The following is a 230,686-nucleotide window of genomic DNA, read 5'->3' on the forward strand; positions in this document are numbered from 1 at the left end:
TATGCTCTTTTTTTCAGGTACACAGTGTAGAATTTTTGAAATAAAAGTAATGATTAAAAGAGTTGGACCTCTATGTTTAACTAAAGTTGTAATAGCTTATGGAATTGGAGTTTTAGTAAGTAAATATTTTAGAGCAGAAGGATTTTTAGGAATATCGATAGTAACAATAATTGCAGTTTTAACTAGCTGCAATCCAGGATTATATCTAGCGCTCATAAATAGTTATGGAGATGAAGTAGATGCATCAGCTTTTGGATTATTAAACCTAATAGTAGTACCAGCTGTTCCTATAACAATATTAAGCGCTACTGGTGGGCAAGGTATAGATATAAATACTATTATAGCCACTCTATTCCCATTCTTACTTGGAATTCTTCTTGGAAATTTAGATGAAAACTTTAAAAAATTATATAGTAATGGAACCTCAATGCTGCTTCCTTTTATGGGAATTAGTTTTGGAGCAAATATAAATATAATAGTGGCATTAGAAGCTGGAGTATCGGGTATAATAGTAACAATTTTGTTTTATCTATTTGGGCTACTGCCTTTATATATAATAGAGAGGGTTTTAATGAAAAGATCAGGGAATATCTCAATAGCTATGAGTTCAATAGCGGGGCTTTCTTTAGTAGTTCCCACTTTAGCTGCAGAACTTAATCCAACTTATGAAAAGTTTATCCAAGTATCAATAGCGCAAATTGCTTTTGGGGTTATATTAACAACTATAGTGACTCCTTTATTAATTAAAAATATATCAAAATCTTTATAGATAGAGTAGCAAGAGATTGGTCAATAAAATATTATAGTGGTATATATCGATGAAAGGAATAAAAATATGTATAGAAACTACATCAATCCATTTTATTATGATCCATATAACACTTATAGTATGTACCAATATTTTTATGAATTAAGAATGTCTAAAGGATTTAATAAAATCCACCATCCATTTCTTGATGATATGGATGATTTTCTAGAAAGAAGCGACAACCCAATTAACTTAATGGATTATGGACCAGAACCATTTGCGGGAAACATAGAAGAGATGACACTTGAAAATAATAATTATCGTACAGCTCTATGGACGGGAAATAATTTGCAAGTAACTTTAATGAGTATAAATGTTGGTGAAGATATAGGTTTAGAAGTTCACACAACTCATGATCAATTTCTTAGAATTGAAGAAGGTAGTGGAATTGTGCAGATGGGAAATAGTCGTGATAATTTAGACTTTCAAAGAAGAGTTAGAGATGGTTTTGCAGTAATGGTACCTGCAGGAAAATGGCATAACTTAATCAATACTGGGGATACACCAATTAAGTTGTATTCAATATATGCACCTCCTCAGCATCCACGTGGAACTGTTCACCAAACTAAAGCAATAGCTGAAGCTGCTGAAAAAGCTGGTAATTAATAAAATTATAAAAATAGGGAAGTCTTATTAAAAATATGATAGGATTTCCTTATTTTTATTTATAAAAAGTAACATTAAAAAATGGATAATAGAGTAATCATATGGAGATTTTATAGATTTTGACTTATAATGAAATTACTTGTTTAAGAGAATTTGCTTAAAAACCTTAGGAGAAAACCAGGAGAAAATAATCAATTGAATTTAGTGATATATATTCCGATTAATTATATGAAACACAATAATACTTTTAGAGGTCTTATTGTGTTTTTATGTATCAGATATTAAAAGAAAAATATGGTAAAATATACATATAACAAATATAAGAACTGGGAAGTGCAGAAGAATGAAAAAGCAGAGTTACAATATCTCTAAAATAGTCTTGGTATCTATAGTATTAAATTTTATACAGGTCATATTTATAACATTATTTATCTATTACAAGAATAAAAACTCATACATTGTAGATGGTAATTTTATTATTTATGTAATAGCAGTAAGTATAGGAATAAATAGTATTATTACTGGTATTATATTTTATAATCTTTTATTTAAAAAAGGTAGCACTAATTTAATAGATACAATAAAATATCTTGAAAATCTCAATAAGACTTTGAGATCTCAAAGACATGACTACTTAAACCATATTCAAGTTATATACTCACTTATGGAGTTAGAAGAGTATGACGAAGCAAGAAATTATATAGAGCCAGTATACAAGGATATAGTAAGAGTTAGTAAGGCATTAAAGACCTCAAAACCTGCTGTAAATGCACTGCTTCAGGCAAAACTTCAAATGGCAGAAAAAAATAAAATTGATATGGAATTAGAAATAAAAAGTGATTTAAAACATCTTAATGTTGAACCTTGGGAGTTCTGCAGAGTAATAGGAAACATAATAGATAATGGAATATTTGCATTAAAATTAAAACCAGATAATAGATATATGTTAGTTGAATTTATGGAAGATTTAGAAAATATAAAAATAAGTATATCAAATAATGGAGATGTAATATCTAAAGAGATTATAGATAAGATATTTGATGAGGGTTTTACTACTAAGGGAATTAAAGGTGAGGGTATTGGGTTATCAATTGTTAAGGAGATTGTTGAAAATTCAGCTGGAAAAGTAATTGTGAAATCAGATGAAAATAGGACATGTTTTGAAGTAACATTACCTAAAAAGAGTTAGTAATGACAGTTTGGATCAAAAAATGTATTGTTTAGAGAGTTTATATTAATCAGTAGTCCTAGTGATGGTATTGTATTTTTATAGTAAGGAGGGAGGTAAAACGGAATGAATGTATTTTTACCAGATATTACAGTTATAACAATTTTACTACTTATAGTTGGATTTGGACTTGTGCTTATAGAAATGCATATACCTGGTTTTGGAGTACCAGGAATAATAGGTGCAATATGCCTTATACTCGCAGTTATATTAACAGCCCAGAACTTTGCACAAGTTTTAGTAATGTCACTAGGTATACTAGCTGTATTAGGAATTATGCTTGGAGTGGTTATGACTTTTTTTGCTAAAGGAAAGTTGTTTAAACCGTTAATATTATCAGACGAGCAGAAGAAAGAACATGGATATATAAGTTCTTCAGATCTAGATTATTTACTTGGAAAAAGAGGGGTTGCAATTACTGACTTAAGACCTTCAGGTTCTGTAGATATAGATGGAGTTAAGTTTGATGTGATTTCAGATGGAGAATATATTTCTATTGGAACAAAGGTAGAAATATTTAAGGTTAGTGGAGTAAAGTTGTTAGTCAAAAAAGTAAGTATATAAATTAATATTTCAAAGGAGAGATTATTAATGATTGAGTCAATTATAATAGCAGTAGTGGTTGTCATTATTCTTGTTGTGTTTTTTGCACTTGTTCCATTAGGATTATGGGTGTCATCTTTGGCAGCTAATGTTAAGGTAAGTATATTTAATTTAATTGGTATGAGATTAAGAAGAGTTGTACCTTCTAAAATTGTTATTCCTCTTATAAAATCAACTAAAGCAGGTATGGGACTAACTGTAAATCAGTTAGAAGCTCACTATTTAGCTGGTGGAAATGTAGACAATGTAGTAAATGCATTAATTGCAGCACATAGAGCTGATATTGATCTACAGTTTGAAAAGGCAGCAGCTATTGATTTAGCTGGTAGAGATGTATTGGAAGCGGTAAAAATGAGTGTTAATCCTAAAGTAATTGAAACACCAAATGTTTCAGCTGTTGCAAAGGATGGTATAGAACTACTAGTTAAAGCTAGGGTTACAGTAAGAGCTAACCTTGAAAGATTGGTTGGTGGAGCTGGAGAAGCTACTATTTTAGCTAGAGTTGGAGAAGGTATAGTAACTACTGTTGGTTCTTCAAATAGCCATAAAATAGTATTAGAAAATCCAGATGCTATATCCAAAACTGTATTAAATAAAGGATTAGATGCGGGAACGGCTTTTGAGATTTTATCTATAGATATAGCTGACGTAGATGTAGGAAGAAATATAGGAGCTCAGCTTCAAACACTTCAAGCAGAAGCTGATAAAAATATAGCACAGGCTAAAGCAGAAGAGAGAAGAGCGATGGCGGTTGCTAAAGAACAAGAAATGAGAGCAGCTGTTGTAGAATCAGAGGCAGAAGTACCAAGAGCCATGGCATATGCACTTAGAGAAGGTAAACTTGGAATAATGGACTACTATGATATGCAAAATGTTATTGCAGATACAAGTATGAGAAGTTCTATATCTAGCGCAGGAAATAAATCTCAAAGTTTAACTAATACAGATAAAGAAAATAAGGATAAAAAATAAGTTTATAGGAGAGTGAGGTAACATGAAATTTAAAGAAGCTATGAGAATAGTAAATAACTACTCAATAGCACTAAATGATCCTATGAAGGTAGCAAATAGATTTAACAAACCAACCATAAGAGCAAAAGAAAATACTAATTTAGAATTCACGCAAGAGAGTTATGAGAAATTTGATGAAACTATTGAAGAAGACCTAGTGGATAATAGTCCAAAGTTTGTGAGTAAAAATCCACAAGGAGTAATAGATTCTATTGTTGAGGATTTGACTTCAGTGAGACTTCAGCAAGCAATTATACTTTCAGAAATAGTTGGGAAACCCAAAAGTAAAACTAGAAAAAGAAGAAGATTCTAAAGGGTAGGAGAATTTATTATGGATATAAAAGTGCTTATAGTTGATGATGAAAAAGGGATACGAACTATAATTAAAAAGATATTAGAAAAGTCTGGTGGGTTTGAAGTCGTTGGAGATATAGATAATGGAGAAGAGGCTATAGAGGTATTTAATGAATTACGCCCAGAGGTAGTATTTATAGATGTTGAAATACCAGGATGCAGCGGTATTGAATGCGCTAAAAGACTTGCTGACATAGAGCCTAAAACAATAATTATATTTGCAACTGCCCACCAAGAATATATGTCTGAGGCCTTTCAGCTATATGCATTTGATTATTTAGTTAAGCCCTTTAAAATAGATAGAGTTATGCAGACTTTAGATAGAATAAAGAGCTTGAATAAACCCAACTATGGAGATGGTATAGACAAAATTATAAAGTATGAAAAAGGCTTAGATAAGCTTATGATAAAAAACAAAGAAGGTATAAGTTTTGTTGATACCAATGAAATAATGCTTATACAAAGAGAAGAGAGCTCAACTGTTATATATACAAAAACAGATAGCTTTACCACATCTATTTCTCTATCAGACATAGAGGATAAATTAGATAAAAATCAATTTTTTAGAAGTCACAAATCTTATATAATAAATTTATCATTAATTACAAAAATATATCCATATGGAAGATGGACTTATGTTGTAAAACTTAAAAACACTGATAAAGATGCGTTGCTTACTCATGAAAAGTATGAGGAGATAAAGAGGCTTTTTAGCCTATAGCAAGTTTATTGAATAGATTTAAAACAATAAATCATAATAGAAATAGAGGTTGTCACAAATAAAGTGTGATAACCTCTATTTTTTGTTTAAGAATTGTTAAAAAACAAACAAAGTATTCTTTATGACCATAACTATTTCTTAAAGTTCATAATATTTCAATGGTTAAAACTTGATGTTATCATTTACACATAAATAACGATTACAAAGATTTAATTAAGAATTAGGGGGAAGTTATTAGCTATGAATTATTTTGAAGAAAGTTTAAAATTACATGAAAAGAATTCTGGAAAGATTGAGGTAACATCAAAAGTAAAGATTACAACAAGAGAGGATTTAAGTTTAGCGTATACTCCTGGAGTTGCAGAGCCATGTAGAAAAATTCATGAAAATGAAGAAGATGTTTATAAGTATACTTCAAAAGGAAATCTAGTAGCAGTAGTTACAGATGGAACAGCAGTATTAGGATTAGGAGATATAGGTCCTAAAGCTGGACTTCCTGTTATGGAGGGAAAAGCAATATTATTTAAGGAGTTTGCTAATGTTGATGCTGTACCAATATGTTTAGATACCAAAAATGTTGATGAAATAGTTAAGACAGTAAAACTTATATCACCAGGTTTTGGTGGAATTAACCTTGAAGACATTGGAGCTCCAAGATGTTTTGAAGTTGAAGAAATATTAAAAAAGGAATTAGACATACCAGTATTTCATGATGATCAACATGGTACAGCAATAGTTGTTCTTGCGGGGGTTATAAATGCATTGAAGGTAGTGAATAAAAAAATAGAAGATGTAAAAGTTGTAGTAAATGGAGCTGGAGCAGCAGGAACTGCTATAGCTAAGTTGTTACTTTCTACAGGTGTAAAAAATCTGATTGCTTGTGATAAGGTTGGAATACTTTATGACGGAATAGAAGAAGTAGATGATGCGAAAAAAGAACTTGGGAAAATAACTAATCCAAATAAATTAAAAGGAAGTTTAGCGGATGCTTTAGTAGGAGCAGATGTATTTATAGGAGTTTCAGCACCAGGAATAGTTAGCCAAGCTATGGTTAGATCAATGAATAATGATTCAATATTATTTGCAATGGCTAATCCAACACCAGAAATAATGCCAGATGAAGCTAAAGCCGCAGGAGCAAAGGTTATTGGTACTGGAAGATCAGATTTCCCAAATCAAGTTAATAATGTACTTGCTTTCCCAGGAATATTTAGAGGAGCTTTAGATGTTAGAGCAAAAGAAATTAATGAAGAGATGAAAATAGCTGCAGCTTATGCTATAGCTTCTATGATAAAGGATGAAGATTTAAATGAAAACAATGTAATTCCAGATGCTTTAGATAAAACTGTAGCAGCTAACATTGCTGAAGCAATTAAAAAGGCTGCAATAGAAACAGGCGTAGCAAGAATATAAAATATAGGGGGTATAGTAAATGCAAATTCCAATTAAAAAAACACTTGATAAAATACCAGGAGGAATGATGGTTGTTCCATTATTTCTAGGTGTACTAGTTAATACATTTTTCCCACAATTTCTAAAGATAGGTGGGTTTACAACGGCATTATTTGATGCAAAGGCATCATCTACAATTTTAGCTTGTTTTATGTTTTTAATAGGTTCCCAGATTAACTTTAAGTTAGCTCCAAAGGCTATAAAAAAAGGAGCATTACTTATAACAGGAAAGTTTATAGTTGGAGCAGGAATTGGTATATTTGTAGGTAAAGTTTTTGGTACAGCAGGTGTACTTGGATTGTCACCATTAGCTATTTTAGCAGCTTTAACAAACTGTAATGGAGGATTATATGCATCTTTAGCTTCACAATACGGAGATGAAACAGATGTAGGTGCATATGCTTTATTATCTTTAAAAGATGGTCCATTTTTTACACTAGTTGCATTAGGAGCATCTGGACTTGCTCAAGTTCCTTTTATGGCTTTAGTAGCTGTTATGGTTCCTATAGTAATAGGTATGATATTAGGTAATTTAGATCCTGATATGAGAAAATTTCTTGGAAGTAGCAAAATGTTATTAATTCCATTCTTCTCTTTTCCACTTGGAGCTGGTATGAATCTTCAAACAATTATAACAGCTGGAGGGCCAGGAATATTATTAGGAGTTGTAGCAGCTTTTACAGGAATAGGTGCTTATGTACTTCTTAAATTATTTAAAGAGGAACCTATAATAGGATTAGCAACGGGATCTACAGCAGGAAATGCAGTAGCTACACCAGCAGCAGTAGCAGCTGCAGATCCAAGTCTAGCAGTTATAGCTACAGTAGCGACAGCTCAAGTAGCAGCTGCTTGTGTAGTATCTGCAATAATTTGTCCATTTGTAGTTACCTATGCTTTTAAATTTTTAAAAAATAGAAAATTAAATAATAGTACAGTTGTATCATAAAGGCTTTTAATAGACACGGAAAATATAGAAGATAGTTAGTAAAGAAATGATATAATAGGAATGAAATAATTTCTATTATAGAATTTAATCTAAACTAACAAATTCTATTTCCGTGTTTTTATTTAAGTATAGACTTGAGGTAAAAGATATGAGAAAAAAAATTAAATTACAAACTAAACTTACTCTGCTAGTTATAATGGTGGTTATAGTTTCTATATCAATAATTATTTATTTTGTAGCTTCTTGGATGACAACAAATATAGAAAATAAAGCAAAAACCAATATTATGAATGTAGCAAATATGGTAGCACATTCTAAGGAAATAATAAATGCTCTAGAAAATAAAGATAGTGATGGAAAGATAGCTCCCTACATTAATATGCAACTTAAAAGTTTAGAGCAAATTGAATATATAATTGTGGTAGATATGAATGGAATTAGGCATTCGCACCCTAATCCAGACATGATAGGAAAAGCCTTTGTAGGTGGAGATGAGTATAAGGTTGCTAAAGAAGGGAAGGAATATATTTCTGAAGCTACAGGAACTCTAGGGAAAGCTCTTAGAGCATTTGTTCCTATATACGATGAATCTAATAAAGAAATCGGCTTTGTATCTGTAGGAACACTTACTAATAGCATTGAAGCCGCTAAACATACAGCTATTATATATATAATTTTAATTAGTATAGGTGGATTGGCTGTAGGAATATTAGGAGCTTTTTTATTATCAACTAATATAAAAAACACACTATTAGGACTTGAACCTGAGGAAATAACAAAACTTTATAATGAAAAGATGGGGATTATAGATGCTATTCATGAAGGCTTAGTAGCTGTAGATAATCTAGGGAGAATTACCCTTATAAATGATTCCGCATTAAATATATTACAATTTAAAGATAAGATTGATAAAGAGAAGATATTAGGACGTAATGTTGAAGAACTTATACCAAATACAGAAATGATTAATATACTAGAGACAGGAAAATCAGAATTTGAAAAAGAGCAGAGAATAAATGATACCATAATAGTAACTAATAGAATTCCAATAGTTAATAGAGGGAAAATAGTAGGTGTAATTGCAAGTTTTAGAGATAAAACAGAGGTAACAAGATTAGCTGAGGAGCTTACTGGAGTAAGAAAAATGGCATGGTCACTAAGGGCTCAAAATCATGAGTTTATGAATAAATTGCATACTATTTCTGGACTTATTCAACTTGAAGAATATGATCATGCACTTGATTTTATTTCAGATATAGCTAAAACGAGAAATAATATAAGTCAGGTTTTAACTCAAAATATAAAAAACACCTCAGTATCTGCTTTATTACTTGCAAAATATAGTAAGGCAGAAGAATGTAGAGTTAAGTTAGAAATAAATGAGGGTTCAAAGCTTAGTAGATTACCAGAACACATGACATCTGAAGAAATAGTATCTATTATAGGTAATTTAATAGAAAACTCATTAGATGAGGTTAAAAATGATGGAACAGGAATCATATATGTAAAGATATTAGAAAATGAGGATTTTCTAAACATAAACATAAAAGATAATGGAAATGGAATTCCAAAAGAGTATAGGGAAAAGATATATGTTCAAGGTTTTTCTACTAAAAAAGAGCAAAGAGGAAATGGTATGTACATTGTAAAGAAAATAATTGATGACTTTAATGGTACAATAAAGTTAGATAGTGATAAAGGAGTTAATTGGAATATAACAATACCCATAAAAAGGGGGAATAAGATTGATTGAGGTAATGATTATCGAGGATGACCCTATGGTTAGAGAAATAAATTCTAAATTTTTGAAAAGAGTAGAAGGATTTACTTTATATAAAGCAGTATCTAATCTTAATGATGCAGAAAAGTTTTTATCAGCAAGAAAACCAGATTTGATATTACTTGATGTTTATCTTCCAAAGGAAAATGGTATTGATTTTCTTAAATGGATAAGAGAAAAAGAAATAGATATAGACATTATTTTAATTACAGCAGATAAATCAATTGAAAGAATACAAGAAGCTTTTAGATATGGGGTTGTAGATTATCTTATAAAACCCTTTAATTTTGAAAGATTCAAAGAAGCTCTTTTTCAGTTTAAAAGCAGATATGATAAATTCAAGAAAAATGATGAAATGGAACAAAAGGAATTAGATATTTTAATATCTAGCTCAAGCACTCCACAATGCGAAGATGATTTTGCTAAAGGTTTAAATAAATACACTTATAGATCTATATGGGAAGAGATTGAGAAAATTGATTATGAAGACTTTACAGCGGAGAAGTTAGCTGAAAAGTTAGGTATTGCGAGAGTAACTGTAAGAAGATATTTAGATTATATGGAAAAGGAAAATATAGTTGAAAAATTAGTGGAATATGGTAAAGTGGGAAGACCTCAGTATAAGTATCGTAAAAATTAATATAATAAAGGCTTAAAAAAGTAATATAAGTGTAGGACCATGTTTAATAACATGGTTTTTCTTATTTCAAAAAAAGAAAAGAACTTAAGTGGATATTGATATATAATAGATGTGGTACAAAGGGTAAATAAGTACTGAAGACATTTTAAGATGAAGGGGGAACGAGTAATGAAAAATAGGTATAGTCTAAGTTTTAAGCTATTTTACTTTATATATTTAGGGGCAATTGGATCATTTATGCCGTACATAAATGTATATTTAGAAAAAAGTGCTGGTTTAAGTGGTTCTCAAATAGGTTTAATTACAGCATTGAGCTTGGTGTTTGGAGTCTGTGTTATTCCTGTTTGGGGAGTAGTTGGAGATAGAACCAAAAGATATAATGCATTACTAAAGTTTTCAATCGCTGGTTCATTAGTAATGGTAGCTATATATTGGAAAGCTGCTACTTATCCAATGATAATTTTATGTGCAATAGGATTGGAAATGATAAGATTAGGTACTATGCCTATGGCAGATACCTTAGCTACTAATTATTGTCATGAAAGTGGTGACAACTATGGTTCAATTAGAGCAATGGGATCACTAGGATATATGATTGTAAGTATGGCGGTAGGATTTTTAGCAGATAAGTTTGGGTTAGATGGAACAATATTTGCAAGTTATGCCTTCTTATTACTTATTACTATTCCAATTTGTTTTGGATTACCTAAGGATTCTACATCAGGAGAAGCTCAGGATAAAGAGAAATTACAAGAAGGAAGCTTTAAAGAGCTAATAACAAATAAAAAATATATATTTATTTTAATTATTACTATTTTAACTACAGTAATTGTAGATTCTTCTATGAGTTATGCAGGAAACCATCTTGTATCAACTTTAGGTGGATCTGAGTCTTCTATAAGTTGGCTTACGTTCACTATGGTGCTGCCGGAAGTTGTATTCTTAACGGTAGCTATTAAGTTTATTAATAAATTAGGATTTAAGAGATTTTATATTCTAGTTGTAGCTTCAATGATTTTAAGGTTTGGAGTTTATTCATTAATTGAAAATCAATATGCATTTTTGGCAGTTAGTGTTGTGCACTGTTTAGGAGTTTCTATTGTAACAGTTGGCAATTTAACTTTTATTAGAAGTTCAGTTAATCCATCAGTTTTAGGAACAGCAATTACATTATTAAATGCGGCAATTTCAATAGGAAGAGCTCTATTTGGATATATATTTGGGGTTGTATATCAATATGGTAATAGTTATATGATTTTCATGATAAGTACAGGTGCATTTATAGTTGCTATAATTATCTTGATTAGAACAAAAAATTTTGAAGGTATTGGAATAAATAAAGTATAGTAAATATCTAACATATAAAGAGGTGTCTCATAAATAGGGGACATCTTTTGTTTTTATAGTGAATTAGTAGGATGTAAATGGTAGTCTTTGTGGTATAATTTTCATAAATAGAGTTTAAGTAGAGGTATATAAATGGAGAAAAAGTCAGGGGATTTTCTACTGATAGTAAGATATATTATATATTTTGCTGTAATAGGGTCCATAGTTGTTTTAAATAAGTTAGATAATAATAATATAAAATCTCTTATAGTATTTTTATTGCTTTATATAATAAATACTCAAATAAGAATATATTTTTTTACAGACAAAACATATGCGATTATAACATCACTAATTGTAGAAATAGGAATAATATCACTTCTGTACTATAACTTTGGAGGATTTACTTTTGTTTATTATTTTGTAGCTATAATTGATGCATCACTTATGCTTAATAGAAGATATTCATATATAATAACTTCAATTTTATACTTGGCAGTTATATTTCAGAGTATGACACCTCTTTATAAAAATCTTCAGGAATTTCCTATAGCAAATATTATTTTTAATACTGTAATAGTTATGGGATTTGGAGGGCTTGGAAGATTTATTGCAGAGGAGAAAGTAAGAAAACAAGAAGCTCAACTTCTATATGATAAAATAAGAGTTTCAGAGCAAGAACTTAAAGAGGCTTATGATAGGTTAGAAGAATATTCAAATACAGTGGAAGAACTTTCTGTACTTAGAGAAAGAGATAGAATATCTAGGGAAATACATGATACAGTAGGACACACTTTATCTACTTTAAATATTCAGATTCAAGCTCTACCTTTTTTAGTTAAAAGTGATAAAGATAAGGCTATAGAAATGTTAAATGATATGTATACATATTCTAAAAATGGCCTAGAAGATGTAAGAAGAGCTGTTAGGGAATTAAGTCCTATAAGCTTTGAAAATAATAACAGCATATTTGTGCTTAAGGAGTTAATTAATAATTTTCAAAAGAATACAGGAATTAGAGTTGAATTTAATACCTCTAAAAGTGAGTATGTTTTTACAACAGATCAAAACCTTTCTGTGTATAGAATTATTCAGGAGGCTTTGAATAATTCACTAAGGCATGGAAAGGCAACTGTTATTGAAATTAACCTACACTTTACTGAAAAGGAGGTTGGGTTAAATATAAAGGATAATGGTGAAGGGGTAGAAAACTTAATACCTGACTTTGGGCTTAGAGGTATGCAAGAGAGAGTTAATAATTTAGATGGTAGGATAGAGTTTTTTAGTGAAAAGAATAGTGGATTTGAGATAAACATAATTTTTCCTAAGAAAAAAAAGATACTATAATTTTAAAAAGTAGGTGACTTAATGGCTTGTATAAAAATTGCAATAGCAGATGATGAGAATCTTATAAGAGAAGCATTGAAAATAATACTTAGCTCCTATAAGGAGATTGAGGTTGTTGGAGTATGTGATGATGGAGAAGCAGCTTACCAATTATGTAAGAATCAAAAAGTTGATGTAATACTTATGGATATAAGAATGCCTAACTGTGACGGGGTACAGGGAACAAAACTTGTAAAGAGTATTTCACCAGAAACTAAGGTTCTGATACTTACTACATTTAAAGATGATGAATATATCATAGGGGCTATGCGCTATGGTGCTAGCGGATATATGTTAAAAGATACTTCTCATGAAAGAATTTTTGAAGCGATAAAAGGTGTTTATGGAGGCAATATAATTATGCATCCTGAGGTTGCAAATAAGATGATAGAAAATAGAGATGAGCTTTCTCAAGAGGAGAGAATAAAAGAAATAAAAAGTAGAAATAAATTAACCTCAAGGGAAATTGATATTATTGAAGCAATAAGTTCAGGACTTTCTAATAAGGAGATAGGAGAAAAGTTATTTTTAACTGAAGGAACTGTTAAAAATAATATAACAGAAATACTAGGTAAATTAGAGTTAAGAGATAGAACTCAGATAGCTATATTTGCTTTTAAAAATAAGTTGGTAGATTAGATTCAACAAAACCATGACTTAAGTCATGGTTTTTATTTGTATAGGTGACTTAACTCAGTACTGTAATGACTGGTGATTTGTCTATAATGAATATATAAGGTTTGGAGGTAATAAATATGGGAATTATTCAATTAAAAAATGTTACTAAAAGGTATGACGATAAATTAGCTGTAGATAATATAAGCTTAGATATAGAAGAAGGAGAATTATTTGGTTTATTAGGACCAAATGGAGCTGGGAAGTCAACCCTTATATCTATGATATGTGGACTTACGAAATTAGATAAAGGGGATATTATAATAAATGGAAGCTCTATTAAAACTAACCCTATAGCGGCTAAGCAGAATATAGGTCTTGTTCCTCAAGAGATAGCTCTTTATGAAAATATTAGTGCTATAGATAATCTAAAGTTTTGGGGAAAGATGTATTCTCTAAAAGGAAATCTATTAAAAGAGAGGATAGAAGAAGTATTAGAAGCTACAGGATTAAAAGATAGAAGAAAAGAAAAAGTATCAAAATTCTCAGGCGGAATGAAAAGAAGGCTTAATATAGCTTGTGCAGTTATGCACTATCCAAAAATAATAATAATGGATGAACCTACAGTGGGAATAGACCCACAATCAAGAAATAATATATTAGAGTTTACTAAAGAATTAAATAAAAAACATGGTTCAACCTTGATATATACAAGTCATTATATGGAGGAGGTAGAAGCTCTTTGCAGTAAGGTATGTATTTTAGATGAAGGAAAGGTTATAGCAAAAGGAGATCAAGATCATATAAAGAGGATGATAATGAATGAAGAGAGAGTTGAAATAACCATAAGTGAATATAAACCAGAGATAGATTTAATACTCAAGAAGCTTACTAGTGTAAGAGAAGTAGTTTATAAGGATTCTAAGTTAACAGTAATAATGCAGGACACCCAAAGAAGTATACAGCAGATTATTGAAGTTTTAATTAAAAAAGAGATAGGAATAAAAGATATAAGTATAAAAAAACCTACTCTTGAAACAGTATTTTTAAGTCTTACTGGTAAAGCATTAAGGGATTAGGGGGATATGATGAGATTTTTATATGTTTTTATGAACGAGTTAAAAGAAATTTTATCAGGAATAAAATTTAATGTGTTTGTATATATAGTAATGCCTTTTGCCTTAGCTGCATTAAATGGAGTTATATATGAGCAGTATTTTAATCAAGAGCCTAAGTTACCTGAATTTAAAATATCTATCATAGATGAAGATAAGGGACAGATAGCTTTATCAATAAAAGAGATATTTAAAGGAAGTAATCTAAAAGACAGCATTACTTTAAGAGAAGATAGAGATTTTGAAAGCATAGAAGAAGATATAGAAAAAGGAGATATAAGTGCTGCGATAATAGTTCCAAAGGACTTTAGTAAAAAAACTCTTTTAGGAGAAGAAACATCACTTAAGGTAATACAATCTCCTGCACAAGAATTAAATGGTTCTATTGTTTCTGAAATAGTTGAAGCTTATACAAATAACTTAAATATGAGTATAGCAATAAATAAAACCTTAAATGAAGAGGCAATAAATATTGATTCAGTTGAGCTTCAAAATGAATTAAGCAAGATTATGAGGCAAAATTATATTAAGGAAGGTCTGTTTGAAAACCATAAGGTTATAAATTCAAAGCAATATTATGCAGTTAGTATGCTTATTATGGTTAGTTTGTTTTTAACAACTGTAGGGGCTTCAAATATTATAAAAGAAAGAGAAAGTGGAACTCTAAAAAGACTACAGTCTACGTCTATGAGCAAAATGAATTTTTTATTAGGAAAGACTATGGCAATATTTTTAATTGCAGTGATAGAAGTTGGAGTGTATATACTTTTAACCAGCGCTATATTAAAAACTAGCTGGGGAAGTAATATAAGTTCACTTAGTATAGTAATACTATCTCATGGAGCTGCCATAGCTGGAATATCAACATTAGCTGGTAGCATATTTAAGAGTCAAAAAAGCTTAAAGACAGTACTACCAATAGTAATTATGATTATGGCTGTTTTTGGTGGGACCTTTTATTCAATAGATTCAGTAACGGGTTTTATGAGGAATGTAATAAAGACTACTCTTAATTATTGGCTCACAAATAGCTATACCAATATAATGGTTGGGTCCAATATTTCTAATATAAGTACTAATATAGTAATTTTATTAACTATAGGGGTTATTGGGTTTGCTATTGGAACAATGAAATTTAAGTTTGATAATTAGAGAGGTGAATTAAATGAAGATAATACAGTATTCCTTTATGCATTTGCAGAGGATTCTTAAAGATAAAAAAATATTACTTTTAGGTATGCTTATGCCAACTTTAGTTGTAAGTCTAATAGTGTTTTTTACAAATAAAAGTGAAAATGTATCTTCCTCAAATATATATGTGGATGTGGTTAATCAAGATACTGGATTAAAAGGAGAAGAACTTATAAATGAACTAGAAGATACGGGAATTATAAACTTAACTAAAGTTACCCTTGAAGATGGGGAACGAAGAGTAAAAAGTGGAAATAGTTCCTTTGCTATAATAATCCCAGAAAAGTTCTCCAGTGCCTTAGAGCAAGCTGATAGTGAAGATACAGAAGTAAGTATATTAAAACTAAGTCAAGGAAACGTAGATAATATAGTAAGTAATAAAATTAATTCTTTTATAATGAATAATAAATTAGCAACTAAAGTAGCAAACAATATTAACAGCGATAATTCTGAGAAATTAAAAAATAAGTTAATTAATAATATTCAAGATTCAAAAATTAAGGTTGAGAAAAGTACATTTTCAACTGAGGAGAAAACAAAAACGGTTAACATAGCTTTTCTTGGTGTAATGATAAGTTTCATGATGTATACTATGATATATTTTGTTAATGAGATTATGGAGATTAAGAGGAACGGAACTTTAAGGAGAAGTATATCCACCCCAAATAGCAATATTACGATAGGGGGAGCTTTATTATTATCATTTTTGGTCACTGAGTGGATTCAAGTAGCTGTTATGGTAGGATTTACGAAGATAGTATTAAAAGTAAACTGGGGAAATTCATATGTAGCTTTATTTTTAGTATTTACAGCATTTATTCTTGTAATTTTAAGTTTAGGGTTATTAATATCAAGATGGATAAAAAATGAAACTCAAAGCGCGATAGTAGTTAATATGGTAGCAACACTAACTGGTGCCGTAAGTGGATGTTTTGTTTCTGTAGAGTACTTACCAGGAATTTTTCAGAAAATAGCTAATTTTACACCTCAAAACTGGGTATTAAAGGCTCTTATAGAAGTAATGTTTAATAATAAAGGTATATATTCAGTACTTCCTTCTATAGGAATACTATTACTTTTTGCAGCAGCATTTTTTACAGCGGCAGCTTCATCATTAAGAACTGTAGCACAAAATTAATTTATATATTTCTAAAATAAAACCTATAAATGCAAAAAGACCGCTATAGATTAATTTTAATAAATCTATAACGGTCTTCTTATATTTTGTTGTTAATAGGGCTCTATAGATTGCTGATATCTAAAAAAGTTGTCAGGATCATATTTGCTTTTTACTTCTCTAAGCTTACAATAATTTTTGCCCCAATATTCATAACCATAGTCTTTTAATTCTGAATAAGGAAAGTTGACATATGAGCCTCGAGTTAAAGGTTCTACATAGTTAAACACCTGATTAACCCAGTTTACGTAAAGGCCTTCTCTAATATCTTTTTCCCACTCAGCTGTAATTCCTAAAATATAGGATGAATTTCTGTAAAAATATGCAGTGGCATCTATAGGAACTTTTTTCACAGCTCCACCTAAACTATATAACCTAATATTACAAATAGCACCTTCAGGACTATTATCAATATAATTGATTAATCTATTTATATTTTCTTTAGATAGAGGCCTATATACAAACCTTCCAGTTGCCTTAAAACTATTAGGAGGGCCGTAAAAAGATCCGATATCTTTTACAGCATCAATGAAAGGTACATATTTAATTGATGATTCTTCTAATAAATTAGGAAGAATAAGAAAATCTTTTAAAATTTCTTCAGCCTCATATTCGTATCCATAAAAAAATGCATTTAGATAAATTCCTTCTTTATTAAGACCAGCAAAACAGCTAATTCTATCATCAGCAGTTTTTAACCACTTTTGCCATAGTTCCATAAATTCGCCTCTAGATGTGTTATCCCATCTAAGTTGAATAACAGTTACTTTGCTAACCTTATAAACTTTAAAAGTATAACTTGTAGCAACCCCAAAGTTACCAGCCCCAGCACCATTACAAGCCCAGAATAAATCAGAATTAATCTTTTTATCTGCTCTAATTGAATTTCCTTTACTATTTATTAAATCTAAAGATAATAAATTATCAGACGTTAATCCAAAAAGCCTTGAAGATAAACCGATACCTCCTCCTAAAACTAAACCAGAGATACCTACTGTTGGACAGGTACCTCCTGCAAATCCATAACCTTCCTTAGCAAGAGAGGAGTATACTTTCCAGAGTCTTGTACCAGACTCAATTTTTGCAATATCTTTTTTAGTATCTATATAAACATTATTCATATAGGTGGTATCTATTAATAACACACCATTAGCGGTACAATAACCTTCATAATTATGGCCCCCAGTACGGATTCGAGGCTCAACATTATTTTTTCTACACCACTTAATTGCATTAGAAACATCGAGGTTACTATAACAATATACAAGAGCAATGGGAAATTTATTAATAGCTCTATTATAAACAAGTCTCAAAAAAGGATACTCTTTATCATAAGGAGTTACAACTTTTCCCGTTAATTCACTAAAATCCATATTATCACCCTCTTAAAAAATAATTGGTAATATATTAATATGCCATTACTCCCAATAAATCTACACACTTCTACACTGTAGGAGCTTCTTCTTAAGCTCTATCAAATCATTTTTACCTTAATCCTGTAGAAACACGAAGAGTTTCATTAGATTCTTTTCACATTGTTAAAAAGAAAAGTAAAATTTATAAAAATCTTGACAATAAATCACGAAAAAAGCAAAATGCCTATTGAAGAATTGAAGAATTGAAGAATTGAAGAATTGAAGAATTGAAGAATTGAAGAATTGAAGAATTGAAGAATTGAAGAATTGAAGAATTGAAGAATTGAAGAATTGAAGAATTGCACCAATGATCGGTAGACACGCACTGCTTATCTGTAGAAGTTCGAAGAACTTCATCAAATTCAATCTCTTCCTCAGCGTCAGTCTAATACTTATTGGTAAAAAGGAATCTAACGAGACTAGGGAAGAAGTCTCTACAGAATAGAAGTGCAGCTTCAATCAAATCCTTTTAGAAATTTAAGAATACTTTTTTATAAAAGATGAATAATGAGTAGGAAGAAAAGTAGGCTACCCTATGTCAAAATGTCAAAATGTCAAAATGTCAAAATGTCAAAGTGTCAAAATTTCATTATGTTGTTGTGTCGTACTTAGAAGGAATCTAACGAGACTAGGGAAGAAGTCTCTACAGGATAGAAGTGCAGCACCAGTCTAATCTTTTTTTTATATTAAGAATAAAGTAAACTTTTTTATAAAAAGAGCTTGCAAATAAGTCACAGAAAAAGTAGACTGCGCTAAGAAAGCAAGAAAGCAAGAAAGCAAGAAAGCAAGAAAGCAAGAAAGCAAGAAAGCAAGAAAGCAAGAAAGCAAGAAAGCAAGAAAGCAAGAAAGCAAGAAAGCGAGAAAGCGAGAATTCTATTTTAGAGGATTAAGCTTAATTTCAATGATTCCTTTTTAGGCTCAGGAATATATATAGATATATATCTTTCTATATAACTATATATAGTGTTAATGCGGGTTTGAAGGTTAGAGCCTCTAAACTATAACCTAAAAGTTCTAAGATTTCTTTAAGTTCATCTTCAGAAGATGTTTCAAACTCAACAAGGGAAAATGACAATAAGTGAATGATCGTAAAGCGCTTAAGAAAAATACATTAGCTTGTTGCTAATTTAACTCCGAGGTTAAAGGCGTTTTCACAATCTATTGGGAACTGTTCATCTTTTATTTTAGCTTTATGCACTTCATTAAATTTAGTGGCTTCATATTTAGAATAATCGTCAAATTGATAGGTATCTGCAGAAACTAAATATTCTAACGCTCCATTAAGAATTTGAAGACTTCCCTTATATCTATTAAATAAAACATCATAATCTATTTTTTCTATAAAATCTTTTGGGACATTCATGGTATAAATAAATCCAGATGATATTGTTTTAGGGAATACTGAGCGTGAACCCTCATTATAGGAAAGGTTAGAAAATAATAAACGCTCTAAAAAGGACTGCATTTCTCCTGTAATATTGCCGAAGTATATAGGAGAACCTAAAATCAAGGCATCACATTGAGAAACTTTTTCTAAAACCTCAGTTAAATCATCTTTTACAGCACATCTAGCTATAAATTTTGTATTTTTTCTTTTACAAGCAAAGCAGCTAATACAACCTTTGAAATTTAAATCATATAAATGTATTAATTCTGTTTGGGCACCTACAGAACTTGCTCCTTCTAAGGCTTTGTTTAATAAAGTAGCTGTGTTTTTAGTTTTTCTTGGGCTACCATTAATAGCAAGAATTTTCATGTTTTAAATCAACTCCTCAAAAATATGGTTTAACTTTAACACAATTATATCAAAAGTAAGAAAAGGATGGTATTAAGTTTATATACCATCCTTAAAAACATCTATATTTCTTCTAGAGCAGTTTTAGCTATAAGAATATCTTCTTCAACACTTCCACCGCTAACACCTATAGCACCAACTATACGTCCACTTATAATAATAGGAATTCCTCCGCCTACAGCAGTGATATTTTTTATATTTTGTAAAGTATAGAGAGGTTTTCCAGGTAATATAAGTTTTGATAGATTTTCAGTTGACATTTTTGTTGCAACGGAAGTGTATGCTTTATTTAGAGATAAAGAAACACTTATTAAAAGGGCATCATCCATTTTATGTTGAGCAATTAAATTTCCACCCTCGTCAACTATAGCAATAACTACAGGAATATTTATTTCTTTAGCTTTATTTTCAGCTTTAACTAATAATTTTTTGGCTATATCTAAGGTAAGTTTATTTGGTTTTAATGAACTAACTAAGTCTGAGGTTATTTTTTTTACCATATCTTCATTAATCATTTAAATAACTCCTATATTAAATAAATTTTATCTACCATAAAGCTATTATATAATTTGCATTATTTTTATACAGGTAAATTAGAAATTTATAATTTGTAAAATTAAAACCAAGACTTAAATTTACCTAATTTTAGTTACAATAGTGTTATTAATGTTTTTAGTAGATGTGTTACCATATTAATTATCAGATATTGTAAACTAGGGGGATAATCATGAGATTAAAAGATATTGAATTAAATAAAGCTGATTTAATGAGAATAATACAAGAAACTGTTCCAGGCAAACAAATAACTATGGCTCATGTGATAGCAAGTCCTGATTCTATAATATACAAAAAGCTTGGATTAGATCCTAAGATTGATTATAATAGGGCAGCGATAGGTATATTAACAGTTACTCCAAGTGAAACTGCTATTATTGCAGCAGATATTGCAATTAAAACTTCTGCTATAGATATTGGCTTTATTGATAGATTTAGTGGAACTTTAATTATCACAGGAATGATATCGGATGTGTCTATTGCTTTAGAATCTATTTTAAGTTATACACAAAATACTTTAGGTTTTGATGTTTGCAATGTAACTAAAGCGTAGGTGGTAAAATGAAAAAAATTATGTTTGTAGGAAGAACTGGAGCTGGTAAAACTACATTAACTCAAGCTTTGAAGGGAAAAGAAATAAGCTATCACAAAACCCAGTATATTAATAATTTTGATGTTATTATAGATACCCCAGGAGAATATGCAGAAAATAGAACCTTAGCTAGGGCGTTAATATTATATTCATATGAGGCTGATATTGTAGGACTTCTTATGAGTTCTCTTGAAGAATATTCTTTATATAGTCCTAATATAGCTGCTGGTGCAACTAGAGAGATTATTGGAATTGTAACACAAATTGATAAAAAGGATTCTAGACCAGATTTAGCAGAGGAATGGTTAAGACTTGCAGGCTGTAAAAAGATTTTTCATATAAGTTCCTACACAGGAGATGGAATAGCTAATCTAATAGACTATTTAAAGGAAGAAGGAGATATACTTCCTTGGGATAAAAAGTTTTAAATTTACAATGAAAAGGTTTAAATTTTACAAACTTTGAATAAGGAGGGGAAAATGAGAAAAATTTTGATGTTGGCAGGTGATTATACAGAAGATTATGAGGTGATGGTACCTTTTCAAGCATTAGAGATGGTGGGATTTAAAGTAGATGTGGTATGTCCAGATAAAACCGAAGGAGAATATATTAAAACTGCGGTTCATGACTTTCAAGGGGATCAGACTTATAGTGAAAAGCTTGGTCATAACTTTTTACTTAACTGTTCTTTTAGTTATTTAAAACTTGAAGAGTACGATGGTCTTTATATAACAGGGGGACGGGCACCTGAGTACTTAAGGCTTAATAAAAGAGTTATAGATATAGTAAGATATTTTATGGAACTAAATAAGCCTGTAGCTGCTATTTGTCATGGAATTCAGATTTTAACAGCAGCTGATGTTGTAAAGGGAAGAAGATTAACTGCATATAATGCAATAAAACCAGAAGTTATAATGGCTGGTGGTGTGTTTATAGATAAAAATGCAGATGAAACAATTGTAGATGGGAACTTGGTAACAGCTCCAGCATGGCCTGGTAATACTACTATATTAAGAGATTTTCTTAAGCTTTTAGAGGTTAAAATAAAATTATAATTTTGATAGTTTTTAAGCATGAAAGTAATTTATATTAAGTTACTTTTGTGCTTTTTTTAATTTTTACATAGTTTTAATTTTACAATATTTAAGTTTGAAAAGTATTACATGGATTTTGAGCGTGTACTATATAATGAGGTTGCACGAAAAAAGTTTTTATAATTCTAAAGGAGGAATTAAATTGATATCTAAAGGATTTTCAAAACCAACTGAAAGAGTAGAAAGATTAAAAAGAATGATTGTTGATGCAACACCATATGTAGAATCAGAAAGAGCGGTGCTTGTAACAGAGTCATATAAAGAAACTGAAGGTTTATCTCCTATATTAAGACGTGCTAAAGCTGTAGAAAAAATATTCAACAATTTACCTGTTACTATTCGTCCAGATGAGTTAGTAGTAGGTGCTATTACTAAAAATCCACGTTCAACTGAAATATGCCCAGAATTCTCATATGAGTGGGTGGCTAAAGAATTTGATACAATGGCTACAAGAGTTGCAGACCCATTTGAGATTCCAAAGGAAACTGCTAGAGAGTTAGAAGAAGCATTTAGCTATTGGGAAGGAAAGACTACAAGTGCTCTTGCAGATTCTTATATGTCTCAAGAAGCTAAAGATTGTATGTCTAACGGAGTATTTACTGTAGGAAACTATTTCTATGGTGGAGTAGGTCATATATGTGTTGATTATGGCAAGATATTAAAGAAAGGTTTTAGAGGAATTATTGCTGAAGTAGTTGAAGCAATGAATAGAATGGATAAAAAAGATCCTGACTATATAAAGAAACAACAATTCTATAATGCAGTGATTATTTCTTATAATGCAGCAATTAACTTTGCTCATAGATATGCAAATAAAGCTAGAGAATTGGCAACAGTAGAATTAAACCCAACTAGAAAAGCTGAGCTTTTACAAATAGCTGCTAACTGTGATAAAGTTCCTGAAAACGGTTCAAGTAACTTCTATGAAGCGTGTCAATCTTTCTGGTTTATTCAAATAATGGTTCAAATAGAGTCTAACGGACATTCAATTTCACCAGGACGTTTTGACCAATACATGTATCCATACTTAAAAGCTGATAAAGGAATTTCAAAAGAGTTTGCTCAAGAACTAGTTGACTGTATTTGGATAAAACTTAATGACATAAATAAAACTCGTGATGAAATATCAGCTCAAGCATTTGCAGGATATGCAGTGTTCCAAAATCTTTGTGTTGGTGGACAAAATGAAGAAGGATTAGATGCTACAAATGAAGTTTCTTATATGTGTATGGAAGCAACTGCACATGTTAAGTTACCAGCACCATCTTTCTCTATCCGTGTATGGCAAGGTACTCCAGATGAGTTCTTATTAAGAGCTTGTGAAGTAGCTAGATTAGGTTTAGGGGTTCCAGCTATGTACAATGATGAAGTTATTATACCTTCATTAGTAAATAGAGGAGTTTCTCTTAGAGATGCACGTAACTACTGTATTATAGGTTGTGTTGAGCCTCAATGTCCAAATAAGACAGAAGGTTGGCATGATGCAGCATTCTTTAATGTAGCAAAAGTATTAGAAATTACATTGAATAACGGTAAGGTAGGAAATAAGCAATTAGGCCCTGCTACTGGAGAGATGACAAGCTTTAAGAGTATAGATGATTTCTATGTGGCATTTAAGAAACAAATGGAATATTTCGTTTATTACCTAGTTGAAGCAGATAACTGTGTTGATTATGCTCATGCAGAAAGAGCACCACTTCCATTCTTATCAGCTATGGTTGATGATTGTATAGGAAGAGGTAAATCAGTTCAAGAAGGTGGAGCAATCTACAACTTTACTGGTCCTCAAGCATTTGGAGTTGCTGATACTGGAGACTCTGTATATGCAATACAAAAACATGTATTTGAAGACAATACTATAACAATGGAACAACTTAAAACCGCATTAGATGCTAACTTTGGCGCTTGTGAAGAAACTGTTGCATGTACAAGTACTAGCACTATGGATGCTACTGAAATGCAAATATATGAAGCAGTTAAGAAGATTTTAAGTAATGCTGGGTCTATAGATTTAGCTGATATCCAAAATCAAGTTATTTCTGGATTTAAAGCATCTCAATCTCAAGTTTCAGGAGATTTTGAAAGTATAAGAAGACTTTTAGATAATACTCCTTCTTTCGGAAATGATATAGATGAAGTTGATATGGTTGCACGTAAATGTGCTCAATTATATTGCTTTGAAGTAGAAAAATACACAAATCCTCGTGGAGGTCAATTCCAAGCAGGAATCTACCCAGTATCTGCAAACGTATTGTTTGGTAAAGATGTTGCAGCATTACCTAATGGAAGACCAGCGAAGAAACCACTTGCAGATGGTGTATCACCAAGATCAGGAAAAGACCATTCAGGTCCAACAGCAGCAGCAAATTCAGTTGCTAAATTAGACCACTTCGTAGCTTCTAATGGTACTCTTTATAATCAAAAATTCTTACCATCAGCAGTTGCTGGAGATACAGGATTACAAAACTTCTCATCTGTAGTAAGAAGTTACTTTGATCATAAAGGTATGCATGTTCAATTTAATGTTATAGACAAGCAAACATTATTAGCAGCTCAAAAAGATCCACAAAAATATAAAGATCTAGTTGTTCGTGTTGCTGGATATAGTGCTCAATTCGTAGTACTAGCAAAAGAAGTGCAAGATGATATTATAAGCCGTACAGAACACACACTATAATCTTAAAAATCCCTTATAAGTTTTATAAGGTTAAGGGAGATGAGCATAATGAATACGATTAATTATAGAACTGAAGGAACTGTGTTTGATATACAAAGATTTTCAATACACGATGGACCAGGAGTTCGTACCATAGTATTTTTGAAAGGATGTCCTTTATCATGTTTATGGTGCAGCAATCCTGAATCGCAAAAATTAAAACCCGTTTTAATGTATCAATCAATGAATTGTATTCATTGTGGAAAATGCATTTCAGCATGTAAGTTAGGTGCTATAAATCCTAATAACAAGAACTTTATAGATAGAGATATTTGCACAGCATGCGGTGAATGTGTAAATGTGTGTCCAACAAGTGCTTTAACTTTAAAAGGTAAAAAAATGACTGTAGAGCAGGTTATAAAAGAGCTTAAGAAAGACGCTATAGTATATAGACGTTCAGGAGGCGGAATTACCTTATCTGGAGGAGAACCTTTAGTTCAGTCAGAATTTGCAAGAGAATTATTAAAAGCTTGTAAGGCGCAAGGATGGCATACAGCTATAGAAACTACAGCTTATGCAAATACAGAAACTATTGAAGAAGTATTTCCTTATATTGATTTAGCGCTAATGGATATAAAAAGTGTAGATAGCGAAATGCATAAAAAATATACAGGAGTTCCAAATGAAAAGATTCTAGAAAATGCTAAACTGGTTTCTAAAATAACCAAAATGGTAGTTAGAGTACCTTTAGTACCTGATTTTAACTCAAGTGAGAAGGATATTTTAGAACTTTGTGACTATGTTAAAACACTTAATGATATTAATACAGTTCATTTATTACCATATCACACTTATGGCGAAAATAAGTATGATTTGCTTGGAAGAGATTATCTTATGAAAAAGACAAGAGCTTTTGCTTTAGGTGAAGTTGAAAAACTTCAAAAAATCATAGAAGAGCAAGGAATTAAGTGTGTTATTGGTGGCTAATTATTATATTTTAAGGATGGAGGATTTAAAATGGATCAACAATTGATCGAAAAAGTAATGAAACAGGTTTCTAGTGAATTAGGAATTCCTCTAAAGGAAGAAAAAAGTGAGGTTAAAGAAAGCTGCAAAACTTCTGGAATAGGAGTTACAGAATTTGTAGGTACTGCAATTGGTGACACTATTGGATTAGTTATTGCTAGCGTAGACCCTTTACTTACAGATGTTATGAAATTAGGTAAATATCGTTCTATAGGAATTATAGGTGGTAGAACTGGCGCAGGTCCACAAATAATGGCAGTAGATGATGCTGTAAAGGCTACAAACACAGAAGTAATTTCTGTTGAACTGGCAAGAGATACTAAGGGCGGTGCAGGTCACGGAAGTTTAATTTATATAGGAGCTGATGATGTTTCAGATGCTAGAAGAGCAGTTGAAATAGCTCTTGCAAGTTTAGATAAGTATTTTGGAGATGTTTATGCTAATGATGCAGGACATTTAGAGTTCCAATATACAGCTAGAGCAAGTTACTGCTTAGAAAAAGCTTTTGGAACTCCACTTGGAAAAGCTTTTGGTATGGTTTGTGCAGGACCAGCTGCTATAGGAACTGTTTTAGCAGATGTTGCTGTTAAGGCTGCAAATGTTGATGTAGTTGGATATTGTTCACCAGGTGGTGGAACTAGTTACTCAAACGAAGTTATATTAACTTTCAGCGGTGATTCAGGAGCTGTTAGACAAGCTGTTAGAGCATCTATAGAAGTTGGTAAGAAACTATTAGGGGCTTTAGGAGATGAACCTAAGTCATCTACAACACCATATATCTAAGAAAATAAAAATAAGGATTACCTAAAATTTAAGGAGGCATATATATGAATTCAGATGCATTAGGAATGGTTGAGACAAAAGGATTAGTTGCAGCTATAGAGGCAGCAGATGCTATGGTTAAAGCAGCTAACGTTAATTTAATAGGATATGAAAAAATAGGTTCAGGGTTAGTAACAGTTATGGTTCGTGGAGATGTTGGAGCTGTTAAGGCAGCTACTGATGCAGGAGCAGCTTCTGCAAGATTAGTAGGAGAGGTAGTATCTATACACGTTATTCCTCGTCCACATACAGACACTGAAAAAATTCTTCCTAAATTTGTATAGAAGATAATAGAGCAGGAGGTATAGGATGGAAATAGATGAAAAAACACTCAAAGAATTAGTAAATAGAGTCATAGAATTATTTCAATCCGAAAGCTCTAGGCAAAATATTATTGTTCCTAAAAAGAAACTATATGTTATTTTTACGGAAGAATTTAATGAAAAGTATTCAACCTTTTTTGAAGATTTAGATAAACAAAATGAATATGAAGCTTATGCCATAGTTCCAGAAGAAGTATGTAATGAGTCTTTAATAAATACTCTAAAGCAGTTTAAGTTCTGTAAAGAGGTAATTTCTAGAGACAAAGTCAACGTAAATGACTTAGATGAATACCTCACAGTGTTTCCAACAATATCGAAAACCATTATAGCTAAAACCGCGCTATGTATTGGAGATACATTTGAAACGAATTGGATTTTTAATAGCATGGAAAAAGGGCAAAAAATAATTTTAATACAATCTGGTCTTGAAAAATTTAGCGGTAAAGAGCCTGTAGCATATAGAAATAAGATATTAGATTATTATAGAACCTTGTTGGAATTTGATGTAGAAATAACTAATGATATATTCCAAGTAAGTTCTAAAAATTTCTCAATTGTAAATGAAAAAGTCACACACACACACACTACACACGAATGCACAGGGAAGCAAATAATTACAGAATATGAAATTGAAACGCTTAAAGAGTATAACAAAATAGTATTAAAACCTGGGGATATTATTACAGAGATGGCTAAGGATAAAGCTCGTAGCTTAAATATTGAAATTGTAAGAAAAGGGCTATAAGAATCAATGATTTTCATAAAATGCGGATTTATCCGTGTTTTATGAAAATTAAATAAACTTAAAGTGAGGTGACAAGATGAAAGAAGCATTAGGTTTGGTTGAAACAAGAGGACTATCAACTGCAGTTTTGGTTGCTGATACAATGGTTAAAACATCCAATGTCAATATAATAGATATTGAAAATACAAAGGGACTTGGATACATGACTATTAAGATTTCAGGAAATGTAGGGGCAGTAAATGCAGCTGTAACAGCAGGAAGGCAAATTGCTCTTGAAAACAATGCTTTTGTTTCTGCTAAAGTGATTCCAAGACCTTCAAATTATATAGAAGGTACCTTTTGTCAGCCTAAGAAAGAAGAGACAAAGCCTAAAGAGGAAGACAATCCATTAGAAAATGAAGTTTCTGAAAAAACTTCAGATTTTAAGATAGTTGAAGTTGCTAGCTCTGAACCTAAAATAATGGAGCTAGAAAATAAGGTAGAGAAAAAATCTCAAGAAATAGAAGAGTTAAAGGAAGTTAAAGAAGAAAAATTTCTTCAAAAAGAAAGTGAAATAAAAGAAGAAGCTATTCAAACTTCTATAGATATATCAAAAGAAACGCCTAATACAGAAAATGCTCAGTCAGAAGAAAAGAAGATCAAAAAAAATAGTAGAAAAAAGAAAGAACCTAAAAAGGATAGTGATGATAAAGCTTAAAAACTACTAATTAGGAAAGGACTGTAATACCATGTATATGGCAAAAGTGGTTGGTAATGTTGTTGCCACAAGAAAAGATGAATCATTGGTTGGATATAAGTTAATGGTTGTTAAAAAAATAGATGCTAAAGGTGAATTTATTGATTCAGAAGAGGTTGCAGCTGACTATGTTGGGGCTGGAATCGGAGATTATGTGCTATTATGCAAAGGATCGGCTGTTCGTGTTAATGATCAAAAACATAAGGTTGCCATCGATATGGCTATCATTGGAATTATAGATACCATTGATGTGTAAAAATCAAGGTATTTTAATTTAATAGCTTAGAAAGGAGGCAGACATGGAATTAGGATATAATTTTTTTAATAGAAAAGAGCTAAAAAGTGGAGTTTTTCCTTCTGTAAATGATGCTGTTTTATCTGCTTTAGGTGCATATAACCAATATAATAAACTGACTTTAAATGAAAGACAGGAGATTATAGATGCTGTAAAGAAAAAACTATTAGATAAGGTAGAAGAAATTGCTTATATGACAGTTAAGGAAACTGACATGGGAAACGTGGGGGATAAGATTCAGAAACTAACTTTAGCAATAAACAAAACTCCAGGAGTAGAAGATTTAATCACAGAGGTAAAAACAGGGGATAACGGTATGACCTTGTATGAATTATCTTCGTATGGTGTAATTTGTGCAATTCATCCATGCACTAACCCATGTGCTACATTAATTAGTAATACTATTGGAATGCTTGCAGCAGGAAACTCAGTTGTTCATTGTCCTCATCCAAGAGCTGTTAATGTATCTAAATATGTTACTGAAATAATAAGTGTAGCAATAAGAGAAACATGTGGAATTGACAACTTAGTTGTAACATTAAATGAAATTTCTATAACTTGCACAGATGAAATTATGAGTCATCCTGATATAGCTATGATTGTTACAACAGGTGGTAATAATGTTCTAAGACAAGCTATGTCATCAGGAAAGAAGGTTATAGGAGCAGGGCCTGCAAATCCGACTACAATTGTAGATGAAACTGCGGATATTAAAAAGGCTGCAAGAGATATTGTAAAGGGAGCTTCTTTTGATAATAACATTATGTGTATATCTGAAAAGAGTATTGTTGTTGTGGACTGTATAGCTGATTCTCTAGTAGAAGAGCTTATAAGAAATGATGTATATTACGTTAATAATGATGAAGAAATGCTTAAGCTTACTCGTGCAACTTTAACAAACGATATAACCTTAAATAAAATATTAGAAGGTAAAAGTGCAAATGAGATTTTAGCTAAAGCAGACATAAAGTGCGAAAGATATATTAGGCTTATAGTTGTTAACACAATAAAGCAACATCCTTTTGCTACAGTGGAAATGCTTATGCCTCTAATTCCTTTAATAAGAGTTAAAAACTTTGAGGTAGCGCTAGAAACTGCTATAGAAATAGAACAAGGATTTAGACACACGGCTACTATACATTCTCAATCAATTGATAGGCTTAATATTGCTGCAAAAGAAATGCAAACCTCAGTGTTTGTGAAAAATGGTTCATCTTTAGTAGGTATAGGAGTTAACGGTGAGGGTGATACAAGTTTTACTATTGCCACAGCTACAGGAGAAGGGACTACAACAGCTAGACACTTTGCAAGAAGAAGACGTTGTTCTTTGACAAGTGGTTTTTCAATCCGTTAAAACAGGAGGGAAATCGTTGAAAAGTATATATATAAAAACAAAAATATATTCAGGAGAAAATTCGTTAAAACATTTAGAGCAATTTAAGGATACTAGTATTTGGATAATATGTGATGGATTCCTTGTTAAAAACGGAAGTTTAAATTCATTATTAAGTTTTATTCATAGTAGCAATAAAGTTTCAATTTTTGATGAGGTTGTTCCAGATCCACCTTTAAATGTCATAGGTAAGGGCGTTGCCATTAGTAAACAAGTTACCCCACAGGTTATAGTAGCTTATGGCGGAGGTTCTGCAATAGATACAGCTAAAGCAATAATATACTTTGCTAAAGAGAAGAACTTTATTGCTAAAGTTAATTTTATAGCAATACCTACAACAAGTGGAACTGGTTCTGAGGTAACTTCAGCAACGGTTATTACTGATACAGAAACAAAAACTAAACATATAATTTTTGATGATTGTATGTTACCAGATGAGGCAATTTTAGATGCAAATCTAACAGTTTCTGTACCCCCTGTTATTACAGCTAATACAGGAATAGATGTTTTAACCCACGCAATTGAGGCTTATGTTGCAAAAGGTGCTAATGTTTATTCAGATGCTTTAGCAGAGAAAGCTGTAGAGCTTGTTATGGACTCTTTAATAAAGTGCTATAGAGAAGGAGATAACCTTGAAGCTAGAGGAAAGATGCTTGAAGCATCAAATATAGCAGGGATGGCCTTTAATATATCTGGGCTTGGTATAAATCATAGTATTGCTCATCAAATAGGTGGTAGGTTTCATGTTCCTCATGGTCTTGCAAATGCCTTACTTTTAACAGCTGTAATAGATTATAACAGCAAAAAAACTGAGGTTTTAAGAAAATATGCTAAACTTGCCTATAAAGTGGGCATGGTTGAAAGAATTCAAACTGATGAATTTGCTGTAGAAGTTTTAAAAACCTATATTAAATCTATTAAAAGTATCATGAAGATGCCAGTTAACTTAAAAGAATGTGGTGTGGATAAAGACGAGTTTGAAAAAGCAAAAGCTCAAATGTCAAAAGCTGCATTTAAGGATGGATGTACTTCAGCAAATCCTAGAGAAGTGTCAGAATTTGAAATAGAGATGATATTGGAATCAGTATACTAACCTAACCTTAACATGATAGAATATATGTAGATGTATTCTTATGGTGTATAAAGGAGAGGATTAAATGAATGAATTCTACAACAGAGGAAAATTTGAAAACTTTGCTAATAACGAGGAAATAGATGAGGCGATAATCAATAAGTTTAATATTGCTAACTTGTTTGGGAAAGAAAAACTAGAAAACATTCAAGAAAAGATATCTAAAGCAACAGGCTTAGCTTTTGTTACGGTAGACTATAAGGGAGAACCTATCACAAAGATGACATCCTTTACAGATTTTTGCTGTGAGATAAGAAAAAATAAAGATGCTGCCTGTATATGTAAATCTTCAGATGCTTTTGGAGCCATTCAAGCTGCAGTTACACAAAAAAATAGTGTCTATTTCTGTCCTTGTGGGTTGTTAGAAATAGCAATACCAATAATAGTAAGAGGACATTATCTTGGTGGATTCATTGGAGGACAAGTAAGGTGTCTAGATGCTCCGCCAGAAGTAAGTGAACTTAGCAATGTTATAAAACACTCTCAAAATTATAAAGAAGATAAACATAAACAGGAACTGTTTAATAAAACACCTTTATATGAATATGAGAAATTTATGAGTGTTGCAGATTTAATATCATTAATTATAAATCAATTGGGAGAAAAAGAAGCATTTAGATTAGTGCAAAAAAGTTCTTTGAAAAAGCAAGTAGAGGAGTTAACTGTTTCTAACAAACAATTAGAAATAGAAAACGAATTAAAGAATATAGAATTAATAAATTCAAGGGCTCAATTAAACCCATATTTCTTAGTAAGTGTTTTAAACTCGATTTCAAATTTAGCTACCATAGAAGATTCACCTAAAACTAATGAGATGATAATAATGTTTTCTGAGTATTTAAAACAGAACTTAGCACATTCAAAAAGTTATGCTTATTTATCAGAGGAATTTGAAAATGTTGAAAAATATCTAAAGATCCAAAAAATAAAGTATGGAGATTTATTAGATTATTCAATAAACATCTCTGAAAGCATGAATATGCAAAGAATACCTTGTCATATCATTATACCTTTTGTTGAATATGCTGTCTATTTTGGTATAGCAACTAAAAATGAAGGTGGTAAGGTTGAAATTGAGGCTTATTATGAAAATGACGATGTTATTATAAGTATTTCTGATAACGGATCAGGGCTTAGTAGTGAGTTAATAGCTAAAAGATTTAAGTTATTTAAAGGTAATTATGAAGGGGAATCTATTCAGATTAGTATTGAGAATGCAAGAAAAAAACTCATAACCTTATTTAGTGAAAAGTACGATGCTTTTATAGAGAATATAGAAGGTAAGGGCACCAAAAGTATTATTAGATTTCCAATAAAGTTTAACGAAAGGAATGTCTAGATAAATGTATCGTGTATTGATTGCAGATGATGAGCCGTTAATGAGACAGGCTCTAAAAGTTATGATATCGAAGGTAGATGGTTTTGAGGTTGTATATTCTGTAGGTAATGGAGAGCAGGCTGTTCAAATATGTAAAAGTAATAGTATAGATATAGTGTTTATGGACATTATGATGCCTGGAGAATCAGGTATAGAATGCAGCAAAAAAATATACGAACACAATCCAAATACTATTATATTTATAGTTTCTTCATATAATAATTTTGATTTTGCTATTGAGGCTTTAAAATCAAAAGTAAAAGCATATATCTCAAAGCCAGTTTCTTTTGAGCAGATAGAAGCTTTACTAGAAAATCATAAATCTGAAAATGAAGTTAAAAATTCAAAGGGAATTGAAGGCAAGTCCGATGAGATATTCTCAATTATGAAAGAAAAGGATTTCAAAAGGATATACTATGAAATTCCTAAGATAGTAGACTCTATATATGATAATGAAAATACAGATTTAGAGTTATTAAAAGAAAATTTTATAAATATAGGGAAAGAACTTATGGATTCTATAGGTTTATCAAAAAATGAAATAGAAAAAATAGAAGAGCTTTTTCCTATTAATAATTTTCAACATAAGGAAAAAAGATATTTTGAATTTTGGCTTTTTAAAGTTATGAATTATGTTTTTCAACAAAATAGTATTAAAAAGTATAGTTTGCTTAAGACGGTTTTTGATTATATAGAAGATCATATTGAGGAAGATATTGGGTTAAATGAAATAATAAATAATTGTTCAGTAAGCCAAGGGTACCTAAGCAGAATTTTTAAAAGACAATTTAATGTAAGCGTAATGGAATACTTGCATATGAGAAAAATAAATATGGCGAAAAGCTACTTTTGCTTTACAGATTTAAGTATTACAGATGTGGCATTTAAACTTGGATATAACGAAAGTAGTTACTTTAGTAAAGTGTTTAAGAAGTATGAGAATATGACAGTTTATAGGTATAAGAAAATGTTATAGAATCTCAAAGGCAAGGTAGGTGATAGAAGTATGAATGGATATTTTATTACATCAGAATCTGTTACAGAAGGACATCCTGATAAAATTTGTGACCAAATATCAGATGGAATATTAGATGCGTATTTAGCTTATGATCCTAATTCTAGAGTGGCAGTAGAAACTATGGTTTCTAAAAATACTATTATGATTGCTGGAGAAGTAAGATCAAAAGCTAGAGTTAATGTAGTAGATATAGCGAGAGAAGTAGTTAAAAATATAGGTTATACAAAAGAGGATTTAGGTTTTGACTACAAATCATGTTTAATATTCACAAATATTAATACGCAATCCTCAGATATAGCTTTAGGTGTAGATAAAATAGAGGAAAATAATAGTTCATCTAATGAGATACTAGGGGCAGGAGATCAAGGGATTATGTATGGCTATGCCTTTGACGAGACTGATAGTTATATGCCATTAACTTGTGATTTAGCAAATAAGCTTACAATGAAGCTTGCAGAACTTAGAAAAACAGGCGGTGTTTCATGGTTAAGACCTGATGGAAAGTCTCAAGTTACAATGAAATATGATGTTGATGGTAAACCTCTAAGTATTTCAAGCATAGTTATTTCTACTCAGCATGATGATGGAATTGAATATGATTATATGAGAAATATAATTGAATATGATGTAATTAATAGTGTTATAGATAGTAATTTAATTAGATACGATACCAAAATACACATTAATCCAACTGGAAGGTTTGTTATAGGTGGACCAGCTGGTGATACTGGATTAACAGGTAGAAAAATAATGGTGGATACCTATGGTGGAGTGGGTAAACATGGTGGTGGAGCTTTCTCAGGAAAAGATCTTACTAAGGTAGATCGTTCAGGGGCATACATGGCAAGATACGTAGCTAAAAATATAGTTGCTGCAAAATTAGCTAAAAAGGTTGAGGTATCTTTAAGCTATGTAATAGGCTTACCGGAGCCAGAAGCAATAACTATCAATACCTTTGGAACTGAAACTATAAAAACTAATTATATTGATGAAATAGTAAAAGATACTTTTTCATTTTCAGTTTCTAATATACTAAAAGAATTAGATTTAAGAAAGCCACAATTTATAAAAACAGCTGCCTATGGACATTTTGGAAGGGGAGACCAAAACTTTAGGTGGGAGGAACTCGATAAAGTTCAAATCTTAAAAGAAAAAGCAAAAAAATGTATCTCAGATAGTTTTAAATAAGATTTAGGAGTTGTGGATAATATGGATATATATATGCTGATAGCAGCATTTGGGGGAGGAGCCTTTGGAGCTTTAGTTGGATCTATACCTGCTTTTATACTTACAGGTATATTGGCTGTAGTAGGGGGACTATTAGGACTTGCAGGTATAGCAGAACCTTCAATTGGAAATATTACTTTTGGTTCATTTTTAGGACCGCATATAGCCTTTACTGGTGGAGTTGCAGCAGCAGCTTTTGCAGGAAATAAAAGAAAGACATTGGAGAATCCAAATGATGTCTTGACTCCATTATATGGAATCAATGATTATACAGTAATAATCATGGGAGGGATATTTGGAGTTATAGGATTTCTATTTCATTACCTATATGGTACTCTTCTTAAATTCAACACAGACCTTCCAGCCATATCTGTTTTTAGTACCTTAATAGTTTCAAGATTAGTATTTGGAAAGACCGGACCTTTAGGAAAATATATAGGAGAAGGGTCTAGACAGTGGTTGCCTAGTGCAAAAACTTTAATTAATCACATAATACTTGGAGTAACAGTAGCTATAGTTGTAAGTGGAGTTGGGATATCTATGCTTAATTCAGGAGTTCCCAAAGCTGCTATGGCTATGTACCCCATAGTATGTTTTGGAATAAGTGCAACATCTTTAGTGTTTTTACAGATGGGATTTGGTGTGCCAGTAACCCATCATATTACATTGCCGGTTGCAGCTGTAACTATTATGACTGGTAATATCTTTTTAGGAGTTATTATTGGAGTAATTTGTGCAGTAGTTTGGTTAATAGCTGGAAATATATTTAATAGTCATTGTGACACATATATAGATCCACCAGCTACAACAATATTTATAATGATGTTTATAATAAATGCAGTATTCATTTAATCAAATAATAAGGAGGATTTTTTTATGAGTAATGAAGCTTTGGGAATGGTTGAAACAAAAGGATTAGTAGGTGCAATAGAAGCGGCTGATGCTATGACAAAAGCAGCAAATGTTGCGTTGATAGGATATGAAAAAATAGGATCAGGATTAGTAACTGTTATGGTTCGTGGAGATGTAGGAGCTGTTAAAGCAGCTGTTGATGCGGGAGTAGCTGCTGCTAGAAATGTTGGAGAGGTAGCATCACAACATGTTATTCCTAGACCTCATACTGACACAGAAAAAATTTTACCTAAAACAATATAAAGGTTAGGTAAAATAACTAGAGAGTGAGTTGATGAAAATGGAGACAGAAAAATTTGTAAAACTGATTACCCAAATAGTTGTAGATAAGATGAAAGATATAGAAAGTTATAAAATTCCTATTGGGGTATCAAATAGGCATATACATGTTAGCCAAAAGGATTTAGATAAACTCTTTGGTGAAGGATATAATTTAACAAAAAAAGGTGATTTAAAACAACCAGGACAATTTGCAGCTAATGAGACAGTTACTATAAGAGGACCTAAAGGAGAATTTGAAAATGTCCGTATATTAGGACCAGTAAGAGAAGAAAGCCAAGTTGAGATTTCTATTACAGATAGTTTTCGTTTGGGGGTAAGACCGCCTATAAAAGAGTCTGGGCAATTAGAAAATACCCCAGGACTAGAAATTATAGGACCTAAGGGGATAGTTGAAATTCCTCAAGGTACAATTATTGCTTTGAGACACATTCACATGACTCCAGAGCAGGCTGCGAAAATAGGTGTTAAAGATAAAGATGTAGTAGAAGTTGAAACCTTCGGAGATAGACAAGGTGTCCTTGGAAATGTTTTAATTCGTGTTTCAAATAAGTATTCTTTAGAAATGCATGTAGATGTAGATGAGGCTAATGCATGTTCTTTAAAAAATAATGATTTTGTTATCTTACGCAAAATTTAAGGAGAGATGGCAATGGTCATAAATGATGAAAAATTAACGATTTTTTCTGAGTTAGTTTCAGAAGATAGATGTAATAAATTTAGCGGAAAGCTTAAGACTGGAGTGGACTTAGGAACAGCTAATATAGTTGTCTCTGTAGTAGATGAAAATGATCTACCTATTGCAGGGGCAACATACCCTTCTACCGTAGTTAAGGATGGTATTGTGGTTGATTTTGTAGGAGCTATAAATATCTTAAGAAAATTAAAAGACAAGGTTGAGAAAATAATTGGTACAGAGTTATTAGAGGCGGCTACTGCTATACCACCTGGTATTATTCAAGGAAATATAAAATGTATATCTAATGTTGTAGAAGCAGCGGGATTTGAGGTTATAAATGTTGTGGATGAACCAACTGCAGCTGCTAGTGTTATAGACATTAAAAATGGAGCTGTTGTAGATGTTGGTGGAGGAACCACAGGTATAAGCATTTTAAAAGATGGTGAAGTAATATTTACTGCCGATGAAGCAACAGGTGGAACGCATATGACTTTAGTTATAGCTGGCTATTACGGTATCTCTATTGAAGAGGCAGAGAAGCTTAAGAAAGATCCTAAAAAGGATAGAGAAATTTTTCCGATAATCAAACCTGTGGTTGAGAAAATGGCATCCATAGTAAAAAGATATTTGGAAAATTATGATGTGTCTGAAATCTATATTGTAGGAGGGGCATCATCATTTGAAGAATTTAATGATGTTTTTGAGAAATTTATAGGAGTTAAGACTATAAAGTTTAATGAACCTCTACTTGTGACACCTTTAGGTATAGCAATGAATTGTAATAGAGTGTGAAAATTTTTAGAAAAGAGGAGTAGAATAAATGAGTATAGATGCAACTTTAGTTGAAAAACTAGTTAGACAAGCAATAGAAGAAGCAAAAAGTAAAAATTTAATATCATTTAATAAGGTTGAGACTTTAAATAATTATGGCATTTTTAATACAATGGATGAAGCTATAGAAGCTTCAGATGTTGCGCAAAAAGAGCTATTAAATACATCTATGGCAAATAGGCAAAAATATATAAACATTATAAAATCCACCGTATTAAAAAGAGAGAATTTAGAGCTTATTTCTAGAATGGCTGTTGAGGAAACCGAAATAGGAAGATATGAACATAAATTGATCAAAAATAGGGTTGCAGCTGAAAAAACTCCAGGTACGGAAGATCTTGTTACAGAAGCTATTACAGGAGACAATGGAATTACTTTAATTGAATATTGTCCATTTGGAGTTATAGGTTCAATAACGCCAACTACAAATCCAACAGAAACTATTATTTGTAACTCTATGTCAATGATAGCTGGAGGAAATACCGTGGTTTTTAGTCCACATCCTAGAGCTAAAAATGTTTCTATTAAATTGATTACTATGTTAAATAAGGCATTGGAGGAAGCAGGAGCACCAAAAAATTTAATTGTTACAGTTAAAGAACCTTCTATTGAAAATACCAATGCTATGATGGACCATCCTAAAGTTAGAGTATTAGTAGCAACTGGAGGACCTGCAATTGTTAAAAAAGTAATGTCTACAGGTAAAAAAGCTATAGGAGCTGGGGCTGGAAATCCTCCAGTAGTTGTAGATGAAACAGCTAATGTAGAAAAGGCAGCAATAGATATAGTAAATGGATGTAGCTTCGATAACAATGTCCCATGTGTAGCTGAAAAAGAAGTTTTTGCAGTGGATCAGATATGTGATTATTTAATTCATTATATGAAACTTAACGGAGCCTACGAAATAAAAGATAGAAACACCATACAGAAATTATTAGAGTTAGTTACTAATGAAAATGGTGGACCTAAGGTATCTTTTGTAGGAAAAAATGCCAGCTATATTTTAAGTAAATTAGGTATTAATGTTGATGATAACATCAAAATTATAATTATGGAAGTTGATAAAGATCATCATTTTGTAAAAGAGGAAATGATGATGCCTATATTACCTATAGTAAGAACAAGAGATGTTGATGAAGCTATAGAATATGCTTATGTAGCTGAAAATGGAAATAGGCATACTGCCATCATGCATTCAAAAAATGTTGATAAACTTACAAAAATGGCTAGGCTTCTTGAGACCACCATATTTGTAAAAAATGCTCCATCCTTTGCTGGACTTGGAGTAGGAGGCGAAGGAAATACAACATTTACTATAGCAGGACCTACTGGTGAAGGATTAACTACAGCAAAATCTTTCTGTAGAAAACGTAGATGTATAATGGTTGATGCTTTTAATATAAGATAAAGAAAAAGGTTGGAGTTTTATGCTTCAACCTTTTTCTTTATGAAATTTATCATAATATTTTAAATAAAATATTCCAAAATACTGTTGACAAATTATTAAATAATAATTATTATTAATAAGGAAGGCAAATGAAAATTAATATTAATTAGAAGATGGAGTGTGATTGAGAATGTCATTAATTAACAAAAAAGTTTCAGATTTTAAGGTGCAAGCATATCAAAACGGAGAATTTAAAGAAGTTACTTTAGATTCAGTAAAAGGAAGTTGGTCAGTATTCGTATTTTATCCAGCAGACTTTACTTTTGTATGTCCAACTGAATTAGGTGAATTAGCTGATAACTATGAAAAGTTTAAAGAAATAGGTTGTGAAGTTTATTCAGTATCTACTGATACACATTTTGTTCATAAGGCATGGGCTGATACTTCAGATACCATAGCAAAAATTAAGTATCCAATGTTAGCAGATCCAACAGGAAAACTAACTAGAGATTTTGAAGTAATGATTGAAGAAGAAGGATTAGCTTTGAGAGGATCATTTGTAGTTAATCCAGAAGGAGAAATAAAAGCTTACGAAGTTCATGATAATGGAATCGGAAGAAATGCAGAAGAATTATTAAGAAAAGTTCAAGCAGCTCAATTTGTAGCTGAAAATGGAGATCAAGTTTGTCCAGCTAAATGGCAACCAGGTGAAGATACTTTAGTGCCTAGCTTAGATTTAGTAGGAAAACTATAATAAATTAACATAAAGCTTGTACTTTAAATTAACATAAGAAGCTTTACTAGTAAGAGTGAATAGTGATTAAGAAAATTCTAATGATTAAGATTTTCTGATGTAACTTTTCACTCTTATTCATTAATACGGTAAAATAGGAGGTAAAAGGTATGGAGAATATTTATGATCTTGTGATAATCGGGGGAGGCCCAGCAGGACTTTCAACAGGAATATATTCAGGAAGAGCAAAGTTAAAAACATTAATAATAGAAAAAGAAGATATAGGCGGACAGGTTAATAAAACTTATGATATATATAATTATCCAGGAGCTAGAAACAGCAATGGACCTAAGCTTATGGAAGAGATGAAAGATCAAGCAACTGATTATGGGGTAGGTTTTATGTCTGCAGAAGTTACTGAGGCGAACTTTAAGGAAGATGTTAAAGTTTTAAAGACAGAAAGAGGGGACATTAAGGCTAGAGCTGTAGTTATAGCAACTGGTGCTTCTCCAAGAAAACTTGGATTTAAGGGAGAAGGAGAATTTACAGGAAGAGGAGTTGCATATTGTTCAACTTGCGATGGACAATTTTTTGAAGGGTTAGAGGTATTAGTAATAGGTGCAGGATTTGCTGCTGCTGAAGAAGCTATGTTTCTTACTAAATACGCAACTAAAGTTACAATAATAGCTAGAGAACCAGAGTTTACTTGTGCTAAATCTATAGCTGATAAAGTTTTAGCTCATCCTAAGGTTGAAGTTAAATTTAATACAGAACTTCTTGAAGTAACTGGAGAAGAGCTAGTAAATCATGCAAAACTTATTAATAATGTTACAAAAGAAGAATCAGAGTATAATGTAAAATCAGGAGATGCTGGTTTTGGAGTATTTGTCTTTGTAGGATATGAACCTCAAAGTAAACTTTTTAAAGGTATATTAGAATTAGATAGAGCAGGATATATAATAACTAATGAAAACATGGAAACAAATGTACCAGGAGTATATGTAGCAGGAGATTTAAGACCAAAACAATTAAGGCAGATAGTTACAGCTGTTTCAGACGGAGCTATTGCAGCTACTACAGCTGAAAGATATGTTATTGAATTAAAAGAGAGATTAGGAATAAAAGAAGAAGAACCTATAAAAGAGATTAATAATAATAAAAAAGAAGAAACTACTAAGGACTTAGGAAAAATAGAAAAGAGAAGTAAACTATTAAATGATGCTTTAAGAACTCAACTTAAGGGTGTGTTAGACAGGCTTACAGATGAAGTTACATTAGTATCAATTGTGGATGAAAGTCTTCCAAAATCTATTGAACTTAGAGATTTAGTTTTAGATATAGCCGATCTTGGAGATAAAGTAAAAGCAGAGATATATATTAAAGGTCAAAATTTAGATATCGAAAAGAAAATTAATTCAGATAAATATCCAATAGTTGCGCTTTTAGATAAAGATAATAACTATAGAGGGGTAAAATTTCATGGAGTTCCAGGAGGACATGAATTAAATTCCTTCATATTAGCTATATATAATCTTGGAGGCCCAGGTCAGCAGGTAGATAATGATATATTAAGTGATATGAAAAAAATAAGTAATAAAACAAATATTAAGGTTTGCGTAGCATTATCCTGCCATCTATGTCCTGATGTTGTAGTATCCTCTCAAAGAATAGCTATAGAAAATGAAAATGTAGAAGCAGAGATGATAGATGTATCAAACTTCAAAGAACTTAAAGATGAGTATAAGATAATGAGTGTTCCAGCTATTATAGTTAATGATGACAAGGTGTATTTTGGAGCTAAAAAGGTTAAAGAAATATTAGAGATAATTGCATAGAGTAAGTTGAAGGGCGATACAATACTATTAACTAGTATTTCATCGCTCTTTTCATAATTCACATAATTATGAAAAATTAACCTTTAGAAAAAATTGCTAGTTTATGATATAATTTATTAATGATTATTATTATGTTGTAATATTTGTTATTGAAATTATTTTTATACTATATTCCAACAATAAAAATCTAACTATATTTTCTCAATATTTTTATAAATAAGATTTTGAATACTGCCCCAAAAATGGCAAAGATAAAACTTAAATATATTGAAGAAATTTACGATTAATTTTAGTAGGATTTGTTTTAATTAAATATTTTTGTACATACAATGTTAGTGGTCATTTATTTTACAATAATTTTATTACAAATTTCTTAAAGTTTAAGTATGTGCAAAAAAATGTTAAAACTTTTTACAAATTCTGGTATAATTATACGGGGGGTAGTCACTATGGAAATAGAAAAAAGAAAATATAATAAAATTGCAATAGGAGTCATAGTTACGCACTGTATATTCCTTATGGCATATTTTTCTTTAGCACTACATTTTAGGAATCATTTTTATTTTGGGTCGACCATAAATCTAGTTGATGTATCAGGAAAAACCGTAGAAGAAGCTGAAAAGCAGATAGCGAATAAATTTAGTTCTTATTCATTAAAGCTACAGGATTCTGGAGGAACTGAAGAAATAAAGGCATCAGATATTGATTTGAAATACGAACCAAATGGACAAGTTTCCCAACTGAAAGAAGAACAAAATGCATTTAAATGGCTTCTTGCTCTTATAAACAGGGATAGTAGTGAAATGAAAGAGGATGTTTCTTATAATCATGAACTTTTAAAAAGTAAGGTTGATAAGTTAGATTTATTTAAACGAGAAAACATAACTGATTCAAAAGATGCAACTTTTAAGTATACAGATAATGGATACGAGATTGTAAATGAGGTTTATGGGAATAGAGTAGATAAAGATGTACTCTATAATAAAATAGTAGAAGCAATTAATAACGGAGAAGAAACCTTAAATATAGAAAAGGCAGACTGCTATATAAAACCTAAGTATACTGCTAAATCTAAAGAAATCATAGATACTAAAAATACTCTTAATAAGTATATTGCATCAACTATTACCTATTCTATACAAAACAGTGAAGAAGTTATAGATAAATCTTTAATAAACACTTGGATTAATGTTAATGAAAATTTAGAAATATCTTTTGATGAAGGAAAAATGAGAAAAGATTTAGATGGTATTTTTTATCCTTATGAAACTGTCGGAAAGTCTAGAGAATTTAAAACTTCATCGGGTGCTAATATAAGTGTTGGCGGTGGCGATTATGGGTGGTCAATTTATACTTCGGAAGAAATTAAGGATCTAATACCAAAAATAAAAGAAGGTAACCCTATAAGTAAGGAACCAACCTATAATAAAACAGCAGCAGCTTTTGGAAGTAACGATATAGGAAATACTTATGTAGAAATAAGCCTATCAGGACAACATATGTGGTTTTATAAAAATGGAGCTCTTATTGCAGACGGAAATGTGGTTACAGGGAATTTAAGCCTTAACCATGGTACACCAGCTGGTGTTTATAAATTAAAGTATAAACAAAAAGATACAAGTTTAGTAGGTCAAGATTATAATGCTCCAGTAAGTTTTTGGATGCCTTTTAATGAAGGTATAGGAATCCATGATGCGAGTTGGAGAAATGAATTTGGTGGAAATATATATAAAACAAATGGATCACATGGATGTGTAAATGCTCCATATGCTCTTGCTAGTGCCATATATAACAATATATCGGCTGGAGTACCAGTAGTTTTATATTACTAAAAATGTAGTGAAAATAGGTATAGAATTATAGATAGTTCTATACCTATTTTTTATTGCATAGGAAAGTGCATTCTTCCTATGCAATAAAAAATGCAAGGGGTGCAGGGGAGGTTGTGCTCCCTGCCTCTTAAGGAGGGTGCTCAGACACGCAGTGTCGTCGAAGGGTTAAAGACCTAAATGGTCTTTAACGGGCTTACCCAGGCCTGAAAGGCCATAGGGTTCCCTAGCGAAGTGGCGCAGCCACTTTTTTATTTAGATAAAAGCTCAACAGAAACTTGAGTTACGTAATTTTCATATCCCTTAACACTGGTTTCATCTAAAATAAACTCTTCAAAAGCATATCTTGATATTTCTAAATTTAGCTTTTTTAAAAATTTTAATATTTTTTTATAAGTAGAGTCTATTTCTCTATAATCTCCTTGATGAAAGGCTATGCAATAGATTCCTTTAGGTTTAGTGAAGAGATAAGGAAGATTTTCTTTAGAAGATAGTTTTGTATAAAGATATGAGTAGTTATCTTTAACTCCAGCTAGTATGTTTTCTTTATTTATCATAGCTCCAATAGAGTAACCAGAATTTAGATTACTTATATTGCAGTAATTCATATGTTCTGAAATAATTTTTAGATACTCTTTATGACTTACATTTTCAATAGATTTACTTAAAACCAAATACTCTTCATCCAAAGATTCTATGCTAATTTTTGAATAATCCATATTGTAAGCCTTTTTAGTTATAGAGAGCTTAGTTTCCATAAGTTTACGCATTCTTTTAAGAGCTTCTATATATTTATCAACCTGTAGAATTTTCTCTTCAAATAAATTAATTAAAGCTTCTGGAGTTCTATTATCTAAATAAGTTTTAATTTCTTTTAAAGGCATATTTATTTCCTTTAAAATAGTTATTACATTAAAGACATCAAACTGGGGATAAGAATAATATCTATAACCTTTTTCATCTTTGATCTCAGGAGAAAAGATACCTATATCATCATAATGAAAAAGAGTTTGTTTTTTTACATTGCACAGTTTAGCAAATTCTCCAGTATTAAAATATTTATTTAGATTTTCATTCATAATTTATTCACCTCTTGACTATACGGTAACCGGATACCTTATTATTATATAATAGCGATATAATAAGAGCATTTCAAGAAGGAGTATTTATAATGAAATTAATATTGAAATACATGAAGAAATATAAAGGGTTAGTGATTCTTAATATAATATCAGTTTTTGGTTTTGCACTTGTAGAATTAGGAATTCCAACTATAATGTCTAAGGTTATTGATAATGGGATAGCTAATAATGATATAGATTATGTAGTAAGGGTTGGAAGTATAATTGTTGTAATTTCAATCTTAGGAACAATGGGAACAATTTTATTAGGTTATTGTTCTTCCAAAATTTCAACTAGTATAACTAGAGATATAAGAAATGATATTTTTATAAAATCTCAGGAATTCTCCCATAGTGAATACGATAAATTTGGAATATCATCTATGATAACAAGAACTACTAATGATGCATTTCAAATACTACAGTTTACAAATGTAGTACTTAGGACAGCGCTACTTACGCCTGTTATGTTTATGGTAAGTTTAATAATGATAGTTAGAACAAGTTTAAGTTTATCTGTAATTTTAGCAGTAACAGTACCTTTTATAGTATTAGGAGTTGCTATTATAGCAAAGATATCTCATTCTATTTCAGAAGAGCAACAAAAAAACATGGATAAACTAAACAGAATTTCTAGAGAAAATTTAACGGGAGTAAGAGTTATAAGAGCTTTTGGAAATGATGAATACGAAAAAGAAAGATTTGAAGGAATAAATCATACCTACGCTGAAATATCTAAAAGATTGTTTAAACTTATGGCTATTTCTCAACCAGCTTTCTTTGGATTATTAAACATGGCAATTTTAGCTATATTTTGGATATCAAGTAATATGATAAGTTCACAAACATTACAAGTTGGACAACTAGTTGCCTTTATAGAATACTTATTCCATGCAATGTTTTCTATAATGTTATTTTCCATGGTGTTTATAATGTATCCAAAAGCACAGGTTTCTGCTAACAGAATTGAGGAGCTTTTAAATACAGAACCTATTATAAAAAGTCCTAAAAATGGTGTTTTGGAAACTGGAACTAGAGGATTAATTGAGTTTGATAATGTTACATTCACTTATCCAGAGGGAGAAGAGCCTGTGTTAAAAGATATATCATTTAAGGCTGAGAAAGGGCAGAAAATTGCTTTTATAGGCAGTACAGGCAGTGGTAAAAGTACACTTATAAACTTAATACCTAGATTTTATGATGTTACAAAAGGAAGTATCAAAATAGATGGAGTAGATGTTAGAGAATATGATTTAAAGGCATTACGTAACAAGATTGGTTTTATACCTCAGAAAACTTTGTTATTTACAGGTACTATAGGAAGCAATATAAGGTTTGGAAAAATAGATGCAGATAAAATTGAATTAGAACATTCAGCTAAAGTAGCTCAAGCTTATGACTTCATAAGTAAGAAACCTAGAAAATTCGAGGAAGCAATAAGTGAAGGTGGAAAAAATGTATCTGGAGGGCAGAAGCAGAGATTATCAATTGCTAGAGCCTTAGTTAGAAAGCCAGAGATTTATATTTTTGATGATAGTTTTTCAGCTTTAGATTTTAAAACAGATGCAGTTCTTAGGGAAAGATTAAAGGAAGAGGTAACAGATTCTGTGGTTCTAGTTGTTGCCCAAAGAATAGGATCAATACTTGATGCAGATAAAATCATAGTTTTAAATGAAGGCGAGATAGTTGGCACAGGAACCCATAGAGAACTTTTAGATAGTTGTGAAATTTATAAAGAGATAGCATTATCTCAGCTTACTGAGGAGGACTTAGAAGATGAAAAAGTTAATATTTATAGTAAAGAGAGTTTCTTTCTTTGTAAAACCATATAGGAAATCTTTTATAGGAGCTGTTTTGTTTATAATAATGGCAGCTGTATTTACTGCTGTATCACCTAGGGTAGAAGGACTTATTATAACAAGCCTATCAAAAGATGCTACTAACATAGTGAAGGGGGTAACAGGTGCCTCTATTAACTTTGAATATGTAATAAGGATATTATTAATATTAGCTGTTATATATGTTCTTGGACCTGTAACTACTTATTTGGCAAATGCACTTTTAACTGAAGCAATTCAAAATACTATGAGAGATTTAAGGGATGCAATTCAAAATAAGATTAGGAGATTACCAGTAAACTACTTTGATAAAAACACTTATGGTAATATATTAAGCCGAATTACAAATGATGTTGATAGCGTATCTAATGCCCTTCAACAAAGTTTTATTCAAGTGGTTAATTCAATATTATCAGTAATATTAGCTGTCAGCATGATGTTTTCACTTAATATAAAACTTTCACTTATAGCTATACTTATAATTCCTTTAAGTTATTTAGCATCTAAATTTATAGTTAATAAGTCACAGGGCTTGTTTAATAGTCAGCAAGAAGCTTTAGGTAAGCTAAATGGTAAAGTTCAAGAAACTTATACTGGTTTTAATGAGATAAAACTATATGGTAAACAAGAAGATTCAATAGAAGAGTTTAAAGAAATTAATGAAGAACTTTTTAATACTGGGTTTAAGGCACAGTTTATATCTAGTATAATGTCTCCTGTAGTTTCATTAATAGCTTATCTTACAATAGCTGTAGTTGGAATAGTTGGAGCTATGTTTACAATAGCAGGTGCTTTAACAGTAGGTAATCTTCAAGCTTTTATACGTTATATATGGCAGATAAATCAGCCTCTTTCTCAAGTAACTCAATTATCTTCTACAATACAAGCTGCATTTTCAGCTGCAAATCGTGTGTTTGAAATATTAGATGAAGAAGAAGAGGTTCAAGATAAGAAGGATTCAATTAAACTTGATAATCCTGTTGGAGATGTTACCTTTGAACATGTTAAGTTTGGGTATAGTGAAGAGAATATTTTAATAGAAGATTTAAGCGTAGCTATAAAGAGTGGACAAATGGTTGCTATAGTTGGGCCTACAGGAGCAGGGAAAACAACATTAGTAAATTTATTAATGAGGTTTTATGAAGTTTTAGATGGTTCAATAAAAATAGATGGTGTTGATACTAGAGATATGAAGCGTGAAGATTTGAGAAGCTTATTTGGAATGGTACTTCAAGATACCTGGTTATATAATGGTACAATTCATGAAAATATTGAGTACGGTAGATTAGGTACTAGTAAAGAAGATGTTATAGAGGCTGCAAAGATAGCAAATGTACATCATTTTATAAAGACGCTTCCAGATGGATATAATATGATATTAAATGAAGAGGCATCGAATATATCTCAAGGGGAGAAACAACTTCTTACTATAGCTAGAGCAGTAGTATCAGACCCTAAGATACTTATATTAGATGAAGCTACAAGTTCCGTAGATACAAGGCTTGAGCTACTACTTCAAAAAGCTATGAGAAATATAATGAAGGGAAGAACAAGCTTTGTTATAGCACACAGATTATCCACCATTAGAAGTGCAGATTTAATACTGGTTATGAATGAAGGAAATATTATAGAACAAGGAACCCATGAAGAACTTATGAAAAAAGGCGGCTTCTATGAGAAACTTTATAATAGTCAGTTTGGAAATCAAGATGAAGAAGATCAGATATTAAGTTTATAATTTAAAAAGGATTTTTCTAAAGTATTGAGACTTTTAGAAAAATCCTTTTATTTTACTTTAAAGTAGGTAATTCTTGAGCAAAGTTATAGAAATCCTTATAGCTTCCTTGATAGTCAGAAACAATATCTCCTTGAACTCTGTTTATCACATAATCATTTATTAGATATGTTTTGATACCAACTTTAGAAGCAACTAAATCTTCTTGAACATCATTTCCAACCATCAAACATTCTTCAGCATCTTTATTGATGTCTTTTAATATTTCTTCATAGAACTTAACTTGAGGTTTACAGTAATGATTTCTTTCATAGGAAGATATATAAGAGAAATCTTCAGGTTTAAATCCAGTCCAGCTTACTCTGTGATGAATAGCTTTTAGTGGGAATATAGGATTAGTAGCTATAACAAGATTGTATCCTTTTTCCTTAAGAAGACTTACGGCCTTTCTCATTTCTTGAGATTCATAACAAAACTTTTTTAGGTTTAAAAAGTTAGTATCATAAAATTCATCAAATTTCTTTTTATAAACTTCTATATCACCATTGATTTTATTTGCGAAATCCTCCATAAAAACTTCTTCATTTAATTTTTCATCAAGGTTTTTAATCATAACCATAGTAGAAGCCCACATGTTGTTTTCTAATTCTTTTGGGTCAGCAATGTCCTTAAAATGAAGAGCTATTTCTTCAAAATATATCTTAAAAAAATTCTCCGTATCTAATGGTAAAAGTGTTCCGTCTAAATCAAATATAATAGTATTTATCATGTTAATACCCCTTTCATAATTAAATGTCCTAATATTATAATATCCTAATGTCCTAATATCCTAATATTAGGACATATAAAAAACTAAATTTTTTTTATGTAGTTAATATTTTTAAACCTCTGCTTATTAAAGCTTGCAAATCTTCATTTATATCATAAGGCAAGTCAGAGTCAGATATTATAGTGTATTCAGGTTTTATTTTTCCAAACTCCATCAAGGATTTTTGACCAAACTTACTGCTATCTGCTAGGATATATACCTCTCTACCTGCATTTAACATTGCTTTTTTTACGTGAGCATCTTCAATTATTGGAGTTGTAAGTTCTCCTTTAAGAGAAATAGAGCAAGCAGATAGAAAAACTTTATCGACATACAATTTTTCTATATCTTTTAAGCTCTCTATACTTATGGAATTCCCAATATCGTTTCTAACTATTCCACCTATAATATGAAGATTTATATTAGGGCATTGATGTAGAATATCATAGGCTATAGTTATAGAATTAGTTATTACAGTTAGATTTTTATATCCAGAGAGTAACGGAACTATTTTAGCTACAGTTGTAGAACCATCTAAAAGCAGAGTATCTCTTTCTTGTATAAAAGATTGAGCTAAAGAGGCTATGGATTGCTTAACATCATTTTGAATATTTTCTCTAACAATGAAATTTTCATAGCTGTTTACTTTGTCAGGAAGAATGGCACCTCCATAAGTTCTATGGACCTTACCTTTCTGTTCCATTATTCTTAAATCTCTTCTGATTGTATCCTCAGAAACTTCAAAAAGCTCACTTAGTTCTTGAACTTCTACTCGTTTTTTATCTTTAAGCATTTGTAATATCTTTTCATGTCTTTCTTCTATAAACATAAATACCCCTCGATAGTCTTTATTTATTCACGATTATGCGTTTTTTTATATCTAATATATTATATTATTAATATATTAATTTGTAAATGTGCATTTTCATTAATGTTTATTCATATTTATACTTGAAGTTTAACAAAACATGTAGTAACATGTAATTATAGGTAAACAAAATATATAAAGAGGATGATGTATATGTTATATTTATTAGATACCGCTAATGTAGAAGAAATAAAAAGAGCTTTTGATTTATATCCAATGAGTGGTGTTACTACAAATCCGACTATAATATCAAAAGAAAAAAGAAGTTTTTTAGAAATATTAAAGGAAATAAGAGCAGCTATAGGTGAAGATAAAATGCTTCATGTACAATCTATTAGTACTAAGGCTGAAGAGATAGTTAAAGAAGCAGAATATTTAAAAGAAACTATAGGTGGGAACTTTTATATAAAGATACCTGTAATTCCAGAAGGAATAAAGGCTATGAAGATATTAAAAGCAAAAGAAATGAATATAACAGCTACAGCAATATTTACAGCAGATCAGGCTTTAATGGCAGCAAGGGCAGGAGCAGATTTTGTGGCCCCTTATGTAAATAGAATAGATAATATAAGTGGAAATGGTGTAGGAGTAGTTGAAGAGATAGTTCATCTATTTGATATATATGCTATAGACAGTAAAGTTTTAGCAGCTTCCTTTAAGAACGTACAGCAAGTTCACGATGTTTCACTAGCTGGAGCACAATCAATAACTGTTGGTAGTGAAATAATGGACGGTTTATTATCACATCCACTAACAGAGTGGAGCGTAGATCAGTTTACTAAAGACTGGTCAGGGGTATATGGTGAAGGAAAGGTAGCTTACAACTCAAAATAGACAATAGACTAAATCCTTAATATAATTGATATATAATAAATTAATGATTTAAGAGGTATATCTAATGATGAATGAAGATATTAAGGTAATTGATTTAGCTAAAGAATTAAGCTTACATGTTAAACTTGTTACTTCCATAAAGAGTTTTGATAACTTTAATAGTTATTTCAATATTTATAGTGAAGTTGAGGAACCTTGCAGGAGAATAGTTGTACTAACTCCCTATGAGGAACTGGAGGAAGTATATGACGAAAACCCAGATGAACCTATCAAATCAAATCTACTTATTGATGGGAATGTATGGATTGAAGAATATCCTCTAATAACAAGTCCTAAAGATATACACATTGATGCCCTAGTGGTTTCTAAAGAATTAGCCCATAATATTTCCATAATGTTTAAATAAAGAGGAGCACTCTAATATAGTTTAGGGTGCTCCTTTTCTTTTCTAAAGCAATAATCCTAAAAAATATAATAGTACTCCTAAATTCGTAATACCTTATTAAAGAAACCCTGTATTTACAATAATCTAAGGAATAAAATCAATCAACTAACATTATTTATTAATTGCAAGTGAGAATTGACTGCAAATAATATGGTTGTTATAATTAGATGACGTTAAGGGGGAAGTAAATCAAATATGGAAAACAGTAGAGACATATTAGTTGTTTCTAAATATCAAAAATAACATTAAGATGAAGGAGAACAATAACTCATGATACTTTTAAGAAAATTCTTTTCATACTACCTGCCGTATAAAAATTTATTTATTATAGATTTTTCTTGCGCTATCTTATCAGCACTTTTAGAGCTTATATTTCCACTTGCTATCAGCAATGTTTTGGATAATCAGCTTCCAAAAGGAGATTGGATGGTTATACTATATAGCTGTTTAGGGCTGTTAGCTATTTATACTTTTAGTGCTTTTTTAAACTATGTTGTAACTTACTGGGGACATAAACTAGGAATAAGCATTGAAGCAGATATGAGAAAGCAGCTTTTTGAGAAAATTCAAAAACTGTCTTTTAATTTTTTTGATAATAATAAAACTGGACATTTATTATCTAGAATGACTAATGAACTTATGGATATAGGGGAGATTGCCCATCATGGACCAGAAGATATATTTATAGCTATAATGACTCTTTTAGGTGCTTTTGGAATAATGGTACATACAAATTGGAAGTTAGCATTACTCACTTTTCTTATAATTCCAATAATGAGTTACTTATCTATATTCTTTAATCGTAAGATGGCCAAGGCTTTTGAGCAGATGTTTAAAGATATAGGAAATTATAATTCAGGTGTTGAAAATAACATTTTAGGAATGAAAGTAGTTCAAGCTTTTTCAAATGAAAACTACGAAATAGAAAAATTTAGTGAGCATAATCATCAATTCTTTTTAACTAAATGTGTGGCATATGGAATAATGGCTTGGAACTCTGCTATAAGTTTTATTCTTACAAAACTAGTACACATATTTGTTTTGGTTTGTGGAACTTGGTTTGTAATTAATGGCGAAATGAGTAATGGTGATTTTGTTGCTTTTGTTATGTTGTCTAATGTATTTCTTGGGCCTATAAAGCAGATAAGTGCAACTATTGAGTCTTATCCAAAGGGAATTACGAGTTTTAAACGTTACATTGAACTTTTAGAAACCGAACCAGATGTTAAGGAAATGCCAGGAGCTAAAGAAGTTGAAATAGCTTATGGTAATATAACCTATGATAATGTGACATTTACCTATGAAGGAAAAGAAGGAAAGGTCCTTGAGAATATAAGTTTAAAAATAAACCAAGGTGAAACAGTAGCTTTAGTTGGGCCATCAGGAACAGGAAAGTCAACCTTAACAAGTTTATTACCAAGGTTTTATGATATTAATGATGGTAAGATAACTATTGATGGAATAGATATCAAAGAAATGAAGTTAGACTCATTAAGAGGTGGTATTGGAATAGTTCAACAAGATGTTTTCTTGTTTGATGGAACAATAAGAGAAAATGTTGAGTATGGTAAGTTAGGTGCATCAGAAGACGAGATATGGGTTGCATTAAAGCAAGCACAACTTGATGAATATGTTTCTTCATTACCAGATGGGTTAGATACTCTTGTTGGGGAAAGAGGTGCAAAGTTATCTGGAGGACAAAAACAACGTATATCTATAGCAAGAATGTTCCTTAAGAATCCTAGAATTCTAATTCTTGATGAAGCTACTTCATCTTTAGATACACAAACAGAAGCAGCTATTCAAAAAGCATTAGTTGATCTATCAAAAGGAAGAACAACTATAATAATAGCTCATAGATTGTCTACAATAAAAAATGCAGATAAGATAGTTGTATTAGAAGGAAGCGGAATAGCTGAATTAGGTACTCATGAAGAGTTAATAAATAATCATGGAGTATATAAGAATCTTTACGAAGCTCAAAGTGCATAAAATAAATAGAAGAGAAGTTGTTGTAAATCATTTTGCAATAGCTTCTTTTTATTGTCATGATATAATATAGGCTGAATGTTATAAGTTAGGTGGTGAGAAGATGAATTTAAAAGCTTTAGAAGAAATGATTTTTAAGCACTCTTCAAGTTTAATGAAAAAACATGGAGAAGAGATATTTAGAAAAAACTTTGTTTCAAACTTAAAAGGTAAAAGAATAGAAAATATGTACCATGTTTATGGAGATGTTAAGGATCTCAATTTAACACATAGGGTACATATAAAACTAGATATTCAAGGTAATACATTAGAAGGTGCAAGCTGTAATTGTGAAGAATATAGAGAAATATCTAGATATAAGAAAATATTTATGTGCAAACATATAAATGCAGTCTCATATAAATTTTTAGATTCCTTATATAAAAAGAAACATGGAGAAAATAGTTATGTACAAGGGCATGAGAAAGATGCAATAGAACTTGATGTAAAAATTGAATATAAAAAGTGGGAAAAAGATGATAACTATATATTAGAGTTTAGAGCAGGCAGTAAAAATAAGGTTTTAGTAACAGATTTAAAAGCCTTTGTTAAAGAGTTTAATCATGAAAAGAAAGTGATAGCTAAAAAAGACATTTCTCTTTTTCTCTACTTAAAAGAAAAAGTTGATGGGCCTAAAAGTGTGGAAAATGGAAGTAGAAGTATAATAATCAAGGAAAATGAACTTAAAGCTTTCTTAAAGACTTTAGGAAACCGAAAAATCTTATTTAGATATAATGGAATAGAATATAAAGCTGATATTTTAAATAAAGATCTACCATTAACATTTACATTAAAGGGAAATGAGAGAAATTTAATACTAACTACTCATAAAAATATTCCCATGGCTTTAGATGAAAACAAGGAAGTTTATTTCTTTCTTGATAACATATATGTACCATCAAACCATCAATCTGAAAAATATAAGATGTTTCATGAAAGGTTCATGAAAAACAACACTATTCTTTATAAGAAAACACAAAAGAATTATAAACTTCTTTTAGAAATATTAAGTTCCATTTCTGATAACATCATGATATCAGAAAATATCAGAAACTTAGAATTAGGCCCATCAGAGGATGATGGACCTAGATTATATGATTCATCTTCTATAAATCTAGAGTTACATGAGAGAAATGGAAGTGTAGTATTAAGTTATAGCATAGATGATATAGAAGAAGATGAACTTAAAGAGGTTTTAAGAAGTTATAAAGCTGGTAGTAAGGCCTATAGAATAGGAACAAAAGGTTTTTTAGATTTTGAAGATGAAGAAGTAAAAAGTTTTTTTAACTTGTTAGATATATTGAATAGTGATAAAAACATCATTGAAATAGATAAAAATAAAGAAAGTTACTTAAATGTTATATTAGAAAATACATCAATGAACATCAATAAAGGTTTAGATGTTTTAGAAAACATAAAAGATAGATTTTCTAACTTAGAAAAAAAGGAAAGAAAAGTCGGTAAAAACTTCAAAGGAAAACTCAGAAACTATCAAAAAGATGGGTTTAAGTGGTTTAAAAACTTAAGTGAATTAGAGTTTGGTGGGATACTTGCAGATGAAATGGGACTTGGTAAAACAATTCAAACTATAGCCTTTCTTTCATCTGAAAAAAGCAAGAAAACCTTGATAGTTGCACCAACATCACTTATATATAATTGGGATAATGAATTTAAGAAGTTTTCACCTGATTTAAAGGTTGGGATATTTCACTCAAATGAAGTTTTGATAGATAATTTAAAAGAATGTGATATCATACTTACAACTTATGGATTAGTAAGAAATCACATAGAAAGTTTTAAAAAGATTGAGTTTGATTACTGCATCATAGATGAAGCTCAAAATATAAAAAATTCTCTTGGAAAAAATACAGCTGCGGTGAAGGAAATAAAAAGCAAAGTAGGATTTGCACTTACAGGAACTCCTATAGAAAACAATTTATTAGAGTTATGGTCTATATTCGACTTCATTATGCCAGGATATTTATTTCCTAGGAAATATTTTGAGGAGAAATTTATAGGAAAAGAAGATATGGAAACTCTTAGATTGTTAGTTAAACCCTTTATCTTAAGAAGGACTAAATCAGAAGTAGTTAAAGAGCTTCCAGACAAAATAGAAAAGAAAATGTTGATTTCAATGACATCAGAGCAAAGGAACATATACAAGAAATATGTTAATGATGTCAAGAGAAAAATCAAGGAGAATAAAGGCAATAAAATAGAGATTTTTTCTTATTTAACAAGGCTTAGGCAAGTTTGTTTAGATCCATCAATCTTAGTTGAAGAATATACTGGTGGAAGTGGAAAACTTAACGTTGCCTTAGAACTTATAGAACAACAAAGCAAAGAAGGTGGGAAAATATTATTATTTTCTCAATTTACTTCAGTGCTAAAGAAAATAGAGCCAATATTAAAAGAAAGAGATATAGAGTACTTGTATCTAGATGGTTCAATAAGTTCTAAAGAAAGAATTAATTTAGTTGATGATTTTAATAAAAAAGATAATATAAAGGTGTTTTTAATTTCCTTAAAAGCAGGAGGAACAGGACTTAACTTAACTTCAGCAAACTTTGTTATTCACTTTGACCCTTGGTGGAATCCGGCAGTAGAAGCTCAAGCTACAGATAGAGCCCACAGAATAGGGCAAAAAAACATTGTAGAGGTTATAAAACTTATAGCAAAAGGGACAATAGAAGAACAGATATTAAATTTACAGGAAGCTAAAAAACAACTAGTTAATGAAGTTATTACAGATGATTTCAGAGATATACACAATTTAGATAAGTTAACTATTGAAGAGATAATAGAGGTTATTAACAGAGAATGATAATCCAAATCTTAAGTATATGAACTTTTTCAAAATTTATGGATAATATATATAGATAACACTTTTAGAGGAAGAGTATGTATACAAAAGGAGATTTCCATATGCACACTACTAATTCAGATGGAGAGTATACTCCAACTGAGGTTGTGATTATGGGTAAAGAAAAAGGATTAGATATTATGGCTATAACTGACCATAACACCATGAATGGTGTAGAAGAAGCCATAGAAATAGGAAAAATGATAGATGTTAAAATAATTCCAGGTATGGAGTTATCCACAAGACATAAAGGCAAAAAAATTCATATATTAGGATACTTTATGAATGATGGTTATAAAGATGAGGTATTTCAAAATTCATTAAAATATATGAAGAGCCACGATATGAAGGGATTAAAAAATCTCATAGGGAATAAAGTCTCTATAGATTTTGATTGTATGAATAGCAGAGTGTGTACTCAAACAGGTATAGATTTTTTAAGACATTTTGGAGCAACGGTAGTGTTAGCTCATCCTGTAAAAATAAAGCCTTATATATTAGAAGAAATTTTAAATATGCGACTTGATGGTATAGAGGCTATTTACTGGAAAAATTCTCAGGATGAAACTGATTATTTTAAGAAAATAGCTAAAGAAAAAGGGTGGTTTTACACAGCAGGTTCAGATTTTCATACAGACAAAAGGTTAGATAAAAGACATGGAAGAGTTGGGGATGTATTTCTTAATAAAGAGGAAATTGAAAAGTTTTTGAATAGAAAGATTTAGTTATTAGAAACGTAAGAATTTAAATGTTGTTAAGTTCTTACGTTTTGTTTTGAGGAAAATTCCATAAAATGATATACCATTTCATGAATTTGAACCCTTGTTTATAAGAAACAAAGGGATTAAAATTGAAATGAAGTATGGAATTAAATGGAAGAAGGGGTTAAAATGTTAAAAAAATCTAAAACACTTTCAATTATGATTACTTTCTTAATACTTTTAGGAATGTTTTTAGTTCCTCCAATTACTACTAAAGCAGCTATTGGAACTAGTGGATTCTTAAAAACTAATGGAACATTAATAAAAGATAACTATGGAAATGGGCAAGTTGTGAATCTAAGAGGAACAAATCTTGGGGGATGGATGTTACAAGAAGGTTGGATGTCACCACTTGGAGTTAAGGATGAATGGACATTAAGAGAAACTCTTACAAATAGGTTTGGAGAAAGTACTAAAGAAAGCTTAATAAGTACCTATCAAAATGCATGGCTTACTACAGCAGATTTAGATAATATTAAGAATATGGGAATGAATTTTGTACGTGTTCCAATATTATATTTAGAACTTATGGACAAGTACGGGAATTGGAAAGCTGATCCTTGGAGTAAACTAGATTGGCTAGTTAGAGAATGTTCTAATAGGGGAATTTATGTTTTACTTGATCTTCATGGAACATTTGGTGGACAAAATACTTTTGATAATTGCGGAGAAGTTAATTCTGATCCACAGCTATGGAAAAATACAGAATATCAAGATAGAACAGTCAAGTTATGGGAAGGTATAGCTAATCATTATAAAGGAAATCCAGCTGTAGCAGGGTATGATTTATTAAATGAACCAGATAAAGTTGGAAAAGATCAATTAAATGCTTTCTATAATAGATTATATAAAGCTATACGTGTTATAGATCCAGATCATATGATATACATGGAAGCAGCTTGGGATTGGAATCAATTATATGCTCCATCAGTATATGGATGGACAAATGTAGTTTATGAAATGCATTATTATGCAATGGCTACAGGTGAATCAACTAACTGGAATGTGCAAAATAACTTGATAGATAATGCAATTAGAGGAATCAAAGAACATCAAAATATGTGGAATGTTCCAGTGTATGCAGGGGAATTTTGTGTATTCCAATTTAATGATCTTTGGGAGAAATTCCTAGGAAACTTAAACTCAGTAAATGCATCTTGGACAAATTGGACCTATAAAGTAACTTCAGATTATGGAAATTGGGGATATTTCAATAAAAATACTAATGCAGTACCTGACATTAATAATGATAGTTCAGCTACTATAGCATCAAAGTGGAAGAAATTTAATACCTCAAACTTTACACCAAATACAACGTTCCAAAATTTAGTGAAGAAATATACTGCTGGTACAACAATACCTCCAGTTACTACTGGATACTCATATTTAACATCAAGAGCAAATAATAATATAATAAGTGCAGATAATTATGGTGATAGTCCATTAGTAGCAGACAGACCATCAGTAGGAGATTGGGAGCTTTTTAAAGTTATAAATAATAGTGATGGTACAATATCACTACAATCTAAGGTTAATAATAAATATGTATGTGCAGATATAGATCAGGGTACAAAACTTATTGCAAGAAGTACATCTATTCAGCAGTGGGAAAAATTCAAGAAAGTACAACTTGCAGATGGTACAATAGCACTTCAAGCTATGGCAAACAATAAATATGTATGTACAGATATAAATAATGGTGCAGTTTTATATGCTAATAAAGATTCTGTTGGAGGAGCTTGGGAAGCATTTACTATCACAGCACAATAACAATGTTAATAGACCCTATGGAGAACTCCATGGGGTTTTTGTATTTTAAGTGTTTATAATGTTATAATATAACAAAAGTAATTGGGGGGGGAATTATGAAGAAGATATTATTGTTATTAGCAAAAGGATTTGAAACTTATGAGGCAAGCGTATTTATTGATGTTTTGGGGTGGAACTTATTAGATGGAGACAAAACAACTAAGATAGTTACTTGCGGAATAAATAGAGAGGTTGTTAGTACATTTGGACTTGTGGTACATACAGATATAACACTTGAAGAAGTTAATGTAGATGATTATGAGGCTTTAGCAATTCCAGGAGGTTTTGAAGAATATGGTTTTTATGAAGACTCCTATAGTGAAGAGTTTTTAAATCTTATAAGAGAGTTTTATAATAAGGACAAAATAATAGCCTCAATTTGTGTAGCTGCATTACCACTTGGAAAAAGTGGAATTCTGACAAATAAAAGAGCTACCACATATAATTTAAATAACGGGAATAGACAAAAACAATTAAAAGAATTTGGGGTAGATGTAATTAATGAACCAGTAGTAGTAGATGGGAAAATAATAACCTGTTGGAATCCTTCAACTGCAATAGATGTAGCATTTAAGCTTCTAGAACTTTTAACTTCTAAAAGTAATACTGATTATATAAAAGAGATAATGGGATTTAAAAAGAATGAAAACAATCAATAATATGAGATTATAGATTCTGTTAAAACTATTATTAAATTATCAAGTGGCCGTAAGATCCCTATATAGTTTAGCATAGATTAATAAAAATCAGCGACTTCTTAGAGTCGCTGATTTTTATGGTAGTGAAGGTCTATCAAATCATTAAAATTCGAGATTCATCAATTAAGTTACCGCATACATATCTATGAAGGATGTTTCTGTCATCACCAATATATATAAATCTTTCTAATCTTTCTTCTAAAGTATAGTTATCATGATTTAGGTCATTATCATCTATAACTAAAGCATCAAAATCATAACCTTTTTCAAAGCTACCAACATTTCCAAAGAAACTTCCGCCACCCTTAGTAGCTAGATAAAAAGCTTCTGAGTTAGATAAAAAGTCTATTTTTTTATCAGAGTTTGACCAAAATAGTTTTGAAACTTCAATAGCATATACCATGGTTTTAAAAATAGATGATGTATGGCCACCACTTATATCAGAACCAAGGGCTACAGAGATACCTTTATCTAGAAACTTTCTAATCGGCATCATACCACTTCCAACATTTAAATTAGAACTTGGACAGTGTACAGCCATTACATTATTATTTTTCATTAACTCAAGTTCTTCCTCAGTTGAAAAACTACAATGAGCCATTAATGTAGGTTTTTGTCCAAAGAGTTTAAAGTCATTGTAAACTTCTCCGTAGTAGGTTGAATTAGGATATAGATCTTGTACCCATCTTATTTCTCCTTTATTTTCAGAAAGGTGAGATTGTACAGGTGCATTGTACTTTTCACTTAAGTCTCCAAGTCCAGACATAAGTTCAGAACTGCAAGTTGGAACAAATCTTGGAGTTATTATTGGTTTTACAAGCTGTGATTTACTATATCTATCTAATAGTTCTTCTGTATCTTTAAGAGAATTTTCTAAACTTTCTATAAGAAAGTCTGGTGAGTTTCTATCCATGTTAACTTTGCCAACTAAAGCACCAAGTCCTGATTTTGTAAGCATGTCTATTAATAGAGCGGAAGCTTCTTTGTGAATAGTTGCGTATAGAGCTATTCTAGTAGTTCCTTGTCTCCATATTTCTTTTATAAATCTTCCATACATTTTTTTTGCATACTCTAAGTCTTTGTATTTAGATTCTTCAGGAAAAGTATAATCATTAAGCCAAGGTATTAATTCTTTATCTATAGCCATACCTAAGTTTCTGAATTGTGGCGCATGACAATGGAGGTCATTCATTCCTGGAATTATTAATTTGTCCCCATAGTCTAATACGTCATGGGATGAATATTTTTCAGGAAGATTTTCATAAACTCCCTCAACTTTTCCATCTATAACAACTATATAGCCCTTATTGTAAATTTTAAATTCTTTTGGTGCTTTAGTAAAAATAACATTGCCTCGATAAATTTTAATACTATTATTCATGTTTATCATCGCCCCCAAGTTATATATTATTTTTTTATTCTTTAAAAGGTTACACACTTTATTACTGTAGAAGCGTTCCTCAGCTTCATTAAGTTCATTTATTTTAAATTATACTAAAGAATAAAAAAAGAGAATTGAGCGCCTGCCAGTTTTTCCTCACATGCGTTTGGAAAGGCAGGTGCGCAAAAAAAATCGACGGCTCATAATCGCCTTGGCGATTTTTTTATTAAAAATATGATAACACTTATAGGAAAATAATTCTATTAAGAAAATAAAACAGCTCTTTAAGGATAAACTATATTCATCCTTAAAGAGCTATTTATAATTAGTATATCTAAGCAGTTTTATGAGATATTGATGAGAATACTATTTTAAACAAAATTACGAGTATAAGCATTCCAACAGAAACTAAAGATATAACCCCACCAGCTGCACAATTTGCATAATAAGAGATTATAAGTCCAGAAAGAATATCTACAACGCTTATAAGTACTGATAAAAACAAGGTTTTCTTAAAGCCCTGATTAAATTGAAGAGCTGTAGCAACAGGAAGAGCTATCATTGAAGTAAGTACTAAAACCCCAACAACTCTTATAGAGACTGATACTGTTGCAGCAACTAGTAGTGAAAAAATAAAATTAATAAACTTTACTTTAATTCCAGCTACTTGAGCACCTTCTTCGTCAAAAGTTGTATAAAGTAGCTTATCAAAGAAAAATATAAGTACTAATATTGTAATTAAGCTTAAAATTCCAACTGTTATTAAGTCTTGAGTTGAAACTGTTAAGATACTACCAAAAAGATAGGAGTTAACATTAGATTTAATTTTACCAGAACTCATTATAGTTATTGCTATACCTACACTTAGTGATAAAACTATAACTAATATTACTTCTGCATATTTTTTATAATAGTTTTTAAGTACTTCTATTAATACCGCACAAACTGAGGTAAAGGCAAAAGCGCTTAATAACGGATTGAATCCGAAAAGAACACCTATAGATACACCTGCCAAAGAACTATGAGCAAGGGTATCCCCTATCATTGAATGCCTTTTTAAGACTAAGAATATTCCTATACAAGGGCATAGTATTGATATTAATAATGAGATTATCATTGCATTTTGCATAAAACCGTATTGAAGCATTTGGTCCTCCTGAGACTAAAGTTATTACTAACAAAAAAATATATTAATGGAAATTACTTAAAAAAATCATATTGACAAGCAACTGTCCATAAGTATATTATAAGTGTAAATGCAAATGGATTGCAACAAATAATTTCTTAAGGAGTGTAAAAATGAATAAAAAATTTTTATCTGCCATGGTTTTGGCATTAAGTGTTTCTATATTAGGAGGATGTGCTACCAAAACTAATAAGGCTGATAGTAATAATAAAGAAGGTAAAGTTCAAGTTGTAGTTTCTTTTAATCCATTAAAGGAGTTTGTGGAAGCTGTAGGAAAAGATAAGGTTGATGTGCAAACAGTAATTCCAGAAGGGACAGAACCACATGATTTTGAACCAAAAGCAAAAGATATGGAAGCAATAAGTAAAGCAGATATCTTTGTATATAATGGACTTGGAATGGAAGAGTGGGTAGATAAAACTCTTGAGGCTGTAAAGAATAAGAATTTAAACATAGTAGTAGCATCTGATAACATAGATCCAATTAAGAATACTGATGAACATGAAGGTGAAGAAGAGCATGAAGAGGAAGGTCATGAACATGGCGAGTTTGATCCACATACATGGTTAAGCCTTCAAAGTGCTAAGATAGAAGCAGAAAACATAAAAAATGCTTTAGTTAAAGTTGATGAAACTAATAAAGACTTCTATGAAACTAACTATAAAGAATTTGCAGCTGAATTAGATACTCTTTATAATAACTATAAGACGAAGTTTGATTCAGTTTCTAACAAAGTGTTTGTAACTGGTCATGCTGCTTTTGGATACTTGTGTAGAGATTTTGGATTAGAGCAAAACAGTGTTGAAGATGTTTTTGCAGAAGGTGAACCAACTCCACAAAAATTAGAAAAACTTATAGAGTACTCAAAGACTCATAAAGTAAAAACTATATTTATGGAAGAGCTTGCAAGCCCTAAAGTTTCTGAAACCCTTGCAAAAGAGGTTGGAGCAACTGTAGAAAAGATATACACAATTGAGAGTAAAGAAGACAATAAAAATTATATTGAGAGTATGAGAGATAATTTAGAAAAGATTTATAAAAGTCTTAAATAGAGAAAATAAAGTGTCAGAAGTCTAATTAGTAGATTTCTGACACTAAGTTTTTTGTAAAATAATTTAAAACAAATTGTTGATAATAAATAGAGGCTAGTATAAAATAAACACATTAGCTCGGTAGAAGCGCTCCTCAGCTTCAGTCTAATCATTTACTTAAGGAATTTAATGAAACTCTTGAGAAGAAGAGTTTCTACAGAGCAGAAGTGTACATTAACAGGGAGAAGAAATTTTCTTCTAAGCTTCAGTTTAATCATTATTTAGTTATACTTGGAGGAAACATGGGGAATTATATAATTAAAAAGGTGTTAAACAACAATGTTGTAATTGCTGAAAAGGATAAAGAAGAGTTTGTTTTAGTAGGTAATGCAATAGGTTTTAATACTAATAAAGGTAAAAAGATTGAAGACAATAGAATAGAGAATATTTTTGTAAAGCAATCTGAAAAACATAAAGAAAACTTTAATAAGGTATTAGAGAATGTTAGTAGTGAAATCATAGGTATTTCTGAAGAAATAATATCCTTATGCGAAAAAGAATTAAATGTGAAATTAAGTGAAGCTATACATGTTTCGCTCCCAGATCATATTAACTTTGCTATTAGAAGAGTTTCAGAAGGTATAAATATCGAAAATCCTTTTTTAAGTGAGTTAGAAGCTTTATATCCGAAAGAGTATAGATTAGCAGAAACCTCATTAAATATGATTAATAGAGATATTAAAGTGAACCTACCTAAAGGAGAAATTGGTTTTATATGTATGCATATAAAAGCTGCTATGGGTAATCAGAATGTTAGTGATACTTTAGCTTACACTAGGAAAATTGGAGAAGTTATGGAGTTTTTATATAAACTTTTAAATAAACCGGTTGATAGAGGAACTTTAAGTTATGTAAGAACTATAACTCATCTGAATTTTATGATTGAAAGAGTAATTAAGAAAAAATATATTAAAAATGAACTGCTTGACAACATAAAAAAAGAATACTATAATCAATACGACATTGCAATTAAGGTTGCTATGAAAATTGAAAATATATTTTCTTTAAAGGTGCCAGAAGATGAAATTGGATATATGGCACTCCATATAAATAGGATTAAAGAAATGTAATTAGTGTTACTATTAAATTAGGCACGAATTAAGAAATATAACTACAAGTATAGTTATATTTCTTAGTTCGTGCTTTTTTGTTTTGGTATTAATTCTGTAAAAATAGGAATAATACAGAATTATATATAAATATTAATAATTTTTAGGAGGTATTATTTTGAAAAAACTTTTTTCAGTTCTTCAAAAAATAGGTAAATCACTGATGTTACCAGTATCAGTTTTACCAGCAGCTGGACTTTTATTAAGATTTGGACAGCCGGACTTATTAAACATTCCTTACATGGCTCAAGCAGGAGATGCTATATTTACTAATCTTCCAATGATATTTGCTGTTGGAGTTGCTATAGGATTTTCAGGTGGAGAAGCAGTAGCTGCATTAGCATCAGTTGTTGGTCAGCTTATACTTCAAGCAATTATAAAGGTTGCAAGTGCAGACGCAGCTTTAGCATTAGCTACAAAAACTGCTTCGGAGCAAGGTATATCTTTAGATGCATTGATGCAAACCTCCGCATATGCTGATATAGTTTCTAAGACAAATATCAACATGGGTGTTTTTGGTGGAATCATAATAGGTTTAATTGCAGGTGTTTTATACAACAAGTTCCATGATATTAAGTTACCACAAGTTTTAGGTTTCTTTGGTGGAAAGAGATTTGTTCCAATAATCACATCTCTTGCAGCTTTAATTTTTGCAGCTGTTGGTGTTCAAATATGGGCTCCTATACAAGATGGAATTAATGTATTCTCTCAATGGGCAAGTTCATCAGTATTTGGTCCTGCATTATATGCGGCAGGTAAAAGACTTCTTATTCCAGTTGGTTTACACCACATGTATTATCCAACATTCCTTTATCAAGTTGGAGAATATGTATCTAATGGAGTAACTTACTTTGGTGATACAGCTAGATACTTCCATGGAGATCCAACTGCCGGAATATTTATGGCATCTGAATATCCAGTTTTAATGTTTGGTCTTCCAGGTGCAGCAGTTGCTATGATAGCAGCAGCTAAGAAGGAAAACAGAAAAAAAGTATCTGGTATGATGATATCAGCAGCTTTAGTTGCTTTCCTAACAGGAATAACTGAACCAATAGAATTTTCATTTATATTTGTTGCACCAATACTTTTTGTATTCCATGTTGCAGCAGCATTTTTATCAGGTGTAATAACTAGTTTATTACAAATAAGACTTGGGTACACTTTCTCAGCATCATTTATTGACTATTTATTAGGCCTTAAGTTTGCTGGACACCCTGTGCTTATATGGCTTGTGGGTATAGCTTATTTTGCACTATACTTCTTCGTATTCTACTTTGTGATAAGAGCTACTAATGCTAAAACTCCAGGTAGAGAAGATGAAAGTAGTGAGGATATAGCACCTCTTAACTTCAAAGGAAGTGAAAGAGCAGCTAAGGTTTTAGAAGCTATAGGTGGAAAAGATAACATAGAAGTTTTAGATGCATGTATAACAAGACTAAGACTTACTTTAAAAAATCCAGCGGCAGTTGATCAAGGTACATTAAAAGCTTTAGGTGCTGCAGGTGTTTTAGTTGCTGGAAGCAATGTTCAAGCAATATTTGGAACAGAAGCAGAAAAGATTAAAGATGATATCAAAGCAATAATAGCAAATGGTGGATATGTTTCACAAAAAGCTGAAACTAAAGCTGAAAAAGTAGAAGAAGTTGAAGCAAAGCCAGCAGTTAGTGCAGTTGCTGAATTACTTAATCCGATTGATGGTAAAGCAGTTGAATTATCAGAAGTTCCAGATGAAGTTTTTGCAGGAAAAATGCTTGGTGATGGATATGCAGTTGTACCATCAGACAACAAAGTATATGCTCCAGCAGACGGAGAAATCAAGGTTCTTTTCCCAACTAAACATGCAATAGCAATAGAAACACCAGAAGCTTTAGAAGTATTAGTTCATGTAGGTATTGATACTGTAAGCTTAAATGGAGAAGGTTTCACTGCACATGTAAATCAAGGGGATAAAGTTAAAAAAGGAGATTTATTACTAACATTTGATAATGAGCTTATCAAAGAAAAAGCAAAAAGTAATATAACTCCAGTAATCATAACTAACATGAATCTAGTAACAGACATAAAATTAGATTTAGGAAATAAAAATCATGGGGATAAGGTAGCTACAGTACATATCAACTAGATTTGATAGAGGCCCATCAAAGTAAATTATGCTTTGATGGGCCTTTTTTGATGGAAATATTAGAAAACCTTATAAAATCTTTAAAAATTAGCTTTATTCTTATTTTAAAGAAAAAAATAAGAATAAAGGTGGTATTTATTTTGAGTAATACGAAGTTACGTGTAAAGAATCTTAATAAAAATATTGGGAGAAGAAAGATAATTCAAGATTTATCTTTTGAAGTAAACAAGGGAGATATCTGCGGATTTTTAGGTCCTAATGGAGCAGGAAAAACAACTACAATAAGGATGATAACAGGTCTTATAAAAGCAACTAGTGGAGAAATCACTATATCAGGAAAAAATATAGTAAGTAATAGGGGAGAAGCTTTAGAAAACTTAGGAGCAATAGTAGAGAGCCCTATATTTTTCCCTTATATGTCAGGAAGAAAAAATCTTCAAAATCTAGCTAGACTCAATAAAGGAATGGAAAGAAAAAAGCAATTAGACAAGGTAGAAGAGGTTTTGGAGATTGTAGGATTAAAAGATAGAGCTAAGGATAAGGTTAAAACATATTCATTGGGGATGAAGCAAAGACTTGGAATAGCCCAGGCTCTTTTAAATGATCCAGAGATAGTCATATTAGATGAGCCTGCAAATGGTTTAGACCCAATGGGAATGAAAGAACTTAGAGAACTTATTATTATGCTTAAGGAAACAAAAGGAATAACATTCTTTATATCTAGTCATTTATTAGATGAACTTCAACAAGTTTGTAATAAGTTAGTATTAATAAAGGAAGGTGTATTAATTTGGACAGGAACTACAGAAGAATTAATTAAGGAATCAAGTAATAGTGGAAGATTGGAAGATGCATTTATAAATATAATGACAAGAAATGAGAGGATTATTTAATGAAAAACTTATTTGTATGTGAATTTGAGAGGATATGGAGCAAAAAAAGCACTTGGTTTTTGTTTTTATTAATTCCTTTCGTAATTTTTGCTTCAGGAAAATACTATTTATCTCATAATATTGCAGTAGATATAGCTAGCGCAGAATTTACTTCCTTTGGTAACTTTCCAGCCGCTACAATACAAGAGCAACTTATTACTTTTTTTAATGCTTCAGCATTATTAATTATAGCTTTAGCTATAACAGAAGAGTATAGGACTGGAGAAATAAGAATGGTTTTAATTAGGTGTAAATCTTTTGGACATCTATTTGTTTGTAAGATATTTGCTATATTTACTACTATATTTATGATGCTTATTACTTATTTTATATGTAGTTTAATTATTGGATATTTTCTTATGCCATGGGTAGATAATATAAAGATATTCTACTATGATGGGTTTTTCACTATATCTCAAAGTTTTATATATGCACTTAAATATTATAGTTATTCCTTTATAACACTTTTAGCGTTTGCCTCGGTGGGAATTTTTATTGGAATTATTAGTAGAAGTATAACAACAGCAATTGGATCAGGAGTAGGGTTTTTGCTATTTTCGCTTATTTATCCACAGTTAGTATATATATTTAGTTCCACAAAGGGTGTGGGAACTATGAAGATTCAATTGTTATCTATTACTCATATTCAACATATGGGAATAGCAATGGCATTAGGTGAAAGGTCTCTGTTTTTGGACTGGAGCACTTTAATATTAGTGGTTTATATAGTTGTGTTTATAACAATATCTTATGTGATATTTACAAGAAGTGATAAGAATATTTAGGAGGAGAGAATTATGAAAAATTTAGTAATTAGCGAATTAGAGAGAGTTTGGATTAGAGGGAAAACTAAAGGGCTATTGATTTTATTTATAGGTATAACAATTTTGTGGGGAGTTTTTATGAAAGAATCTAATATGGGGTTTTATGATCCTGATACTATCATGAAACTTAATTCTCTAAATTTTGGAGTTTTTATTGTTAGAGATATTCATCCACTATTAGTTTTTGTTGTATTACCTATGCTTTATGTGGATTGTTTTAATGGGGAGCATAGTTTAGGATATTATAGAAATGTAATGATTAGACCCTATGAGAAGTGGCAGTTTATAGTTTCTAAAATAATTACCCAAATGATAGTTACATTTATAGTTGTTGTTATCATGTTTGTACTAACAACTATTTTAGGAAATTTATTTTTTGATAAAGTTGATAGTACAGAGTTCTTTAAAGTATCAGGAAACTTCAGTTTTCTTGGAGCTTTTATATACAGAGCAAAGTATTATTTTGTTGAATTTGTTATATTAATTTCTGTTCTTTCATTAAGTGCACTTATATGTACTATAATACCTAATGTAGTTTTGGCATTTATGAGCATAGTAGGATTTTTTATTGGAGGAATATATGTATTAGGAGATAATTTCTTTTTCTTCTTAAGTAGTGGGAAAGATATCTTTGATGTTTTAGGGAATGTACAATCTTATAATTTTTATATAATTATAGTATCATTTATAATAGTAGGTATAACTTCAACTTTAACTTTATGGAAGAGAAAAGACTTTTTATATTAAATTTAAGAAGGTGATTTTATGCATGGAAGAATTCTTATTTGTGATGATGAAAAAGAAATAGTTGATTTCATTGAAGATGCTTTAGCAGATGATGGGTATGAAGTAATAACAGCTTATGATGGAGATATGGCTGTTTCTATGATTAATAAACAACCAGATTTAATTCTTCTAGATATTATGATGCCTGGTAAAGATGGGTATGAGGTTTGTAATAAAATAAGAGATAAAGTAAACTGTCCAATAATATTCTTAAGCGCAAAACAAGATGAAATGGATAAGTTAAAAGCATTAGCTTTAGGTGGAGATGATTATATAACAAAACCTTTTAGCATAAGAGAGCTTAAGGCAAGAGTATCTGCTCATATAAGAAGAGATAGAAGGAACTATCAAGGGGAAAGAAGAAATATTATATATTTTGGAAGTTTGAGTATAGATATTTCAAGTAGAGAACTTTATTATGATAATGAGAAAACAGAGGTGCGTTTTACGAAAAAAGAGTTTGATATTATAGAACTTCTATGCTTGCATCCTATGCAAGTTTTCTCTAAAGAACAGATATATGAAAAGATTTGGGGATATGATGCTGAAGGCGACTCTTCATCTGTTGCTGAACATGTGAAAAATATAAGAAATAAACTACTTGTAATTAATGAGAACTTAGATTATATCTCTACAGTATGGGGAGTAGGATATAAGTGGGAGAAAAATAAATGATTAAATACCTATCAATTAAAAAGCAGTTTGTTTTATGTTTTATATTAATAATTTCTGTAAGCTTGATGTTGTCAATTATAACCTATGGTGGATACTTTATAGCTATGAATAATAATTTAATTCTTCCAAGTAATTATTATGAGAAAATGGTCCCTGGTATTATAGATTATATAGAGTCACAAGGAACATCAGTTTTAAATAAAGCTAATCAGCAGGAATTAGAGACTGTGATTCCTAAAAACGGTATTGAATATATAGTTTTAGATAACGAATATAAGTCTATATATGGAGATATAGAAAAGATATCACCGAATGAAAAGAAATCATTAGAGGAAAATGAAAGTAGATATATACACGGACAAAATATAAGTGTTTTTGAGTTTATAAAGAAAGATGGGGAGATAAAAGGAGTGGTTTTAATAAGATATTCTTTGAAGGCCACAGCAAAAAATGAAAAGTGGAATTTCTTAGTTCCATCAGATGGATTTCTTCTATTTTCCCCATTTATATATATAAGTATATGTACATGGATATTTGTAAGAAGGTTTAGCAGAAATATAAATAAACCTATTGATGATTTAATAAATGCAGCTAAGAAGATAAAAAACAAAGATTTAGATTTTCACATGGAATATGAAGCTGATAATGAATTAGGGGAGCTCACTAAAGCTTTTGAAGCTATGAGAGATGAACTTCAAATTTCATTAAATACCCAATGGTTAATAGAGCAGGAAAGAAGTGATATGATCGCTGCTATAGGACATGATTTAAGAACACCCCTTACAGTAATTAAAGGACATATAGAAGTGCTACAAGAAAGTAACCTTGATAATAAGGAAAGGTTACACAAATATATAGATACTATAGGTAATAATACTAATAGAGCTATAAAACTAATTGAGGATATGAATATTATATCTAAATTAGAGCGAATAGATTTCAAATTATCACCTAAAGAGGTACACTTAGAAAATTTTGTAGAAGAGATAAAAAGTAATTACGAAGTTATGTGTAAGAAAAAGAGTATAAAATTTTCAGTTGATTATATGGATTTTAATGAAGAGAAATCAAATGTCAAAATAGATGTTTATAGGATAGGTCAGGTTTTAGATAATATAATATCAAATAGTAATAGATTTACGCCAAAAGGTGGGTTTATTAAATTGAAAATTACTAATTATATTGATGAATTACATTTTAAAATAGAGGATAGCGGAATAGGATTTTCCTCGAAAGATAAAAAAAGAATTTTTGAAAAGTTTTATCAAGGAGATGAAAGCAGATCTAAGGAAAAAGGCCATTTTGGATTAGGTATGAATATAGCTAAAATTATAGTTGAAAAGCATGGTGGAGAGATTAAGGTGAAAAACAACGATGATGGTGGAGCTTGTGTTGAATTTTATATTAAAACTCAACTTTTGTGATTGTAGATAAATCAATCATATGTAGTATAAAACACATAATATATAATAACAAAGTGTGAAGATATGGATAATTAGGTTTTGTTATTTTACAAATATCTTAATAAAGAGGTATAATAAATACTAAAATATGAGATTTTAATAAAATGCTTAACTATAAAGAGGTAAAAGTAATATTATAAATTAAATACTAAAGACAATTGGAGTTGATTAAGTGGAATTATTCATATCAGATCTTGATGGTACATTGCTAAATAGTAATAAAGAGATATCAGTTTATTCTAAAAAAGTGTTAAATAATTTAATTAATGAAGGAATTAATTTTACAGTAGCTACAGCTAGAACACCTGCTACAGTAATAGATATTCTTGAAGATTTAAACATTAAATTACCTGTAATTCTTATGAATGGGGTTATAATATATGATATTAATGAAAAAAGATATATTAATATAGAATCAGTTGAAAGGTCCTTAGTTCAAGATATATTAAAGGTTTTTGAAAAAAATAATAAAAGTCCTTTAGTGTATGGAATTAATGATGATGAACTTTTGGTATATTATAAAGAATTTGTTTATGAAGTAGAAAAGGATTTTTATAAAGAAAGATGCAACAGTCCATATAAAACTTTTCTTAAGGTAGATGAGTATATTGAATCTACTAAGAATTCAAAAATAATAAATTTTATAGCTTATGATAAGCTTGAAGTTATAAAAAATATATATGATGAACTTTCAAAACTCGAAGGAATAACAGTTGATTATTATGAAGAGATATATAGAAAAGGCTGGTACTATTTAGATGCATATAGTTCTAAAGCATCCAAAGCTAATGGAATAAAATTTTTATCAAAGTATATAAAAACAGATAGAGTAATTTGTTTTGGAGATAACTTAAATGATATTCCTATGTTTAAGGTATCAGATGAAAGTTATGCAGTAAATAATGCTAATGATGTTTTAAAATATATGGCTACTGCAGTAATAGAAGGTAATAATGATGATGCGGTTGCAAAGTTTATTGAGAAAAGACTTAAAGAATCCCTTAAATAAAGGGATTTTTTTCTTGTAAAAAAACAATAGAAGAAAAGTTGCGTTTGCAACTAAAAACTAATATAATAGTAAAAGTGGCTAAATTTTTAAATAAAAGGAGGTATTTTATATGAAGAAAAACAACGAGTTAGAGACTGAGAGTATAATAAAACTTCTTTTTAAGTTTTCTATTCCATCTATAATTGGACTATTAGTTAATATTTTTTATAGCATAGTAGATAGAATATTTGTAGGAAGAGGAGTAGGCTCCATGGCCCTTTCTGGTGTTGCGGTTACTTTTCCAATAACAAATATAATAATGGCTTTTGCAATGCTTGGTGGTGTAGGTGCAGCAGCAGTAGTTTCTATTAAACTTGGACAACATAAAGGGGATGTAGCAGAGAAGGTTTTAGGGAATACATTTGCATTATTAATTATATTTTCATTATTTATAACTATAGCTGGACTTATATTTTTAAATCCTATTTTAGAGCTTTTTGGAGCAAGTTCTGAAACCTTACCATATGCTAAAGATTTTGCAACAATTATATTATTTGGAGTTATATTTCAAGTAATTAGTATGGGGTTAAATAACATTATACGTGCAGAAGGAAATCCAAGAGTTTCTATGATGACTATGTTAATAGGAGCCATAATTAATTTTATAGCTAATCCTATACTTATATTTGGTCTACATTTAGGAGTTAGAGGATCAGCTTTATCTACAGTACTTGCTCAAATAGTATCATCAACTTGGACTATAATGTATTTCACTAGAGGTAAAAGTTTATTAAAATTAAAGAAGGTAAATTTAAGGATTGAGTTTGATATAGTAAAGCAAATATTAGCAGTTGGGATGTCACCATTTGCCATGCAGCTTGCAGCAAGTTTGGTTACAATTACTTTTAACAAAAGCTTAGAAAGTTATGGTGGAGATACTGCAATAGGAGCTATGGCACTTATAAATAGTGTAAGTATGCTTATACTTATGCCGATATTCGGTATAAATCAAGGAGCTCAACCTATAATTGGCTATAATTATGGAGCAAAAAATTATAATAGAGTTAAAGAGACTCTTAAATATTCAGTAATAGCAGCAACTTGTATTACTATTTTAGGATTTATTGTTATTGAACTATTCTCTGTTCCAATAATAAAGGTCTTTAATAATACTGACGAAAACTTAATTCAAATGGGCTCACAAGGATTAAGAATTCTTCTGATAATGTTACCTATTATAGGATTTGCCATAGTGTGTACTAACTATTTCCAAGCAATAGCTAAGGCAAAGTTATCTATGATATTAAGTTTGTTAAGACAAGTTATACTATTAATACCACTTATAATTATTTTGCCTAATAAGTTTGAACTAAAGGGTGTTTGGATGGCGCAACCAATAGCTGATTTGATGTCTGCAATAGTTGTTGGAATATTTATATTTAAAGAAATAAGAGGAATGAAAGAGAATGAAGTAAAAGAAATTGATATTTTATCAGCTTAATAGCTGAAAAGTAATAAAATTATTAATTATTACACAAAACTATTGAAATATTTTGATATTTAAGTTTATAATATAAAAATATAGATATAGTTAAAGATGATGATGAGAAAGAGTACATATAGAAAACTTTTAAGAGAGCTAAAGAATGGTGGAACTTTAGTAAGGGGTCTTTATGGAAGCAGTCTTTGAATCTTACATTGAGAACTTAAGAATTATTCTTAAATTAGATGTCAACGTCGACCTCACGTTATAGAGGATGGAATATTAAAAGTATTCTAACTGAGTGAGCAATTTATTGCTTATTAGGGTGGTACCGCGGAGTAGAGTCTTCGTCCCTTTATTGGGATGAAGGCTTTTTTTTATCAAAAAATAGAGAAATAGGGGGTATTTTAAAATGGATGAAATTTTAGAAATTTTAGAAAAGAATAGTAGGTATACAGATGAGCAAATAGCTGTTATGGCGGGAAAAACTGTAGATGAAGTAAGAGATGCCATAAAAGATTATGAGGAAAGAAGTATAATAGCTGGATATACTACTTTAGTAAATTGGGAAAATACGGGAAAAGAAACTGTGACTGCATTAATTGAAGTAAAAGTAACTCCTCAAAGGGGGGAAGGTTTTGATAAAGTTGCAGAAAGAATATATAAGTTTTCTGAGGTTAAAGCTTGTTATTTAATGTCTGGAGGTTTTGATTTAACAGTAATAGTTGAAGGAAAAACAATGAAGGACGTAGCTATGTTTGTTTCTGAAAAACTTGCGGTTCAAGAATATGTGTTAAGTACAGCTACACACTTTGTTCTTAAAAAATATAAAGATCATGGAACAATATTTAAAGAAAAGCAAATAGATGATAGGGAGGCTATATTTATATGATTTTAGAAAATATGATATTGGATAACGTTAAAAATATGCCTCCATCAGGTATAAGAAAATACTTTGATATGATAAATGAGCTTAAGGATGTTATTTCACTTGGAGTAGGGGAACCTGACTTTGTAACTCCTTGGAATGTTAGAGAAGCTGGTATTTATTCCTTAGAGCAAGGACATACACATTATTCTTCTAATGCAGGATTTGTTGAACTTAGACATGAAATTTCAGGTTATTTAAATAGAAGATTTAATTTAAAATACAATCCTGAGGATGAGATAATAGTTACTGTAGGTGGAAGCGAAGGGATTGATATAGCATTAAGGGCTTTAGTTGGACCTGGAGATGAAGTTATTATTCCAGAACCTAGTTTTGTAGCTTATAAGGGCTGTACTGCTTTTACTGGAGCAACTCCTAAAGTTTTAAACTTAAGAGCAGAAGATGAATTTAAATTAACTCCTCAGATGTTAGAGGAAGCTATAACTCCAAAAACAAAGGTGGTTATAGTTCCATTTCCGAATAATCCTACAGGTGCAATAATGACAAGAGAAGAACTTGCAGGAATAGTTGAGGTTTTAAAAAATAAAGATGTAATAATAATATCAGATGAAATATATGCAGAGCTTTCTTATGGAGAGGAGCATGTCTCAATAGCATCTTTCCCAGAAATGAGAGACAAAACTCTAGTTATAAATGGGTTTTCAAAGGCTTATGCCATGACAGGCTGGAGACTTGGATATGTTTGTGGTCATCCTATATTAATTGAAGCTATGAAGAAGATACATCAGTATGCAATAATGTGTTCACCAACAGTTGCACAATATGCAGCTATCGAGGCATTAAAAAATTCTGATAGTAGTGTTAGTAATATGGTTAAAGAATACAACAGACGTAGAAGAGTTTTAGTAGATGGATTTAGAAAGATTGGATTAGATTGTTTTGAACCTTTAGGAGCTTTTTATGTATTTCCAAGTATAAAATCAACTGGAATGTCATCAGATGAATTCTGTGAAAAACTTCTTATTCAAGAAAAGGTATTAGTAGTTCCAGGAAATGCATTTGGGGATTGTGGCGAAGGTTTTATAAGAGCTTGCTATGCATCATCTATGGATAATATAATAGAGTCTTTAAAAAGAATTGAAAGATTCGTTAAAAATAATTAAGTATAGAATATTTAAACTGAGATTATTGAAGTTAATCTCAGTTTTTCTGTTTAGTAGTTGATATTTGAAACTGATTTGTTTTCCCCATTTTATAGGCTAATTCTATCATGGATTTTTCTTCATAAGTAAGCTCTCTTGAATACATCTTTTCAAATTGATTAAATAATCTATCTTTATCAAGTTTAGTTTTAGGCTCAGTATTTCTAGAGTTATTATAAGAATAAGGTGAAATAAGTTTATTTAAGCTTGAAGAAGAGCCTTCATCAGAATTAGATGAATTGATTTTTTTAAAGATTTCTGCTGTATATAAAGCATCATGAAAATTATCGCTAGTAGGAATATCAAATATTTCAGTTGCAGAACTTAAACCTATATTAATTCCTTTTTTTAAGTTAAGTTTATTAGAGGCCTGTCTTTGGACGTTTATATATAGTTTTGGAAGTTGAGATACATTTAAACCATGATAAAGCGTATTTCTATAAAGTTCTTTTATATCAGATACTCCCCAAACACATAGTACGCTTTCACCATCAAAAAGTTTAGTTAAATCATTAAAAACCTCTTTAAAAGATTTTGATAATGATAAGTCATTCATTGATATGCCTGTTAACTTTTCCACATATGGATTTAATGTTTGATATATCTCAGGTTTGATAAGTGAATTCATGGTAGATATAGTATTAAAGTTGGCATCTAATTTAATCAAACCTATTTGAATGATTTCAAAAGGCAATTTATAATTGATTTCATTTCCTGAAGCGTTAAGAGCTTGATTAAATTCTAAGTCTATTATTATATAGTTCATTTCTTTACTCCTAAAAACATGTATAAGATTAATATTAACTTATTAAAATATCTTTATGTAAGCCTTATAGTATTGATAATAATATAGTATTAAGTTATAATTCAATAAAAATATACACAATATAAAAATATATACAACAAAGTGGAGGATAGCTATAGAATATGTTAAAAATCTGGGGAAGAATAATGAAAAATGGCAAGATAATCAAAGATGATGTTGTTTTTTCAGATATAGATGGGACTTATCAAGAGAATTTAAAGCAATGCTTAATTCAGTTATGTGATAAATTTGATATCTCAAAACCTTACTGGTTACCTATAAATTTAGATCAATATAATCAAAGAAGCAAAACAATATTTAATGAACATAATTTCATAGAAGATATTGATTTTGATAAATTTGTCATTCAAGAAATAGATGATAAAAAATAACAAACGTTAAAAAGATGTATCATAAAACATAAATGTTTTTATATGATACATCTTTTTATATTTAAGCAGCAATATTTAAAAACTCATCTATTGATATTGAATATTGAGCTTCAACCTTAAAATCTTTCTCTTTTTTAAACCCTATATTCTTAAAAACATTCATGGAACGATGATTTTTATATTTGATTTTTGCAATAACCTTATCTGCCCTCCAATGAAAAAATGAATGTTTTAATCCTTGGAAGATTGCATTTGTACCAAGACCCATACCCCACTTTTCTTTTTCTCCTATAACGATAACCATTTCTACAACCTTTCCTTTAGGAATAAGTTTAAGAAATCCAATTGGAGAATCATCACCTATAGTTAAAATAAAGAAACTTCCATTTTGACTAAATAAATGAGTTAAAACAGGCAGGTTCACCCTGCTCATGACTTGTCTAATGCTATTACCTACATTCTGATCTTCATTTAGATATTGAGTTACATCTGAATCCTCTAACCATTTTATAAGTTCAAAGGCATCTGATGAAAAAACTTCCTGCCGTAATAGCACATTACCAGCCTTCATTAATACATCTCTCCTTAAAATATAATAAAAAACCTATAAAAATAGGTTTCCACTTATATGGAAATACTATCACCAAAATTATGATTAGTAAAATAGATAAAATAGTGTTAGGGAAGTTTAACTTCGGAAGTTAGCATATATCTTAACTTATCTTCTAAATCAGTACTGCACTATAAAGATAGATGATTTATAAAACGAAAAATAACAAATCATAAAGAAAAATGTTTATTTTATTAAAGAATATTAAGAAAATTAATGATATAATACAAATATATCAATTAATTGTTGATAATTTTAAATATATTAACTGATTAGGATTTGGTTTTTAAGTTTTGTTTAATGGCCATAAATAATGGCATTAATATATAAATTAAATACCTAGTGTATATTTTGAAGGAGGAAACTTAATGTTACAGTATCAAAAAAACAACGACGTTTTAGGAACCGTTAACAGAGGAAATCCAGCAGAATCGGGGCTATGCACTCTATGTAGAGCAGATTGTAATGGAAAATGTGAAAATTGGATGGCAAGTATGAAAGGAAGAAAAATACTGTATCCAAGAGATTTTGGAAAAGTTACAGCAGGCAGCTCTAATATAAATCATATAGGTGTCAGTTATAGTAATATTAGAATTCAAGGATATAATTATGGAGCAAGTGGACTTGCAGTAAATCTGACTAATAATGCAGATGATTGTATATTCCCTAACGTTAGTTTAGAAACTGAGTTTGGAAAAACACATAAAACAAAATCAAGAATTCCTATTATGACAGGGGCATTAGGGTCAACATTTATTGCACAAAAATATTGGAGATCTTTTGCTGTTGGAGCAGCTTTAGTTGGTTTTCCTATAGTAGTTGGAGAAAATGTGGTAGGAATAGATAAAGATGCAGTTATAGAAAATGGAAAGATAGTTAAGGCTCCAGAATTAGATAGAAGAATTGAAGAATATTTAAAATATTATGATGGATATGGTGCTATAATCATTCAAATGAATGTTGAAGATACTAGAAATGGTGTAGCGGAATACGTAATAAATAAATATGGAGATAATGTAATTATAGAATTAAAATGGGGACAAGGTGCAAAAAATATAGGTGGAGAAATACAGGTTAATTCCCTAGAATATGCGTTGTTCTTAAAAGATAGAGGATATATAGTAGATCCTGACCCAAGTATAAAAGAAGTTCAAGAGGCTTTTAAAGCTGGTGCTATAAAAGCTTTTGCAAGACACAGTAGGCTAGGATACACAGACTTAAATAGTGTTGATGAAGTAAGAGAAGGGTTTATGAAGGCTATAGATGGCTTAAGAAGTTTAGGTTATAAGAGGATTACTTTAAAGACGGGTTCTTATGGAATGGAAGCATTGGCTATGGCTATAAAGTTTGCAACAGAGGCTAAACTTGACTTACTTACAATTGATGGTTCTGGAGGAGGCACTGGAATGAGTCCATGGAACATGATGGAGTCATGGGGTGTACCATCAATAAATCTTCATGCCAAAGCATATGAATATGGAAAGATATTAGAAGATTTGGGTTATGATGTAGTAGATATGGCATTTGCAGGTGGACTTGCTAAGGAAGATCAAATATTTAAAGCATTAGCATTAGGTGCTCCATTTACTAAATTAGTTTGTATGGGAAGAGGATTAATGATACCAGCCTTCCTAGGAGCAAATATAGAGGGTGTTTTATATCCAGATAGAAAAGATGAGATAAATGGTAATTGGAATTCGATGCCTAAACATATTTTAGATGAATTTGGAGGTACTCCTGAAAAAATATTCGCAGGTTACTACGATGTAAAGAAAAAAATAGGGGAAGAGGAAATGAGAAATATTCCACTTGGAGCTATAGCTGTATGGACTTTAGCAGATAAACTTTCAGCAGGATTGCAACAGCTTATGGCAGGTGTAAGAAAGTTCAATGTAAGTGATATTTCAAGAGATGATATATTCTCGGCTAATAGAGAAACGGAAAAAGAGACTGGAATTAAGTTCATGACTGATGTTAAAGATGAAATTGCAAAAGAAATATTAAAAAGAAAATAATTAAACAAACTTTAGGGAAAGATGTTGTAAACTTATATTTAATTGGTTTGCAGCATCTTTTAACTTTACATAAAATATAGAAAATACATTTAACATTAAGATTACAAATGTGTTAAAAATTAACATAATATTAACAACATTTTTCTTTAAACTGAATTAAACTATACTTGAGAGTCTAAAAAAGAAGGGGGAAACATTTTGTTTAAATTTTTTAAATCAAAAAAGCTTATTTCTTCACTGGTTGCTTTGTTTATTGGTTTTAACTTAGCAACACCGACACTTAAGGCATTTGCGGAAACTGGTAGCGATTCCATAAATGTAGAATTATTAGCTACAAGTGATTTACATGGAAAATTTTTCACATGGGATTATGCAACTAACAAAGAGGATAAGACAGGAAGTATGGCGCAACTTCAGACTATACTTAAAGGGCTTAGAAGCAATAATCCTAATTCCATTTTAGTTGATGCTGGAGATACTATACAAGGTAACTCATCACAATTATTCTTAAATGATCCTATTCATCCAATGATTCTTGGAATGAATGAAATGGGATATGATACTTGGAGTTATGGTAATCATGAATTTAATTATGGAGTTCCTACTCTTAAAAAGATTACTTCTGAATTAAATTCAAAGACAACAGCTTTATGTGCAAATGTATACGAAAAAGATGGTGTAACAAGACTTGCAGAACCTTACAAAATTGTTGTAAGACCAGGACTAGATGGTGATACAGTTAAAGTGGCCATATTAGGAATGGTTACTCCTAATATTGTAAGATGGGATGCTGCTAATTTAAAAGATTATGTAGTAACAAATCCTGTTGATGAAGCAAAAAAATTAATACCAGAACTTAAAGAAAAAGCTGATGTAATAATTGCGGTAGTTCATATGTCAGAAAGTAATGAATATGATGAACAAGGGTCAGGAGCTATAGATTTAGCAAATGCGTGCCCTGATTTAACTGCAATAGTTGCAGCACATGAACACAAGGCAATGAATCAAACATTCCATAATAATATTTTAACTACTGAAAACAAAAATGGAGCAGCAACTTTAGCTCAAATGAATATAAAACTTGTTAAAAAAGATAATAAATATGTAGTTGAAGATAAAACAAAAGATGTTACATCTAAACTTGTATGGGTTCAAGATCAAACTACAAAAGCTATAAACTATGAAGCAGATACAGATTTATCTTCTAAGTTTATGCCGTACCATGAAAGAGCGAAAGCAGATGCAGAAACAGTTATAGGAACACTTAAAGGTGGAGACTTAGTACCATCAAATGAGATAAGTGGAATTCCTAGCGCTCAAGTTCAAGATACAGCTATGATTGACCTTATAAATAATGTTCAAATGAATTACACTGGTGCAAAAGTAGCTTCTTCTGCAATGTTTAATGCTAATGCAAACATCAAAGAAGGAAACATTCAAAAATCAGGATCAGCATTAATCTATCCATATGATAATACTTTATATAAACTTCAAATGAATGGAAAACAACTTAAAGCTTACATGGAATGGTCAGCAAAATACTATAACCAATTTAAACAAGGAGATTTAACAATATCCTTTAATCCAAATGTAAGAGCATATAACTATGATATGTTTAGCGGAGTTAAATATGATGTTGATATATCTCAGCCAGAAGGAAGCAGAATTAAAAATCTAACTTGGGCAGATACAGGAAAAGCTGTTAAAGATGATGAAAGTTTTATTATTGCAGTAAATAATTATAGAGCTAACTCACATCTTCTAAAAGCTGGAGAAGTATATAAACAAGGAGAAGAACTTCCAAAGCTTATAGAAAGCGATGTACAAGGTGGAGTTGGAGTAAGAGATTTAATAGGACAATACATTAAAGACGTGAAAGGTGGAACTATTACTCCAGAAGTAGATAATAACTGGAAGATAATAGGCAACAATTGGGACTCTGTACAAAGAGCGACAGCAGTTAAGTTAATAAATGATGGTACATTAAAATTACCAACTTCAGAAGATGGTAGAACTCCAAATGTTAAATCTATAAACTTTAGTGATTTAAAAGGATTAGGATATAAAAATATTGACGTGGTATCCTTTAATGATTTCCATGGTTCACTTAAAGAAGAGGGAAAAAACATTGGAGCAGCTAAATTAGCTCAAGCTATAAATGATGTAAGAAAATCAAATCCTAACACAATAGTTGTTGCTGGAGGGGATATTTACCAAGGAAGTGCTATGTCAAATCTTAAATATGGTAAGCCAGTATCAGATATGCTTAAGGCTATAGGAATTGAGGCATCATCAGTAGGAAACCATGAATTTGATTGGGGGCTAGATTATATAAATCAATGGGCAAAAGATGGAGAATTTGATTTCTTAGCATCTAATATATATGACAAAGCTACAGGAAAACCTGTAACTTGGGCAAAACCTTATAAGGTAATAGAAAAAGATGGAGTAAAGGTTGGTCTTATTGGACTTACTACACCAGAAACAGCATACAAAACAAAACCTGAAAATGTTAAAAATTTAGAGTTTAGAGATCCAGTTAAAGCTGGTAATGAATGGGCTGCTAAGCTAAAAAGCGGTGAAGTTCCAGAAGGTAAAGTTGATGTAGTAATAGCTTTAACTCATCTTGGAGCAGCTCAAGATTCAAAAACTGGAGTTATTACTGGGGAAGCAGCAGATTTAGCTAAAGGTGCAGTTGGAATAGATGGAATAATTGCTGCACATACACATTTACAAGTAAGTGGAACAGTTAATAACATTCCGATAGTTGAAGGTTATTATAATGGAAGATCACTTGCGAGATTAACTATAAACTTAGATTCAAGCAACAAGATTTTAGGGGTAACACCATCTAGAGACGATCTTTATACAAGAGTAGGTACTTTAGCAGTTGATGGTACAGTTAAGGGGATTGTTGATAAATATAATGAAGAATTAAAACCTATACTTGATGAAGTTGTTGGTAGCACAGATAAGGATCTAACTCATGATAAAAATGCTCCAGGAGTTTCACTAATAGGACAATGGACATCAGATGTTATGAAAGCAAAAGCTGATACTCAAATAGCTATAACAAATGGTGGTGGACTTAGAATACCATTAATCGAAAAAGGTAATATCACTATGGGTAAAATGTATGAGTTGATGCCATTTGATAACACCTTAGTAAAAATGGAACTTAAAGGTTCAGATTTAAAAAGAGTTTTAGAAAATGCTATAGGAAATGAATCCATAGGATGGGGACAATTCACAGGAGTAAAGGTATATTATGATATAAATAAACCTTTAGGAAGCAGAATATTAGGAATGTACCTAATGGACGGAACTAAGGTTGATATGGATAAGTACTATACTGTAGTTACTAATGACTTTATGGCAACTGGCGGAGACGGTTATGACTTTACTGGTGCTAAGAATGTATTAGATACAGGAATTCCAATAAGAGAAGCCCTAGTTGAAAGCTTAAAAGAACTAAAAGCTAAGGGTAAAGAATTATCAGTTACTAAAGTAGAATATGCAATAGCTGGACAACCTCCAATATCAGGTGGAAATGAAGAACCACAAACTCCAGGAAATAATGGTGGAGAAACATCAGGAGGAAATCTTCCAAAAACAGGTTCATTAATAGATTTAGATACTTTGGGAGGATTAGGAGCAATTATAGCAGTCCTTGGAACAGTTGTATTAGTTAGAGAAAAGAGAAGAAGAAAAACAATAGCATAGTTGATAGTAGTTAACATGAGGCCCATCAAATAAGAAGTTGTTTGATGGGCCTTTTTAATATTTATTTGGGATACAGAAACTTCATATTTCAGAAAGAAATATGAAAAACACAATTGTAATTTATTACCATGAACTTTATAATGAAAGTGTAAATAATATGGGGGAACTATGGAAGAAAGGAATATAATAACGTGAAAAGTGTAAAAGAAAATGTTTATGAGTTTATTCAACAAGAGATTTATAGCAAAAATATAGATGGATTGCAAACAAAGGAGATAGCGAGTGCATTAGGAATGCAACGATCTAATGTAAGTGCTTCATTAAATGAGTTGGTAAAAGAAGGTAAGCTTATTAAAACAACAACAAGACCAGTTTATTACAATCTTCCAAAACAATTAAATCAAAGTTCAGATAAATCTTGTTTTAGTGAACTAGTAGGATACAATGGGAGTTTAAGAAATGCAGTTCAACTAGCAAAAGCAGCAATTTTATATCCACGTTCTAGCTTAAATGTTTTACTTTCTTCTAAAACTGGATGTGGGACAACATATTTTGCTTCTTTGATGTTTGAGTTTGCTAAAGAAATGGGTATTTTATCTAAAGGTTCATCATATATGAAGATTAACTGCAGACATTACTCTAAAAATGTTTCTGTGTTAAGTGATGAGCTTTTTGGAGCTAAAGATGATTTAGCTAATAGTTGTTTTGTAAAAGCGCAAGGTGGAATGTTATTCATAGACAATGTTGATTTGTTAGATGCTAAGCAGCAAAGTAGGCTCTTTACTTTTTTAGATACTGGTAAGATTTATTCAGAAGATAAATCTAAGTTTATAGACTGTAATGACTTATTTTTAGCCTTAGCATGTTCCCCACAAAGTGGGCTACAGATAAATCGTATGATTCCTGTTAGCATAGAATTACCAGAATTAAAGCAACGTCCGTTGAAAGAAAGATTTGAACTCATTAATCACTTTTTTCAAGTTGAAGCATCTAATTCAGAACGTTCAATTGAAGTCAGTGTAGAATCTATTAAAGCCTTATTATTATCAGATTTCACTTATAATGTTAAAGGTTTAGAGTTTGATATTAAAGCTGCATGTGCTAATGCTTATGTACGTGTAGTTAATGAATCAAAGCAAAACATTTGTGTATGCGTTAATGATTTTAAGGGGCAAATTAGAAAGAGTTTATTGCAACTGAAGAGCTTTAATACTGAGATAGATTTACTCATAGGAAATAGGGAATCTATAATTTATGATAAAAGCATAACAAATGATGGATATTATAATTCTAATATTGAAGTAGATATGTACTCTGAAATTAAGAAACAATATGATGAATTATCTAATTTAGGAATTAATGATAGTAGTATTGAAAATGTCATGAATAATCATATTCGAAACTTATTTAAAAAATATCATTACTACAATGTATTTGATGATTTGAGTAATTTAGAGCAGCTTTCTAAAATAGTGGATCAAAAAGTAATTGATATTGTAACCAGATTTTTAAATATCACGAAAAAGGAACTTGGAATAAACTTAAAATCAAACGTGTTTTATGGTCTTTGTTTACATATAAATTCTTTACTCACATTAAACTTTAGTCATAAAAGGGTAGACAATGATCAAGTTATTAAATTTATTGAAGATTATCCCCAAGAGTATGCAGCTAGTGTACAGTTTGCAGGAGTTTTGAAAGAAAAGTTAAACTTAGAGTTACCTATCCATGAAATTGTGTTGATTTCCATGTTTCTAATTGAATCAGATGAAAATAGTGATGAAGGTCATCCTGTTCTTCTTTATATTATGCATGGAAGTGGTACAGCCTCCTCGTTAAAAGATATTACCAATAGTTTGACTCATTGCAATAATTCGTATAGTTATGATTTAGCTTTAGATATTGGAAGTAAGCAAGCTATGGAAGAAATCAAAGCTTTAATTGAGAAAATTGATTGTGGAAAAGGTGTAATTGTAATATATGATATGGGATCTATAAAAACAATGCTGGAAACTATTGCGGAAGAAACAGATATTAAAATTAGATATATAAATATACCAGTAACATTAATTGGAATAGATGTTGCCAGAAAGTGCTCCATGGAAAGTGACATAGACTATGTCTATCATATGGCTAACCTAGAACTTAATAATATGCAGAGAAATGAAGAAAAGCATAACAGTATTATAATTACTCTTTGCCATACAGGGGAAGGAGGAGCTATGCAATTAAAGCTATATATAGATCAGTATTCAAAGCTTGGGATGAAGACTATAGCACTTTCCATATCGGAAAGAGATGAGCTTCTAAAAGAAATTCTAATACTTAAGAAAACATATAGAATCCACAGTTTTGTTGGAACTTATGATCCTAAATTATTAGGAATCCCATTCATTTCTATTAAAAAGATTTTTGAGACCTCAAAGGAGAATTTAGATCGTGTACTTATGTTTGAACCATTAAATACATCCTCAATTAATTATAAGGATGTATATAACTATTTAGAAGAGCAGTTTAGATATACATCAATACCTAAGATAAAAACCATTTTACCAAGTGTTATAGATGAACTTAATATGTATTACTCATTAACTGAAAATCAAAGAGTAGGATTGTTTATGCATTTAGCCTGCTTGTTAGAAAGACTATTAGAAGGTAAAAAAGTTAGTGATAATCCAGATAAAAACAAAATCATTTTATTATTTGAAGAAGATTATCAAGCTATTATTAGAATTCTTAAAACTTTAGAAAAAAACTTCAAGGTTATAATAGATGATAATGAGATTGCGACTATTATTATGATTTTAAAAAAGCTATAAAATAACATGCCTCCTTGCTAGAAGGCATGTTATTTTATGTTTATTTAGAGGGAACAGGTTCTAAAATATCTTCTCTATTTTTTATAATATTTTTTTGAATATCGTATAGCTTGTCAGTCATCCTTCCGTAGTAAACGGCTTCACTAAATAGTTTCATTAATTTATTATGTTTTCCTTCTTCGAAACTTTCAATATACTGATTAAATATAATCTTTAACCCTTCATCTAACACCTCAGTTTCAAAAGAAATTATAATTGTGTCAGCAAATGATTTGATTTGTGACTTGTAAAATTCATCTCTTTTATAATCTAAAATAGAAATCTCAATGCGAGTAAGCGTATCCTCAGCATTTTTTGTATACCTCAATCCTTTCTTGATATCTTTTACGCTTAGTTTATTGTTTGTGCATTGATAAATATTAGATAAGAGATCCTTTTCAAGAAAATCATAAAACTCTTTTTCAGTTATTTTTAAAACTCTAGTTAATTTCATAGATACATTATAACACAAATATTGGAAGAAATTTTTATAAAAGTAAAAAAATTCAAAAGAAATACTATCGAAGAAATGGATTATACACTAAAGTAAAATCTTAAGATAAAATAATACACTAGCTTAAATAGTGATAGAAAAACACAGTTTCTTAGGAATATTAAGTGTATTTTTATTAAATATACTTAATACACAGGTTTAAAAACCTCATTTTTAATCTTGTGGTAATTTTTGACAAACGGTATTTTATACACTAAACTAAAGTTAGCTTAAAGAAGTAAATCAATTGAAAAAGGAGGACTATTACATGAGTGAAGTAAACGATTTAACATCCATGACTATTATTGCAAACTCAGGTGATGCACGATCATTTGCATTCAAGGCACTGCAAGAGGCTAAAGAAGGGAATTATGAAGAAGCTGAGGAACTTTTAGTTAAGTCAGAAATTTCAGCAAACCTTGCACATAAAGCACAAACAGAATTGCTGTTTAAAGAAGCTAATGGAGATAAACAAGAGATTGATGTATTACTTATTCATTCTCAAGATCATTTAATGACAAGTATGCTTGCAGTTGAATTGATTAAAGAAATCATTTTACTTTATAAAAATAAATAAAAAAGGAGGAATAGGAATATGAAAATTTTATTAGTGTGTGCTGGGGGAATGTCAACTAGTATTTTGATGAAAAAGATGGAGAGCTATTGGAAAGAAGCTGGAGAGGAACTAGAAATTAAAGCTGTAGGATTAGCTGATTATCAAGATGTTTATACTCAATATGATATTGTAATGATGGGACCACAAGTATCCTATCGTCTAAAAGAAGTAAAAGAAAATACTGGACTTCCTTGTGCTCAAATTGAATCTTTTGATTATGCTATTGCAAATTGTCCTAATATTATGAAATTAGCTAAAAAATTATATTCTGAAAAATAATTAAAATAAGGAGAAGTAAGATGGAAAAGTTGTTTGAAAGTAAGTTCATGATAAAACTTCAAAATTTCGGTCAAGCATTAGGTAGTAATAAATTTTTATCTGCCCTACAAGCAGCAATGATGTCCCTAATGGGAGTTATTATGGTTGGAGCTATATCACAGATTATTTGCTCGGTTGGTAGTGAAACTTTATTAAATCTATTTACTTCAGATAGTAAAATATATCAAATAATCTATTTGCCTTATCAATTTTCAATGAACTCTCTATCCTTATGGGTTGTTGTTTTATTTGCATATAACTACGCAAAAAATTTAAAAATGAAGTCGCCAATTATGAATGCTGTTGATGCATTAATATGCTTCTTATTAGTTTCAGGTGCATTAATTAAATCTGAGGCAGGAATAACAAGTATCGATATGACTTATCTTGGTGCTCAAGGTATGTTTATTGGATTTATAGTTGTATTTATATCTGTACAAATTGAAAAATTCTGTGCTGATAAGAACATTCGTATAAAAATGCCAGATGTTGTACCACCTTTCCTACAAAACGGATTTGCTTCAATTTTACCTTTATTATTTAGTGCTATTATTTTCTTAATTATTTCAGTAGCTGTATCAGTAGGAACAGCAGGTGTTTATAGTGTTTGTTCAGGTTTTATGGCATTATTAGGTGCGCCATTAAATGCCTTAACATCAGTGCCAGGTATGTTTATACTATGTATATTTGCTGCACTTTTATGGTGTTTCGGTATTCATGGTACTATGATTTTGATTCCAATTATAATGCCGTTAGGTATACAAGCAGCAGTTTCAAATGGAGCAGCACATGCAGCTGGTCAACCATTAGTTTTCTATCCAGTAGCATTGTTTGGTGCCCTCGCTGTATGTGGTGGTACAGGTAATACACTACCTCTTGCACTATTTGGATTACGTTCTAAATCTAAACAAATCAGTGCTGTAGCAAAAATTTCTGCTGTTCCGGGATGGTTTGGAATCAATGAACCTCTTACATTTGGTATGCCAATAATGTACAATCCTGTTCTTTGTATTCCTTATGTATTAAATATTCCTATAGTAATGATATGCACATATATAGGATACAAAGTTGGGTTCCTACAACCTGCGTGGATAACTATTTCAGCATTGCTTCCAATGGGATTTGGTGCATATTTATCTACATTGAGATGGCAAAATGCAATTTGGGATTATTTAATGTTAATTCCTTCAGCAATTATTTGGTATCCATTCTTTAAGATTTATGAGAAGCAATTAATTGCTAAAGAGGTAGCTGCTTTTGCTGAAGAAAATGGAAACGTTACGATGTGAAATATGAAGCTGCCATAAGATAAATGGAACTTTTAAAATAAAAGATGGGGTGAGAAATATGAATTTTCCTAAAGAGTTTTTATGGGGTGGTGCAACAGCTGCCAATCAATATGAAGGCGGATGGAATGAAGGAGGAAAAGGAATAAATACATCAGATGTTATGACAGCTGGTTCTCATACTGTTCCTCGTAGATTGACTTATAAAAATGTGAAAACAGGTGAAACTGGAGATGTATTTGGGTTTGGACCAAATGTAAAATTACCAGAAGATTGTATTCCAGTAGTTATTAATGGAGAATATTATCCAAGTCATGTTGCAACAGATTTCTATCATTATTATAAGGAAGACATTGCATATATGGGAGAAATGGGGTTTAAAACATTCAGATTAAGTATGAATTGGGCTCGTATATTTCCAAATGGAGATGATAAAGAGCCTAATCATGAGGGGTTGAAATTTTATGATAATGTTTTTGATGAATGCAAAAAATACGGTATAGAACCATTAGTAACATTATCCCATTATGAAACACCAATTCATTTAGCAATTGAATATGGTGGTTGGTCAAATAGAAAATGTATAGATTTCTTTGAAACCTATGCAAAAACAGTTTTTAAGCATTATGAGGGGAAAGTAAAGTACTGGTTAACCTTTAATGAAATAAATTGTATGGAATTTGCTCCTTTTGTTGCAGGGGGAGTAACTAATCCAACGCCGCAAAATAAAGCACAAGCAGCACACAATCAGTTTGTAGCAAGTGCAAAAGCAGTAAAAGCAGCTCATGAAATAAATGATGAAATAAAAGTAGGGCAGATGCTTGCATATCAACCTATATATGCATATACCTGTGATCCAGAAGATCAATTGATGGCTATGGAAATGGCCCAAACCGGTTTGTTCTATTCTGATGTACAAACAGGGGGACATTATCCAGCTTATAGACTAAAGAAATATGAAAGAGAAGGAATTGTATTAGAGACAGAAAAAGAGGATTTTGAACTAATAGAAAAATACACTGCTGACTTCTTAAGTTTTTCTTGTTACGGATCTAGTACCTTTACAACTCACGATGATGTTGATAAAAGCGGTGGAAATCTTGTTATGGGAATAAAAAATCCATATTTAGAAACTAATGCTTGGGGATGGTCCATTGATCCAGCATGTTTAAGAATTGCATTAAATACTTTATATGATCGTTACCATAAGCCATTGTGGATTGTAGAAAATGGTATTGGATGGGATGATAAAAAAGAGGAAGATGGAAGCATTCATGATACTTATCGTATAGACTATTTACGCAAAAACATCAAATCCATGAGAGATGCAATTAATATTGATGGTGTTGAATTAATGGGTTATACAATGTGGGGATGTATTGATTTGATATCAGCAGGTACAGGAGAAATGAAAAAACGTTATGGTTTTGTTTATGTAGATCGTGATGATAAGGGAAATGGAACACTAGAAAGAAGTAAAAAGGATAGCTTCTACTGGTACAAGAAAGTGATAGAAACTCAAGGTGCAGATTTAGAATGATATAACTGATAACAGATATCAAGAGGCCCATCAAACAATAAGGTTGTTTGATGGGCCTCTTTTGCAGTTAAATATTAAATATTGCAACTTACCATTCATATATTACAACTTACAATAGATCATATTGAGTGGAGTAATTTACTGGCATATACTATAGATGTAATGAGAAGGACAAGGGGGAGTGAAATGAAGATTACTATTGAGAATATTCCAGATGAATGTGAACCAGAGATAATAATAAGATGTAATGAGCCAGATGAATCATTATTACAACTTATTTATTCCATCAAATCATCTAATAAAAAACTTATTGGAGTTATAGATTCACAATTGCATGTTATCAATCCTAAAGATGTGTTTTATTTTGAGTCAGTGGATAATAAGGTTTTTATTTATTGTAAGGACAAGGTTTTTGAATCTAGGTTAAAGCTTTATGAGATAGAGGCAGAATATAAAAATGGAGATTTTTTTAGAGCTACAAAATCAACAATTTTGAACATTACAAAAATAGCGTCTATAAGTCCTGTTTTTTATGGAAAATTTGAAGCGTCACTTCAAAATGGAGAAAAGGTGGTTATTTCTAGACAATATGTTCCTGTATTAAGAAAAAAATTAGGATTATGAGGAGGATTTATTATGAATTTAAATAGATATATTAAAGATGTAACTAAAGATATTTTTACAACTTGTGGTTTACTAACTGGTGCTATTGTTTTATTTTCAAGTCTTTATTCTAGAGATATGATTGAAACATCATTCCTTTTACAGGCTATATTGCTATCATGTGCATATACCTTTTATAAGTATGCACTTATAAACAAATATGATTTCAAGAAAAAGGCCCAGCTTATTAATTTTTCTGTATTCTCTTTTCTTGCATATAGTATGGTTATAATATGGTTATTCTTATTTACTACTAACAGTAATATTGATAGAAGGCTCATGATACTTTATGTTTTAGTGATAGGTATTGTAAAGGTACTAGTATATGTGATGATGAATATCAATGGAAATATCCAAGCAAAACAGCTTAATGAAAAGCTTAGTAAGTACAATGAAGGAAAGATATGAGTAATTAAAAGTACTTTTGTAGGTTTGGTAAGTTTATGAAGAGGTAGAATTCATCGCTTTAGTACTAATATGTGAGCATATAAGTGAATTTAATAATAGGACCTTCTTTACTATAATATAAGTAAGATGATTAAAAAGTGAGGTTTTATTATGAAAGATATTATTATTAGAGAGGCACAAGATAAGGATATTAGTAAAATAGCGACGCTTATTTACAATACTGAGCCAGATCCTAAATACGTTTGAGGGGGAGAAACTCCTGAGGAAACATTAGAAAACTTAGAAGAACTAATCAGAGAAGAAGATTCAAGGTATAGTAAAGAAAATATAACTGTAGCTGCTTTTAATGATGAAGTTTTAGGTGCAATAGTTATGATACCCTATGAAGATTTAGATAAACTAACAATTAGAACTGATTTTAGAGTTATTAATTGGGTTGAAGGATTAAGAGATAAGCTCTATTTTTTAATGAAAAGAGTTAATTATATAAGATTTCGTGAATGTAAAAAAGGTGATTTATATGTATCTAATATTGCAACTTCATCTAGAGCAAGAGGTTTAGGAATAGGTAAAGCTCTTATGAAATATGCTGAACAAACCGCTAAGAAGGAAGAGTATAATGGTGTTTCGCTATTAGCTAAGAATGAACAGGTATCAAAATTCTATGAGAAGTTAGATTACAAAAAGATATATGATAAGATTACCTTCGGTGAAAGAATAATAAAGATGGCTAAGTTTGTATAAGATAAGAGATGTTGTGTGATATCATGCAGCATCTTTTTTGTTTTCTTCATATAATCTTTAAAAAAACTTGATATAATTAAGAGAATCTATAAAACTAGAGGTGAAACATGAACAACATATTGATAATAGAAGATGAAGAAAAGGTTGGAGAGGTAATTAAGGCCTATCTAGAAAAAGAGGGGTATAAGGTGTACCATGAAACAAGAGGACTGATGGGCCTTGAACTGTTCAAGAAAATAGATTTCAAACTTGTTATATTAGATTTGATGCTTCCAGATATCAGTGGAGAAGAAGTTTGTGAGAAAATAAGAAGTTTTTCTGATAATAAATCAGAGGTCTATCTGTTCATGTTAACTGCAAAAGGGTCATTAGAAAACAAGATAGAAGGATTAAATATGGGAGCAGATGAATATTTAGTTAAACCATTTAGTCCTAGAGAACTTACAGCTAGAGTAAATGCTTTATTTAGAAGAATAGGAGCTGAGGTTAAGGACGATATACTTTCCTTTAATGATGGAAAGCTTATAATCAACAATGATAAAAGAAGTGTTTTCATAAATGGAGTAGAGGTTTCAGTTACTCCAAATGAATTTGATATCTTATATGTATTAGCAAAAAATAATGGAAAAGTACTATCAAGAGAACAACTTATAGATAAGGTTTTTGGCTTGGATTTTGATGGATATGATAGAACAATAGATGTACATATTAAAAATCTCCGTAAGAAGATAGAGGAAGATAGCAAAAATCCTAAATATATAATAACTGTAATGAAGGTAGGTTATAAATTTGGTGGTGATAGTTAGTGCAATCAATTAGAAGAAGATTAAGTATACTGTTTGTCGTATGTTCTATTATAGCTATTCTTTTTATAATTCTGTTTGTTAATCTTACTATAAACAACAAGTTTAATAAATACATGCAGGATATACAAGATAAGCGGTACGAAAGAATAGTTGATTACATGCAGGAAGTATATAAGAAGGATGGAAAGTGGAGTGAGAATTCGGGAAAAGAGTTAGCTCATGAAGCTTATATGGGAAGCTACTGCATCACTCTTTATGATAAAAATAAGGATGTTGTATGGGGCATGGATCCTAAAGATATAAAGTTTAACTCTATGATGATGGAGAGTAATGGAGTATATTCAACTAAAAAATTTGATATAGTTGTTGATAATCAAATAGTTGGATATGTAGATATAGGACAATATTCATCTGTATTATTAACAGAAGAGGATATCAACTTCAAATCATCTATAAACAAGAGTATCATTTTAAGTGGAGTATCAGCCATGATATTAATAATAGGGATAAGTATGTATTTCTCTAAACAGTTTACATCTCCTATTAAAGAGGTCATAGATAGGTCTGTAAATTTATCTAATGGGGAATTTGAAGGTACATCAAACATGAAAACTAATATCAAAGAATTAGAAGAGTTAAAAAGCAGTATTGATGTATTAGCTCAAAAACTTAGCAATCAAGATAAGCTTAGAAAACAGTTGATTTCTGATATGTCCCATGAAATAAGAACACCGTTAAATGTACTTCAAAATAATCTAGAAGCAATGATAGACGGAGTTTTTCCAGTTACAGATGAAAGACTTAGTTATCTAAATGAAGAGGTTATAAGATTTGGAAAACTTCTAAATAATTTAGATACTCTAAAAGAATTTGAATCAGAAAGTATAAGATACAACTTTGAAATAATAAATTTGGAAGAACTACTAGATGATTTATGCAAGGATTATTATATGATTTCAAAAAGAAAGAATATACAACTTAGTTATTTTGTAGAGTCAAAAAATGACTTTAGTATTTCTGCTGATGTTGATAAGTTAAAGCAAGTTTTTATAAACTTAATATCAAATGCAATAAAGTTCACTAAAGAAAAAGGTAACATATCTATAATATTATACTCGGAGAATAATAAAAGTATAGTTGAGATTAAGGATGATGGAGTAGGTATTAATAAGGAGGATTTGCCCTTTATATTTGAAAGGCTTTATAGAGGAGATAAAAGCAGGCACAAAACAGAAGGCAATGGGATTGGACTTACAGTAGTTAAAAACATACTACAGATGCATTCTGCAAAAATAGAGGTAGAAAGTGAAGTAGGAGAAGGAACTACCTTTAGAATATATTTTGAAGAAGCCATTAGGAATTAAATTCTGATGGCTTCTAATTGTTTGATATGGAAAATAATATAATATAAGTATATAATTTTATTAAAAGGAGGGAATGTCGTGGAAAATAAAAATACAAAAAATATCGTAAGAGCAGCAATACTATTAGCAATAGCTATAGTGGTACAGTTTATAGGGAAAAATGTTCCGGAAGTAAACCAATTTTTAGTTGGACCTTTAGTAAACAGTGTACTTCTGTTAACAGCATTTATCTGTGGAACTAAATGGGGAGGAATAACAGGAGCTTTAACACCTATAATGGCATTACTTGTTGGACAACTTGCCTCACCAATGATGCCTTTTATACCTTTTATAATGATAGGAAATATTTTATATGTGGTTGTATTTGGGGTGTTAAAAGATAAAAACTTTGGTCTTTATATAGGGATTTTAGCAGGAGCATTTATTAAATTTATATTCTTATATTTATCAGCTACAAAGCTTGTATATGTATTTGGATTAAACTTACCAGAGAAAATATTAGCAAAGCTTGCAGTGTCAATGGGATTTACTCAATTTATAACTGCAATAGCAGGTGGAATTATAACTGTGATCATTATAAAAATACTTAAACAAAGAAAGGTTATTATCTAAGATGTACTAGGATTATCTAGTACACCCTACATATTGGTGAAGACTTATGAAAATATTAAGATACTTATTAATTTTTATTCCAATAAGCATAGTGGGAGAGTTTTTACACTTTTCACCTACAATAATGTTTTTGCTTGCAGCACTTGCAATTGTACCTTTAGCTGGATTAATGGGAGAGGCAACTGAGGAAATATCAGTGTATACAGGTCCTAAGCTTGGAGGGTTTTTAAATGCAACCTTTGGTAATGCTACTGAACTTATAATATCATTTTTTGCACTAAAACAAGGACTGTTTGATGTAGTTAAAGCCTCTATAGCAGGATCTGTTATAGGAAATATACTTTTGGTGCTTGGAGCAAGCATCCTTGCAGGAGGAATAAAGTATAAAACTCAAACCTTTAACAAAAAGGTAGTAGAAGTATCCTCAAGCATGCTTTTATTTGCAGTAATTGGACTTGCTATACCGGCAATATTCACTCATACAGTGAGCCCAGAACTTTTAAATAGTAAATATGAAGGATTGAGTATTGTAGTTGCTGCAATAATGTTTATTATTTACTTATTGAGTTTATTTTTTAATTTTTATACTCATAAAGATGTATATGCAGTTGAACATGAAGAAGAAGGAGAAGCTAAGTGGTCCTTAAAGAAATCTATTTTGGTTTTAGTATTTGCAACAGTTTTAATAGCTGTGGAAAGTGAATTTTTAGTAAGCGCAGTAGAACCAATGACAGAAGCTTTGGGATTAAGTACCTTCTTTGTTGGTATAATTCTTATTCCTATCATAGGAAATGCAGCAGAGCACAGCACTGCAATAGTGATGGCAATAAAAAACAAAATGGATGTAGCTATTGAAATTGCTATAGGATCAAGCCTGCAGATAGTTTTATTTGTAACTCCAGTACTTATATTCTTAAGCTTATTATTTACTCCTATGGATATAGTTTTTAATGAGTTTGAGCTTATATCACTTATAGTTGCAGTACTTATAGCTAATAGAGTAGCAAGTGATGGAGAATCAAACTGGCTTGAAGGAGTTCAGTTATTAGCTGTATACGCTATAATTGGAGCAGCCTTTTTCATATTTTAATTTTGATAACTATAACAGGGGAATTTATAGCTGCTGGAGCTAAACTTAGAGAAGCTATAAGATATGTGGATTTAATAAGTGAGTATTATACTAAAAAGAAAGATTAAAGGGAGTTCAAGTAACTCCTTTTTATTTATTCTTTTTATTGTCTAAAGCAAGCCCAATTGCGATACCGAGACATAGTCCAAGTGCTAATTGGTCAAATAATATTCCAAGTACAAGTCCAATTCCGACAAAAATAGGAAAATAGTAATTGTTATTATTTTTATTATTGTTGTCACTCATATAATTCACCCCTATAAATTTATAACTGATGTGGTGTATAAGCTATTTTATTAAAATAATGTTTTCCTTATTATATATGACTTATATGGGAAAATATACTGAAATAATATTTATATAAATGTTGGATGGAATAATATTAAACTTACACATTCATTTTTATAAAATGATAAAATATTAAGTAATACTCAAAAATTCTGTAACCACTTTTTCACCACATGATAACATATATTAACTGAAAAAAAGTAGAATTATGTGATAAAATTATAATATGTAAGAAAATTGGATATAATTACAGAAAAGTTAGATAATCGAGGTGAATAATGAAGGATATTGCGAACATACTAGAAAGAATTGTTGATAATGTTGAGAATGTAATAATAGGAAAAAGAGAAACTGTTGAGTTAGTTGTAATTTCTTTGGCGTGTAATGGACATGTTCTTATAGAGGATATCCCTGGAGTTGGGAAAACTAGTCTTGTTTCAGCTCTTGCAAAATCAATAAATGCAAGTTTTAAGAGAATACAATTTACACCTGATATTTTGCCATCAGATATAACTGGATTTACTATGTTTAATCAAAAGACTAGAGAGTTTGAGTATCGTCATGGTTCAATAATGAGTCAAATAATACTTGCAGACGAAATAAATAGAACTTCACCTAAAACTCAGGCAAGTTTACTTGAAGTAATGGAAGAAAATCAAGTAACAGTTGATGGTACAACATATAAGGTTCCTAAACCTTTCATGGTTCTTGCAACTCAAAATCCAATAGAGTATCTAGGTACTTATCCCCTTCCAGAGGCACAACTTGATAGATTTTTAATGAAGATATCAATAGGTTATCCTAAAAATGAAGATGAAAGTAGAATACTTGCAAATCTTCAGTATGAAAATCCACTTAATAATCTTAGTTTTGTTGCAGATAGCAGTGATATAATTTGGGTTCAAGAAGAAATCAAAAAGATTCATTTAGATGAAAGCTTAAGAAACTATATAGTAGCTATAGTTGAGAAAACTCGTAATCATCCTGATGTAGTTATAGGTTCAAGTATAAGAGGATCTATTTCTCTATTTAGAGCAGCACAGGCGTGGGCTTTCTATAATAGCAGAAATTATGTGATTCCTGATGATATTATAAAAATGATGGTACCAGTACTTTCTCATAGATTAGTTTTAAGTCAAGGAGCAAAGCTTAAGAAAATTGGACCAGAAGATATTCTTAAAGATATAGTACAAAGTGTACGCGTTCCTTTGGTGAGATAGATGAAAGCAAATAGAGTTTCATATATATTCATTCTTTTCATGGTACTGATGTTTGTATACTATTATGGAGGTAAGGTTCCATATATGCTCTTATATACAGTACTGACCCTTCCTATAGTATCATTTTCAAATCTTGTTTTTGGATATTTTGGTTTTAAATATTCACAAGAACTAGAGAGAAACTCAGTTGAAAAGGGGGAAAAGGTAAGGTACATCTTAACTGTTATAAACAATGGATTATTTCTTCTTCCATATGTGAATATAGAATTACATGACAGCGCTAATAACAAGTCGCAAAAGGCTTCAAGTAAAAATGTGTTCATCCCTCCTTTTAGTAAAAGAAGATTTAAGCTTGAGTATATTTATAAGTATAGAGGAGAATTTCAAGTAGGAGTTAAGAGCATTGAAATGAGGGACTTCCTTGGAATATTTAAATTAAAATATAAAGCTAAAAAACCTCTTAAAGTCAAGGTTTATCCTAGACTTATAAATATAGAACGATTTTATGTAAGGGAAGATATGCACACTTACAATTCCTTAAGTCATAAGGGTATATATGAGGATACTTCTGTAGTTGATGAAATAAATAAATATAATTATGGAGATAGCTTAAATAGGGTACATTGGAAGCTTACAGCAAAGATGAATGAGATGATGGTAAAGAAGTTTGAAGGAACTGAAGCTCAGAATCTACTGTTTATATTTGACCTTAAGAAAAACTCTTATAAAGAAGAAACGAATAACCTAATTGAAGATAAACAAATTGAGGCTTCAATTGGTGTTTTAAAATATCTGATAGATACTAGTGCTGAAGTTAAATTTTCTTATTACGACAAAAAGATAGTTAATTTGGAATGCAGAAGCCCTATGGATTTTGAAAATCTTTATAGATTTTTTTCCACAGTTAAGTTTAATCAAGATATAAATATTGAAGATATTATCTCCCTTATGGTAGATGAAAATGTAAATATGCAAAACATACTTATAGCAACCTCAAATATAAATTATGCACTTTATGAAGTTTTATATAAGGTAAAAACGGCTAGTAATAATATAGGATTAATTTATGTATCTCCCAAAGAGATTGAAGGCGAAAATGAGGATATAAGCGGAATTCTAAAAGGGCTAAAGGAGATTGGAATAAGCTTATATTATATAAATATAACAAGTGATATAAAAACTGTGCTTGAAAATGGAGGGGATATAATAGATGAAAAAATTTAAGAATACTTTTATAAATGTAATAATGAGTATATTCTTTAGCTTCAGCTTTATCCACTCAATTATCCAGATTACAGTTATGAAGTCAAGTTATAACTCATTATATGTATTTATAGTAGTTTCTATATTTACCTCCATATACACCATCATATTAAGAGATAAAAGAAATGAAAAAATTTCAGCTTTAGCTTTTTTCTTAATTTCATTAGGTTTATTTCTTTATTTTATCAAAAATCAACAAACCTTTAAGATCATAGAAAGTTATATAACTGGAGAAGAAACTCCTACAATAGAACATCAAAAATACATCTTTTTTGGAATAGCTATTGTTGTTTCACTGTTAGTATATATATTTACAGTTAGAAAGTTTAACTTCTATTTTCTATTAATTGTGGGGGGAACTTTATTTTCCATACTGTGGATTAATAAATTCTTTATTAAATCATCTTTTTATCTTTATGTATTTCTGATTTTGCTTTCCTATTTTAAGCATATATACATAAGAAGTATTCCTAAAGAGAAAAGAAGTTCTAGTGAAGTTCCAGCATCATTTTTACTTTCAGCGGTTCCAATATGCTTAGTGATTTTTATATTTGCCTATATGATTCCTCCTTTAAGCAATGAAGATATAAAGTGGAAGTGGATGGACTTAAAGATAAAATCAGCTCATAGCTATGTTAGAACGAAACTAAATATAAACACCACAAAACCTTTTAACTTAAGTTCTACAGGGTTTAATCCTAAAGGTTCAAAACTAGGAGGAGATACAGATCTTGATAATACATTAGTAATGAGTGTGGAGTCCCCTAGGGGAGGTATATATTTAAAGGGTGCAGTAAGAGATACATATACTGGCTACTCCTGGGAAACTAGTGATTCAGAGCTTACGAATCTAGGGGAAGTGAATACACTTTTATCATTTAATGAGGATTTGCTTGAACTATCAGAAGGAAGCAAACTTATACTTGATGGGCCTATTTTTTTAGATCAACTCTTTGATAAGGTACCAATAAAAATCACTTATGAAAATCTACAAACAAATACGATTTTTGTACCATCAAAAACAGAGGAGTTAAATTTTGGTGATAAAAATACAAGGATTTTTGTTGATAATTATGGAGTAGTATCTAGTGACATTTTATTTGATAGACGATTTGAGTATATGGTGAATCTTTATGACATCAATAAAAATAGAGAACAACTGGATTATCTAGGTTCAAAAAGCAGCAGAGGACTATATAGAGATTATTTAAGTGGAACTAAAAAGAGTGGTCAGTATGCTTTAAGTTCATCATCACAATGGAATATTAAAAAGTATGATGAGATTTCAAATGATAGGTATTCGAAATATTTAGAAGTTCCAGCTAGTGTACCAAGTAGAGTAAAAGAACTTGCTTTAGAAATAACATCTAAGCCCAAAAATGATTATGATAAAGTAAAAGCCATTGAAAGTTATCTATCAGAAAACTATAAATACACCTTAAAACCTGGAAGTGTACCTCAAGGTAGCGACTTTGTAGATTACTTTTTGTTTGATAAAAAAGTTGGCTATTGCACATATTTTGCTTCGGCTATGACTATTTTAACTCGTTCCTTAGGACTTCCAGCGAGATATGTTGAAGGATATGTTCTTCCCAATAGTCCAACTTATGGTACAACATATCAAGTTACAAATAATAGAGCACATGCTTGGGTTGAGGTTTATTTTGAAGGGTTAGGTTGGATTCCTTTTGAACCTACAGCAGCATTTTCACAAAATTTAAGTCAAGAAGCTGTTGCTAATCCTATAAATAATCCTGTAGATAATAGAGAAAATCAACCTGAGAGTAATGAAAGCTCCTCAAGTACCAACAAGAATTTAAGAGAAGAGAAGGAAGAGGAAACTCAAACAGTTAATAAAAGCTCTGATCCTAAAAACCTAGGTTTAAAAGTTGGCTTAGCTATATTTTTAATATCAGTATTATGGATAGCAGGCTTTTCTCCAATTAAACGAAGATATTATATGGATAAATTGAAAAAATTAACTACTGAAGAACAAGTATTAGAACTTTATGATTATTTTTTAAAAGCTCTTTCTGTTCAAGGACTTAAGCTTGAACAAGGAGAGACTCCGCTAAAATATTCGATGAGAGTAGTAGAAAACTCTAATTTATCAGAATTTAATAGCGTAACTTATATATTTATAAAGGCTAGGTATAGTAATACTTCGGTTGATGAGAAGGAATTAAAATTTATAATAGATTTTTATAATAAGTTTCCACAGTACTCTAAGGAGAGAATAGGAGTATTTAAGTTTTTTCTTTATAGCAAGATACTTGGAGTGATGTAAATATTAGACTATTTTTAGAGAGAGTTTTTGTGTAAATACTATACAGTCATAGTGAAATAAAAACATTATAAAACCCCAATATAACGAGATCATTTGTAGTGATTGTTATATTGGGGTTTTAACAATTCAATTAAACAAAAAAAATACTTGACCGTTCATTCTCTTATTGATATACTCAGTATATAAATTAAAGAACGGTCATTCTTTAATTTTAAATTATAAAAATAAGTTCAAATAAAGAAAGTATATGATTGGAGGTAAAAATGGGAAGAAGCAGAGAGTTTGATGAAGAAGTTGCTCTTCATAAAGCGATGGAATTATTTTGGGAGCAAGGTTATGAGAAGACATCTATGGGAGACTTAGTGGATCATATGGGAATACATAGAAAAAGTTTATATGATACCTTTGGTGATAAACATACCTTATATCTTAAAGCTATAGATTGCTATAAAGAATATATCCAAGAGAAGATAAAAGAAAAAACGCTAAATGCTGAAACTTCAAGTAAAGCTATAGAAACTATTTTTGAATATGCTATTGGAGGAGAAAAAGATAAATCATTAGGATGTTTACTTGTAAATGCAACTACTGAACTGGCGCTAAGAGATAGAGAGGTTGAGGAAAAGACAGAAGAGTCTTTTTTAAGAACAGAGAGTCTTTTTGCGGAACTTGTTCGAAAAGGACAACAGACAGGAGAATTTTCAAAAAACTTTAATGCAGATGATTTAGCGGGAATTTTACATAGCACACTGCTTGGAATTAGGGTATATACTAGAACTTCAGTGAGCAAAGAAAAGTTACATCATATAGTAGATAATTTATTAGCAATGTTTAAAAATTAATTAAGAGGAGAGTATTTTTATGAAAACATTATTTGATTTAACACAATTGTCAGGAATGAATATGAAGAACAGATTTGTTCGTTCAGCAACCCATGATGGTAGAGCTGATAGCTTAGGACATGTTACAGAAAAGCTTGTTAATCATTATGAAGAACTTGCAAAAGGCGGCGTTGGAACCATTATAACTGGGTTAACAAATGTAACAGATATAGAAAAAATTGTTCCAGGACAAATGGCAATTTATAATGATTCCTTTATATCAGAGTACCAAGAACTTACAGATGCTGTGCATAAGCATAATGCTAATATTATTATGCAACTTGTTTGTAATGGAGCCCAAAACAGAAGTAATAATGAAGGTGCATTATGGGCACCAACTGTAATTGAAGATTTAGCATCAATGCCTGGAATAAAAGAAATGACTAAAGATGATATAGAAATTATGAAAGAAAGCTTTATTAATGGAGCAGTAAGAGCAAAAAAAGCTGGTTTTGATGGAGTGCAATTACATGTAGCACATGGATATTTACTTAGCCGCTTTTTAACTCCTTATTTTAATAGAAGAACTGATGAATATGGTGGAAATATAGAAAATAGGGCAAGAGTGGTTGTGGAGATTTGTAGCGGTATTAGAGAAGCAGTTGGTCCTGATTATCCTATTCTAGCAAAAATAAATTGTGAAGATTTTATGGAGCAAGGACTAAATCTTGAAGAGTGTAAGTATGTCTGTAAAGTGTTAGTGAAAGCAGGGTTAAGTGCTGTTGAAATTAGCGGGGGGACAGCAGGATCTAGAGCTAATGAAGGAACAATTAGAAGAGTAACTTCAGAAACAGAAGCATATTTTAGAAAGTATGCAGAAGAAATTGCAGAAGAAGTTGACATTCCAGTTATATGTGTTGGAGGTCATAGAGATATAGATAACTTAACAGATATTATTAAGGAAACAAAAATTGAGTACGTTTCTCTTAGTAGACCTTTCATAAGAGAACCAGAGCTTGTTAATCGTTGGATAAGTGGTGATAAGACACCAGCAAAATGTATTTCATGTACCAAGTGTTTTGGTGCAGAAACAAAATGCATATTTAATAAATAAAATCATATAGTATGATATTTTGATTGATACAATCAATATTAAAAATAAAAAACTCAGTGAAGCTGAGTTTTTTGTCTTTTTAACCGAAATTAATACCTTAACATATAATACATGGAACTTTAATTAGGAGATGATGAGATCTATGAGAAAATATGAAAGCAACAAGGTAAAAATAAATGAGTTTGAAGTAACTTCTTATGATGACATGGTACATCCAAAAGGAAATATTGAGGATTTAAGATTGGGATTCATACGACAATATCTTTATGATATAGAAAGCCCATTATTTGAAGAAAGACTAAAGACTTCAAAAGAAAAGTTACTAAAAGAGCTAGATATGATTGATGATGAACTAAAACCTAAAAACATAGGACTTTTGATGTTTAATGAGAAACCAGAAAACTTTATTCAAGGATGTCAGTTGCAGTTGGTACACATTGTAGGACTTACTTCTGATGAGATCATAGTACAGACTTTTGATGGGCCTATTCATGAGAATATAAGAGCGGTTTTAAGATATATGGAAACCTACGGATAATGTTAAAATATATAGAAGGGGGGAGAGTTTACAACTATCCATTAGAGGCGATAAAAGAAGCTGTTGTAAATGCTTTTTATCATAGAGACTATTTAAATGCTACACCTACAGAAATAAAAATAGATAGGGAGAAAATTGTTATTATAAATTATCCAGGACCAGATAAGTTTATAAAAAAAGAGGATATATATAAAGGCGAAGTTTTAGTTAGAAGATATAGAAACAAGAGAATAGGTGAAAGTTTAAAAAACCTTAAGTTATCAAGGGGGACAGCTACAGGTCTATCAAAAATCATGAAAGCAATGAAAAATAATAATTCAAAAGAACCTATATTTGAAACTGATGAGAAGAGATCATATTTCATGGTCAAATTATATGTAAATTCTCATTTTATGGATGAAAAAGAAAAACAAGTTGTGCAATCAAATAAAAAGGAACAAAGAAATATTCTTTTAAACAAAAGAGAAGAGAAGATATTAGAACTTTTGGATCAGGGACCTTTATCAAAGAAAGAACTATCAAACTATCTAGGATATGGAGATAAGAGTGGGAATCTAAAAAGAGCTATTTGTAAGTTGTTAGAACATAAGTTAATAACTTATACTGTACCATCAAACATAAGGAGTAGAAAGCAAAAATACAAACTTATATAAAAAAAGGAATAGGTTTCATAAAGAATCCTATTCCTATAATATACATTTTTAGGGAAGTCGTTTACAAACTCTGCCTGCAAGCTGAAAACTTGCATTCTTAATATGAATATTGAAATAAATTATATTTTGATAATTGCTACATTAAAACTGCGTATATAACTTCATATGTATAAGAGTTTGTAGATAAAACTTATATTGTAATATCAGCTTGTAATTATATTATAACAATAGAGTTTTCTAAACACAATAGGGGGATTTATTTTTTATTAGATTTTATTTAAAAATATGGTTTATTTAATCTTTAAGCTGGTTCAGATAAGTATAAAAGTCTTTTATTAAGCTAAAATCAGCGATTAATTTATCAACAAGTTCTTTTGAAAATAATAAGTTGTCTATTTCTTTATTACAAACTAAATATAAGTTTTTTCTTTGGTACCACTCATTTATATCTTCAGTTTTTTCTTTGTCTAAAATTCGTTTATATTTATCTCCTTCAACAACAAAAACATCTTGTTTTGAGTAAAAAGAGATTGCATTTTTGAATTTATCTAAGGAGGTATCAATATTTTCTCTAAATATTTTCATAGTAGTTGGGTTAGCTTGAAAAAAACCCATTCCATATCTATAGGAATCAGGAGACAACTCAAAAAAGAAGGCTGGATTTGAGGACCATTCTTTTGATCTTCTTTTAAAAGTTATCCACATCCTAATTTTATAAGGAGATTTATCCTTTGAAAATCTTGTGTCACGGTAAATTTTTGAGATTGTGTATCCAGAAGATGGAGTTACCTCCAGTAACGGGTCAATAGAGAGGATAAAGCTGCTTAAATCCATAACTAAGTATTTCATTGGAGTAAGTAAATGATGTATATATTTTTCTTTATTTTCCTCAAACCACAATTTATTATTATTTTCTTTTAGATTTTTTAAAAAATCTATAGTTTCATTCGAGAAACCTTCAAAGCTTCTCTCATTTATAGTTGACATAGGAAAGCCTCCTTTTATGTATTTTATAATAGATAATTAAAAGAAAGCACTAGTTAGACATCTTTACTTAAAACATTATTTATAAGATATTTAGCTTCCTTAGCATTTCTTTTACTTACAGTTATAGTATATTGGGTTTCATCATATCTTCTTAAATTTGTATTTTCATCATTTCTTAAGGTACTAACTTTATTGTTTGTATATTCTATATTATTATCTAATAATACTCTAATAACTTTTGATAAATCCTTTAAAGAGTAGCCAATCCAAACATCTTCTTTTTTAAATGAAAACATAAATAACTCCTCCTTTTAATATAAATAATCTTTACTATATTATACCATGTATATACGTACAAGCTAAAATTATGTAATAAAAGCACGAAATTTAGTAATAATCGACCAAGGTCTTAAAAAGGAATAGGTGGAGTACTTAAATTTTCATAGAGACTTTTTTAGGTAAAAAACAGACCTTCAAGAGTACTTAATATTACTAACTGTCAACTTTAAATTTGTGCTACAATACCCTTAAACAGACAACTTGAAAACGTTATACACCTTAGTGCTGTAGAAATCCTGTAAGGATTTCATTAGAATCCTTTTAGTATTATTGTTGTAGAAATCCTGCAAGGATTTCATTAAAGTCCGTTTAACATTATTACTGTAGAAATCCTTTTAGTCTTATTACCGTAGAAGCCTTGCAGAGACTTCATTAAGGTAATTAATTAACAACACTAGACATTATAAAATTAAGGGGGGGAGTGCAAACTATGAATCTTTTAGATAAAGTAAAAGATGCAGGAGTTATTGGTGCAGGAGGGGCAGGATTTCCCACTCATGCAAAACTATCTGGTAAGGCAGAATTTATATTATTAAATGGAGCAGAATGTGAACCATTATTAAGGGTGGATCAGCAGCTTATGAAAATCTACCCTAATGAAATAATTAAGGGGTTTGAAGCTGCAAGAGAATTAGTTTCAGCAAAGAAAGGAATTATAGGAGTAAAAGAAAAACATAAAGAGGTAATTTCTATTTTGAGAAATAGAATAATTGAACTTAACCTTAATGAAAAGATTGAGGTTAAAGAACTTCAAGATATCTATCCAGCTGGAGATGAACAGGTTTTAGTTTATGAATTAACAGGACGAGTTGTTCCTGAGGCTGGAATTCCCATTCAAGTAGGATGTGTGGTTGTAAATAGCGAAACTTCACTAAACATTTATAATGCATCACTTGGAAAAGCAGTAACTAGAAAATATATAACTGTCTCAGGTGATGTACCAAGTCCAGTAACAGCTTGTGTACCAGTTGGTACTAAGATAATGGATGTATTAAAACTTAGTGGGGTAACAGATTTTGATGATTATGCAGTAATTGATGGTGGACCTATGATGGGCCCAGTTATGAAAAATCTAGATGGATATGTAACTAAGAAAAATAAGGGATTTGTAATACTTAAAAAAGAACATTCCTTAATACGTAAAAAATCAACAGAAATGAATCAAGCTAGAAGAGTAAATAGAGCTTCTTGTGAACAATGCAGAATGTGTACAGATATGTGTCCACGTTATCTTTTAGGACATGATACTCAACCTCATAAGATGATGAGAGCTATGGCCTATAATTTTGAAAATGTTGAAGGGCAAAAAAATGCTCAACTATGTTGTCAATGTAATTTATGTGAGTTATTTTCTTGCCCCGCAGGACTTTATCCTAAGGCCTCTAATGTATATTTTAAAGAAAAGCTTTTTGAGCAAAAGATTAAGTATAGGCCCATCAAGGATAAGTTTGAACCAAGAAAGGCCCGTCAATATAGATTGGTACCAAGTAAAAGACTTATTGCGAGACTTGGATTAAAAAGTTTTGATAGACCTGCGCCTTTCATGGATGGTTTTGTTGAACCTGAAGAGGTACATGTACTAAGAAGTCAACATGTTGGTGCTCCAGCTACTTCAGTTGTTTCAGTAGGGGCCCATGTTGAAGAAGGAGATTTAATAGGAGGTATACCAGAAGGCAGTTTAGGTGCACCTATTCATGCAAGTATATCAGGAACTATAACAGAAATCACAAATGAGTTTATATCTATAAGGAGGAATTAATATGGCTAACGCAATAGGAATAGTTGAATTTACAAGTATATCAAGAGGTATTTTTTCCTCAGATCAAATGGTTAAGGTTTCTGATGTCGAGATAGTTACTGCAAGTTCCACATGTCCAGGAAAATATATTGCAATAGTTACTGGAGATGTGGAGTCAGTTAAGGAATCAGTAAGTGTTGGAGAAAAAACCGCAGATGAGTTTTGGATTGATTCAATAATAATACCAAATGTAAGTCCTTTAGTTTTTCCTGCAATTACTGGAGCAACAATGCCAGAGAAAGTTCAAGCTTTAGGTGTAATTGAAGCTTTTTCAATAGCTAACATGGTAGTTGCAGCAGATAAAATCTTAAAGTCTGCCAGCTTAGAACCTATAGAACTTAGGCTTGGTACAGGCCTTGGCGGAAAATCATATTTTACTTTTACAGGTAATGTAGGAGCAGTGGAAGTAGGGATAGAAGCAGGGAAAGCTGAGATGGAACAGAAGGGTTTACTTGTTAATGCTGAAGTTATTCCATCACCATCTGATAGACTTATTCAAACTCTATTTTAAATGTAGTATTGATTTTTCAGCATAATAATGGTATTCTTACCATGATAATATTGGAATCTATTAGTAAATTTAATAATGAAATATAGGTTTAATCAGTAACGCGATTGATTAAAAGGGAATCAGGTGAAAATCCTGAGCTATCCCGTAGCTGTATTAAGGGAGTTTAGGTACAAGATGTCACTTAAGTTTTAGGGAAGACGTACTTAAATTATGATCTTTGAGTCAGAAGACCTGCCTATATTTTTGACTAAAGTCTCTACGAGCGATGGAGGAGTCATAATAAATATGTACTTAATATACTTATATAGGTATAGTTTTTTGTTGTGTCCTTCTAACTTTGAGTTAGAGGGGCTTTTTATTTTGCACATTATTACTGTAGAAGTCTTGCAAAGACTTCATTAAAATCCTTTTAAAATTATTGCTGTAGAAGAACATTAAAGCTTCTACAGCAATAATGTGTGCGCTTGGGTATAAAGATTCAATATTATTAGTATATAGATAAGGGGGAATTTAAGTATTTATGAATAGGGTTAAGGCTTGTAGAGTAGATGAAATAAGATTCAAAGGAGTCATTAGGTGGAAAAAAACAATATCTTAAAGAAAAAAGAGCATAAAAAAAGAATAAGGCATAAGCATGGAGAAAATATTTCAATTGATTTTTATGCTTATACTTCAAAGATAAAAAACTGGAATTCAAGCTTTAAGATGATTTTTTCAATGACCGTGATAGCTGTGTGTATTTTATTAGATAACCCATACGTATCTGTTTCAGTAATTTTGGGAATGTCCTATCTTACTATTATAAAAGGGGGTCTTTCTTTAAGAGATTATCTATCGGTACTTATGATTCCTATTGTTTTTATTTTAATAAGTATTTTTACCATAAGTGTGGATATTTCAAGAAATCCAATAGGAGAGTACAACCTTTATTTAGGTATTGGGTATGTGTTTACTTCAAAAGAGATGCTTACAAAAGGGGTATTTTTACTTTTGAAGATTTTAGGAGCTATTAGTGCTCTTCAAATGATGTCACTTTCGACTCCATCTTCAGATATCATATATGTACTTAGAAAGGCTCATGTTCCAAAACTTATTATAGAACTTATGAATATGATTTATAGATATATTTTCATTTTGATGGATGTATCAAGTAAAATGAAAAATTCAGCAGAGGCCCGTCTTGGGTACTGTGATATCAAAACTTCTTATTATACCTTTGGAAGGATTGGGAGCAACATGCTGATTGTTTCCTTCAAGAAAGCAAATGCTTATTATGATGCCATGGAAGCAAGGTGTTATGAGGGGGAACTTATATTTTTAGAGGAAGAAAAAAAGTTAGATAAAAAGCTAGTGTTTTGGGCATCTGTGTTTATAATTTTTTTAGTTGGACTTTGGAGTTTTACAAAATAAGAGGAGATTTTTATGAAGAAAGTAATATTAAAAATAGATAATTTACATTACACCTATGGAAATGGAAAAGTTGCTTTAGAGGGAGTAAATCTAGAGGTTTATGAAGGAGAAAAAATAGCAGTAGTAGGCTCTAATGGTTCTGGGAAATCAACTTTTTTCTTAAACATGAATGGGGTATTTATGGCTGATGATGGAGAAATCACATATAGAGGTACTATCATAAACAAGAAAAACATGAAAGAGCTAAGAAAAAATATAGGGATTGTTTTTCAAGATCCTGATAATCAGATAATAGCATCTACTGTAAAATCAGAAGTCTCCTTTGGACCCATGAACCTAAAACTTTCAAAACAAGAGGTGCTAGATAGGGTGCATCAGGCCCTAGTGTACATGAACCTATTAGATTTTCAAGATAGGCCTCCTCATTATTTAAGTGGAGGAGAAAAGAAAAGAGTAAGCATTGCAGATATAATCGCTATGAAACCTGAAATCATAATTTTTGATGAACCTACAGCATCGTTAGACCCTGTAAACTCCAAAATGCTTGAGGAAGTTTTAGACAAGCTGAGCTTAGAAGGAAAGACCATGCTGATATCTACTCATGATGTTGATTTTGTTTATAGATGGGCAGAGAGAGTTGTTGTTTTTTCTGATGGAAAAATCATAGCTGATGGTACACCTATAGAGATATTTAAGGATCAAGAAGTTTTAGAAAAGGCAAATCTTAAAAAGCCAACTATGTTAGAGATGCATGAACTACTTTTAGAAAGAGGGTTGTTAAAAAATGAAAATCTCTATCCTAAAACAGTTCAGGAATTAAAGAAAATTTTTTAGATTAAGAAATCAAGGGGGAAAATAATATGAATAAAAAGGAAAAGAAATTTATAATTATTGCAATAGCTTTTGCAATAATTTTTGGAATAACGCCAGCAGCAAATGCTATGCATATAATGGAAGGATACCTTTCACCAAAGTACTGTATTTTATGGGGAGTTATAAGTATTCCATTTTTAGTTTTAGGATATATTTCACTTAAAAAAAACATAGTAGAAAATAGAAGATCTATAACGCTTATTGCAATGGCAGGAGCCTTTGTTTTTGTGCTTTCATCTTTAAAAATTCCATCAGTAACAGGAAGTTCTTCTCATATGACAGGCACAGGTCTTGGTGCTATTTTATTTGGACCAAGCATGGTTAGTATTCTTGGGATAATTGTACTTTTATTTCAAGCTATATTACTTGCTCATGGTGGTTTAACAACTCTTGGTGCTAATACTTTTTCTATGGCTATCGCTGGTCCATTCCTAGCTTATGGAATATATAAGTTGCTTCAAAAATCAAAGGTTAATAAACACTTCTCAATTTTTTTAGCAGCGGCTTTAGGAGACTTATTTACTTATTGTGTAACAAGTATTCAACTTGCAATTGCATACCCATCTGAAAGTGGTGGTGTTTTAGCATCGACAGTTAAGTTCCTTGGAGTGTTTGCACCTACTCAAGTTCCACTTGCAATCATTGAGGGAATCTTAAGCGTAATTATTATCATAGGTCTTGAGACATATGCAAAGTCAGAGTTAAAAGGTATAGGTTTTTTAAAGGGGAGTGAGAAATAATGACAAAAACTAAGAAAAAAGTTATCATACTATTACTTATTACTATATTGATTGTTCTTGTACCACTATTTATTTTAAAAGGTGCTGAATTTGGAGGCTCTGATGATGCTGGGAGCCAAGCTATTTCTGAAATCACAGGGGAAGAATATGAACCATGGGCGACGCCTGTTATGGAAAGATGGATAGGTGGAGAAATTCCAGGGGAAACTGAAAGTTTATTATTTTGTGTACAAACAGCTATAGGAGTGGGGATAATTGCCTTCTTCATGGGCCGATTTGTTGAAAGAACTAAAAAAGAAAAACTAGAAAGTAACAAGATAGTTTAATAAATAAGCAGATGGGCCTAAGCTTAGGCCCATCTGTTCTATCATCCTAAAAATTCAGGTACATCTTGATGATCAGATCTAATTGCTCTTTGAACAATTGTTAGTTTGATTTTTGAATTAACTTTATCTAAAGAGTAAGAGTATCGTTCACCACAATTTTTGCATATAAGAAAATCATCTTCTCCGACCATCTCTCTATTATTAAAGGTATAAGGCGTTTCTTCAGTATTCATAAGTGATTTTAAGATATTCGTATTATCTATATCATAGGTGTATAAGTAAGTAGCTTCACGTTTCATTACAAAATCTTTAGTATTACACTTTGTACATACTATAGGGTTTTCTGTGTTCATAATATCATTCCTTCCAACAACAGTAGCTTATAAGGTTATATTATCCAAATTAATAAGATGCTATTCTTCAATATCACTTCTAATATGTTTTGATAACTTTTCCTTTAAACTTGGATTTGATTCAAAGAAATCTAAAAGCTTACATATTCCACTAAGTACATCATTGCTTATAGTATGTTCCATTTTTTCTGTTTCTTCTAAAACTTTATCATTGATATCTAATAGTTTTAAGAAATCTTCGATAGTGTTATGACGCTTCAAAAGAAGCTTTCCAATATACTTTCCTTCCTCTTCTAATATTATGACTCCATACTTTTCATATTTGATTAAATTAAGAGAAGATAATTTCTTTACCATTTTAGTTACAGAAGGTGGTTGAACATTTAATGAAATCGCAAGTTCATTCACCCTTGTAAAACCATTTTTTAGAGAAAGCCTATAAATCATCTCTATGTAATCTTCAGCAGAAGCTGAAATTATGTTAGTGTCATTTTTCATATATTGAGAGAAGGTAAAAAATTTTTCCTGCATTTAAAACCATCCTTATTATTAGTTCTCCATTAATAAAATATATTCACTACTTTAGATAAAATACATACTATGGTTATTAAGTAAGAGTTAGCTTAGGTTAAGATGTTTAACCTAAGTAATAAAACAATCGATAGGAGTAAGATTATGAAACGATTATGTGATTTTCAAGTTGGAGAAAAAGTTATGATCAAAAATTTATTAAGCGATGGATTAATGAGAGAAAGAATGTTAGCTTTAGGTTTTGTTAAGGGGACAGTTATTGAAATTATTCGAAAAGGGCCTAAAAATAATCTTACAGTTTTTAAGGTAAGAGAAACCATGATTGCTCTTAGACAAGAAGAATCTTTATTAATAGAAGTTGCATAAGGAGGTAAATATTATGGGGCTTACTTATGAATCTGTTAAAAAAGATGCTTTAAAAGACATGTTTAATATAGATAAAAATGACGGAGAGTATGTAATTGCATTAGCTGGTAATCCTAATACTGGCAAAAGCACTGTATTTAATACCTTAACTGGGTTACATCAGCATACTGGGAATTGGCCAGGAAAAACGGTAGTTAATGCTAGAGGTGAATTTCAATATAAAGACAAAAAATATATTTTAGTAGATCTTCCAGGAACTTATTCTATATTTGCAACCTCTGTTGAGGAAGCTGTAGCAAGAGATTTTATATGTTTTGGAAAACCTGACCTAACTATAGTTGTAGTTGATGCAACCAGTTTAGAGAGAAATCTAAATCTAGCCTTTCAAGTTATGGAGATAACCTCCGATGTGATTTTGTGTATAAATCTAATAGATGAAGCAGAAAGAAAAGGAATAACTATAGATGGAAAAGGCTTAGAAAAAGATCTAGGAATTCCAGTTGTTTTAACCTCTGCTAGAAACAATATAGGAATGGATAACTTAAAGGAAGAAATAGATAAAAAGGTGGCTGAAAAGCTTAAAAATTTGGGGACAGTTAAGCAGAAAGATTCAAAAAAAATGGGGACGGTTAAGCATAATTATATAAAATATGACCCTAAAATTGAAAAAGTTATAGATATAATTCAAAAGGATGTTGAGAAATTAAGTATTGATTTAAACTATAGATGGTTATCATTAAGATTGATTGATGGTGATGAATCTATAATAAAGGGTGTAGAAGAGTATTTAGGAAATGATGAAATAAAGAAAATTATAGAAAAGAACAAAGATTTGATCGATTCAATTAATAATAAAGAGATACGAGAAGATATAACTTCTAAAAACTATAAACAAGCAGAACTTTTAAGGGACAGTTATGTAAAAATATCGAATAAAAAGGTTGATAGGGATAAGAAAATAGATGACATTATAACCTCAAAGAGATTTGGAATTCCACTTATGATGCTCATGTTAGCAGTTGTTTTATGGATAACCATAGCAGGAGCTAATGTCCCATCACAAATGTTAGCTGATATGTTATTTAAATTTCAAGATGTATTAACCGATATTTTCATTAAACTAAATGCACCAGAGTGGCTTCATGGAGTTTTGATTTTAGGGCTATATAAAACCATGGCCTGGGTTATTTCTGTTATGCTTCCGCCTATGGCAATATTTTTTCCTCTATTTACATTGTTAGAGGATTTTGGATATCTACCTAGAGTAGCATTTAATTTAGATCATGTATTTAAAAAAGCTTGTGCTCATGGAAAACAATGTTTGTCTATGTGTATGGGGTTAGGATGTAATGCAGCTGGAGTAATAGGTTGTAGAATTATAGACTCTCCAAGGGAAAGACTTATAGCTATTCTAACCAATAACTTAGTACCATGTAATGGTAGATTTCCCACATTGATAGCTGTTTCTACTGTATTTTTTGGAGTTGCAACAATAAATGATAAATCAAGTATAATACCTGCACTTATGGTTTCATTAATAGTTATTTTAGGAATTTTTATAACATTGGGGGTATCATATTTATTATCTAAAACTCTTCTTAAAGGGATTCCTTCAAGTTTTACATTAGAATTACCACCTTATAGAAAACCGAAGTTTGGAAGTGTTTTATATACTTCAATAATAGATAGAACAATATTTGTTTTAGGAAGAGCAGTAGCCATAGCTGCACCAGCAGGAGTTGCTATTTGGATACTTGGTAACATTTATATAGGTGATATGAGTATAATAAGCCATGTAGCAAACTTCCTAAATCCATTTGCACAATATATAGGATTAGACGGATTTATATTATTAGCTTTTATTTTAGGATTACCGGCAAATGAGATAGTTGTACCTATACTGCTTATGGCATATTTATCAACAGGATCTATGGTGGAGTTTGAGAGCATAGATTCTCTTCGTCAAATACTAGTGGCTAATGGCTGGACCACACTAACAGCATTAAATGTGCTGATATTTACCTTACTGCATTGGCCTTGTGCAACAACATTATTGACTATAAAAAAAGAAACTGGAAGCATAAAATGGACAATTTTAGCAGCAATACTTCCAACAGTTATAGGAATAGGTTTGTGTTTTATAACAACTACAATTTACAAGCTTTTTGTATAATAAAACTCCCATTGAAGGAAATTTCAATGGGAGTTTTATGTGTAATTATAAGTAATAAAATAAGTAATTTACACTACAAATTTATTTTTGGAAGTGATCTTGAACCATTACTAAAGCTTCACCAAATCTTTGAAAATGTACAACTTCCCTTTCTCTTAAGTACTTTAAAACATCTTTAGCAGAAGGATCATCTGTTAAAAGAATTAGTCTTTCATATGCAGCCCTTGCTTTTTGTTCGGCAGCCATATCTTCAGTTAGGTCTGCAACTGGATCACCAGTAGCTTGGAAATAAGCAACTGTAAATGGAACACCTCCTGGATCAGAAGGATATATAGCCTTTCCGTGGACTGCATAATTTGTATCAAAACCATGTTTTTTTAGATCATCTATAGAAGTACCTTTAGTTAGTTGATACATCATTGCAGAGATTATCTCGATGTGAGCTAGTTCCTCCGTGCCAATATCGGTTAAAAGTCCTTTAGTTTTTCCAGTAGGCATAGTATATCTTTGACTTAGATATCTAAGTGATGCACCTAATTCGCCATCAGGTCCTCCTAGTTGAGTTAAGATTAGTTTAGCAAAGCGTAGGTCAGGTTGTTTTATGTCCACAGGATATTCTAGTCTTTTTTCATAATACCACATAAAAATTTTCCCTCCAAATTTTAATCATTAAATTTACGTTCCCAAGGCCAAGGACCAGAAACCCATTGATCCCAATCTTTTGCAGTTTGTATACCATAGTTTGTTAGTGGACCATATTTCTTTTCATATTCTTTTCTTAAATCCATAAGTTCTTTTGACAAGCAGTTAAAGTATTCAAGGGCATCTTTATTATCTTCATAGTTATCAAGATATAGATTTACATCAACAAGACTAAATCCAACTTCTTGAATTTTTTTTAGTAGATCTTTTTTATCCATTGTAATCCTCCTAAAGTAATTGTTTAGCATAAGGTTTGTCTAAATCTCTAAATATAGTTCCACGTTTTAGAGAAGTATCTGCATCATAGACATTTTCAAAAGGCTGAAGTCTTACATAGGCTTTAGCATAATCCATTTTGTGTTCTTTATGAGATTTACTCGAATGTCTTTCGTTATTATCATACATAATAGGGGCCTCCTAAATTAATTTACTTATATTACCAATCAATACAATTTATGAAATTGTGTTTATTATTGTTACAAATAGAGGAACACATTAACCAGGGAATGGAGTTAATATTGGTGAGTAAGGAGAGTTTAATTCCCTTATTCTTTGATCAATAATATTTGCAACACTTATTATCTGACCATAAAGTATCTCTTGCCTAAATCTAGGATGAATATCAGTGGTCCCTTCTTCATATTCACGAGAAACTTGTACAAATCTTGAATAACCTATTTTAGTAAATTGAAGTAGAGTAAAGAAAATAAAAATAGTTGATAAATTTGCATCTATTGCAGGATTACGAAGCTTTGATACATCTCCTCCTTGATATTTGATAACTATCTGGTCTATGGATTCTTGAGTAGCTTTAAGTAAAAACAAATAAGATGCTAATCCTGTATAAACTGCATAAAGCTGATCATTAAGAAGAACTAATTCTCCCATATCGTGTCTATATTGGGCTGGATCAAAGTTCGTAGAATCATCAGAAGACTGATTATTTTTATTTGAATTATTAGAAAAATTGTCTTTGTTTACATCTGGGGGATTATTATGTTTAGATTTCTTAGTATCTTTTGAGCCACTAGTTTTATCATGCTTCTTAGACACTTATTTTGCCTCCTAAGATTTCTACAGAGTAATTCTGTTTTCTTAATATATACTATTTATTATTTATAAAATGGGTTCTTGTAGTTTTAACATAGTTTACATCTTTGATTAACATTCATTTGTTAAATTGATATTAGAAATAAATTTTGGAGGATGATTTTGTGGAATTAAATTTTGCAGTAATAAGTGATATACATGTAAAAGCTCATAATTCTAAAGAAGATGAAAAACTTGATTTAGCATTAAGTAGATTAAAGGAATATCAACAAAATTTAGATGCATTAATTATTACTGGAGATATAACTAATAGTGGAAGACAGAAAGAATACAAGAAGTTTAGCAAGATTTATAATAAGTATTCAGAGTTTTTAGGAGAAAAGATATTTCTAATGGGGAACCATGACTGCTGGGGTGGGGTATCAATTAAAGCAGCACAAAAAAGATTTAAAGATAATTTAAATGAAGACATTAATTCACACAAAGTTATAAAAGGGTATCATTTTATTTCAATTAGTACAGAAGGAAAAAGATTAAGCGGATTATTTAGTAAAAAACTTTTAGCTTGGCTTAAAAATGAACTTGAGGTAGCTAGAAATGATGATTCTAAGAAACCTATATTTTTAGGTGTTCATCAGCATATTGAAAATACTGTTTATGGAAGTGAGGCTTGGGGAAACAAGGATTTATATGAAGTTTTAAAGGACTTCCCTCAAGTAATAAATTTTTCTGGACATTCTCATTACCCTTTGAATGATGAAAGAAGCATTCATCAAAAAGACTTTACTTCTGTAGGTGCTGGCTCGACTAGCTATATGGAGTTAGAAAGGGGGAAGGTTAACGGGACAATTCAGCCAAAGGCAGGCAAGGTATCACAAGGATTAATAGTAAAAGTATCAGAGGATAATGTGGTAAAGATATCTACTATTGATTTTACAAAAAACCAAGTTAATGAGGATAGATGGATAATAAATGAACCATCAAATAAGGACAACTTTCTATATATAGATAATAGAAGGGATTTAAGAAAAAAGCCTTATTTTAAGAAAGAAAGTTCAGTTCACATTAAATATGTTACTAATAATGTTGCAAAGATAAGTTTCACTCAAGCTATACATGATGATTTCATTCACTCCTATGAGATCAGTGTTGTTAATAAAAATAACAATAAAGAGTTAAAAAAAATGATGATTTTTTCAGATTTTTATATGGAATATATAAAGTCAAGATTAAGCTTTAAGATAAAAGGGCTTTTTCCAAACACAGAGTATACTGTTAGAATAAAAGCCATAGAATCCTTTGGAAATAAGAGTGAAAACTATCTGCAGACTGACTTTAAGACTTTAAGTATAGCTGATTCTTTAATGAACTTTAACAAGCTTCTCTCAATATCAAGAATAGAAGAAAACAGTATAGATTTTGATTAAGTTTATATATATGTTTAAAAACCTACAAAATATGTGTAAAATACTAATGAAGCAAAATATGGAGTAGGAGTGATTGTTATTTTTGAAGTTTTATTAAGGGTTAAGAATTCTTTAATCAACGAAACAATAGAAAAACTAGAGATTTTAGGGGTATCATCTACCTATTATGATGTACCTTATGAGGTCACAGTTGACGATAATGGGTATGGGTATTTTGAAAAAGAGGATAAAGAGATAGATTTACATGTATATTTTTATGATGAGGATAGGTCAAAAGCGGGAAAATTAGTAGATAAGATAAAAGATGAATTTGAGATTGAAGAGACTTTGGAGCTAGTAGAGGTTTCAGAAGACAACTGGCAACAAAGTTTTGAACCTATAGATTTAAATAATGGATGGATAATAGCAGAAAAGGATTATTCACCAAATAGTTTAAATAAGATTAATTTTGAATCTCAAGGATCTTTTGGAACAGGTCTTCATGAAACTACTCAAGACTTGTTACGTTATATTTTAGATAGAGATTTTCAAGGAGAGTCAGTTTTAGATTTAGGAGCTGGTTCAGGGATTTTAAGTTTAGCAGCTTCTATAAAAAATGCGGATAGAGTAGTTGCTTTAGATATTAGAGATGTTACGGAAGAAGTACTATATAATGCATCGTTAAATAATATTGACAACATAGAAGTTGCTATAAGTGATGTCACATCAAAGACTTTTGGAGTTTCAGGTAAGTTTGATGTTGTATTTATAAATATTGGTGGTGAAGAAACTCTATCTTCAATGGATTTTATAAATGAGGTATTAAAACCAAAGGGGTTATTATTCGTTTCTGGTATGGTTGAGTGGAGTAGTGAAAAAGTTTTAGATATAGTTAAAAGCTACGGATATACATTAGATAAAAGTACAAAAACCAATGAGTGGGTAACAGCTGTATTAATAAAAAATAAATAATATTATTTGCGTTTTCAGCATAAATATAGTACAGTAATAATTTTTTAGGGGACGGTTATGATAAATATTTCAATAACCATTGATGTTAAAAATCCTGGTGAGGTAGCAGCTAATCATGGAATTCCTGGTTTTGTTCCACAAGATTTGATTAGGGGCAAGGTGGAAAGCGAAATTAAGAGTACTATAATCAAAAAACTTAAAGTTGCACTTGCAGATGAACTAAGGAGAAATGGTGTTAAGTGTAATATGAATATAAGCTAAAATTAAAAGATGAGCATTTTTATAAAGTGCTCATCTTTTCTAGACTAACTTTTAGCTTTTTCAACCTTCAGAGTTTTTCCTTTTATCGTTGCATTTTTTAGTTCTCTTAAAACTAAATCACCTTTACCATTCATAATGTCAACATAGGATACATTGTCAGATACATCTATTATACCTATATCATCAGGTTCAACTCCTGGGATTCTGCATATCGCACCAACTATGTCACCTGGGCGTATCTTTTTCTTTTTTCCACCGTTTAAGTATATCTTAGTAATGTCTTTTGAAACTTCTTTCTTTTTACTAATAGTAACTTTTTTGAAGTTTTCATTTTTTAACTTGAAGTCTTCTTTATTTGCAAGGAACTCTTCTCTACTAGGTGGAGAAAGTTTAGGAATTTTATAACTTATATAATCTTGAATTTCTTGAAAGAATCTATCTTCATATGGAGTTTTAAAAGTTAAGGCAACTCCAGAGTTTCCAGCTCTCCCTGTTCTTCCAATTCTATGTACATACTTCTCTTTTTCCATAGGAAGGTCATAGTTTACAACTAAAGAAACCTTATCTATATCAAGACCTCTTGATGCTATATCAGTAGCTATAAGAAATCTAAACTTACCTGATTTAAACTCATTTATAGTTCTCAATCTTTCTGGCTGAAGCATACCTCCATGAAGTCCTTTTGATGGATATCTTTTTCCTTCAAGTTTAGAAATAAGTGTATCTACATTCTCTTTTGTTCTACAGAAAAGTATTGCACTATCAGGGTTTTCTTTAATAAGTAATTTTTCAAGTAAAGAGAACTTATCTTCATCTTTTACTTCAAAGTATCCTTGCTTTATATTTTCAACAGTAAGCTTGTTTGGAGTTATTTCAACATTTTTAGGAGACTTCATATGTCTATCACAAATTGTTTTAATTTGCTCCGGAATAGTTGCAGAAAATAGCAAAGTGGTTCTCTTTTTAGGAAGATAAGATAAAATTTCTTCAACTTCTTCTAAAAAGCCCATACTTAACATTTCATCAGCTTCATCCAAAACTAGATATTCTATTTCACTTACATTTAAAGTTTCACGCTTAATATGATCTAGAGTTCTACCTGGAGTACCAACAACAACATGAACTCTTTGTTTAAGTTCATTTATTTGATTAGTTATAGGTTGCTTTCCAAAGATAGCAACAGAACGAATCTTGTTGTATCTACCTATGTTATTTATGTCTTCCTTAACTTGGACAGCTAGTTCTCTAGTTGGTGTTAATACAAGTGCCTTAGGATTTTTAATTTCTACATCAATAGATTGACATAGAGGTATTGCAAAGGAAGCAGTTTTTCCACTACCTGTTTGAGCTTTTACAATTAAGTCTTTCTTTTGAAGTACTATAGGAAGAACTTCTTTCTGTACGTCTGTAGGATTTGAGTATCCTAATTCCTCTAAAGCTTTTAGAATATTAGGATTTAAATTAAAATCTTTAAAATTAATATTATTCAACAATTTCACCTTTTTCTATAAATTCATAACGTATCTACTATATTAACATTATACCCTATAAAGTAAAATACTTTCTCTATCTATTGCTTAAGAAATTTTATAGTGCTATTATAAAAATATAACTTAAATAGCACAGGGGTGTTGGATGATAGCCAACTGAGAGTAAGAACTAAAATTCTTTAACCCTAGTACCTGAACTGGATAATGCCAGCGTAGGAAGTGTTTTGTTTAATAGTATTTTATGAAGTTAAACACAATCCTATGGGTTGTGTCTTTTTTTGTTTAAAATAATTTTAATTGAGGTGTTTTTTTATGAAAAATAATGTTGTTCAAGCTTTAAAAGATGTTAGAGAAAAGTCTCCTTTAGTTCATCAAATAACAAACTATGTTACTGTTAATGATTGTGCTAATATAACTTTAGCGATAGGTGCATCTCCAGTTATGGCTGATGATATAAACGAAGTTGAGGATATGGTTAGCATAGCCTCTGCTTTAGTGATAAATATAGGAACACTTAACAGCAATACTGTAAAGTCAATGATAGCTGCAGGTAAAAAAGCTAACGAATTAGGAGTTCCAGTTGTTTTAGATCCTGTTGGAGTTGGAGCAACTCCATTTAGAAATAAGGTTGGAGCAGAGCTGATTAAAGAAGTAAAGTTTTCTGTAATTAGAGGAAACTTATCTGAAATAAAGAGTTTATATGGAGCTGATGTTAAAACTAAAGGAGTAGACTCTTTAGAAGAAAGTTCCTTAAACGAAATTGGACTAGCTAAGGAAATTGCAAAAAAATGGGGGACAGTTATAGCAATTACTGGAGCTAAAGATATAATTACTGATGGAGAAAGAGTTGCAGTCGTAGAAAATGGACACAAGATAATGTCAAAAGTTACTGGAACAGGATGTATGTGTACAGCTTTAACTGGAGCATTTGCAGGAGTTTGTGAAGATGCATTTACAGCAGCTTTAGCTGGAGTGGTTTCTATGGGGATTGCAGGAGAAAAGGCTCATGAAAGATTAGGAGAAAATGAGGGGACAGGTAAACTAAGATCAAACATTATAGATGAGATATACAACTTGTCTTCTGAAGTTATTTTAGAAAGAGGTAAGGTAGATGAAAAGTAATATAGATTATACTTTGTATTTAGTTACCGATAGAGATGTTTTAAAAGGAAGGGACCTTTGTGAAGCTATAGAAGCAAGTATTAAAGGTGGGGTCACATTAGTACAGTTAAGGGAGAAAGATATTAGTTCTTTGGATTTTTATAACTTAGCTGTGGCAGTTAAAAAGATTACAGACAAATATAATGTACCTCTCATTATAAATGATAGGATTGACATTGCTTTAGCAGTTGATGCTGCCGGAGTTCATGTTGGACAAAGTGATATACCTGCAAATGTTGCTAGAAAGATTATTGGTGAATATAAGATATTAGGCATTTCTGCCGCAACTTTAGAGGAAGCTAAACTAGCAGAAGCTGAAGGTGCGGATTACTTAGGAATTGGAGCTGTTTTTCCAACAGATACAAAAAAGGATGCTCGTTCTGTATCTATAGAACTTTTAGGGGAGATAAAAAAATCCTTAACCGTCCCTGTGGTTGGTATAGGTGGGATTAGCCAGAATAATGCTGAACTATTAAAGGAAAGTAAAATAGATGGAATAGCAGTTGTAAGTGCTATTTTAGGAAAAGAAGATATTGAACAAGCAGCTAAGGATATGCTGATGAAGTTTAAATAAAAGTGTATAATGGGGGACGGTTAAGCAAAAATTTTATGCTTAACTGTCCCCAATTTTTTCTTAAAATATATATTACAACATTTAATAAATTTAGTGAATAATATAAAAAGGAGGTGAATTCTATGATAGATGTAGTATTATTAGGCTGTGGTGGAGGAATGCCAATGCCAAATAGAAATCTTTCTTCAATTTTATTAAATTATAGAGGAAGAAAGATATTAGTGGATTGTGGAGAAGGAACTCAGGTCTCTATGAGAATGGTTGGATGGGGGTTTAAAACCATAGATATTATATGTATAACTCATATTCATGGAGATCATATTGTAGGGCTTCCAGGATTATTAGCTACTATAGGAAATAGCGGAAGAACAGAGCCGCTAACAATAATAGGACCAGAAGGAATTGGAAACACAGTTAATTCTCTAAGGGTAATATGTCCATATATACCTTATGATATTAAGATAATTGAAAATCCAATTGATACTATAGAGTTAGATAATTTTATTAATATCTCAACTTTAAATCTTGATCATTCAGCTCCTTGCTTAGGGTATAGTTTTTATATAAAAAGAGCACCGAAATTTAGTGTTGAAAAGGCATTAGAAAATAACGTGCCGAAAGATCTATGGAATGTTTTGCAAAAAGGAAATGAGATAGAATTTGAAGGTAGAAGATTTTATCCCTCTATGGTTTTAGGGGAGGATAGAGAAGGAATTAAATTATCAATAATAACGGACACAAGACCAATAGAGGAAATAATAGACTTTGTTAGGGACAGTTATCTATTTATATGCGAAGGTACTTATGGTGATGATAAAGATATAGAAAAAGCTATAAAAAATAAACATATGACGTTTAGAGAGGCCGCTAGTTTAGCTAAAAATGCAGAGGTAGAGGAACTGCTTTTAACTCACTTCTCGCCAGCTATGGAAGAACCAAGTTGGTATTTAGTTAATGCTAAAGATATTTTTGAAAATGTTGTAATAGGGGAAGATAGGTTCATAAAAACGCTATCTTTTAGGGACAGTTAAGTATTAGTTATTTAAATAACATATAGGGAAAATGAGGATTTTTATAAATAATAGTTATAAAGTTATGATACTTGTCCATAATGAACTATCAAATAATAAAAAATTTTTAAAAGAATTTTTAAGATATGATTTCTTATATAGCTTTTAAATTTAAAGTAACATATTCGTCAATTAAGTTTGAATAAATACTATTATTCATTAATAAATCTACGCCAACTGAAGACAAGCGTGATACGTTAGATGCACAAATATTCCCCAATAAACTACATATAGATTTTATATTGATATCACATAAAGAGCGTAGCATAGTTACTATTAATGCTCGTATATGTACAAATTCTCTAACATTTTTGCTGAATATGAGATGTTTATTCACTTTAAATTTATTACATACAAAATTGATTATTGAAATAGGAGAATAATTTCTATTAATATAAACTTTTCCACTCATATATAAGGATTTATCTTGTTTCATATCAATATTTTTATTTTTCAACTCACTGGTAATTAAAAGAGCCTCTAGGTATTTTTCTCTTGATTTTTTTAAACTATCAGATAAAAGTGAGAGAATGAACAAATCATCTAGAATTTCAAATTCATCAGCTTTAATTCCTAAAAACACGGATAAGCTCGAAAATCTATATTTCTCAGGAGACTTTGAATAATTTTTAATGTCCATTGGATTTCTATGTATATATAGTGATAGTGAATAGAGATATTTTTCATCGGACACTAGTTTACTCTTAAATCTATCTTGAAATAAATGACCATGTCTATTGTATTTTACATTAAAATAACGCGCATATTTAAAGTTAATTCTATGCATAATTTTAGAAATATCAGCTCCACAACTGTCAATTATAAAATGACAGTGATTGCTCATAAGACAATAGGAGTATATTTTAAATTTAAAAAGATACTGAGTTTCTTTAATTATTTTTAAGTACTCAACTTTGTCGTCAGAAGTTTTAAATAGATTTACATCACTTATACTGCGCATTATCACATGAAAAATACCGTTATCTTGTTTTATTCTTGGTAATCTTGGCATTAAAATCATCTCCTTAGCTAAAGTCTTGACAATAAAAAGGAGAGTTAAACATTTTGGGGACAGTTAACAAAAATTTGATTTAAACAAATTTTGTTAACTGTCCCTAATTTTTATTGACAAAAGATAACTATAATCATATTATAGTATTAATAAAAAAATATTGATAAAATCTATGAGTAAGAGTAGTAACTTTTAAAGGGATTTTCAGAGAGTAAGTGGGTTGGTGTGAACTTACAATAACTTTTTTAGTGAATGGACTTACGAGAGAGAGCTGAATTTTAGTATGCAATACGTTTTCCTACGTTACAGGGATAAGATATGAAAGTATCTGACAATGAGATGGTATAAGTAAGATTATAACCTTTTGTAATTTTATTTATGCTAACAGAGGTGGCAACGCGGATATTCGCCCTCTATAGAACTTTATAGTTCTATAGAGGGCTTTTTTTATTACAATCAATAGATTTAAAAAGGGGGCTTTTATAATGGAATTTAAAGATTATTTATTAAAAGTATCATCGGGAAGTGACCTTAATCAAGAAGAAGCAAAAGAAGCTGTAAACTATATGTTTTCAGATGAAGCTACACAAGGAGAAATTGGGGGATTTTTACTTGCATTAAAAACAAAAGGCGAGAGCTATGAAGAAATAGCGGGAATGGCAGAAGGCATGAGAGAAAATGCTATAAAACTAAAAAATATAGAAGGTCTTTTTGATAATTGTGGGACAGGTGGAGATAGAAGTGGAAGCTTTAATATATCTACAACCAATAGTTTTTTATTAGCAGCTGGGGGCGTGAAGGTTGCTAAGCACGGGAATAGATCCATATCATCCAAAAGTGGATCAGCAGATTTATTAACCACTTTAGGAGTGAATATTAATATTACTAAAGAAGGCATAGAAGAACTTATAGAGAAAATTGGGATAGTTTTTCTATTCGCACCAAATATGCAGCCTAAGTTTAAGAACATTATGCTTGTTAGAAGAAGTCTTGGGATACCAACTATCTTTAATGTTTTAGGGCCACTTGCAAATCCGTTTAAACTGGAGTCGCAACTTTTAGGGGTTTATAGAAAAGATTTGGTTAAGCCAATAGCAAAAGCTCTTAAGGCAATGGGAAGAACAGGAATTGTTGTAAATGGAGATGATAGATTAGACGAGGGTACCTTAACAGGAGAAACACATTTAGCTATAGTAGGAAAAGAAAATATAGAATACAAAAGCATAACTCCAGAAGAATTAGGTTTTGAAAGAATAACATTAAAGGACATCCAAGGTGGAGAACCAGAGTACAACAAACAGATAACCTTAGATATTTTAAATGGGAAAAAAGGAGCTTGCAGAGATACAGTTTTGTTTAATTGTGCACTGGGACTTCTAGCTGCCAATAAAGTTTCCTCTTTAGAAGAAGGAATAGATAGAGGAAAAGAACTTATAGATTCAAAAAAAGCATTAAATAAATTAAATCAACTAATTGAGGAGAGTCAGTGTTATGCATAATATTTTAGAGGAAATAGTTGAAAAGAAGAAAGAAGATTTAAAATTTTTGAATAGAGAAGAAATTCATAATAAAGCTATGGAACTTAAAAATAATAGGGGACAGTCACTGAAAAATTCCCTAATAAAAAGCCAAACTCTAGGAATAATATCAGAAATAAAAAGAGCTTCTCCCTCAAAAGGTGATTTAAATATGAATCTAGATGTTGAAAAAATGGCTAAAATTTATGAAAATGCTGGAGCTAAAGCAGTATCTGTTTTAACTGAAGAGAGATATTTTAAAGGAAGTTATAAGGATTTAGAAAATGCAAGAAAATGCTTAACTGTCCCCATATTAAATAAAGACTTCTTCATTGACAAAATACAGATTGATTTATGTAAAATTTATGGTGGAGATGTGATTCTTCTTATTCTTAAGGTTTTATCAGATGAAGCGGCAAAGGAACTTTTAGATTATGCACATTTTATGAATTTAGAGGTTTTAATGGAGGTTCATGATGAAGGAGAGCTCTTAAGGGCAAAGGAACTTAAACCAGATATTATAGGAATTAATAATAGAAACTTAGAAACCTTTGAAGTAAGCATAGATACAACTATAGCACTTTCTAAATATATAAAAGAAGATGGATTAATTATTTCAGAAAGCGGGATAAAAACAAGAGAAGATGTTAAGAAGCTAAAAGAACATGGAGTTAAAGGAATATTAGTTGGGGAAAGTTTTGTAACTTCAGGAAATGTTGAAGAAGCTTTTAGGGAGTTAACTTTATGACAAAGATAAAGATTTGCGGGATTAAAGACAGAGAAATAGGAAAGTATGTTGAAGAATTAGGTGCAGATGCTCTTGGATTTATTCTTTGTCCATCAAAAAGAAGAATAGATATGGATACCTTAAAAGCTATTACTTTAGGGTTAGGAAATAAGGTCGAGAAAGTTGGGGTTTTTGTTAATCAATCAGAAGATGAGATAAAAAAATATTACTGTGAAGGTGGATTATCCATGGTACAACTTCATGGTGATGAGGATGAAAACTTTATAAGAAAACTTCCCTTTAAAGTTATAAAAGCCTTTAACGTAGGGACGTTAGAAGATGTGGAAAAAGCTTTAAACTGTGAAGTTCCTTTTATTTTACTGGAAGGAAAAGGCCTTTTAAAAGGTGGAAATGGAAACAAATTATCATCTGAACTTTTAGAATTTTTGGGGACAGTTAACAAAAAAGATAGAGAAAGAATAATCTTAGCTGGGGGACTCAACTCAGAAAATATACTAAATGCAATAGAAATAGCAAAGCCTTGTATGATTGATGTTTCTTCAAGTGTGGAAGTGGACGGGGTTAAAAATAAGCAGAAAATAAAAGAATTTATAGAAATAGTAAGGGGGCATAAATAAATGTATAATTTACCGGATGAAAGAGGTCATTTTGATATTTATGGTGGTAGGTTTGTTGGAGAAACCTTGATGGAACCATTAAAAGAGCTAGAGAAATACTATGAAGAGGCAATGAAGGATGAAGCTTTTCAAAAAGAATTTAATTATTATCTAGAAAAATATGTAGGAAGAGAAACTCCATTATACTATGCTGAAAGATTAAGTGAGTTTTGTGGTGGAGCTAAAATCTATTTAAAAAGAGAAGATTTAAACCATACTGGAGCACATAAAATAAATAATACAGTAGGGCAGGCCTTACTAGCATTAAGAATGGGGAAAAAAAAGGTGGTTGCAGAAACAGGAGCTGGGCAGCATGGGGTAGCTACAGCAACTGTTGCAGCTATGTTTAACTTAGAATGTATAGTTTTTATGGGTGCTGAGGATGTAAAAAGGCAAGCTTTAAATGTGTTTAGAATGAAGCTTTTAGGGGCTAAGGTTGTAGCAGTTGAAAGTGGAAACAAAACCTTAAAAGATGCATGCAATGAAGCTTTAAGATATTGGGCTGAAAATGTTAAAGATACAAACTATATACTTGGCTCAGCGCTAGGACCTCATCCATACCCAAAGATGGTTAGAGATTTTCAAAGTGTAATAGGAAAAGAAACTAAAAAGCAAATATTAGAAGCAGAGGGTAAACTTCCAAATGCAATAGTAGCTTGCGTAGGTGGAGGCAGCAATTCCATAGGAATGTTTTATCCTTTTATAGAAGATGAAGAAGTTGAACTAATAGGAGCTGAAGCAGGTGGACTTGGAATAGATACAGAGGAACATGCAGCAACAATAGCTAAAGGGGAAAAGGGAATTTTACATGGAGCACTTATGTATTTAATTCAAGATAAAGATGGTCAGGTTATTGAACCATATTCAATATCAGCAGGGTTAGATTATCCAGGTGTTGGGCCTGAACATTGTTATCTAAGTGATATAAAAAGAGCAAAATATTACCCAATAAATGATGATGAGGCGTTAGAAAGCTTTAAACTTTTATCAAAATTAGAAGGAATTATTCCAGCTTTAGAATCTGCTCATGCTGTTGCTTACTCAATTAAGAAAGCTAAAACTATGAAAAAAGATGAAATTTTAGTTGTGTGTTTATCTGGAAGAGGAGATAAGGATGTAGAGAGAGTTAGTGAATTATTTGGGGGTGAAGCTAATGAGTAATCTATTAAAGTTATTAAATGAGAAAAAAGAAAAAGGGGAAAAAGCATTTATTCCGTATATCATGGTTGGAGAAGATTCTTTAGAGAGAACCTATAAAGATATAATGTTTTTAGAAAAAGAAGGAGCGACTTTAATAGAGCTTGGAATACCTTTTTCAGACCCAGCCTCTGATGGGACAGTTATCCAGGAAAGTGGAATCAAGGCTTTGAAAAATGGAATTAACGTTCATAAAGTATTTGAGTTAATATCAAAAATTAGAGAAGTATCAGAAGTTCCTTTAGTTATAATGAGTTATATAAACCCCATATTTAAGTTTGGGTTAGAGGAGTTTTTTAAAAGATCATCTGAGTTATCAGTTCAAGGAGTAATACTACCAGATGTTCCAATAGAGGAGTTTTCCTTTATAGAAAAATATATAAAGAAATATGAAATAGATTATGTACCTTTGTATTCACCAACAACTCCTTTAGAAAGAATTAAAGATTTATGCGAAGTAGGTTCAGGTTTCCTATATGTTGTAACCTCATTAGGAGTTACAGGCGAAAAGGAAATAGATAAGAAAAACTTGGGGGACAGTCTTGCAAAGATTAGAGAAAACTCCACTCTTCCTATCATGGCTGGGTTTGGTATAAGTAGTAAAGATGATGTAAAAGAGATAAAACAATATTCAGATGGTGTTATTATAGGCAGTAAAATAATCAAACTATTAAGAGAGGATGGTTATGCAGAAATTTCAGAATTAATTAAGGCGGCTAGAGAGTGATTATGGATAAAAACTATATAACACCAATGAATATTGAGATTACTGCATACAAAGAAGAGCTAAACTTTAAGGACTTAAGTTTTTTAGAGGAAGAAATAAATAATAATAAAGGAGCATTATTTTCATCAAACTATGAATTCCCCAATAGATATTCAAGATGGGAGCTTGGAGTAGTAAATCCTTATTTAGAAATTAGAACCTCAGGACTTCAGGGACAGTTAAGAGCATTAAGTGGATCTGGGAAAGAACTTCTAAAAATAGTAAAGGTGATTCTACAAAAAATAGACGGCGTGAATTTAGATGTTAGAGAAGAAGTGATAGAATTCACCTTAGAGAAAGATAACAAGGTTTATAGGGAAGAGGAAAGAAGTAAAAAAAGAAGTATATTTACAATAATAAGAGCTCTTATGAATGGATTTAAAAGTGAAGATGATTGGCTTGGATTATATGGGGCTTTTGGTTATGATCTTGTTTTTCAATTTGAAGATGATATTAAACTTTATAAATCTAGAGATGGCAGCGAAGATGTAGTTTTGTATTTCCCAGAGAAAATCTATTTAAGAGATAATAAATTATCAAAGACTTTTTGTGTAAAATATGATTTCTCTTATGAAGGAATAACCACAGTGTCCGAAAATAATGAATCAATAAATCAAAAAGATATTCAAAAGACGTTAAATGAAGAGTATATCAAAAAAGGAGATTACTCAAAGATAGTAACCTTGGCAAAGGAAAGCTTTAGAAAAGGTGACTTGTTTGAAGTTGTTCCTTCTTATTCTATAGTTAGAGAAACTGAACTTCATCCAAAAGAGATTTATCACAACTTAAAGAATATAAATCCTAGTCCCTACAACTTCTTTATAAATTTAGGTAAAGAATATTTAATTGGTTCATCACCAGAGATGTTTGTAAGAGTTGAAGACAAAAAAGTTGAGACTTGCCCAATTAGCGGTACTATAAAAAGAGGTGCTAATGCCATAGAAGACAGCGAACAGATAAAGAAACTTATAAACTCTAAAAAAGATGAAGAAGAGCTAACTATGTGTACAGATGTTGATAGAAATGACAAAAGTAGAGTGTGTAAAGAGGGGACGGTTAAGGTAATTAATCGAAGAACTATAGAGATGTATTCTCATTTAATTCATACTGTAGACCATGTAGAAGGAATATTGAAAGAAAACTACGATGCTTTAGATGCATTTTTAACTCACATGTGGGCAGTTACTTTAACAGGTGCGCCTAAAAAAAGAGCAATAGAGTGGATAGAAAAAGTTGAGAAGGACAAAAGAAACTGGTACGGTGGTGCTGTAGGTTTTATAAAGTTTAATGGAGATATGAACACTGGAATAACTTTAAGAACTTTAAGATATATAGATAAAAAGGTTGAGATAAGAGTTGGAGCTACACTTCTTATGAATTCTATCGAAGAAGATGAAGAAGAAGAAACAAAAGTAAAATCATTAGCTATGCTTAAAAGTTTAGAGAAATTTGGGGGACAGTTAAGCATTAATTACACGAAAAAAATTGTTAACTGTCCCCAAAAGAAAAGAGCATTAATAATAGATCATGAAGATTCGTTTGTGCATACCTTGGCTAACTATATTAAGACGTTAGGATTTGATGTTGAGACCTATAGAGGAGATGAAGGAAGAAGAAAGCTAAAAGAAGAGAAGTTTGATGTTTTAATTCTTTCACCAGGACCAGGAATACCAAGTGAGTTTAATTTAAATGAAAGTATTGATATTGCAATAGAAAAAGGTGTGCCTATATTTGGCGTTTGTTTAGGACTTCAAGGAATAGTTGAGTATTTTGGAGGAAAGCTTGACTATATTGAGAATCCAAGACACGGCAAAAAGCTCAAAGTGAAAAAATCAAAAGAAGCTCCATGGGCATCAGTTAATGAAGAATTTACAGTGGGGCTATATCATTCTTTGTATGGAAAAGAAATTGGAGAGGATTTAATAAATATCTGTGAAGATGAAGAAGGAATACTAATGGGAGTAATGCATAAGAAGCTAAAAATATTAGGAGTTCAGTTTCATCCAGAAAGCATTTTAACTTTAGATAATGATAGTGGAATGTCATTACTTGGGGACAGTCTTCAATTTTTAACCAAAATATAAATTAAAATAATATATAAAACTAAAGATTTTCTTAAAAGAAAGTAGAAAACATGAATAATCATAAAAGCTGTAGTATAATATATTAAAGCCTATTATATTACAAGGTGGGGATTAATAATGAATAAAAAATTATATCTTTCAGAAACAGATAAAAAACTTTCAGGTGTTTGTGGCGGAATAGCCGAATATTTTGATATAGATTCAACGCTAATCAGATTAGGGTGGGTACTATTTGTGTGTTTAGCAGGAACCGGAATTCTAGCATATATAATTTGCGCTATTATAATTCCTAATAGACCAGACTATATAAATTAATAAAAGATTGCTGATATATTTCAGCAGTCTCTTTTTTTAGAAAAAAAGCATACTATTGTTAACTAAATACTTTACAAACATAAATACTTAGGTATACAATGTACTTAGGTAACCTAGGCATATAGATATCCTAAGTAAGGAAGTGATATATTGGCAGATTTCGAGAATCAACTTAAAAAAGGAATTCTCTCTATGTTAGTTTTAAAATTACTCAAAGAGAAAGATATGTACGGATATGAAATAATTCAAAAACTTGAGGAATTAAGTGAAGGCTATCACAGTTTAAAGGAGGGAACACTTTACCCAATGTTATATAAATTTGAAGATAAGGGATGGGTGGAGAGTTATAAGGTTTCCTTCGATGAGGAGAGAAAAATTCCGAGAAAATATTATAAAATAACGGAACATGGAAAAATAGAAGCATTTAACCAAGATATGGCGTGGCATATTTTAAATGAAAGAACAAATAAGGTTTTAAAGTATATTGATAATAAGGGTGGTGGAAATTTATGAATAAAGAATTTGATAATTATATAAATAAAATAGTTAGCAACATTGGCTTAACTGGGAAAAAAGCTAGAAATATAAGAGAAGATTTATATTCATCACTAATAGAAAAACAGCAGATAACAGGAGAAACTAATCCATATATTTTATTGGGAGATCCTGAAGATGTTGCAGAAGAGTTTAGAGAGAATATAGGAATTGAAAGAAGATATTTTCATGATTATTATTGGTATGAATATAAATCCAAGGTTACTGTTTTAGGAATACCACTAGTTCATATAAACTGTAAGCCTATGGGAGTAGCAAAAGGAATAATATCAATAGGAAGTATTGCAATTGGAGTTTTAGCTTTTGGGGGAGTTTCTATTGGAGCTATAAGTTTTGGAGCTATAGCAATGGGCATTTTAGCTGCAATAGGTGGAATTAGCTTAGCTGGATTACTTTCTATAGGTGGAATTGCAATGGCTTTTGGAGTAAGCGTAGGAGGTGTAGCAATTAGCAAACTTATGGCTTGTGGTGGGTATGCAAGTGCTAATATAGCAATAGGTGGAATATCAAAGGGTGTAATTTCTATATTTAAACAAAGCGGAGAAGGAACATATCTATTTGATAATTCTTCAAATCTAAAAGAAATTATAAATACAATAAAAGAAGTGTATCCCAACATTAGTGAAAAAATTATCAATTTTATGGAGAAGTTTATTAGTCTATTCTTAATGTCTTAAAGGTAAATACCATATATATTATATGAATGTATATGGTATTTTTAAATTTATTTGCAAAATGTAAATAGATTGTGATATAATTAGCAATATTTTAGACAGTTAGTAAATTTAGATAAGAAATGCTAAAAATCAAAATCGTAAATTTAATGATATTTTTTTAACTAAGATTAAGTTCATATTTAATTTATTTTTAAAATAACATCTGTAAACGATTGAAGAATGATAAATGTTATAATTGCGTATTAAATTCAGAATAGTCTAAATTTAGAGAAAGCTAGTGTTCTAAAAAATCTATGATAAAATTAATAACTGATTACAGGAAAGTAATATTTTATTTACTTGGAGGAGACTATGAATAAAGTAGTTATTAATGAAAAAATCGTAGAATTTAATGAAGCTACTACTATTTTAAAATTAGCAGGAGAAAATGGAATAGATATTTCAACTCTTTGCTTTTTAGATGATTGTAATGAAATCGGTAATTGTGGTGTATGTGTTGTAGAAATAGAAGGTAGAGATGAACTTGCAACATCTTGTACAACTTATGTGGAAGATGGAATGGTTATAAATACTAACAGTGAAAAAGTTCAAAATGCTGTTAAAGATAGAATATCAACATTATTAGATAAACATGAATTTAAATGTGGTCCATGTAAAAGAAGAGAAAATTGTGAGTTTTTAAAACTAGTTATTAAACATAAAGCAAGAGCTAGTAAGCCATTTGTAGTTGCAGACAAAACTCCATACGTTGATGATAGAAGTAAGTCAATAGTTATTGATAGAACTAAATGTGTACTTTGTGGAAGATGTGAAGCAGCTTGTGAAAAGAAAACAGGAACTGGTTCTATAAAGTTAGTTGATAGTGGAGATGGACTAAAGGTAACAACAACAGATAATAAATGTTTTGATGATACAAACTGTATACTTTGTGGACAATGTGTAGCAGCTTGCCCAGTTGATGCACTATCAGAAAAGTCACATATGGAGAGAGTTAAAGAAGCCCTAGCAGATCCAGAAAAACATGTAATAGTAGCTATGGCGCCATCAGTAAGAACTGCTATGGGAGAACTCTTTAAAATGGGTTATGGTGTTGATGTTACTGGAAGATTATATACTTCTATGAGAAAGTTAGGTTTTGATAAAATATTTGATATAAACTTTGGGGCAGATATGACAATAATGGAAGAGGCTACGGAGCTTGCTCAAAGATTAGAGAATAATGGCCCTTTCCCTATGTTTACATCTTGTTGTCCTGCTTGGGTTAGACAGGTAGAAAATTATTATCCAGAGTTTTTAGATAATATTTCAACTGCAAAGTCCCCTCAACAAATTTTTGGGACGGCAAGTAAAACTTATTATCCGACTTTAGAAGGATTAGACCCTAAGAATGTGTTTACTGTAACTATTATGCCTTGTACAGCTAAGAAGTTTGAAGCTGATAGACCAGAAAATGAATATGAAGGATTAAGAAATATAGATGCAGTTATAACAACAAGAGAATTTGCAAAGATGATAAAAGATGCAAAAATAGATTTTGCTAATTTAGAAGATAGTACAGCTGACCCAGCTATGGGAGAATACTCAGGAGCAGGAGCTATATTCGGAGCTACTGGTGGAGTTATGGAAGCTGCTTTAAGAAGTGCTAAAGACTTCATAGAAAAGAAGGAACTAAAAGAAATTGAGTACGAAGTAGTAAGAGGACTTAATGGAATAAAAGAGGCTACTGTAAACATAGCAGGAAAAGATATAAATATTGCAGTTATAAATGGAGCTGTGAATGTTTTTGAATTTATAAAAGCAGGTAGACTTGAAGGTAAAGAATATCATTTTATTGAAGTTATGGCTTGTTCAGGTGGATGTGTAAATGGGGGAGGACAACCTCATGTAAATTCTATAGATAGAGCTAAAATGGATATTAGAGCTGTTAGGGCATCTGTTCTTTACAATCAAGATAAAAATTTACCTAAGAGAAAATCTCATGAAAATAGTGCTATAATAAAAATGTACGAAAATTACATGGGAAGACCAGGACATGGTTTAGCTCATGAATTACTTCATATGAAATATAATAAGAAATAATATATTAAATCACTTCTATGAAAAACATGGAAGTGATTTTTTTATGCGAATATTATTGAAATAATAAAGAAAAATATACGCAAAAGTATTGCATTTTTATATTAATTGGTATAGACTCTCCTATTGGGGAGAACTTTATCCCAAGAATATTAAATAATATTCGTATAAATAATTTTGCATATAGGGGCAAGATACCTAGGAGTTGAATTATGCGAAATAAAGCGGAGGATAATACTATGTATGATGTGATTATTGTAGGAGCGGGTCCAGCTGGAATTTTTACGGCTTTAGAGCTTGTAAAACAAGAAAGTAAAAAGAAGATTTTGATTTTAGAGATGGGTAAAAGTATTGATAAAAGACATTGCCCTAAAGATAAGACTAAAGTATGTGTATCTTGTAAGCCATATTGTCATATAACTACTGGTTTTTCAGGAGCTGGTGCTTTTTCAGATGGTAAGTTATCTTTAAGTTATGAAGTTGGTGGAGAGTTACCAGATTTAGTAGGCAGTTCTAATGCACAAGAATATATTGATTATACAGATAAAATATACCTAGAATTTGGTGCAGACTCAAAAATTGAAGGAGTAGGCAACGAAAAGGAAGTTAAAGAAATAAGAAAAAAAGCAATTGAAGGTGGACTTAAATTAGTAGATTGTCCTATAAGACATTTAGGAACAGAAAAAGCCCAAGACATCTATCTAAAAATTCAAAATAAATTAATAGAGTTAGGTGTAGAAATAAGATTTGATACCTTAGTTAAGGATTTAATTATAGAAGATAATAAAATAAAAGGTGTACTAGCTACAGATTCTCTAAGAAAAGAAAAAAATGATATTATATATGGAGAAACCATTGTAGTGGCTGCAGGAAGAAAAGGGGCAGATTGGCTAAAGGATATGTGTGTAGATCACAATATTAGTCATAAAGCTGGTACTGTAGATGTTGGAGTTCGTGTTGAAATAAGAAATGAAGTTATGGATGAAGTTAATAGAGTTTTATATGAATCTAAACTTATTGGATACCCAAAACCTTTTAAAGATAAAGTAAGAACTTTTTGCCAAAATCCAGGTGGTTTTGTAAGTCAAGAAAACTATGATAATAACTTAGCTATAGTTAATGGACATTCTTATAAGGATAAGAAGTCAGAAAACACTAACTTAGCTATACTTAGCTCTCATAACTTTAAAGAGCCTTTTGACAAACCAATAGAATATGGACAAAAGGTTGGAGAACTAGTTAACATGCTTGGTAATGGTAAAATATTAGTTCAAAGATATGGAGATATATTAGAAGGAAAAAGAACTTGGCAACATGAACTTGATAGAACTAATGTGAAGTATACACTTCCGGATGCTGTTGCAGGTGACTTAACAGCTGCTATACCTTATAGAACTATGACTAATATTTTAAATTTCATAGACGCTATGAATACTGTTGTACCTGGTTTTGCATCTAATGAAACTCTTTTATATGGACCTGAGATAAAGTTCTACAGTAATAAAATAAATATAGATAAGAACTTTAAAAGTAATATAGAAGGATTATATTGTTTAGGAGATTCTAGTGGATGGACAAGAGGCCTTATGATGGCATCACTTATGGGCGTAATGATGGCTAGAGTCCTTGAAAAAGGAAGCTGGAAAAACTAAGATTTAAATTAAAAGCAATAGTTAAAAGTACTGATAATATACTTTTAGCTATTGCTTTATTTTTAAAGTTCTCTTAAAGATTCCTCAACCTCATCTTTATTTAAGCCTCCATTTTCAAGTTCATTATCATCTAATATTAGAAGAAATTCATAATATTCTTGAAGGTGATTTTGATAAGAAGAGTCTAACTCTATTAATTCATATAAACAATCTTCTCCTTTAGCATACTCACCCATGTATTTATAGTGATTAAAAATTTGATAATATAGAGTAGATGGAAGTTCAAAATCGCGTAAGCTTTCTAAAATCTTTAAGAATACAATTTTAAACGTACTTTCTTTTGTATCTAATCCTTTTTCTATAGAAGTATTAAATATATTGTAGGATTTCATCATTCTAAAATAATCCTCTAGTTTAATACCTTCTAAAAATATTAAGGTAGCAACAATAAGTAATCTAGTATAATCTTCTATTCTAGATGGTTTTAATAAATTAACTATCTCTTCATAAGGAAGGTTTTCTATAACTAAGTAATTATAACCTGTGTATTTTTTGTATAATTCAGTAATATCTTTATTGAAGCTTTCTATATCTAATTCTTCTAATTTAGGGATTATCATTAAAAATTCGGAAACTACATTATCATTAAAGTCATTTTTTATCATAACTTTTCCTCCTTGATAAAATTACTTAACTGTCCCTATTATATCATTTTAATTAATTGAGAAGAATATTTATAATATAATTTATTCTATAGATAATAATTATTAGCAGGAGGAAAAGATAGCGAATATTATTTCGTGTAATGTTAAAGGTACTGAATTTTTAAATGGTGTTTTTGGTTTGGAGCATTGCTCTATAACTATTGAATTATAGGGCTGAAATATATGTTTCCTTAGATACCATTAAGTACCATAAACATAAGGTTACTTAAAAACGAATATGTAAAATGAAGATGATTTCATTTTAATAGATTATTAAAAAATAAACTTAAAATAAATACAAATAATTATTTTGAAAAAAAATATTGATTTTTAATCTCTGAGAGTGTAACATACAAATATAAGATGTATTAATACGAATGTTCGTATTAACAAAGAGGTTATTATTCATTTCGTATATGTTTGATGATATGGTTCAAACGTTTCTACCAGGATGCCGTAAACTGCCTGACTACGAATGTATAATGGTTATTGTCTGTGTTTTTTGGCAATATTTATTATGCATTCCTGAGCAGTATAGTTGCTCAGGATTTTTTTGTTTTAAAGAAACCTTAAACAAAACAATAAAAATAATATTTTCGGGGGGAAAAATCATGAAAAAATTCCTTAAAGTAATGTTAAGCGCTACAATAGCAGCAGCACTAGTATTAACAGGATGTAGCAGCTCAGGTACAGAGGGTAAAAAGGATGACAAGAAAGATTTAACAGTAGGTTTTATTTATGTAGGACCAATAGGTGATGGTGGTTACAGTTATGCTCACAATGAAGGAAGACTTTATCTTGAAAAAGAAACTGGCGTAAAAACAATTTACAAAGAATCAGTTGCAGAAGATAAAGCTGAAGTAGAAAAAGTTGTAGATGATATGGTAGACCAAGGTGCTACTGTAATAGTAGGAACAAGTTTTGGTTTCCAAGATGGTTTATTAGCAGCAGCTAAAAAGTATCCAGATGTTAAGTTCTTACACTGTTCAGGATATGAATTAGCAGACAATATGGGACAATTCTTTGGTAAAATTCATGAAATGATGTACTTAAATGGTGTTGTAGCAGGAATGAAGACAAAATCAAATACATTAGGTTTTGTAGGAGCTTTCCCAATACCAGAAGTAATTAGAAATATAAATGCATTTACATTAGGCGCTCAATCAGTAAATCCAAACGTTAAGGTTAAAGTTAACTGGACTAATACTTGGTATGATCCAGCTAAAGAAAAAGATGCAGCTTTAGGATTAATTGATGCAGGTGCAGATGTTATAGCACAACATCAAGATACAGCAGGTCCACAACAAGCTGCTGAATCTAAAGGAGTATTCTCACTAGGTTATAATACAGATATGAGCACTACTGCTCCAAAAGCTAACATGACATCAGCTGTTTGGAACTGGGGTCCATACTATGTAAGTCAAATAAAAGCTATTCAAGCTGGTACTTGGAAATCAGAAAAATATTGGGGCGGATACGCAGATAACATAGTTTCTCTTGCACCATTAACTTCAGTAGCACCAGAAGGAGCTAAAGCAGCAGTGGAAAAAGCAGAAGCTAAGATAAAAGAAGGAAACAATGTAATATTCCAAGGTCCAATAAAAGATCAAAGCGGTGCAGTTAAAGTTAAAGAAGGTCAAACATTAACAGACGATGAAGTTTGGAACATAAACTGGTTTGTTCAAGGAGTAGACGGAACTATTCCAAGCAACTAATCTAAGGATTAAAAATAATAGAACTGAAGAGAGTAAAATTTCTTCAGTTTTAATTTTATGGAGGCGTAAATGAGTAATAATACACCAGTAATAGCGTTGAAAAACATATCAAAAGGATTCGGAAAAGTAATTGCTAATAATAACGTAAATCTTAGACTTTATAAAGGAGAAATTCATGCACTACTTGGGGAAAATGGTGCAGGAAAAAGTACATTAATAAGTATTATATCTGGAGTTTACTCGCCAGATGGAGGAACTATAGAACTAGATGGAAAAGAAGTGCACTTTACTTCTCCTAAAGAAGCTATGGATGCAGGAGTTGGTACTATTTATCAACACTTTAAACTAGTAGAAGCTATGACTGCTAGAGAAAACATACTATTAGGTATGAAAAAAGGGCTATTTAGTAAAGGTAAAAAAGCAGATGCAGATATTATAGATATATGCAAAAAATATGATTTAGATATAGATTTAGATAAGTATGTATCAGATATGTCTGTGGGAGAAAAGCAAAACCTTGAAATTCTAAAAGTTCTTTATAGAGGAGCTAAGATACTTATATTAGATGAACCTACTACTGTTTTTACGCCTCAAGAAACTGAAAAACTGTTCAAAATCATGAGAAGAATGAAAGAGATGGACTGTGCTGTAGTATTCATATCCCATAAGATGGATGAAGTTATGGAAATATGTGATAAAATTACAGTCTTAAGAAAAGGTGAAAGTATAAAAACTCTTCACAAAGATGCAACTACGCCTAAAGAGTTAACTGAACTTATGGTTGGAAGAGCAGTAGACTTATTTATAGAAAATGTTGAAGTAAAAGAAGGACAAGAACTCCTAAAGGTTGAAAACTTAACCGTTTTAAGTGAAGAAGGAATAGAAGCAATTAAGAACATATCCTTTAATATTAAAGCGGGAGAAGTACTTGGTGTAGCTGGTATAGCTGGAGCTGGACAAAAAGAACTTTGTGAAGCTATAGCTGGAGTTACTAAAGTTAAAAATGGAGCTATTGTATTTGATGGAGAGAATTTAGCTGGGAAAAATCCTAGAGAATTTGTTAAAAAAGGAATAAGCATGAGTTTTATACCAGAAGATAGATTAGGTATGGGCTTAGTTGGTTCTATGGATATGGTAGATAATCTTTTGTTAAAGTCTTATTATTCTCAAAAAGGATTATTAATAGATAGAAAACCTATAGAGAAAAAAGCGCATGAACTTAAAGATCAACTAGAAATAAAAACACCGTCAATTCATTATCCTATTAAAAACTTATCTGGCGGTAATATTCAAAAAATATTATTAGGAAGAGAACTAAGTGTTAATCCTAAACTTTTAGTTATGGCCTATCCAGTAAGAGGATTAGATATTAATACTTGCTTTACTATTTATAGTTTAATTAACGATGCTAAAAAGAAGGGGACTGCTGTTCTTTTCATTGGGGAAGACTTAGACGTTCTTATGCAATTATGCGATAGAATAATGGTTATATGTAATGGAAATGTAAGTGGAACTATAAAGAGCAAAGAAGCAACTAGAGAAAAATTAGGACTCATGATGGTAGGAGCCAAAGCCTAGAGGAGGATAAAACTTTGAGATTAGTTAAAAGAGAAGATATAAATAAATCTGTAAGTATTAGAATAAGAGTTATGGCTATAGTTATAGCTATAGTTATTGCAGGATTGTTCTTAGTTACCCTAGGACATAATCCTATTGAAGTTTTTGGGGGAATGATTAAAGGGGCATTTGGTACAGGAAATAGAGTAAGACAAACTATAATAACAGCTATACCCCTACTTATAGCAGCTATAGGTGTAGGTGTAGCCTTTAAAATGCTTTTTTGGAACATTGGTGGAGAAGGACAGATATTTATGGGAGCTTTTGGAGCAACTATAGTTGCTTTAAACTTAACTTCACTTCCAAAACCTGTACTTCTATTAGTTATGTGTTTAGCAGCTATAATCTGCGGAGGATTATGGGCAGCTTTAGCTGGAGTTTTGAAAGTTTATTTTAATACAAATGAAACAATAATAACATTGATGCTTAACTATGTTGCACTAAAATTTATAACTTTACTTCAGTTTGATTTATTAAAAGACAAAAATGCTATGGGGTTTCCTAAAATAGCTAACTTTCAGGATAATGCTATATTACCTAGAGTTTTTGGAGTACATATAGGGTGGATAATTGCACTTATAATTGTAGTAGTTTTTTATATATTTATGAAGCATAGCAAAATGGGGTATGAAATAGCTGTTTTAGGTGATAGTACTAATACTGCAAAGTACGCAGGAATAAATATCAATAAAACAATATTAAAAGCAGTGTTTATAAGTGGAGCTTTATGTGGTCTTGTTGGATTTATACAAGCTTCTGCTGTAAGTCAAACTTTATCTACAGAAATTACAAATGGAGCAGGAAATACTGCCATAATAATAGCTTGGTTATCTAATCTAAATTCTATATTTGCAGTAATAGTTTCTATATTATTTGCAGGACTTACTCAAGGTGGAGCTTATATACAAACTGCATTTGGAATTCCTAATGCAGCGGCTTCAGTTATTCAAGCTCTTATACTATTTTGTGTTTTAGCTAGTGAAATGTTTGTTAGATATAGAATAGACTTTAGGAGGGTGAAATAATGAATGTTCAATCATTTTTACATGCAGCGATAATTGCAGGAACACCTCTTTTATTAGCTACCTTGGGAGAAATTTTATGTGAAAAAGTTGGTAACTTAAATCTTGGGGTAGAAGGTATGATGCTTTTAGGAGCTATATCTGGGTTTTTAATAGGATATAAAACAGGAAATCCTATCTTTGCTCTTTTTGCAGCAGCAGGAGCAGGGGCGCTTGGCGGTTTAATTTATGCTGTTTTAACTGTTTCATTTAGAACTAACCAAGTTGTTACAGGTTTAACTTTAACTATATTTGGAACAGGGGTATCTTCATTACTTGGACAAAAGGCTGTAGGCCAGGTTGTGCCTGACAGTGTTAAAAGCTTTTTTGCTGAAACAAAGATACCTGTATTAGGAGATATACCTTTTTTAGGGAATATATTATTTAATCATGATACCTTTATCTATATATCTTATGTATTAACTATAATGGTTGGAATTTATTTATACAAAACTAGGGTAGGTTTAAACTTAAGAGCAGTTGGAGAAAATCCAGGAGCAGCAGATGCTGTAAGTATAAATGTAAGTTTATATAAGTATGTTAACATACTTCTTGGAGGTGCTTTAGCTGGTCTTGGTGGAGCGTACCTTTCATTAGTATATGTTCCAGTATGGGCAGACAATATAACAGCAGGTAGAGGGTGGATAGCTGTAGCCTTAGTTATATTTGCTGCATGGAATCCATATAAGGCTCTACTTGGAGCATACTTATTTGGAGGATTAGATATAGTAGGATTTAGAATAGCTAACCCTATAGTATCTTCATATGTTTTAAGTATGTTACCTTATGTGGTTACTATAGTAGTTCTAGTTATAATTTCAAGTAAAAAATCCAAAAAGAACTCACCACCTAAGTCTTTAAGTTTACCTTACTTTAGGGAAGAGAGATAATTAAAAGTTTAAGGCTATCACAAATTTGTGATAGCCTTTTTTGTTGACAAATTAGTAGAGTTAGTTGAAAATGGATAATTAAGAATGGGGGTAATATTTTTGGATAAAAAAAGTAGTTTTAAATTAATAGGGGCTATGCTAATTTGGGGAAGTTTGGGCATATTCGTAAAAAATATACACCTTAGTTCTGTAGAGATTGCATTTTCAAGAGCTGTAGTTGGAAGTTTGTTTATTTTTATGATAAATAAATTTTATTTTAAAAAACCTATTATAGATTCGTTAAAAAGCAGTAATAAAAAATCAATTTTTATATTAATTATATTAGGTTTACTTTTAGGACTAAACTGGGTATTTTTATTCCAGTCATATAAGTATACAACAGTTGGGAATGGAACTTTGATTTATTACTTGGCACCTGCATTTACTATTTTGCTTTCTCCTATAATAACTAAAGAAAAAATAAAACTTAAAAGTTTGGTTTCAGTATTTGTAGCTATATCAGGATTAGCATTGATATTAATCTCTAATGGAGAAACTTCTGGAGAATATAATCATATAAAAGGAATGCTTTTTGCATTAGCTGCTGCTATTGTATATGCTTTAATAGTTTTAATGAACAAGAAACTTAATAACATAGATGATATTATTAGAACTTTAATACAAATGGCTTTAAGTATAGTTATTTTGCTTCCACTAGTAGTAACTAGAGGAAACTTTAAAGTTGAGAGTGGGTTGACTTTAGTTATACTGCTTTTTGTAGGAGTTGTACATACTGGGATTGCGTACATGCTGTACTTCTCAAGTTTTAAAGATGTAGCTACAGATAAAATAGTAGTATTAAGTTATATTGATCCTGTTTCTTCGGTGATTTTTGGAGCACTTTTCTTAAGTGAAAGAATAAGCATAAACACTGTAATAGGAGGAATACTAATTCTAGGTAGTAGCTTTATAAGTAATTATCCTGGAAGGAGTGGTAAGGTTGAAGCATAAAGTGTATGAAGGTAGCAATAGTGAAGGTGTTAAGTGGGTAAGAGTAGGTAATTTTACAAAAAATGCAGTGGAAGAATTTGAAAAAGATTTAGCAGCAAATAAAAATAAGAAATAGGAAAAAGCTTGAGTTTTGTTAATCAAAACAAAACTCAAGCTTTTTCTATAATAAAGTAATAAATTGCTATTTAAAAAATATTGATTTTAAGGTAATCATAACATATAATAGGAAAGTAAACTTAACAAAGGCAGTTCGGAAGCCTCCTGCCTTAAAACAAAACTACGGCATTAATACATTAAGTTGTACATGTAGTAGGAGATTTATCTCTCCTATTTATTTTTGTTGACTTAAAGCCGTAGAATTATATTTCTACGGTTTTTTTTATTAATTACCAGGCTTTCAAAATAATTTTTTGGAGGAAAGTATGAAAACAAGAAGAATAGTATTTTCAGCACTTATAGCAGCACTATATGCAGCACTAACTTATTTTTTAGCACCAATTAGTTATGGACCTATACAATTTAGAGTATCGGAAATTATGGTGTTACTAGTTTTATTGGATCCATTTTATATAGGAGGGTTAACTTTAGGGTGTTTTTTAGCTAATCTTTTAGGACCATATGGAATGATGGATATAGTAGTTGGAACTTTAGCAACCTTTATATCTTTAGTACTTATGAGTTATACAATGAGATTCATAAAAAAACCAACTTTAGCTACAGTTATTGCATCTTTGTGGCCGACTATCATTAATGGTGTTATGATAGGGTACATGTTGTATTACGTTGCTCAGTTTCCTTTACTATTAACGATGTTCCAAGTCGGGTTAGGTGAGTTTGTAGTTGTAACTTTAGTAGGAGTCCCTCTGTTTTCTTATCTTAAAAAATCAGGAATACTTAAGGGAATTACAAGTAACTATAAAGTAAGTTAATAATTCTAAGATAAAAGTGGACAGTTGACAGATGAGAAATTTCAGATGTTAACTGTCTATTTTCAGTTCTCATTTAATTCTCAAATTTCAACTTTCAGTTCTCAACTAAAAAAGTCAGGACAAATAAAAAAAATGGTGTTATAATAACAAAAGATTAGAACCGTTATAAAAATAAAGAGGTGAAAAACTTGAGTAAAACAGCAGGAGAAGGTTGTGAAATATTAGTACCTTTTAATGAAAGAAAACCACTAGATGAAATAGAAAGAAGTTTAATTAAGAAATATAGAAAAAAGATTTGGACTAAGTTTATAAAGGCAGTAAAGGATTATAAGCTTGTTGAAGAGGGAGATAAGATAGCAGTAGCCATATCAGGAGGCAAGGATTCTATGCTTATGGCAAAGCTTTTTCAAGAGCTTAAGAAACATGGTCAAGTTAATTTTGAACTTGAGTTTATAGCTATGGACCCAGGGTACCATGAAAATATAAAAGAACTTTTAATAGATAACTGTAAACATCTAAACATACCTGTACAGATATATGAATCAGGAATTTTTGATGTTGTAGATAAAATAGCACAAGAATATCCATGTTATATGTGCGCTAGGATGAGAAGAGGATCTTTATATTCAAAAGCACAGGAACTTGGTTGCAATAAGCTTGCTTTAGGTCATCATTTTAATGATGTTATAGAAACAACTATGCTAAATGTTTTATATGCAGGGAATTTTAAAACTATGTTACCTAAACTTAAGGCTAAAAACTTCGAAGGAATTGAACTTATTAGACCCATGTATTACATAGAAGAACAGTCTATACAAAGCTTTACTCAAAGTTCAGGAATATGGCCTCTTAACTGTGCATGTATGGTTGCAGCTAAAAAGACAGGTAATAAGAGATATGAAATAAAAGAACTTATAGAAAACTTAAAGAAGAATTTTGAAAATGTTGATAAATCAATATTTAAAGCAGCAGAAAATGTAGCTATGGATTCCATATTAGGATGGGAAAAAGGTGGAGTTAAACATAGTTTTCTAGATGCTTTTGAAGAGGAATAAATAATTATTTAAGAAAATTTAAAATTTTTCTTTTAATATTTAGATATTACGGTTAAAATGAAAAGAGTACCATTTTTATATAAGGAGGTGACTTCTCATACTTGCTAGTATATAGCTAGTTAAGATGAGGAATTAATATGACAGATAAAGAATTAAATAATGGCTGTGAATGCGGCTGCGAAGGTGAAGAAAAAGAAAGCTGTGGATGTGGACACGACCACGAACACCATCATCATGATCACGACCATGAATGTGGATGCGGACATGACCATGATCATGAAGAAGGAGAAACTCTAGTAGTTGATTTTGAAGATGAAAATGGAAATATAGTATCATTTGATGTTGTAGATAGCTTTGAATATACAGGTAGTGAGGAATCTTTAAAGAATAATGTGTATGCATTAATTCAAGATCCAAATGATGATTCAGTTTTCTTAATGAAAGCAGATACAGATGAATCTCTGATCCCTGTAGAAGATGAAAATGAATTCGAGATAGTATCAAAATTCTATCAAGATGAATTAGCTTAAGATTTTTTTTAGGTGCATAATACATATAATTTGTATTGTGCACCTTTTATTTTAACAATTAAGAGCTATAATATATCTAAAACTAATATTTAGGAGTTGATACACATGCCTTGTTTACATGAATATTTTATAGAAAATAATTTAAAGAAATTATCAAAAGATTTTGAAGAACCAAAAGGAACTATAATATATGAAGTTTTAAGAATAATTGATGGAGTTCCTCTTTTTTTAGAAAATCATTTAGAAAGAATGAATAACTCATTTAAAATAATAGATAGGGTAAATCCATATAAGGATGAGGAGATAAAAAACTCTATAATAGAACTTTCAAAAACTAATAAAGTTAAAGATGGAAATGTAAAAATAACAATAGAGGTTACAGAAGATAACAAACTTAAGATATTTTTTATACCTCATAGTTATCCTGCAGAAGAACAATATTTAAGAGGCGTTAAAACTATATTGTATTTTGGAGAAAGAACAAATCCTAATGCAAAAATAGTTAATGATAGCTTTAGGGATTTAGTTAATAAAGAAATAAAAGAAAACAATGCTTATGAAGCTATATTAGTGGATAGAAACGGAGATATAACTGAAGGAAGCAGATCTAACATCTTTATGGTAAAAAACAATACTATTATAACATCACCTCTTGAAGCTGTACTTCCGGGAGTTACTAGAGGAGAAATCATAGAGCTATGCCTCGAAAACAATATAGATTTTAAAGAAGAAAAAGTTAATTATAAAGACTTAGATAAATTAGATGGACTATTTATAACAGGTACATCTCCTAAAATTTTACCAATTACTTCGGTTAATGATAGAATATTTAATTCAAATGTTAATGAGATTATAAAGGTTTTGATAAAAACATACGATGATAAGATAAATACTTATGTTAATACAAATAAAAGTAATTTATAAATTTAGCTAATTATGGTATACTTGTCTTGTTGAAAGGGGTATGTTTATGGAGAGAATTGTAATAAAAAGTGATACTTTGGAAAATGCTTTAAAGGAAGCTTGCGACGAATTAAATTTACCTATAGAACGATTAAGTTATAGAATACTTAATGAAAAAAAAGGTTTGTTTAAAAAGAGTATAGAGCTTGAAGTAACACCAAAGGAAATCATAGATGATAAGGGATATGTTTCTATTATTGACGGAAAGTTTTTAATAGAGAATCCTAAAAATGAAAAAAAACCAGCACTAATAAACATACCAGAAACCATAGAATTTTTTGTAGATGAGGAAAGAGTTTTTAATAAAATAAAAGTTTTAGAAGAAAACAACTTAGACTATCATATAGAAAAAAAAGAAGCTAAAAGAAATTTAAATATAGAAACCTCAGATGATAATATGAAAGCTAATTTATGGATTACTTATGAACCAGAGATTAATTACTCTATTAAAGATTGTGAAAGAACTTATAACATAGATATTGAAATTGTTGAAAAAGAAAAAAATTACCCACCTAAATTTACTAAAGAAGAAATAAAAGACGCTTTAAAAAGTAATGGAATAAACTTTGGTATAAAAGAGGATGTAATAGAAGAACTTACAAAGAAAGAAATAGTAGAAGGAATAACAGTAGCAGAAGGATTAAAGCCTATTGATGATGTGGGAGATAGGATTAATATATTTTTTGCTGAAGAGACTAAGTCAAAAGAGCATGGAGATTTAGATAAAGTAGATTATAGAAATTTTTATGATATAGCAAATATTGAAGCTAATCAGCCCTTAGGAGAGATAATACAGGGATCAGAAGGAAAAGATGGCATTGATATCTTTGGGAAAGCAAAAAAAAGAAAAACATTTAATAAAATTAACTTAAAAGCTGGAGAAGGCTGCTACATTAAAGATAATAAAGTATATTCATCTACTGATGGAAGACCTTGCGTTAAAGGTGGAGTCTTTTACGTTTATAAAGTTTTTAATCAAGATGTTGATGTAGATGTGAAAAGTGGCAATATACATTTTATTGGAGATGTTCATGTAAGGGGGAACATAAAAGATGGAATGACTGTTAGTGCAGGAAATACATTAATAGTTGAAAAAAATGTTGAAGGAGCCTTTTTAACTTCAAAGGGAGAGATGACCTTAAAAGGAACTGTAATAAGAGGACGAGTCATTGCAGGAGGAGATAACACTCTAGCAATGAATGAAGTGTACTTATATAAGGGAATAAGAGAGGATTTATCTGAATTAATAGATGTTATAACCCAAATAAAAGAAAGAAATTTAAATGTTGGAAGCGTTAGAGATGGTGAAATAATACTTACACTTCTAGAAAGTAAATTTAAAACATTATCTAGTAAGGGAAGAATACTATTAGTAAACCAAAGCATAAATGGAGAAGAAAATGAAAAAATAAAACAACTACTGAAAACTAAACTTTTTTCTCTAGGCGTTAGCGAAATAAAAAGTTATAATGAATTATATGAAATTATAGAGTTATTAGATAATAGAATTAAAAGCTTAAGTTCAGAACTAAAGCTTCCTGTAAACTTATATATAAACTACACTCAAGATTCTAATATAGAATCTTCTGGGGATATAATATTTACAGGGAAAGGCGCTTATCTATCTAATATATCCGCTCAAGGCAGTATATATTTTAAAAATAACAATTCTGTTATAAGGGGAGGGTCATTAAAAGCGCAGAATGAAATAAAATGCAAGATAGTTGGTTCAGAAGGCGGAGGAAAAACAACATTAATAACCAGCAAAACTGGACATATATATGCTGATGTTGTATACATGGGAACAAAATTTATATTTGGAAAAAGAGAGTATGTTATTGATGCGCCGTGTAAAAATGTACACGGATATTTAGATCAATATGGAGATGTTAATATTGATAAGTTTGTATTATAGGAGGAATTGCTATGTCATCTACTGAGATGAAAGTTTTAATTTTTAGTTTAAATAACGAGTTTTATGGAATTAACATAATGGATGTTGAAAGAATATTAGGTTTCGAAAAACCAACCTTGATACCAGATGTTCCTCATTTTATGGAAGGGGTTATAAATTACGAAACTGGTATTCTTCCAATAATTAATTTGAAAAAGAAATTCTCTTTAAATCCTCAGTCTAGTAATGATCAGGATTCTAAGATAGTAGTAACAAAGGAACAAACAAATAAATTTGGAATATTAGTTGATAATGTATATGAAGTTAAGGATATTAATACATCGTCCATTGAAATGTCTAAAGCAATTACATCAGCTATTTCTGGAAGATATATAGAAGGATTAATAAAATTAGAAGATAATAAGATTGTTATTCTATTAAATCTTTCTAAAGTTTTAACTGAAGAGGAAAATCAGATAATTTTTTAGGAGGCGTAAAATGCAGAGCAATGAGATAAAGGTTGGAATTGCAGATTTAAATATTGTTAATCCACCAGGAAAAATTATGACTATAGGATTAGGCTCTTGTATAGGTATTGCTCTATATGACAATATAAAAAAAATAGCTGGACTCGCGCACATAATGCTTCCTGATAGTAAAAGTTTTAAAAATGTAACTAATCCATATAAGTTTGCAGATTTAGCAATCCCAATACTTATGGACAAGATGCAAAAAGAAGGTTGCTCTATAAGACACATGAAGGCAAAAATTGTCGGAGGAGCTTCCATGTTTAACTTTTCAGATAAAACTATGATAAATGATATAGGAAAAAGAAATGCTGAAGCTGTAATAAAATCATTAGGGGAACTTAAAATTCCAATAATAGCTTCAGATGTAGGCGGAAATAAAGGAAGAACTATGATTGTAGATCCTCAAAATGGAGTGGTCATAGTGAGAACCATAGGACAAGAAACTAAAGAAATATAATGGAGTTGGTTGAATTGCATAAAATTAAAGTTTTAGTAGTTGATGATTCAGCTCTTATGAGAAAAATAATATCAGATATTATTAATGAGCAGGATGATTTAGAAGTTATTACTACTGCCAGAAATGGAGAAGACTTATTAGAAAAATTACATAAATTCACACCTGATGTTATTACCTTAGATGTAGAAATGCCTAAGATGGATGGAGTAACAACTCTTAGAGAATTAAAAGGCAGAAAAGTATCTACACCGGTGATAATGTTAAGTAGCTTAACAGTTAATGGTTCAAGATTGACCATGGATTGTTTAAGACTGGGAGCTTATGATTTTGTAGCAAAACCATCAGGATCTATATCTTTAGATATTACTAAAGTTGGAGAAGATTTAATACAAAAGATAAGAAGTACAAAGTCTGTAAACAAGAAGATAAGTACTATAAAACATAAAGTTGAACCAGTACATATAGAAAGAGTAACAAGTTCTAAAAAAAGAGTGGAGGCGCTTTTAATAGGAGCTTCAACAGGAGGCCCTAGGGCTTTATATAGTGTTCTTCCCCTACTTCCAAAAGATTTAAATGTTCCGGTTTTTGTAGTTCAACACATGCCTAAAGGATTTACTAAAGCCTTTGCAGATAGATTAAATGAAAATTCTAATATGCAGGTAATAGAAGCTGAAGATGGCATGATAGTTGAGAAAAATAAGATATATATAGCAAAAGCAGGATATCACATGGAAGTTGGTGTAGATAAGAGAATCCATTTAAATGAAGAGCCTACTGTATGGGGAGTAAGACCGGCAGTAGATAACTTATTGTTTTCAGCGGTTAAAGTGTATGGAGGAAATGTTGTCTCTGTTATTTTAACTGGAATGGGCAGGGATGGTTCAAAAGGTACTGTTGCAGTAAAAGATGCAGGTGGAATAACTATATCAGAACATGAAAGTACTTGTACCATATATGGAATGCCAAAAGCAGCCTACGATACTGGAAAAGTAGATATGGTGTTACCTTTAAGTCAAATAAAAGACAGTATAATAAAAATAGTCGGTAAAAATTAGGAGGCGCCATGGATTTCTTAGAATTTGAAAAGTGGGTTCATAGATATATAGGAATAAACCTATCGGCTTATAAACCTAACCAGCTGCATAGAAGAATAGAAAGTTTAATGAATAGAGTTGGAGTTAGAAATCTTGAGGAATATAAAGAATTAATATCTAAAGATCCTAATCAAAAACAAAGATTTTTAGATTTTATTACAATTAATGTAACAGAATTTTTTAGGAATCCTGAGATGTTTAAACAACTAGAAGATATACTTAAAAAAGACTTTGCTAAAAGCACATCCTTAAAAATATGGAGTGCAGCTTGCTCTATAGGATGTGAACCTTATTCTCTTGCAATGATTGCAGAAAATATAAATTATAAAGGGAATTTAACTCTTTTAGCAACAGACATAGATACTACTATTTTAGGTAAAGCTAATAAGGGTGAATACACTGATAATGAAATGAAAAATGTAAGTCCTACAGATTTAAATAAATATTTTAAGAAAGTTAACGATAAATACTATATAGATGATTCTATAAAAAAGAAAGTAACTTTTAAAAAACATGATTTAATACTTGGGACTTATGAGAAAAACTTTGACTTAATTGTTTGCAGAAATGTTGTCATTTATTTTAATAATGATACTAAAGAAGCTATTTATAGCAAGTTTGCAGAGTCTCTTAAAAAGGGAGGACTACTTTTTGTAGGAGCTACAGAAACTATTTACGATTATAAAAAATATGGTTTTGAAAAAGCGTCTACTTTTATATATAGAAAACTATAAGGAGGATAACATGGATACATCGCAATATTTATCAATGTTTTTAGAAGAATCCTTTGACAATTTACAAATGTTAAATGAATCTTTACTAGAGCTTGAACAAAATCCAGGAGATATGGATAAATTAAATGAAATATTTAGAGTTGCTCATACCATAAAAGGAATGGCAGCTACTATGGGATTTACCAATGTAGCAGAGTTAACTCATAAAATGGAAGATGTACTTTCTAAGTTTAGAGAGGGAGAGTTAAAAGTAACTCAGAACGTAGTAACAGTTCTTTTTGCTTGTCTAGATACACTTGAAAAGATGATAAACAACATCCAAGATGGTGTAGATGAGCAGATAGATATTAGTTCTATAATACAAGATTTAGAGTCTATAGGAACTAAACAAGAAGTAGTAGAAGATGTAGTAGAGGAAGTAGTAGAAGAAACTGTTGAAGTGTTTAAAGAAGAGTTAGAACTAAATCAGTATGACTTATCAGTAATTAAGCAAGCTAAGGAAAAGAACTTTAATGCTATTAGTTTAGTTATAACTTTAAGTGAGTCAACTCTGTTAAAGTCTGCAAGAGCGTTTTTAGTTGTTAAAGACTTAGAGGAACATGGTGAGATTATTAAATCTTTCCCAAGTACAGAAGATATAGAGTCAGAAAACTTTGACTTTGTATTAAAGTTTATATTACTAACTCATTCAACTAAAGAAGAAGTTTATGACTTAGTTATGGGAATTTCTGAAATTGTGAGTGTAAAAGCTAACTATGTAAATATGGATGAGAGTAAAATAGAACAAACTTCTGAAGTTAGTAGTGTTGAAGCAGCTTATACAAAGTTAGACGTACCAGTTAAAGAGATAGCAAAAGCTACTCAGGAAGTTAAACAAGTTGAAAGAAAACAAGTTGAAACTACTAAAAACAATGCTAAAGATAACAAGAAAACTCATCAGTCAGTGAGAGTTGACTTAGATCGTATAGATAAACTTATGAACATGGTTTCTGAACTTGTAATTAATAGAACTAGACTTGAACAAATAAGTTTAAAATACAAGTCACAAGAACTTAATGAAACTTTAGAACAAGTAGCAAGAACTACAACAGATCTTCAAGACTTAGTAATGAAGATAAGAATGTTACCATTAGATGTTGTATTTAATAGATTCCCAAGAATGATAAGGGATGTTTCAGTAGAACTTGACAAAGAAATAAACTTCGTAATAGAAGGTGCTGAAACTGAGTTAGATAGAACAGTAATAGATGAAATAGGAGAACCTCTAATTCATCTACTTAGAAATGCTGCTGACCATGGAGTTGAAAGTAAGGAAGAAAGAATTGCAAGTGGTAAAAATCCTATAGGAACAGTTAAACTTGTAGCTTATCAAGAAGGTACAAAGGCTGTTATAAAGGTTGAAGATGATGGAGCTGGCATAAATGTAGCTAAAGTAAAAGCTAAAGCTGAAAAAGTTGGTATAAATACCGATGGAATGAGTGATGAAGATATTAGAAATCTTATATTTGCTCAAGGTTTCTCAACTAATGAAGTAGTTACTGATATATCTGGAAGAGGAGTAGGTATGGATGTTGTTAAAACAAAAATATCTGCACTTGGAGGAACTGTTGAAGTAGTTTCTGAAGTTGGTAAAGGTTCAGCTTTCATAATTAAACTTCCACTAACTTTACAAATAATACAAGCTCTTCTAGTTAAGGTAGGAGGAGAGACTTTTGCCATATCTTTAGGCTTTATTGATAGAGTTATTGATTATAAAGAACAAAATATTAAAAAGACTAATGGAAAAGAAGTTATAATCTACAGAGATCAAGTTATTCAACTTGTAAGAGTAAATGAAAAACTTAATATTCAAAGTAGAGAAGAAGGTAAGAAATTTGTTATTATAGTAAAAGTTGGAGGAAAAACCGTTGGCTTACTAGTAGACTCTTTAGCAGGGCAACAAGAAATTGTAATTAAGCCACTCGGTAAGAGTTTAGAATCACTAGAAGAGTACATAGGAGCAACTATCCTAGGTGATGGACTTGTAACTTTAATACTTGATGTAGCCGCTTTATTATAATAGAGTGGTAGGAGGTATAAGATGGAACATGGTAAATTAAGCCCTTTACAGTTGGATGCAATTAGAGAAGTTTCCAACATAGGAGCTGGAAATGCTGCAACTGCGCTTTCTCAATTAGTGAATAAAAAAATAGATATGACTGTTCCTTTTGTTAATATAATTAATTTTGAAGATATTTTTACTAATATTACAGAAGAAAAAGAAGTATTGGGCATACTAATAAGAGTTTTAGGAGATTGCCCGGGAAATATTCTGTTTATTTTTGAAAAAGAATCTGCAAAAGAAATTGTTGAAGCTTTACTTGGTTCAGAAGATTTGTTATTATCAGAAATGGGAATTTCCGCTCTTTGTGAAGTTGGGAATATAATATCAGGAGCTTACATGAATGCCATAAGTAAATTTACAAATCTATCAATTATGGCATCTGTACCAGCAATGGCTCATGATATGCTAAGTGCGATTCTATCATCTACATTGATTGAGGCTGCACAATATAGTGAAAACATACTAGAAATAGAAACAAAATTTTTAACAGGAAAAAACAATGAGGCTGGAGGGTATTTTTACTTCTTACCAATGCCTGGTTCATTAGAAAAAATATTAGGTGCAATAGGTGTAATCTAATTACGGAGGTAATGTAAATGTCAAAAGTATTAATAGTTGATGATGCTGCTTTTATGAGAATGATGATTAAGGATATTTTAGAAAAGAACGGTTTTGAAGTTGTTGGAGAAGCTAACAATGGATTAAAAGCTGTTGAACTTTATAAGAAAGAAAGTCCAGATGTTGTTACAATGGATATAACTATGCCAGATATGGATGGAATAGAAGCTGTAAAACAAATAAAGGCTTTCGATCCTGCAGCTAAAGTTATCATGTGTTCAGCAATGGGTCAACAAAGCATGGTTATGGATGCTATAAGAGCTGGAGCAAAAGATTTTATAGTTAAGCCTTTCCAAGCAGAGAGAGTGCTAGAAGCGATTAAAAAGGCTATTGGTTAGCTTTTAGGAGGGGATACCTATGCAAATTGTTGTCTTCAAATTAGGTGAAGAGTTTTTTGGTGTTGAAACACTAAATGTTCAAAATATAAGTGAAATGATGGAGATAACTAAAATTCCTAATGCTCCATCATACATAAAAGGATTAATAAACTTAAGAGGTAACATAATATCTTTATTAGATTTAAATTTACTTCTTGAAAATAATCATTTAACAAGTGAACAGTCTAATGTGATCATATTAGACATTGAAAGCGAACAAATAGGAATAACTGTTGATTTTGTTCAAGAAGTTATTGAACTTGAAGAGACTACTATGCAAAAGCTAGACTCTTCAAAAGGTCAAGGGTATATAAAAGGAATATTAAATCTAGAGGATAAAATAGTAACAATAATTGATATAAATAAATTATTGAATCCATAATAAAGTGAGGGAAAAGCATGGCAGAGGTTTTATCTCAAAGTGAAATAGATGCCTTGTTATCTGCACTTTCTACAGGGGAACTTGAACCTGAGGAGCTACAAAGGGATGAAGAGAAACAAAAAGTTAAACTTTATGACTTTAAAAGCCCTCAGAAGTTTTCTAAAGAGCACATTAGAACTCTAGAACTTATTCATGAAAACTATTCTAGAATAATTGCAAACTATCTAGGTGCTCAGTTAAGAAGAAACGTTAAAGTCACTTTAGAAACTGTAGAACAAGTGCCCTATGAAGAATTTATACATTCGATATCTAATCCTACATTGCTAACTATCTTCACTTTGCCACCACTAAGCGGAAACATTTTATTTGAAACCAATCCACAGTTTGTTTATCAAGTTATTGATATACTTTTAGGTGGTAATGGTGAGAGAAAATATTATTCAACTAAAGAGTTTTCGGATATAGATAAAAACATAATAAAACAAGTTAATACTGGATTAATTTCTAACTTAAAACTTGCTTGGGAAGATATATTAGAAGTTGAACCTAAAGTGGAGGGACTAGAAACTAATCCAGCCTTAAATCAAACTTTGGCACCTGCTGAACCGGTGGCATTAATCTCTTTTTCAGTAGAACTTGGCAAAAATAGTTCTTTTATTAATTTGTGTATACCATATATGAGTTTAGAGAAAATCTCTGATAAACTAGTAGTACAATATTGGTTTAAAAATGAATCAGAAGAAGATTCAGATGATACACAAGAAAAGATAAAAGAAAGATTAAATATTGTGGATGTTGAAGTGTCAGCTGAACTTGGAAAAACCCATTTAAATATAGATGATTTTTTAAGGTTAGTTAAAGGCGATATTATAAAACTAGACAATAGATTTACTGAACCTGTCAAAGTGTTTGTAGAAAATGAAGCAAGTTATTATGCAAAGCCTGGTATAGTAGGAAAAAATATAGGTGTATCTATTCTAGATATTTTAGATAAGGATGTGGAAGACGATGAGTAATGGGTTTCTTTCTCAAGAAGAAATAGATTCGCTATTAAATGGAAGTGGCGGCGATCCTTCACCTGATCTAGGAAGTAATGATGAAGAGATCATAAAAGATATAGAAAAAGACTTGTTGGGGGAAATAGGAAATATTTCAATGGGATCAGCCTCAACAGCTCTATCACAAATAATAAATCAACAAGTAAATATTACTACTCCTGTAGTAACTATAAATACAGTAAATGAAATTAAAAATGGTTTTGAAACTCCTAACATAATATTAGAAGTAGAGTATACATCAGGTATAGTAGGAAGAAACATACTTATTATGAAAACTTCTGATGCATCTGTTATAGCTAATCTTATGATGGGTGGAGATGGAACAGTTACTCAGGAAGTTTTATCAGAAATAGAGATATCAGCTGTTCAAGAAGCTATGAATCAAATGATAGGTTCAGCTGCAACATCTATGGCAACTATGTTTGCTAGAGAAGTTAATATATCACCACCAACATCTAAAACTTGGGAAAATCCACAAGATAAACTTTCAGAAGGGATGAATGATGATGAATCTGTAGTTAAAGTTTCTTTTAGACTTACTATAGGAGATTTAGTAGATTCAAGTATAATGCAAATCTTACCTATACAAACTGCTAAAAAAATAGTAGCTATAATGATGGGTGAAGAGGATAAACCACAGGAAGTTAAACAAGAAGTTTTAGAAAAAACTCCACCTAAAAACATACAGGTTGAGGAACCACATTATACATACGAAGAACCAGTTACATACAGAGAACCTGCACCACAAATGCCACCTGTAGAAGTTCATCAAGCACATTTTGAGCCTTTAAGAAATGAAGCAACAGGAGCACCACATAAGAATATTGATTTAATATTAGATGTACCGTTAGAAATATCCGTTGTACTTGGAAGAACAAAGAAAAGTATAAAGGATATATTAAGTCTTTCAAATGGATCTTTAATCGAGTTAGATAAACTTGCAGAAGAACCAGTTGAAATTTTAGTTAACGGTAAGAAAATAGCTTATGGTGAAGTTGTGGTAGTGGATGAAAATTTTGGTGTAAGAATAACCAGTATAGTATCGGGTCAAGAGAGAATAAAATCACTAAAATAGGGGAAACTCCTTTTTATTACTGAAATAATTCAGATAATAATAGGAGTTTTTAACTTTTAGTTTTCTAATAAGGAAATAATGCAACTCACTAGGTAATTTTTGCATTATAAAGTTTTTTTCTAAATAAATTTATATTAAGTCCGATAATATAAATAGAATAATTATTAAGAGCTTGGAGGTTTTGTTATGAATATTAAGGGTGTATCTCAAACTAATATTAATGCTTATCATAATGTAAGTAGAAAAAAAATAGAAAACAAACAAATAGAGGGTGTTAAAGATAAAGTAGAGATATCAGAAGCAGCTAAAACACTTCAAAGCTATGGTATAGAAGAACTAAAGGACAACACTAAGAGAATAGAAGAGATAAAAAAACAATTAGCTAATGGTACTTATAAACCTACTGCAAAGGCTATTTCTAGAGCTATGTATAATGTTATGAAAGGTAAAGACTTTTAATGGTTGAAAACTTAAAAGATATATTAAGTAAAGAAAAGGAAAGTCTAGAAAAACTTTTGCATAGCTTAGAGAGGCAACATGAGTATATACTTAAGAAAGATATATTTAAAATGGAGGCTGTAGTAGAAGAAATTCAGGGCTCCAATAAAGAAGTTGCCGAGTGGGAAGTTAAAAGAAGAAGAGCAGTAGGAAATGTAGATTTTCAAAAGTTTATATGGGATTCTGGAGATGAAGAATTAGAAAATTTATATAGAGAAATAAAGAAATTGTTAGAAATACTAAAGTTACAGAAGGAAACAAACGATTTATTAATTAAGCAAAGTTTAGTATTTACTAATAAATTATTAAACCTTATTAATCCAAGAAGAGATATGGATACCTATAACTCTTATGGGAAGATAAATAGGTAGGAGGTAATTATGTCAGGATTATTCTCAACATTTAATATAGCTAAAAGAGGGATGACTGTAGCCCAAAAAACAATAGATGTAACATCTCATAATATATCAAACTCCGGTACAGTTGGATATTCAAGACAAGTAGCTAAAGTAGAAACAACAAGACCAGCAACTACTATAACGGCAGGTCAAATGGGAACAGGGGCTCAGGTTTCTGCCATACAAAGAATTAGAGACAGCTTTTTAGACTACCAAGTAAGAAATGAAAATAGCACATTAGGAAAATATGGTGTAAAAAATAGTTTTTTAAAAGAAGTAGAAAGTATATTTAATGAACCTTCAGATACAGGAATATCTACTTTAATGACAAAGTTCTTTTCTTCTTGGCAGGAGCTATCTAAACAACCACAAAGTTCAAATGCAAGAACAGTTGTGGCTCAACAAACACAAGCACTTACAGATGCATTAAATCATACCTACACAAAACTTACAGATCTTCAAACTAATGCTCAAAATTTAATAAAAAACAGTGTTACAGATGTAAATAGTATACTGAATCAGCTAGATCAACTAAATAAAGAAATAATGAGCGTTGAAGTATCAGGTAACACACCTAATGATTTAATGGATAAAAGAGACTTACTTTTAGATCAGTTAAGCAGTAAGTTTAATATAACAGTAGATAGAAAACAATTTGAAGGCGTAGATGTTAAACCAGTAGATAAAGGCGATATGAAGTATGGACAACTAGTTTCAGCTGATCAAAACTCAGATGTTTCTAGATTTTCTTATATAAGTGACATACAAAAAGATGGGACAGATGTAACTGGACAAACTTATGTGATAACTTATTATAAACTTGGAGACACTTCATCAGAGTTAAACAAAGGAACACTTAAAGTTACTGGACTAACTGAGGACAAGTTGAATGAACTCAAAGCAAACAGAGTTTTATGGAGTAACTCAGAAGGAGTTCCAGTTAAAGGAGACGGTTATCCAACAAACTCAAGAGAAGTTATACAAGCCGGTGAGCTTATGGAATTTAAACCAACCTCAGGTGAACTTTCAGGAATAATGTCTGTACAAAAAGATATTAATGAGTACATAGATCAACTTAACAAAGTTGCAAAGTCTATAGCACTTTCGGTAAATGCTATACATTCAGGACTTCCAAAGAGCAGTAATAATGGTGGATATCCTGATAAAGACTACTCACCATTTTTTGTTAATAAAGATGTTGTTAAATATAAAGCTAATGGAGAACTTAATAACTTAGATGTTACTCTAGAAGCAGAACAGGAAATAAACGCAGGAAATATAACTATAAATGCAGAACTCTTAAAAGACGTTATGAAAATAAAAGCCAAGCTTAATGATAACTCATATGCATATGCTGGTGATAATACTGTAGATGGAGAAGGTAATGGGGACAGAGCTTTAGCAATTGCACAGTTACAAAATACTTTACTTAGAGTGCAAGACTTCGGAGAAAACATTAACTCAAGAGAAGATATGTTTAACCCAGCTAAAGGTGGAGCAACTCTAACTAACAATGGTATGAAAATATCAAGTGATACTTCAGGTATGAAGTTAGATGCTTTCTTTAAAGATATGATAGATAAACTTGGAGTGCAATCTCAAGAAGCAGAAAGAATGGTAACGAACCAAGATAGTTTATTATCTTCTTTAGAGCAAAGTAGAGATTCTGTATCAGGAGTCTCACTAGATGAAGAGTTTGCAAACTTAATTCAATTTCAACATTCCTATAATGCTAATGCAAAAATAATATCTACTGTAGATGAACTTCTAGATGTAGTTATTAATGGATTAAAAAGATAAGAGGTGAGAATACTAAATGAGAGTTACTAATAGAATGTTATCTAACAATTATTTAAGAGATATGCGTACTAATTTATATAATATGTCAAAGGTTCAAACTCAACTAACAACTGGGAAAGAAATAAGTAAACCATCAGACAATCCTTTTAAGGTTGCTAGATCAATGCAGTTATATACAGATATTGCTTCAAATAAGCAATATAACGAAAATATAAAGGATACTTTAAACTGGCTTGATTCTACTGATACAGCTTTAGGACAGGTAAATGATTCTCTTCAAAGAGTTAGAGAACTTATGATATCAGCAGGAAATGCTGCTTATGGTTCTGATGAAAAAAAAGCTATAAAAGATGAAATAAATGAAAAGGTTAGTGAGATATCTCAGATACTTAACACTAATTTTGATGGAAGATATTTATTTGGAGGAAACAAAACAACTTCTAAGCCAGTAGCTGTTACAGAAGATCCTACTACAGGGAATAATGTATTGAATTTTTCAGGAAAAGATGGAGAACTTCTTCCTTTAAACAGTGGGAATAGTAATATAGAAGCTCAAATAGATATGATAAAAGGAAAAATGTCTACAGAAATATCTCAAGGCGTTAATATGGAGTATAATGTTTCAGCATCAGATGTATTAATGTTTAGAAGTGATAAAGGTAAAAACATAAATGTTATGGAGCTTTTAAGCAATATAACTAAAAATTTAGAATCGAAAGATACTACAGAATCTAGTAAAATAACAGGAGAAAATTTAGAGGATTTAACAGCTACTATGGGTAATTTAACAAAGATAATTGCCGAAGTTGGAGCTAAACAAAATAGAATGGAGTCTGCTAAGAGCAAAAATGAAGATGAAAATTTTAATATGACTGAGCTTTTATCAAAGACAGAGGATATAGATATAACAGAAAAGCTTATGCAATATTCAATGATGCAGACAGTATATATGGCATCACTACAAACTTCATCTAAAGTAATACAACCTTCTTTAATTGATTTCCTAAAATAATAGGAGGAAGATAAAATGGAATTAAAAACAAAACAGCATGGAACTTTCACTTATAATGAAGAAGAAGTAATAACCTTCAAAAAAGGCATAATGGGTTTAGAAAACTTAAAGAAGTTTATAATAGCTGATATAAAAGAAAACCCTGTATTTAAGATTCTTCAATCAATAGAAGATGAAGCTGTAGGGATAGTTATAATTTCACCTTTTGAGGTTAAAAATAACTACGAAATAGAACTTAAGGATGATTTAATCGAAAAGTTAAGTATATCATCACCAAAAGACGTTATGTTATATAATACAGTTACTTTAAATTCAGATGTACATAAAATCACAGTGAACTTAAAAGCTCCTATAGTTATAAATATGGATAAAAAACTAGGTGAGCAGATAATAATAGATAAGGAAGAATATAAAATAAAGCATCCTTTGATTGAGAGGTGATTTAGATGCTGGTTATTACAAGAAAAAAAGGGGAAGCTCTACTTATAGGAGAAGACATAGAAATAGAGATTTCTAAAATACAAGATGGTTCTGTTAAACTAGCTATAAAAGCACCTAAAAATATCACAATCTTAAGAAAAGAACTTTACGACGAAGTAGAAAAAGAAAACAAAGAAGCTTTAACCTTTAATTTAGATATACTTAAAGATTTAAAAAAATAATCTTAAAGAGGTGGGTAAATGGATATTAATGGAGTTAGTCAAGGGGGGCAACTAAACCTAGATTATTATTCAAATAGTCAGACAACAAAGACTGAAATAAAAACTCAAACTGAAGATAAAAAAGTTTTTACAGATAAAGATGTTAAAAAAGCTGTAGAAAAGTTGAACAAGCTTTTAGAAGATGAAGGAACACATGCAGAGTATAAGGTTCATGATAAATTTAAGCATGATATAATGGTAAAAATAATAGATAACAAAACAAAAGAGGTCATACTTGAGGTGCCACCTAAAAAAGTTTTAGATTTAATTGCTAGAATGGTGGAGGAGACTGAATCCTTATTTGACAAAAAAGCTTAAAATTAAGGTGGTGATTCTATGGAATTTAAACTAAATAAAATAGATACTGACTTAAGAAGAAAGCTTCAAGAAAAAACAGATGATCATAAGGTGCATGGAAAAGAAGGAATAACAGTAGAAGCATATAACGAAGAGAAAGAAAAATTTAGAAAAGATAAAAACTTCAAATCTATATTAGAAGAAAAAAAGAAAACTAAAAAAGAAAAAAAGATAATAATAGATGGAGTAATGGTAGATAACCTTCAAGTAGAAGGAGAAAGAGAAATATCTGAAAATTCCAAAGGGGTATTTATAGATACAAAAAAATAGGAGGAATAATATGTACCCAAATGCAGTTAATGTATATAAAAATAATTCAGTTAATTATGCTTCAAAAGAACAGCTTCTACTTATGCTTGTAGATGGAGCTGTAAAATTCGCAAAAAGAGCTAAAGAAGCTATAAATAAAAAAGATATAAAAAATGCTCATGAATACTTAACAAGAACTCAAGATATATTTACAGAACTAATGATAAGCCTAGACAGAAATGCTGGGGAATGGGCAAACAACTTATTTAATGTATATGAGTTTATAAAAAATGAGCTTTTTCAAATAAATATGGAAAAAAACGAAGAAAGATTAGACAAGCTTATGCCAATAATAGAAGATGTAAGAGATACATGGCATGAGGCTTATAAGTTATCAAAGAAATAACTGCACTTCTGATTTGTAGAATGACCGATATTAAGCTTATTCATTTAGATTATTTTACTTAAAAGTGCAAAATATAGTGGTTGAGAGTTAAAAAGAGAATATAACAGTTTCCAGGGTCACTTTCAACTAACAAAAAAGGAGTGAGATAATATGGCAAGTATTTCATCAACAACCAGTACATCATATAATAGAATAACAGGTTTAGCTACTGGAATGGATACAGATGCTATGGTAAAACAAGCTATGCAGCCTTATCAACTTAAAGTTGATCAAGCAAAGCAAGCTAGAGATTTACAAATTTTTAAACAAAATTTATACAGAGATACAATAAAGGATCTTAGGAGTCTCTTTACGAAATATACAGATATATCAAAACCAGATTCTTTACTATTAACTAAGAATTATGGAACATCAAAGTTTACAAGTACTAATGAAGGAGCTGTTACTGCGGAAGGCCTTTCAAATGCCATTTTAGGTAATTATAAAGTAGATGTAAAAAATATAGCAGAATCAGCTAAAATGACATTCAGTAAAGATGACTTACTAAAATTTAGAGGTAATAATACAACAATAGATGTTTTAGGGGTATCTGTAGATATAGATTTAACATCTGATGCAGCAAAAAACTATTCTGAGAATGACATAATTAAGCTTTTTAACGATAAAATGAAAAGCGCTGGAGTTGATGCAAAATTTTCTAAAAGTGATCTTTCGGGAAAAGTTTTTCTTACATTAGGAAAAACAGGACTTAATGAAACTGATGCAGCTGGAAAAACAATATCTATATATACTTTCTCAAAGAAAGAACAAGGAAGTGTAACAGTAGATTTAAATAATTTCTCAGGAGAAGATGAGGCGACTTTTAAAGTTAATGGGAATGATATAAAAGTAGATTTAAAAGAAATAAAAGAAAATACTGAATTAACAGATATTGAAAAGAAATTATTAATAAAAGAAAAAATAAGAAGTTCTTTATATTTAAGTGGTATAGAGGTTAAGTCAGAAAGTAACACAGATAATATAACTTTAAATACGAAGGCTGGCGAAGAATATAGTTTGTCATTTGACTTAAAAGGTCAATCATATAGCACTCAAGGTACAACTAGTGATAAGAAGTCTTTAAATGAAGTTTTTGACAACACATCAGTTCCAGTATTTACAGCTGGTAAAGATGCTAATGTTGAAGTTACAGATACATTTAATCAAACTAAGTCACTTACATATAGTTCAAATGAGTTTACCGTTGATGGAGTAAAATTTAAAATAAATGATATTACAACATCACCAGTTACTATATCAGGCTCAAAAGATACATCAAAATTAGTTGATAAGTTAAAAGAATTTGTAAAAGATTATAATGAAGTTATAGGAAAAATAACTACAAAACTTAATGAGAAAAAAGATCTTAACTATAAACCATTAACAGAAGCACAAAAAGCTGATATGACAGATGATCAGATAGAGAAATGGGAGACTAAAGTTAAACAAGGGTTATTAAAGAGAGATAATGATTTAACCAGTATAACTTCACAATTAAGATATGCTTTTTATGATTCTATAAATGGGACTAATTTAAATATCACATCATTGGGAATAGATTTTAGTAATGATGTAGATAAGGCTGGACAGTTAGTAATAGATGAGGACAAGTTATCAAAGGCTTTAGCTGATAATTCAGAAGATGTTGTTAAGTTGTTCACTCAGTCAGCTCCAAGTGGAACTACAGATAAAAAAGAGATATACAATAATTCAGGAATATTTCAGAGAATTAAAACCATACTTAATGATTCTGTAATGACATCGTCTTCTAGTTTCTTAAAGAAAGTGGGATATGAAGGTACATCAACCTATGCAAGTAATGATATAACGACAGATTTATTAAAAAGAGAAAAACAAATATCTCTTATGGAGTCTAATTTAAAAGATAGACAAACAAATTTATATAAAAAATTCGCAGCTTTAGAAAAAGCTATGAATAATTATAATTCCCAAAGTTCATGGTTATCCCAACAATTTGGTAGTTAGAAAATATGGATTATAAAAAAACAGCTTTAGATATACAACAAGAGTTTCTTATGCTAATAGAAAAAGAAGATTTTATTGGGATAGAAAGTCTTCTTGAAAAAAGAAAAGATTTTTATATTAAATATTCTGAATATGATTCTTTAGAGTTAAAGGAATTTTTAAATTCTAAAGAGTTTAAGGATTCAGAAATAAAAATAAATCTTTCATTTAACATAGCAAAAGAAAATGTTAAGAAGGAAATAGATAAACTTAAAGCATCTAAAAATGCGGCGAAGCAATATCAAAATAATTCAGGATATAGAAATATGTTTTTTAATAAAAAAATATAAAAATTTTATATAAAAACACTAAAGTGTTTTTAGGACAAGTCGATAATAAAGTATAAGTTAAGAAAACTTAACTATAAATAAAGAAATCAAGACATGGATGTCTTGAAACAAAATTCAAGGAGGAATTTATTATGATAATTAACCACAATATGAACGCTATGAACGCTCATAGACAAATGATAGGAAACACTGCTTCTGCAGGAAAATCTATGGAAAAACTTTCATCAGGATTAAGAATTAACAGAGCTGGTGATGATGCAGCAGGTCTTGCTATTTCTGAAAAAATGAGAGGACAAATCAGAGGTTTAGATCAAGCTTCTAGAAATGCTCAAGATGGTATTTCTTTAATCCAAACTGCTGAAGGTGCTTTACAAGAAACTCATTCTATACTTCAAAGAATGAAAGAACTTGCAACTCAATCTTCAACTGGTACTCTTGATGATTCAGTTGATAGAGTAGCTATACAATCAGAAGTAGATAAGTTAAAAGAAGAAGTTGATAGAATATCTTCTACAACAAACTTTAATGGAATTAAACTTTTAGATGGATCTATAGGAGCTGGAAGTACTAGTATATCTGGATATGATAAAACTTTAGCTCTAACAGCAGCAAAAGCAACTGTAACTTCAATAACTGGAGTTGATGCAAAAGCAACTGATACAGTAATAGCAACTGCAACTGGAAGCAAAGTAAGTTTTACAACTACAGATGCAGCTGGAAATGCTACTACTAAAGTTGTAAACATTGCTGATGTTCTTAAAGATAAAGCAACTGGAGGAACATTTGCATCTGGCGTTGGTAATCAAGGAGTTATTGATCTTACTTCAGTTGGATTAGGTAGAATTGAGTTTACATCTACTGATGCAGCTGATACAACAGCAGCTAACTTAGCAACTGGAATACAGACTTTCTTTAATACTGCTCAAACAGTTACTGGTACTGCAGGTGCAGGTGGATCTTTAACTCTTCAAGTAGGAGATTCCACTGACGCAGCTCAAAAGGTTTCTGTTGATATATCAAGCATGAGTGCAGCATCTTTAGGTTTAGGTTCTCTTGATGTTAAGAGTCAAAGCACAGCAACTTCTGCTATTGATTCAGTTAAAAATGCTATAAACCAAGTTTCTACTCAAAGAGCTACTTTAGGGGCTACTCAAAACAGATTAGAACATACAATCAACAACTTAGGAACTACAAGTGAAAACTTAACTGCTGCAGAAAGCAGAATTAGAGACGTTGATATGGCTAAAGAAATGATGAACTTCTCTAAGAACAACATTCTTAGCCAAGCTGCTCAAGCTATGCTTGCTCAAGCTAACCAACAACCACAAGGAGTTCTTCAATTATTAAGATAAGCAGTGAACCAATTTTAGTCTTTTCTAAAATTGTGTGAATCGCTTACTCATTCGACATAAGGAGAAAGAGTTTCTTTAGAATTGTAGGATTAAATAATGAATTTTTAAAGAGTCAGAGTGCAAACTCTGACTCTTTTTTAATAATAGATAGCTAAAGAAAATGAAAAGGAGTTAATATAAATGAAGGGTAAGAGAATAGTATTACAACCAGAATATATGAAAGAATTTAAATGTATAGGACAAGACTGCGAAGATAGCTGCTGTATTGGATGGAAGATAGACCTAGATAAAGAAACCTATCTAAAATATAAAAAGGTTAAAAACAATGAAGTAAAGCTAGTTTTGAATAAAAGTATTAACCGTAATCGCAGTTCCAAAAATGATGAAATGTATGGAAAAATAAATTTAAATAAAGATTTAGCATGTCCTCTACTAGATGGTAAAAAACTTTGTATGGTTCACGGAACTTTAGGAGAAGATTTTCTTTCAAATGTTTGTGCTACTTATCCAAGAGCATTAAGAGTAATAGATGGTAAATATGAAAGAAGTGCTACTATGTCTTGCCCCGAAATAGCTAGATTAGCTTTGTTTAATCCAAAGGGTATTAGTTTTGAACATATAGAAGAAGACGATAAAACTAGAATTAAGGTTGATGCAATTTTTAATTCTCAAGCAAATCAGTTTCAAAATAAAGTGCAAGCTTATTTTTGGGATATAAGATTATTTAGTTTATCACTTCTTCAAAACAGAAGTTATTCACTTAGTGAAAGGTTAATAATTTTAGGAATTGTATATAAGAAGATAGAATCATTACAAGAAAGCAAACAAATCAATAAAATTACTGAAGTTTTAGAAGATATGAGTAGAATTATAGAAGATGGTATTTTAAAGGATGATATTAGAAAAATTCCTGTGAATACTCAATTGCAATTGATATTAACTAAAGAAATGACAGATGAAAAAATATCTGAAGGAATAAATAGTTCCAGATACATTGAATGTTTAAAAGAATTTCTAACTGGATTAAATTGTATAGATGAAGTAAACTATGAAGTTATGCTTGAAAAATATGATTATAATTATAAAAACTATGCAGAACCTTATTTGAATGAAAAGGAATATATAATAGAAAATTATCTAGTGAATGAGTATTTTAAAGAAGAAATGCCTTTTGGATCTTATGAATCTATGTGGGATTCTTATATATTTTTATGTGTAAATTATAGCTTGATTAAACTTCACTTAATAGGATTGTCTGGATATTATAAAGAATTAAATGATGATATTATATTAAAATTGATTCAATCTTTTTCAAAAGTAGTTCTACATAGTGATTCATATATTAAAAATATAATAAAAATAATAAAGAAAAATGGATATGATACTTTAGCGTATATGTCTATACTTGTTAAAAATTAAATATAAATTGATAAAGCTGTAACTAAGATGGATTTGAAATATAATCCATCTTTTTATTTTAAAAACTACTATTACCATATATAATATATTATGTAAATAAATATATAAAGGATGAAATTATGAATATAAAATTTAAAATAGAGTATAAAGATTTTTTAAACTTTTATACCAGTGCTACTTATAAAACAGAAAGGTTTAATAAAATAGTAAAATATACTTGGCTATTTATTTTGCTTATAGTTGCATTTGTTATTTTAGTTTCGAGTGAAAATAAATTTAGGGGAATTGCTTTCATAATAGCGATTTTAGTGTCTATTTTTATAAGGTTTTTTATGAAAGTGTTTTATAAAAATATGATAATAGCAGGATTAAATAGAAAAGAATCTACCTATATGTTTAAAGCTATGGAAGTGACGTTAAGTGAGAAAGAAGGATTGTATGTAAAGAACTTTAGAGAAAAAAGATTGATTTATTTTAATGTTATAAGAGCTTTATATATGGTAGATAATTATTTAATAATTATCTTTGGAAATAATGATTATATTTATATACCTAAAGCAGCTTTTAAAGATACTCCACAGGAATATGATTTTATAAATTTACTTAAAGAAAAAACAAATAAAACAGTAAGCAATTTATATCCACAATTTTTATTATATAAATAGTATACGAGGTGATTTGATATATGACTATAGGATTTAAATTAGATAAAGAAAAGATTTCAGCTTTTTATGCTAGAAATATTATAGAAACAATGACTTTTAAGGTAGGTAGAGTATTATTAATATTTATTTTTTTATTGATAATATTCTTGGTATGGAGGATAACAGATGATAAGGGACTTAGGATACAGGCGATTTTTGCAAGTTTAACTATTGCTATATTTTTTAAGATAATAACAAGAAAATCTTTTGGATATATATTTAATAAAAAGTATGATGATTTTAAAAAATCAGGTATGTTTGATATGATGGAGATAGGTATATTGGAAGAACATTTTTATATTATTAATTCAATAGAAAAAAGAGAAATCAGTTATGAATCAATAAGTAGTATAAATATTTCTGAAAATTACATGTTCATCATTCTTTCTAGAAAACAGTATTTTATAATTCCTTTAGATTCATTTAAAACTTCCGAAGATAAAAAAGCTTTTAGGGAGTTATTAGAAGAAAAGACAAGCATTAAGGCAAAATATGAATATCCAGATGGATTAAAGTATATCTAGAAAACTTCTCTGATAAGAAACGATATAAATATTAATAAATTGATTTCTTAAATAATATTCCATTAATAGTTAAGTAAGTATAGTATATAGTAAAGTTATGATTAATACTATTAGGAGAAATATTATGTCTATGTTAAAAATCAATGATTTAAGATCATATTTAAAAAATAAAAGTAATCAGGAACTCATAAAAGAAATAGTTGAATTATCAAAACAATTTCCTGTAGTTAAAGAGTATTACAGAACTAAAGTAGATCCAGATTTTGAAATAGAAATCTTTGAAAAGTACAAAAAAATTATTCAAGATGAATTTTTTCATTATAAAGGTTTTGGAAAGCTTAAATATTCAAATATTAACAAAGCCATTAGAGATTTTAAAAAAATATCTAAAAATTCAAAGTTGATTGCCGAACTTATGATTAGTTATTCAGAACTTGGAGTAGAATTTATGATTGAATATGGAGATGTTGATGAAAGGCTTTATAATAATATACTAAGATCTTATATTAATGCGTTAGATTATATCTTTAAAAATGGTTTAGAGGAGAAATGTAAAGACAGAATGAATCATATACGAGAAGATGTAGTAGGGGTAGATTGGGAATTTGGTGATAATATGAGTGAAGTTTATTATGAATACTTTAGTAATTTCGATAATGAAGATGAGTAAAGAAACAGAGGATGTACTGGTTAAATTTTTATGTATGCTTAAAACCTATAGAGTTTGGTATATAATATAAGAAAGCTTAATGATGTTAAAAATATAGTTGAAGTTTATTGTTAGATATAAAGCCCACTTGATTGAGAATCTAAGATTCCATATCAAGTGGGCTAAATTTTTTATTTCTTTAACTCAATAACTGTACTGCTCTTACTAACAATCTTAGCGGAGTAAGGCGTTACAAGAGTTCCGTTCTTAGTTAGAAAAGTATTGTTTTCTATAATTACCTGCATCAATTCTTCAACTTCTTCATTAGTTAATCCTTCTCTAACATCAGGAATAGTTATAGAGGCTTTACTACCATTGCTGGTGATAAAGACTAGGGAAAGTGAATGATCCATATATCTCACCTCCAGTGCTAGCTAATGTTTTTTCAAAATTCATAATACTATTCTCCTTCAGTTTCTGAAATTTTACTTACTTTAGTTAGTAAATAGTCTCCAGTTTGAGTGTTTAATACTGAAGCTATGGCTTTAGCAACATTTAGAATATTTTCAGTTGGAGCATCAAGCCTTATTCCTGAAAAACTTCTTTTTTTATAGGTTACTTCACCTGAGGGTTTAGTTCCATTGTAGATTTCTATGGCTAAAGTGACTGTTTGCAAATCTTCATTTACATTCATAATAAATCACCTCCTTCCCTAAAATTCAATGTACTAATATAATATGTTGATAAGTTAAAATTGTGTCAATATTTAATGCAAAATGTAGAATAGTGGCTATACTAGAGAGTTTTAGAGATATATAGAAATCTTTTTCTAACTTTTACATAGTATAAAGGGAATAATTTTATTAGGAGAAAGTTTCATGAAGGAAATTACGGTAAGTGAGTTTGGAAGAGATGATAAAGATGAGTATTTAAGCCACTCGGTTTGGACTGATGGAGAGGAGGTTCAAGGAGAGGTTGAGAGAGAAATTTTCTTTAATAAAGATAAAAAGGAAATTAAAGAAGAGGTAATCTTGCCTATAAATAATAATTATCAAACTTCTTTTGATGATGATATAAACTTAGAATGTAAGCTTGAAGATTTAAGATTGACCTTAATAAAACAATATCTTTATGATATTAAAGGTGATCGATACCAAGATGCTTTAAAAATCTCAATCGAGGATATTGGGAAAAAGCTAGATATAATTAAAGAGTCATCAGGAACTTTAAAAGTTAAAAATATTGGGGTTTTGATGTTTACTGAAAGACCAAAGGATTTTATTCCAGGAAGTTATATAAACCTTGTGCACTTTGAAAATTCATCTGCCGATAAGAAGCATAAAATGAGGGTTTTTGATGGGCCTATCCATGAACAAATAAGAGGGGTTTTAAGATATGTAAAAACTTATGTACTTAATTTAAATAAACTGGAGAGCGGGGATGTGTGTAACTATCCAATAGATGCTATAAAAGAAGCTGTTGTAAATGCTGTTTATCATAAAAACTATAAGCTGCATATGCCTATAGAGATTAGAATAGATAGGACTAAGTTTGTAATTATAAGTTATCCTGGAGCAGATAAAATTGTAGATGAAAATGAAATAAATGAGGGTGAAGTTTGTGCTAGAATATATAGAAATCTAAGGATTGGAGAGTTTTTACAAGGTCTAGTATTTACAACGGGAAACTCTACTGGATTAGGCAAAATGATAAAAGCTATGCACATTAATAATTCCTCGAAACCAATATTTAAAACCAATGAAAATAGGGATTACTTCTTAGTAAGGTTAAATGTAAATAAAACTTTTTTAGATGAGAAACAAGTAGGTGAAGATCAAGAACAAGAAGATTATGATGATGTAAATCTAATTGAGAAAAATATTCTTGAACTTTTAAAAGATGGACCTTTAACTAAAAAAGAGATTGCAAATTACTTTGGGTATAAGATTATGTCAGGAGGTGTTAAAAGTTCATTTGACTCGTTATTAGATAAAAAATATATTGAGAGTACTGCAGTAAGATCAAATATCAGAAATCAGAAATACAGACTTATAAAGTAGAATAGTTTGATTTTTATATAAAGATTATCGTATAATTGTAATAAGATGGATTGGGTAGGGTGAATAGTTATGAGTATTAATGATAAATTAGTTGTAAAAAGAGAAGATTTAGAAAAACTAAAAGCTGATTTAAAAGTACTCAAGGTATTGAGTGATAATAAAGATGCTTTAAGGATTATAAATGAGATGTCTGAAGTGATTGAGGATAATCTTAAGTTTGAAGAAATAAACATCAAAGATAAGATTAAAGATAAGATGACTAAAACTGAAGTTACAAACCCTGAATTAAGTTTTAAATTATATATGCTTTATAGAAAGCTAAGTGATGGAAAGATTGATGATGCAGAAGCTGCTAGGGATTTTGAGATATATACAATGATGACGAATTAATAATTGAATAAATTTTAAGCACTTCCTAGTACTCTATTAGGCATAATAGAGTACTAGGAAGTGTTTTTTTGCTTTTGTAGTAGATAGTAAGTTCAAGCTTCATATAATAGTAGAGAAAAGATTAACTAAGTTAAGGAGAAGTAATATGAAAGACGAAAGAAAAATTTCTTTTTCTCCTCCAGATATAACTGAGGAGGAAATAGACGAGGTAACTAAGGTTTTGAAATCAGGATGGATAACTTCTGGACCTAAGGTAGCAGAATTTGAGGACAAGGTTAAAGAATATTGTTCAGTTGACAAAGTTGTAGCAGTTAATTCTGCAACGGAGGCTATGGAGTTAGTTTTAAAGGTTCTTAATATAAAAGGAAAAGATGAAATAATAACAACTCCTTATACCTATTCCTCAACTTCAAGTGTAGCGTTGCATAGAGGAGTTAAACCAACATTAATAGACTTAGAGAAAGATTCATTTTTTATGGATTTAAATAAACTTGAGAGTGCTATAAATAGTAATACTAAAATGATAATGCCTGTAGACTTTGGAGGAGTTCCTTGCGACTATGATGGTATTAAGGCAGTTTTAAAAGCTAAAAATAGAGAAGATATAATTATACTATGTGACTCTGCTCATTCCTTTGGGGGAAAATATAAGGGAGAAGTTGTAGGAGGTCAGTGTGACTTTCATACTTTTTCTTTTCATGCAGTTAAAAATCTAACTACCTCAGAAGGTGGAGCTATTACCTATAATGAGAATGTTATTCTAGGAAAAAAAGATCTATACAGAGAGTTTAAAATTACATCTTTACAGGGTCAAACCAAAGATGCACTTTCTAAAACAAAAGCAGGGGCATGGGAGTACGATATCATAACTGATGGGCTTAAATGTAATATGACAGATATAAGTGCAGCTATTGGGTTAGTACAACTAAAAAGATATCCTGACATGTTAGAAAAAAGGAAAAAGATTTTTAATGTTTATACAAGTTTGCTTAAAAGTTATGATTGGGCTATAGTTCCTTTTGAGAAAAACAATTTAGGAACAGAAACTTCTTATCATTTATATTCTTTGAGAATTAGAGGATTTAAAGAAGAGAAGAGAAATAAACTAATTGAGAAATTAGCTAAAAAAGGAATAGCTACTAATGTTCACTTTAAACCACTTCCTTTATTTACTTTATATAAGAACTTAGGATATAAGATTGAAGATTATCCAAATGCTTTTTCGCAGTATGAAAATGAAATTAGTTTACCAATCTATTCAAGTTTAAGTGTTGAGGATGCTTGTTATGTTGGGGAAGAACTTATTAAAAGTATATAAAATGAACTGAGTCTGTTTTAATTGCAGACTCTTTTAAATTTATCTATAAAGTTTTTAAAGTTTATCTTCGATATAAGTTATATATAGAAATTTATTGGAGTGATGAATGTGAGATTAAACACTAATTTAATGTCTCTTAATGTTTATAAAGGATATACAAAGGCACTTAAAACTCAAGAAACTGCTTTTAACAGAATATCTACTGGGTTAAAGATTAACTCAGCTAAAGATGATCCTAATAATTTAGGACAGTCTGAGATGTTAAGACTTCAAATAAGAGGACTTCAAGCAGCTGGAAGAAATCTACAAGATGGGGCATCAATGATTCAAACCTTTGATGGGGCTTTAAATTCAGTTTCTGAAAGTTTAACAAGGATGAAGGAATTAGTTATTCAAGGTAGCACTGGTTCTTTGAATAGTGAAGATCAAGCTAATATTCAAAAAGAAATAGATCAATTAAAAGAACATATAAATTCAGTAACTAAAAGTACATCATTTAATGGTGTAAAATTATTAGATGATCAAAATGTAACTGATAATAATAAGCCTGGATTTATAACAACTTCTGTTGGCGCTAATGTTGGAGAACTTGCAAAGATTCCTACATTTAATACAAGTACAGCTACTTTGGGAAAAGATGGAGTTGGTTATTTAGAAGAAGTTAATCTTCTTGGTCCATCTTCAAAGGATAAAAATCTTGAAATTATAGATTCAGCTGTAGGTAGCGTTAACTCAATTAGAAGTAAATATGGAGCTATACAAAACAAGTTTGAATCCTTATCACAGGGGTTAGGTGAAATATCTCAAGCTGTAGAAAATGCTGAAAGTAGTTTAAGAGATGCGGATATAGCTGAAGAAATGATGAATTATTCAAGAGAATCTATATTAGTAAACTCTTCTATAGCCATGATGGTTCAAACAAATAAGCTTCCACAAGACGTTCTTCAGATATTAGAAAGAATAAAATAGTCGAAATTTGTTGTATGATTGTACCTTTTTTTGATATTAAATGTATGTTAAAGTAGAAAATGGAGTTTTTAGAATAAAAAATTATTCTGAAAACTCTTTTTTTATTTTATAGAATAAGATATCATATATCTAATGAGTAATCATTATTATTAGGCAGAAAATTCTGACAATTAAATGTGAAAAGCAGGTTTTGATAAGTTAAAAGTTATTAACAAAGATTAAAATCAATTAAAAATATAAATAAAGACATGAAAACTTGAAAAATTATGTAGAAATATCTTTAAATATAAATTATAATTATATTAAATTGTTTGTTGGATTTTAGGGTTTTAGTAAGAATGATGTAAGAATTTAAATATATAAAGAGAGGATATGAGAAAATCTATGGCGAATATATCAGAATCAACATATAATTTAATCAAAAGTGGATTAAATGCTTCTTCATTAAGAGGAGAAATTATATCGAATAATATATCTAACATTAATACAGCAAATTTTAAAAGAAGCTATGTATCTTTTGAAGATCAATTTAAAAAGAGTTCTAGTGAATTATCATTAAAGGTAACTAAAAACAAACACATAACTGATAACAACGCTTATGGTACAGCTAAAGTCTTAAAAGATGAAAGTACAAGCATGAGGACAGATGGAAACAATGTAGATTTAGAACTTGAAAAAACTAATCAGGCAGCTAATACTATGCTTTATAATGCCTTAGTTACTTCAGCTAATGGAAAGATAAGCAATTTAAGATATGTTATAACAGGTGGAGGTAAATAATTATGAGTATGTTTAATGCATTAAAGATAAGTTCTTCAGGATTAACTGCTGAAAGACTTAGAATGGATACAATTTCATCAAATATAGCTAATGTAAACACTACTAGAGGTGAAGATGGAAAACCTTATGTAAGAAAAATAGCTGTATTTAAAGAAATTTTAGATAATAAAACAGGTGGAGCAGGGGTAAAGGCTGAGAAGATAGTTGATGATCCATCTCCATTAAGAAAAGAGTATGACCCTTCACACCCAGATGCTGATGAAGAAGGTTACGTAACACTTCCAAATGTGAATATATTAAATGAAATGGCGGATATGATTTCAGCTTCAAGATCTTATGAAGCAAACATAGATACATTAAATGCAAATAAAAGTATGTTTATGAAAGCACTAGAAATAGGAAGGTAGGTATAATACGTGAAGATAAATTCATTCATTCCAAATGAACAGATTTTTAATACAAGTAATGAAAGTAAAAATAACAAAATAAGTGAAGCTGGTGGAAGTGATTTCTTTAAGATATTAAAGGACAAGCTAAACGAGGTAAATGAACAGCAGGTTAATGCTGATGAAATGACAACCAAGATGATTCAAGGTGAAGATGTTGAAGTACACGATGTTATGCTTGCAGCAGCAGAAGCTCAAACTTCTCTACAACTAGCAGTACAAGTTAGAAATAAAATAGTTGAGGCTATCCAAGAAATAAATAGAATGCAGATATAATGATAACAGTGAGGAGTTAATAATGGAGAAAATAAAAGAGATTATAAAGAAGTTCCAAGAGAAATTTAAGTCTCTTTCAAAAGGAGTTAAAATTTCTCTGATTATTGCCCTAGTTGCATTAGTAGTTGGTATTATAACCTTCAGTTTTTACTCAAGTAAAAATAAGTATGGTATTTTATTTAGCGATTTGGAAGCAAGTGATGCACAAACTATAACAGCTAAGCTTAAAGAAGCAAAAGTTGATATGAAGATAGACGGGCAAAGCATTTTAGTACCAAAGGAAAAGGTAAGCGAACTTAGATTAGAACTAGCAACAGAAATTAAGTCCGGAAGTAAAGGCTATGAACTGATGGACCAAAGTAGTTCTTTTGGTATGACAGATGAGGAATTTCAAGTAAAGAAAATACGAATGCTTCAAGGGGAATTAGAAAAAACTATAAAAAGTTTTTCTCAGATTGAAGCAGCAAGAGTACATATAACCCCTGCACAAAGTTCAGTATTTGTTAAGGATAAAACACCTGGCAAGGCTGCTGTTTATATACAGTTAAAAGCAGGAAAAACCTTAGAAAACGATCAAGTAAAAAGTATAGTAGCATTAGTTTCAGGAAGTACAGAAAACATTCCAAACGAAAATGTTGAAGTTATGGATTCAGATATGAATCTTTTATCTAAAGGGTTGTTTGATGATAATGGCGTTGCAAGTTCAACCTCAGTAGACAAACAAAGAGCAGCTGAAAAGCAGTTTGAAAAAGAACTACAACAAGCAATTATAGCTTTATATGAGCCAGTTTTAGGTAAAGGGAAAATATCAGCTCAAGTTAATGCTGATTTAGATTTTGATTCAACTTCTCAAACACAACTTGTTATAGATCCTAACAAGGTTATAGTGAGTCAAGAAACCTCTAAAGATGTTAATCAAAATGGAACAACAACAAATGGAGCAAGTCCAGTTGATAATAATTCGAGCAACACAATAGAAACAGAAAATGGTTCAGGTACTTCATCAAGTGAAAAACAAACTACTAATTATGAATCAGGTAGAACAGAAACTAAAACAATAAAAGCTGAAGGCGGAATAAGAAGAGTTACAGCATCTGTTATGGTAGATGGAAACTTAGATGCAGCTACTCAAGAGCAGATGAGTAAATCTATAGCTAATGCTATAGGGCTTAAAGCAGATAGAGGAGATGAAATATCAGTTATCGGTATGACGTTTGATCCAAGTGCAAACCAAGAAGCTAAAGCTCAACTAGATGCTATGCAAGAAGAGATAGCTAAACAAGAAAGAATGACCTTAATAAGAAATATTGCTATAGGAGCTGGTATAGGAATTATAGCTATAATAGCACTTATCCTATTCTTAAGAAGCAGAAGAAAGAAAGATGCTACTGATGAACCACATATCCTAGACATAGTTGTAGGAGAACAAATAAAACCTAAAGAACCAGTGGTTTATAATCCAATAGATTTTGAACCTAACGATGAAGCGAGTCACATAGAAAGTGAAGTTAAAAAATACGCAAAGGAAAAACCAGAACAAGTAGTTGAAATACTTAAGTCTTGGCTTAATGAAAGAGAGAGGTGATTGAGTGGCTAAAGATACAAAACTAACTGGAGTTCAAAAGGCTGCAATACTTTTTATTACTTTAGGACCAGAGGCATCCTCATCCATAATAAAAAAATTGCCAGAAAGTGAAATTCAAAAAATAACTTATGAAATAGCTAACATAACCTCAGTTACATCTGAACAAAGACATGGTATATTAGACGAATTTGTAGAGATGAACAAAGCTAGAGACTATCTTTTAGAAGGTGGTATGGATTATGCAAGAGTATTACTTTCTAAAGCTTTAGGTGCTCAAAGAGCTGAGGAGATATTAGAGAAGGTTTCTGATGCTACAGCTCAATATAGACCTTTTGCAATAGCAAGAAAAGCAGATTCTCAGCAGCTTTTAAATGTAATAATTAATGAGCATCCTCAAACAATAGCTTTAATACTATGTTATCTTCAGGCAGATAAGTCAGCTCAAGTTTTAGCTGAACTACCAGAAGAGATACAATCAGAGGTTGCATACAGAATAGCTACAATGAGTAATACTTCTCCAATGGTAATCAAAGAAATCGAAAAAGTTCTAGAAGGTAAGTTATCATCTGTAATTAGAACAGAAATGACTACCTTAGGTGGAGTAGATACCCTTGTTGATATATTAAACCAAGTTGATAGAACTACTGAAAAGAATATTACAGAAAGCTTAGAGAGAGAAGATGCAGAGTTAGCTGATAGAATTAAGAGTTCTATGTTTGTATTTGAAGATATCATCACTCTTGATGATGTATCTATTCAAAGAGTTCTTAGAGAAACAGATGCTAAAGAACTTGCACTTGCTCTTAAAGGATGTTCAGAAAGCGTTGCTGAAGCTATATTTAGAAATCAATCTAAGAGAGCCGCTGCTTCATTGAAAGAAGATATGGAATTCTTAGGACCAGTAAGACTTATGGATGTTGAAAAGGCTCAACAAAAGATTGTTTCAGTAATTAGAAGACTAGATGAAGCCGGAGAAATAATAATTTCAAGAGGTGGAGAAGATGCGCTCATCTTATAGTGTAATAAAAAAAGATAACTTAAAATCAGGTGAACAAAAAGTAATAACAACTAGCTATACTTCTGTTTCTAAAGCTTCCTTTAGTGAGGATGGCTCTGGAGCGGACAATAGAGATGACATAATGCAAAGTTTCAATTCCATAGGTGAGAATATTGTAAAAAATGCTAGAAGAGAAAGAGACAATATTTTATATAAGGTTATGGAAGAAGCAAAAACTATAGAAAAAGAAGCTTATGAAAAGGGATATGCACAAGGCGAAAGTAATGGCTATGAAGATGGTCACGAAAAAGGCTATAGGGAAGCTTATGATGGAACTATAGTAAAGGCACAAGAAGAAGCAAACAGATTAATAAGTGAAGCCAACGAAGTTCTTTTAAAGTCTAATGATGTCTATACCAAGTATTTAGAAGATAAGAAAAAAGAAATAGTCAATCTTGCTATAAATATTGCAGAGTCAGTTTTAAAAAGAGAGTTAGGAAAAGAAAATGGTATAGATGAATTAGTAAAAGAATACATAGAAGCTTCAAAAGGGAATAAAGTTTTTTTAATAAAGTTTAATAAAAAACATAGTGAAAGTATAAAAGCTCATGTTCAAGAGTGGAAAAGTTATTATGGTATTGAAGAAATTCATCTAATTGAAGATGAAAGTATTCTAGAAGGAAATGCTGAGATACATAAAGATAACGGCAAATGTATAGTTGGAATTGATATAGGTATGGAAAAGATTAGAGATGCTTTAATTGGGTAGGTGAATATATGATTTCAATAGATTTTGAGCTTTTAAATAAAAAGGTTAAGGAATTATCCCCTACATACATAGAAGGAAAAGTTAAAAAGATTATAGGATTAACTGTTGAAGTTGAGGGCATTAAAGCCTTTGTAGGTGAACTTTGTACAATCTATAATGAGAGAAATATTCCTATAAAGTGTGAAGTTGTAGGATTTAAGGATAATGAAGTTATACTTATGCCACTTGGAGAACTTAGTGGGATATCACCAGGTTGTAAAGTGGTTCCAGAGAGAAAACCTCTTAGCGTAAAGTGTAGTGATAATCTTTTAGGTAAAGTATTAGATGGATTAGGAAATCCACTTAATGAAGATGAAATAGGTTTTGGAGAAGATTATCCTTTAGATAATTCTCCTCCAGATCCATTAAAAAGAAGAAGAATAAAAGATGTTCTTCCAACTGGGGTTAGAGCTATAGATGGATTCTTAACCTGCGGAGAAGGTCAGAGAATTGGGATATTTGCAGGTAGTGGAGTTGGTAAAAGTACTACCTTAGGTATGATAGCTAGAGAAGCTAAAGCAGACATAAATGTCATAGCATTAATCGGAGAAAGAGGTAGAGAGGTTTTAGACTTTATTCAAGCTGATCTTGGAGAAGAAGGAATGAAAAAGTCAGTAGTAGTATGTGCAACCTCAGATAAACCTGCACTTATAAGATTAAAAGGAGCACTTACAGCTACAGCAATAGCTGAATATTTCAGAGATCAAGGTAAGAAGGTTATCCTTATGATGGACTCTGTTACTAGATTTGCAATGGCTCAAAGAGAAGTAGGGTTAGCTATAGGAGAACCTCCAGCAACTAAAGGCTATACTCCTTCAGTTTTTGCTAAACTTCCTATACTTATGGAGAGATCAGGAACTTCAGATAAAGGTTCAATAACAGCTTTTTATACAGTTTTGGTTGATGGGGATGATTTTAATGAACCTATTGCCGATGCGGTAAGAGGTATATTGGATGGACATATAGTTTTATCTAGAGCTTTAGCTCATAAAAATCACTACCCGGCTATTGATATTCTTAACTCGGTTTCAAGACTTATGCCATCTATTGCAGAAGATAATCATAAAGATGCTGCATCGAAGGCTAGGGATTTGTTAGCTACTTATAAGGAAGCAGAGGATTTAATCAATATAGGTGCTTATGTCAGTGGAAGTAACAAAAAAATTGACATAGCCGTTCAATATAATCCTTACATTGAGAAGTTCTTAAAGCAAGGGATAAAAGAAAAATGTGGGTTTGATGAAAGTGTTAGAACATTAACATCAATGTTCTAGATGGAGGAAAGATGGCTGATAGATTTGTTTTTGGTCTAGAAAAATTATTAGACATAAGGGTTAAAAAAGAAGAAGAGTCTATAAGAGAGTTTCAAGAGGTAACAAGACAAAAGAAGATTGTTGAAGACCATCTAACTTCTCTAAAAGATGATTATGAAAAACATAAGGGAATAAAAAAAGGTGAAAGTGTAGTCTACCAAAAGATAAAAAGAAACTATCTAATGGCACTTACTCAAGGAATAGACCAAACTGAAAGAGAGTTAGTTGATAAAAGTAAGCAAGTTGACTACAAAAGAGAGATAGTAAAACAAAAGACTGTAGATAGAAAAACTGTAGAACTACTAAAGGATAAAAAGTTTCAAGCCTTTAAACAAGAGCAAGATAGGGTAGAGAGAGTTAGTAATGATGAATTCGCTCTATATTCATATTTTAGAAATAGTGAAAGGGGGTGAGAAATAAGTGAATATTAGTCAGATAAACTATACGCCAGACTTTAAAGTAGATAATACTTCTTATAAGGCAACTACTGAAAGTAGTGACAAAAAGAGTTTTAAGGATACTTTAGATAAAAGTACAGGTGTAGATAAAACCACTAAGAAGGTTGAAAACAATGAATCGAGTAAACCTAAAGATGTTGAAAATACAAATGAAGTAAAAAAAGAAGCAGTTAAAAACGATGAAACTAAAGTAGAAAACAAAGTTGAAACAACATCAAATAAAAAATCAACAGAAACTTCGAAATCAGATGAAGTTTCAAAAGAAGAAATTAAACCAAATTTCCTGGGAAATAAAGATGAAGAAGTTAATGAGGTTGTGATATCTACTTTAAGCAGTTTATTGAACCTACTTAATACAATTAAAAATCAAATTACTACTTCAGAAGTAAAGTCTGGGGAAGTTTCTACAGAGTTAAGTAGTTTAGTAACTAAGTTAGTAAATGGAGAAGTAACTTTAAAGGATGTATTATCCAATCCAAAACTATCATCTGATTTAAAAGAAGCGTTTAAAGCTAACAACTTTGACAATCTACCTAATGAAAAAGATGCTAAGTTAGGACAAGAAGTTATGAAACTTTTTAATTTAGAATTAACTGATGAAGTTAAAACAAGTGATATAAAAACTCTAGTGGACAATTTAGTAGCTAAGGTTTCAGAAGTTTTAGATAATGCTTCAACTAATAAGATGGTTAAAAATTTAGAGCAAAAACCAACAGTATTAGATAAATTAACTACACTAATTAGTAAAGAGTTAGAAGTGCCTGTAACTAAAGTTGAAACTAATGCCAAAACAAATGAACTTCAAAGTTTGTTAAATGAACAACCTAAAAAAAGTGATTTTGATGTATTAGAACCAAAAGTTCAATATAGAACTACTGAAACTAATTCAAACTCAGTTAAAGTTGACCAAGAAGATAAAGTTAGTTACACAAAGTCAGAAACTACTGCTAAAGAAGATAAGTTTTTAAGTGGACTTCTTAGCGATAATAGTAAAGATGAAAAAACTTTACCAAAAGTAATTCAATTTACACCACTTAACAGTACAACTACTGCAAGTAATGTTTCAAATGAAACACCTGTAGTATCTAAAAATACAGTTGTACAAGATGTAATAAAGACTTTTAAGTACATGGAAGACAATAGTTTAAAAGAACTTACTGTTAAGATTAAACCTAAAGAGTTAGGCGAAATAACTATAAAGCTAATAACTCAAGGTGAAATTATGAAAGCAAGTATAAATGCATCTAATAAGGAAACTTATGATTTATTAAGCTCCAAAGTTCCAGAAATAAAACATGCATTAAATACTCAAAACATTAAAATTGAAGATGTAAATATAGATTTTAATGATAGTTTTCAATCATTCCAATCTGGAGAAGGTAACTTTTCTAGAGAAGAAAGAAACAGTTCACAAAACACTACTAAATACTCTGCTAAAGATAGTATAGAAGCTACAGATGCAGAAGATAATTTAGAAACCTTAAATAATTTAAATATTTTAGCATAGGAGGGAAAAGAATGGCTTCAACAAGTGCAATTGGATACAATGGATCCGCTACTGCAACGGATAGAGGAACTAAGATAGTGAAAGCTGGTAGTGATTTAAATAAAAACTCATTTCTAAAGATATTAGCAGCAGAGTTATCCAATCAAGATCCAACAGCTAATGTAGATTCAACTCAATACATATCTCAGATGGCTCAGTTTACATCAATGGAGCAGATGGCAAATCTTAATACTACAATGTCAGGCTTTGCTAATCAATCATTAGTTGGAAAAGGTGTAACAGTAAATGTATTAGATAGTGAAGGTAATCCTTATACAGGAGTTGTTAATGCGGTTACGACTCAAAATGGCTCTACAACACTGTCTGTAACAGTAAATGAAAAAGGAACTAATGTTGAAAAGAATTTTGATTTAAACACAGTGGTAAGCGTTGTAAATGTACCAGACTACTCATTACCTGTTCTTACTAATTTAAATGGAAACATGAGCTTTTTATTAGCATCAGGGTTTATAGGTAAAAATGTTGAGTTAACTGAAAAAGACAGTAGCGATAAAAATATTAAAGGAACAGTTATTGGTGTAAGTAAAGATAATGGAGTTGTAAATATAAAGCTAAAAGTAGATGGCAGTGATGAAATATTGACAGTAAGTGTTGATAAAGTAAGCAAAGTAGAAAATAAAGAATAGAAGTGATTAAAGATGGGCTATAGAATAATTAATGGCAGAGCCTATCCTGTAGGAAATTTCCCAGAGTATAAAGATCCTGTTACTAAAAGTAGTAAGGTAACTGGAGAAACTTTTAAAGAAGTTTTAGATAGACAAATAGAAAAAACAAGTGGAGGGTTTACACTTTCCAAACATGCCGCAGAAAGATTGGACAATCTTAATTTTACAAAAGATGATTACAAGGAAATAGAAAGAGGATTAGGTAAGGCTAGAGAAAAAGGCTCAAAAAATACTCTTATGCTTTATAAAGATGTTGCTATAATAGCTTCAGTTCAAAATAACACCGTAATAACTGCTGTTGATAAAGAAAGATCAAAAGAAAATGTATTTACAAACGTAGATAGCGTAGTAATTTTATAGGCTGGACCTTGGATAAGGAAGCCTTCACCTGCTGAATGATAGATGCAGGAAAATAAAAAACTTGGAGGTAAGAAAATATGTTAAGATCAATGTATTCTGGAATATCTGGAATGAAAGCAAATCAAACAAAATTAGATGTTATAGGTAATAATATATCAAACGTTGGAACAACTTCATTTAAAGCTTCAAGAGCGAAGTTTCAAGATATGTTATATCAAAATGTTAAAGATGCTATGACTCCTTCAACAAATCAAGGTGGAGTTAACGCTAAGCAAGTAGGACTTGGAGTTCAACTTTCAAGTATTGATAGAATAATGACACAAGGTATGATGCAACCTACTAATAGAGCACTAGATGTTGCAATAGATGGTAATGGATACTTCATGGTAAGTAGTGGTCCAGCTGTTTTAGGTGATAATACTTTAGAAGTTTCACATACAGCAGGCTCACATAATATAACTGATCAATCATTATCAAGTTCAGGATCTAAGATAATGTACTCAAGAGATGGTGCATTTACATTAGATGAAAGTGGAAACTTATTAACTTCAGATGGATATAGAGTATTAGGATATACATTAACTAATGATGATAATGCTCAAGCTGCTACAGCTATATCTCCAGATGGAATGAATTTATCAAGCATAAATTTCAGCTTCGGTCCAGGATCACAGCTAAATGGTTATAAGATAGCATTTGGTAAGATTTCACCAGGAACAGTTGCTTCGGCAGAAGTTGATAAAACAAACAAAGTAATAGTTATAAATGGAGATTTTTCAGAAACCTCAACTTTAACTACTGCTCAAGTGGAATCAGCAGTTAATAAGGCTGTATCATCAGCAGGAATATCTCAAAGAGTAAAAGCTTCAGGTGAAATACCAGCTTATGCTTCTATAGGAACTAAAGCTATAGAAGGTGGTTCAGATGCTACAGCTCCAGATTCAGTTAGACTAGTAGGGGTTCAGCTAAACTTTGAAAAAGGACAAGAACTTAATGGGTACTCTTTCAAGATTGATGAAATAGCTAATGGTGGATCAACTACAGCTGCAATAGATACAACTAACAAAATTATTACAATTTCAACTGATTTATCTAAAGCGAAACCAGAAGATATAGTTAATGCAGTTAATGCGCAATTAAGTGCTACAACTAACCCAGAAACAACTGCAGTATTTGAACAAAGGCTTAAATCAGGAACAGGAGTTGTTTCACCAATATCAGGTACAGAGGTTACAGCAGCTGGTGCAACAGCAACAACAGCTCCAACAGCTACAATACAAGGATTAAATATAACTTTACCTACTGGAACCTTAACTGATTATAAGATTTCAATTAATAGAGTAAATGGACCTACTCCAGCTACAGCAGCAGTAGATGCAACTAATCATGAAATAGTTATTAACGGAGATTTCTTAACACCTTCAACTAACTTAGCAGCTGATCTTCAAGCAGCAATTGCAGCTGTTTTACCTGGAAGTACAGTTACTGGAAATGGGAAAGCTTTAACAGGATTAGATAGTACTAATATACAAGGTGGAGCAAAAGATAGTAAACCATCTGATCAAGAAGCTTTTGGTATGAAGTTTACTTTTGCAGAAGGTGGATCTTTAAACGGGTATAAGATTCAAATAGGAAAAATAACTAAGGGTACAGAACTTTCAACTGTGGTAGATGAAAAGTCAAAAACAATAACAATAAATGGAGATTTTACAACAACTCCATCGACAATAGACAATACTAAAGTACAAAACTCAATCCGTAAATCACTTACTGATAAAGGAATAACTCAATTAGTTACTGTAGCTAATGCACCTAAAACTATATCAGAAGCTATAACTGCAACTGAGGTTACAGGCGGAACACCAGTACAAAGTTTAAATGCTGATGGAACAATATCATTTGTTGATGCTACTAAAGACTTAAAATCCTATGATGGAGCTTTAAAATCTTTGAAAATTCCAGAAACAGTTGTGGTTCCAGGAACTGGACAAGAATTAAAGGTTAAGTCTTACACTATAGATAAAACAGGAGTAATAAGCGCAATCTTAGAAGATGGTTCAGTTGCAGCTTTAGGACAAATTGCTATGGCAAGTTTCAGAAATCCAGAAGGTCTAACTTCTTTAGGTAAAAACCTTTATGAAGCTTCAGCAAACTCAGGTGGAGCTACTATAAAGAGTGGGCTTGAAACTACTGGAGAAGATAACTCTAAAGGTTATGGAGACAATGTTCAAGGTATGCTTGAAATGTCAAATGTTGACCTTGCTGAACAATTTACAGATATGATAGTTACAAACAGAGCTTTCCAAGCAAGTGGAAAGATGATAACAACTGGAGATGAAATTCTTCAAGATATAATAAATCTAAAAAGATAATTAATTAGTTGAGAATTGAAGGTTGAGAGTTGATGAAGAAATTCGATATAGCTCTCAACTCTCCATTATACATTCTCAACTTAACTAAATTGGAGGGCGTATATGGTTAACTTAACAGCTATGAATGGAAAAGAACTTATACTTAATGCAGAACACATAGAGAAGATTGAAGAAGTTCCAGAAACTATAATTACTCTAACTAATGGGAAGAAGTATATTGTCTTAGAAACACCAGAAGAAGTAGTGGATAGAGTAATAAGATATAAGAATAGAATTTTTAATATGAAGCTGTAGGAGGAACAACATGAAGAGGACAGATATATTAACCATAGCAGGGCTAGTGGCTGCTGTAGTTTTAACTATATGGGGTATGGCAATGGGAGGAACCAACATGAAAATCTTCTGGGATGCAGCATCAGTTGCTATCACAGTTGGTGGTTCCTTTGCAACAGTAGTAATTACTGCATCTTCAGAAGACTTCAAGAATTTGCCTAAGGTTTTTATGCAAAGTTTTAAAGAGTCAAAAGAATCAAGAATTGATTTAGTTAGTAGATTTTCTGGACTTTCCAAAAAAGCTAGAAGAGAAGGTCTATTATCTCTTGAAGATGAAATAAATGGAGTAGAGGATGAATTTCTTAAAAAAGGGCTTCAGATGGTTGTAGATGGAATAGAGCCAGAAACTATAAAAGAAATAATGGAGCTTGAAATAGGGGAAATGGAAAATAGACATGAAAGAGGTATAAATTTACTTCAACAATGGGCAGCTTATGCGCCTGCATTTGGTATGATAGGAACTTTAATAGGTCTTATTCAGATGCTTGCAGCTCTTGATGACCCTTCAAACATAGCTTCAGGTATGGCAAAAGCTCTAATAACAACTTTTTATGGATCTGCTTTGGCGAATATATTCTTAGTACCTATAGCAAATAAGTTAAGTACAAGAAGTGGAGATGAAGCATCTTTTAGAGAAATGATGATTGAGGGAGTTTTAGCAATTCAATCTGGAGTAAATCCTAGAATAATAGAAGAAAAGTTAAATACATATCTTACACCTAAGGAGAGACTAGCGTATTTACAAAAATCAATAAGTGCTAATGAAGGAGTTGCTGAGTAATGGCTAGAGAAAAAAAGCCTAAAAAAGAAGTTAAAACTGATGCATGGCTAGCAACTTATGGGGATATGGTTACCCTAGTATTAACTTTCTTTGTTTTAATGTATTCTTTTTCTAGTGTTAATGAACAAAAATTAAAAGATATAAGTATTGCTTTGACAGATCTATTAGGTGGAGGAACGACTGGTAAATCAATTCTAGATGGTGGGAATGGAGTATTAGAAGAGGTGGTTCCAGAAGGTGGAGATGTAGAAGGATCTACATTTAGTAAGGTAAGTGAATTTCTTGAGAGTAATGGACTAGAAGATATTGCACAAATAAAAACTGATGATAGAGGAGTAATAATAGAGCTTAATGATAAGATACTTTTTGAATCTGGAAAGTCAGAATTAATTCCTGAAAGTAGAGAGGTACTTGACAAAATAAGCGGATTATTAGCTACTTTAGATAACACTTTTATAGTTGAAGGGCATACAGATAACGTACCTATAGATACTTATAAATTTAATGATAACTGGGACTTGTCTTCTTCAAGAGCTAATAGTGTAATTAGATATTTTACTAAGGTAAAAGGACTTGATTTTAAAAAATTCAATTCAGCGGCTTATGGCGAGTTTAAACCTCTAGTAGATAATTCCACAGAAGAAAATAGAGCAAAAAATAGAAGAGTAAATATATTAATTGTGGCTACTGAAAAGGAGAATAAAGAGAATGGCGGAAAATAAGGATAAGAAAGAGAAAAAAGGTGGAAAAGGAAAGTTTCTAATAATAGGATTACTTATTATTGTTTTTGGTGGAGGCGGAACCTTTGCTGGAGTTTATTTTTATATGCAATCTAAAAATGCTGCTGTAGAAAAGCATGTTGAAAAGGCTTATTTTGTTTGTGGTACAGATGCACTTTTAATAAACCTTAAAGATGCTGGTGGTAAAAGATATGTTAAAGTAAAGGTGACCTTAGGTTATGATTCTTCGGTTAAAGAGTTACCTAAAGAGCTTGAAACTAACCTTTCATTAATAAGGGATAGAATAATTACAAGCTTTAATGCAAAAACTGCTGATGAAGCATTAGGAAATAAAGTTGCTATCCAAAAAGAAATAATGGACAGTATAAATTCAGAACTTAAAAAAGGTCAGATATTAGAAGTGGTTTTTTCTGATTTTACAGTTCAGTAAGGATGAGTATATGGAAAGTGTGGATCTAATATTTAGATTTATAATTGTTTTACCTATAATTATTTTTCTATTAATATTAACTTTAAGGTTTTTAAATAATAAATCTGTATCCTTAGCTAAGGCAAATTATTTAAATGTAATTGAAAAAATTCAACTTACAAAAGAGTGTACATTAGCTATTATAAAAACAGGGGAAGATGCTTTAGTTGTAGCTATAACTTCTGGTGGAGTAGAAACTTTAAGAAAGTTATCTAAAGATGAATTACAAACTATCTTGGATAATAAAGAAGAACATAGAAAAGAGCTAGTAGAAAGTTATCAAAAATATTTAGATAAGATTAAGTATAGAGGAAAGAAGTAATGAAGAAAAAAAGAGTAATTATATATACAATTATGTTTTTAGCAATATTTTTTACAATTAGTCAGAAGGCTTTTGCAGCACCGAATTTAAGTGTTTCTCTAGATGGTGGAGATACACCTACAGACTATGTAACAAATATAAAATTATTAATATTCTTAACCATTTTAACTTTGTTGCCTTCCTTTATAGTGATGGTAACTTCTTTCACTAGAATAGCTGTAGTTTTATCCTTTCTTAAAAATGCTATAGGAGCTCAGCAAGCTATACCATCTCAGGTTATGGTTGGACTAAGTTTATTTCTAACCCTTTTTATAATGCAACCAGTTTACAATGAGATAAACACAAATGCTCTTCAGCCTTATATGGAAAACAAAATAACTCAGGAACAAGCAATAGAGGCGGGATCAAAACCTTTAAGAGAGTTTATGATAAAGCAAACAAGACCAAAGGATTTAGAACTTTTTGTTGAAACATAAAAAATAGATACCACTGATTTAACAAAAGATAATGTTCCACTATATGTTGTGATACCAGCTTTTGTTATAAGTGAATTAAAAACAGCATTTACTATAGGATTTTTAATATTTTTACCATTCTTAATAATTGATATGGTTGTAGCCTCTGTACTTATGTCTATGGGAATGTTTATGCTTCCTCCTGTCATGGTATCTCTTCCATTTAAATTACTTTTATTTGCTATGGTAGATGGTTGGTATTTAGTAGTAAAATCTCTTATTATGAGTTTTGCGTGAGGTGATTAGATGAGTGAAAATATGGTTTTAGGTATAGTTAAAGATGCAATAGTAACAGCACTAACAGTTGCAGCACCATTTTTAGTTATAGCCTTGGTTTTAGGTTTAATTATAAGTATAATACAGGCAACCACACAGATACAAGAACAAACCCTTACCTTTGTTCCGAAACTTATAGGAGTAGCGGTAGTAGGGTTATTACTAGGTAGTTGGATGTTTCATAAGTTATTAGGATTTACAGAAAGAATTTTTCAAATAATAGCTAATATAACCAAGTAGGAGGAAAAATCTTGATTAACATAGATTATTTTTTAGCAATTTTCTTGATTTTCCTTAGAGTAGGTGCCTTCCTAATGCTTGGAAGAATTTTTTTCCCTTCAGGAACTCCAGGAACTGTGAAAGCATTTTTTGCTTTTATTCTTTCTTATATGATAGTAGGAGGAATTGACTACTCTGTAGTAAATAGTATAGATAATAATTTTCTTCTTATGTTTTATTGTGTAAATGAAGTAATGACAGGAATAATTTTAGCTATGATAGTCAACATATGTTTTGACTTCATTAAATTTGCAGGAGCATGGATGGATACCCATATAGGGCTTAGTATGATAAGTCTTTTTGATGCTTCATCTCAAAGCTCATCAACTCTTTTAAGTAATATATTTCACTGGATTGGCATAATGGTATTTTTCCTTATAGATGGACACTATATGTTAATTAAATCTTTAATAGAAAGTTTTCAAGTTGTATCATTAGGAACAACTATAATCTATCAAGAAACAATAAATCAAGTTTTTTTAAGTATTTCACAGTATTTTATAATAGGTTTGAAAATAGCAATACCAATAGTATTGATTATTATAATAGCAGATGTCTGCATGGGGTTAGTTTCTAGATCTGTTCCACAGTTAAATGTAATGATTTTAGGAATGCCTCTTAAGATTTTAGTTGGATTTTTATGTATAATAATAGCAATGCCCATATTAGTAAAGTTTATAATAAGTGCATTCAATTTAATACCCGAAATATTTAGAGGTATTTATGGAGCTATACCTTTGGTTTTTATCTTTGCAGATGATAAAACTGAAGAAGCTACACCAAAGAAAAAAGGTGAATCAAGAAAAAAAGGTCAACTTCCAAGAAGTAAGGATGTAGGTTTAGCTTTTACTTTACTTATATGTACATTAGTAATATCTTTATTTAGTGGATTTATTGCAGGCAATTTTAAAAGTGATATGATATATTTTTTATCTTCAGATTTTAAGCAGGAGATTACTGATATTTCAGCTAAAAATTATGGAATGTTTGTAATGCTTAGAATGGCTATGGGAATCTTTCCTGTGGTAATACCTATAATGGTAGGCGGAGTGGTTGCATCTTTAATGCAAACAGGATTTTTGCTTACAGGGGAACCTCTTAAACCATCTTTAGGAAAGTTAAACCCTCTAAAAGGTATAAAAAATATGTTTTCTAAAAGAAGTCTTTTAGAACTTGTAAAAAATCTAATTGTCATAAGCATTATAGGATATCTAGCTTATGACTTTGTAATGGCCAACTATAAAAGTATCTTATCTATGGGGAATGTATATTTTCCAAGTTTGGGTTTAGAAATTAAAAATTTAGTTATGGGTATATTTACTAAGATAACCATGTTAATGATTGTCTTAGCTATAATAGATTATGTGCTTCAACGAAGAATTTTTAGTAAAGAAATGAGGATGAGTAAACAAGAGGTTAAAGAAGAGTTTAAACAAATGGAAGGAGATCCTCAAGTTAAAGGTAAAATAAAGCAAAAGCAAAGAGAAATGGCAACAAGAAGAATGATGCAGGCTGTACCAGATGCAACTGTTGTAATTACAAACCCAACACATATTGCAGTAGCATTAAAATATGAAGAGGGTGGAATGAATGTACCAAAAGTTACAGCGATAGGTGCAGATAATATTGCTATAAAGATTAAAGAAATTGCAAAAGATAATGACATACCTATAATAGAAAATAAACCCTTGGCAAGGGCTATATACGATACTCTAGATATAGGATCAGAGATACCAGGAGAAATGTATCAGGCTATTGCAGAGATTCTTGCTTTAGTTTTTAAGATGAAGAAGCAGAAATAAAAAGGATGGATGAGTACATATGGAGGTCTTAGGCAAAAGAAATTTTAAAAAGAATTTTGATATATTAGTAGCTTTTGGAGTAATAGGGATAGTAATGATGATAATTATTCCTTTACCAACATGGCTGTTAGATGTATTTTTAGCTTTTAATATAACCTTATCTATAGTAATTTTATTAATTACTATGTTTACAACAAACGTTTTACAATTTTCTGTATTTCCAACATTATTACTTGTAACAACGCTATTTAGGTTAGGATTAAATATATCATCAACAAGGCTTATATTATCTCAAGGAGATGCAGGAAATGTAATAGAGGCATTTGGTACCTTCGTTGTAGGAGGTAATTATGCAGTAGGAATTATTTTATTTGTTATAATTGTTCTTATTCAGTTTATAGTTATAACTAACGGAGCTGGGAGAGTTTCAGAAGTTTCAGCTAGATTTACATTAGATGCTATGCCAGGAAAACAAATGAGTATAGATGCAGATTTAAATGCAGGGCTTATAGATGAAACTGGAGCTAAAAAAAGAAGAGAAGATCTTCAGGCTGAAGCAGATTTTTATGGAGCAATGGATGGAGCTTCAAAGTTCGTTAAAGGAGATGCTATAGCCGGAATAGTAATTACTATAATCAATATTTTAGCTGGAATAGTTATAGGAATTCTTCAAAGAAATTTAGATGCTGCTCAAGCAGCAGCAATATATACAAAATTGACAGTTGGAGATGGTCTTGTTTCTCAGATACCTGCACTTCTTATATCAACAGCTTCAGGTATTTTAGTTACTCGTTCAGGAAATGCTACTAACTTTGGAGAAACTTTAGGTAAACAGATAACTGCTTTCCCAGTGGTATTAGGAATGGCTGGAGTAATATCAGGTATGATGGCAATTATACCAGGATTTCCTAAGATACCGTTTTTAGTGGCAGGAGCTGCTTTAGGTTCTGCATCATATTTCTTAATTAAAGATCAAAATGAGCAGATAGAGCAAGAGTTTACAAGAGAAGAAGAAGAACTTATGGAGATAGAAAAAAAGGAACCAGAGAATGTTATGAATTTAATTTCTGTGGAGCCTATGGAAGTTGAAATAGGTTATGGTCTTATTCCTTTAGCAGATGAATCTATAGGTGGAGATTTACTTCAAAGAATAGCTTCTGTTAGAAGACAGTGTGCTATAGAAATGGGTATAATAGTTCAACCTATAAGAATAAGAGATAATCTTCAGCTTAAAACTAATGAGTATGTTATAAAAATAAGAGGAACTGTAATAAACTCATCAGACTTAATGCCTAACATGCTTTTATGTATGGATCCTTCAGGGGATACAACTGATATACCAGGAATTAAAACTATGGAGCCAACATTTGGACTTCCAGCAGTATGGATTAATAAGGATCAAAGAGAAGAAGCTGAAATAAGAGGACTTACTGTAGTTGATCCTACAACTGTTATGGTTACTCACTTAACTGAGACTATAAAAGCTCATGGTTATGAATTATTAGGAAGACAAGAAGTTAAGATGATAGTTGATAATACTAGAGAAAGATACTCAGCAGTTGTTGACGAACTTATACCGGATTTAATGACTATAGGAGAACTTCAAAAGATACTACAAAATCTTTTAAAGGAGAAAGTTCCAATAAAAGATATGGTTACAATATTAGAATCTTTAGCTGATAACTCAAGAAATACAAAAGATATTGAACTTTTAACTGAGTACGTAAGATTCTCTTTAGCAAGAACTATATGTAATGGACTTATAGATGAAAGTAGAGCAATAACAGTTGTAACCTTAGACCCACAAATAGAAGACCTAATTGCAAATAATACACAAAAATCAATACAAGGTTCATTCCCAGCAATTGATCCTGATACTACAACAAGAATATTTAATGGAATTAGGGATGTAGTAGAAAGAGTTTATTTCTATAATAATCAACCAGTTGTTTTAGTATCACCAAAGATAAGACCGGTTTTTAGAAAACTTATTGAAATGGTGTACCCTCATATTATGGTAGTTTCTTTAAATGAAATACCTAATGATGTGGAAATAAGAACTGAAGGAGTAGTGACAGTATAGATGGTTATAAAAAAGTACATAGTGAGTAGCATGAATGAAGCTATGACTAGAATTAGATATGAACTTGGAAAAGATGCAGTTATACTTAGTCAAAGAAAAATAAAAAGACCAGGCTTTAAAGGATTTTTTTCTCCTAAGCTTATAGAAGTAACTGCTGCTGTAGAAAAAATGGCAGAACCTAAAAATGAGGTTAAAAAAGCTAATGAATTTGAAAGCTCTATAGATTCTATAAAAAAACTTATGGAACAAGAGTTAAAGAATAAAAGTACTAAAATGGATGTTAAAGCTGACACTCCAAAAGAAACTGCTGTATCCACTTCTTCAGATAATGAATTAAAAAAGGAAATGGGAGAAATTAAAGATCTTTTATCTAAGGTTTTAGAAAAGGAAGAAATAATAGAAGAAGATAAATTCATTTCTTTTCTAAAAGATAGAGATATAGAAGAAGTATTCATAAAAGACATTATTAGAGACATTAAGGCAACTCCAGCTTTTGAAGAGAAAAAAGAGATTTTAAGGAATTATTTAAGTAATTTAATAAAAATAGATACAAACAATTTAAATGGAACAGTAGTTTTTGCAGGACCTACAGGGGTTGGTAAAACTACAACCATAGCTAAAATAGCTGGAAAACTTGCTTTAGTTGAAAAGAGAAAAGTTGGACTAATAACTATAGATACATATAGAATAGGTGCTGTTGAGCAATTAAAAACCTATGCGGAAATAATGGGAATAGCTTTAGAAGTTGTAATAACTTTAAAGGAAATGGAAGAAGCTATTGAGAAGTTAAAATACTGTGACACCATATTAGTAGATACCACAGGAAGAAGCTCTAAAAATACAATGCAGATTTCAGAACTTAGAGCATTTGTTGAAAAAGCTTCTCCAGATTCAATATATTTAGTAATGTCTTCAATTATAAAAAATAAAGATATTGATATAATTTTAGAAGGATATAAACTTTTAAATTATGATGGAATAATAATAACAAAACTTGATGAAACTTCAGTTTATGGAGGACTAGTAAAGATAATAAAGGAGTCAAACAAACCTATAGTTTACGTAACTACAGGGCAGTCTGTTCCAGAAGATATTAAAAAGCCTACAAAAAGAGAACTATTAGAACTTATTCTAGGGGAGGATAGTGTATGCTAGATCAAGCTGTTAAGTTAAGAGAATTAGCTTCAAATGGTGGAAATAAACCTAGATGCAAAATCATTACTATTACCTCTGGAAAAGGTGGAGTTGGAAAAAGTAATATAGTAGTTAACTTGGCCATATCTCTTAGAGAAGAAGGAAAAAGAGTTTTGGTTTTTGATGCGGATATAGGAATGGGAAACGATGATGTTTTGATGGGAGTTTTTCCAAAACATAATTTGTTTGATATTTTAGATGACAGTAAAGATATACATGAGGTGTTAGCTGATGGTCCCTTAGGAGTAAAACTTCTTTCAGGGGGATCAGGAATTAATAAGGTAGAAGATCTTACAGAACAAGAAAGAAATAAGTTTCTAGAAAAAATTCAAACCCTAGAAGATTATGATTATATATTAATAGATACTGGAGCCGGCATAAATAGGAGTGTATTAGCTTTTATATCCTGCTGCGAGGAATTAATAGTGGTTACTACTCCAGAACCTACCTCTTTAACCGATGCATATAGCTTGCTTAAAGCAACAAAACACTTTAAAATTAAAAGTAAAGCGAATATAATTGTAAATAAAGCATTTACTATAAAAGAAGGAATAGATACATTCTCTAAATTTAAAAGTGCAGTAGATAAATTTTTAGGATTAGAACTATCCCATTTAGGAACAGTTTTAGAGGATAGAAAACTAGTGCAATCAGTAAGAGAACAAAAACCATTTACTTTAGCTTATCCTAATAGTGATGCTTCAAAATGTATAAAAGAAATAGCAACTAAACTTCAAGGACAAGAAGTTAGAAACGAAAGCATAGGTGTGCAGGGGCTGTTTAAGAAAATATTTAGTATTTTTTCATAGGGGGAGAAATGAAATCATTAGAAATAGGGTTAAACAGAATTATATCTATATTTTGGGAAGATAAAAAAGTATATAAGTCAACGGTTCAAGAGGAAGATGAAAAGACTTTTTCTATTACTATACCTGTTGCAGAAGGAAATTACCTTTTTATAAAGGAAGGTGAATGGATTTCAGCAACCTTTCATGAAGAAAATGGAATAGTATATAAATTTACAACTATGATTATAAAAAGAAAAATTGAAAATAATATACCTATGTATGTTTTATCTATTCCAGAGAAATATACTAAGGTACAAAGAAGAAACTATGTTAGAGTTACAACTATGTATCCAGTAGAATACTCAATTTTTACAGTTGATACTCAAACTGTATTTAGTAGTTTTAAAACTGCAACTCTACTAGACTTAAGTGGTGGAGGTTTAAGGTTTAAATCTAAAGAAAGAATAGAGCTTTCAGAGAAAGTTGCATTAAAACTTAAGTATGAGGAAGAAGAAGTTTTAATAAAAGGGAAAATAGTAAGAGTTGATAAAACAGAAGATAGCCAATATATTTATGGAGTTTCTTTTTCAAATCCTTCAGAAAGAGAACGAGATAAGATAATTAAGATAGTATTTACTATAATTAGAAAACAAAGAAGTGTAATATAAAATAAGGGGGACAAAGTCATGACAATAGCCAATGCTAGACCATCTAAAGAGCAGCTAGCAGAAAAATATATACCGTTAGTAAAGTATATAGCATCGAGAGTAATATTAGGTAAAACAAAGTATGTAGAATACGATGATTTATTAGGCTATGGCATGGTTGGTCTCATGGATGCTATTAATAAATTTGACTATGAAAAGGGAATGAAATTCTCAACCTATGCATCTATAAGAATAAGAGGATCAATGATAGATGAGATTAGAAAAAACTCTCCTATTACAAAAGGTGCAATTGATAAATTAAATAGATTTAATGATGCAGTAGAGAATCTTCAAAGAACTCTTCTTAGAGAACCATCTACAGAAGAGGTAGCTAAGGAACTTGGAGTTACAATTAAAGAAGTTGCTGAGGTTGAGAATTATATAAACTATATATCTATTCAGTCTTTGGATGACGTAATATTTTCAGATGATGAGGATATGTCTATAAAGGGAATAATAGAAGATAAGAATAGTCCTTCCCCTGAAAAAACTCTAGAAGAAAAAGAAGAACTTGAGATGCTTGAAAAAGCTATAGAACTTCTAAATGAAAAAGATAAAATGATATTAAGTTTATATTATTATGAAGGATTAACATTGAAAGAAATAGGTAAGATCCTTGAGGTATCTGAGTCAAGAATCTGCCAATTACATAGTAGAGCAATTAGAAATTTAAGAACTAATATGAAAAAATTACATTATACATAAAGAGGGATTATATGCCGATACTTATTATTTTAGCAGGAGTGCTCTTGATTTATTTTAACTATAAAGGTTTAAAAAAAGAGGATAAGAGTTTTTTGAGTATATTACAAAATGAAGAAGAAAATATTTCAGACACTGATTTAGAAATAGGAAAGCTCAGAAGAGAATTTTCCGAAACTATCCTAGAACTCCAAAAAGAGATCATTGAATTAAAAGAAGTAAAGCAGTATAATTATCCAAAGGACAATAGTTATCAGTTAGAGGATAACACTAATGATGAAAACTATACTAAAATAGACACACTTATAGATGATGAAATTGATATAGTTGAAGAAGAGAATGAAACAGAAAATCAAGTAATTAGTAGAATGAATGTAATTAAAGATCTTATAGATAAAGGATATACTGACGAAGATATATGTGAAAGCCTTTCAATGGGAAAGGGGGAAGTACTATTAATAAAAAGTTTATTAAAACAATCAAAAATTTAATCAATTTTTTAAATGATAGAAAATTATTAATTGGTATGGGAATAGGACTAATCCTAGCTACTATTTTAATGCTTGGATATAATTCTAATCAGCAACTTTCACAAGCAAGGATTGAAGAAAAAGCCAGAGAATATGGTATGAAATATCCAGATGAAGTAAAAGTTATTTTTGATAAAGAGGATGTGGAGAAATGATAAGAGGTTTATACACGGCAGTAACAGGTTTAGTTACTTTAGAGGCTAAACAAGATGTAATTACTAACAATATAGCAAATGCTAATACAACTGGATTTAAAGGTGATAACTTATCTATAAAGAGCTTTGAAGATGTACTTTTAGCTAATAAAGAGAAACTTGCAAATGGAAATACGGTTAAAAACACTTTAGGTAAGTTAAACCTAGGAGCTAAGATAGACGAAACTAATACTCTTTGGACTCAAGGAACTTTAAATGAAACTGAAAAAAAGACGGACTTTGGAATACAAGGAAGTGGATTTTTTACAGTTAGAAAAAATACTGCTGACGGTGTAAAAGAATATTATACAAGAGACGGTAACTTTAGAGTAAATACTCAAGGATATTTAGTTACTAATACTGGTGATAGTGTATTAGGAGTAAACAATGCTACAGGTGCAAGAGAACCTATTTACGTAGGAAACAACGAACCACAGTTAGATGCAAGTGGTAATTTGTTTATTAATGGAGTAAGTACATATAAATTCGCAACAGCTGATTTTGAAGATTATAATTCACTTAAAAAAATTGGAGACAATCTTTATGAGGGACAAAATCCTAACTATGGTGGTGAAGTTTCTGTACAGCAAGGTGTTTTAGAAAAAAGTAATGTTAATATAATAAATGAAATGGTTAATATGATGACAATAATGAGAAGTTTTGAAACTAACCAAAAAGTAGTACAAACTTTAGATGAGACTTTAGGAAAAGCAGCTAGTGAAATAGGTGCAGTAAGATAATAAGGAGGGGAAAGCTTTATGATGAGAATATTATGGACGGCTAAAAGTGCAATGAATGCTAACCAAGAGAAACTTGACAGCATCTCTAATAACTTAGCTAATGTTAATACTACAGGATATAAGAAAACAGAAACAGCTTTTAAAGACTTGTTATCTGAGTCCTTTGATAGATTAGGTTATCCTATCTACGACAAAGATTCCTATACAGGAACTGGAGTAAAAACTACAGAGTGGACTAGAAACGGCAAACAAGGAAACTTAATGGAAACAAAACAACCAACTGATATAGCAATAGATGGACAAGGTTATTTTAGAGTAACCAAAGCTGATGGAAGTTATGCTTATACTAGAGATGGAAGTTTTAAGATTGATGCTTCAGGAACTTTAGTAACTGCTCAAGGGGATAAATTATCTATTCAATATGCAAATGGATATGGAGAAGGTAACCCAGCTCTTACAGCTAACACAACTAAGATCGATACAGACGGTAGTATATATATACAAAATGGAAGTACATATAATAGGATAGGAAATATTCCTCTATATAATGCAGTTGGAGATAATGCTTTTATTTCAGCTGGCTCTAATCTCTATGTTCCAGCAGAAGGAGTACAAGTTAATGAAGAAACTAATGCAGATATATACCAAGGTTTCTTAGAAGGATCAAATGTTGATATGGCTCAAGAGTTTTCAGAGATGATAATTACGCAAAGAGCATTTCAACTTGCATCTAAAGGAATAACCACAGCAGATGAGATGTGGGGAATGGTTAATAATATGAGAGGTAGATAAAAAGCTTTGGCGAAATGCCAAAGCTTTTATTTTACATTGAAGTTATTGTATTAGTTAAAGGTGGTATAACTTGCTTCTTTCTAGATAAAACTCCAGGTAAGAAAGCAGTGTGATCAACTAAGCTAACCTTAAATGCATTCTCAACTATTTCTGGTCTGCCACCAGCAACTAGTACTTGAGAACCTTCATTTAATATATCAGTTAATAGAAGAACTACAACCTCTAAACCATTATCAATAGCTTTTTTGCTCATATACTCAAGCATTGAATCTTTTAATGGCATAAAGCCTTCAATATCCATAGTATTAACTTGAGCAACACCTATTTTAGTATTTTCTATAGTGAAAGGTTTGAAGTCTTGATTAAAGATTTCTTCTACAGTTTTACCTTTTAAAGATGTACCTGCTTTGAACATTTCTTTTGCAAACTCTTCAATATTTATTTCAGCTATACTTGCAAGTCTCTTACAGATATTTTTATCTTCTTCAGTACAAGTTGGACTTCTGAATAATAATGTATCAGAAATGATAGCACCACATAAAAGTCCAGCAGCTTCTCTAGATGGTCTTATGCCATTTTCGAAGAATCTCTTAGCAACTATTGAAGAAGTTGAACCTATAGGCTCATTTCTAAAGTAAATAGGGTTACCAGTTTGAATGTCTGCAACTCTATGGTGATCTATTATCTCAAGAATTTCAGCATCTTCAAGTCCATTTACTGATTGACCTCTTTCGTTGTGGTCAACTTGAATAACTTTCTTTTTGTAGTTAGAAATCATGTGATATCTTGAGAAAGTACCAACAACTTTGTTACTAGAATCTAAAACTGGGTAGTTTCTGAATCTAGTTTCAACCATGATACTCTTTAAGTCATCTACTAAGTCTTCAGTAGAGAAAGCAATCAAGTTGTCTTTAACCATTACATACTCTACAGGAATAGATTGAACTATTAATCTAGAAGCTGTAAATGAATCATGAGGAGTAGATATTACAGTTATACCAAGTTCACGAGCTTTTTCTAATAAAGTATCACTTAGTGTATGTGAACCTGTCAAAATCATTAGAGATACTTTAGCATCCATAATGGTTTCTTGAGCATCAGCTCTATCTCCACCTACAATAACAATATCTCCTTCATCAATATATTCCTTTAAACCTTCTGGTTGCATAGCAGCCACCATTATTTTCCCAGGAAATATATTAAGGGCTTCATTTATGTAAATTGATTTTGCTGACAAAGTGTCAACTATATTGTCAATGGTAGTTTTGCTTTTTGATAATATTTTGTTATCCCAAATATCCATATAGCTGGATACTATGTTTGAAATAGATAAAACTCCTATTAAGTGAGTATTTCCATCAACTACGGGAATAGATTTAATGTTCTTTTCTTTCATTAAATTCCAAGCAGTTTTTAAAGATATATCAGCTGCAAGAGGAGTAATTTTATCAAAGGCAAGATCGCCTACCTTTAACTTTACTGTCTCTAAGTACATTGGCTTTTCAACTTTAAAATAATCTAATATAAATTGAGTTTCTTGATTTACATTTCCTAGTCTTACTGGAATAGCTGGTATAGTGCCTGTTTTATTTTTAAATTCCGCATAAGCTAAAGCTGCACATATGGAATCTGAGTCAGGATTTTTATGTCCAGTAACATAAATAACATCTTTCATTAAATGGCCTCCTTTATTGTCTTTGTTCCTAGTAATATTCTAATTTTAAAAGCCCTAATTGTAAAGAGCTAGTTAATATTTTAAATGTTTACACAATTATTAATATTATTATTGTAAATTTATTTCATAATTTATAGGTAGAGTTACATATATTAGGATAGAGACAATATAAAAGGAGGAACTCAATTGATAGAGGAGAAAGTAGTTACTTTAGGATTAAGTAGTAGAGAAGCTGAAAATAGAAAAAAGAAATTTGGAAGCAATGAACTTATAAAAGAAAAAAAGAAATCAGCATTTATGGTATTTATCTCTCAATTTAATGATCTAATGATTTGGGTGCTTTTAGCATCAACTGTTGTTTCCGCTTTAATGGGAGATATTGCAGATGCCATAACTATTGTTATAATAGTTGTTGTTAACGCAATTTTGGGATTTGTTCAGGAGTTTAGAACTGAAAAGTCTTTAGAAGCATTAAAAAATCTTGCTGCTCCAACTTGTAAGGTAATAAGAGATGGAGATATGAAAGTTATAAATGCCGTAGATTTAACTATTGGAGACCTAGTTGTTTTAGAAGCAGGAGATAGAATTCCAGCTGATGGAACCTTGAGTGGAGGTAGTGGACTAACTATAGATGAATCTCTATTAACAGGGGAATCTGTAGGGGTAAATAAAGATACTAGACAAGGACACTCTTCAGTATTTATGGGGACTACTATATTAAAAGGGAAAGGAACCATGAAGGTAACTGCAATAGGAATGGCTACAGAAATGGGTAAGATAGCTAACTTGCTTCAAAATATTGAAGAAGAAAAAACACCGTTAAAGCAGAAACTAGAATCTTTAGGAAAGGTTTTAGTATTTTTATGTTTGGGTATATGTGCAATAGTAACAGTTGTAGGAGTTGCTAGAGGTAATGATATAGGGGAAATGTTTTTACTTGGGGTAAGCTTAGCAGTTGCTGCTATACCAGAAGGACTTCCGGCGATAGTTACAGTAGCTTTAGCTTTAGGCGTATCAAGAATGATAAAAAGAAACGCCTTAGTAAGAAAACTTCCTGCTGTAGAAACCTTAGGATGTACCTCAGTTATATGTTCAGATAAAACTGGTACCTTAACACAAAATAAAATGACCCTAAAGGAAATCTATATTGATAATAAGGTATATAATTTAGATAAAGATAATCAACCGAATAATATTGTACTAACGAAGTCATTAGTTTATTGTAATGATTGTAATTATAATTTTTCAGAAAAAAACATGGACAAAGTTCTTCATGGAGATCCAACAGAAACAGCATTAGTTAAAGGACTTTTTAAAGATGTAAAAGCCCTTAAAAACTTTTTGAGTTTCCATAAAAGAGTTTTTGATTTACCATTTGATTCTAATAGAAAGATGATGTCTGTAATAGTTAGTGAAAATGGTAAGGAAACCTGCTATGTAAAAGGTGCGCCAGAAAGAATTATGGATAGATGTAGCCACATATTAGAAGATGGAAAAATAAAGCCATTAACTCAAACTAAGAAAAAGGAAATCTTAATGATAGTTGATGGCATGTCTAATAGAGCGCTAAGATGTTTAGGGGCAGCTTACAAGGAAGGATATTTAGTAAAGGATGAAAGTTTAGAAAAGGGTTTAACCTTTATTGGTATAGTTGGTAGCATAGATCCTCCAAGAGATGAAGCAAGAGATGCAGTATTACAATGTAAGCTTGCAGGAATTAGACCTATTATGATAACTGGAGATCATAAAAATACAGCTTTTGCTATAGCTAAGTCTTTAAGTATATGTAATTCTAATGATATAGTTTTAACTGGAGAAGATTTAGAAAGATTAACTGACAAAGATTTAGAGAGAGAAGTTAAAAAAGCAAAGGTATTTGCAAGAGTAAGTCCTAACCATAAACTCAGAATTGTAAAGGCATTAAAGAAAAATGGTAATATAGTTGCTATGACAGGAGATGGGGTTAATGATGCTCCTGCAATTAAAGAAGCAGATATTGGAGTTTCTATGGGTATATCAGGTACAGATGTTACTAAAGAAGCCTCTTCAATGATATTAATGGATGATAACTTTGCAACTATAGTGGCTGCTGTAGAAGAGGGAAGAGTAATATATGATAATATAAGAAAGTTTATAAGATATCTTCTTTCTTGTAACCTAGGAGAAGTATTAACTATGTTCCTAGCATCACTTTTTTACCTTCCAAACCCACTTACACCTATTCAAATACTTTTTGTAAACCTAGCTACAGATGGTCTTCCTGCAATTGCTTTAGGTGTAGACCCAGCTGACAAAGATATAATGTCACAAAAACCAAGAAAAAAGGACGAAAGTATATTTGCAAGAGGGTTAACTGAAAAGATTTTAGTAAGAGGTACTTTAATAGGTATATGTACTTTGACTTCATTTATAGTTGGTCAGTACTTTGGGTTTAATTTAAAGACTTCTAGAACAATAGCTTTAGCAACTCTAGTAATGTCACAATTGATTCATGTATTTGAATGTAGATCAGAAAGACACTCTATAATAGAGATTAAACTACTAAGTAATCCTTACTTAGTAGGTGCAGTTTTAGTTTCTATAACTATGATAATGAGTATAATGTATATACCATTTTTACAAGGAGTATTTCAGACTCAAGCTCTAAACCTATTAGAGTGGGGAATAGTAATGTTTTTCTCAGGAATAATAGCTACTATAAACTCAGTATTCCTTTATTTTAAAACAAGATAGTGAGAGTAGTTTAGAGTTAAAACATAAGAGTTAGTAAGTTAGAGAAAAAGTTACTCAGTTTCCCTTGAGTTTCTCAATTAACTGCTAACTCTTAATTAGTTTTGCTGACTTACTTAAAACTAGTTTCTCTAACTCTGTTAAACTGTAAGCAACTTGATTGAAGTCTGTTAAACTTAGTGAAACTTAGCTAAACTTTGTTAAGTTCATCAATCAATATTCTCATACCTGCTCTAATTTGTTTCTCATCTGTTCTAGCTATACTAACTCTAACACCTTTTTTATAGTTGAGATTAGAAGAGAAGTAGTTATATCCAGGTGAAACTAAGACACCCTTAGTTTTTAAGGAGTAAACTAAGGAACTTTCACTTACTCCTTCAGGTAAATAGATATAGCTATATAAAGATGTATCTAAAGAAGAAACTTTAACTTCTGTGTTAGTTAAGTTTTTAAGTTCATCACTAAAAGCTTTTAATCTAGACTTTTGTTGTTTTTTAATTAGTTTAACATGTTTAGATAAGATGTTGCTTTTAAGATATATTTCTAAAGTAGCTTGAGAGATTAAAGATGGAACAAAATATGAATAATAATAAGAATAACTAGCTTGCTTATTAAATTCATCTATAAGTTCAGCTGGGATAACAGCTAATCCTATCTTTATCCAAGGGATTATCTTAGTAAAACTTTTTAGATATATAAAGTGAGCGTGATCCCCATAAGCATATATAGGATCAAATTTAGAATCAAACTCTATATCTCCAAAGTAGTCATCTTCAACTATGTACACATCATACTTTATAGCAAACTCAGCTATAGCTTTTCTTTGAGTTTTTGAATACTTAGTTCCTAAAGGGTTGTGATTTCTAGGAGTAGTATAAAAAAACTTTATATCTCCATTTTTAAATAAATTCTCTAGTTCATTTAAATCAACTCCACTAGGAGTTCTATCTATAGAAAGAAAGTCTATCTTAGAGTACTTTAAGAAGTCTAAAAAGTATTTATAAGTTGGGTTTTCAAGTAAGATTTTTGTTTTTCCATTAGGAAAAGGCATGTTTGTAAGTAAACTTAATATCTGTTGTATTCCTAAATTGATAAAGATGTTTTCTTTAGGTACAAAAACTTGAAAGTTTGACAAATAGTTTGGAAGTAGAGACTTTAGAGAATCAATTCCCATAAGGTGAAAGTCTACAGGTTGATTACCATATATATCAACAGCTCTATCTAAACAATGTTTCAAATCAGGTGTTAAAATCCTACCCATATTAAGATTACCATTAGAAAAATCTATAATATTAGGATAGGATAAATTATTTAAGTGTTCCTCAACCACATAATATCCGCTTTGGGGTATTGAATATATTAAGTGCTCATTAATTAAACTTTCATAAGCTTTTATAGCGGTACTTTTACTGCAGGAATATTCACTACACAAACTTCTTATAGAAGGAAGTTTTTTAGATGAGGTGTATTTTTTATTATAAATATCAGATTTTATATCTAAAGCTATCTGTTTATATATATCCATAATTTCCTCCATGATTATAAAAATGTAAAGGGATACGAACAGGCTATTCTACAAAGGTTACCATTATTAAAGAATAAGAACTGTACTGGTACAGTTCTATTTTATCATAATTGAAAACATTATCCTACTGAGATATTATTAAATTGTACACTAAAACCATGCAAGGAGGGTAAGCTATGGATGGTATAAAAATAGTTACTATAGGTGGAGGATCAAGTTATACACCTGAATTGATTGAAGGGTTTATCAAAAGATATTCACAATTACCTGTAAGAGAATTATGGCTTGTGGACATAAAAGAAGGTGAAGAAAAACTAAAAATTGTTGGAGACTTAGCAAAGAGAATGGTTAAGAAAGCAGGTCTTCCAATAGAAGTTCATACAACTCTAGACAGACGAGAAGCTTTGAAGAGTGCCGACTTCGTAACAACTCAATTAAGAGTTGGCTTATTGGATGCTAGAATAAAAGATGAACGAATACCACTTAGTCACGGTTTTATAGGACAAGAAACAAATGGTGCAGGAGGAATGTTTAAAGCATTAAGAACAATCCCTGTATTATTAGACATTGATAAAGATATGTCAGAACTTTGTCCTGATGCTTGGCTTATAAACTTCACAAATCCAGCAGGTATAGTTACTGAAGCACTTCTTAGACATGGAAAAAATAAAAAAATAATAGGTCTATGTAATGGTCCTATAGGTATGGAGATGGCTGTTGCTAACATGCTTGAAGTTGAACATAGCAGAGTGAGAATGGACTTTGCTGGTTTAAATCATATGGTATTTGGACTAAACATATATCTAGATGGAAGAAATGTTACTGACGAAATAATAGAATCCATGGTAAATGGGAATCCAGGTGGTATAGCTAAAAACATTAAAGATATGCCATGGACTCCAGAGTTTATTAAATCTTTAGGAGTAATGCCTTGTGCCTACCATAGATATTATTTCCAAAACAAAAAGATGCTTGAAGAAGAACTAAAGGAATTTGAGAAGGGTGAAACAAGAGCAGAAGTTGTTAAGAGATTAGAAGACTCTTTATTTGAACTTTATAAAGATCCTAATCTTGATATTAAACCACCTCAACTTGAAAAAAGAGGAGGAGCTTATTACAGCGATGCCGCTTGTCGTTTAATTACATCTATATACAATGATACGGGAGATATACAACCTGTAAATACCAGAAATAACGGTGCAATTGCAGATTTACCACAAGATTCAGCAGTTGAGATAAGTTGTATAATTACTAAAGATGGCCCTAAACCAATAAACATGGGACATTTACCAGTAGCGGTAAATGGATTAATACAACAGATTAAATCTTTTGAAAGAACTGTAGTGGAAGCAGCTGTTGAAGGAAGTTATGATAAAGCTGTACTAGCTTTAACAATAAATCCATTAGTTGCTGATGATAAAGCTGCAAAAATGTTAGTAGACGAACTAATAGAAGCTCATAAAAATTATTTGCCACAGTTTAATAAATAACATATATAATGAAAGATTCTTCCGATTATGGAAGAATCTTTTTTTTGTAGTTTATGTTAAGAACATGTAAAAAATGTTGAAAGTCTATTAACATTTGTTAATAAATGTAGTAAGCTAATCAAGGGCAAAAAAATAATTTTTTTTCGGAGGAGATTAAGTTGAGTAGTGTAGAAATCATTGTATCTGTAATAGGTGGATTAGGTTTATTTATTTATGGTATGAAACTTATGGGAGATGGATTAGAAAATGCTGCAGGAGAAGGATTAAAAAGTATTTTAGAAAAAGTTACATCTAATAAAATAGTAGCAGTATTAGTAGGAGCAGCAGTTACCGCAGTAATTCAAAGTTCATCCGCAACTACAGTAATGGTAGTTGGGTTTGTAAATGCAGGATTAATGAATTTAGTTCAAGCAACTGGTATAATAATGGGAGCTAACATAGGTACAACAATAACAGCTCAATTAGTTGCGTTTAAGTTAGATGCAATAGCTCCAGTATTTGTTGGTATTGGTACAGCTGTAGTTATGTTTGCTAAAGGAAAAAAGAGAAGAGAAATAGGAAACATAATACTTGGTTTTGGTATACTATTTATGGGTATGGGAATAATGAGTTCTGCATTAGAGCCATTATCAGATTCACCTGCTTTTGGACAATTAATTTTAGCAATAGGTGATAGATGGTATATAGGAATATTAGCTGGATTATTGATGACAGGAATAATACAAAGTTCCTCTGCTACAACAGGAATACTTATAGCTTTAGCAACAACAGGAGCAATAGATATAAAACTAGCTATTCCAGTACTGTTTGGATGTAATATAGGTACATGTGTTACTGCGTTATTAGCATCTATAGGAACTAATAAAACAGCACGTAAGGCAGCTCTTATACATTTAATATTTAATACTTTTGGAACTCTAATATTTGTCCCTTTTATAACTATATTAGGTGATGTAGTTAGTGGGTTAACACCAGGAGATATAAAAAGACAAATTGCAAATGCACATACTATATTTAATATTATAAATACATTTATAATGTTGCCTCTAACTGGACTATTAATAATGATAGTAAATAAGATTATTCCAGGTGAAGATGAAATAGAAAAGGCAGCACCTAAATATCTTGATGATAGACTTTTAGAAACTCCAGTTATAGCAGCTGGTCAAGTTGCTAAAGAAACATTAAGAATGGCAAACAAGGCTAGAAAAAACTTGGAAATTTCTATGGATGCTTTATTAAAAGATGACGAAAAATTAATATCAAAGGTTATGGAAAATGAAAATATAATAAACGTATTAGAAGAAGCTATAACTTCTTATTTAGTTAAATTATCAAAAATTGAGTTGTCAGATAAAGAAAAAAATCTTTTGGCTGCCACATATCATGTAATAAATGATATAGAGAGAATTGGAGATCATGCTGAAAACATAGCGGATTTAGCTAGTCAAAAAATACATAAAAAATTAAAATACACTGACGAAGCAATAGAAGAACTTCAAAATATGTATAATTACACACTACTTGCATTAGATATTGCAATAGAGAGTTATGCAACTAGGGATATAGAAAAAGCTTCAACCATAATGGAATATGAATCTAAAATTGATGCATATGAAAAAGAATATAGAGATAATCATATTAAAAGATTAAATAGAGGACAATGTAATGCATATTCTAGTGCATTTTTTCTAGAAGTATTAAGTAACTTTGAAAGAATAGGAGACCATGCAACGAATATAGCAGAAAGTGTAATAGCTAGTAATTCATAAAAAGATTAAAAAGTTAATTTCAGAGTGTGGATAAAATCCACACTCTGTTACTTCCTGAAAATAACAATTTAATAACAGAATACGTTTTAAATTAAAATCTTTATATTTTAATTTAAAAAAGCTAGACAAATCGAAATAAGCCTGTATAATTTAAATATAAATTAAATATTAAATTCTTGTGCGCAATGAGGTCACAGTAGATATGTATATAACTACTAGTGAGCTCTTTTTTTATATTAAATTTTATAAATATATTTTTCTGCAGAAAAAATATAAAAAAGAAATTATAATTTAAAGGGGGACTTATTTATGGATACAAAGGCACTAGACACGTTATGGGTATTACTTGCAGCGGTATTAGTATTTTGGATGCAAGCAGGATTTGCTATGGTAGAAACAGGATTTACAAGGGCTAAAAATGCTGGAAACATAGTAATGAAAAATCTAATGGATTTTGTTATTGGATCGTTAATTTTCTGGGTTTTAGGTTTTGGACTTATGTTTGGTACTGACGTTGGTGGGTTTATAGGAGCACCTAACTGGTTTTCGGCAGGGAGCATAGAATATTTAGGATTAACTATTCCTAAAGAAGCGTTTTTAATATTTCAAACAGTTTTCTGTGCTACAGCAGCTACTATAGTTTCAGGAGCTATGGCTGAAAGAACTAAGTTTATATCATACTGTATTTATAGTTTTGTTATAAGCGCATTTATTTATCCTGTAGTTGGACATTGGATATGGGGTGGCGGATGGTTATCTCAATTAGGTTTCCATGATTTCGCAGGTTCAACAGTAGTTCACTCAGTAGGTGGATATAGTGCATTTGTGGGGGCATTAATTTTAGGACCTAGAATAGGCAAATATACTAAAGATGGAAAATCTAATGCTATCCCTGGACACAGTATAACGTTAGGCGCCTTAGGGGTATTCATTCTATGGATGGGATGGTTTGGATTTAATCCTGGTTCATCTTTATCAGGAACAGCCGTTGATTTGAATTCAAGAATATTTATTACAACAAATTTAGCAGGAGCTGCGGCAGCATTAGTAACGATGACTATAACTTGGGTACGTTATAAGAAACCTGATATAAGTATGACTTTAAATGGAGTACTAGCTGGTTTGGTTGCTATAACAGCAGGATGTGATGTTATATCACCAACAGGAGCAGTTATTGTAGGTATAATAGCAGGCTTTGTAGTAGTATATGGTATTGAATTTATAGATAAAGTACTTAAAATTGATGATCCTGTTGGAGCTATAGGGGTTCATGGATTATGTGGTATAACTGGTACATTAGCAGTTGGATTATTTGCTGCTTATGGTGATACATTAGGATTATTCTACGGTGGTGGATTTGGATACCTTGTAACTCAGCTTATAGGGATTGTAGCAGTAGGAGCGTGGACTGTAGGTACTACTTTCATATTATTTAAAGTAATAAAAGCTACAGTTGGATTAAGAGTTTCTAAAGAAGAGGAAATTAAAGGACTTGATCCAGAAGAACATGGACTTGAAAGCAGTTATGCTGATTTCCAAACTATAGATCTATAAGGGGGACAATAGCATGGAAGATAAAATTACCAAAATTGATATTATTACAAGAAAAGATAAATTTGATGCACTTAAAGATGCTTTGAATAATATTGGAATTACTGGAATGACAGTAACACAAGTTTTAGGTTGTGGAGTTCAAAAAGGTGATACTCAATATTATAGAGGAGTACCTATGGAGTTAAAGCTACTTCCTAAGGTTAAAATAGAGATAGTTGTATGTGAAGTTCCTGTTGATCTAGTTGTAAAAACAGCTCAAGATGTACTTAGAACAGGAGAAATTGGGGACGGAAAAATATTTATCTATGAACTAGCAAACGCAATAAAGATAAGAACTGGAGAAGAAGGTAAAGCAGCATTGGCTGATGAAAAATAGAATATTAAAAAAATTAAGTGCAGAATCATAAGATTCTGCACTTAATTTTTTTTGGAAATACTCTTGATTATATGTAGCTAAGAGTTGTAATATACTATTTAAGAACGTAAAACTAAGAAAAGTATAATTTAACAGAAATACATTAACAGATGATGGGAAAAGTATTGTTTTAAATAACTAAAAGACCTATGTAGGAGGAATATATGAAGGTTATTATAATTGGTGCTGGAAAAGTTGGATATACATTGGCAGAATGTTTAGCTAATGAAAATAAAGATGTGACTATAATAGATACGAGGGTACAAGCTCTTCAAAAAATTGAAGATAACTTAGATGTATTGAGTATAAATGGAAATGGAGTTAGTACAAGCATCTTGTTAGAAGCTGGGGTAGCTAGTGCAGACTTACTTATAGCTGTTACAGGAAGTGACGAAGTTAACATGGTATGTTGTTTAACAGCTAAAAAGCTTGGTGTGAAACAAACAGTAGCTCGTGTAAGAAATCCAGAATATTCAGATGAACTGTCTCTTATAAAAGATGAGTTAGGTCTTGACTTTATTATAAATCCAGAATATACAGCAGCAGAGGAAATAGCAAGTACAATAAATTTTTCATCTGCAATTAATGTAGAAAGATTTGCTAGCGGAAGAGTTAGAATGGTTGAACTTAAAATTACTTGTGGAATAGACATTATTGGTAAAAAAATTAAGGATATAGATAGACAATCTAATTCCTCTGTACTAATAGGAATAATTGTTAGGGGAAATGAAGTAATAGTTCCAGATGGAGATGAAGAAATAAAAGAAAATGATATCGTATATGTAGTAGGCAAGATGTCTAATATATATAAGTTCTGCAAAATATATGGAAGATATCCTGATAAAATTAAAAATTTGATGATAGTTGGGGGAGGCAGAATTACATATTATTTATACAAGCTATTAAATGACATGAATATAAAAATGAAGATTATAGAAATAGATAAAACAAGATGTGAAGAGTTATCAGAAAAATTACCTAATGCTCTTATTATTAATAGCGATGGTACAGATGAAGAGGTACTTATGTCAGAAAATATAGAACACATGGATGCATTTTTATCTGTTACGGGGATAGATGAGGAAAATTTCATGTCTTCTCTTATTGCAAAAAGAGCAGGTGTTAAAAAGATAATTACTAAACTAAGTAGAACTAATTATATAAATATTGTTAGGGATGTTGGATTGGATGGTATTGTTATTCCTAAAAGAATAACCACTAATAAAATTCTTAAGTTTACAAGAGGTGCTGATTTACAGTCTTTACGTAGGATACTTGAGGGGAAAGTTGAGATATTAGAGTTTGTTGTAGATAATTCTAGTAAGTTAATAAATAAAGAAATTAGAAAATTGAATATTTCTTCTAATACAGTCATTGCAACTATTGTAAGAAAACAAGAAGTTGTTGTGCCTCATGGAAATGACATTATTAGAAGTGGAGATAGAATTATTGTTATAACAATGGAGGCAAACATATCAACTTTAAGAGAACTAGAATCAGCTGTAATTGGAGGAAATCAAAATGAACTTCGCAATGGTATTAAAAAACTTGGGAAAATTATTAGTATGTGAAGCACTTTCTATAGTGCCAGCTGCATTAGTTTCTATATATTATAAAGAAAATGAATTTTGGTCATTTTTATACACAATAATCATATTAATAGTTTTAGGGGTTATTCTAATTAGAATAAAAGCTAAAAATAAAAACATATATTCTAGAGATGGCTTTGCGATAGTAGCAATAGGATGGATATTACTTTCATTTTTTGGAGCTTTACCATTTTATTTTAGCGGAGCAATTCCATCATTAGTAGATAGTTTTTTTGAAGCTAGTTCAGGATTTACAACTACTGGAGCAACTATACTTGGAGAAATTGAAAGCCTTTCTAGAGGGATATTGTTTTGGAGAAGTTTCACTCATTGGATTGGAGGGATGGGAGTCTTAGTTTTAGTTATGGCTATATTACCATCTGCTGGTGCAGGAAGTATGCAAATAATGAAAGCTGAGAGTCCAGGCCCTAACCCAGGAAAACTTGTTCCGAAGGTTAAAGAAACAGCAAAAATTTTATATGGTATTTATTTAATAATAACTATAGTTCAGTTAATACTACTTAAGGTTTCTGGATTGCCTCTTTTTGATTCGATAATTCATACTTTGGGTACAGTAGGTACAGGTGGGTTTTCAAGCAGAAATATTAGTGTAGGAGCGTATAACAATCTTGCTGCCGAAATAATTATAACTGTTTTTATGCTTATATGTGGTGCTAATTTTGCCCTACATTATCAACTATTAAAGGGGAATATAAAAGGCTTTTTTAAGGATGGAGAGTTTAAACTATATCTCTTTATTGTAACTATGTCTATAATACTTATTACATTTAATCTTAATGGTAATATATATAATTCGGTTAAAGAGTCCTTAAGACATGCCAGTTTTCAGGTAGCATCAATTATAACAACAACAGGTTATGCAACTGTAGATTTTAATACCTGGCCATCACTTAGTAAATTAATATTACTGTTACTTATGTTTGTTGGAGGATGTGCAGGTTCAACAGCTGGAGGGTTAAAAAATATAAGGATTTTGCTTCTATTTAAGGCGGCTAAAAGAGATCTTTTAAAGATAATACATCCTAAAGCAGTATATACAGTTACTCTTCAAGGAAAGGCTGTAAATGAGCAGACCCTTTCAGAAGTTCTAGGGTTTTTCTTTATGTATGTTATTATTTTCTGCTTTTCAATATTAATAGTATCCTTTGAAGGAAAAGATATTGTTACTACCATTAGCTCAGTAGCAACCACTTTAGGAAATGTTGGACCGGGATTAGAAATAGTTGGACCTATGGGGAACTTTTCGAGTTTTACTGTATTTAGCAAACTTATATTTTCTTTTTGTATGATAGTAGGAAGATTAGAAATATACCCTATGATTTTATTACTTATGCCTAGATTTTGGGCAAGGTAGCAATATTATATATTTAAACAAAAGATACAATGGCGTTTATTATTTCTTTAATTATTTTTCAGTAATTTAGAATAATAACGTCTTTTTTACTTAAAGTATTAAATTTTCTTAAATTTTTTACGAAAATAAAAATAGAATAAAAACTTAGAAAAAAGGAGAAATCTAAAGTATGCTTAAGTGTAAACAATGTTAACAAATAATTTGTAGAATATTGACAAAATTCATGTAATAGAAGATAATAACAAGTAATAAATACTATATAAAACATTAAAAAATATCTTTGATATGCATTAAAAGGTGGTGATAAAGTGGCATTAGAAGCATTAAAAGAAATTAAGGAAGCTGAAGAAAAAGCAGAAAAAATTATTAAAGATGCAGAAGTTAGAAAAAAGGATATTATTTTAAATGCTCAAAAAGAGGCTAAAGATAAGTATAATGAAATCATAAATTTAGCTAAGGGTGAAGCAGGTAAATTAATTGAAACTGCTACAAATGAGGCAAATAAAAGAGCTACGCCTATTTTAGAGCAGGGTAAAAAAGAAATTGATGAAATTTTAAGTATTTCTGAAGAGGAAAAAGGGAAAGTTATAAATTTAGTAATTGAGAGGATAGTGAATATTCATGGCAATAGTTAAAATGAATAAATTTACTTTGCTAGCCTTTGAATCTGATAGAAAAAAACTGTTAGAAGAACTTCAGAAACTTGAGGAGGTTCAATTTATAAACCTTCAATCACAAGACGTACTTGAAGATCAAGAAGATTTTGTTGGGTTAGATAAAGTTTCATTAGATTCTAGTTATGCAAAGTTTGAAGAAGATTTATCAAAGATTAAATTCACCATGGAATTCCTTAAGCGATATATTTCAAAAAAATCCGGACTTGGAGAAATGCTTTCAGATAAAAAGCAGATGTCTTATGAGGAAATTAATAAATATATGACTAATAGCTCATGGAAGGTAATTTATAATGAAATAAAGGGAAAAGAAGAAAGGTTAAATTCAATCAACAATGAATTAACTAAAATTGAGTCTGAAATAGATTTATTAAAAGCTTGGATTAATTTTGATGCACCTTTTAAACTTCTAAAGAATTTAAAAAGTGCATATTTTTTAGGGTCATTTCCTAAACAATATGAAGAGGAATTAATTGATAAACTTAATAAGTCAGAATATCCAACTTATTACGAAGTAATAAGTAAAAATAATTCGGATGTTTCAATATTAGTTATAACTAATATTGAAAGTAGAGAAAATATCTCAGAAGAGTTAAAGCAAGTAGGATTTTCAGCTTTCCCAGTAATCTATGATGAAACCGCTTCAGAAAAAATAAACAGTTTAAATAGTAACCATAAAAACCTCTTAGACGAGGAAAAAAGTATTAAAGAATCATTAATAACCTATAATGATAAAATAGAAGAATTAGAAATAGCTTATGAGTTTTTTAATAGTTTGATTGTTAGAGAATTAGCATCTAATAATTTCTTAAAAACTAGTAAGATAATTGCTATATCAGGTTGGATTAAAAAAGACTCTAATGAAATATTAGAGAAAACTGTAGGAAATATATTAGATAATAACTATTATATGACTTTCAGTGAAGTTGAGGATAAGGAAATTGAAAAAGTTCCTATTAAGCTTAAAAATGGAACCTTTTCATCAAATTTTGAAGGTTTAGTTGAAATGTATAGTTTACCTAAATATTCAGAAGTTGACCCAACTCCAATATTATCAATTTTTTACTTTATATTTTATGGGATGATGCTTTCAGATGCTGGATATGGATTAATTATAGTTTGTGCAACTTCATATGCCTTATGGAAGGTTAAAGACCCAGAAAAGAGAAAGTTTTTCAAATTACTTTTTTTTGCAGGTATTTCTACAGTGATTTGGGGAGCAATATATGGATCTTGGTTTGGGGATTTATTCCCAGAGTATTTTGGAATAAATGTTCCATATTTATTAAATCCAACAACTGGAATAATGGAGATTTTCATAATGTCCTTAGTTTTTGGGTTTGTGCATGTATTTGTAGGATTAGGTATAAAAGCATATATACTTATTCGTGCAGGTGCTATAAAGGATATGGTATATGATGTTTTAACTTGGTATTCAACGCTAATTGGAGCTGTGCTTATGCTTCTTGGTATTGGAGGAGTATTGGGTAAGGTTCTTCTTTTTGGTGGATTAATAGCTTTATTGTTAACTCAAGGAAGAGCATCAGAAAGTATAGGTGGTAAAATAGGTGGAGGAGTTTATGGAGTATATGGAATAACAGGATATTTAGGTGATATTGTTTCATATTCTAGACTCCTAGCTTTAGGGCTTGCTACAGGATTTATAGCAAATGCATTAAATCTTATAGTAAACTTAATTCCATCACCATTTAGTTATATTATTTCGCCAATTTTATTTATTGGATTACATTTGTTCAATTTATTGATAAATGCGTTAGGTTCCTATGTACATGCAGCGAGATTGCAGTACCTAGAGTTCTTTGGTAAATTTTATGAAGGTGGAGGACGAAAGTTCACTCCATTTAAATTAAGTGATATTTTTATTAAAATAACAAAATAATTAGGAGGATTTAAAACATGACTTGGATAGAATTTTTTGTTGATAAAGGTGGATTAGTTTTTGCATTATTAGGGGCTGCTTTAGCAGTAGGTTTAGCAGGTATAGGATCAGCTAAAGGTATAGGTATAGCTGGAGAGGCTGCTTCAGGGTTAATGACTGAAGAACCAGAAAAGTTTGGTAGTACATTTATATTAGTTGCATTACCTGGTACTCAAGGGTTATACGGATTCGTTATAGCACTTCTATTATTCACTAAAATAGGAATATTTGGTGGAGATGCACCAACTTTTGAATTAGGATTAAAATACTTAATGGCTTGTCTTCCAGTAGCATTAGCAGGATGGCAATCAGCTATAGCTCAAGGAAAAGTTGCAGCAGCAGGTATTCAAATATTAGCTAAAAGACCAAATGATGTAATGAAGGGTGTTATATATGCTGTTATGGTTGAAACATATGCAGTTTTAGGATTCGTTGCTTCATTATTCATGGTACTATTCATAAAATAGTTTGGAGTGATGGCAAATGTCTAATATTAAAAATCTTACAGAAAAGATTCTGGAAGAAGCAAAGCATAAAGAAAAAGAAATAGCTGCTTATACAGAAAGTGAAAAAGAAAAAATTCTTTCTTCAAAGATAAAGGAAGCTGAAGACGAAAGAAAATTAATTCTTTTAAAAGCAGAAGAAGAGGCTAAAACTAAAAAAGAAAGAATTATATCTAGCACAACTTTAAAGGTAAGAAATGAAAAACTTGAAATTAAACAAAAGCTTATTAGTGAAGTTTTCGATAAAGCATTAGAAGAACTCTGTTCAATGAATTCTAGCAAATTAAAAAACTTCATAAAACATACAATTTTAGATTTAGACATAGAGGGTGATGAAACAATAATTTTCAATGAAGATGGAAAATCAAAAATTGATGATAAGTTTATAGAAGATTTAAACTTTATTTTCCTTGCTAGAAATAAAAAAGGAGAGTTAAAGGTTAGAGAAGAAAATGGAAACTTTAAAGGTGGATTTATTGTAGAGAAAAATGGAGTTGAAATAAACAACACATTTGAATCTCTAATGGACTCTATGAAAGATGAACTAGAGTATGAAGTATCTAAAGCATTATTTAATTAAGGAGGTTTAGCGTATGGATTCAATGGTATTTACCCAAGTTATACCTAGAATTAGGGTGTTAGAGACTAAACTTCTTGATAAAACTAAACTTGAAAGAATTATAGATTCAAGTTCAGGGGAAGAAGCTTTAAAAATACTTGGTGAAACTGAGTACTCTAACGTTATGGGAAATGTCAAAAGAATAGAAGATTATGAAGAAATATTAAGCTCAGAGTTAAAGAGAGTTTATAAACTTCTATATGAAATATCTCCTATAAAATCTGTAGTAGATGTTATGAGTATAAAATATGATTACCATAACATTAAGGTGCTTATTAAAGAAAAGATATTAAATAAAGATTTTTCAAATATGTTAGTTCCAGTAGGAAAAGTTGATATTTCTAAACTTAAAAATGCTATAGATAATGATTATTATAGAGACTTAAATTCTGTAATGAGAAAATATATAGAAGAGGTTTTTAAAGATTACGAAAATACAAAAGATCCTCAGAGAATAGATATTATATTAGATAAAGGTATGTTTGAAGAACTTCTTATTTTAGATAAAGAAATAGAAGATAAGTTTTTACACAAATATATAACTACGCTAATTGATACAACTAACTTAAAGACTTTGCTTAGAGTAAAAAAACAAGGTAAGGGAAGAGAATTCTTTAGTGAAGTATTAATTTTAGGGGGAACTATTGATAAAGATAAATTATTTGCTTTATTAAATGATTCTGCTGAAAATATAAGCTCAAAACTTTCCTACACAGATTATAGTGAGATTTTAAAGATTGGAATTGAAGCCTATGTTAAAAATGGTTCTTCTGCACTTTTTGAAAAATTAAGTGAAGACTATATTATGAAGCTTATGAAAAATGCTAAATATGTAAGTTTTGGAGTAGAACCTATTTTAGCGTATGTTTATGCTAAAGAAACAGAAATAAAGTTGCTTAGAATTATTATGGTTGGCAAGCTTAATAATATTGCTAGTGAAGTAATAAGAGAAAGGCTGCGTGATAGTTATGTATAAGAAGATAGGAGTAGTTGGAGATAAAGATTCAGTTTTAGCATTCAAGGCATTAGGAATTGAAGTTTTTCCTGTTGTTGAAAAAGAAGAAGCTAGAAAAACTATCGATAGGTTAGCTATGACTGATTACGCAGTTATATTTGTAACGGAGCAGGTTGCAAAGGATATTCAAGAAACTATTGAAAGATATAACAGAATGCTTCTACCTGCTGTAATATTAATTCCAAGTAATCAAGGATCATTAAATATAGGAATTCAAAGAATAAGTGACAACGTAGAAAAAGCAGTTGGCGTTAATATTTTATAGGAAGGTAGGTTTTAGAAGGTGAAAACTGGAAGTATTATAAAAGTTTCAGGTCCTTTAGTAGTTGCTGAAGGAATGGATGAAGCTAATGTATATGATGTATGTAAAGTTGGAGCAAAAGGCCTTATCGGAGAAATCATTGAAATGAGAGGAGATAAGGCATCTATACAGGTATATGAAGAAACGTCAGGAATAGGGCCAGGGGATCCAGTAGTAACTACCGGAGAACCTCTTTCAGTTGAACTTGCACCAGGATTAATAGAGTCAATGTTCGATGGAATACAAAGACCTCTTGATGCATTCATGGAAGCTGCGAACTCATCATTTTTGGTTAAAGGTGTTTCAATACCAAGTTTAAATAGAGAAAAAGTTTGGGGCTTTAATCCTACAGTAAGTGTAGGAGATGAAGTTCACGCTGGAGATGTTATAGGAACAGTTCAAGAGTCTCCTGTAGTACTTCATAAAATAATGGTTCCATATGGACTTAAAGGTAAAGTTAAAGAAATAAAAGAAGGGGAATTCACTATTACTGATGTTGTTTGTGTTCTTGAAACTGAAAAAGGTGATAAAGAAGTTTCAATGTTACAAAAATGGCCAGTAAGAAAAGGAAGACCTTATGAGAGAAAGCTAAATCCAGTTGAACCAATGGTTACAGGACAACGTGTTGTAGATACATTTTTCCCTGTAGCTAAAGGTGGAGCAGCAGCTGTTCCAGGACCATTCGGAGCAGGTAAAACTGTAGTTCAACATCAAATAGCAAAGTGGGGAGATACCGAAATTGTTGTTTATGTTGGATGTGGAGAACGTGGTAATGAAATGACAGACGTTCTTAATGAGTTCCCAGAGCTTAAAGATCCAAGAACTGGTGAAAGCTTAATGAAGAGAACAGTACTTATAGCTAACACATCAAACATGCCTGTTGCAGCTAGAGAGGCTTCTATATATACAGGAATAACTATAGCTGAATATTTTAGAGACATGGGATATTCTGTAGCTATAATGGCTGACTCTACATCAAGATGGGCAGAGGCTTTAAGAGAAATGTCAGGTAGACTTGAAGAAATGCCTGGTGATGAAGGTTATCCAGCTTACTTAGGATCAAGACTTGCTGATTACTATGAAAGAGCAGGTAAGGTTGTATGTCTAGGTAATGAGGGAAGACAAGGTGCTATTACAGCAATAGGAGCAGTTTCCCCTCCAGGCGGAGATATATCTGAACCAGTTACACAATCTACTTTAAGAATAGTTAAAGTATTCTGGGGACTAGATGCACAGCTTGCATATAGAAGACATTTCCCATCAGTTAACTGGCTAAGTTCGTATTCCTTATATCTAGAAAAGATGGGAGTATGGATGAATGATAATGTTGCACCAGATTGGTCAACACTTAGAACTGATGCCATGGCGCTTCTACAAGAAGAAGCAAGTTTAGATGAAATAGTAAGACTTATAGGAATAGATGCTCTTTCAGAGAAAGATAGATTAAAACTTGAAGTTGCAAAGTCTATTAGAGAAGATTACTTGCAACAAAATGCTTTCCATGAAGTTGATACTTATGCTTCATTAGATAAGCAATATAAGATGTTAAAACTTATACTTAAGTTTTATGATGAAGCAAATAGAGCTTTAGAAGTTGGAGTTTATTTAGATAAAATACTTGCTCTAGAAGTAAGAGACAAAATAGCAAGAAGTAAGTATATAGCAGAAGAAGAAATAGCAAAAATAGATGATATTTCTAACGAGTTAAATAAAGCAGTAACTGATTTAATCAACGAAGGAGGGGTTCTAAATGCTTAAAGAATATAGAACAGTTAGAGAAGTAGTAGGACCACTTATGGTTGTTGATGGTGTAAGTGGAGTCAAGTATGATGAACTAGTTGAAATAGAGATGCAAACAGGTGAAAAAAGAAGAGGAAAGGTTCTTGAAGTTAATGGAGAAAAAGCTATGGTACAGCTTTTTGAAGGATCTGCAGGGATAAATTTAAAAGGAACTAAAGCTAAATTTTTAGGTAGACCTCTTGAACTTGGAGTATCTGAGGATATGTTAGGTAGAGTATTTGATGGAATGGGAAGAGCTAAAGATAATGGTCCTAAAATACTTCCTGAAAAAAGAAATGATATTAATGGTGAGGCTATAAATCCAGTAGCAAGAAACTACCCATCAGAGTTTATTCAAACTGGTATATCCGCTATAGATGGATTAAATACTCTAGTTAGAGGACAAAAGCTTCCAGTATTCTCAGCTTCAGGGCTTCCTCATGCTGAGCTTGCAGCTCAAATAGCAAGACAGGCAAAAGTTTTAAATTCTGATTCAAAGTTTGCCGTTGTATTTGCCGCTATAGGAATAACTTTCGAAGAAGCTGAATTCTTCGTAGAGGAGTTTACTAAAACAGGAGCAATAGATAGATCAGTTCTATTTATGAATCTTGCATCAGACCCTGCAATAGAAAGAATTGCGACACCTAGAATGGCTTTAACTACAGCAGAGTTTTTAGCTTATGAAAAAGGAATGCATGTACTTGTTATAATGACAGATATAACTAACTATTGTGAAGCTTTAAGAGAAGTTTCTGCAGCTAGAAAAGAAGTTCCAGGAAGAAGAGGATATCCAGGTTACTTGTATACTGACCTTTCAACTTTATATGAAAGAGCAGGAAGACTAAAGGGAAAAGAAGGCTCAATAACACAAATTCCTATATTAACTATGCCAGAGGAGGATAAAACTCATCCTATTCCTGACTTAACTGGATATATAACAGAAGGGCAGATAATATTATCTAGAGAGTTATACAAAAAAGGTATCACTCCTCCAATAGATGTACTGCCATCTCTATCAAGACTTAAAGATAAGGGTATTGGTAAAGGTAAAACAAGAGAAGATCATGCTGATACTATGAACCAATTATTCTCTGCATATGCACAGGGAAAACAGGCAAAGGAATTAGCAGCTATTTTAGGAGAATCAGCTCTATCAGATGCAGACAAAAAATATGCTGAGTTTGCTGAAGCTTTTGAAAAACAGTATGTTAATCAAGGTTTCACTACTAATAGATCCATAGAAGAAACACTAAATTTAGGATGGAAGCTTCTAAAAATACTACCAAAAACAGAACTTAAGAGAATCAGAGATGAATTCCTTGAAAAGTATATGTCAGTTGGAGAGGAAGTATAGCATATGGCAAAGTTAAATGTTAATCCTACAAGAATGGAGTTAACAAAACTTAAGAAGAGATTAACCACTGCTGTTAGAGGTCATAAGCTCTTAAAAGATAAACAAGATGAATTAATGAGGCAGTTTATAAGTCTTGTAAAGTATAACAATGACTTAAGAAAAGATGTAGAAGATAAACTTCATGGTTCATTGAAAGACTTTGTTATGGCAAGAGCATTAATGAGTTCTGAGTTTTTAGAAGAAGCTATTGTCTATCCAAAAGAAAGTATATCTGTGGAAGTAGGAAATAAAAACATAATGAGTGTTAATGTACCACTTATGACGTTTAAAAGGAAACTTGAGGGTGATACAGGAAGTATATACCCTTATGGGTTTGCAAACACTTCCTCAGAGTTAGATGACTCTATAAAAGGATTGTATGAAATACTACCAAAACTTCTAGAGTTAGCTGAAGTTGAAAAGAGTTGTCAACTCATGGCTGATGAAATTGAGAAAACTAGAAGAAGAGTTAATGCATTAGAATATATGACAATTCCTCAACTTCAAGAGACTATAAAGTATATTAGAATGAAGCTTGATGAAAATGAAAGAGGAGCTTTAACTAGACTTATGAAGGTTAAGGCTATGATTGAACAAAGAAGCTAAATTAAAAAAGAAGCTATCTCAAAATATTTGAGATAGCTTCTTAATTTTTATCCTCTACTCTTAGGAGTAGGTTGCTTCATTTTCTTTAATTGAGAATGGTCTATTGGAACTAAATCTGTCTTATTAGTCAGATTTAATACATTCATGATAGAGATGTGTTCATTCTTCTCTTTATCACCTTTAAGACCCATAACAATAACTTTATGTCCTTGATTAACTTGAATAAAAGAAGGTTTCTTAAACCAAGAATTTTTCTTATAAACGCATTTAATAACCATTTTACCTGCATCAGGTTTAACTATTAAAGTTGCAGTGATCTTGTGAAAAATCCAAAGAATAGTTTTTGTTTCTATCTTAGATGATAAAACGCTACCTTGAAATTGCGTCATTCTATCGCCATATTTCTTTATGTAAGAATCAGTATAATATTTTGAAATCTTTTCTTTAAAACCCATAATTATAACTCCTTTGTATTTATAATATTATGACATATATTGATTAAACGTAAAAATACAAATTAATTATAACATAATAACATATCTATTCAAATAAAATTTTTATTAGGATTGATTTAATTAAAAAAATCACCCGAAAGCAGGTGATTTTTTAATTAGTTTAAGTTTTTTCTAATATCTTCTAGAAGCTCCTCTAAAGAATCTCCAGTAGCATCATTACCATTTACGATCGCTATTCCGCTACAGAAACATTCTCCACATCTTCCTAGGCAACCTTCAACATTAATCTCGCTTTCAGGTATATCCTTTTTTAATACCTCTATTACTGCATCTGTATATTCATTGTTTTCACAAAAATGTAGTGCCATTTATAAATCCTCCATAAATTAAAGTTAATATAAAGCAATTATAAAATGAGAATTGATATCAGTCAATAGTTATTATTTGTTAACTTTGAATTTAAGACTTGTACTACTATTATGAGGAAGCTTCTCTTAAGGCTTCATAAAAATCCTTTACTGTAGTAAAATAAGATTAAAATAATTTAGAAACAGGTGATTAAATGGAAGCAAGGAATAGCTTAGGGCAAACGGAAGAAGAGTTTTTAAAAGAATATGATAGTTCAAAGTATAAAAAGCCATCAGTAACTACGGATAACGTAATATTTTATGTAAAAGAAAATAATATAGAGGTTTTATTAATTAAACGAGGAAATCATCCAGATATAAATAAGTGGGCATTTCCAGGTGGATTTATAGAGATGGATGAGAATCTTGAAGTTGCAGCCCTTAGAGAGTTAAAAGAAGAAACAAATATAGAAGGAATAGAGTTTGAACAGTTACATACTTTTGGAGAAGTAGATAGAGATAAAAGAGATAGAATAATCACTGTGGTTTATTTTGCTGTAATTGAGGAAAAAAAGAAAGCTGTAGCAGGGGATGATGCTGGGGATGCAAAATGGTTTTCTCTTGATTATGAAAAAATAGACATAGAAAACTCAGGAGAATATATATTAGATATAAGACTTAAATGTGATGACTTAGAATTAAATCCACAAATTAAAGTAAGTGAATCTAAAGGTAAATATATAGCAAAAAAGAAATATATACAGATAAAAAATGATAAGATGGCAGGAGATCATGGAAAAGTGTTAGCTGTAGCTTTAGAGAAGTTTTTAGAAAAGTTCTAAACAAATTATATATTTATAAGACAGAAAAAATAAAGATAGCATATTATATATGATAATAAATTAATTTGTATGGAGAAAAAAGTGTTTAATAAAGGAACAAGAATTGGATTAGCTCTTTCTGGAGGAGGTATTCGTGCTTTAATTTTTCATTTGGGTATTTTGAAGTTTTTAGCTGAAAATGGTGATCTTGAAAATGTTAAGACAATTACTACAGTATCAGGTGGAAGCATTTGCATAGGGCTTATATTGTCTATAAATGATTATAAGTGGCCAACTAGCAAGGAATATTTAGAGAAGGTTTTGCCTGAATGTAAAGGTATAGTTCTTAATAACGATATTACCAGTGGAATGATGAGGCTTAAGGAGAAGTATCCTGAGTATGATACAGTGATGCTATTGGCTAAGGCATTAGAAGAAGAGTGGGGAGTACATGGAGATTTGCAGACTATCCCTTCTTCACTTAATTGGGAAATTAATTGTGCTACTTTTGAAACTACAAAAAATTTCAGGTTTAGCAAAAGACGCATGGGAGATCCTTTATTGGGCTATACAATGAATCCAGATTTTCCAATTTCAAATGCTGTTGCTGCTTCAGCCGCCTTTCCAGAGATCATAGGGACATATAGATTAGATATGAGTTTATATAAGTGGTATAAAGATGAGTTAGGAAATACACCTTTAACTGATCCACGGGATTTTTGTAATTTGTGGGATGGGGGTGTTTATGATAACCTTGGTCTTGAAGTATTATATAGACCAGGATTTGGACTTAAAAAAGGAATTGATTTTTTAGTTGTAAGTGATGCATCTTCTCCAATTTATGAACAAGAATACTCTAGGGAGAACAGATTAGAAAATCTTCAACGTATTTGGGATATCAGTGTTAAAAAATTAAATGAATTAGTAGTTAGAAGCTTATTTAGAGATGTGATAAATAAGGGGAAAGGCGCTTATTTAAAAACAGGTACTTTTGTTTTGGATGTTCTAAAGAAGTTACCTATTCCCCACAAAATCATAATAAAACTTGGTGAAACATCTCTATCTCATGAGAGAGTATTACTTGCAATGAATTATCCTACAACTCTACTAGCTCCAACTTCTGAAGAATTTGAGTTGATTTTAAGACATGGTTATGAAACAGCATCGTGCATTAGGATAAAATCCATATTTGAAAAGTTATAGATATTTTTATCTTTAAGCTAACTAAGTGGAACAAGATTCTTCATACTTATATCTAAACATGGAGAAGAGTGAGTAAGTGCACCTAAAGATATAAAATCAATCCCCAAAGAAGCATATCTAGAAATATTGTCTAAAGTGATATTCCCGGAACATTCAACTAGAGCCTTGTCCTTAATTAAGCTCAAGGCTTCTTTTATGTTATCAAGGGACATATTATCTAACATTATAATATCTGCTCTTGCATCTAAGGCCTCTTTTACCATATCTAAGGTTTCAACCTCAACTTCAACTTTTCTAACAAAAGAAGAATTTTCACGAGCTTTAGTTACAGCAGCTTTAACTCCCCCTGCAAAAGCAACATGATTGTCTTTTAAAAGTATTCCATCAGATAAATTGAATCTATGATTTTGTCCACCGCCAATTTTCACAGAATATTTTTCTAAGATTCTTAGATTAGGAGTGGTTTTTCTTGTATCTAATATCTTTGTTTTTGAATCTTTTATTAAGGATACAACTTTATCTGTATAAGTTGATATACCGCTCATTCTTCCTAAAAAATTTAAGGCGACCCTTTCACCAGATAAGATAATTCGTGTACTTCCAGTAAGTTCACCTATTTTTTCTTTATTATAGACCTTATCTCCATCTTTTTTATATAAATCAACTTTAACCGAAAATTCTGAGTTTAAAGAAAGAAGTTCAAATACTCTTTTAAAAACCTCAAGTCCAGCTAAGACTCCATCTTCTTTTGCAATTAAATCAACTTTGCTTTTTGATTCAAGGGGTATAATAGCTTCTGTAGAAATATCTCCATTTGGAATATCTTCTATTAAAGCATCTTTAATTATTTTATCCAGTATAAGCAAATTCAACATTTATATTTCCTGCCTTTCTTTTAAATTCCTCAATTGTACTTATTCGATTTCTTGATAATATTTCCATAGGTGTACCTTTTATTTTAGGTGGATTGAAATTTATAAGAGACATACTATCTATTGAAAGATTAATTGAGTTAGCAGCTCTTCTAGAAAACACAAGTGCTTCAAGAATAGAGTTGGAAGCAAGCCTGTTTGCACCATGAACTCCTGTACAACTGGTTTCCCCTACAGCATATAGATTTCTAAGAGAAGTATGGGAATTTAAATCAACCTTTATTCCTCCCATAAAGTAATGCTGTGCTGGAGATACAGGTATTGATTCTTTAGTAATATCTATTCCTTTATTTAAGCAATTTTCATAGATAGCTGGGAATCTATTTATTAAGTAATTGCTGTTTAAAAAAGATATATCCAAATACACATGAGAACTATTTGTTTTCTTTATTTCTTCATATATAGCTTTTGATACAACATCTCTAGGCAAAAGTTCATTTACAAATCGTTCTCGTTTAGAGTTTAGTAAGATTCCTCCTTCTCCGCGCACAGATTCAGAGATTAAAAATCTTCTTTTAGAGGCATTCATCTCATATAAAGCTGTGGGGTGGATCTGGATATATTCTAGATCTTTAAGTTTTATGTTGTGTTTTAAAGCTATGCTTATAGAATCTCCAGTTAATGCACGTTGATTTGTAGAATTTACAAATAGGCCACCTATACCACCAGTAGCTAAAATCACAATTTTTGAATGAATAAACAATTGAGAATTATCCTTTAGAAAAATACCACCTATACAAGTTTCTTCATTTTCCATTAAATCTATAAGAGTAGTTTTTTCTAAAATAGTTACATTATCTAAGGATTTCACCTTATGGATTAAAGTTTCTTGAACTGATTTACCTGTAGTATCTTTTACATGTACTATTCTATTAACACTATGAGCACCTTCCTTTGTGAATTCAAAAGAAGAATCTTCCTTAAGGTCAAAAGGAACTCCTAAGGATTTTAGATTAAGAATGTTTTCCATGGATTCTTCTGCTAAAACATTCACGGCTTCTTTATTGTTTTTATATTGTCCAGCTTTTAGGGTATCCTCAATAAATAAAGGAATATCTTCTTTAGATAAGGCAGTGGAAATTCCTCCTTGAGCTAAAAAACTGTTTGTATCTGCTATACTTTCTTTTGATACAATAGTTATATTTAAATCTTTTCTTAGATTTAAGGTTAGGTAAAGTCCCGAAATTCCGCTACCAACTATTAAAACATCAGTGAATAACTCCATATTAATCCCTTCTTTTAGATAATTTGTGTATTTAATTTAAGACAATAGGTGTAGTGAATTTAATTTAAGATAATAAGTGCATGTTTTCTAGCGCTTTATAAGCCTTCATTCTGACATCTTCATCTAAAATTATTTCATTGGTTTCTTCTTTTAATGTAATATAGATGTCTTCTAATGTGGTTTTCTTCATATTAATACAAGTCATAGTAGTTCCAGGAACATAGAATTTTTTATGAGGACTTCTTTTTTTCATTTCATGAAGAACTCCAGATTCAGTTAACACTATAAATTCATCTTTATGGGAGCTTACTGAATAATCTATAATTTCACCTGTACTTCCTAAAAAGTTTGCCATATCTCTTATTTCTTTTTCACACTCAGGATGAACTAATACTTCTGCAAGAGGACGTAAATCTTTCAAGGCTTGTACAGTTTCTTTTTTTACTTTCTTATGAGTAATGCAATAACCATCCCAAAGATAAAACTTTTTATTTGGAAACTGTTCCGCTATATATTCTCCAAGATTTTTGTCTGGTAAGAAAATAATTTCTTCATTAGGGATGTTTTTCATGATGCTTAAGGCAGAGGATGAAGTAACGCAAACGTCACATAATGCCTTAACATCTGTATTTGAATTGATGTAGCTTACAACTAAAGCATTAGGATGTTTCTCTTTTAGTTTAGCTAAGCTTTGGGCATCTGCCATGTCAGCCATAGGGCAGCCAGCATCTGAGTTTGGTAAATATACTTTTTTATTTGGAGATAAGATTTTAGCGCTTTCAGCCATAAATTTTACGCCACAAAAAATTATAGCTTGCTCAGGACTATTCATAGCTATCTTACTTAAATAATAAGAATCTCCTACATAATCAGCTATATCTTGAACTTCATCTCTTTGATAATAATGGGCTAAAATCAAAGCATTTTTTTCTTTTTTAAGATTTTTAATTTCATCTACAAGATTCATAAGTTAAACTCCTAAATAAATATTTTATTGGTGTATATACAGCAGTATACTCCTAAAATTTTGATAATTCAACCTAATAATACTTCATAGAATTTTGTAAAAATGCCGGTGTTTATATTATCCCATTAAGTTCACACTAGAAGTTAATAGTTTATTCATTGACCAAAAGTAGGAATTATGGCATAATATGAGGTATAAGATAACCTTTAAAATAATATAATTAACTGGGATGGGATAAGATGAATACGATTGAGAATATTATAAATACATATAACAATATTAAAAATAAGTTAAGATTTGATGGAGAATATTTAAATTATTTTGCTTCAATACTTTCTACTGTTAATAAAAATATAATTAATTATGATAAAATAAAATATATAAGAAGATTTTTTTCAGATAGAACAGCTTGGCATTCATCTTTTAGAGGGACAGGACTTTATACAATATCAATAATTCTTTCTTTTGAAGAGGACTTAGATGAAAAAATGGAGAAGATTATAGAGATAGAGCAGGAGTTAGTATCTAAGGGTTTTAGAGAAAGTTCTTATTTGGCTTTAGCAAGTTATATTTTACATAAGAGTAAGGATAGCAATGTTATTCAAAGATTTATAGATATGTATGATATTATACATGGTAAAAGTGATAAGATAACTTGTGAAGAAGATTATCCGATGATAGCGCTTGTTGTATACAAAAATATAAGTGGAGAAATTCTTACAACTAAGTATGATGATTATTTTAGCGTGTACAAATTTGTTGAAGTTAAGAGTAATGACATCACTCAGGATATGGTGATTTCTTCTATAATTTTTAATAATGGAATAAACCTTAATGATAATATGATGAAGGAAAAGATTGAAGCACAATATGCTATTTTATATCCTATATTTTTTAATAAAACTGAAAATACAGTTAAGATGTTAGATATATGGGAGGGAAAACTTGAAGAGCATGTGGAGCTTCAGTTATTTATGGATGGAAGTTTTAGAAGATTTTTAGCCATAGTTTTAATATTACAAAACAACAAGGATATATCAAATGAAGATCTAGAAATGCTCATATCTTTATGCGTATTAAACTTTACTAAAACTCAGGAAACATCAATATTAAGTGATCTAGTGTAATGAGGGATAAATATGAATAAAAAGATTATTCATGTGGATATGGATGCGTTTTTTGCATCTGTAGAAGTTATGGATAACCCAAAACTTAAAGGGAAACCAGTAATAGTTGGAGGAACAAGTGAAAGAGGCGTGGTAGCTACTTGTTCTTATGAAGCTAGAGCCTTTGGGGTTCATTCAGCCATGCCTTTATTTATGGCAAAGGAGAAGTGTCCTCATGGGATATATCTGCCAGTTAGATATGGAAGGTATAAGGAGATATCAAGAAAGGTTTTCTCTATTTTAGAAGAGATTACGTCTATAATTGAACCAGTATCTATAGATGAGGCCTACTTAGACGTTACAAACAGTAAATTAACTGCTATGGAAGCTGCTTTATATATTAAAAAAGCTATTAGAAGAGAACTTGGAATTACTATTTCTGCAGGAATTTCTTACAATAAGTTTTTAGCTAAGATAGCTTCTGAATGGAACAAACCAGATGGAATAAAGGAAATAACTGAAGGTATGGTTCCAGAAATACTTTTTCCTCTATCAGTTTCCAAAATTCATGGGTTAGGGGAGAAGTCTGTAAAGAAATTAAATAACATAGGAATATTCAGGGTAAAGGATTTATATGCTTTACCCAATGAGCTTTTCACATATTATTTTGGGAAGTATGGAGATGATATATATAACAGAATAAGAGGAATAGATAATAGAGAAGTTAAGGTAAATCATGATAGAAAATCTATAGGAAAAGAAACAACTTTAAGAAAAAATACAAATGATAGAGAAGAACTTTTAGAGTATATAGATAGATTTTCTAAAGAAATTTCAGATATTTTAATAGATAGAAATCTGTCAGGAAGAACTTTAACTATAAAATATAAAACCTGGGATTTTAAATCTCATACTAAAAGTAAAACCTTAATGAACTATGTAGATAAATATGATGAGATATTTAAAAATGCAGTAGATATATTAACTGATGAATTAATTGAAGAAGAACTTAGACTAATAGGATTATCTATATCTTCTTTAAAAGAAAATAAAATACAGCAATTAAGATTATTCTAGTAAAAGAATAGACATAAATTAATATATAATTTATAATCACTTAATGTAGAGAGAAATTAGTAAACCAATTCTTTTGAAAAAGTTTACTCAGGAGGAATGTATATATGAATAAAAATGAATTATCAAAATTTATTGACCACACCGTATTAAAGGCTGAAACTTCAGAAAAAGCTGTAGAGAAAGTTTGCAAGGAAGCTTTAGATTATAAATTCGCCTCTGTATGTATTAATCCTTGTAATGTTAAGTTGGCTTCAAAGCTATTAGAAGGAAGCGAAGTTAAGGTATGTAC

General features: G+C 30.6%; 230 protein-coding genes, 1 pseudogene, 3 riboswitches and 2 other annotated features (2 of these 236 only partly in view). Of the genes and pseudogenes, 199 read left to right on the forward strand and 32 right to left on the reverse strand.

The window, feature by feature from the left end; genetic code table 11:
* The 17 genes from BUA92_RS07640 to BUA92_RS07720 all read left to right on the forward strand — a co-directional run.
* Positions 1–769: the 3' portion of a 2-keto-3-deoxygluconate permease gene (locus BUA92_RS07640; protein ID WP_073018392.1), read on the forward strand. 161 nt of this gene lie to the left of the window's left edge; 769 of the gene's 930 nt are visible here — the last part of the coding sequence; its start codon lies off the left edge, out of view; the stop codon is at positions 767–769.
* Between the two features lie 66 nt (positions 770–835).
* On the forward strand, positions 836–1,414 hold the full coding sequence (locus BUA92_RS07645; RefSeq protein WP_073018393.1) for a cupin domain-containing protein: 579 nt from the start codon (positions 836–838) through the stop codon (positions 1,412–1,414).
* A gap of 343 nt (positions 1,415–1,757) precedes the next feature.
* The gene (locus BUA92_RS07650) at positions 1,758–2,603 is read left to right on the forward strand and encodes a sensor histidine kinase (protein ID WP_073018394.1); all 846 of its coding nucleotides are present in this window, start codon (positions 1,758–1,760) and stop codon (positions 2,601–2,603) included.
* A 105-nt stretch (positions 2,604–2,708) separates the two neighbouring features.
* Positions 2,709–3,206 carry an NfeD family protein gene (locus BUA92_RS07655; protein WP_073018396.1) on the forward strand — a complete coding sequence of 166 codons (498 nt, stop codon included), beginning with the start codon at positions 2,709–2,711 and terminating at the stop codon, positions 3,204–3,206.
* A gap of 27 nt (positions 3,207–3,233) precedes the next feature.
* On the forward strand, positions 3,234–4,217 hold the full coding sequence (floA, locus tag BUA92_RS07660) for a flotillin-like protein FloA (RefSeq protein WP_073018397.1): 984 nt from the start codon (positions 3,234–3,236) through the stop codon (positions 4,215–4,217).
* 22 nt (positions 4,218–4,239) lie between these two features.
* A complete protein-coding gene (locus tag BUA92_RS07665; RefSeq protein WP_073018400.1) occupies positions 4,240–4,569 on the forward strand; it encodes a hypothetical protein in 330 nt (109 codons plus the stop codon).
* Positions 4,570–4,587: 18 nt separating this feature from the next.
* Complete coding sequence (locus tag BUA92_RS07670; protein ID WP_073018403.1) at positions 4,588–5,331, forward strand: LytR/AlgR family response regulator transcription factor; 744 nt, start codon at positions 4,588–4,590, stop codon at positions 5,329–5,331.
* Between the two features lie 240 nt (positions 5,332–5,571).
* Complete coding sequence (locus BUA92_RS07675) at positions 5,572–6,744, forward strand: NAD(P)-dependent malic enzyme (protein ID WP_073018405.1); 1,173 nt, start codon at positions 5,572–5,574, stop codon at positions 6,742–6,744.
* Between the two features lie 19 nt (positions 6,745–6,763).
* Positions 6,764–7,729, forward strand: a complete 966-nt coding sequence (locus BUA92_RS07680; protein WP_073018407.1) for a 2-keto-3-deoxygluconate permease — start codon at positions 6,764–6,766, stop codon at positions 7,727–7,729.
* 148 nt (positions 7,730–7,877) lie between these two features.
* A complete protein-coding gene (locus tag BUA92_RS07685) occupies positions 7,878–9,482 on the forward strand; it encodes an ATP-binding protein (RefSeq protein ID WP_073018408.1) in 1,605 nt (534 codons plus the stop codon).
* Positions 9,475–10,149 (forward strand): response regulator, encoded by a 675-nt coding sequence (locus BUA92_RS07690; RefSeq protein WP_073018409.1) that lies wholly within the window; start codon positions 9,475–9,477, stop codon positions 10,147–10,149. Before BUA92_RS07685 ends, BUA92_RS07690 begins: the two co-directional genes overlap by 8 nt.
* 168 nt (positions 10,150–10,317) lie before the next feature.
* Entirely contained in the window at positions 10,318–11,496 is a 1,179-nt protein-coding gene (locus BUA92_RS07695) for an MFS transporter (protein ID WP_073018410.1), read from the forward strand.
* A 132-nt stretch (positions 11,497–11,628) separates the two neighbouring features.
* Positions 11,629–12,822: a sensor histidine kinase gene (locus tag BUA92_RS07700; RefSeq protein ID WP_073018411.1), complete on the forward strand. Its 1,194-nt coding sequence runs from the start codon at positions 11,629–11,631 to the stop codon at positions 12,820–12,822.
* A gap of 21 nt (positions 12,823–12,843) precedes the next feature.
* Positions 12,844–13,500 (forward strand): response regulator transcription factor, encoded by a 657-nt coding sequence (locus tag BUA92_RS07705; protein WP_073018412.1) that lies wholly within the window; start codon positions 12,844–12,846, stop codon positions 13,498–13,500.
* 116 nt (positions 13,501–13,616) lie between these two features.
* Positions 13,617–14,555, forward strand: coding sequence for an ABC transporter ATP-binding protein (locus tag BUA92_RS07710; protein WP_073018413.1), 939 nt, complete (start codon positions 13,617–13,619; stop codon positions 14,553–14,555).
* 30 nt (positions 14,556–14,585) lie between these two features.
* A complete protein-coding gene (locus BUA92_RS07715; protein WP_207650344.1) occupies positions 14,586–15,743 on the forward strand; it encodes an ABC transporter permease in 1,158 nt (385 codons plus the stop codon).
* 13 nt (positions 15,744–15,756) lie between these two features.
* Positions 15,757–16,920 carry an ABC transporter permease gene (locus tag BUA92_RS07720; RefSeq protein ID WP_073018415.1) on the forward strand — a complete coding sequence of 388 codons (1,164 nt, stop codon included), beginning with the start codon at positions 15,757–15,759 and terminating at the stop codon, positions 16,918–16,920.
* 92 nt (positions 16,921–17,012) lie between these two features.
* Here the strand turns inward: BUA92_RS07720 and BUA92_RS07725 are convergent, their stop codons facing one another.
* From BUA92_RS07725 to BUA92_RS07735, 3 genes are all read right to left on the reverse strand, one after another.
* The gene (locus tag BUA92_RS07725; protein ID WP_073018416.1) at positions 17,013–18,332 is read right to left on the reverse strand and encodes an FAD-binding oxidoreductase; all 1,320 of its coding nucleotides are present in this window, start codon (positions 18,330–18,332) and stop codon (positions 17,013–17,015) included.
* Between the two features lie 1,153 nt (positions 18,333–19,485).
* Positions 19,486–20,130, reverse strand: a complete 645-nt coding sequence (locus BUA92_RS07730) for a flavodoxin family protein (protein WP_073018418.1) — start codon at positions 20,128–20,130, stop codon at positions 19,486–19,488.
* Between the two features lie 101 nt (positions 20,131–20,231).
* Entirely contained in the window at positions 20,232–20,684 is a 453-nt protein-coding gene (locus BUA92_RS07735) for a GlcG/HbpS family heme-binding protein (protein ID WP_073018420.1), read from the reverse strand.
* A 212-nt stretch (positions 20,685–20,896) separates the two neighbouring features.
* Between BUA92_RS07735 and BUA92_RS07740 the strand changes: the two genes are divergently transcribed.
* The 23 genes from BUA92_RS07740 to BUA92_RS07850 all read left to right on the forward strand — a co-directional run bounded on the left by BUA92_RS07740 (position 20,897) and on the right by BUA92_RS07850 (position 43,649).
* Entirely contained in the window at positions 20,897–21,277 is a 381-nt protein-coding gene (locus BUA92_RS07740; RefSeq protein WP_073018422.1) for a BMC domain-containing protein, read from the forward strand.
* Between the two features lie 8 nt (positions 21,278–21,285).
* Complete coding sequence (locus BUA92_RS07745; RefSeq protein ID WP_073018424.1) at positions 21,286–21,744, forward strand: EutP/PduV family microcompartment system protein; 459 nt, start codon at positions 21,286–21,288, stop codon at positions 21,742–21,744.
* A gap of 51 nt (positions 21,745–21,795) precedes the next feature.
* The gene (locus tag BUA92_RS07750; protein ID WP_073018426.1) at positions 21,796–22,371 is read left to right on the forward strand and encodes a DJ-1/PfpI family protein; all 576 of its coding nucleotides are present in this window, start codon (positions 21,796–21,798) and stop codon (positions 22,369–22,371) included.
* Positions 22,372–22,552: 181 nt separating this feature from the next.
* Complete coding sequence (locus tag BUA92_RS07755) at positions 22,553–25,087, forward strand: glycyl radical protein (protein WP_073018428.1); 2,535 nt, start codon at positions 22,553–22,555, stop codon at positions 25,085–25,087.
* 45 nt (positions 25,088–25,132) lie between these two features.
* The gene (locus BUA92_RS07760; protein ID WP_083553463.1) at positions 25,133–26,053 is read left to right on the forward strand and encodes a glycyl-radical enzyme activating protein; all 921 of its coding nucleotides are present in this window, start codon (positions 25,133–25,135) and stop codon (positions 26,051–26,053) included.
* Positions 26,054–26,083: 30 nt separating this feature from the next.
* Positions 26,084–26,875 (forward strand): propanediol utilization microcompartment protein PduB, encoded by a 792-nt coding sequence (gene pduB, locus BUA92_RS07765; RefSeq protein ID WP_073018431.1) that lies wholly within the window; start codon positions 26,084–26,086, stop codon positions 26,873–26,875.
* A 44-nt stretch (positions 26,876–26,919) separates the two neighbouring features.
* The gene (pduA, locus tag BUA92_RS07770; protein WP_021800762.1) at positions 26,920–27,198 is read left to right on the forward strand and encodes a propanediol utilization microcompartment protein PduA; all 279 of its coding nucleotides are present in this window, start codon (positions 26,920–26,922) and stop codon (positions 27,196–27,198) included.
* A gap of 25 nt (positions 27,199–27,223) precedes the next feature.
* Positions 27,224–27,982, forward strand: a complete 759-nt coding sequence (locus tag BUA92_RS07775) for a hypothetical protein (RefSeq protein ID WP_073018432.1) — start codon at positions 27,224–27,226, stop codon at positions 27,980–27,982.
* A 76-nt stretch (positions 27,983–28,058) separates the two neighbouring features.
* The gene (locus BUA92_RS07780) at positions 28,059–28,679 is read left to right on the forward strand and encodes a BMC domain-containing protein (RefSeq protein WP_073018433.1); all 621 of its coding nucleotides are present in this window, start codon (positions 28,059–28,061) and stop codon (positions 28,677–28,679) included.
* A 37-nt stretch (positions 28,680–28,716) separates the two neighbouring features.
* Entirely contained in the window at positions 28,717–28,974 is a 258-nt protein-coding gene (locus BUA92_RS07785; protein WP_341411918.1) for a EutN/CcmL family microcompartment protein, read from the forward strand.
* Positions 28,975–29,017: 43 nt separating this feature from the next.
* Positions 29,018–30,367, forward strand: a complete 1,350-nt coding sequence (locus BUA92_RS07790; protein WP_073018434.1) for an aldehyde dehydrogenase family protein — start codon at positions 29,018–29,020, stop codon at positions 30,365–30,367.
* Positions 30,368–30,383: 16 nt separating this feature from the next.
* Positions 30,384–31,499, forward strand: coding sequence for a 1-propanol dehydrogenase PduQ (locus BUA92_RS07795; RefSeq protein ID WP_073018435.1), 1,116 nt, complete (start codon positions 30,384–30,386; stop codon positions 31,497–31,499).
* A 64-nt stretch (positions 31,500–31,563) separates the two neighbouring features.
* Positions 31,564–32,877 carry a sensor histidine kinase gene (locus BUA92_RS07800; RefSeq protein ID WP_073018436.1) on the forward strand — a complete coding sequence of 438 codons (1,314 nt, stop codon included), beginning with the start codon at positions 31,564–31,566 and terminating at the stop codon, positions 32,875–32,877.
* Positions 32,878–32,881: 4 nt separating this feature from the next.
* On the forward strand, positions 32,882–33,892 hold the full coding sequence (locus BUA92_RS07805) for a response regulator transcription factor (RefSeq protein ID WP_073018437.1): 1,011 nt from the start codon (positions 32,882–32,884) through the stop codon (positions 33,890–33,892).
* Between the two features lie 30 nt (positions 33,893–33,922).
* Entirely contained in the window at positions 33,923–35,122 is a 1,200-nt protein-coding gene (gene metK / locus BUA92_RS07810; protein WP_073018438.1) for a methionine adenosyltransferase, read from the forward strand.
* 21 nt (positions 35,123–35,143) lie between these two features.
* Complete coding sequence (locus BUA92_RS07815) at positions 35,144–36,013, forward strand: DUF7973 family transport facilitator (RefSeq protein WP_073018439.1); 870 nt, start codon at positions 35,144–35,146, stop codon at positions 36,011–36,013.
* 24 nt (positions 36,014–36,037) lie between these two features.
* On the forward strand, positions 36,038–36,316 hold the full coding sequence (gene pduA, locus BUA92_RS07820) for a propanediol utilization microcompartment protein PduA (protein ID WP_021800772.1): 279 nt from the start codon (positions 36,038–36,040) through the stop codon (positions 36,314–36,316).
* A 37-nt stretch (positions 36,317–36,353) separates the two neighbouring features.
* Positions 36,354–36,992, forward strand: coding sequence for a phosphate propanoyltransferase (locus BUA92_RS07825; protein ID WP_073018920.1), 639 nt, complete (start codon positions 36,354–36,356; stop codon positions 36,990–36,992).
* 12 nt (positions 36,993–37,004) lie between these two features.
* Complete coding sequence (eutJ, locus tag BUA92_RS07830; protein ID WP_073018441.1) at positions 37,005–37,823, forward strand: ethanolamine utilization protein EutJ; 819 nt, start codon at positions 37,005–37,007, stop codon at positions 37,821–37,823.
* Between the two features lie 28 nt (positions 37,824–37,851).
* Entirely contained in the window at positions 37,852–39,270 is a 1,419-nt protein-coding gene (locus tag BUA92_RS07835) for an aldehyde dehydrogenase family protein (protein ID WP_073018444.1), read from the forward strand.
* A gap of 169 nt (positions 39,271–39,439) precedes the next feature.
* Complete coding sequence (ahpC, locus tag BUA92_RS07840) at positions 39,440–40,003, forward strand: alkyl hydroperoxide reductase subunit C (RefSeq protein WP_073018446.1); 564 nt, start codon at positions 39,440–39,442, stop codon at positions 40,001–40,003.
* A 149-nt stretch (positions 40,004–40,152) separates the two neighbouring features.
* Positions 40,153–41,817: an FAD-dependent oxidoreductase gene (locus BUA92_RS07845; protein ID WP_073018448.1), complete on the forward strand. Its 1,665-nt coding sequence runs from the start codon at positions 40,153–40,155 to the stop codon at positions 41,815–41,817.
* Between the two features lie 449 nt (positions 41,818–42,266).
* A complete protein-coding gene (locus tag BUA92_RS07850; protein WP_073018450.1) occupies positions 42,267–43,649 on the forward strand; it encodes a L,D-transpeptidase family protein in 1,383 nt (460 codons plus the stop codon).
* Positions 43,650–43,897: 248 nt separating this feature from the next.
* Here the strand turns inward: BUA92_RS07850 and BUA92_RS07855 are convergent, their stop codons facing one another.
* Positions 43,898–44,725, reverse strand: a complete 828-nt coding sequence (locus BUA92_RS07855; protein WP_073018452.1) for a MerR family transcriptional regulator — start codon at positions 44,723–44,725, stop codon at positions 43,898–43,900.
* A gap of 92 nt (positions 44,726–44,817) precedes the next feature.
* On the opposite strand from BUA92_RS07855, the gene BUA92_RS07860 reads away from it, so the two are divergent.
* A complete protein-coding gene (locus tag BUA92_RS07860) occupies positions 44,818–46,599 on the forward strand; it encodes an ABC transporter ATP-binding protein (RefSeq protein WP_073018454.1) in 1,782 nt (593 codons plus the stop codon).
* On the forward strand, positions 46,544–48,343 hold the full coding sequence (locus BUA92_RS07865; RefSeq protein ID WP_073018456.1) for an ABC transporter ATP-binding protein: 1,800 nt from the start codon (positions 46,544–46,546) through the stop codon (positions 48,341–48,343). Before BUA92_RS07860 ends, BUA92_RS07865 begins: the two co-directional genes overlap by 56 nt.
* A gap of 52 nt (positions 48,344–48,395) precedes the next feature.
* Here BUA92_RS07865 and BUA92_RS07870 read toward each other — a convergent pair whose 3' ends face one another.
* Positions 48,396–49,109 (reverse strand): HAD family hydrolase, encoded by a 714-nt coding sequence (locus BUA92_RS07870; RefSeq protein ID WP_073018458.1) that lies wholly within the window; start codon positions 49,107–49,109, stop codon positions 48,396–48,398.
* A gap of 94 nt (positions 49,110–49,203) precedes the next feature.
* Positions 49,204–49,977: a DeoR/GlpR family DNA-binding transcription regulator gene (locus BUA92_RS07875; RefSeq protein WP_073018460.1), complete on the reverse strand. Its 774-nt coding sequence runs from the start codon at positions 49,975–49,977 to the stop codon at positions 49,204–49,206.
* A 192-nt stretch (positions 49,978–50,169) separates the two neighbouring features.
* Here BUA92_RS07875 and BUA92_RS07880 point away from each other — a divergent pair, with 192 nt between their 5' ends.
* The 7 genes from BUA92_RS07880 to BUA92_RS07910 all read left to right on the forward strand — a co-directional run bounded on the left by BUA92_RS07880 (position 50,170) and on the right by BUA92_RS07910 (position 59,415).
* Positions 50,170–50,850 carry a fructose-6-phosphate aldolase gene (locus tag BUA92_RS07880; protein WP_073018462.1) on the forward strand — a complete coding sequence of 227 codons (681 nt, stop codon included), beginning with the start codon at positions 50,170–50,172 and terminating at the stop codon, positions 50,848–50,850.
* A gap of 64 nt (positions 50,851–50,914) precedes the next feature.
* Positions 50,915–51,256: a hypothetical protein gene (locus BUA92_RS07885; protein ID WP_073018464.1), complete on the forward strand. Its 342-nt coding sequence runs from the start codon at positions 50,915–50,917 to the stop codon at positions 51,254–51,256.
* A gap of 309 nt (positions 51,257–51,565) precedes the next feature.
* Positions 51,566–53,287, forward strand: coding sequence for an ABC transporter ATP-binding protein (locus BUA92_RS07890; RefSeq protein WP_073018466.1), 1,722 nt, complete (start codon positions 51,566–51,568; stop codon positions 53,285–53,287).
* Positions 53,288–53,387: 100 nt separating this feature from the next.
* Positions 53,388–56,147 carry a DEAD/DEAH box helicase gene (locus BUA92_RS07895; protein WP_073018468.1) on the forward strand — a complete coding sequence of 920 codons (2,760 nt, stop codon included), beginning with the start codon at positions 53,388–53,390 and terminating at the stop codon, positions 56,145–56,147.
* Between the two features lie 101 nt (positions 56,148–56,248).
* Positions 56,249–56,911 (forward strand): PHP domain-containing protein, encoded by a 663-nt coding sequence (locus tag BUA92_RS07900; protein WP_242950106.1) that lies wholly within the window; start codon positions 56,249–56,251, stop codon positions 56,909–56,911.
* 147 nt (positions 56,912–57,058) lie between these two features.
* The gene (locus tag BUA92_RS07905) at positions 57,059–58,717 is read left to right on the forward strand and encodes a cellulase family glycosylhydrolase (protein WP_083553450.1); all 1,659 of its coding nucleotides are present in this window, start codon (positions 57,059–57,061) and stop codon (positions 58,715–58,717) included.
* Between the two features lie 95 nt (positions 58,718–58,812).
* A complete protein-coding gene (locus BUA92_RS07910; RefSeq protein ID WP_073018473.1) occupies positions 58,813–59,415 on the forward strand; it encodes a DJ-1/PfpI family protein in 603 nt (200 codons plus the stop codon).
* A gap of 133 nt (positions 59,416–59,548) precedes the next feature.
* Here the strand turns inward: BUA92_RS07910 and guaD are convergent, their stop codons facing one another.
* Positions 59,549–60,835, reverse strand: a complete 1,287-nt coding sequence (gene guaD / locus BUA92_RS07915; protein ID WP_073018474.1) for a guanine deaminase — start codon at positions 60,833–60,835, stop codon at positions 59,549–59,551.
* A gap of 334 nt (positions 60,836–61,169) precedes the next feature.
* A complete protein-coding gene (locus BUA92_RS07920) occupies positions 61,170–61,982 on the reverse strand; it encodes a metal ABC transporter permease (RefSeq protein WP_073018475.1) in 813 nt (270 codons plus the stop codon).
* A 152-nt stretch (positions 61,983–62,134) separates the two neighbouring features.
* On the opposite strand from BUA92_RS07920, the gene BUA92_RS07925 reads away from it, so the two are divergent.
* From BUA92_RS07925 to BUA92_RS07980, 12 genes are all read left to right on the forward strand, one after another.
* Positions 62,135–63,073: a metal ABC transporter substrate-binding protein gene (locus BUA92_RS07925; RefSeq protein ID WP_073018476.1), complete on the forward strand. Its 939-nt coding sequence runs from the start codon at positions 62,135–62,137 to the stop codon at positions 63,071–63,073.
* Between the two features lie 281 nt (positions 63,074–63,354).
* The gene (locus tag BUA92_RS07930) at positions 63,355–64,182 is read left to right on the forward strand and encodes a PRD domain-containing protein (protein WP_073018477.1); all 828 of its coding nucleotides are present in this window, start codon (positions 63,355–63,357) and stop codon (positions 64,180–64,182) included.
* A 202-nt stretch (positions 64,183–64,384) separates the two neighbouring features.
* Positions 64,385–66,343, forward strand: a complete 1,959-nt coding sequence (locus tag BUA92_RS07935) for a glucose PTS transporter subunit IIA (protein WP_083553464.1) — start codon at positions 64,385–64,387, stop codon at positions 66,341–66,343.
* Positions 66,344–66,483: 140 nt separating this feature from the next.
* Positions 66,484–67,236: an ABC transporter ATP-binding protein gene (locus BUA92_RS07940; RefSeq protein ID WP_073018921.1), complete on the forward strand. Its 753-nt coding sequence runs from the start codon at positions 66,484–66,486 to the stop codon at positions 67,234–67,236.
* Positions 67,236–68,060: an ABC transporter permease subunit gene (locus BUA92_RS07945; protein WP_073018479.1), complete on the forward strand. Its 825-nt coding sequence runs from the start codon at positions 67,236–67,238 to the stop codon at positions 68,058–68,060. The genes BUA92_RS07940 and BUA92_RS07945 overlap by 1 nt, the downstream gene beginning before the upstream one ends.
* Positions 68,061–68,072: 12 nt before the next feature.
* Entirely contained in the window at positions 68,073–68,846 is a 774-nt protein-coding gene (locus tag BUA92_RS07950) for a hypothetical protein (RefSeq protein ID WP_073018480.1), read from the forward strand.
* An 18-nt stretch (positions 68,847–68,864) separates the two neighbouring features.
* Positions 68,865–69,560, forward strand: a complete 696-nt coding sequence (locus tag BUA92_RS07955; protein ID WP_073018481.1) for a response regulator transcription factor — start codon at positions 68,865–68,867, stop codon at positions 69,558–69,560.
* Positions 69,557–70,984, forward strand: coding sequence for a HAMP domain-containing sensor histidine kinase (locus BUA92_RS07960; RefSeq protein ID WP_083553451.1), 1,428 nt, complete (start codon positions 69,557–69,559; stop codon positions 70,982–70,984). The genes BUA92_RS07955 and BUA92_RS07960 overlap by 4 nt, the downstream gene beginning before the upstream one ends.
* A gap of 211 nt (positions 70,985–71,195) precedes the next feature.
* A complete protein-coding gene (locus tag BUA92_RS07965) occupies positions 71,196–72,032 on the forward strand; it encodes a Cof-type HAD-IIB family hydrolase (protein WP_073018483.1) in 837 nt (278 codons plus the stop codon).
* A gap of 109 nt (positions 72,033–72,141) precedes the next feature.
* Positions 72,142–73,512 (forward strand): MATE family efflux transporter, encoded by a 1,371-nt coding sequence (locus BUA92_RS07970; RefSeq protein WP_073018485.1) that lies wholly within the window; start codon positions 72,142–72,144, stop codon positions 73,510–73,512.
* Between the two features lie 90 nt (positions 73,513–73,602).
* Positions 73,603–73,852 (forward strand) — a binding site (T-box leader).
* Between the two features lie 54 nt (positions 73,853–73,906).
* Entirely contained in the window at positions 73,907–74,386 is a 480-nt protein-coding gene (locus BUA92_RS07975; protein WP_021800814.1) for an Lrp/AsnC family transcriptional regulator, read from the forward strand.
* Positions 74,383–75,546, forward strand: coding sequence for an aminotransferase class I/II-fold pyridoxal phosphate-dependent enzyme (locus BUA92_RS07980; protein WP_073018487.1), 1,164 nt, complete (start codon positions 74,383–74,385; stop codon positions 75,544–75,546). Before BUA92_RS07975 ends, BUA92_RS07980 begins: the two co-directional genes overlap by 4 nt.
* Positions 75,547–75,583: 37 nt before the next feature.
* Here BUA92_RS07980 and BUA92_RS07985 read toward each other — a convergent pair whose 3' ends face one another.
* The gene (locus BUA92_RS07985; protein ID WP_073018488.1) at positions 75,584–76,351 is read right to left on the reverse strand and encodes a 3'-5' exonuclease; all 768 of its coding nucleotides are present in this window, start codon (positions 76,349–76,351) and stop codon (positions 75,584–75,586) included.
* A 161-nt stretch (positions 76,352–76,512) separates the two neighbouring features.
* Here BUA92_RS07985 and BUA92_RS07990 point away from each other — a divergent pair, with 161 nt between their 5' ends.
* Complete coding sequence (locus BUA92_RS07990; protein ID WP_073018489.1) at positions 76,513–76,782, forward strand: hypothetical protein; 270 nt, start codon at positions 76,513–76,515, stop codon at positions 76,780–76,782.
* Between the two features lie 61 nt (positions 76,783–76,843).
* Here the strand turns inward: BUA92_RS07990 and BUA92_RS07995 are convergent, their stop codons facing one another.
* Entirely contained in the window at positions 76,844–77,353 is a 510-nt protein-coding gene (locus tag BUA92_RS07995; RefSeq protein WP_073018490.1) for a GNAT family N-acetyltransferase, read from the reverse strand.
* Positions 77,354–77,760: 407 nt separating this feature from the next.
* Here BUA92_RS07995 and BUA92_RS08000 point away from each other — a divergent pair, with 407 nt between their 5' ends.
* The 3 genes from BUA92_RS08000 to BUA92_RS08010 all read left to right on the forward strand — a co-directional run bounded on the left by BUA92_RS08000 (position 77,761) and on the right by BUA92_RS08010 (position 85,949).
* Positions 77,761–79,407, forward strand: a complete 1,647-nt coding sequence (locus BUA92_RS08000; RefSeq protein ID WP_073018491.1) for a glutamate synthase-related protein — start codon at positions 77,761–77,763, stop codon at positions 79,405–79,407.
* 198 nt (positions 79,408–79,605) lie between these two features.
* A complete protein-coding gene (locus tag BUA92_RS08005; protein WP_073018492.1) occupies positions 79,606–83,130 on the forward strand; it encodes a 5'-nucleotidase C-terminal domain-containing protein in 3,525 nt (1,174 codons plus the stop codon).
* Between the two features lie 191 nt (positions 83,131–83,321).
* Positions 83,322–85,949 (forward strand): PRD domain-containing protein, encoded by a 2,628-nt coding sequence (locus tag BUA92_RS08010; RefSeq protein WP_073018493.1) that lies wholly within the window; start codon positions 83,322–83,324, stop codon positions 85,947–85,949.
* Between the two features lie 40 nt (positions 85,950–85,989).
* On the opposite strand, the gene BUA92_RS08015 is transcribed toward BUA92_RS08010, so the two are convergent.
* Complete coding sequence (locus BUA92_RS08015) at positions 85,990–86,442, reverse strand: DUF3284 domain-containing protein (RefSeq protein ID WP_073018494.1); 453 nt, start codon at positions 86,440–86,442, stop codon at positions 85,990–85,992.
* 307 nt (positions 86,443–86,749) lie between these two features.
* Here BUA92_RS08015 and BUA92_RS08020 point away from each other — a divergent pair, with 307 nt between their 5' ends.
* The 11 genes from BUA92_RS08020 (at position 86,750) to cax (ending at position 95,928) form a co-directional block, all read left to right on the forward strand.
* Positions 86,750–87,058 (forward strand): PTS lactose/cellobiose transporter subunit IIA, encoded by a 309-nt coding sequence (locus BUA92_RS08020; protein WP_073018495.1) that lies wholly within the window; start codon positions 86,750–86,752, stop codon positions 87,056–87,058.
* 18 nt (positions 87,059–87,076) lie between these two features.
* On the forward strand, positions 87,077–87,376 hold the full coding sequence (locus tag BUA92_RS08025; protein WP_073018497.1) for a PTS sugar transporter subunit IIB: 300 nt from the start codon (positions 87,077–87,079) through the stop codon (positions 87,374–87,376).
* A gap of 20 nt (positions 87,377–87,396) precedes the next feature.
* Entirely contained in the window at positions 87,397–88,704 is a 1,308-nt protein-coding gene (locus BUA92_RS08030; RefSeq protein ID WP_073018500.1) for a PTS sugar transporter subunit IIC, read from the forward strand.
* Between the two features lie 58 nt (positions 88,705–88,762).
* A complete protein-coding gene (locus BUA92_RS08035) occupies positions 88,763–90,241 on the forward strand; it encodes a family 1 glycosylhydrolase (protein WP_073018502.1) in 1,479 nt (492 codons plus the stop codon).
* Positions 90,242–90,427: 186 nt separating this feature from the next.
* Positions 90,428–90,865, forward strand: a complete 438-nt coding sequence (locus tag BUA92_RS08040) for a LytTR family DNA-binding domain-containing protein (RefSeq protein WP_073018504.1) — start codon at positions 90,428–90,430, stop codon at positions 90,863–90,865.
* 12 nt (positions 90,866–90,877) lie between these two features.
* The gene (locus BUA92_RS08045; RefSeq protein WP_073018506.1) at positions 90,878–91,312 is read left to right on the forward strand and encodes a hypothetical protein; all 435 of its coding nucleotides are present in this window, start codon (positions 90,878–90,880) and stop codon (positions 91,310–91,312) included.
* Between the two features lie 291 nt (positions 91,313–91,603).
* Entirely contained in the window at positions 91,604–92,056 is a 453-nt protein-coding gene (locus BUA92_RS08050; RefSeq protein ID WP_073018508.1) for a GNAT family N-acetyltransferase, read from the forward strand.
* 107 nt (positions 92,057–92,163) lie between these two features.
* Positions 92,164–92,862, forward strand: a complete 699-nt coding sequence (locus BUA92_RS08055; RefSeq protein WP_073018510.1) for a response regulator transcription factor — start codon at positions 92,164–92,166, stop codon at positions 92,860–92,862.
* Positions 92,862–94,226, forward strand: coding sequence for a sensor histidine kinase (locus tag BUA92_RS08060; RefSeq protein ID WP_073018512.1), 1,365 nt, complete (start codon positions 92,862–92,864; stop codon positions 94,224–94,226). Before BUA92_RS08055 ends, BUA92_RS08060 begins: the two co-directional genes overlap by 1 nt.
* Positions 94,227–94,304: 78 nt before the next feature.
* Entirely contained in the window at positions 94,305–94,838 is a 534-nt protein-coding gene (locus BUA92_RS08065) for an ECF transporter S component (RefSeq protein ID WP_073018514.1), read from the forward strand.
* Between the two features lie 46 nt (positions 94,839–94,884).
* Positions 94,885–95,928: a calcium/proton exchanger gene (gene cax, locus BUA92_RS08070; protein ID WP_073018516.1), complete on the forward strand. Its 1,044-nt coding sequence runs from the start codon at positions 94,885–94,887 to the stop codon at positions 95,926–95,928.
* Positions 95,929–96,057: 129 nt separating this feature from the next.
* Here cax and BUA92_RS23245 read toward each other — a convergent pair whose 3' ends face one another.
* Entirely contained in the window at positions 96,058–96,213 is a 156-nt protein-coding gene (locus BUA92_RS23245; protein ID WP_175550874.1) for a glycine zipper domain-containing protein, read from the reverse strand.
* A gap of 320 nt (positions 96,214–96,533) precedes the next feature.
* Between BUA92_RS23245 and BUA92_RS08075 the strand changes: the two genes are divergently transcribed.
* The 7 genes from BUA92_RS08075 (at position 96,534) to BUA92_RS08105 (ending at position 104,151) form a co-directional block, all read left to right on the forward strand.
* The gene (locus BUA92_RS08075; protein WP_073018517.1) at positions 96,534–97,475 is read left to right on the forward strand and encodes an AAA family ATPase; all 942 of its coding nucleotides are present in this window, start codon (positions 96,534–96,536) and stop codon (positions 97,473–97,475) included.
* The gene (locus BUA92_RS08080; RefSeq protein ID WP_073018518.1) at positions 97,476–98,699 is read left to right on the forward strand and encodes a DUF58 domain-containing protein; all 1,224 of its coding nucleotides are present in this window, start codon (positions 97,476–97,478) and stop codon (positions 98,697–98,699) included. It begins immediately after the preceding gene.
* A complete protein-coding gene (locus BUA92_RS08085) occupies positions 98,686–101,025 on the forward strand; it encodes a transglutaminase-like domain-containing protein (protein WP_073018519.1) in 2,340 nt (779 codons plus the stop codon). Before BUA92_RS08080 ends, BUA92_RS08085 begins: the two co-directional genes overlap by 14 nt.
* A 263-nt stretch (positions 101,026–101,288) precedes the next feature.
* On the forward strand, positions 101,289–101,867 hold the full coding sequence (locus BUA92_RS08090) for a TetR/AcrR family transcriptional regulator (RefSeq protein WP_073018520.1): 579 nt from the start codon (positions 101,289–101,291) through the stop codon (positions 101,865–101,867).
* A 19-nt stretch (positions 101,868–101,886) separates the two neighbouring features.
* Positions 101,887–102,960 (forward strand): NADH:flavin oxidoreductase, encoded by a 1,074-nt coding sequence (locus BUA92_RS08095; RefSeq protein ID WP_073018521.1) that lies wholly within the window; start codon positions 101,887–101,889, stop codon positions 102,958–102,960.
* 142 nt (positions 102,961–103,102) lie between these two features.
* Positions 103,103–103,498 (forward strand): hypothetical protein, encoded by a 396-nt coding sequence (locus BUA92_RS08100; protein ID WP_073018522.1) that lies wholly within the window; start codon positions 103,103–103,105, stop codon positions 103,496–103,498.
* On the forward strand, positions 103,498–104,151 hold the full coding sequence (locus BUA92_RS08105; protein ID WP_073018523.1) for an ATP-binding protein: 654 nt from the start codon (positions 103,498–103,500) through the stop codon (positions 104,149–104,151). The genes BUA92_RS08100 and BUA92_RS08105 overlap by 1 nt, the downstream gene beginning before the upstream one ends.
* A 294-nt stretch (positions 104,152–104,445) precedes the next feature.
* Here BUA92_RS08105 and BUA92_RS08110 read toward each other — a convergent pair whose 3' ends face one another.
* Positions 104,446–105,138 carry a DUF2461 domain-containing protein gene (locus tag BUA92_RS08110; protein ID WP_073018524.1) on the reverse strand — a complete coding sequence of 231 codons (693 nt, stop codon included), beginning with the start codon at positions 105,136–105,138 and terminating at the stop codon, positions 104,446–104,448.
* 53 nt (positions 105,139–105,191) lie between these two features.
* Positions 105,192–105,434, reverse strand: coding sequence for a hypothetical protein (locus BUA92_RS08115; RefSeq protein ID WP_073018525.1), 243 nt, complete (start codon positions 105,432–105,434; stop codon positions 105,192–105,194).
* A gap of 473 nt (positions 105,435–105,907) precedes the next feature.
* On the opposite strand from BUA92_RS08115, the gene BUA92_RS08120 reads away from it, so the two are divergent.
* The 6 genes from BUA92_RS08120 (at position 105,908) to BUA92_RS08145 (ending at position 111,135) form a co-directional block, all read left to right on the forward strand.
* A complete protein-coding gene (locus tag BUA92_RS08120) occupies positions 105,908–107,236 on the forward strand; it encodes a 4Fe-4S dicluster domain-containing protein (protein WP_073018526.1) in 1,329 nt (442 codons plus the stop codon).
* A 1-nt stretch (position 107,237) separates the two neighbouring features.
* Positions 107,238–107,786, forward strand: a complete 549-nt coding sequence (locus tag BUA92_RS08125) for a BMC domain-containing protein (protein WP_073018528.1) — start codon at positions 107,238–107,240, stop codon at positions 107,784–107,786.
* A 67-nt stretch (positions 107,787–107,853) separates the two neighbouring features.
* Positions 107,854–108,039: riboswitch (cobalamin riboswitch) on the forward strand.
* A gap of 323 nt (positions 108,040–108,362) precedes the next feature.
* A complete protein-coding gene (cbiQ, locus tag BUA92_RS08130) occupies positions 108,363–109,196 on the forward strand; it encodes a cobalt ECF transporter T component CbiQ (RefSeq protein WP_073018531.1) in 834 nt (277 codons plus the stop codon).
* 12 nt (positions 109,197–109,208) lie between these two features.
* A complete protein-coding gene (locus BUA92_RS08135; RefSeq protein ID WP_073018533.1) occupies positions 109,209–110,030 on the forward strand; it encodes an energy-coupling factor ABC transporter ATP-binding protein in 822 nt (273 codons plus the stop codon).
* A gap of 26 nt (positions 110,031–110,056) precedes the next feature.
* Positions 110,057–110,809: an energy-coupling factor ABC transporter permease gene (locus BUA92_RS08140; RefSeq protein ID WP_073018535.1), complete on the forward strand. Its 753-nt coding sequence runs from the start codon at positions 110,057–110,059 to the stop codon at positions 110,807–110,809.
* Positions 110,809–111,135: an energy-coupling factor ABC transporter substrate-binding protein gene (locus BUA92_RS08145; protein ID WP_073018537.1), complete on the forward strand. Its 327-nt coding sequence runs from the start codon at positions 110,809–110,811 to the stop codon at positions 111,133–111,135. The genes BUA92_RS08140 and BUA92_RS08145 overlap by 1 nt, the downstream gene beginning before the upstream one ends.
* A 41-nt stretch (positions 111,136–111,176) precedes the next feature.
* On the opposite strand, the gene BUA92_RS08150 is transcribed toward BUA92_RS08145, so the two are convergent.
* Both BUA92_RS08150 and BUA92_RS08155 read right to left on the reverse strand, forming a co-directional pair.
* A complete protein-coding gene (locus BUA92_RS08150; protein ID WP_073018540.1) occupies positions 111,177–111,488 on the reverse strand; it encodes a hypothetical protein in 312 nt (103 codons plus the stop codon).
* A gap of 60 nt (positions 111,489–111,548) precedes the next feature.
* Positions 111,549–112,019, reverse strand: a complete 471-nt coding sequence (locus BUA92_RS08155; protein ID WP_073018542.1) for a metal-dependent transcriptional regulator — start codon at positions 112,017–112,019, stop codon at positions 111,549–111,551.
* A gap of 144 nt (positions 112,020–112,163) precedes the next feature.
* Between BUA92_RS08155 and BUA92_RS08160 the strand changes: the two genes are divergently transcribed.
* Together BUA92_RS08160 and feoB are read left to right on the forward strand one after the other, a co-directional pair.
* On the forward strand, positions 112,164–112,385 hold the full coding sequence (locus BUA92_RS08160; RefSeq protein ID WP_073018544.1) for a FeoA family protein: 222 nt from the start codon (positions 112,164–112,166) through the stop codon (positions 112,383–112,385).
* 13 nt (positions 112,386–112,398) lie between these two features.
* Positions 112,399–114,558 carry a ferrous iron transport protein B gene (gene feoB, locus BUA92_RS08165; RefSeq protein ID WP_073018546.1) on the forward strand — a complete coding sequence of 720 codons (2,160 nt, stop codon included), beginning with the start codon at positions 112,399–112,401 and terminating at the stop codon, positions 114,556–114,558.
* An 81-nt stretch (positions 114,559–114,639) separates the two neighbouring features.
* On the opposite strand, the gene BUA92_RS08170 is transcribed toward feoB, so the two are convergent.
* The 4 genes from BUA92_RS08170 to BUA92_RS08185 all read right to left on the reverse strand — a co-directional run bounded on the left by BUA92_RS08170 (position 114,640) and on the right by BUA92_RS08185 (position 116,313).
* On the reverse strand, positions 114,640–115,200 hold the full coding sequence (locus tag BUA92_RS08170; RefSeq protein ID WP_073018548.1) for a manganese catalase family protein: 561 nt from the start codon (positions 115,198–115,200) through the stop codon (positions 114,640–114,642).
* Positions 115,201–115,220: 20 nt separating this feature from the next.
* Entirely contained in the window at positions 115,221–115,478 is a 258-nt protein-coding gene (locus tag BUA92_RS08175) for a spore coat protein CotJB (RefSeq protein ID WP_021800853.1), read from the reverse strand.
* A 10-nt stretch (positions 115,479–115,488) separates the two neighbouring features.
* Positions 115,489–115,665 (reverse strand): spore coat associated protein CotJA, encoded by a 177-nt coding sequence (locus BUA92_RS08180; RefSeq protein ID WP_021800854.1) that lies wholly within the window; start codon positions 115,663–115,665, stop codon positions 115,489–115,491.
* A 90-nt stretch (positions 115,666–115,755) separates the two neighbouring features.
* Positions 115,756–116,313, reverse strand: coding sequence for a hypothetical protein (locus tag BUA92_RS08185; RefSeq protein ID WP_073018551.1), 558 nt, complete (start codon positions 116,311–116,313; stop codon positions 115,756–115,758).
* Between the two features lie 161 nt (positions 116,314–116,474).
* Between BUA92_RS08185 and BUA92_RS08190 the strand changes: the two genes are divergently transcribed.
* From BUA92_RS08190 to BUA92_RS08200, 3 genes are all read left to right on the forward strand, one after another.
* Positions 116,475–117,737 (forward strand): metallophosphoesterase, encoded by a 1,263-nt coding sequence (locus BUA92_RS08190; RefSeq protein WP_073018553.1) that lies wholly within the window; start codon positions 116,475–116,477, stop codon positions 117,735–117,737.
* Between the two features lie 69 nt (positions 117,738–117,806).
* On the forward strand, positions 117,807–118,688 hold the full coding sequence (locus tag BUA92_RS08195; protein WP_242950109.1) for a 50S ribosomal protein L11 methyltransferase: 882 nt from the start codon (positions 117,807–117,809) through the stop codon (positions 118,686–118,688).
* A 57-nt stretch (positions 118,689–118,745) separates the two neighbouring features.
* The gene (locus tag BUA92_RS08200; RefSeq protein ID WP_021800858.1) at positions 118,746–118,949 is read left to right on the forward strand and encodes a hypothetical protein; all 204 of its coding nucleotides are present in this window, start codon (positions 118,746–118,748) and stop codon (positions 118,947–118,949) included.
* A gap of 44 nt (positions 118,950–118,993) precedes the next feature.
* On the opposite strand, the gene BUA92_RS08205 is transcribed toward BUA92_RS08200, so the two are convergent.
* Complete coding sequence (locus BUA92_RS08205) at positions 118,994–120,439, reverse strand: DEAD/DEAH box helicase (RefSeq protein WP_073018555.1); 1,446 nt, start codon at positions 120,437–120,439, stop codon at positions 118,994–118,996.
* Positions 120,440–120,563: 124 nt separating this feature from the next.
* Positions 120,564–120,675: riboswitch (TPP riboswitch) on the forward strand.
* 76 nt (positions 120,676–120,751) lie between these two features.
* Here BUA92_RS08205 and thiM point away from each other — a divergent pair.
* From thiM to BUA92_RS08220, 3 genes are all read left to right on the forward strand, one after another.
* Positions 120,752–121,561, forward strand: a complete 810-nt coding sequence (gene thiM, locus BUA92_RS08210; protein ID WP_073018556.1) for a hydroxyethylthiazole kinase — start codon at positions 120,752–120,754, stop codon at positions 121,559–121,561.
* On the forward strand, positions 121,551–122,174 hold the full coding sequence (gene thiE, locus BUA92_RS08215) for a thiamine phosphate synthase (protein ID WP_073018557.1): 624 nt from the start codon (positions 121,551–121,553) through the stop codon (positions 122,172–122,174). Before thiM ends, thiE begins: the two co-directional genes overlap by 11 nt.
* A gap of 122 nt (positions 122,175–122,296) precedes the next feature.
* Positions 122,297–123,205, forward strand: a complete 909-nt coding sequence (locus tag BUA92_RS08220; RefSeq protein WP_073018558.1) for a ribonuclease Z — start codon at positions 122,297–122,299, stop codon at positions 123,203–123,205.
* Positions 123,206–123,338: 133 nt separating this feature from the next.
* On the opposite strand, the gene BUA92_RS08225 is transcribed toward BUA92_RS08220, so the two are convergent.
* A complete protein-coding gene (locus BUA92_RS08225) occupies positions 123,339–124,256 on the reverse strand; it encodes a transposase (RefSeq protein ID WP_175550875.1) in 918 nt (305 codons plus the stop codon).
* A gap of 163 nt (positions 124,257–124,419) precedes the next feature.
* Positions 124,420–124,673, forward strand: a binding site (T-box leader).
* A gap of 68 nt (positions 124,674–124,741) precedes the next feature.
* Here BUA92_RS08225 and trpD point away from each other — a divergent pair.
* The 11 genes from trpD (at position 124,742) to BUA92_RS08280 (ending at position 136,499) form a co-directional block, all read left to right on the forward strand.
* Positions 124,742–125,755, forward strand: a complete 1,014-nt coding sequence (trpD, locus tag BUA92_RS08230; protein WP_073018560.1) for an anthranilate phosphoribosyltransferase — start codon at positions 124,742–124,744, stop codon at positions 125,753–125,755.
* Positions 125,748–126,521 carry an indole-3-glycerol phosphate synthase TrpC gene (gene trpC, locus BUA92_RS08235; RefSeq protein ID WP_073018561.1) on the forward strand — a complete coding sequence of 258 codons (774 nt, stop codon included), beginning with the start codon at positions 125,748–125,750 and terminating at the stop codon, positions 126,519–126,521. Before trpD ends, trpC begins: the two co-directional genes overlap by 8 nt.
* Positions 126,518–127,138: a phosphoribosylanthranilate isomerase gene (locus BUA92_RS08240; protein ID WP_073018562.1), complete on the forward strand. Its 621-nt coding sequence runs from the start codon at positions 126,518–126,520 to the stop codon at positions 127,136–127,138. The genes trpC and BUA92_RS08240 overlap by 4 nt, the downstream gene beginning before the upstream one ends.
* A complete protein-coding gene (gene trpB, locus BUA92_RS08245; RefSeq protein ID WP_073018563.1) occupies positions 127,139–128,338 on the forward strand; it encodes a tryptophan synthase subunit beta in 1,200 nt (399 codons plus the stop codon).
* Positions 128,331–129,101, forward strand: coding sequence for a tryptophan synthase subunit alpha (trpA, locus tag BUA92_RS08250; RefSeq protein ID WP_073018565.1), 771 nt, complete (start codon positions 128,331–128,333; stop codon positions 129,099–129,101). The genes trpB and trpA overlap by 8 nt, the downstream gene beginning before the upstream one ends.
* Positions 129,102–129,103: 2 nt before the next feature.
* Positions 129,104–131,224 carry an anthranilate synthase component I gene (locus BUA92_RS08255; protein WP_073018566.1) on the forward strand — a complete coding sequence of 707 codons (2,121 nt, stop codon included), beginning with the start codon at positions 129,104–129,106 and terminating at the stop codon, positions 131,222–131,224.
* A gap of 117 nt (positions 131,225–131,341) precedes the next feature.
* The gene (locus tag BUA92_RS08260; RefSeq protein WP_073018568.1) at positions 131,342–131,539 is read left to right on the forward strand and encodes a PspC domain-containing protein; all 198 of its coding nucleotides are present in this window, start codon (positions 131,342–131,344) and stop codon (positions 131,537–131,539) included.
* A 192-nt stretch (positions 131,540–131,731) separates the two neighbouring features.
* Positions 131,732–132,052 (forward strand): PadR family transcriptional regulator, encoded by a 321-nt coding sequence (locus BUA92_RS08265; protein WP_073018925.1) that lies wholly within the window; start codon positions 131,732–131,734, stop codon positions 132,050–132,052.
* A complete protein-coding gene (locus BUA92_RS08270) occupies positions 132,049–132,771 on the forward strand; it encodes a hypothetical protein (RefSeq protein ID WP_073018570.1) in 723 nt (240 codons plus the stop codon). Before BUA92_RS08265 ends, BUA92_RS08270 begins: the two co-directional genes overlap by 4 nt.
* A gap of 351 nt (positions 132,772–133,122) precedes the next feature.
* Positions 133,123–134,850, forward strand: a complete 1,728-nt coding sequence (locus tag BUA92_RS08275; protein WP_073018572.1) for a ferredoxin hydrogenase — start codon at positions 133,123–133,125, stop codon at positions 134,848–134,850.
* Between the two features lie 209 nt (positions 134,851–135,059).
* Positions 135,060–136,499, forward strand: coding sequence for an NAD(P)/FAD-dependent oxidoreductase (locus tag BUA92_RS08280; protein ID WP_242950110.1), 1,440 nt, complete (start codon positions 135,060–135,062; stop codon positions 136,497–136,499).
* Positions 136,500–136,561: 62 nt separating this feature from the next.
* Here the strand turns inward: BUA92_RS08280 and BUA92_RS08285 are convergent, their stop codons facing one another.
* Positions 136,562–137,164 (reverse strand): DUF6483 family protein, encoded by a 603-nt coding sequence (locus BUA92_RS08285; protein WP_021800872.1) that lies wholly within the window; start codon positions 137,162–137,164, stop codon positions 136,562–136,564.
* 429 nt (positions 137,165–137,593) lie between these two features.
* Positions 137,594–137,695, forward strand: a riboswitch (purine riboswitch).
* 119 nt (positions 137,696–137,814) lie between these two features.
* Here BUA92_RS08285 and BUA92_RS08290 point away from each other — a divergent pair.
* The 37 genes from BUA92_RS08290 to BUA92_RS23475 all read left to right on the forward strand — a co-directional run bounded on the left by BUA92_RS08290 (position 137,815) and on the right by BUA92_RS23475 (position 169,720).
* The gene (locus tag BUA92_RS08290; protein ID WP_073018574.1) at positions 137,815–138,918 is read left to right on the forward strand and encodes a BMP family ABC transporter substrate-binding protein; all 1,104 of its coding nucleotides are present in this window, start codon (positions 137,815–137,817) and stop codon (positions 138,916–138,918) included.
* Positions 138,919–138,987: 69 nt separating this feature from the next.
* Positions 138,988–140,496 carry an ABC transporter ATP-binding protein gene (locus BUA92_RS08295; protein ID WP_073018576.1) on the forward strand — a complete coding sequence of 503 codons (1,509 nt, stop codon included), beginning with the start codon at positions 138,988–138,990 and terminating at the stop codon, positions 140,494–140,496.
* 71 nt (positions 140,497–140,567) lie between these two features.
* Entirely contained in the window at positions 140,568–141,560 is a 993-nt protein-coding gene (locus BUA92_RS08300) for an ABC transporter permease (protein WP_083553467.1), read from the forward strand.
* Positions 141,560–142,486: an ABC transporter permease gene (locus BUA92_RS08305; protein ID WP_073018580.1), complete on the forward strand. Its 927-nt coding sequence runs from the start codon at positions 141,560–141,562 to the stop codon at positions 142,484–142,486. Before BUA92_RS08300 ends, BUA92_RS08305 begins: the two co-directional genes overlap by 1 nt.
* Before the next feature lie 99 nt (positions 142,487–142,585).
* Positions 142,586–143,476, forward strand: a complete 891-nt coding sequence (locus BUA92_RS08310) for a DMT family transporter (protein ID WP_175550876.1) — start codon at positions 142,586–142,588, stop codon at positions 143,474–143,476.
* Positions 143,466–143,591 (forward strand): hypothetical protein, encoded by a 126-nt coding sequence (locus tag BUA92_RS23725; RefSeq protein WP_278335128.1) that lies wholly within the window; start codon positions 143,466–143,468, stop codon positions 143,589–143,591. Before BUA92_RS08310 ends, BUA92_RS23725 begins: the two co-directional genes overlap by 11 nt.
* A gap of 295 nt (positions 143,592–143,886) precedes the next feature.
* Positions 143,887–144,405 carry a QueT transporter family protein gene (locus BUA92_RS08315; protein WP_139259321.1) on the forward strand — a complete coding sequence of 173 codons (519 nt, stop codon included), beginning with the start codon at positions 143,887–143,889 and terminating at the stop codon, positions 144,403–144,405.
* 188 nt (positions 144,406–144,593) lie between these two features.
* Positions 144,594–145,460 (forward strand): tRNA 2-thiocytidine biosynthesis TtcA family protein, encoded by an 867-nt coding sequence (locus tag BUA92_RS08320; RefSeq protein WP_073018586.1) that lies wholly within the window; start codon positions 144,594–144,596, stop codon positions 145,458–145,460.
* A 137-nt stretch (positions 145,461–145,597) separates the two neighbouring features.
* Entirely contained in the window at positions 145,598–145,990 is a 393-nt protein-coding gene (locus BUA92_RS08325; RefSeq protein ID WP_021800879.1) for a DUF1292 domain-containing protein, read from the forward strand.
* Positions 145,991–146,095: 105 nt separating this feature from the next.
* On the forward strand, positions 146,096–146,914 hold the full coding sequence (locus BUA92_RS08330) for an aminotransferase class IV (protein WP_073018589.1): 819 nt from the start codon (positions 146,096–146,098) through the stop codon (positions 146,912–146,914).
* A 46-nt stretch (positions 146,915–146,960) separates the two neighbouring features.
* Positions 146,961–148,868, forward strand: coding sequence for a FapA family protein (locus tag BUA92_RS08335; RefSeq protein ID WP_073018591.1), 1,908 nt, complete (start codon positions 146,961–146,963; stop codon positions 148,866–148,868).
* 11 nt (positions 148,869–148,879) lie between these two features.
* Positions 148,880–149,335: a chemotaxis protein CheW gene (locus tag BUA92_RS08340; protein ID WP_021800882.1), complete on the forward strand. Its 456-nt coding sequence runs from the start codon at positions 148,880–148,882 to the stop codon at positions 149,333–149,335.
* Positions 149,336–149,345: 10 nt separating this feature from the next.
* Positions 149,346–149,834 carry a chemoreceptor glutamine deamidase CheD gene (locus tag BUA92_RS08345; RefSeq protein ID WP_021800883.1) on the forward strand — a complete coding sequence of 163 codons (489 nt, stop codon included), beginning with the start codon at positions 149,346–149,348 and terminating at the stop codon, positions 149,832–149,834.
* Between the two features lie 14 nt (positions 149,835–149,848).
* A complete protein-coding gene (locus BUA92_RS08350) occupies positions 149,849–150,889 on the forward strand; it encodes a protein-glutamate methylesterase/protein-glutamine glutaminase (protein WP_073018593.1) in 1,041 nt (346 codons plus the stop codon).
* An 8-nt stretch (positions 150,890–150,897) separates the two neighbouring features.
* Positions 150,898–151,662, forward strand: coding sequence for a CheR family methyltransferase (locus tag BUA92_RS08355; protein ID WP_073018595.1), 765 nt, complete (start codon positions 150,898–150,900; stop codon positions 151,660–151,662).
* Between the two features lie 10 nt (positions 151,663–151,672).
* Complete coding sequence (locus tag BUA92_RS08360) at positions 151,673–153,721, forward strand: chemotaxis protein CheA (RefSeq protein ID WP_073018597.1); 2,049 nt, start codon at positions 151,673–151,675, stop codon at positions 153,719–153,721.
* A 21-nt stretch (positions 153,722–153,742) separates the two neighbouring features.
* A complete protein-coding gene (locus BUA92_RS08365; RefSeq protein WP_073018599.1) occupies positions 153,743–154,345 on the forward strand; it encodes a chemotaxis protein CheC in 603 nt (200 codons plus the stop codon).
* 17 nt (positions 154,346–154,362) lie between these two features.
* Positions 154,363–154,722 carry a response regulator gene (locus tag BUA92_RS08370; RefSeq protein ID WP_073018602.1) on the forward strand — a complete coding sequence of 120 codons (360 nt, stop codon included), beginning with the start codon at positions 154,363–154,365 and terminating at the stop codon, positions 154,720–154,722.
* Between the two features lie 19 nt (positions 154,723–154,741).
* Positions 154,742–155,143, forward strand: a complete 402-nt coding sequence (locus BUA92_RS08375) for a chemotaxis protein CheW (RefSeq protein ID WP_073018604.1) — start codon at positions 154,742–154,744, stop codon at positions 155,141–155,143.
* 17 nt (positions 155,144–155,160) lie between these two features.
* A complete protein-coding gene (gene fliM, locus BUA92_RS08380; RefSeq protein WP_073018605.1) occupies positions 155,161–156,159 on the forward strand; it encodes a flagellar motor switch protein FliM in 999 nt (332 codons plus the stop codon).
* Complete coding sequence (fliY, locus tag BUA92_RS08385) at positions 156,152–157,276, forward strand: flagellar motor switch phosphatase FliY (RefSeq protein WP_073018606.1); 1,125 nt, start codon at positions 156,152–156,154, stop codon at positions 157,274–157,276. The genes fliM and fliY overlap by 8 nt, the downstream gene beginning before the upstream one ends.
* A gap of 186 nt (positions 157,277–157,462) precedes the next feature.
* Positions 157,463–157,735, forward strand: coding sequence for a flagellar biosynthesis anti-sigma factor FlgM (locus BUA92_RS08390; protein ID WP_073018607.1), 273 nt, complete (start codon positions 157,463–157,465; stop codon positions 157,733–157,735).
* Positions 157,735–158,145: a flagellar protein FlgN gene (locus BUA92_RS08395; protein ID WP_073018608.1), complete on the forward strand. Its 411-nt coding sequence runs from the start codon at positions 157,735–157,737 to the stop codon at positions 158,143–158,145. Before BUA92_RS08390 ends, BUA92_RS08395 begins: the two co-directional genes overlap by 1 nt.
* A 9-nt stretch (positions 158,146–158,154) precedes the next feature.
* Positions 158,155–159,972 carry a flagellar hook-associated protein FlgK gene (gene flgK / locus BUA92_RS08400; protein WP_073018609.1) on the forward strand — a complete coding sequence of 606 codons (1,818 nt, stop codon included), beginning with the start codon at positions 158,155–158,157 and terminating at the stop codon, positions 159,970–159,972.
* A 16-nt stretch (positions 159,973–159,988) separates the two neighbouring features.
* Entirely contained in the window at positions 159,989–160,984 is a 996-nt protein-coding gene (gene flgL, locus BUA92_RS08405) for a flagellar hook-associated protein FlgL (protein ID WP_073018610.1), read from the forward strand.
* 15 nt (positions 160,985–160,999) lie between these two features.
* Positions 161,000–161,425 (forward strand): flagellar assembly protein FliW, encoded by a 426-nt coding sequence (gene fliW / locus BUA92_RS08410; protein WP_073018611.1) that lies wholly within the window; start codon positions 161,000–161,002, stop codon positions 161,423–161,425.
* Between the two features lie 5 nt (positions 161,426–161,430).
* On the forward strand, positions 161,431–161,646 hold the full coding sequence (gene csrA / locus BUA92_RS08415) for a carbon storage regulator CsrA (protein WP_073018612.1): 216 nt from the start codon (positions 161,431–161,433) through the stop codon (positions 161,644–161,646).
* 18 nt (positions 161,647–161,664) lie between these two features.
* Complete coding sequence (locus tag BUA92_RS08420) at positions 161,665–162,003, forward strand: flagellar protein FlaG (protein ID WP_073018613.1); 339 nt, start codon at positions 161,665–161,667, stop codon at positions 162,001–162,003.
* Between the two features lie 18 nt (positions 162,004–162,021).
* Positions 162,022–162,312 carry a hypothetical protein gene (locus tag BUA92_RS08425; protein WP_073018615.1) on the forward strand — a complete coding sequence of 97 codons (291 nt, stop codon included), beginning with the start codon at positions 162,022–162,024 and terminating at the stop codon, positions 162,310–162,312.
* A 10-nt stretch (positions 162,313–162,322) separates the two neighbouring features.
* Positions 162,323–162,697: a flagellar export chaperone FliS gene (fliS, locus tag BUA92_RS08430; protein ID WP_073018617.1), complete on the forward strand. Its 375-nt coding sequence runs from the start codon at positions 162,323–162,325 to the stop codon at positions 162,695–162,697.
* Between the two features lie 150 nt (positions 162,698–162,847).
* Positions 162,848–164,722 carry a flagellar filament capping protein FliD gene (gene fliD / locus BUA92_RS08435; RefSeq protein ID WP_073018619.1) on the forward strand — a complete coding sequence of 625 codons (1,875 nt, stop codon included), beginning with the start codon at positions 162,848–162,850 and terminating at the stop codon, positions 164,720–164,722.
* Positions 164,723–164,727: 5 nt separating this feature from the next.
* Complete coding sequence (locus BUA92_RS08440) at positions 164,728–165,051, forward strand: hypothetical protein (protein WP_073018621.1); 324 nt, start codon at positions 164,728–164,730, stop codon at positions 165,049–165,051.
* Positions 165,052–165,182: 131 nt separating this feature from the next.
* Complete coding sequence (locus BUA92_RS08445; protein ID WP_073018624.1) at positions 165,183–166,403, forward strand: flagellin N-terminal helical domain-containing protein; 1,221 nt, start codon at positions 165,183–165,185, stop codon at positions 166,401–166,403.
* A gap of 180 nt (positions 166,404–166,583) precedes the next feature.
* Positions 166,584–167,822: a flagellin lysine-N-methylase gene (fliB, locus tag BUA92_RS08450; RefSeq protein WP_073018626.1), complete on the forward strand. Its 1,239-nt coding sequence runs from the start codon at positions 166,584–166,586 to the stop codon at positions 167,820–167,822.
* A gap of 119 nt (positions 167,823–167,941) precedes the next feature.
* Positions 167,942–168,487: a YcxB family protein gene (locus tag BUA92_RS08455; protein ID WP_073018628.1), complete on the forward strand. Its 546-nt coding sequence runs from the start codon at positions 167,942–167,944 to the stop codon at positions 168,485–168,487.
* Between the two features lie 20 nt (positions 168,488–168,507).
* A complete protein-coding gene (locus BUA92_RS08460) occupies positions 168,508–169,050 on the forward strand; it encodes a YcxB family protein (protein ID WP_073018630.1) in 543 nt (180 codons plus the stop codon).
* 124 nt (positions 169,051–169,174) lie between these two features.
* A complete protein-coding gene (locus BUA92_RS23475) occupies positions 169,175–169,720 on the forward strand; it encodes a DUF6155 family protein (protein WP_073018632.1) in 546 nt (181 codons plus the stop codon).
* Between the two features lie 170 nt (positions 169,721–169,890).
* On the opposite strand, the gene BUA92_RS08470 is transcribed toward BUA92_RS23475, so the two are convergent.
* Both BUA92_RS08470 and BUA92_RS08475 read right to left on the reverse strand, forming a co-directional pair.
* A complete protein-coding gene (locus tag BUA92_RS08470; protein WP_021800908.1) occupies positions 169,891–170,112 on the reverse strand; it encodes a DUF2922 domain-containing protein in 222 nt (73 codons plus the stop codon).
* 47 nt (positions 170,113–170,159) lie between these two features.
* A complete protein-coding gene (locus tag BUA92_RS08475; RefSeq protein WP_021800909.1) occupies positions 170,160–170,393 on the reverse strand; it encodes a DUF1659 domain-containing protein in 234 nt (77 codons plus the stop codon).
* 184 nt (positions 170,394–170,577) lie between these two features.
* Here BUA92_RS08475 and BUA92_RS08480 point away from each other — a divergent pair, with 184 nt between their 5' ends.
* The 33 genes and pseudogenes from BUA92_RS08480 to BUA92_RS08635 all read left to right on the forward strand — a co-directional run bounded on the left by BUA92_RS08480 (position 170,578) and on the right by BUA92_RS08635 (position 199,310).
* On the forward strand, positions 170,578–171,759 hold the full coding sequence (locus BUA92_RS08480; RefSeq protein WP_073018635.1) for a hypothetical protein: 1,182 nt from the start codon (positions 170,578–170,580) through the stop codon (positions 171,757–171,759).
* A 69-nt stretch (positions 171,760–171,828) separates the two neighbouring features.
* On the forward strand, positions 171,829–172,149 hold the full coding sequence (locus BUA92_RS08485) for a hypothetical protein (protein WP_073018637.1): 321 nt from the start codon (positions 171,829–171,831) through the stop codon (positions 172,147–172,149).
* A 106-nt stretch (positions 172,150–172,255) separates the two neighbouring features.
* Positions 172,256–173,467, forward strand: a complete 1,212-nt coding sequence (locus BUA92_RS08490) for a DegT/DnrJ/EryC1/StrS family aminotransferase (RefSeq protein ID WP_341412127.1) — start codon at positions 172,256–172,258, stop codon at positions 173,465–173,467.
* A gap of 129 nt (positions 173,468–173,596) precedes the next feature.
* Positions 173,597–174,436, forward strand: coding sequence for a flagellin (locus tag BUA92_RS08495; protein WP_242950112.1), 840 nt, complete (start codon positions 173,597–173,599; stop codon positions 174,434–174,436).
* Between the two features lie 384 nt (positions 174,437–174,820).
* Positions 174,821–175,216 (forward strand): flagellar basal body rod protein FlgB, encoded by a 396-nt coding sequence (gene flgB / locus BUA92_RS08500; RefSeq protein WP_139259322.1) that lies wholly within the window; start codon positions 174,821–174,823, stop codon positions 175,214–175,216.
* A 2-nt stretch (positions 175,217–175,218) separates the two neighbouring features.
* Positions 175,219–175,623, forward strand: coding sequence for a flagellar basal body rod protein FlgC (gene flgC, locus BUA92_RS08505; protein WP_021800928.1), 405 nt, complete (start codon positions 175,219–175,221; stop codon positions 175,621–175,623).
* A gap of 9 nt (positions 175,624–175,632) precedes the next feature.
* Complete coding sequence (fliE, locus tag BUA92_RS08510) at positions 175,633–175,938, forward strand: flagellar hook-basal body complex protein FliE (RefSeq protein WP_073018646.1); 306 nt, start codon at positions 175,633–175,635, stop codon at positions 175,936–175,938.
* A 22-nt stretch (positions 175,939–175,960) separates the two neighbouring features.
* Positions 175,961–177,523 (forward strand): flagellar basal-body MS-ring/collar protein FliF, encoded by a 1,563-nt coding sequence (gene fliF, locus BUA92_RS08515; RefSeq protein ID WP_073018648.1) that lies wholly within the window; start codon positions 175,961–175,963, stop codon positions 177,521–177,523.
* Between the two features lie 4 nt (positions 177,524–177,527).
* On the forward strand, positions 177,528–178,541 hold the full coding sequence (gene fliG / locus BUA92_RS08520; RefSeq protein WP_073018650.1) for a flagellar motor switch protein FliG: 1,014 nt from the start codon (positions 177,528–177,530) through the stop codon (positions 178,539–178,541).
* On the forward strand, positions 178,525–179,289 hold the full coding sequence (locus BUA92_RS08525; RefSeq protein WP_073018652.1) for a FliH/SctL family protein: 765 nt from the start codon (positions 178,525–178,527) through the stop codon (positions 179,287–179,289). Before fliG ends, BUA92_RS08525 begins: the two co-directional genes overlap by 17 nt.
* A gap of 8 nt (positions 179,290–179,297) precedes the next feature.
* On the forward strand, positions 179,298–180,602 hold the full coding sequence (fliI, locus tag BUA92_RS08530) for a flagellar protein export ATPase FliI (protein ID WP_073018654.1): 1,305 nt from the start codon (positions 179,298–179,300) through the stop codon (positions 180,600–180,602).
* 11 nt (positions 180,603–180,613) lie between these two features.
* A complete protein-coding gene (gene fliJ, locus BUA92_RS08535) occupies positions 180,614–181,054 on the forward strand; it encodes a flagellar export protein FliJ (RefSeq protein ID WP_073018657.1) in 441 nt (146 codons plus the stop codon).
* Positions 181,055–181,061: 7 nt separating this feature from the next.
* A complete protein-coding gene (locus BUA92_RS08540) occupies positions 181,062–182,606 on the forward strand; it encodes a flagellar hook-length control protein FliK (RefSeq protein WP_073018659.1) in 1,545 nt (514 codons plus the stop codon).
* 11 nt (positions 182,607–182,617) lie between these two features.
* Positions 182,618–183,292, forward strand: a complete 675-nt coding sequence (locus BUA92_RS08545; RefSeq protein ID WP_073018661.1) for a flagellar hook assembly protein FlgD — start codon at positions 182,618–182,620, stop codon at positions 183,290–183,292.
* A 12-nt stretch (positions 183,293–183,304) separates the two neighbouring features.
* The gene (locus tag BUA92_RS08550; RefSeq protein ID WP_073018663.1) at positions 183,305–183,691 is read left to right on the forward strand and encodes a TIGR02530 family flagellar biosynthesis protein; all 387 of its coding nucleotides are present in this window, start codon (positions 183,305–183,307) and stop codon (positions 183,689–183,691) included.
* A gap of 140 nt (positions 183,692–183,831) precedes the next feature.
* Positions 183,832–186,063, forward strand: coding sequence for a flagellar hook-basal body complex protein (locus BUA92_RS08555; protein ID WP_423236807.1), 2,232 nt, complete (start codon positions 183,832–183,834; stop codon positions 186,061–186,063).
* A gap of 102 nt (positions 186,064–186,165) precedes the next feature.
* Complete coding sequence (locus BUA92_RS08560) at positions 186,166–186,357, forward strand: flagellar FlbD family protein (protein WP_073018667.1); 192 nt, start codon at positions 186,166–186,168, stop codon at positions 186,355–186,357.
* 10 nt (positions 186,358–186,367) lie between these two features.
* A complete protein-coding gene (locus BUA92_RS08565; RefSeq protein WP_073018669.1) occupies positions 186,368–187,177 on the forward strand; it encodes a motility protein A in 810 nt (269 codons plus the stop codon).
* On the forward strand, positions 187,177–187,899 hold the full coding sequence (locus BUA92_RS08570; RefSeq protein ID WP_073018671.1) for an OmpA family protein: 723 nt from the start codon (positions 187,177–187,179) through the stop codon (positions 187,897–187,899). Before BUA92_RS08565 ends, BUA92_RS08570 begins: the two co-directional genes overlap by 1 nt.
* Positions 187,886–188,347 carry a flagellar basal body-associated FliL family protein gene (locus BUA92_RS08575; protein WP_073018673.1) on the forward strand — a complete coding sequence of 154 codons (462 nt, stop codon included), beginning with the start codon at positions 187,886–187,888 and terminating at the stop codon, positions 188,345–188,347. The genes BUA92_RS08570 and BUA92_RS08575 overlap by 14 nt, the downstream gene beginning before the upstream one ends.
* Before the next feature lie 10 nt (positions 188,348–188,357).
* Positions 188,358–188,708 carry a flagellar biosynthetic protein FliO gene (locus tag BUA92_RS08580; protein WP_021800942.1) on the forward strand — a complete coding sequence of 117 codons (351 nt, stop codon included), beginning with the start codon at positions 188,358–188,360 and terminating at the stop codon, positions 188,706–188,708.
* A pseudogene (gene fliP, locus BUA92_RS08585) lies at positions 188,708–189,460 on the forward strand (flagellar type III secretion system pore protein FliP). Before BUA92_RS08580 ends, fliP begins: the two are co-directional and overlap by 1 nt.
* A gap of 9 nt (positions 189,461–189,469) precedes the next feature.
* On the forward strand, positions 189,470–189,739 hold the full coding sequence (gene fliQ / locus BUA92_RS08590; protein WP_073018675.1) for a flagellar biosynthesis protein FliQ: 270 nt from the start codon (positions 189,470–189,472) through the stop codon (positions 189,737–189,739).
* 11 nt (positions 189,740–189,750) lie between these two features.
* On the forward strand, positions 189,751–191,580 hold the full coding sequence (locus BUA92_RS08595) for a fused FliR family export protein/FlhB family type III secretion system protein (RefSeq protein ID WP_073018677.1): 1,830 nt from the start codon (positions 189,751–189,753) through the stop codon (positions 191,578–191,580).
* Positions 191,581–191,599: 19 nt separating this feature from the next.
* Entirely contained in the window at positions 191,600–193,663 is a 2,064-nt protein-coding gene (gene flhA, locus BUA92_RS08600; protein ID WP_073018679.1) for a flagellar biosynthesis protein FlhA, read from the forward strand.
* A complete protein-coding gene (gene flhF / locus BUA92_RS08605) occupies positions 193,664–194,818 on the forward strand; it encodes a flagellar biosynthesis GTPase FlhF (protein WP_073018682.1) in 1,155 nt (384 codons plus the stop codon).
* Positions 194,812–195,666 carry a MinD/ParA family protein gene (locus BUA92_RS08610; protein WP_073018684.1) on the forward strand — a complete coding sequence of 285 codons (855 nt, stop codon included), beginning with the start codon at positions 194,812–194,814 and terminating at the stop codon, positions 195,664–195,666. The genes flhF and BUA92_RS08610 overlap by 7 nt, the downstream gene beginning before the upstream one ends.
* 8 nt (positions 195,667–195,674) lie before the next feature.
* A complete protein-coding gene (locus BUA92_RS08615) occupies positions 195,675–196,313 on the forward strand; it encodes a flagellar brake protein (RefSeq protein ID WP_073018686.1) in 639 nt (212 codons plus the stop codon).
* A gap of 18 nt (positions 196,314–196,331) precedes the next feature.
* Entirely contained in the window at positions 196,332–197,057 is a 726-nt protein-coding gene (locus BUA92_RS08620) for a FliA/WhiG family RNA polymerase sigma factor (protein ID WP_073018688.1), read from the forward strand.
* 11 nt (positions 197,058–197,068) lie between these two features.
* Positions 197,069–197,545: a hypothetical protein gene (locus BUA92_RS08625; RefSeq protein WP_073018690.1), complete on the forward strand. Its 477-nt coding sequence runs from the start codon at positions 197,069–197,071 to the stop codon at positions 197,543–197,545.
* Positions 197,546–197,580: 35 nt separating this feature from the next.
* A complete protein-coding gene (locus BUA92_RS23250; RefSeq protein WP_021800952.1) occupies positions 197,581–197,739 on the forward strand; it encodes a hypothetical protein in 159 nt (52 codons plus the stop codon).
* Positions 197,736–198,518, forward strand: a complete 783-nt coding sequence (locus tag BUA92_RS08630; protein ID WP_073018692.1) for a flagellar hook-basal body complex protein — start codon at positions 197,736–197,738, stop codon at positions 198,516–198,518. Before BUA92_RS23250 ends, BUA92_RS08630 begins: the two co-directional genes overlap by 4 nt.
* A gap of 18 nt (positions 198,519–198,536) precedes the next feature.
* Positions 198,537–199,310 carry a flagellar hook-basal body complex protein gene (locus tag BUA92_RS08635; protein WP_073018694.1) on the forward strand — a complete coding sequence of 258 codons (774 nt, stop codon included), beginning with the start codon at positions 198,537–198,539 and terminating at the stop codon, positions 199,308–199,310.
* Between the two features lie 31 nt (positions 199,311–199,341).
* Here the strand turns inward: BUA92_RS08635 and BUA92_RS08640 are convergent, their stop codons facing one another.
* Entirely contained in the window at positions 199,342–200,985 is a 1,644-nt protein-coding gene (locus tag BUA92_RS08640) for a putative manganese-dependent inorganic diphosphatase (protein WP_073018696.1), read from the reverse strand.
* 186 nt (positions 200,986–201,171) lie between these two features.
* On the opposite strand from BUA92_RS08640, the gene BUA92_RS08645 reads away from it, so the two are divergent.
* The gene (locus tag BUA92_RS08645) at positions 201,172–203,718 is read left to right on the forward strand and encodes a calcium-translocating P-type ATPase, SERCA-type (protein ID WP_073018698.1); all 2,547 of its coding nucleotides are present in this window, start codon (positions 201,172–201,174) and stop codon (positions 203,716–203,718) included.
* Between the two features lie 187 nt (positions 203,719–203,905).
* Here the strand turns inward: BUA92_RS08645 and BUA92_RS08650 are convergent, their stop codons facing one another.
* Positions 203,906–205,240, reverse strand: a complete 1,335-nt coding sequence (locus BUA92_RS08650) for an aminotransferase-like domain-containing protein (RefSeq protein WP_073018699.1) — start codon at positions 205,238–205,240, stop codon at positions 203,906–203,908.
* A 176-nt stretch (positions 205,241–205,416) separates the two neighbouring features.
* Here BUA92_RS08650 and BUA92_RS08655 point away from each other — a divergent pair, with 176 nt between their 5' ends.
* From BUA92_RS08655 to BUA92_RS08725, 15 genes are all read left to right on the forward strand, one after another.
* A complete protein-coding gene (locus BUA92_RS08655) occupies positions 205,417–206,730 on the forward strand; it encodes a 6-phospho-beta-glucosidase (protein ID WP_073018700.1) in 1,314 nt (437 codons plus the stop codon).
* Between the two features lie 158 nt (positions 206,731–206,888).
* Positions 206,889–208,502: a Na/Pi cotransporter family protein gene (locus BUA92_RS08660; RefSeq protein WP_073018701.1), complete on the forward strand. Its 1,614-nt coding sequence runs from the start codon at positions 206,889–206,891 to the stop codon at positions 208,500–208,502.
* A gap of 309 nt (positions 208,503–208,811) precedes the next feature.
* Positions 208,812–210,056 carry an ammonium transporter gene (locus BUA92_RS08665; RefSeq protein WP_073018702.1) on the forward strand — a complete coding sequence of 415 codons (1,245 nt, stop codon included), beginning with the start codon at positions 208,812–208,814 and terminating at the stop codon, positions 210,054–210,056.
* A 13-nt stretch (positions 210,057–210,069) separates the two neighbouring features.
* Positions 210,070–210,432 (forward strand): P-II family nitrogen regulator, encoded by a 363-nt coding sequence (locus BUA92_RS08670; RefSeq protein ID WP_073018703.1) that lies wholly within the window; start codon positions 210,070–210,072, stop codon positions 210,430–210,432.
* A gap of 203 nt (positions 210,433–210,635) precedes the next feature.
* Positions 210,636–212,042 carry a Trk system potassium transporter TrkA gene (gene trkA, locus BUA92_RS08675; RefSeq protein WP_073018704.1) on the forward strand — a complete coding sequence of 469 codons (1,407 nt, stop codon included), beginning with the start codon at positions 210,636–210,638 and terminating at the stop codon, positions 212,040–212,042.
* Positions 211,993–213,435 carry a TrkH family potassium uptake protein gene (locus BUA92_RS08680; protein WP_073018705.1) on the forward strand — a complete coding sequence of 481 codons (1,443 nt, stop codon included), beginning with the start codon at positions 211,993–211,995 and terminating at the stop codon, positions 213,433–213,435. The genes trkA and BUA92_RS08680 overlap by 50 nt, the downstream gene beginning before the upstream one ends.
* Positions 213,436–213,743: 308 nt before the next feature.
* The gene (locus BUA92_RS08685; protein ID WP_073018706.1) at positions 213,744–214,070 is read left to right on the forward strand and encodes an ATP synthase subunit B family protein; all 327 of its coding nucleotides are present in this window, start codon (positions 213,744–213,746) and stop codon (positions 214,068–214,070) included.
* A 1-nt stretch (position 214,071) separates the two neighbouring features.
* The gene (locus tag BUA92_RS08690) at positions 214,072–216,009 is read left to right on the forward strand and encodes a V-type ATP synthase subunit I (protein WP_242950114.1); all 1,938 of its coding nucleotides are present in this window, start codon (positions 214,072–214,074) and stop codon (positions 216,007–216,009) included.
* Positions 216,010–216,026: 17 nt separating this feature from the next.
* Positions 216,027–216,515, forward strand: a complete 489-nt coding sequence (locus tag BUA92_RS08695) for a V-type ATP synthase subunit K (protein ID WP_073018709.1) — start codon at positions 216,027–216,029, stop codon at positions 216,513–216,515.
* Between the two features lie 16 nt (positions 216,516–216,531).
* On the forward strand, positions 216,532–217,131 hold the full coding sequence (locus BUA92_RS08700; RefSeq protein ID WP_073018711.1) for a V-type ATP synthase subunit E: 600 nt from the start codon (positions 216,532–216,534) through the stop codon (positions 217,129–217,131).
* A gap of 13 nt (positions 217,132–217,144) precedes the next feature.
* Positions 217,145–218,146 (forward strand): V-type ATP synthase subunit C, encoded by a 1,002-nt coding sequence (locus BUA92_RS08705; protein WP_073018714.1) that lies wholly within the window; start codon positions 217,145–217,147, stop codon positions 218,144–218,146.
* On the forward strand, positions 218,139–218,450 hold the full coding sequence (locus BUA92_RS08710) for a V-type ATP synthase subunit F (protein WP_073018928.1): 312 nt from the start codon (positions 218,139–218,141) through the stop codon (positions 218,448–218,450). The genes BUA92_RS08705 and BUA92_RS08710 overlap by 8 nt, the downstream gene beginning before the upstream one ends.
* An 18-nt stretch (positions 218,451–218,468) precedes the next feature.
* Positions 218,469–220,244, forward strand: a complete 1,776-nt coding sequence (locus BUA92_RS08715; protein ID WP_073018716.1) for a V-type ATP synthase subunit A — start codon at positions 218,469–218,471, stop codon at positions 220,242–220,244.
* The gene (locus tag BUA92_RS08720) at positions 220,237–221,619 is read left to right on the forward strand and encodes a V-type ATP synthase subunit B (protein WP_073018718.1); all 1,383 of its coding nucleotides are present in this window, start codon (positions 220,237–220,239) and stop codon (positions 221,617–221,619) included. Before BUA92_RS08715 ends, BUA92_RS08720 begins: the two co-directional genes overlap by 8 nt.
* Positions 221,620–221,622: 3 nt before the next feature.
* Entirely contained in the window at positions 221,623–222,264 is a 642-nt protein-coding gene (locus BUA92_RS08725) for a V-type ATP synthase subunit D (RefSeq protein ID WP_021800972.1), read from the forward strand.
* A gap of 47 nt (positions 222,265–222,311) precedes the next feature.
* Here the strand turns inward: BUA92_RS08725 and BUA92_RS08730 are convergent, their stop codons facing one another.
* Positions 222,312–222,719: a hypothetical protein gene (locus tag BUA92_RS08730; RefSeq protein ID WP_021800973.1), complete on the reverse strand. Its 408-nt coding sequence runs from the start codon at positions 222,717–222,719 to the stop codon at positions 222,312–222,314.
* A gap of 155 nt (positions 222,720–222,874) precedes the next feature.
* Complete coding sequence (locus tag BUA92_RS08735) at positions 222,875–223,087, reverse strand: DUF1450 domain-containing protein (RefSeq protein ID WP_073018720.1); 213 nt, start codon at positions 223,085–223,087, stop codon at positions 222,875–222,877.
* Positions 223,088–223,281: 194 nt separating this feature from the next.
* Between BUA92_RS08735 and BUA92_RS08740 the strand changes: the two genes are divergently transcribed.
* Both BUA92_RS08740 and BUA92_RS08745 read left to right on the forward strand, forming a co-directional pair.
* Positions 223,282–223,908, forward strand: coding sequence for an NUDIX domain-containing protein (locus tag BUA92_RS08740; protein ID WP_073018722.1), 627 nt, complete (start codon positions 223,282–223,284; stop codon positions 223,906–223,908).
* Between the two features lie 69 nt (positions 223,909–223,977).
* Complete coding sequence (locus tag BUA92_RS08745) at positions 223,978–225,090, forward strand: patatin-like phospholipase family protein (protein WP_073018724.1); 1,113 nt, start codon at positions 223,978–223,980, stop codon at positions 225,088–225,090.
* A gap of 17 nt (positions 225,091–225,107) precedes the next feature.
* Here BUA92_RS08745 and nadC read toward each other — a convergent pair whose 3' ends face one another.
* The 3 genes from nadC to nadA form a co-directional block, all read right to left on the reverse strand.
* Positions 225,108–225,962, reverse strand: a complete 855-nt coding sequence (gene nadC / locus BUA92_RS08750) for a carboxylating nicotinate-nucleotide diphosphorylase (RefSeq protein ID WP_242950120.1) — start codon at positions 225,960–225,962, stop codon at positions 225,108–225,110.
* Positions 225,940–227,247: an L-aspartate oxidase gene (locus BUA92_RS08755; RefSeq protein ID WP_073018728.1), complete on the reverse strand. Its 1,308-nt coding sequence runs from the start codon at positions 227,245–227,247 to the stop codon at positions 225,940–225,942. The genes nadC and BUA92_RS08755 overlap by 23 nt, the downstream gene beginning before the upstream one ends.
* A gap of 64 nt (positions 227,248–227,311) precedes the next feature.
* Entirely contained in the window at positions 227,312–228,214 is a 903-nt protein-coding gene (gene nadA / locus BUA92_RS08760; RefSeq protein ID WP_073018729.1) for a quinolinate synthase NadA, read from the reverse strand.
* A 239-nt stretch (positions 228,215–228,453) separates the two neighbouring features.
* Between nadA and BUA92_RS08765 the strand changes: the two genes are divergently transcribed.
* The 3 genes from BUA92_RS08765 to deoC all read left to right on the forward strand — a co-directional run.
* Positions 228,454–229,341, forward strand: coding sequence for a DUF4003 family protein (locus tag BUA92_RS08765; RefSeq protein WP_073018730.1), 888 nt, complete (start codon positions 228,454–228,456; stop codon positions 229,339–229,341).
* A 12-nt stretch (positions 229,342–229,353) separates the two neighbouring features.
* A complete protein-coding gene (locus BUA92_RS08770) occupies positions 229,354–230,397 on the forward strand; it encodes a DNA polymerase IV (protein ID WP_073018731.1) in 1,044 nt (347 codons plus the stop codon).
* Positions 230,398–230,501: 104 nt separating this feature from the next.
* Positions 230,502–230,686: the 5' portion of a deoxyribose-phosphate aldolase gene (gene deoC / locus BUA92_RS08775; RefSeq protein WP_073018732.1), read on the forward strand. Its footprint extends 490 nt past the window's final position; only the first 185 of its 675 coding nucleotides appear in the window; it begins with the start codon at positions 230,502–230,504; the stop codon falls past the right edge of the window.

Origin of the sequence: Clostridium intestinale DSM 6191 (genome assembly GCF_900130055.1) — a bacterium.
Taxonomy (GTDB): domain Bacteria; phylum Bacillota; class Clostridia; order Clostridiales; family Clostridiaceae; genus Clostridium_T; species Clostridium_T intestinale.

What these genes read in the sequence shown, in the direction of transcription:
- BUA92_RS07980 (WP_073018487.1), top strand. Translation starts at nt 74,383, where the DNA reads ATGATTTTAGAAAATATGATATTGGATAACGTTAAAAATATGCCTCCA.
- BUA92_RS08300 (WP_083553467.1), top strand. Translation starts at nt 140,568, where the DNA reads ATGGCTATAGTTATAGCTATAGTTATTGCAGGATTGTTCTTAGTTACC.
- BUA92_RS08650 (WP_073018699.1), bottom strand. Translation starts at nt 205,240, where the DNA reads ATGGATATATATAAACAGATAGCTTTAGATATAAAATCTGATATTTAT.
- BUA92_RS08680 (WP_073018705.1), top strand. Translation starts at nt 211,993, where the DNA reads ATGAACTTCGCAATGGTATTAAAAAACTTGGGAAAATTATTAGTATGT.
- BUA92_RS07860 (WP_073018454.1), top strand. Translation starts at nt 44,818, where the DNA reads ATGAAATTAATATTGAAATACATGAAGAAATATAAAGGGTTAGTGATT.
- BUA92_RS08495 (WP_242950112.1), top strand. Translation starts at nt 173,597, where the DNA reads ATGTCTCTTAATGTTTATAAAGGATATACAAAGGCACTTAAAACTCAA.
- BUA92_RS07735 (WP_073018420.1), bottom strand. Translation starts at nt 20,684, where the DNA reads ATGATTAATGAAGATATGGTAAAAAAAATAACCTCAGACTTAGTTAGT.
- BUA92_RS08275 (WP_073018572.1), top strand. Translation starts at nt 133,123, where the DNA reads ATGAATAAAGTAGTTATTAATGAAAAAATCGTAGAATTTAATGAAGCT.
- BUA92_RS08025 (WP_073018497.1), top strand. Translation starts at nt 87,077, where the DNA reads ATGAAAATTTTATTAGTGTGTGCTGGGGGAATGTCAACTAGTATTTTG.
- feoB (WP_073018546.1), top strand. Translation starts at nt 112,399, where the DNA reads ATGGGGCTTACTTATGAATCTGTTAAAAAAGATGCTTTAAAAGACATG.
- BUA92_RS07680 (WP_073018407.1), top strand. Translation starts at nt 6,764, where the DNA reads ATGCAAATTCCAATTAAAAAAACACTTGATAAAATACCAGGAGGAATG.
- BUA92_RS07780 (WP_073018433.1), top strand. Translation starts at nt 28,059, where the DNA reads ATGAAAGAAGCATTAGGTTTGGTTGAAACAAGAGGACTATCAACTGCA.
- BUA92_RS08365 (WP_073018599.1), top strand. Translation starts at nt 153,743, where the DNA reads ATGGAACATGGTAAATTAAGCCCTTTACAGTTGGATGCAATTAGAGAA.
- BUA92_RS08035 (WP_073018502.1), top strand. Translation starts at nt 88,763, where the DNA reads ATGAATTTTCCTAAAGAGTTTTTATGGGGTGGTGCAACAGCTGCCAAT.
- flgC (WP_021800928.1), top strand. Translation starts at nt 175,219, where the DNA reads ATGAGTATGTTTAATGCATTAAAGATAAGTTCTTCAGGATTAACTGCT.
- BUA92_RS08630 (WP_073018692.1), top strand. Translation starts at nt 197,736, where the DNA reads ATGATAAGAGGTTTATACACGGCAGTAACAGGTTTAGTTACTTTAGAG.
- guaD (WP_073018474.1), bottom strand. Translation starts at nt 60,835, where the DNA reads ATGAATAATAGTATTAAAATTTATCGAGGCAATGTTATTTTTACTAAA.
- BUA92_RS07930 (WP_073018477.1), top strand. Translation starts at nt 63,355, where the DNA reads ATGGGGAATTATATAATTAAAAAGGTGTTAAACAACAATGTTGTAATT.
- BUA92_RS08200 (WP_021800858.1), top strand. Translation starts at nt 118,746, where the DNA reads ATGATAAATATTTCAATAACCATTGATGTTAAAAATCCTGGTGAGGTA.
- BUA92_RS07655 (WP_073018396.1), top strand. Translation starts at nt 2,709, where the DNA reads ATGAATGTATTTTTACCAGATATTACAGTTATAACAATTTTACTACTT.
- BUA92_RS08085 (WP_073018519.1), top strand. Translation starts at nt 98,686, where the DNA reads ATGAAAAAATTTAAGAATACTTTTATAAATGTAATAATGAGTATATTC.
- BUA92_RS08560 (WP_073018667.1), top strand. Translation starts at nt 186,166, where the DNA reads ATGGTTAACTTAACAGCTATGAATGGAAAAGAACTTATACTTAATGCA.
- BUA92_RS07900 (WP_242950106.1), top strand. Translation starts at nt 56,249, where the DNA reads ATGCACACTACTAATTCAGATGGAGAGTATACTCCAACTGAGGTTGTG.
- BUA92_RS08425 (WP_073018615.1), top strand. Translation starts at nt 162,022, where the DNA reads ATGGAATTTAAACTAAATAAAATAGATACTGACTTAAGAAGAAAGCTT.
- BUA92_RS07695 (WP_073018410.1), top strand. Translation starts at nt 10,318, where the DNA reads ATGAAAAATAGGTATAGTCTAAGTTTTAAGCTATTTTACTTTATATAT.
- BUA92_RS08155 (WP_073018542.1), bottom strand. Translation starts at nt 112,019, where the DNA reads ATGCAGGAAAAATTTTTTACCTTCTCTCAATATATGAAAAATGACACT.
- BUA92_RS08160 (WP_073018544.1), top strand. Translation starts at nt 112,164, where the DNA reads ATGAAACGATTATGTGATTTTCAAGTTGGAGAAAAAGTTATGATCAAA.
- BUA92_RS08390 (WP_073018607.1), top strand. Translation starts at nt 157,463, where the DNA reads ATGAATATTAAGGGTGTATCTCAAACTAATATTAATGCTTATCATAAT.
- BUA92_RS08720 (WP_073018718.1), top strand. Translation starts at nt 220,237, where the DNA reads ATGCTTAAAGAATATAGAACAGTTAGAGAAGTAGTAGGACCACTTATG.
- BUA92_RS08020 (WP_073018495.1), top strand. Translation starts at nt 86,750, where the DNA reads ATGAGTGAAGTAAACGATTTAACATCCATGACTATTATTGCAAACTCA.
- BUA92_RS08030 (WP_073018500.1), top strand. Translation starts at nt 87,397, where the DNA reads ATGGAAAAGTTGTTTGAAAGTAAGTTCATGATAAAACTTCAAAATTTC.
- BUA92_RS07850 (WP_073018450.1), top strand. Translation starts at nt 42,267, where the DNA reads ATGGAAATAGAAAAAAGAAAATATAATAAAATTGCAATAGGAGTCATA.
- BUA92_RS07725 (WP_073018416.1), bottom strand. Translation starts at nt 18,332, where the DNA reads ATGGATTTTAGTGAATTAACGGGAAAAGTTGTAACTCCTTATGATAAA.
- BUA92_RS07665 (WP_073018400.1), top strand. Translation starts at nt 4,240, where the DNA reads ATGAAATTTAAAGAAGCTATGAGAATAGTAAATAACTACTCAATAGCA.
- BUA92_RS08725 (WP_021800972.1), top strand. Translation starts at nt 221,623, where the DNA reads ATGGCAAAGTTAAATGTTAATCCTACAAGAATGGAGTTAACAAAACTT.
- BUA92_RS08765 (WP_073018730.1), top strand. Translation starts at nt 228,454, where the DNA reads ATGAATACGATTGAGAATATTATAAATACATATAACAATATTAAAAAT.
- trkA (WP_073018704.1), top strand. Translation starts at nt 210,636, where the DNA reads ATGAAGGTTATTATAATTGGTGCTGGAAAAGTTGGATATACATTGGCA.
- fliS (WP_073018617.1), top strand. Translation starts at nt 162,323, where the DNA reads ATGTACCCAAATGCAGTTAATGTATATAAAAATAATTCAGTTAATTAT.
- BUA92_RS08080 (WP_073018518.1), top strand. Translation starts at nt 97,476, where the DNA reads ATGAAAGCAAATAGAGTTTCATATATATTCATTCTTTTCATGGTACTG.
- BUA92_RS08225 (WP_175550875.1), bottom strand. Translation starts at nt 124,256, where the DNA reads ATGCCAAGATTACCAAGAATAAAACAAGATAACGGTATTTTTCATGTG.
- BUA92_RS07975 (WP_021800814.1), top strand. Translation starts at nt 73,907, where the DNA reads ATGGATGAAATTTTAGAAATTTTAGAAAAGAATAGTAGGTATACAGAT.
- BUA92_RS08255 (WP_073018566.1), top strand. Translation starts at nt 129,104, where the DNA reads ATGGATAAAAACTATATAACACCAATGAATATTGAGATTACTGCATAC.
- BUA92_RS07885 (WP_073018464.1), top strand. Translation starts at nt 50,915, where the DNA reads ATGATGAATGAAGATATTAAGGTAATTGATTTAGCTAAAGAATTAAGC.
- pduA (WP_021800772.1), top strand. Translation starts at nt 36,038, where the DNA reads ATGAGTAATGAAGCTTTGGGAATGGTTGAAACAAAAGGATTAGTAGGT.
- BUA92_RS08730 (WP_021800973.1), bottom strand. Translation starts at nt 222,719, where the DNA reads ATGGGTTTTAAAGAAAAGATTTCAAAATATTATACTGATTCTTACATA.
- BUA92_RS07990 (WP_073018489.1), top strand. Translation starts at nt 76,513, where the DNA reads ATGTTAAAAATCTGGGGAAGAATAATGAAAAATGGCAAGATAATCAAA.
- BUA92_RS07925 (WP_073018476.1), top strand. Translation starts at nt 62,135, where the DNA reads ATGAATAAAAAATTTTTATCTGCCATGGTTTTGGCATTAAGTGTTTCT.
- BUA92_RS08285 (WP_021800872.1), bottom strand. Translation starts at nt 137,164, where the DNA reads ATGATAAAAAATGACTTTAATGATAATGTAGTTTCCGAATTTTTAATG.
- BUA92_RS07815 (WP_073018439.1), top strand. Translation starts at nt 35,144, where the DNA reads ATGGATATATATATGCTGATAGCAGCATTTGGGGGAGGAGCCTTTGGA.
- BUA92_RS08260 (WP_073018568.1), top strand. Translation starts at nt 131,342, where the DNA reads ATGAATAAAAAATTATATCTTTCAGAAACAGATAAAAAACTTTCAGGT.
- BUA92_RS08170 (WP_073018548.1), bottom strand. Translation starts at nt 115,200, where the DNA reads ATGTGGTATTATGAAAAAAGACTAGAATATCCTGTGGACATAAAACAA.
- fliY (WP_073018606.1), top strand. Translation starts at nt 156,152, where the DNA reads ATGAGTAATGGGTTTCTTTCTCAAGAAGAAATAGATTCGCTATTAAAT.
- BUA92_RS08105 (WP_073018523.1), top strand. Translation starts at nt 103,498, where the DNA reads ATGTTAAAATATATAGAAGGGGGGAGAGTTTACAACTATCCATTAGAG.
- trpD (WP_073018560.1), top strand. Translation starts at nt 124,742, where the DNA reads ATGGAATTTAAAGATTATTTATTAAAAGTATCATCGGGAAGTGACCTT.
- BUA92_RS07700 (WP_073018411.1), top strand. Translation starts at nt 11,629, where the DNA reads ATGGAGAAAAAGTCAGGGGATTTTCTACTGATAGTAAGATATATTATA.
- BUA92_RS07945 (WP_073018479.1), top strand. Translation starts at nt 67,236, where the DNA reads ATGAAAAACTTATTTGTATGTGAATTTGAGAGGATATGGAGCAAAAAA.
- BUA92_RS08360 (WP_073018597.1), top strand. Translation starts at nt 151,673, where the DNA reads ATGGATACATCGCAATATTTATCAATGTTTTTAGAAGAATCCTTTGAC.
- BUA92_RS08000 (WP_073018491.1), top strand. Translation starts at nt 77,761, where the DNA reads ATGTTACAGTATCAAAAAAACAACGACGTTTTAGGAACCGTTAACAGA.
- BUA92_RS08345 (WP_021800883.1), top strand. Translation starts at nt 149,346, where the DNA reads ATGCAGAGCAATGAGATAAAGGTTGGAATTGCAGATTTAAATATTGTT.
- BUA92_RS08340 (WP_021800882.1), top strand. Translation starts at nt 148,880, where the DNA reads ATGTCATCTACTGAGATGAAAGTTTTAATTTTTAGTTTAAATAACGAG.
- BUA92_RS08565 (WP_073018669.1), top strand. Translation starts at nt 186,368, where the DNA reads ATGAAGAGGACAGATATATTAACCATAGCAGGGCTAGTGGCTGCTGTA.
- flhA (WP_073018679.1), top strand. Translation starts at nt 191,600, where the DNA reads ATGGAGGTCTTAGGCAAAAGAAATTTTAAAAAGAATTTTGATATATTA.
- BUA92_RS08735 (WP_073018720.1), bottom strand. Translation starts at nt 223,087, where the DNA reads ATGGCACTACATTTTTGTGAAAACAATGAATATACAGATGCAGTAATA.
- BUA92_RS07825 (WP_073018920.1), top strand. Translation starts at nt 36,354, where the DNA reads ATGGAGACAGAAAAATTTGTAAAACTGATTACCCAAATAGTTGTAGAT.
- BUA92_RS08580 (WP_021800942.1), top strand. Translation starts at nt 188,358, where the DNA reads ATGGAAAGTGTGGATCTAATATTTAGATTTATAATTGTTTTACCTATA.
- BUA92_RS08700 (WP_073018711.1), top strand. Translation starts at nt 216,532, where the DNA reads ATGTCTAATATTAAAAATCTTACAGAAAAGATTCTGGAAGAAGCAAAG.
- BUA92_RS08305 (WP_073018580.1), top strand. Translation starts at nt 141,560, where the DNA reads ATGAATGTTCAATCATTTTTACATGCAGCGATAATTGCAGGAACACCT.
- BUA92_RS07880 (WP_073018462.1), top strand. Translation starts at nt 50,170, where the DNA reads ATGTTATATTTATTAGATACCGCTAATGTAGAAGAAATAAAAAGAGCT.
- BUA92_RS07875 (WP_073018460.1), bottom strand. Translation starts at nt 49,977, where the DNA reads ATGTTTATAGAAGAAAGACATGAAAAGATATTACAAATGCTTAAAGAT.
- BUA92_RS07745 (WP_073018424.1), top strand. Translation starts at nt 21,286, where the DNA reads ATGAAAAAAATTATGTTTGTAGGAAGAACTGGAGCTGGTAAAACTACA.
- BUA92_RS07740 (WP_073018422.1), top strand. Translation starts at nt 20,897, where the DNA reads ATGAGATTAAAAGATATTGAATTAAATAAAGCTGATTTAATGAGAATA.
- BUA92_RS07855 (WP_073018452.1), bottom strand. Translation starts at nt 44,725, where the DNA reads ATGAATGAAAATCTAAATAAATATTTTAATACTGGAGAATTTGCTAAA.
- BUA92_RS08420 (WP_073018613.1), top strand. Translation starts at nt 161,665, where the DNA reads ATGGATATTAATGGAGTTAGTCAAGGGGGGCAACTAAACCTAGATTAT.
- BUA92_RS07995 (WP_073018490.1), bottom strand. Translation starts at nt 77,353, where the DNA reads ATGAAGGCTGGTAATGTGCTATTACGGCAGGAAGTTTTTTCATCAGAT.
- BUA92_RS08325 (WP_021800879.1), top strand. Translation starts at nt 145,598, where the DNA reads ATGACAGATAAAGAATTAAATAATGGCTGTGAATGCGGCTGCGAAGGT.
- BUA92_RS07650 (WP_073018394.1), top strand. Translation starts at nt 1,758, where the DNA reads ATGAAAAAGCAGAGTTACAATATCTCTAAAATAGTCTTGGTATCTATA.
- BUA92_RS08375 (WP_073018604.1), top strand. Translation starts at nt 154,742, where the DNA reads ATGCAAATTGTTGTCTTCAAATTAGGTGAAGAGTTTTTTGGTGTTGAA.
- BUA92_RS08440 (WP_073018621.1), top strand. Translation starts at nt 164,728, where the DNA reads ATGGATTATAAAAAAACAGCTTTAGATATACAACAAGAGTTTCTTATG.
- BUA92_RS07705 (WP_073018412.1), top strand. Translation starts at nt 12,844, where the DNA reads ATGGCTTGTATAAAAATTGCAATAGCAGATGATGAGAATCTTATAAGA.
- BUA92_RS08045 (WP_073018506.1), top strand. Translation starts at nt 90,878, where the DNA reads ATGAATTTAAATAGATATATTAAAGATGTAACTAAAGATATTTTTACA.
- BUA92_RS08280 (WP_242950110.1), top strand. Translation starts at nt 135,060, where the DNA reads ATGCGAAATAAAGCGGAGGATAATACTATGTATGATGTGATTATTGTA.
- nadA (WP_073018729.1), bottom strand. Translation starts at nt 228,214, where the DNA reads ATGAATCTTGTAGATGAAATTAAAAATCTTAAAAAAGAAAAAAATGCT.
- BUA92_RS07715 (WP_207650344.1), top strand. Translation starts at nt 14,586, where the DNA reads ATGAACGAGTTAAAAGAAATTTTATCAGGAATAAAATTTAATGTGTTT.
- BUA92_RS08180 (WP_021800854.1), bottom strand. Translation starts at nt 115,665, where the DNA reads ATGTATGATAATAACGAAAGACATTCGAGTAAATCTCATAAAGAACAC.
- floA (WP_073018397.1), top strand. Translation starts at nt 3,234, where the DNA reads ATGATTGAGTCAATTATAATAGCAGTAGTGGTTGTCATTATTCTTGTT.
- BUA92_RS08690 (WP_242950114.1), top strand. Translation starts at nt 214,072, where the DNA reads ATGAATAAATTTACTTTGCTAGCCTTTGAATCTGATAGAAAAAAACTG.
- BUA92_RS08770 (WP_073018731.1), top strand. Translation starts at nt 229,354, where the DNA reads ATGAATAAAAAGATTATTCATGTGGATATGGATGCGTTTTTTGCATCT.
- ahpC (WP_073018446.1), top strand. Translation starts at nt 39,440, where the DNA reads ATGTCATTAATTAACAAAAAAGTTTCAGATTTTAAGGTGCAAGCATAT.
- BUA92_RS08485 (WP_073018637.1), top strand. Translation starts at nt 171,829, where the DNA reads ATGAGTATTAATGATAAATTAGTTGTAAAAAGAGAAGATTTAGAAAAA.
- BUA92_RS07675 (WP_073018405.1), top strand. Translation starts at nt 5,572, where the DNA reads ATGAATTATTTTGAAGAAAGTTTAAAATTACATGAAAAGAATTCTGGA.
- BUA92_RS07865 (WP_073018456.1), top strand. Translation starts at nt 46,544, where the DNA reads ATGAAAAAGTTAATATTTATAGTAAAGAGAGTTTCTTTCTTTGTAAAA.
- BUA92_RS08150 (WP_073018540.1), bottom strand. Translation starts at nt 111,488, where the DNA reads ATGAACACAGAAAACCCTATAGTATGTACAAAGTGTAATACTAAAGAT.
- BUA92_RS07785 (WP_341411918.1), top strand. Translation starts at nt 28,717, where the DNA reads ATGGCAAAAGTGGTTGGTAATGTTGTTGCCACAAGAAAAGATGAATCA.
- BUA92_RS07935 (WP_083553464.1), top strand. Translation starts at nt 64,385, where the DNA reads ATGTTACCAGTATCAGTTTTACCAGCAGCTGGACTTTTATTAAGATTT.
- BUA92_RS08545 (WP_073018661.1), top strand. Translation starts at nt 182,618, where the DNA reads ATGGCTTCAACAAGTGCAATTGGATACAATGGATCCGCTACTGCAACG.
- BUA92_RS08635 (WP_073018694.1), top strand. Translation starts at nt 198,537, where the DNA reads ATGATGAGAATATTATGGACGGCTAAAAGTGCAATGAATGCTAACCAA.
- pduA (WP_021800762.1), top strand. Translation starts at nt 26,920, where the DNA reads ATGAATTCAGATGCATTAGGAATGGTTGAGACAAAAGGATTAGTTGCA.
- BUA92_RS07645 (WP_073018393.1), top strand. Translation starts at nt 836, where the DNA reads ATGTATAGAAACTACATCAATCCATTTTATTATGATCCATATAACACT.
- BUA92_RS07800 (WP_073018436.1), top strand. Translation starts at nt 31,564, where the DNA reads ATGAATGAATTCTACAACAGAGGAAAATTTGAAAACTTTGCTAATAAC.
- BUA92_RS08290 (WP_073018574.1), top strand. Translation starts at nt 137,815, where the DNA reads ATGAAAAAATTCCTTAAAGTAATGTTAAGCGCTACAATAGCAGCAGCA.
- BUA92_RS08015 (WP_073018494.1), bottom strand. Translation starts at nt 86,442, where the DNA reads ATGAAATTAACTAGAGTTTTAAAAATAACTGAAAAAGAGTTTTATGAT.
- fliQ (WP_073018675.1), top strand. Translation starts at nt 189,470, where the DNA reads ATGAGTGAAAATATGGTTTTAGGTATAGTTAAAGATGCAATAGTAACA.
- BUA92_RS08615 (WP_073018686.1), top strand. Translation starts at nt 195,675, where the DNA reads ATGAAATCATTAGAAATAGGGTTAAACAGAATTATATCTATATTTTGG.
- BUA92_RS08640 (WP_073018696.1), bottom strand. Translation starts at nt 200,985, where the DNA reads ATGAAAGATGTTATTTATGTTACTGGACATAAAAATCCTGACTCAGAT.
- thiE (WP_073018557.1), top strand. Translation starts at nt 121,551, where the DNA reads ATGAAAAGTAATATAGATTATACTTTGTATTTAGTTACCGATAGAGAT.
- BUA92_RS08355 (WP_073018595.1), top strand. Translation starts at nt 150,898, where the DNA reads ATGGATTTCTTAGAATTTGAAAAGTGGGTTCATAGATATATAGGAATA.
- BUA92_RS08270 (WP_073018570.1), top strand. Translation starts at nt 132,049, where the DNA reads ATGAATAAAGAATTTGATAATTATATAAATAAAATAGTTAGCAACATT.
- BUA92_RS07920 (WP_073018475.1), bottom strand. Translation starts at nt 61,982, where the DNA reads ATGCTTCAATACGGTTTTATGCAAAATGCAATGATAATCTCATTATTA.
- fliW (WP_073018611.1), top strand. Translation starts at nt 161,000, where the DNA reads ATGGAATTAAAAACAAAACAGCATGGAACTTTCACTTATAATGAAGAA.
- BUA92_RS08055 (WP_073018510.1), top strand. Translation starts at nt 92,164, where the DNA reads ATGAACAACATATTGATAATAGAAGATGAAGAAAAGGTTGGAGAGGTA.
- BUA92_RS07790 (WP_073018434.1), top strand. Translation starts at nt 29,018, where the DNA reads ATGGAATTAGGATATAATTTTTTTAATAGAAAAGAGCTAAAAAGTGGA.
- BUA92_RS07720 (WP_073018415.1), top strand. Translation starts at nt 15,757, where the DNA reads ATGAAGATAATACAGTATTCCTTTATGCATTTGCAGAGGATTCTTAAA.
- BUA92_RS08140 (WP_073018535.1), top strand. Translation starts at nt 110,057, where the DNA reads ATGAATAAAAAGGAAAAGAAATTTATAATTATTGCAATAGCTTTTGCA.
- trpC (WP_073018561.1), top strand. Translation starts at nt 125,748, where the DNA reads ATGCATAATATTTTAGAGGAAATAGTTGAAAAGAAGAAAGAAGATTTA.
- BUA92_RS08525 (WP_073018652.1), top strand. Translation starts at nt 178,525, where the DNA reads ATGCGCTCATCTTATAGTGTAATAAAAAAAGATAACTTAAAATCAGGT.
- BUA92_RS08395 (WP_073018608.1), top strand. Translation starts at nt 157,735, where the DNA reads ATGGTTGAAAACTTAAAAGATATATTAAGTAAAGAAAAGGAAAGTCTA.
- BUA92_RS08135 (WP_073018533.1), top strand. Translation starts at nt 109,209, where the DNA reads ATGAAGAAAGTAATATTAAAAATAGATAATTTACATTACACCTATGGA.
- BUA92_RS08460 (WP_073018630.1), top strand. Translation starts at nt 168,508, where the DNA reads ATGACTATAGGATTTAAATTAGATAAAGAAAAGATTTCAGCTTTTTAT.
- trpA (WP_073018565.1), top strand. Translation starts at nt 128,331, where the DNA reads ATGAGTAATCTATTAAAGTTATTAAATGAGAAAAAAGAAAAAGGGGAA.
- BUA92_RS07685 (WP_073018408.1), top strand. Translation starts at nt 7,878, where the DNA reads ATGAGAAAAAAAATTAAATTACAAACTAAACTTACTCTGCTAGTTATA.
- eutJ (WP_073018441.1), top strand. Translation starts at nt 37,005, where the DNA reads ATGGTCATAAATGATGAAAAATTAACGATTTTTTCTGAGTTAGTTTCA.
- fliJ (WP_073018657.1), top strand. Translation starts at nt 180,614, where the DNA reads ATGGCTGATAGATTTGTTTTTGGTCTAGAAAAATTATTAGACATAAGG.
- BUA92_RS07870 (WP_073018458.1), bottom strand. Translation starts at nt 49,109, where the DNA reads ATGATAAATACTATTATATTTGATTTAGACGGAACACTTTTACCATTA.
- BUA92_RS08175 (WP_021800853.1), bottom strand. Translation starts at nt 115,478, where the DNA reads ATGGATAAAAAAGATCTACTAAAAAAAATTCAAGAAGTTGGATTTAGT.
- BUA92_RS08295 (WP_073018576.1), top strand. Translation starts at nt 138,988, where the DNA reads ATGAGTAATAATACACCAGTAATAGCGTTGAAAAACATATCAAAAGGA.
- BUA92_RS07905 (WP_083553450.1), top strand. Translation starts at nt 57,059, where the DNA reads ATGGAAGAAGGGGTTAAAATGTTAAAAAAATCTAAAACACTTTCAATT.
- trpB (WP_073018563.1), top strand. Translation starts at nt 127,139, where the DNA reads ATGTATAATTTACCGGATGAAAGAGGTCATTTTGATATTTATGGTGGT.
- BUA92_RS07960 (WP_083553451.1), top strand. Translation starts at nt 69,557, where the DNA reads ATGATTAAATACCTATCAATTAAAAAGCAGTTTGTTTTATGTTTTATA.
- csrA (WP_073018612.1), top strand. Translation starts at nt 161,431, where the DNA reads ATGCTGGTTATTACAAGAAAAAAAGGGGAAGCTCTACTTATAGGAGAA.
- flgL (WP_073018610.1), top strand. Translation starts at nt 159,989, where the DNA reads ATGAGAGTTACTAATAGAATGTTATCTAACAATTATTTAAGAGATATG.
- BUA92_RS08475 (WP_021800909.1), bottom strand. Translation starts at nt 170,393, where the DNA reads ATGAATGTAAATGAAGATTTGCAAACAGTCACTTTAGCCATAGAAATC.
- BUA92_RS08745 (WP_073018724.1), top strand. Translation starts at nt 223,978, where the DNA reads ATGGAGAAAAAAGTGTTTAATAAAGGAACAAGAATTGGATTAGCTCTT.
- flgK (WP_073018609.1), top strand. Translation starts at nt 158,155, where the DNA reads ATGTCAGGATTATTCTCAACATTTAATATAGCTAAAAGAGGGATGACT.
- BUA92_RS07910 (WP_073018473.1), top strand. Translation starts at nt 58,813, where the DNA reads ATGAAGAAGATATTATTGTTATTAGCAAAAGGATTTGAAACTTATGAG.
- fliF (WP_073018648.1), top strand. Translation starts at nt 175,961, where the DNA reads ATGGAGAAAATAAAAGAGATTATAAAGAAGTTCCAAGAGAAATTTAAG.
- BUA92_RS07895 (WP_073018468.1), top strand. Translation starts at nt 53,388, where the DNA reads ATGAATTTAAAAGCTTTAGAAGAAATGATTTTTAAGCACTCTTCAAGT.
- BUA92_RS08710 (WP_073018928.1), top strand. Translation starts at nt 218,139, where the DNA reads ATGTATAAGAAGATAGGAGTAGTTGGAGATAAAGATTCAGTTTTAGCA.
- BUA92_RS08695 (WP_073018709.1), top strand. Translation starts at nt 216,027, where the DNA reads ATGACTTGGATAGAATTTTTTGTTGATAAAGGTGGATTAGTTTTTGCA.
- BUA92_RS08670 (WP_073018703.1), top strand. Translation starts at nt 210,070, where the DNA reads ATGGAAGATAAAATTACCAAAATTGATATTATTACAAGAAAAGATAAA.
- fliB (WP_073018626.1), top strand. Translation starts at nt 166,584, where the DNA reads ATGAAGGGTAAGAGAATAGTATTACAACCAGAATATATGAAAGAATTT.
- BUA92_RS08120 (WP_073018526.1), top strand. Translation starts at nt 105,908, where the DNA reads ATGAATCTTTTAGATAAAGTAAAAGATGCAGGAGTTATTGGTGCAGGA.
- BUA92_RS07710 (WP_073018413.1), top strand. Translation starts at nt 13,617, where the DNA reads ATGGGAATTATTCAATTAAAAAATGTTACTAAAAGGTATGACGATAAA.
- BUA92_RS08470 (WP_021800908.1), bottom strand. Translation starts at nt 170,112, where the DNA reads ATGGATCATTCACTTTCCCTAGTCTTTATCACCAGCAATGGTAGTAAA.
- BUA92_RS08740 (WP_073018722.1), top strand. Translation starts at nt 223,282, where the DNA reads ATGGAAGCAAGGAATAGCTTAGGGCAAACGGAAGAAGAGTTTTTAAAA.
- metK (WP_073018438.1), top strand. Translation starts at nt 33,923, where the DNA reads ATGAATGGATATTTTATTACATCAGAATCTGTTACAGAAGGACATCCT.
- BUA92_RS08330 (WP_073018589.1), top strand. Translation starts at nt 146,096, where the DNA reads ATGCCTTGTTTACATGAATATTTTATAGAAAATAATTTAAAGAAATTA.
- BUA92_RS08095 (WP_073018521.1), top strand. Translation starts at nt 101,887, where the DNA reads ATGAAAACATTATTTGATTTAACACAATTGTCAGGAATGAATATGAAG.
- BUA92_RS07805 (WP_073018437.1), top strand. Translation starts at nt 32,882, where the DNA reads ATGTATCGTGTATTGATTGCAGATGATGAGCCGTTAATGAGACAGGCT.
- pduB (WP_073018431.1), top strand. Translation starts at nt 26,084, where the DNA reads ATGGATCAACAATTGATCGAAAAAGTAATGAAACAGGTTTCTAGTGAA.
- BUA92_RS07985 (WP_073018488.1), bottom strand. Translation starts at nt 76,351, where the DNA reads ATGAACTATATAATAATAGACTTAGAATTTAATCAAGCTCTTAACGCT.
- thiM (WP_073018556.1), top strand. Translation starts at nt 120,752, where the DNA reads ATGAAAAATAATGTTGTTCAAGCTTTAAAAGATGTTAGAGAAAAGTCT.
- BUA92_RS08705 (WP_073018714.1), top strand. Translation starts at nt 217,145, where the DNA reads ATGGATTCAATGGTATTTACCCAAGTTATACCTAGAATTAGGGTGTTA.
- BUA92_RS08655 (WP_073018700.1), top strand. Translation starts at nt 205,417, where the DNA reads ATGGATGGTATAAAAATAGTTACTATAGGTGGAGGATCAAGTTATACA.
- BUA92_RS08570 (WP_073018671.1), top strand. Translation starts at nt 187,177, where the DNA reads ATGGCTAGAGAAAAAAAGCCTAAAAAAGAAGTTAAAACTGATGCATGG.
- BUA92_RS08610 (WP_073018684.1), top strand. Translation starts at nt 194,812, where the DNA reads ATGCTAGATCAAGCTGTTAAGTTAAGAGAATTAGCTTCAAATGGTGGA.
- BUA92_RS08625 (WP_073018690.1), top strand. Translation starts at nt 197,069, where the DNA reads ATGCCGATACTTATTATTTTAGCAGGAGTGCTCTTGATTTATTTTAAC.
- BUA92_RS07890 (WP_073018466.1), top strand. Translation starts at nt 51,566, where the DNA reads ATGATACTTTTAAGAAAATTCTTTTCATACTACCTGCCGTATAAAAAT.
- BUA92_RS08220 (WP_073018558.1), top strand. Translation starts at nt 122,297, where the DNA reads ATGATAGATGTAGTATTATTAGGCTGTGGTGGAGGAATGCCAATGCCA.
- BUA92_RS08620 (WP_073018688.1), top strand. Translation starts at nt 196,332, where the DNA reads ATGACAATAGCCAATGCTAGACCATCTAAAGAGCAGCTAGCAGAAAAA.
- BUA92_RS07730 (WP_073018418.1), bottom strand. Translation starts at nt 20,130, where the DNA reads ATGAAAATTCTTGCTATTAATGGTAGCCCAAGAAAAACTAAAAACACA.
- BUA92_RS07835 (WP_073018444.1), top strand. Translation starts at nt 37,852, where the DNA reads ATGAGTATAGATGCAACTTTAGTTGAAAAACTAGTTAGACAAGCAATA.
- BUA92_RS23475 (WP_073018632.1), top strand. Translation starts at nt 169,175, where the DNA reads ATGTCTATGTTAAAAATCAATGATTTAAGATCATATTTAAAAAATAAA.
- fliD (WP_073018619.1), top strand. Translation starts at nt 162,848, where the DNA reads ATGGCAAGTATTTCATCAACAACCAGTACATCATATAATAGAATAACA.
- cax (WP_073018516.1), top strand. Translation starts at nt 94,885, where the DNA reads ATGAAAATATTAAGATACTTATTAATTTTTATTCCAATAAGCATAGTG.
- BUA92_RS07955 (WP_073018481.1), top strand. Translation starts at nt 68,865, where the DNA reads ATGCATGGAAGAATTCTTATTTGTGATGATGAAAAAGAAATAGTTGAT.
- BUA92_RS08665 (WP_073018702.1), top strand. Translation starts at nt 208,812, where the DNA reads ATGGATACAAAGGCACTAGACACGTTATGGGTATTACTTGCAGCGGTA.
- BUA92_RS08335 (WP_073018591.1), top strand. Translation starts at nt 146,961, where the DNA reads ATGGAGAGAATTGTAATAAAAAGTGATACTTTGGAAAATGCTTTAAAG.
- BUA92_RS08455 (WP_073018628.1), top strand. Translation starts at nt 167,942, where the DNA reads ATGAATATAAAATTTAAAATAGAGTATAAAGATTTTTTAAACTTTTAT.
- fliM (WP_073018605.1), top strand. Translation starts at nt 155,161, where the DNA reads ATGGCAGAGGTTTTATCTCAAAGTGAAATAGATGCCTTGTTATCTGCA.
- flgB (WP_139259322.1), top strand. Translation starts at nt 174,821, where the DNA reads ATGGCGAATATATCAGAATCAACATATAATTTAATCAAAAGTGGATTA.
- BUA92_RS08145 (WP_073018537.1), top strand. Translation starts at nt 110,809, where the DNA reads ATGACAAAAACTAAGAAAAAAGTTATCATACTATTACTTATTACTATA.
- BUA92_RS07750 (WP_073018426.1), top strand. Translation starts at nt 21,796, where the DNA reads ATGAGAAAAATTTTGATGTTGGCAGGTGATTATACAGAAGATTATGAG.
- BUA92_RS08110 (WP_073018524.1), bottom strand. Translation starts at nt 105,138, where the DNA reads ATGTCAACTATAAATGAGAGAAGCTTTGAAGGTTTCTCGAATGAAACT.
- fliI (WP_073018654.1), top strand. Translation starts at nt 179,298, where the DNA reads ATGATTTCAATAGATTTTGAGCTTTTAAATAAAAAGGTTAAGGAATTA.
- BUA92_RS08240 (WP_073018562.1), top strand. Translation starts at nt 126,518, where the DNA reads ATGACAAAGATAAAGATTTGCGGGATTAAAGACAGAGAAATAGGAAAG.
- BUA92_RS23245 (WP_175550874.1), bottom strand. Translation starts at nt 96,213, where the DNA reads ATGAGTGACAACAATAATAAAAATAATAACAATTACTATTTTCCTATT.
- BUA92_RS08115 (WP_073018525.1), bottom strand. Translation starts at nt 105,434, where the DNA reads ATGTTTTCATTTAAAAAAGAAGATGTTTGGATTGGCTACTCTTTAAAG.
- BUA92_RS08755 (WP_073018728.1), bottom strand. Translation starts at nt 227,247, where the DNA reads ATGGAGTTATTCACTGATGTTTTAATAGTTGGTAGCGGAATTTCGGGA.
- BUA92_RS07845 (WP_073018448.1), top strand. Translation starts at nt 40,153, where the DNA reads ATGGAGAATATTTATGATCTTGTGATAATCGGGGGAGGCCCAGCAGGA.
- BUA92_RS07775 (WP_073018432.1), top strand. Translation starts at nt 27,224, where the DNA reads ATGGAAATAGATGAAAAAACACTCAAAGAATTAGTAAATAGAGTCATA.
- BUA92_RS07970 (WP_073018485.1), top strand. Translation starts at nt 72,142, where the DNA reads ATGAAGAAAAACAACGAGTTAGAGACTGAGAGTATAATAAAACTTCTT.
- BUA92_RS08480 (WP_073018635.1), top strand. Translation starts at nt 170,578, where the DNA reads ATGAAGGAAATTACGGTAAGTGAGTTTGGAAGAGATGATAAAGATGAG.
- BUA92_RS07950 (WP_073018480.1), top strand. Translation starts at nt 68,073, where the DNA reads ATGAAAAATTTAGTAATTAGCGAATTAGAGAGAGTTTGGATTAGAGGG.
- BUA92_RS08125 (WP_073018528.1), top strand. Translation starts at nt 107,238, where the DNA reads ATGGCTAACGCAATAGGAATAGTTGAATTTACAAGTATATCAAGAGGT.
- BUA92_RS08550 (WP_073018663.1), top strand. Translation starts at nt 183,305, where the DNA reads ATGGGCTATAGAATAATTAATGGCAGAGCCTATCCTGTAGGAAATTTC.
- BUA92_RS08445 (WP_073018624.1), top strand. Translation starts at nt 165,183, where the DNA reads ATGATAATTAACCACAATATGAACGCTATGAACGCTCATAGACAAATG.
- BUA92_RS08090 (WP_073018520.1), top strand. Translation starts at nt 101,289, where the DNA reads ATGGGAAGAAGCAGAGAGTTTGATGAAGAAGTTGCTCTTCATAAAGCG.
- BUA92_RS08040 (WP_073018504.1), top strand. Translation starts at nt 90,428, where the DNA reads ATGAAGATTACTATTGAGAATATTCCAGATGAATGTGAACCAGAGATA.
- BUA92_RS08075 (WP_073018517.1), top strand. Translation starts at nt 96,534, where the DNA reads ATGAAGGATATTGCGAACATACTAGAAAGAATTGTTGATAATGTTGAG.
- BUA92_RS08265 (WP_073018925.1), top strand. Translation starts at nt 131,732, where the DNA reads ATGTTAGTTTTAAAATTACTCAAAGAGAAAGATATGTACGGATATGAA.
- BUA92_RS23250 (WP_021800952.1), top strand. Translation starts at nt 197,581, where the DNA reads ATGGGAATAGGACTAATCCTAGCTACTATTTTAATGCTTGGATATAAT.
- flhF (WP_073018682.1), top strand. Translation starts at nt 193,664, where the DNA reads ATGGTTATAAAAAAGTACATAGTGAGTAGCATGAATGAAGCTATGACT.
- BUA92_RS08370 (WP_073018602.1), top strand. Translation starts at nt 154,363, where the DNA reads ATGTCAAAAGTATTAATAGTTGATGATGCTGCTTTTATGAGAATGATG.
- BUA92_RS07670 (WP_073018403.1), top strand. Translation starts at nt 4,588, where the DNA reads ATGGATATAAAAGTGCTTATAGTTGATGATGAAAAAGGGATACGAACT.
- BUA92_RS08100 (WP_073018522.1), top strand. Translation starts at nt 103,103, where the DNA reads ATGAGAAAATATGAAAGCAACAAGGTAAAAATAAATGAGTTTGAAGTA.
- BUA92_RS08575 (WP_073018673.1), top strand. Translation starts at nt 187,886, where the DNA reads ATGGCGGAAAATAAGGATAAGAAAGAGAAAAAAGGTGGAAAAGGAAAG.